This is a genomic window from Luteolibacter arcticus, assembly GCF_025950235.1.
GTDB lineage: Bacteria > Verrucomicrobiota > Verrucomicrobiia > Verrucomicrobiales > Akkermansiaceae > Haloferula > Haloferula arctica.
In genome coordinates this window covers 285,244-515,929 of sequence record NZ_JAPDDT010000003.1, presented here as the reverse complement: position 1 = coordinate 515,929, position 230,686 = coordinate 285,244, and the positions used below count along the sequence as shown (strand labels likewise).

Genomic DNA, 230,686 nt, shown 5'->3' with positions numbered 1-230,686 from the left:
ATGCCTTCCATGGACAGGCTGCGGGTGATGTCTAGGCCGTCGCCGGACACCGCGCTGACACCTGTGACGCGGGCTTGGCGGACCAGCAGGTCTTTCTCGCCCTGGGTGCCGACTTCGCCGGCGAGGACGACCTTTCCTCCATGGACCGAGACGGTGATGTTCAGGCCGTCGTGAAGCGGATCATCCGCGATGTCGCGTTCGATCTGCCAGCGGATCGCCTTGTCGCCGCGGGACGATTTGCCGGTCGAGCTGAGGCGGTTGTCGATGGATTGCACACCGGGGACCTCGGAGGCGAGTTCGCGAGCGATCTCCTGCTCGTCCCAAGTGCCGACTTGGCCATCGAGCATCACCTGCTTGTTGCTGACGGTGACGATGATCGATTTTGCATCGATGCCGGGAGCGGCGGCGAGCTTGCGGGTGATTTCCCCGGCGATCTGCTCGTCGCTGGAGCGGATGGATGAGACCTTGAGCTCGGAAATGACGCCGCGAACGGCGTCGACCGACTTGGTGCGTTCCACCGCACGCTCGGCTTGATTGAGGGTGGCGACGCGGCCGCTCAGGGTCGCGATGCCCTGGTTCACGGAAATCTTGATGCTGTCCTCGGCGAGGCGTTCATCGGCGCTGAAGGTCATGCCGATGAATTCGGCGAGGCCAGCGTTGTCTTGCGGGACGACTTCGGGAACGGCCTGGGCGGTCGCGATCGTGAAAGCGGTCAGGGCCAGGAGGCGGCGGGTGGTGCGAGCGAAACTGAAATTCTTCATGGCGGTTGCGTTCGGAGTTGGTTCTCGATCGCAAGCGCCGTGCCGTTGGGGATGGACGCTGTTTTTCAAACAGTTAGGCCGGTTGGGAGGCTGTGCAGGCCGTGGAAATCGAGCAGCTCGCATCCGGGAGGGTGCATTTTTCACGCTAGCTCCGGGCTGGGTCGGAGGGTCCGCGTGATGGAAGCAGGAGGCCCTTGGACTGCTGGCGATTCTTCGCAGCTTTTGAATGGGGGTGGAGGCGGGCTCTTCCTCGGGGGACGGGGGCGATCTTGCGGGGTCGCTTCATTCCATCCGAACGGAATGCCTGACCGTTCACTCGGAGAGCTGCGAAGAATCGCAGCAGTCCGAGGGCGGCTGCGCCGCGGTCATGTAGCGCCGCTCAGGGGTGCTTCTTTTGCTCGCCCGCCTTCTCGTCGTCGGTCTCGTCGGTCTCGTCGGTCTCGTCCTCGTCTTCGTCGTCTTCGTCTTCGTCTTCGTCGGCTTCGTCAGCCTCATCGTCGGCTTCCTCCTCAGGGACCTCCGTCAGGGCGTCGAGGTCGGGGACTGGTCCGGAGAGGGCTTCTTCCGTAGGCTCATCACCGGCAGCGGCCTCGGCTGCAGCTTCGGAAGAGGCTTCGGGTTCGGCGGAGGCTTCGCCTTCAGCGGGGATCTCTTCTTCTGGCTCGGGCATGCGGCCGCCGCTTTCGAGGAGCAGGATGACTTCCTCCTGCACCTTGTCGACTTGGGAAAGGGGGATGTCCGGGTCGCGGACGATGAAGACGTCGCCGAGCTTGCGGTGCTCATACACGCGGAGGATGCCGCTGGGGGTGCGCTGGGTGTCGGTCTCGCGGAGGACCTTCTGGCGCTCTAGCATCACGGCGAGGATGTAGCGGACGTTTTCGGTGTGCTCTTCCTCCTCCTCGACCAAGCGGCGCAGCAGTTCCTCGGGGCTTTCCCGCTTGAAGGCGTCGTCCTTTTTCTCTCCGGCGACGGGGGCGTGGTAGATGGTCTTCCAGAAGGACAGCGGCTTCTCATCCTCGGCGGTGCGGGCCTTCCAGGCTTCCAAGCAGAAATCCTTCCGCATGTAGCCGGAGGATTCCGGGTCGGGAAAGAGCGCGGTCATGATCGCCTCGCCGTCTTCAAAGGCGCGCTCGGTGGAGGAGCAGGCGCGGGAACGGGAGCGGATATGCCAGGATTCTTGGAGGGCCATTATTTACGAAATTTGGGGAATTGAGAGAGTGGGTTAATTGGGTTATTGAGGAGATGGGGGATGGAAGGCCTTTCCTCAATGTCTCAATCTCCCAATCTCCTACTCTCTCAATTTCCCGATCTCCTATGCTTCTGCCGGGATGAACTTGCGGAGGGTCTGGTAGATCGGGCGGCCGGCGAGGCGGCGCTGGAAGAGGAAGAGGGCGATGATGCCGAAGACGGCATTCGGCAACCAGGCGGCGAGCACGGGCTTGATATGACCGGAATCGCCGAGGCTGAGGAAGATATTCGAGAGGAATAGCATCCCGGCGCAGAGGAAGACCGCGACCGCTACGCCACCGCTGGCCCCGCGACGGGTGAAGACGACGCCGAGCGGCACCGCGAGCAGGACGACCACGAGGCAATTGATCGGCTGGGCCCAGCGGTAGTGCCACTGGGTGAGGTGGCCGCCGCGGCTGGCCCAGGTGCCGAGCGGATTTGCGGAGAGCCAGTCATTGAGATCAGGAATGCCGAGTTGCGCGGCGGGCAAGCCGGGGCGGATGAGCGCGGCGGGAACCTCGCTCCAGCCTTTCACCACCAGCGGGTCCGGCGGCGGGTCCTTGGTGAAGTCGGGCGACTGGCCATCGGGAGCGGTGCCCGAGGTGCAGTCGGCGATCCGCGGGTCGGTGAAGATCCAGTTGCGGGTCATGGGCGACCACGCGGCGGTCTTGGCGGAAATGATCTTCGCCAGGGAGCCGTCCGGGTTTTCCTGGATGACGGTCACGCGCCGCAGCGGTGCGCCCTTGTGGTAGTCGGGGGGGAAGGAGCCGATCATCCACAGCCGGCGGTCGTCGAAATTGCGGAAGCGGATGTTCGGTTCGGCCGCGCTGTCCTGGCCCTTGGCCTTGCGGAGGATGGCATTCTCCGCGGCCACGGCGGCGGGAGCCCACTGGTAATTGAGCCCGGCACACAGCAAGGCGGCGAGGGCACCGCCGACGAAGAATGGCAGCGTCAGGCGGGCGAGTCCGCGGCCGGTCTGGATCATGGCCACGATCTCGCGCGAGCGGGAGAGGCGGCCGAGGCAATAGAGGATGGAAAGCAGAAGCGAGTAGGGCAGGAGGGTGACGATGACCTCCGGCAGCCGGGCCAGGTAGAGCTGGGCGGCGAATCCGGCGGCGTCCTTGCTGTCCTTGAGGTCGTCCAGATTGTCGCCGAGATCGGCGATCAGCCAAACCGCGAAGAGGCCCACGAGACAGATCAGGAAGATGCTCACGAATTGCCGTGAGACGTAGCGGGCGAGGGTATCGCCGACGTAATAAAGCGCGCCGCCGATCGCCGGCAGGAAGCACAGGACGACGGCGATGATCGGCCGCAGCAGGTGGGCCTTGGCCTGGACGTCGGGGAAGCTGTCGAGCTGCTGTTGGACGGCCGCCTGCTCAAGGGGGCCGACCCTCAGGGCAAGCAGCGCTCCAGCGAGGGCAAGGAGCAGGGGAACGAGGATGCGCGGCATGACGGGCGTGGCCCGGAGCATGCGGTGGAACGGTCGTTTGTAAAGGCCGTCGGTTGACTCCCGATGACAGAGGGGAGGAAACAACGAAACGAGCGAAACGAACGAAATCTAAACAGTCTGAAGTTGAATCCTCCTGCCTTACCTTTCGTCGATTTCGTTCGTTTCGTTGTTCTCCCTTCCGATTGGCGCTTGGCTTTCCGGCCGCGTCCCGGCGCAATGTGGCTCGCATGATTTCCACCCTCGAGGGACAGCCGCTGCCCGACGCATTCGTCGAGGAAATCGGGCTGGCTTTTTCCAATGAGGGCAGCATGGCGCGGTCGCGGGACTTCGAGTTCCGGCCGGAGCAGCAGCAGCTCGCGATGGCGGTGGCGCAGGCGCTGGTGGAAAAGCGCTGCCTCGTCGCCGAGGCGGGCACCGGCGTCGGCAAATCGCTGGCCTATCTGATTCCCGCGGCGCGCTTCGCGCTGCAAACGGGGCGGAAGGCGATCATTTCCACCCATACGATCAATCTACAGGAGCAGCTCATCCGGAAGGACATCCCGATTGTCCGCAAGCTGCTGGGCCACGAGCTGCCAGCGGTCCTTTTGAAAGGCCGGCAGAATTACCTGTGCCCGGCGCGGCTCAAGCGGGCCTTCGAGCAATCCGGCGATCTCTTCACCTCCACCGAGAGCGAGGAACTGGAGCAGATCCGCCGTTGGGCGGAGGCGACGCAGGATGGCACGCTGAGCGATCTGGAGTTCCAGCCATCGATGAAGGTCTGGCTGCAGGTTTGCTCGGAGGCCCACATCTGCACCGCGCGCTACTGCGGGCCGCGGGGGAATTGCTTTTTCCAAGAGGCCCGCAAGGCCGCGGCCGAGGCGAAGCTGGTGGTGGTGAACCACACGCTGTTCTTCGCGCTGATGGACACCGGCGAGAACCTGGAGCAGGAGCGGCCGTCCGGCTTCCTGTTCCCGAATGACTTCGTGGTGCTGGATGAAGCGCACACGCTGGAGCAGGTCGCGGCGGTGCAGCTCGGCCTGCGGGTCAGCCAGGCGGGGATGCGCTTCGATCTCCAGCGGCTCTACAATCCGCGGACCAAGAAGGGCGTGCTGCGGTCGTTCCGGAAGTCCTCGGCGCTGTTTGCGGTGGAGGAGGCACTGAAGGCGGCGGACGAGTTTTTCGGCGACCTGGGCCATGCGGCGAGCTTCGGCGAATACTCGAAAGAATGGCGCGTCCGCCAGCCGGAGCTGGTGCCGAACCGCGCGGCTGAACCTTTGCGGAAGCTCTGGCAGGAGATCGATGCCTTGGCCGCCGATGTCGAAAGCGAGACCACCAAGGCCGAGCTTCAGGATGCCTCGCGGAAGCTGCGCGAGGCCCACGGGGCGATCGGCTGCTTCCTCGACCAGAGCAGCGACGACAACGTCCATTGGATCGAACGCTCGGGCCGGGACGAAAGCCTGTTTTCACTCCACGCCGCGCCGATCCATGTGGCGGACAAGCTGCGGCCGCTGCTTTTCGGCGAGGGCAAGAGCTGCATCATGACCAGCGCCACGCTGGGGGTGGGGGACCCGCTGCTCGGCTGGTTCCGCGGCCGGGTGGGGGCGGAGGAGGTGCCCGCGCTGTGCATCGGCAGCCCTTTCGATTTCGAGCGGCAGATGAAAATCCGCATCTGGAAGAACATGCCCGAGCCGAGCAGCCCGCAGTACGGCAAGGCCATGATCGAGGCGATCCGCGCCGCGGTGGAGGCGAGCGAGGGCAAGGCCTTCGTGCTCTTCACCAGCTACCGCACGATGCGGGATGCGGCGGAGAAGTTAAGGAAACACTTCGAGGGGAATGGCTGGCGGCTGTTAGTGCAAGGCGACGGCATGCCGCGGCACCGGATGGTGGAGGAATTCCGCCGGGACGTGCACAGCGTGCTCTTCGGCACGGACAGCTTTTGGACCGGCGTGGACGTGCCGGGGGAGACGCTTTCAAACGTGGTGGTGACGCGGCTGCCCTTCGCGGTGCCGGATCACCCGCTGACCCAGTCGCGGTTGGAAGCGCTTGAGGCAGAGGGCGGCAACCCCTTCATGGACTACTCGGTGCCGGAGGCGATTCTCAAGCTGCGCCAAGGTGTCGGCCGCCTGATCCGGACGGCGAAGGACAGCGGGCTGGTGAGCATCCTGGACAACCGGATTCTCACGAAGCGCTACGGGCGCTTGTTTTTGGATGCCTTGCCGAAGGCACCGGTGGAGATTGTTCAATAGGTCGTATAGGTCATGTGAGACCTATCTCTGAAGCGCTCACGGCTGCCTTCAAAAGTCCGGCGCTCCATTGGCCGGGAGCCGTGGGAGCATCGCCGAGGTAGCCGTAGTTCAGCACCGAGCCGTACTGGGCGCAGAGCAGGCGTGAGACCGGGGCGAGGCGACCCATGCCCATGAGGGAAAGGGGGAGGGGAAGGGGCTGGGTAAGCAGGCCCGCGAGCTTGGCGAGATCGGCCATGTGGTGCAGGCGGACCGCTGCCTTGAAGCACGCGGCACCGGCTGTCGCCGCCTGCTCGGCCATTGCGGGGATTTTGCCAAAGGAGTCCGCCCGGCCTTCGAAATCGTGCCACGAGGCCACCCACGGCACGCCCAGCGCGGCGGATTTCTCCAATACCCCGGCCATTTCGCCGGCTGAAACCAGCTCGACATCGATGAGCGCGGCTTCCTCCAGCACCGACTCCAGCAATTGGCTCCGCCGTTCCGGGCTCAGATCGCCCGCGCCACCCTCGTCGCCGCGGCGGGCGGTGAAGAGGATCGGCAGGCCCGAAAGGTGCGCCCATGGGCGGGTTTCCGGGTGCTCCAACAGGTCCAGACGGACCTCCAATAGGTCGCAGGCTGCCAAGGCATGTTGATAGGTGGTAGCTGCTAGGCTATCCACATTTCCGAAACTCCCCACGACCCGCGGTTGTGCAGGGTTCAGAATCACTTGCGGACGGCTCACTGCGGCAGCAGAAACGGCAGCCCGCGCGCCTGTCAACTGCATCGGTCGATGCTCCGCGTCTCCGATGTAAATACCGGATGGATTTTTCTCCTTCGCGGCGCGAATTTCTCTGGTCAATACAGGGACCCATTCCCTAGTTCTCCAAAAACCGAAAGCCCACCAATGAAACATTGTCCACGTTCATTCCGTAGGACGGCGCTCGCCGCCGTCACCGCTTCCGTTGCTGCCCTCGCGTTCCTGGCGGTCCCGGCCCATGCCCAAGGCAAGGCCGATGTGGGCAATATGATCTTCGACGACATCCCGTCGCCAGACGTGCAGGGAGTCAAAGGAAAGAATTTCAAGCCGAAGGATTGGCTCGAGGTGGAAGCCGGCATCAAGATCCCGGCCACGAATGCCGAACAGAAGAAGGCCGGCTTCATCGATCAGGTGACCGTGAAGTGGTACGTCGCCTTCAAGAATCCCGAGGGCAAGAACTTCATCAAGCTCACCAAGACCATCATCCACATCAACGTGCCGGTGGATGAGGAGATCTTCAGCTCGGTCTACATGTCGCCGAGCATGCTCAAGCGCGTGACCGGCAAGGACAAGGCCGGCAAGGGCGACGTCGAAGCGGTCGGCATCGAAGTCCTGGTCAATGGCGAGAAGGTCGGCCAGGCCGCCCAGAAGAAGCCGGACAAATGGTGGGAAGCCGGCAGCCTTTCCGATCAGAGCGACAAGTTCCCGCTCCTGAACAAGGATGAAACTCCGTTCGCGATGGCCTGGTGGGATCGCTACGCCGAGATCCAGAAGGAGCGTTGATTCTCTTCCGCGTCCCCGTTTTCCGACGCTAAAACCCCGTTTTTCCCAAAGCCCGTCATGGCTGACACACAGTCCTCAATTGCCCTCAACATCGGCTCCCAACGCGTGAGCATGGCCGTGTTCGAACCGTCGAAATCCGGCGGCCTCGTTCTCAAGGCCTACGACAGCGAAGTGATCCTCGCCGATCCGTCCACCGAAGCATCCCGTCCGGCACAGATCGGCTTTGCGATCGGCCAGCTCGCCCAGCGCTTGAAGGCCGGTAAAGCCCGGGTCCGCTACGCGGTCTCCGGCCAGTCCGTCTTCACCCGCTTCGTGAAGCTGCCACCGCTGGGTGACGACGATATCGAACAGCTCGTCACCTTCGAGGCCCAGCAGCACGTTCCTTTCCCGCTCAACGAAGTCGTCTGGGATTACGAGATCCTCGAAAGCGCCGGTGAGAAGGAAGTCGTGATCGTCGCCATCAAGGCGGAGTCGCTCGACGAACTCAATGAGTCGGTCACCAGCTCCGGCCTCACCACCGCTGAGGTGGATGTGGCCCCGATGGCCCTCTACAATGCCTTCCGCGCCGCTTACCCGGCCGTGAGCGAACCGGTGCTATTGATCGACATCGGTGCGAAGTCCACCGACCTGCTCTACATCGAGGGCAAGCGCTTCTTCACCCGCAGCGTGAACCGCGGCGGTGTCTCGATCACCTCCGCGATCTCCAAGGAATACGGCGTTTCCTTCCCCGAGGCTGAAGGTCACAAGACCCACGGCGGTCTGGTTGCACTCGGCGGCGGTCACACCGAGCAGCTCGATGAAACGACCGCTGCGCTGGCCACCACGATCCGCAACGCGCTCGGCCAGCTTCCCGCGGAAATCGCCCGCACGACCAACTACTATCGCAGCCAGCAGGGTGGCAATGCGCCGAAGCGCATCATCCTGGCCGGTGGCGGTGCGAACCTGCCCTACACCAAGGAGTTCTTCGAAGAGAAGCTCCACCTGCCGGTCGAGTTCTTCAATCCGGTCGGCGCGGTCGCCGTCGGCAAGAATGTGGACACCGACAAGCTCGGTCGCGAAGCCCACCTGATGGGGGAACTCATCGGTCTCGGCCTGCGCGCCACCGGCAAGTCGTCGATCAACATCGACCTCGTCCCGACCAAGGTTCAGGCCGCCCGCCAGGTGGAGAAGCAGAAGCCATTCTTCATCGGTGCTGCCGCCGCCTTCCTGGTCGGTCTCGCCGCCTGGGCAGTGCTCGGCAGCTTGGCCGCCGCCAAGGCCAAAGACGAGGCGCAGAAGATGACCGAGCAGAAGGATCAGCTCAAGAGCGTGGCGGATCCGATCGAAAGCCAGTTCAAGAAGGAGGACCAGCTCGTCGCCCTCGCGACCCAATACACCGATACCGAGGCCGCCCGGACCTTCTGGCCGGAACTGATCCAGGAGATTCAGGCCGGCTTTGCCAGCGACTCCGCGTGGATCACCGACTTTGATCCGGTCTTCAACTACAACCCGCTCGGCACCCCCGAGGACATCAAGAAGTCGAAGTCCACGGTGAAGAGCGAGTTCTTCACTGCGGGCTACGGCGTCACCGGGTTGGAAAACATCAAGATCGAGCAAAAGGTCGATAGCAGGGGCAAGCCGGTCAAGCTGGCCCCGGGTGAGAAGGAGCCGATTGCCGCTGCCAATGCCATTCGCCTCAAGGGCTTCTGGCGCGCCGGCGAAGGTAATCCCCGCGGCAGCAACTTGATCTACGACCTGATCAAGCGCCTCCGCGACAATCCCCAGCACCTCCGCTTCACCGCCGTCGGCACCGACCCCAAGGGCAAGCCGATGGATGTGACGCTGGAGGACCCCCAGCTCGTCAAACAGCTCGAAAGCGCCCCGCTCGAATCTGAATTCGCAGCTCCTTTCGAGGTCATCATCCCGCTTTCCCGCGAGGTCCCCATCAAGTGATTTTTCAAAACCCTTTTAACACGCCTCGACCATGAGCTGGATCCAGGAAAACAAATTTGCCGCCGGCTTGGGCGGCATCACCGCCGTTGCCGCCGCGGGCCTCATCTTCTGGGGTGTCAAAGCCTCGGGCGACTATACCGCTGCCAAGGACGAATATACCACCGCCGCCGACGAGGTGGAGAAGATGGCACAGGCCAAGGTCTATCCGAGCGAGGCGAACCTTCAGGCCAAGAAGAAGGCCGTGACCGACTATGAGAAGTCGGTGGGCGACATGCAGAAGGCCTTCGACAAATTCCGCGCGCCGACTCCGCCAAACGTGGATCCCGCCGCTTTCAGCGATACCCTGCTCAAGGCCAAGGATGTCGCCAAGAAGGCCTTCGACGAAGTGCGGCCGCAGGCGACCGAGTTGCCGGGCGAGTTCTTCCTCGGCCTCGAAGCCTACACCACGTCCCCGCCGGAACGGGGTGCCACCGGCATCCTGACCTATCAGCTTGAAGCACTCAGCGAGCTGATGGCGAATCTTGCCGCTGCGGGCCCGACCAAGCTGATCAACATCCACCGTCCCCAGCTTGAGGAGGAGAGTGGCAAGCCGTTCGATGCCAAGGGCAAGTCGTACCGGGCCCTGCCGGTCGAGGTCTCGTTCTACGGAAATGAGGCTTCGCTGCGCAAGTTCGTCTCTTCACTCGATGATTCGAAAGCGCATTACTACGTGGTGCGCTCGATCCGGGTGATCAATGAGAAGGCCAAGGCCCCGACGGCCGCCGATGGCAACTTCGAAACCGGTGAAGATGAAGCCAAGCCGGAAGGCGGCGCTGCTGCCGATCCCTTCGGCGGTGCTGGTGGTGCCGGTGGCTTCGTGCTGCCCGGTGATGAACCCGCCGCCCCGCCTGCCGATGGTGCTGCACCTGCACCTGCCGGAGCTCCTGCGGCAGCGCCAGCCGATGCCGCCGCTCCTGCTGCCGGTGGTGATGGAGTGATCCTCCAGCAGGTCCTCGGATCCGAGAAGCTCAACGTTTTCCTGCGGATCGATATCATTCAGTTCCTTGAAGCCCCCGTCGACGCGAAGAAGGCCTCCGTCGAAGCGAAGAAGGCCACTGTCGAAGCTCAGAAACCCTAAAACCTGTTACTTCCATGTCCCAGCTTCCAAAGAACTTCGAAAAAATCCTGCTTGGCGTTGGCGGCGTGGCCGCCGTTGCATTCGCCGGCTTGGGTTTCATGAAATCCGGCGCCGTTGAGGCCGACTTTGCCCGCGATGTCCCCTCGACCGGGGGCAAGGCGATCGAAGTGCCCGAGGCGCCCGCCGCTTCCAAGGCGGTTTCCTCGCTCACCTCCAACCGGGTGATCGAACAGGCCGAGCATGACGGCAGCCCGGTGGACACCTTCGTCGGGATTCCGCTGTTTGCCGACAAGAACGACGCGACCAAGTCGGTCGATCCCCGTAAAGGCGAACCGGTCCACCCGGGCATTCCCAACAAGTGGTGGCTCGAGACCAAGGCCGACATGACCTTCGCAAATTCCCCGGATCGAGACGACGACGGCGATGGCTTCACCAACCGCCAGGAATTCGAGGGCAAGACCCATCCGGTCGATGCCAAGGACTTCCCGCCGCTGGTCACGAAGTTGGCTTACATCAAGGACGAGTCCACGATGTGGTATGTCCAGTTCGGTCTGGAATCCGGTGGCAAGTGGGCGCCCCGTTTCGTCGGACTCGCTCCAGGCACCACCACCCGCCTCCAGAACCGCGTCAGCGCGGTGGAGATGCTCAGCCCGGGAGACACCTTCTTCAAGGAGGGCGTCTTCGCCAACCGCTTCAAATTCACCGGGCTAGAGGAACGCGACTTCACCAGCGAGAAAACGAAGCTGACCCAGAAGGTGAAAATCGCGCTCTACGAGGAGCTCAAGGAGAACAAGAAGGGCACCAAGTATGAGTCGCGGGCCGGCCTGCCGGATGCCGAGCTGGAGGCCAACGCCTACCATGACCGGATCGCCGTGCTTGACCTGAAGGCCATCGGCTTCGGAGGCAAGGAATTCAAGGTCGAGGAAATGACCAAATTCGCGCTCCCGCCGGATGCTCCAACGAAGGATTACCTGCTCAAGAAAGTCACGCCCGCGGGGATCGAAGTTGAGTACGCCGACAAGGACGGAAAGACCCAAACCCTCGAAATTCCGAAGGGCGGCACGCCTTAACACTAAATCAAACTGTTTTTGAAAATAGCGCTTCCCAACCGCCGAACAGCTCGGCAGAACACAGCCCCAACCATGCAAAAAACGCCAATGCATCGCACCTGCAGCACCGCCGCCGCCCTCATGGCAGTGGCCGCTGTGATGCCGGTCACGCTGACAGTCGCCAACGCCGGAGAAGGATATTCCGGCGGCGGTAGCTACAGCGGACTTGCCCAGAAAGAAATGATCCGCCGCCAGAACGCGGTCGCCACTTCGGACAAGCTCCGCGACGAAGGTCGCGAAGCGTATGCCAAGGGCGACTACAAGGTGGCCGTGGACAAGTACAAAGCCGCTCTGGACGCTCTGCCAGATGCGCCCATGGTCCAGGACCGCCGGACCTATCTTACCCAGCTTCTTGCTGATGGTTCGTCCGCCCTCGGCGAACAGTATCGCAAGCTCGGCAAGTACGATGAGGCCCGCCAGCTCGCCACCGACGTGCTCGCGCTGAACCCGAACAACGCGGAAGCCAAGCGCCTGCAGGATTATCTCGACGATCCGATCCGCACCAACCCGGCGCTCACCTTCGAGCACACGCAGAACACCGACGAAGTCCGCCGCAAGCTCTACATCGCTGAAGGCAACTACAACCTCGGGAAGTTCGACGACGCGCACCGGACCTACGAGGACGTCATCCGCATCGACCCTTACAACAAGGCTGCCCGTCGTGGCATGGAGCAGGTCGCCCAGGCCCGCGCTGACTACTACCGCGCCGCCTACGATCACACTCGCGCCCAGCTTCTCGCTGAAGTGGACCGCGCCTGGGAGTTGGCCGTGCCTCCGATCGTGACCGAAGATCTGAGCGATCAAGGAACGGCCGTCCAGAACAGCGGTGCGACTTACATCATCAACAAGCTTCGCACGATCATCATCCCGGTGATCGACTTCGACAACACCTCGGTTGAAGAAGCCATCGACTTCCTTCGTGTCCGTGCCAACGAGTTCGACACCCAGGAGCTCGACCCGGCCAAGAAGGGCATCAACTTCGTCATCCGCAAGCCGCGTGGCGGTGCCGGTGCCGATCCGGCCCTGGAAGACGCCGCCGCAGGTGGTCTCGGTGCAACTCAAGACCCCGGTGCCCTGCGCATCGACCAACTGAGCCTGCGCAACGTGCCGCTTGCCGAAGTCCTTCGCTACATCTGCGAAAAGACCAAGCTGCGCTACAAGGTGGACGACTACGCCGTTACCCTGGTGCCTGCCACCGAGACCGGTGAAGACCTGATCAACCGCACCTTCAACGTGCCGCCGGACTTCCTCGCTCGCCTTGGTGGCAGCGTTGGTGCCGACGCGGGCGGTGGTGGTGGCGACGACCCGTTCGCGACCGACGGCGGCACCGGTGGTGCTTCCATCAAGCCGCGTCCGAAGATCGGCGACGTGCTCAAGGAGCAAGGTGTGGCCCCGGTGGACGGTTCTTCCGCCACCCTGACCGGCTCCAAGCTGGTGGTGCGCGACACCCCGACCAACGTCGACCGCATCGAAGCGCTGGTGCAGTCGGTGGTGACCGAAGCTCCGAAGCAGGTGAAGATCTCCACCAAGTTCGTGGAAATCTCCCAGGAGAACACCGACGAGCTCGGCTTCGACTGGATCGTCTCGCCCTTCGGCCTTTCCGCCAACCAAGTCTTCGCCAGCGGTGGCACGGTCGGCAACGGCCAGGCCCGCACGAACACCGACTTCATCACCGATGTTGCCGGCGTGACCATCCCGGGGATCCCGGCTGACCCGAGCACCGATGTGACCAACATCGTGACCGCGGGCAACCGCACGGGTCTCGGCGCGGTCAACCGCAACAGCATCGACGCCATCCTGAACAACACCGACCGCTCCGACACGAGCGCGACCCCGGCTCCGGGCATTGCCGCCCTGACCGGTCTGTTCTCCGATGGCCAGGTGCAGATGATCATGCGCGGTCTCGCCCAGAAGAAGGGCACCGACCTGATGACCGCTCCGAGCATCACCGCTCGCTCCGGTGAGAAGGCGCTGATCGAAATCATCCGCGAATTCATCTACCCGACCGAATACGAGCCCCCGGAACTTCCGAACTCGATCGGCAGCAGCTTCTCCGACGGCGGTGGCCTTGGTGGCCTCGGTGGCGGTGCAAGCTCCTTCCCGGTCACTCCGGCCACTCCGACCTCGTTCGAGACCCGGAACACCGGTATCACGCTGGAAATCGAGCCGACCATCGGTGGCAATGACTTCGTGATCGACCTCCGCTTCGCACCGGAAATCGTCGAGTTCGAAGGCTTCGTCAACTACGGCAGCCCGATCCAATCGCCAGCGACCGACTTCCTCGGCAACCCGACGACGGTGACCATCACCGAAAACCGGATCGAAATGCCGGTCTTCTCGACCCGCCGCGTGACCACGGCGCTGACCATCTATGACGGCTACACCGTCGCGGTCGGCGGCCTGATGCGCGAGGACGTGCAGACGGTTGAGGACAAGGTGCCGATTTTCGGTGACATCCCGATCGTTGGCCGCCTGTTCCAGTCCCGCGCGGAGAACCGGATCAAGAGCAATCTGATCATCTTCGTGACCGCGCAGATCATCGATGCCACCGGCCGTCCGCTCCGCGGAGTCGATTCGATGCAGCCGGCTCCATCCACCACGCCTGACGGCATGGGTGACGTGTCCGTCGGTGGTGGCGATGCAACCGTCCTGCCGATGCCGCCTCCGTAAGGATCGCAGCGGTACATGATGTTTCCAAACGGGCGGGGATTGATTCCCCGCCCGTTTTTTTGTCCCTGCGGGGACCGCTCATTTCGGCGTTGCCCGAACCATCCTTCGGGCGTCAATTTCGGGCGTGCTCGTCTTTGGCCTCAGCGGCGGGATCGCCAGCGGGAAATCGACCGCCTGCCGGATCCTCGGGGAAGTTTGCCCCGGTGCGGTGATCTTTGATGCGGATGCCTGCGTGCACCGCCTTTACGAGAGTGACCCGGTGGTCGTCTCCGGCGTCCGCGCGCGCTTTGGCGGTGGGGTGATCGGCGGATCCGGCGGGGTGGATCGACCGGCGCTACGGCAAGCCGTCTTCGGCGATGCGGCGGCCCGGCGCGACCTGGAGGCGATCGTTCATCCCCGGGTGTGGGAGGAATGTCTTGAATCTTTGGCTGCCGCCCGCAAACTACCGGCGTCCCTGTTCGTGGCGGACATTCCGCTCCTGTTCGAGAACGCCTTCGATTTCGGGCAGCACGGAAACCTTCTGGTGGCGGCCGGTCTCGAAACCCGGTACCGGCGGATCCGCAACCGGAATGGCTTCGACGATGCCACCATTGCTTCCATTCTCGCGGCGCAGATGCCGCAGGAGGAGAAGCTGCGCAGGGCCGACCATGTTTTATGGAACGAGGGACCACCCTCGGTTCTCGAGGCGCAGTGGCTGCGCTTCCTTCAATCCCACGCCATCATGAGCGACGATACCCGCCTGCCTGAAACTCCTGCCGCCGAACCGGCTGTCCAGGAAGCAGCCCCCTTGCCCCAGACCATCGATATCAATGCCTTCCGCCTGAAGCCGCTCGGCGAGCTGCTGACGATGGCCGAGGCCGTGCCCGCACGAATCACTCCGGGGGCGCCGAAAACGCAGCTCGTGTTCGAGTTGCTTAGCTTCTACGCGAATGAAGGAGCGAATTTGATCGGCGAGGGAATCGTCGAGCAGGCGAAGGAGAACTATGCTATGCTGCGCGACCCGGCCCGGAGCTTCCGGACCTCGCCGGATGACCTCTACATCAATGGCCACCTGCTGCGGGACCACGCCCTGCGCGCCGGCAACCGGGTGAAGGTGCGGATCCGTGCGCCGCGTGACCGCGACAAGTATCTTTCCGCCGTCGAGATCCTCGAGATCGAGGGCATCCCCGCTGCCGAATACAAGACCCCGAAGGAATTCGACAAGCTCACCCCGCTGTTTCCCGACCGCAGGATCGTCCTCGAAGCGGACGGGCCGGAGGCAGTGGGCGTCCGCGTGTTGGACCTCGTGGCCCCGCTTGGCAAGGGCCAGCGCGGCTTGATCGTCGCCCCGCCGCGTGGTGGCAAGACGATCCTGCTGAAGCAGATCGCCAAGGCGATTCGCCGCAATCACCCGGAGATCGAGTTGATCGTGGTGCTGCTGGATGAGCGGCCGGAGGAAGTGACGGATTTCGAGGAGACGGTGGGAACCACCGTGTATGCCTCCACCTTCGATGAGGCACCCCGGCGTCACGCGCAGGTCGCCGATTTGGTGATCGAGCGGGCCCGGCGCCTGGTGGAGCAGGGGAAGGATGTCGTGCTATTGCTGGACAGCCTCACCCGGCTCGCCCGCGGCCACAACTCCGCCAACCAAGGCGGCCCGATCGGCAGCGGCGGCGTCAGCCCGGTGGCCCTCCAGAAATCGCGCAAATTCTTCGGCAATGCCCGCAATGTCGAAGAAGGCGGCAGCCTGACCGTGCTCGCCACCGCCCTGATCGAGACCGAAAGCCGGATGGACGACGTAATCTTCGAGGAATTCAAGGGCACCGGCAACATGGAGGTCCGGCTGGACCGGGAGCTGGCGGAACGGCGCGTTTACCCCGCGATTCATATTCCCCAGAGCGGCACTCGCAATGACGAGCGCCTGTATCATCCAGATGAATTCCTGAAGGTGTTGGATCTACGTAAGCAGCTTGCCCAGTTGCCGATCGGTGACGCCATCGAGATGCTTTTGAAAAACCTCAAGGCGACGAAGACGAATGCCGAGCTTCTACTTCGCGGGCTGCGGTGATGCACGTTGTAAAGACCTTGTAACAGCCTTTGCAGGGATGTTTCAAGATGCTTGAAACATCAAGCGATTCAGTGCGATGTGCCGCCGACAATTCTTCTTGTCAAAGCGAAAGGCACGCGGAAGGTTTCGCCTCATGCAAACCCACCGGCTGGTATCCACAGCAGCAACTATTCTCGGACTTACCCTGACGGCCGCGCGATCCGACATCTATTTGGAACTCGGCATCAACAAGCGCCATGTCCAGACGGCGGGCAGTGTGGTTCGATTCGATCACGGTGAATTGAACCTTTTCGTGCGGGATGGAATCGTTCTTCTCGCTGCCTGCACGAGCGATCCTGAGTTGTATTTCTATGGTCCGCACCTCGGGTGTGCCTTGGGCATCACGGGATATGTTGCAGCGGGTGACTTCAACGGCGATGGCGTGAGCGACGCCAATCAGTATTGGTCGATCGAAGGCGTCGTGCGTGCGCTCCTGATTGCCCCTTCTCGCCCTCAGGAGTGCTCCCTGCTGTCGGCTCCGCCAAGCAAGCTGCCCCGGCCACTGCGGATTTTCCGCGATGGTGCGGTGACGGTGTTCCACGATCTCCGCACCCCGCAGGTCACCCAGTATAACATTTCCCGATATGAGATGATCCGTCGTTACGGTTCGGTCCGTCAGGAAGAGACCTTGGTGGCCTCAGGGATCCTCGAACCCCCCCTCGCCATCCCGATTCCTGAGACTGGTTTCCTTCAGGTGGTGGTGACGGGTGCGGACATTGTCGGCTCGCCACTCTCCATCGACGTCCCGGTGGCGATTGAAGTGGATGGACTGGAGATCGTTCCGTTCTTCGCGGAAGAATGGGGTGAGAATGTCCGTGTTGCCTTGGCGGCCACCCCGGCCATTGCGAACTTTTACTCAGTGACCGGCACTGGCGCGAACATCGTCCTCACGGAGATCACTCCCAATGGCAACGATTCCACGCTGAACCTCGCGATCCTACCCGGCAGAACTGGCGCCGGTGCTCCCGGCCCTTCCTTCACTACGGATTCGTTGCCGATCAATTCCAGTATCGATACCCTCAGTGGAGTGGTTTCCGGCCCTCCCGCCGTCGCGCTGAAGCAGATGAACGAGGAGCTCGTGACGGGCCGCTACGTGTTTGGCTTCCCGAGCCTCCTCAATCCTAACGTTCCGCTTTCGATACCTGTCACCATCGTGCCGAACGTGGAAGCCTTCGGCTCGAATCCGCGGGTGAAAGGCGGCTTCCGTTTCACTTCCGGATCCTACCTGGATGGTTACTATCAGATGGATCCGCGTGTGATCAATACGATCCGCTGGGAAGGAAACGACCTGAACAAGGTCGTTCCTGGAGATAATATCTTCTTCTCGATCCTGAATCCGGCGGAAGATACCATCACGTTCCCTCCCACCGTTCCCCAAACTCCGGTGATCCTCTCCACTCCGGCGGTCCAGAGCTACACTCTGCCACCATCGTTCTTCGATGTCGGTGAGGAAGGCGTGATCGACCTCCGCTACCAACGCGCGCTTCCGATCAGCAATATTTCCTGGGATCGCTCCAGGCGTGAGTTCCGGACGAAGGTCAGGTTCGTGGACTCCTATGCCGGTTACGCCCAAGACGCGTTCCCGCTCGGAACCACTGGCGACACCACGCCCGCTGGCGACTTCGATCGCGACGGCATGTCGAATGTCGAGGAATACGCCTACCACTTCCCGTCCAATGAGGCGATCAGCACCGCCGCTCGCCAGCAGTTTGTGCCGCAGCCTGTTCCGGAGTCGGGTATTGGTGGGTTTCCTCTGCTGGTCGAAGAGTTCAACCGCGCCCTCCTCGCCGTCGCGGAGCCGATCATTGACTCAGATGAGCAGCCACCGGGTGTCGTGGGTCCAGTACTTGACGACACCGGCCGACTGGTGGTTCGGGTTCCGAGGAGAGAGAATACCGGTTCCAGCTTGCGCTACGATTTCTCGGAGGTGACGACGAACGCCAAGGGCAAGACCAAGACGAAGAAGATCAAAATCGGCCCCCGCACTCCCTATGAGGTCATCATTGAGGACAATGTGACGGCCACCCGTGAAGTTCGAATCGAAGTGAACGTGCTGAACCCGGCAACCCGGGAAATTTACTTCATCCGGCCTCAGGCGATTCCGACGATTGTCAATTTGAACCAAGATTACGTGACGCTGCGGAGCCGGAATCCGGTCAAGCCGGGCAAGCCCCTGCCGAACATTCAAGTCAAGCTCACCGCGCTCGATCTGCGACAATAATCTCGCAATCCCCGCGGGCTTCGGGAAACCTCGTTTCCCGCCAGCTCTCGATAAGAGCTCCGGAGCCTGTCATAGGGGTCCGGAGCTTTTCCATGGAGCCCATTCGCTTTTTCCATGTCGTCACCTGTTTTGGTCCACACGTCTGAAGATCTTGCAGCGCTCTTGAGTCGCTCGGAACCCTCGGACCTTTGCGCCATCGATACCGAGGCGGACAGCCTCCATCGCTACCGCGAATCCCTCTGTCTGGTACAGTTCTCCTGCTCTGGGGAGAATGTCCTGATCGACCCTCTCGAGATCGAAAATCTTGCACCTCTGGGAGCCTTCCTCGAGGGGCGGACCGTGTGGATGCACGGGGCCGATTACGACATGACCATGCTGCGCCGGTCCTTCGGGGTTCTGCCGCCGGCGGTCTATGACACCCAGATCGGTGCCCGGCTGCTCGGGGTGAGGCGTTTCGGTTTGGCGGATCTGGTCGAGCTGTATTTCGGCGTGGTGCTCTCCAAATCGTCGCAGAAGGCGGATTGGGGCAAGCGCCCACTCTCGCCGAAGATGATGGAATACGCGCTCAACGACGTGCATTTCCTGCTGCCGATGGGAGAGAAAATCTCCGCGGAGCTTCAGTCGAAGGGCCGCTACGAATGGTTCCTGGAAAGCTGCGATGCCGCTCGTATCAAGGTGCTGGAGCGGGATGAGACGCGCGGGGAGCCGTGGAGGATCCAGGGGTCCGGCAGGCTGGATCGCTGCGGCCTGAATTTTCTCAAGTCGCTGTGGGAATGGCGGGATCTCGAGGCCTCCTCGTGGGATCGCCCGTCCTTCATGGTGGCGACCAATCGACAACTCATCGACTGGAGCCTGTCGCTCGCGGCGGCCAAACGAATCGAGATCCCGCCCCACTACCGCCCGGAACGTCGCAAGCGCTTGACCGACGCCTTGGAAGTCGCGCGCGCCCGCGATCCCCAGGAGTGGCCGGAGAAACCTCGCGGCCTGCGGAGGCGGCGCGATTCGGAATTTGACGCCCGCGTGGCGGCCTTGATTTCGCTCCGCGATGCCAAGGCGGCGGCGCTCGATATCGACGGCTCCTTGATTGCTCCACGCTCCCTCATCGAGTTGATTGCAGACGGTGAAGCGACTCCGGAAGAGGTGCTGCTGAACTGGCAGCGCGAGTGTCTCGGGATGGCCTGATTTGAAGCCTTTTACGGGGATTGTAAGAGGTTGATTTTAAGTCGATTGGGTGAGGTCAAAAATAGCGGGATTTTATCCTGCATTTTGGCAATCAGTCCTTGTCTACGGTGCGGGCATTTCAGACCTTTTGCGCGCCCATGTCCGAAGAGCATCAGGAGCCTGAAAAGGCCGATACGAACGTCAGCGGAGACCAGGAGTACGGTGCCGCGCAGATCGACAAACTCGAAGGCTTGGAGGCCGTCCGCAAGCGCCCCGGCATGTACATCGGCGACCCCGATGAGCGCGGCCTGCATCACTGCGTCTTCGAGGTTCTCGACAACTCGATCGACGAACACCTCGCCGGCTATTGCGATCGCATCAGGGTCTCGATCCACGTCGATGGCTCGATCTCCGTCGCTGACAACGGCCGCGGCATTCCCGTCGATATCCACCCGAAGTTTGGCATACCCGCGGTCGAGCTGGTGCTGACCAATCTCCACGCCGGAGGCAAGTTCGGCCAAGGCGCCTACAAATACTCCGGCGGTCTCCACGGCGTCGGTGCGAAGTGCGTCAACGCGCTCTCCGATTGGTTCAAGGCCGAGGTCTATCGCGGGGGCAAGGTCCATGCGATCTCCTTCGAGCGCGGCAAGACCACCCAGCCGCTGCACGTGGTCGGCGAGGTGGATCCGAAGCGCACCGGCACGACGATCACCTTCTTCCCGGACGCGACGATCTTTGTCGATACCATCGAGTTCCAGTTCGACCGGCTCTCGACCCGCCTGCGCGAACTCGCCTTCCTCAATCCCGGCCTGACCATCGATCTCGAGGACGAGCGGCCGGAGTCGGCGCGCAAGACGTCCTTCTTCTATGCGAAGGGCATCATCGAGTTCGTCAACGAGCTCGGGAAGAACAAGACGGTCATCCACGACGAGCCGGTCACCATTAACGGCAAGCGCCAGATCGACATCGATTATGATGGCAAGCAGTCGCAGGAGGATGTCTTCGCCGACATCGTCTTCCAATACAACGACTCCTACAACGACCAGATCCTCTGCTTCGCGAACTCGATCCCGAATGCGGACGGCGGCACCCACCTTACCGGTTTCCGCACGGCACTGACCCGCGGCATCAACCAGTATGCCAAGGCCAACAAGATCCTGAAGGAAAAGGATGTCGCTCTAACAGGCGATGACGTCCGCGAAGGTCTGGTCTGCGTGATTTCGGTCAAGATGCCGAGCCCGCGCTTCTCCTCGCAGACCAAGGGCAAGCTGGTGAACTCGGAGATCGAGGGCGTGGTTTCCTCAATCGTCTATGAGGGCCTGGTCCAGTACTTCGACGAGAACCCGGCGCTGGCGAAGAAGATCATCGAGAAGTCTCTGAATGCTGCCCGTGCCCGCGAGGCTGCCCGCAAGGCCCGCGAGACGGTGCGCAAGTCCGCGCTTTCCGGCGGCGGCCTGCCCGGCAAGCTGGCCGACTGTTCGGAGCGCGATCCGGCGAAGTCCGAGCTCTACATTGTCGAAGGTGACTCCGCAGGTGGCTCGGCCAAGCAAGGCCGGGATCGCCGCACGCAGGCCATCCTGCCGCTGCGCGGAAAGCTCATCAACGTCGAGAAGGCCCGCCTTCACCGCGCGCTTCAGAACAAGGAAATCCAGAACCTGATCACCGCGATCGGTGCCGGCATCGGCGATGGCGAGCAGGATGGATCCTTCAACATCGACAAGGTCCGCTATCACAAGGTCGTCATCATGACCGATGCCGACGTCGACGGCTCGCACATCCGCACGCTGCTACTGACCTTCTTTTGCCGTCACATGCCGGAGCTGGTGAAGCGGGGTTTCCTCTACATCGCGCAGCCGCCTCTCTACCTCGTGACGCGCAAGAAGCGCTCCGAGTACGTGCAGGATAATGACCAGCTCAACCGGATCCTCATTGAGCTCGGATCCAGCGAAGTGGAACTCCGGACGCAGGATCAGTCCCGCAGCTTCTCTGCGGACGAGCTCAAGACGATCCTGGAAAACCTGTCCTCGCTTTCCCGCTACTCGAACTCGATCGAGGGCAACGGTGGCCGCTTCAAGGACTACCTCGCCGCCCGTAGCGGGGGACGTCTGCCGGAATACATGGTCCGCGTCCGTATTGGCAATGAGGAGAGCGTCCTTTACTTCGCGGACGAGGAAGCACTCCGGGCCTATGCCACGGAGAACCGTGATCTTCGTCTCTTCGACGAGCCTCTGAGCGACGAGGTTCACGCCGCGCACACGGGTCCTTCCCGTCGCGCCAATCTCCACGAGCTTCACGAGTCCCACGCGATTGCCAAGATCTTCAGCCGCCTCAATGAGAGCGGCATCGATACCGCGAAGTTCTCGGATGACGATACGCCGCTCTTCGAGCTGCTCGAAGGCGATGGCGAGAAGCAGAAGATTCACCCGGTCTTTTCCTTGCCGGAGGTCCTCGTGCGCGTCTTGGAAATCGCCAGCCGCGGCGTCCAGATCAAGCGCTTCAAGGGTCTCGGCGAAATGAACGCCAAGCAGCTCTTCGAAACCACCATGGACCCGGGGACCCGTCAGTTCCTGCGCGTCCGCCTGGATGAAGACAACGCCGTCGAGGCCGACAAGATGTTCGACGTCCTCATGGGCGACATCGTCGAGCCGCGGAAGCGCTTCATCGAGGACAACGCGTTGAACGTTCGGAATCTGGATGTGTGATCGATGCCCGGTGACGATCCAAAGCTGACAAGGGAGCGGATTCTAGCTGCCCTTGATGCTCTCGACGCGATTCTCCAAGGGAAAGGCGTCATGGGGGAGCTTTGCATCTTTGGCGGTGCCACGATGATCCTTGCGTTCGATGCCCGTTTATCCACCCGGGATGTCGATGCGGTGTTCATCCCCAAGAGCGAAATCTCCAAGGCGGCAGAGCAGGTGGCGGAAGATCTGGAACTCCCGGCTTCCTGGCTGAACGATGGCGTCAAGGGATTCGTCTCGGCAGCGGGCGAACTGACAGATGAAGGCATGCCGCAGTGGCCGAATCTCCGCATTCTCCGACCGTCCACCCGCTACCTTCTGGCGATGAAGTGCATGGCGAGCCGCGTCGCCGGCTACGACACCGGGGGGGACAGGGGAGACATCGTGTTGCTCTGCAAGGAACTCGGGTTCACTTCGAGCAGGGAAATTCTTGATGTCGTCGCCGGCTACTGTCCGGCGGACATGATCCCCGCGAAGGCTGCGTTCTTCATCGAGGAGATCGTCGGGGAGATGGAAGGAGGCGCGTTTTGAAAGCACTCGCCATTCCGATGTCCGAAGCCTTCTCGGACGTACGCAGCGAAGAGGATTTCGGCTACGGGCTGCGCGACTTTCTCGATCGCTTTCGCGAGCGGCCGGATTTGTCACTCATCGAGGAGGAGCCCGCCTTGCTTGAGCCTTCTCTGCGCGATGGAGGTCACGCCGACGCGTTTCTCGCGGCCACCGCAGCCTGGCTGGCCAATAAGCACCGGCTCCGCGTGCCGGATTGGGCGAAGGGCTCTTCCCGCGCGCTGGAGGAGCCGCGTTTCGCCGCGCGGTCCCACAATCTTCGCATGGTTCTGCTTCAGGAAAGCCCTGCTGAATTCCGCCTTCGCAATCTTTTCGTTTCTGCCAACGCACTCACCCGCGCCTGACCTTTTTCCCGCATGTCCCAAGAATCGATCAAGCCCATCAACGTCGCCGAGGAACTGTCGAACTCGTTCCTCGAGTACTCGATGTCGGTCATCATCTCGCGCGCTCTGCCGGATGTCCGCGACGGTCTCAAGCCCTCGCAGCGCCGCGTGCTCTACGCGATGCGCCAGCTCGGCGTGACGCCCGGCAAGGCTCACGTGAAGTGCGCCAAGATCGTCGGTGAAACGATGGGTAACTATCACCCGCACGGCGACCAATCGATCTACTCGACGCTCGTGAACATGGGTCAGCCATGGTCGATGCGCGAGATGCTGGTGGATGGTCAGGGTAACTTCGGCTCGGTGGAAGGCGATGCTGCGGCGTCCATGCGGTATACCGAGGCGCGCTTGCATCACCTCGGCATGGCGATGATGGAGGACCTCGACAAGGACACCGTCGACTTCCAGCCGAACTACGACGGCTCGCAGGAAGAGCCCACCGTGCTGCCTTCCGCGTTCCCGAACTTCCTCGTCAATGGCGGCACCGGCATCGCGGTCGGCATGGCGACGAACCTTGCGCCGCACAATCTCGGCGAAGTGATCGATGGCATCTGCGCGCAAATCGACAATCCGGAGATCACGCTGCCGGAGCTGATGCAGCACATCAAGGGGCCGGACTTTCCTGTCTCCTGCGAGATCCGCGGCATCCGTGGCATCGAGGAATACTTCCGCACCGGCCGGGGCTCGATGCGCCTCCGCGGTAAGGTCGAGATCGAGGAAAACGAGAACGGCAAGTCGCTCATCGTCATCCGCGAGGTGCCCTACGGCGTGAACCGCGCCGTGCTGCAAGAGCGCATCGCCGAGCTGGTGAACGAGAAGGTGCTCACTGGCATTTCCGGCATGCGCGACCTCTCCGACGAGGAGACCCGCATCGAGATCGAGCTGAAGCGCGATGCCCGCGCGCAGGTCGTGGTGGCGCAGCTCTTCAAGCTCACCGCGCTGGAGACTTCCTTCAGCGTGAACATGCTGGCGATTCACAAGAACCGCCCGAAGCAGCTTTCGCTCAAGGAAGCGATCGACGCCTACATCGAGCACCGCCGCGAGGTCATCATCCGGCGCACCCGCTTCCTGTTAGGGAAGGCCGAGGAACGGGCCGAGCTGTTAGAGGCGTTCCTGCTCGCGCTTGGTCACCTCGATGACTTCATCAAGATCATCCGCGATTCGAAGAATCGCGACGAGGCCCGCGAGCGCCTGGCCGCCTACCAATTCTCCACCGCCACGGCGGAAGGGCTGGGTATCCTCATCCGCTCGCAGGCCGCGGTGCAGGGGGATCGCTACGTCTTCAGCGAGCGCCAGGTGAATGCGATCCTGGAACTCCGCCTCTATCAGCTCACCGGTCTCGAACGCGACAAGGTGAAGGGCGAGTACGACGAGATCCTCGAGACGATCAAGGACCTGCTCGACATTCTTGCCCGCGAGGAGCGCGTGCTGAACATCATCAAGGACGAGCTTCGCGCGCTGAAGGAAAAGCACGCCACGCCGCGCAAGTGCCCGATCCTCGCCGAGGCCGGCGAGATCGCCATGGAAGAGCTCATCGCCAATGACGCGATGATCGTGACGCTTTCGCATCGCGGCTACGTCAAGCGCACCCCGGCCAGCGAATACCGCTTGCAGGGACGTGGCGGCAAGGGTCTCAAGGGCATGGAGACCAAAGCCACCGGCAAGGACGAGGCGAACGACTTCATCGAGCACCTCTTCAGCGTCCAGGCGCACGATTACCTGCTGTTCTTCACCAATACCGGCCGCGTTTATGTGGAGCGGGTGTATGGCTTGCCGGAAGGTTCGCGCACCTCGACCGGCCGCAGCATCAAGAACGTCCTCGACCTCAAGCCGGATGAGAAGATCGCCGCGCTGCTGCGTCTGGAGCGCGCCACCGATGACAATGGTAACGACGTCACCTTCCGCGAGGATGCCGGTTACATCTTCTTCGCCACTCGCAATGGCAAGGTGAAGAAGACCGCGCTCAATGACTTCCGCAACTACCGCAAAGCGGGTCTCACGGCGATCAATCTGGACGAGGGCAACGATCTCATCGGTGTGAGCCTCACCAGCGGTGAGGACGAGATCATCCTCGTCACGCGGGATGGCATGAGCATCAAATTTACCGAAGGCGTTTACAAGAAACCCCAAGGAGAGCCCGACGATGGCGAGGAGCCGGAGTCGGAGGAAGAAGCCACCGAAGACGAAGGCAGGCCGCAGATTCGCCCGCAAGGCCGTGCGACCGCGGGTGTCACGGGCATCCGCCTGCGGAAGGACGACTATGTTGTCGGCATGGCGATCGTTTCGGAGGAAACGATGTTGCTCGTCGCCTCGGAAAACGGTCTCGGCAAACGCACCGCGTTCTCCAGCTATCGCTCCCTCCGCCGCGGCGGCCTCGGTGTGAAGACACTCAACGTCACCGAGAAGACCGGCAAGGTCGTCAGCGCCGTGGCCGTCACCGAGGAAGACGAACTGATGCTCATGACCTCCACCGGCCAGAGCATCCGCATCAAGGTCGGCGGCGAGAAGGGGATCCGCGAGACCGGCCGCGTCGCCCAAGGCGTCAAGCTCCTCACGCTCAAGGAGGGAGAGAAGCTGCAGGACGTCTCGATCGTCATTCCGGACGGCGAAGATGCCGCGGGTGAGGTTTCCGATACGCCTTCCGACGAGCCGGGCGAAGCACCTCCAGGCGGTGAATCGCAGGGCGAGGAGCCAAGCGGCGATGACGTCACCTGATTTTAGATGAATTAAAGAGCGGGGTGGTGAGGCTTTCGTCTTGCCACCCCGGTCCGGTCCACCCATTTTCCCGCCCGTCACGTGACGGGGCGTAGCTCAGCCTGGTAGAGCGCCTGCTTTGGGAGCAGGATGTCGTCAGTTCGAATCTGGCCGCCCCGACCAACTCACCCACCACTTCGGGTGAGTCAGGTCTTCCGGTTCTTCGTTAAGGTCCGTCTCTCGGACGGGCGAGGCCGCCCGACGAGAACGACTCCGGAGGCCGTCAGTTTGAACGCTGCGGGGGTTGTGACGACCCTTCATCCAATCACGAGAAGTGCAAGCTAGCGGGTAACCCGGAGGGCGAGCTGGCTGCCGCGGCCGTCTTGTTCTCAACGGGTTGCAGCAATTCATGCGGTGACCCATTTCACTGGATCGCCACCGAATTTTCAAAGAGGTGGGCTTTTCGGAACTGCTGGCACCCAACTCTCGATTCGGCCAGACGATCGCTGACGGCGAGTTTCACCAACGAGACGTTGCTGGAAACGAAGAGCGCGGTGCCGGAGGGAGGCAGAACCGGGGATCGCAGGCCGTGCCTGATCTCCCGCATCGGGAAGTCGAGCTCTCATGCGGTTTCGTGTTGGGGTGAAGGTGCCGGGTCAAGGCCTACTCACCATCTGGCTCTGGAGACGGCTGTGCTGCCGCCAGGCTGTGTTCGGCTTCCGTCTTGGTGAAGGCAAACTCGTTGCGGGCGCTACCGGGGCCGCACCCATTTGCGGATAAGCCGGGCAACTCAACCGCGATGGCGCTCGGCTTGTCATGAGCAAGTTTTGAGAGGTATTTGTTCCTGATATCCTCAAAAGTGATGCCTTGGTTTCTGAAATGTTAAGAAAAGCATTGCAATGGAGTTAAGATCTCAATAATCAGAAAGATTCGCGGATTTGATATTTGGTTTTTCCTGGAACTCCGGGAAATCCGCCTGAATCCACAACGAAATCGAAATCAAAAACACATGTCACACGTCCAACCATCCCTACTGGGGTCAGCGTCCTCTTTTCCGCAGTCCGGTCCGGCCAGCGGCACTTCCAACGGCTTTCAACGCGAAAGCAAATTCCTAGGAGCAATCACTGCTTCAACCTAATCACGTCCCAACAGTATATTTGATGATAAATTTCAAAAGTAGAGATGACAACCCGACGCACACATACGGCTCGCGTTTATGTGCAAAAGTGCGGCTGACGCTCCATGGCCTTGTCTTGGCGATGGTCGTGGCGGTCCCTTGCGGTACCTTGGTGGCGGCCAATCCGGTGCCAGTCGACCTTGGGACTTCCGCCAATTTCGGAGCTCTGGCAGGTGGGGCTATTTCGGGAACCGGTCACGTCAAAGGAGACGTGGGGTCGGGCACCGGTGCCATCGCCCCGGCGATCACCTCGGCTGGAACCATCTACCCCACGGGTCACGCTGCTGCAACGACCGCTCTAACCGATTTTGCCACTGCCTACAACGACGGTAAGAATCGAACGCCTGACGTCCTGTTGTCCGCGGCTGCCTATGAGTTGGGCGGGACGACCTTGAAGGCAGGGGTTCATAAAATCGGAGCTGCTGCTACTTTGGCATCCTCGGTGACTCTTAATGCAGAAGGGAACCCCGATGCCGTTTTTATCATCCAAATCGCAGGAGCATTCGGCGCCACGGCATCCGTAGGGAATGTGGTTCTGGCGAATGATGCTCGAAGCAAGAATGTCTTTTGGGTCGTGGAAGGGGCCGTTTCCATGGGGGCAGGTACTCACATGGAGGGAAATATACTCGGAGGCGCTGCGATCACATTCGGTGCCACCACCACCATCAATGGTCGGGCGCTGGCTGGTTCGCCTGCTGGCACGATCACATTGGCTACTACGGTTTCAGTACCGGTGGAGCCTTCCGTTGTGGGCGATCGGGTCTGGTTCGACTCGAATGGCAACGGCATTCAGGAACCGGCTGAAAGCACTGGATTCTCAAACGTGCCGGTCACCCTGATGCAGATGGTTTTAGAGAGTCTGACGATCGACCTCGGAACTGCTGCCAATTTCGGCGCGCTGTCAGGCGGGGCTATTTCCGGATCCGGCAATGTGGCAGGAAATGTGGGCTCGGGTACCGGTGCCATCGCCCCAGCGATCACCTCGACAGGAACCATTTACCCCACGGGTCATGCCGTTGCCATGACCGCTTTGGCGGACTTTGCCACCGCTTACAATGATGGGAAAAATCGAACCCCTGATTTTCTCTTGTCCGCGGCTGCCTACGAGTTGGGCGGCACGACCTTGACGCCCGGAGTTCACAAGATCGGAGCTGCGGCCACATTGGCCTCTTCAGTTACTCTCGATGCCCAGGGAGACCCTGAGGCTGTGTTCATCGTGCAGATCACAGGAGCATTTGGTACGACAGCTTCAGTAGGAAACGTGGTCCTGATCAATGATGCCAAGAGTGCGAATGTCTTCTGGATCGTCGAAGGGGCTGTTTCCATTGGTGCGAATTCCCACATGGAAGGCAATATCCTCGGTGGCGCGGCTGTCACGTTTGGTGCTTCCACCACAATAAGCGGTCGGGCGTTGGCGGGTTCGGCGGCCGGCACCGTCGCATTCGCGACGACGGTCTCAGCGGTAACGGGAACTCCACCGGTAGGAAATCCACCGCCAATTGTGGTGGCGAACACCGTGACCGATGCCAACGGGAACTATCTGTTCGGCAATGTGCAGCCGGGCACTTATTTCGTCCGTTGGGACCTCTCAGGCATCACAAACGATTTCCGCACCACCACTGCCGAACAAGGCAGCGATCAAGCGCTCGACAGCGACAGCGCCTCCGGCGAGGTCGGCGGATTGGTTAATGGTACGGAAATTGAGGTTCTGGGTGGAACAACCCACCTCGGTGTGGATCTCGGGTTGGTCGAGACTCTACCGGCGATCAAGGCGGCGGCGATCAATGAATTGGCCCCGGCGCTGGTAACCTATCTGTTAGCTAACTACTACTCCGCCGAGAACTGGGCGGCGCTGCAAGCCGCAAAAACGGATGGCGAGATCGCGATTCAGGCGGCTACCGATGCGGCAGGCGTGGCGACGGCGAAGAACGCTGCGCTGGCAGCGATGGATGCGGTGCCGACCTACGCCGAGACGCTGGCGGCGGCCAAGGCACCAGCGCTGAACGACCTGGCGACGGCGCTGGCGAGCTACCTGGAAACGGACTATACCGCCGGCAACTGGACGATGCTGAACGACGCCAAGACGAATGGCACCGTGGCGATTGATGCGGCGACCGATCCCGCAGGCGTGGCGACGGCGAGGAACGCTGCGCTGGCAGCGATGGATGCGGTGCCGACGATTGCCGAGACGCTGGCGGTGGCCAAAGCGGCGGCGATGAGCGACCTAGCGACGACGCTGGCGACCTATCTGGAAGCAAGCTACTACACCGCAGAGAAGTGGACGATGCTGACGACCGCCAAGACCAATGGCGAGATAGCGATCAATGCGGCCACCGATTTGGCAGGCGTGACGGCGGCGAAGGACATGGCGCTGGCGGCGATGCAGGCAGCTGCCGAAACGCTGCGGATCACCGACATCTCGCGGACCGCCGAAGGCGAAGTGACGCTAGTAATTAGCACCACTCCGAATATTCCATTAACTCTGCAAACCAGCACGGATCTGAAGATTTGGGCTACCATTGCCACACCGACTCCCAGCACCGGGTCGTGGACCTTCGTCCATGATGCCGAGCTGGCAACCGGTGCAAGTCGGTTTTACCGCGCATTTACCAGTCCGTAAGGCGATCAAAGCCGCGAGCAATCCTAGCGGCTGTAACAGGGATTGCTCGCGAGAAGCGTGAATTGGGTCAGGCCCAACGGTGTCCAAGGATTGGTTCATCGCTTGGCAGATTGGCCAAGCGGGCCAGGGCCTGGCTCAAAGGAGGCGGAGAGTCCAGATGAGTGCGCGGGGGCCCAGCTGCCGTGTGATTCCCCTTGGCGGGTTTGCGCGTCAGGCCGCTTTCCGCGCCAGCTTGCCTTGCCGGGCGCGCAGCCAGTTCGCCGGGATGAGGCTGACCACTTCTCGCTCTCTTTCATGCCGGGCAGACGGGTGAGCACGTCTTCAAGAAACTCCCGCGTGTCGATCTTCAGCCGCCGGCAGTTCTCGACGATGGTGTAGAGGATCGCCGCCCGCTGCTCCGCTTCGCGGCACCCGATAAAAAGCCAGTTCTTCGCGCCGACCTTGGTCGGGCGGATGGCGTTCTCGACGAGGTTGGTGCGGCGAAGTAGTGAGGAAGCTTCCCCTTTGAGAACCTGCCCCCCAGGCCCATGTCGTCGTTTCGCCCAAGGCGTAGGTGCGGGGCTTGAGATTCGTGGTCCCGCGGGGCGGTGAGCGCCGTGACCAATGCCTTGCACGTCGTCACATTGTCGAGTCGACAAGGCGGGTAGGGAATTCAGAGTGACCCAACGAGGAATGTCCGACGATTTTTCCAGAGTGATGAACGCCTTGGGCACTGGCGATGCCTTGCGGTCGGAAGAGTTGCTGCCTTTGGTTTATGACGAACTGCGGCACTTGGCGGCCAAGCGGATGGCGGGCGAGAGGCCCGGGCAGACCTTGCAGCCGACGGCGCTGGTTCATGAAGCGTGGATCCGTTTGTCGGGCGACAAGGAGCGCGATTGGAGCGACCGCGCGCATTTCTTCCGCGCCGCTGCCGGTGCGATGCGGCGAATCCTGGTGGACCGGGCCCGCGAGAAATCCGCGATCAAGCGCGGCGAGCGCGCCGAGACGCTCGACATCGGCGATCTCGACCTGGCGGACACCAGTCGCGACGACCGGGTGCTGCTGATCGATGAAATGTTAGAGCGTCTGGAGGCCGAGGATCCGGAGGGCGCGCGGGTCGTGGCACTGAAGTTTTTCGGCGGCCTGACCGAGACCGAGATCGCCGAGATCCATGGCGTGACCGAGCGGACGGTGCGGCGGCAGTGGGCCTACGCAAAGGCGCGGCTATTCCAGATGATCCAGGAGGATAACGAGTGAGGCCCGGAGCGAATGGACTTTTCCAAGAGCATCGAGAGGACCTTGTTCGAAGCTGCGGCGGGCTTGGCCGAGCCGGCGGAGCGCGCGGCTTTCCTCGACCGGACCTGCCAGGGTGATCCGGATCTGCGGGGACGGCTGGAGAAGCTGTTAGCCTTGGAAGACCGGGCCGAGGACTTCTTCGACATGCCGCCGGTGAAGATTCCGGCGGGCATGTCGCGGATCGCGATCCTGGAAGGCGAGGAGGGTGTGACCGCGCGACAGGCGGCGGCGCTCGCGGACTCCGGCGCGTGCATCGGCCGCTACAAGCTGGTCCAGCGGCTGGGCGAGGGCGGCTGGGGCGTGGTCTATCGTGCGGAGCAGTTGGAGCCGGTCCAGCGGGAAGTCGCGCTGAAGGTCATCCGGCTCGGTATGGACACTGAGAACGTGATCGCCCGATTCGAACTTGAGCGGCGGGCGCTCGCGATGATGGACCACCCGAACATCGCCCGCGTGCTGGATGCCGGAACCACGTCCACCGGCCGGCCGTTTTTCGTGATGGAGCTGGTGGACGGGGAAAAGATCACGGATTTCTGCCAGTCAGGGCAGCTGCCGATCCGGGAGCGGCTGGATCTTTTGGTGCAGGTTTGCCAGGCCATCCAACACGCGCACCAGAAGGGCGTGATCCACCGCGACATCAAGCCGTCGAACGTGCTTGTTAGAAGGCATGATGGGGTGCCGGTGCCGAAGGTGATCGACTTCGGCATTGCGAAGGCGACGGCCGGTGGCGGGGACGGCGAAGCGACGATGACGCAGCGCGACCAGTTTCTCGGCACGCCGGCTTACATGAGTCCCGAGCAGGCGGCGGGCGGCGCGGACATCGATACGCGCAGCGACGTCTACAGCTTGGGGGCCCTGCTCTATGAATTGATCTGCCACCGGCCGCCCTTCGATGCGCAGCGGTTGAAGGACGCCGGACCTGAGGAAACCCGGCGCATCCTGCGTGAAGAGGAGCCCGTGCCGCCATCGGTCGCCCATGGCGAGAAGCGGCTGCGCGATCTCGACTGGATCGTGATGAAGGCCATGGCCAAGGAGCGCCAGCGCCGCTACGACACGGCGAATGGACTGGCGATGGACGTGGTGCGGTTTGTTCAGGACGAGCCGGTGACGGCGCGCCCGCCGAGCCGCGGCTATCAGCTCGCCAAGCTGTTCCGGCGTAACAAAGTGCTTTTCACCGGCGGTGGTGTGGCGGTGCTCGGCCTCGTGGCGGCCCTGGCGTTTTCCACGCGAATGTTCCTTCTGGAGAAAGCCTCGCGTGAGGAACAAAGCAGGCTGCGCGGGATCGCCGAGACGGCATTGGCGAACGAGGAGTTCCGCGCACGAGTGGCCCAAGCCGCCGTGATGATCGGCTACGGTCAGCTCGAGGGTGCCGACAAGTTGTTGGCGGAAGTGCCGGTGGAGCTTACTCCGTCGTCACTGGAGGCCGCGGATTCGTTCCGCCGGATGGCCGAATGGCATCTCGCCGCGGGCCGTAGGGACGAAGCGGCCAAGCGCTATGCCTCGTTCGCCCGCGCGATTTCCAGCGTGGACAGCTCCGACACCGACAACGTTTCGCGGAATCTGCTGCCGGCCGCCGCGATGTTGTGTTTCACGGGTGACGATGCCGGCTACGCGAGGTTGCGCGAACTGATCCTGGAAAGGTTTTCAAACACCACCCATCCGGTGGTGGCGGAGCAGATGCTCAAGGTTTGCCTGCTGCGACCCGCCGACGAGAGTATCTTGAGGCAACTGCGGCCGCTGGTCGTGATCGTTTCGACGGCCGTGGACGAGAGGGGAGCCCTTGCCAAAAATCCTCACATGGCGGCGTGGAGCTACTTCTCACTCGCCTTGGCGGAGTATCGCGACGGCAACGATGCCCGCGCGACGCTGTGGGCCAACCGCTGCCTTGCCTCGCCGAAGGAGAACCAGGCGCGGATGGCGTCCGCTCGGTTGATCCTTGCGATGATTGAACAGCGCGCCGGACGAACGGGGAATGCCAAGGTCTTTCTCGACATGACCACCGGGCCGGTAACGGAAAGGATCGGCACCCAGGTGGTGTCCGGAAACGACAAAGATACCTTTTGGTATGACTGGATCAACGCGGCGATATTCCATCGCGAGGCGCTCGATCTGGTAGGGAAATAGGCCCTCAGCGATCATTGGATCTCCTTCAGAGCGGACGCTCGCTGAGCCCGATGGTCACGCTGCGGTGACCACGCGGGAAGCCCGTGAAATCGCGTCCGCAAAGGCGGTGAGAAAAAATTTCCACGGTTGTGTCCGGTTCTGGGAAGGGAATCCGCCTGTCGGAGAGAGGCCGCACTAAACCCCGGCTTTTTTCTCCAACCCATGAACCATCCCAGAACCCTCGGGGCGGCCGTTTTGTCGGCCGTCGCTTTCGCTCCGACATTGGTGCAGGCCGTCGTGCTGAGCCATGATTCGTTTTCCAGCTACACCGCCGGGGAAATCCAGTCCGTCGTTCCTTCTCCCGTCGTGGCAGGCTACACGGGAGATTGGACGGACATCGATTTCGGTAATGCCGAGCCGTCCATCACCGCCGGTTCGCTCAGCTATTCCAATCCTCTTTACGCGGGATCAAGCGGCGACAGCGTCAGCGTGGCCAACAACACCACCGGCGGCGAGGTTGCCGCCGGCAACAGCGGACGGGTCTTCCGTTTGCTGGACAGCACCTTGGCGGTCAACAGCTCGACCACGGGCAGCCTCTACCTGAGCTTCCTCTACCAAAACGGTCAACAGACGGGGGCGACGACCTTCCAGATGTTGTCGCTCTACGACACGAGCACCACGGATGCGAACCGCAACTTCACGGCGGGCCTCACCACCAACGGCGGGCAAACCGGAAACCAGTATAACTTCGGTGTCGAGAATGGCGCGCTCGAGACCTACGCCAGCACGGGAGTGGCGGCGGACACCGGCGTGCATTTGTTCGTGGTGAAATTTGACCTCAGCGCGGCGGCAGGCAGCGATAGCGTCACCGTCTGGCTCGATCCCATCCTCGGGGCTGGAGATCCCCTCGGTGGCACCACCATCACCGGGAAGAACCTGACTTGGGATCGTCTCGCTCTTTCCGACTATGAAGGCAATTCCGCCGCCTGGGACGAAGTCCGCTGGGGCACCGACTTCGACTCGGTGACCATCCCGGAGCCGGCGTCCGCCCTGTTAGGTTCGCTCGGCCTGCTCTCGCTGCTGCGCCGGCGGAGGAACTGAGTCCCTCGGCGGCGGATGCCCGGCACCTGTGTATCCGGAGTGCCGCTGCCATCCGTGATCGCGGTCTGCTCCTTCGATCCTTTTCCGAACCGTCTGATGAAACCCACGATGAAACCCACTTATCTAACAATCTTGAGTGCCGGCCTCCTGCTGCCGGCGACCGGCCTGGCCGATGTTCTCAGCCAGGATTCCTTTTCCGCCTACCCGGTCGGCGCTGAGCTGCCGGGGCAGGGACCCACTATCGCAGGCTACACCGGCCCCTGGGTGGATATCGATTTTGGCGCCGGCGAACCGGCGGTCTCCGCGAGCTCGCTGGGATACACCGCGAAAGCGGGTTCCACCGCTGCCTACACCGCCGGACTCGGCGATAAAGCCGGATTTCCCTCCCATGTCGGCACCGACAACGCCAATCAGGTCGGGCGAGTGTATCGACTTCTGGACACTGCATTGACGGTCACCGACACCACTGCGGGCGTTCGCTACCTGAGCTTCCTCTACCAGAACAGCAACGATACCGCGCTGGGCTATCAGATGCTGGACCTCTACAACGGCAGTACGGCGGATGCCAATCGCAGCTTCACGGCGGGCATCACCAACAACGGCGGCAGCACCGGCACCCAATATAATTTCGGTGCGAACGAGGCCTACACCAGCACCGGGGTGGCTGCGGATTCCGGTGTGCATCTGTTCGTCGTGAAATTCGATCTCAGTGCGACGGCCGCCAGCGATACGATCACCGTTTGGCTCGACCCTGTCCTCGGCGCGAATGATCCCACCGGCGGTGTGACAGTGACCGGGAAGAACATGCACTTCGATCGCTTGGCACTCTCCAACTACGACAATGCCAATGGCGTGGCCTGGGATGAAATCCGCTGGGGAACCACGTTCAACAACGTGACGATCGATCCCGTTTTCCCCGCCATCCCGGTCTTCGAGTCCCAGCCGGTCGCCTACACGGGCGAGGTGGGCGACACCGTGACGCTCCTGGCAAGCGCTCTTTCGTCGCCGGCAGCGACGTACCAGTGGCAGAAGTCCGCCGACGGCGTGGGCGGCTGGGCCAACATCGGCGGTGCCACCGCGAACACGCTTGAGTTGTTCTCCTCCACCTACGCCGACAACGGCTACTACCGCGTGGTGGCCACCAACGCGAATGGCTCGGACACCAGCGATGTCGTGCAGGTGGATCTCGCCTATCCGGAGCCGGCGATCATCACCCAGCCCGTTTCGGTCTCCGTGGAAGAAGGAAGCAATGCCCAGATCTCGGTCGTCGCTTCGGTCTTGGGGAATCCGACCTACCAATGGTTCAAGGATGCCGATCCGATCTCTGGCGCCACTTCCGACACGCTCGAATTGACCAATGTCCAGGAAGCCGCCGAAGGACCCTACTGGGTCCGCATCACTGACGATGCCGCGACAGCCGACAGTCAGCCGACGACGACAGTGGATTCGGCCGTGGCGACGCTGACGGTGTTCCCGCAATGGAGCGGACTGGTGAGCCACGATCCTTTCGACACCGCGGGTGGCTACGCGGCGGGCGCGCTGGCCAGCCAGAATCCGACGATTGCCGGCTATGTGGATGCCTGGGCGATCACCAACGGGTTCGGCCCGGTCTCGCCGGTGGTTTCGTCCGGTTCGCTCGCTTATCCGAATCCTCTCTATCTCGGATCCAGCGGCGGCCATGTCAGCACCCCGGCGGATGCCACGGCGATCAATGCCACCAACGCCGGTCGAGTCGGCCGCTTGTTAGATCCGCGGCTGGTGGTGAGCGATGCCACCACTGGGACCCGCTATGTGAGCTGGTTGTTCCGGACGGGCTTGGAGAATGCCGCGCCGGATCCCCAGGTCTATCAGACCCTCGCGCTTTTCAACGGAGTGCTGGGCACGGACGCGAACCGGGATTTCGAGGCGGGCATCGCCGCCGGGGATTTCAGCACCACGAACTTCGCCTTCAGGCTCAACAACAACACCGGCATGGTCGGCAACCTGGGCGTGCCGTCGGACGCGAATGTCCACCTGTTCGTCGCGAAGATCGAACTCAGCAGCGTGGCCGGCGGTGACAGCGTGACGGTGTGGATCGACCCCGCACTCGGCTCCGGGAATCCAAGCGGGGGCGTGACCGTGACGGGTGCCGACCTGACATGGGACCGGATCGCCTTGTCGGACTACGCCAGCGACTCCTCCGCATGGGATGAAATCCGCTGGGGCAGCACCTTTAACAGCGTGACGCTGAATCCGAACCCACCCGATGATTTCGCCGCGTGGATCGGCGGTTTCAATGTCGGCTCGTTGAACGGCTTCAATGACGACGCGGATGGCGACGGCATCAAGAACGGCGTCGAGAATGTTTTCGGCACCAATCCGTCGGTCGCAAACCAAGGAGTCACGGCGGTCGCCAAGACCGGTAGCACCGTCACCTTCCAACATCCGCAAAGTGGCTCGCCGGCCAGCGACGTGATCGCGGCCTACAAGTGGTCCACCGACCTCGGCACCTTCCATGCCAGCGGCGCGGCCAGCGGAGGCACCACCGTGACTCTCACCCCGGCGCTGAACACGCCGTCGGCAGGCAGCACGACTGTCACCGCCACCATTACAGGCACCCAGCCTGCGAAGTTGTTCCTCACGCTGGAGGCCACCCAACCCTGACCCCTTTGCTCCGCCTTCGGGCGTGTGTCGGCCGCCGTTGATGGGTTCTCGGAAGGACGACACATGGGGGCGGAGTACCAGCCGGAGCGGGGACGCCCGCTCCGGCATTTCTTTCCCTGCAACCAACCACCTGCAATGACCGCGATCCGTTCCACGATCCTTTCGGCGTTCCTGCTTTTTCCAGCCGGTGCCCAGTACCTCAGCCATGATGCCTTCGACTCCTACACCACGGATGCCGAGCTTCATGCGGCGGGAAGTCCCGCGGTCGCCGGGTATACCGGTGCGTGGACGGACATCGACTTCGGCGACGCCGAACCTGCGGTGGCCTCCGGTTCGCTGGTTCATTCCAATCCACTCTACGCCGGATCCTCGGGCGACAAGGTGGCCACGGGGGCCGATGCGGCTGGAATCGGCGCGACAAATTCCGGGCGCGTGTTTCGACTGTTAGACAACACGCTGGCAGTGGGCGACGCGACCACCGGCACGCGTTACCTGAGCTGGCTGTTTCGGACCGGCAACGAGAACGCGGCGGCAAACGCCAACACCTACCAAGCCCTCGCGCTCTACTACGGCAGCACCAGCGACGCGAACCGGAACTTCGACGCCGGCCTCGCCAGCGGGGATTTTGCCACCGGGAACTACGCCTTCCGCGCGGAGAACAGTGGCTTGTTGGTCGGTAATCTCGGCGTGGCACCTGATGCCAACGTCCATCTTCTCGTCGCCAAGTTCAGCCTCAGTGCATCGAACAATGGCGACAGCGTCACGGTGTGGATCGATCCGGTGCTGGGCGGTGGCGAACCATCTGGCGGCGTGACCCGCAGCGGCTTCAACACGCAATTCGACCGGCTTGCGCTTTCTGACTACGCGAGCAATTCCTCCGCTTGGGATGAGATCCGCTGGGGCAGCACCTTCGGCAGCGTCACGGTGCTGCCGGCCCAGCCTTACTTCCGTCAGCAACCGCAAAGCCACGCGGGGCATGTCGGCGACACGGTGACCTTGGCCGCAGACGTCATTGCCCAACCCTCGCCGTCCTTCCAGTGGCAGGTGCTACAGGGCAGCGGATCCTGGGCTGACATAGGCGGAGCCACGCAGGCGATCTTCACGATGGCCCCGGCCACCTACGCCGCGAACGGCAGCTACCGTATAATCGCCACCAACCCGAACGGCTCCGTCACCAGCGATGTCGTCGCCGTGAGCCTGACCTATCCGGTGCCGTTGATCTCGGCCCAGCCGGTGCCGCTCGGCGTGGCGGCAGGGGGAAATGCCAACTTCTCCGTGACCGCCACCGGTCTGGGTAACCTCACCTATCAGTGGTTCAAGGATGGCAGCACTATCCCGGGGGCCACCAGCCCATCGCTTTCCCGGACTGGCGTCACGACCGCCGATACGGGCGTCTACACCGTGCGGATCTCCGACGATGCGGCCGAGGTCTCAGGCCTTCCCGCGACGTCGGTGATGTCGGAGCCGGCCATCCTCCTGTTAGGAAATCTCGACGACTACGAGGCAGGCATCACCTTACGCCTCTTCGACATCCAGGAAGCGATGGACCAGCTCTATCCGCTGGTGCCCGGGCAGACGCCGAATGTCGATCAGAAGCGCGCCACGATTGATTGGTCCGGCAGCGGGGACTTCGCGGGATACGCCCAGAAGTTCGTGGTCGAGTGCCACGCCGACCTTTTCGTCCCGGCTTCCGGCCCATATGAGTTCCGCCTGACTTCGGCCGACGGCTCGGAATTGTGGCTCGGCGACACGCTGGTGATCGACCACGATGGCGAGCATGCCGCGACCCCGGCCACCGGGGGGACCGCTCTGACGGGTGGCCTCCACCCGCTGAAGCTGCGCTTCTTCCAAAATACGGGAGACGTCGTACTAAAGCTCGAATGGCGTCCGCCCGGCGCGGCGGACTTCACGGTGGTGCCCGCGTCCGCTTTCCTCACCACGGCCGGGGTCACGCGCGTGGTGGCTCCGGGCAAGAAGGAGATCATCACCCCCGGTGACGGTACGCGTCCGGGCAGCGGCCAGCCCTTGAACGCCGTCCATCCCTCGTGGCGCGTGACGAAAATCCATCCGTCGTCCTTCAATCCCAAGATTGGGGCGATGGCAGTGCATCCGACTGACGGCCGGCTCTTCATCACCACCTTCAATCCAAACCAAAACAGCACGCCCGATCCCTTGCCCGGCGGCGACGGGAAAGTCTGGGCACTCACCAACGTGCAGGGCGAGGACCCGCAGGCCGTCACCGTAACCGAAGTCGCCGCCGGCCTGTCCGAGCCGCTCGGGATGAAATTCATCAACGGCGAACTGTTCGTCAGCCAGCGCACCAGCCTGACGAAGCTACGCGACACCAACGGCGACGGCTACTTCGAGACCAAGGAGAATGTTGGCAGTGGCTGGACCTCCGACAACTACCACCACTTCCACTTCGGCCTGATCGAACGCGACGGCTTCGCCTTCACGACGCTTTCGACCGCGATCCACTTCGACTACCCCGGCCTCAACGGTCCCAACCCGCCGAACCGGGGGACGCTGGTCCGGACCAATCTAACAACCGGTGAAGTCAGCTATCTCGCGGGCGGCCTGCGCACGCCGAACGGCCTGTGCTTCGGCCCTGAGGGCGAGATTTTCCAAACCGACAACCAAGGCGCGTGGCAGCCGGCCTCCCGACTGAATCACCTGCGCGAAGGCCATTTCTACGGCCACTACAACAACGATGGCGACGGCGGCAGCCCGAGCCTCTTCGCCGACCAGCCGATGACGCCGCCGGCCGTCTGGTTCCCGCAAAACGACATCGCCAACTCGCCGTCACAGCCGCTGTCCATTCCCGACGGGCCCTTCGCCGGTGACCTGCTGGTGGGCGACATCACGCTCGGCGGCATCAACCGCGTGTCACTCGAAAAGGTCCGCGGCACCTGGCAGGGGTGCATCTACCGCTTCACCCAGGGTCTGGAAGGCGGCGTCAACCGGCTCGCCTGGGGGCCGAATGGCACGCTTTACGTCGGCTGTATCGGGGCCAGCGGGAACTGGTCATGGAACGGCACCACCACCGGCCTCCAGCGGCTCACGCCGAAGTCGGGAAATTCAGTCACCTTCGAGATCGCGAAGGTCTCCGCCACCGCGACCGGCTTTGAGATCGCCTACACCAAGCCGGTGCCGGAAGCGGCCTTGGAGAATCCCGCAAACTTCACCGTGAAGCAGTGGTCCTATCAGCCGACCGCGGCCTATGGCGGCGCGAAGATCGGGGAGGAAACGCTGGTCGTCAGCAGCGCCACCGCTTCCGCCGACCGCACCAAGGTCAGGATCGTCGTTCCCGGCCTCGACGCGGGCCACGTGGTCTATCTAAAAAGCGATCCCGTGTCCGACGACGGCTCCGCCATCCTCTCCAGCGAAGTCTGGTACACCCTCAACGAGATCCCTGGCGGACCTTTCAACCTGCAACTCGACCAGAGCAGCATCCCGGAGAACCAGCCTGCCGGCACCGCGGTCGGAACGCTCTCCGCGGCTCACGACCACAGCGGCGAAGCGATCACCTTCTCGCTGCCCGCCGGCGCGGTGGACAACGCGCTATTCTCCATCAACGGCGGGATCCTCGCCGCCGCGTCTTCCTTCGACTACGAACGTCGTAGTTCGTACCAAGTCCGTGTCCGCGCGACGGATGAAGCCGGGCTCCACTCGGAAGCCACGTTTGTGATCCATGTGAGCGACGTCGCCGGTGAGCACGCCCCGCGCCGGATCCTGCTCACCAACGCCGTGCTTCCGCCCGATCATGCCGCGGGGGCATTAGTCGGCCGCCTGCTGATGGACGATGAAGACCTCGGCGACCTCCAGACCGGCACTCTCGCGGTGATGGTGCCGGATCCGGTGGCGCGGGAGTCTTTCGACTACGCCGCCGCCGCGACCTTGAGCGGGCAGGCGAGCGGCTCCGGGTTCTCGGGCGCGTGGCAGGTCGCCGGCTCGTCTTCGACCATTCCTTCCGGATCGCTTTCCTACACCGATGCCCTCGGCATGGCGCTGGAGACCTCCGGCAACCGGGGCTTCTGCTCGCCCGCTTCGCGCAACCACCGGGCCCTGACGAACGCCCGCGGCACCGACGGCACGACGACCTACGCCAGCTTCATCGCAGACCCTGGCGACAACGTTCACTTCTGGGGTGTCGAGTTCTGGGGCGGCAGCGCTACCGAGGCGAATCGCGTGCTCCAGATCGGGAATGAAAGCGGCTTCGGCGCACGGGTCCGGAACGGAACCAACAAGTTCTTCGCCTCACCTGATGACGGGGCGCATTTCTTCGTGGTGAAGATCGAGCACCTCGCGGGCAACGACCGTGTGTCGGTCTGGCTCGACCCGCTCCTCGACGCTGAGCCAACGTCGCCCGATCTCTTCTTCACACCCGCCGAGACCGGCGGGTCGATTGTTTTCAACCGTATCGGTTTCAGTGACTACGTGACGACCTCCGCGCCGGACGTCGATGAGCTGCGGCTTGGCAATGACTGGAGTTCCGTCACGCCCCATCACGAGGCCTTTCCCCGTTTCGAACTGGTGAGCGGGGCAGGGGATACGGGCAATGCTTCCTTCGTGCTCCACGGCGACCAGGTGATTGCCAGTTCTGTTCTTGCCGCGGGCTTGCACACGATACGCGTGAAGGCGACCGACAGCGCCGGCCTTTCCTACCAGCAGCGGCTGCTGGTGTGGGTGGGCGTGGGTCATGCCGACAGCAATGGCGACGGGATTTCAGATGCCGCGGCGGTTCGCCTCGGCTTCGATCCGCTGGGCCCGGTGGCTACGGGTTCCTATTTCGGGGAAAGCGGGATGAGCCCGGCGTTCGTGCCCGTGGCCGGCTCTAACAATTTTCTGATTTCGTCCGGCACCCTGCCGGGGAATCTCTACTGGATCGAGCGCTCGCCGGATCTCGTCCATTGGACGCTCGAGTCCGGAAGTGTCGCCGCGCCGGCGACGTTTCTAGAAGCATGGAGCGAGTGGCAACTTTCACGTCCCGTAGAGACGCGGTATTTCTGGCGTGTCGGTGGCGGCTGGCCGGATGCTTATGGCATCGATCCTCTTGCCAACGGTCTAGCAGGTCTCACTTTCATGGGGGGAAGCTCGGGGTGGGACTACGACACGAGCACGGGAATCTTGAGGCATGATGACGCCGCTCCATCCGGGTGGTTGCACTTCGGTGACGACTACAGTGATTTTTTTCTCAGCTTGGAATACCGGCTTTCGCCGGGTGGCAATGCGGGCGTCTTCCTGCGTGCGGCGGAGACCGGCGATCCGTGGGTCACCGGCAGTGAGATCCAGCTGACCAACGAGCCTCGCCTGCCGGTTCACTCTACCGGCGCGGTTTATGATCGCATTCCCGCCAGTCCCTTGGCCGACGCGCGCCACTCGGTGTGGCATCGCCTGGAAATACTCATGACGGGCGCTCGCATCCGCGTGCTTGTCGATGGCGTGACCACGGTGGATGTGGCCGATGTCCGGGCCAGCTACGCGGGCTTCGAGTGGCCCGAAGCGGGTTTGGTCGGGCTTCAGAATGCTCACGCGGGAGCTGGTTCCCGCGTGGAATACCGCGCCATCCGTCTGGTTCAGATTGGTCCCTGATTGGCAGGGGAATCCCCGCGGAGTATGCGGCGTGGAGACGCAGAGTGCTCGGGGCGAAGCTTGAGGGTTGATCATCGGAAGCGCCCACGTGCCATTTGGAGGACGCAGTTCTTCCGCCGTGAAAGGACTTCCTCCTTGTCGCCATGGAGGCGGTTTCGATGATCTTCTATCAGCATGGGAGAAGAAGGACCTGATTCTGGAAAGCGACTCGCGGGGTCGCGGCTTTCCCGATGGGTGGAGGCTGCCATGCGGCCGGTGGATGGGGCCTCGCTGGCGGTGTTCCGGATCGCATTCGGGCTGCTGATGTTCTTCGAGGCGGTGGTCTATTTGAAGAAGGGCTGGGTGCGCGGACTGTGTATCGATCCCGAGTTCCACTTCACCTTCCTGGGCTTCGATTGGGTGAAGCCGTGGCCGGGTGCCGGGATGACCGCGCACTTCGTGGTGCTGGCGGTGACGGCGTTGCTGGTGGCGGCGGGGCTGTTTTACCGGGTGGCGGCGGTGGTGCTGTTTCTCGCGCTGAGCCACGTGTTCCTGATCGATGCGGCGGAGTATCTGAACCACCTCTATCTGATTTGCCTGATCGCCTTCCTGATGATCTTCGTGCCGGCGCACCGGCTGTGGTCGCTCGATGCGTTGAGGCGGCCGGCGATGGCTTCCGGCACCACACCCGCGTGCTGGCTGTGGCTGATGCGGATCCAAGTCGGCATTCCCTATTTCTTCGGCGGGATCGCGAAGCTGAATGGCGATTGGCTGCGCGGTGAGCCGCTCGGCATGTGGCTGGCGAAGCGTGCGGACTTTCCGTGGATCGGCCCGTGGCTGACCGAGAAGTGGGTCGCGTATTTCTTCAGCTACGCCGGGCTGATCCTCGACTTCGCCTTCGTGCCGCTGCTGCTGTGGAAGCGGACGCGGCTAGCCGCTTACGTGCTGGTACTGTGCTTCAATGGGCTGAACGGGTGGCTGTTCGACATCGGGGTCTTTCCCTGGATGATGGTGGCGGCGTCGCTGCTGTTCTTCCCGCCCAATTGGCCGCGCTTCGGGCGGAAGGGAAGGGAACGTGAGGTGAGCAATCTATCAGCGCGAGTTTCGAAGCCCATCCTCGCTGGCATGGCCGTGTATGTGGCGCTGCAGCTTCTGTCGCCATTCCGGCACTGGCTCTATCCGGGCGATGTGGCGTGGACGGAAGAAGGTCACCTCTACTCGTGGCGGATGAAGCTGCGCGACAAGCAATCCGAGGTGCTGGCCTTTCGCGTCCGCGACTTGAAAAGCGGTCACCAGTGGGAGATCGAGCCCGGTGACTTTCTAACAGACCGGCAGAAGTTCCGGATGCCGGGCCAGCCGGATTTGATTCATCAGTTCGCGATCCATCTGGCAGAGGAGTATCGGAAGGAATACGGCATGGAAGTGGAGGTGACCGTGGACACGAAGGTCAGCCTCAACGGGCGCTCTCCGGCGGTCTTGATCGATCCCGCCCTGGACCTCGCCAAGGAACCGCGCAGCCTCTGGCACAAGCGTTGGATCCTGCCTCGCGCGGGTGTGTGGCCGCAATGAGTGAGCGACATGCGCCGTCTTTTCGGTTCGCTGGCGGAGTGACTCACTCTTTGGAGTGAGTCAAAATGTGTTCGCATGACGGGTTCTCAGGCCTCAGTTTCGAGGGGCCTGTGAGTCGTTTCCTGTTCATTCTTTTCCCGCTCCGCGTGCTTGTGGCATGCGGCTGGGCGGCCGCGTGCGTGGGCGCCGGGGCTGCCGAGTCCACGCTGCCGAAGGTGCGTGAGCTGCAAGTGATGGCGACCACCGGGTCCTTCACGCCCGTCACCGTGAAGACCAAGGGCATCGTCACGTGGGCCGATCCGGCGCAGGGAAAATACTTCCAGATTCAGGACGATACCGGCGGGATGCGGGTGGAATTCACCGGTGCCGACGGCCCGAAGGTGAGAGACCTCGTCGAGGTGGAAGGCAAACTTGAGCGGGGTCCCTATGCGCCGGTGATTTCCGCGGCGACCTTTGTCGTCACGGGAACAGGCGAGCGACCGAAGTGGGAGAATGCCTCCGGGGGCGGCCTGCTGAACGGCGAGTACAATGGTCTGCTGGTGGACGTGCACGGCTTCGTCCGCAGCGCGGAAATCGTCCCGCCAAATGTCTTCGTCGTCCTGCTCAGCTCGGGCTCGGCGCGCATCACGGTAAGGGTCAGCAATGGCGGTGGCATGGATCCGAAGCGATGGATCGCCCGCCAGGTTTACTTGCGCGGCGTGGCGGTGCCGGTGCGGGCACGCAGCAGCTTGCGGCAATTGGTGGATGTCGAAGTCCACGGTGTATCGCCCGAGGATTTCGTCGAAATCGGGAAGGAACCGGCCGATCCGTGGGCAAAGCCAGTGATGCCGTTGCACGAGGCTTTCCAATATCGGCCTGCTGTCAGTCGATCGGACCGCATCCGGGTGCGGGGCCAGGTGGTGTATCACCGCAATGGCATCGTCTTTCTCAACGACGGCAACAGCGGCATCGCGGTCCGCGGCGCGGGTGCGGACAAGCTCAAGCCGGGCGATGAAGTCGAGGCGGTGGGCTTTCCAGATCTGGAGGACTTCTTGCCGGTGCTCTCGGATGCGGTGTTTGCGCCACTGCCATCGGAAGGGGTCAATGTTCAGCCCAAGCCCATGTCGATCGAGTCACTGCAGGGCGGGCTTGAGCATGCGGCGTTTGTCACGGCGCGGGGTCGTCTGTTAGACCGGTTGCAGACGCCTTCCGAAGATGGTCGTGGAGTGCTCGTGCTGGCGCTGAATACCCCGCGTGGAGTTTTCACCGCGGAGCTGGAAGGCGAAGGTGCCGGAATCCCGAACCTCGAGGAAGGTGCCACGCTCGATGTCAGCGGCATTTGTCTGGTGAGCGTGGACGGTGTCGGCACCCCGACCTCCTTCAAGATCCTGGTGCCGGGCCCCGGGCAAGTCACCGTGGTGGAGAGGGCCAGCTTCTTCACGGTGAAGCGGCTGCTGGTGATGCTGAGCGTGGCGCTGGGGGTGCTGCTCGCGGTCATCCTTTTCGCTTACCTGATCAGTCGCCGGAATCTCAGGCTGGCGGCGGAGATGCGCGAGCGGACCGCGGTGACGGCCGAGCGCAATCGTCTCGCCCGCGACCTGCACGACACGCTCGAACAAGGGCTGACCGGCATTCACCTGCGCGTGCACAGCATCGGGCCAGATGAGGCCGATGCTTCGCCGGAGACGCGCGAACACTTGCAGGCGGTCGAGTCGCTGGTGCGCCAGTGCCATGCCGAGATGCGCCAATCGATCTGGAACCTGCGGTCGGTGGCCTTGGAGAAGTTCGACCTCGCGGAGGCGCTTGAGCGCGCGGCGAAGTCGCTCACGCTTGGATCTCACATCCGGGTGGATGTTAGACAGAGCGTGTCTGGCCGCTTGCCGGCACTGGTGGAGGACAATCTGTTACGGATCGGCCAGGAAGCGATCACGAATGCGGTGAAGCACGCGGATGCCTCGGTCATCGCTATCGATCTGCAAGTCACTGCGGGGCGGGCTGTCCTTTCCGTGGCAGATGACGGCGGCGGTATCCGCAAGGCCGCGGCACCCGGGCACTTCGGCCTGACCGGCATGCACGAGCGCGCGCAACGCATCGGCGGCACGCTGCGGGTCGATTCGAATTCACAGGGCGGCACCACCGTGGAGGTGGAGGTGCCGCTTCACAACGGTCACGAAAATCCCAAGACATGAACCAAGCCCCACCGATCCGCATCCTCGTGGTGGACGACCATTTCGTGGTCCGCGAGGGCATCCGCAGCCTGATCCGCCGCGAGGCCGGCATGGTCGTCATTGCCGAGGCGTCGCACGGCGCCGAGGGCGTGAAGATGCACCAGTTGCTCAATCCCGACGTCACCATCATCGACCTGCGCATGCCGGTGATGGGTGGCGTGGAGGCGACGACGCTGATCCGCAAGGAGGCACCGGATGCGAAGATCCTGGTGCTCACCAGCTTCGATGGCGACGAGGACATCCATGCCGCCTTTGAGGCCGGTGCGTCCGGCTACTTGCTGAAGCACAGCTCGGGCGATCAGGTGATCCCGGCGGTGCGGGCGTTGATGCAGGGCGGCACGTGGATCCCGCCGGAAGTCGGCGAGCATCTGGCCGCCCGCCAGCGGGGCGAGGTGCTTTCCGCGCGCGAGAAGGAAATCGTCCGCCATCTCGCGCTGGGTGAGGCGAACAAGGAGATCGGCGCGGCGGTCGGGATTTCCGAGCAGACGGTGAAATCGCACGTGAAGAACATTCTCGCGAAGCTCCATGTGCGTGATCGTACGGAGGCGGTGACCGTGGCGCTGCGTCGCGGGATCATTCACCTGCCGGAGCGGTGAGAGGGAAGGCTTTGGTAGCGACTTCTTTGGTAATCGCTACTCCGGTTCGTTTGGCGGACCGCCCCCAGCCGGAACGACGAAGTCGTCCCGCTACTTCTGAAATCTTGCCGCAGTGGTGACACTCCCCTAACAAAGGCGAGCGATGATCCCGAAGCTCAACTTCGTCTCCGCCCTTGCGGCGGTGCTGTTCTTCTTCCTGCCGTGGACCAGCATTGAGTGCCGCGGCCAGCAGATGGCGACGCAGACCGGCGTCCAACTCCTGACTGGTGGGGCGACCGCCGTGGAGAGGATCGAGGCGTCGCAGATCGACATCAAATCCCGGAAGGATTCCTGGTTGGGCCGATCTTATCTGGCGATGGTCGCGCTTCTTTGCGCGGTGTCGGCGGTGGTGACGGGTTTCGCCGCCTTGGCCACCGGCCACAAGCACATTTCCGGCGGGCCGGGAATGCTCTGCGCTTGCGCGCTCCTTTGCCTCATCGCCCAAGCGACACTGGAGTTTCCGGCCAAGCGCGAGTTGACGAAGGAAATGGGCGGGAAGAACCGCCCTGCGACATCATCCGGGCGGGATGGGCTGGAAAGTGCACTTTCGCAGGAGGTTGCGTCCCGGATCCAGGTACGCCTGTTGCCGGGATTCTACGCCGAGCTCGCGGCGCTGGGGATTCCCACGCTGATCCTGCTGAATGGCTTGCTCGACCGGCTCCGCGCCGCCGGCGAAAAGCGAGCGTGATTCGCGGTCTTGCGGCATCGCCGATCATCGCGGAATATGGACAAATATTCGGCAAATCAAACTCCCTATATGGAAATCGCCACGCAAGAAACCGCCGCAATAGCTGAGATCACCTTCTACAAAAACCATTACATCGTCTCCGCCCTTTTTATCCTGACATGCATTTTTTTCACGTGGCTCGCAAAGAAGAAAAACAAGAGGCAATAGCGGGATAGATCAGGCATTTCTACACCCATGAGCGACCATCGTTCCGACTGGCAGTCCAGCAAGGGCCTCGCCAAAGGCATCCTCCACGACCGTACGTCGCGGCGGAAGGCGATGGCGCGCAGCCTGGCGCTGCTGCTGGCGGTCTTCGCCATCGGACTGTGGGGGATCGACGACTGGCTGGCGAAGGATGTCTGGCGCTTCATCGTCTGGTGGGGAGTCTGTGGCTTGCTCGCGATCTTCGTGGTCGCCTTCGCCCTCTACGACGTGATGCGGGTGCTCCGCGAGGAACGGGAGAGGTTTTGAGGCGGCGGGGATTTCGCCTTGCCGGGCGGGGGAGGGGGCCGCTTGATTCGCCCTCATGACGCCGGAGCTTGAGGACCTGTTCGCCTTCCTTCGTTTTCCCAGCATTTCCACGGACTCGCGGAATGCCGGCGATGTCCGTGCCTGCGCCGAGTGGCTGGTGGCGAAACTGACCGGGATGGGCCTGAAAACCTCGCTCCACCCGACCGAGGGCCACCCCATCGTGGTCGCCCAAAACGAGCACAAGCCGGGCCGCAAAACGGTGCTGATTTACGGCCACTACGACGTCCAGCCGGTCGATCCGCTCAACCTGTGGAGCAATCCACCTTTCGAGCCGGTGATCCGCGACGGCAAGATCTGGGCGCGCGGCTCCACCGACAACAAGGGCCAGATGCTCGCCCACATCCTGGGCGTGGAAAAGACGCTGAAGGAGAAGGGCGATCTGCCGGTGAACCTGACCTTCCTCTTTGAAGGCGAAGAAGAAGTTGGCAGCGGCAATCTGGCACCCTTCCTTCGTGCTAATGCGGAGCTGCTGAAGTGCGACATCATCGCGATCTCCGACACCGGCATGGTCGCCCCGGGCCAGCCGACGCTGAGCTATGGCCTGCGCGGCATCGCGGCCTGCGAGGTGATCCTGCGGGGGCCTGCGCGTGATCTTCACTCGGGCATCTACGGCGGCGCGATTCGCAATCCCGCCACCGAGATCGCCCGGCTCGTCGCCACCTTCCACGATGCCGAAGGCCGCGTGCAGGTGGAGGGCTTCTACGAGCACGTGAAGCCGCTGGAGGAATGGGAGCGCGAGATGTGGTCCACGCTTCCGGGCACCAGTGATGACGATTTCCTCCGCTACAGCGGCTCCTCCAAGACCCACGGCGAAGCCGGCTACACCTCCGCCGAGCGCACCTGGGCCCGCCCGACCGCGGAGATCAATGGCATCGGCGGCGGTTATCAGGGTGAGGGCTCGAAGACCGTCTTGCCCGCGGAAGCGTTCGCGAAGTTCACCTTCCGCCTCGTCCCGAACCAAGATCCCGCGGACATCATGGAGAAGGTGAAGGCGCACCTCGACAAACACTGCCCGCCCGGCGTCTCGCTGCTCTACGTGGGCGGCCACGACGGCAAGCCCTTCTACACCGATCCGCACAGCACCTTTGGCCAAGCCGCGCAGCGTGCGCTGCGGAATGCCTTTGGCAAGGAGCCGGTGCTCATCCGCGAAGGCGGCAGCATTCCGATCGTGCAGGCCTTCCGCGATATCCTCGGGACGGACACGCTGCTGCTAGGTCTTGCGCTCGCCGACTCGCAGATCCACTCGCCGGATGAGAATTTCCCGGTTGAGAACTTCGAAGCGGGTATTCGTCTGAATCAGGCGCTGCTGGAGGAACTCGCGAAGTGAGTTGGTTTGGCATCGAAAAGCTCTTTGGATCGTCGGGGAAGTTTCCTGAACCCGCCGAGTCCGAGCTTCTCGTGCTTGTCGACGACGATGCGGGGAATGATGTGATCCTCCGCTACCGAGTTACCTTCGCTGCCTACAGCTACTACACCGACGACAACGGGGCGTGGATCTGCTTCCAAGCTCAAGCCAATGAGCTGATCGAGCCAGCCGACCGCGGAAAATGGCCGAACGGGCAGCCGCACCTGCGGGTGAGAATCCCTGCTTCGGAAGAAGATTTTCTCCAGATGGAGAAGGGGGTCGCATCTACATTCGAGACGACGGCTTACGACAGCGCGAAAGATGTCTGGCTTGCGGAATTCTACCATTTTTCCCACGGTGGCTTGTCGGCTACTTTCAAACTGATCGAGAAGCGCGAGAATGGCTTGGTCTTCCGGATCAAAGGTGAAAGTGAGGTGACGGGCCCCATTCGTTTGCGCGCCTTTTTTGAAAAGAAGCCGAGCCTCAGTTACCACTGATCACGTGAGTTTTTGAATCAAGTTTACCCATGTCCGAATCTCCCAAGCTCGACTTCATCCGCGAGATCATCGCCGCGGACCTCGCTTCCGGTAAGCACTCGACAACCATCACGCGCTTTCCCCCGGAGCCGAATGGCTACCTGCACCTTGGCCACGCGCGCGCGATCTGCCTGAGCTTCGGCATCGCGCAGGAGAACGCGGCCGTCGGCGCGCGCTGTCATTTGCGCTTCGACGACACGAATCCCGAGAAGGAAGAGGTCGAGTACGTCGAGAGCATCAAGGCCGATGTGAAGTGGCTGGGCTTCGATTGGGGCGAGCACCTTTATTACGCCAGCGACTACTTCGAATTCTACTACGACTGCGCCGTCCATCTCATCAAGAACGGTCTCGCCTACGTGGACCAGCAGACCGCCGAGCAGATCAAGGAGACCCGCGGCAATCTGACCGTTCCGGGCACGCCGTCACCATGGCGCGATCGTTCCGTGGAGGAGAATCTGGCGCTATTCGCGAAGATGCGCGCCGGCGAGTTCGAGGAAGGCGCGGCGGTGCTGCGTGCGAAGATCGACATGGCCTCGCCGAACATCGTGATGCGCGATCCGGTGCTCTACCGCGTGCTGAAGGCGACCCACCACAACACGGGCGATGCCTGGTGCATCTACCCGATGTATGACTTCGCCCACCCGCTGGAGGATGCGAAGGAGCACATCACGCACTCGCTGTGCACGCTGGAGTTTGAGATTCACCGGCCGTTTTACGACTGGACCATCGAGAACTGCCCGGTGCCTGCGAAGCCGCGGCAGATCGAATTCTCCCGACTGAATTTCACCTTCACCGTGATGAGCAAGCGCAAGCTGCTCACGCTGGTGAAGGAAGGCCACGTCGCCGGTTGGGACGATCCGCGCATGCCCACGCTTTCCGGAGCCCGCCGCCGCGGCATCCCGCCCGAGGCGATCCGCCGGCTGTGTGAGAAGACGGGCATCACCAAGTTCCAGGGCATTACGGACATTGCGCAGCTCGAATTCGAGATCCGCGATCACCTCAATACCGTGAGCCCGCGCCGCATGGGCGTGCTCGATCCGCTGAAGCTGATCATCACCAACTGGCCCGAAGGCCAGAGCGAGGACATCGAGTTGGATAACCACCCGAAGGATCCGGCGATGGGCACGCGCAGCGTCGCGATGTCGCGCGAGCTGTGGATCGAAGCCGACGACTTCATGGAGGTGCCGGAGAAGAAATTCTACCGCCTCGGCCCCGGCCGCCACGTGCGTTTGCGCGGCGGCTACATCGTGAAGTGCACCGGCTTTGAGAAGGACGCTGCTGGCAAGATCACCGAGGTCCTCTGCGAGTTCCTGCCCGGCACCAAGGGTGCCGATGCACCGGAAGGCGTCGAGTGCCGCGCCGCGATCCACTGGGTCAGCGCCGAGCACGGCGTGGATGCGGAAGTCCGCCTCTACGACCGCCTATTCACCGTGGAAGACCCTGACTCTGCGGAGGGCGGCTTCACCAGCGTGCTTAATCCTGACTCGCTCAAAAAAACGATCCGCGCGTGGGTCGAGCCGTCTGTGGCCGATGCCGCACCGGAGACCGTGTTTCAGTTCGAGCGCCTCGGCTACTTCGTCGCCGATCGCCACGAGCACCAGCCCGGCAAGCCGGTCTTCAACCGCACGATCGGCCTGCGCGATTCGTGGGGGAAGAAGTGAGGAAGCCCGGTCGCATCTCCGCATGATTGGAACCCACCGGTTTTCCATGCAGAAAGGTGGCAAGGGACGCTTCGCTGGAGTGACGATCCGGGCAGAGGCCGGCGAGTTCGACGGAGTCCATTGGGCTCCGGAGGTGAGCCATTTCGCTCGGGCGCAATATGCAGGCGACGTGGTGGCGGGTATTGCGGATGCGAGACGGTGGCACCTCGCCAAAGGTGGGACGGATGCTTCGATTGAGGTAAGCCAGATCGAAGAAATCTTGAGCGACACTACACCCGACGCCGTTCGTTTGGCGGCGACGGTTGCAGCGTGGAAGGCCTTGGGAAACTCGGAGGCGGAACTGCGCTTTGATCAAGAAGGTGATCGTTGGGTTCCTATCGAACTCTGATTTGACGACCGAAGCGATTCGGTGGCGGACGAAGGCATCGTGGGCGATCGAGCGAGGATGCTACCCGCGTTGGCGGCATCATCAGCCTAACCCATCTCGCGGCCTTTCAGGCCGCCATTCTCGGCGCAACAAAAACCCCGGCCGATGGCCGGGGCTGAGGGATTCCGCGCCGTTGGCGCTGAAGAGTGCGTTCGCACCGTTGGCGCTGGTGAGTGCGTTCGCGCCGTTGGCACTGCTGAGTGAATTCGCGCCGTTGGCGCTGAAGAGTGATCCCACAAAATAGAAAACAGCCGCGGGCCTCCCTTCCCACGGCTGCTCTCCAAACTGTCCACACCTAAAGGTAATTCAGGTCGCCTGCAGGCCTTCGCCCACTGGCTTTGGCAAGGGCTTGTCCTTCCGGCGAAGCGCCTTGCGCATCTTGGTCAGCGCCACGTTCTGGAGCTGGCGGATGCGTTCGCGAGTCACTCCGAATTCACGGCCGACTTCTTCGAGGGTCATCGGCGTTTTGCCGGTAAGGCCGAAGCGTTCGTCGATGATCCGGCGTTCGCGCTTGTCGAGGACTCCGAGCAGGCCGCTCAGCTCCCCGTGAAGATTCTTCTCGGACAGGCTTTCGAGCGGGTCCTCCGCGCGATCGTCGCCGATGATCTCGCCGTATTCGGTCGCTTCGCCTTCATTGATGGGCGCATCGAGCGAGGTCGGGCGTTGCGAGGCCTGCTTGAGCATGGCGAGCTTGCGGCGTGGCAGGCCGATTTCGTCGGCCAGTTCCTCGTCGGTAGGCTCGCGGCCGAGGGCCTCGGCCAGCATGGTCGAGATGCGGCGCATCTTGGCGATCTTGTCCACCATGTGGACGGGCAGGCGGATCGTCTTGCTCTGGTTGGCGAGCGAGCGCTTGATCGACTGCTTGATCCACCAGGCCGCGTAGGTCGAAAGCTTGCCGCCCTTTGCGGGGTCGAAGCGTTCCACGGCCTTCATCAGGCCGATGTTGCCTTCGGAAATCAGGTCGGAAATCGGAAGTCCATAGCCGGAGTAGTCCTGGGCGATCTTAACGACGAGGCGCAGGTTCGCCTTGATCATGTGAGCGCGAGCTTCCTTATCGCCCTTCGCAATGCGCTTGGCGAGTTTCACCTCTTCCTCCGGGGTGAGCAACGGGGTCTTGGAGATCTCCCGCAGGTAGACCTTCAAACTGGAGTCGGAATCGTATGACATGGCTAGGTCCCGGTGCTCCCGGGTTCTATTGATTTAACGCCGTGGCGTGCGGATTTATTCCTGAAATCGTCCGTCTTTTTGTAACTACATGGTCACGACAGAGGGCGGGTCGATTCAATGGTATTCCGAGCATCCGCCGTGCCTCAAAAATGAGCACAGCCCGCAATCCTTGACGATCAAACGATTGCATGAAATTGCCGATCGCGGCGCGCCCGTTTCTTACCGTTTCAGGGCGTCAAATTGCCACGTCGGGTGCGCCAAATAAGGACATTTGCAACGCCCGAATGTCGCATGCCAAAAACTCCGGCGGCGTGATTGCCGCTTCCGTTTTTGCACCATCGCCGAACTTTTTCAGCAAGCAACCCCCACGGAGGAAGAAGTTGATTCTTTCATCCTGAAATCTGCCGAAAAGGATCGTCTCCTTGTGCCACAGCGGTTGTCGGCTAGGATCGCGGATGCTTTCGATTGGAAAAGTGGTGTTGCCGCTGGTGCTGCTGGGCTCAGCGGCTTTTTTGTCGGCAAAGGAAGCACCCGTGGTGCCGGCGGATCTGGCCAACTACGTGGCCCGAGCGGAGCCGGGATTCAAGTGGACGGTCGAGGACACGAAGGAGTTTGGCGGTGTGAAGGCCTGGCGGCTCAAGCTGACCTCGCAGGTCTGGCAGGGGATCACGTGGACCCACGATCTGCTGGTGGTGAAGCCTACGGGAGTGCCCACCGGGAAGATGCTGCTGCTGAATGAGGGTGGCAGCGCTTCCAATGAGAAGGCCCTGTATGCGGCCCTGTTGGCAGGGAAAATCCAGGCACCGGTCGCGCTGTTGCTCGGCGTGCCGAATCAGCCGTTGTTCGACGGGAAAAGGGAAGACCACCTCATTGCGGAGACCTTTGTCCGCTATCTCGACTCCGGCGATGCCTCGTGGCCGTTGCTTTTTCCGATGGTGAAGAGCGTGGTGAAGGCGATGGATACGCTCCAGGAATTCAGCAAGAAGGAATGGGACGAGCCGGTGACGAAGTTCATCGTCGGTGGTGGCTCGAAGCGCGGCTGGACCACCTGGCTGACCGCTGCGAACGATCCCCGGGTGATGGCGATCACACCGATGGTGATCGACGTGCTGAACATGCGCGAGCAGATCACTCACCAGCAGAGTTCGCTTGGTGGAACGAGCCAGGAGATCTCGCCCTACACCGATCGTGGGCTGGTGCCCGTTCCCGATACGCCGCGAGCCCAAAGCCTGTGGACGATGATCGACCCGTGGACCTACCGGGATCGTTTCACCATGCCGAAGCTGATAGTGCTGGGGAACAACGATCCCTACTGGAGCACCGATGCCCTGAACCTCTATTGGGACGCTCTGCCCGGAGAGAAATACATCTCCTATAGCCCGAACGCCGGACACGATCTGACGGAGCGGGATGCCGCGGGCAAGAAGCTAAGTGCGGAGCGTGCGATCAACAATGTGTCCGCCTTCGTTCGCTATCAGCTCAGTGGGAAGCCGCTGCCGAAGGTCGGCTGGAAACACACGACGCAGGCCGATGGTAGCCTGGGCCTCACGGTGACGGCCGATCCCGCGCCGCAGCGGGCACGGCTATGGGTCGCCCGCTCGACCACCAAGGATTTCCGCAAGGCCCGCTGGGAGTCGCAGGCGATCGAGCAGAAGGAAGGCGAGCCGGTGACGGCGAGTCTCCCGAAGCCGGACAAGGGCTTCATCGCCTACTACGCGGATCTTGGTTACCAGATCGATGACCTCCCGCAGTGGCTGTGCACGCAGTTGCGAGTCGTGGGTGCGGAGACGAAGTGAATCACCGGAATAAAAAAGTGGCCGGCGGGAACCCATTCCGCCGGCCACTCTGTTGTCTTGGTTTTCCCCCTCAGGAAATCATTCGGTGACTTTCAGACGCGCGAACATCTTGTTGTGGACCCCGTCGAGTGACCGTGGAATCCGCACGATCACACGGTCAGTACTACCATTGTCGTAGAAGCCATTGTCCTCAGCGATGGTGATGCCATCCTCACCGGCTTCGGCCGCGATCCAAGCGGACAGGCCGGTGCCGTATTCGACGAATGGATTCAAGACCGCCGACGCGTCGGTGCGGCGGAACGTGAAGATCAGGTGGGTGGTATCCACGGTGATGGTCGGCAGCAGGCCGCGTGAATTCGAGCCCGGATTGGCAGGGTTCGGCTCACCGCCGAGCACGAACTCGATGAGGTTGGCGAGGCCATCCTTGTCCGGGTCGGCATCTCCCAAGGCATCGGCACCCGCCAGGCCCTTGGAACTCGCCCAGCCTTCGAAGGGATCGGCGGACTCGTTGGTGGCTTCAAGGGTGACCGCATTGCCATCGGCATAGCGGACCTTGAAGTTGGTCGGCCCGGAGCCGATGACCCCGCCTTCCGGCAGGCCGGCGAAGGTGCCGGAGAGCGTGCCGGTGTAGGTCAGGATGGTCAGCTTGGTGCCGAGCGTCAACGCAGCCGGGACGGCGGCGAGGTCGGTCAGATTCAGGCTGCCGGCCAGCGTCACGTTGCCGGTGACATTGGCCACGTCCACCGCTGGGACGCCGGAGGAGTTGTATTCGACCGCGAACGAGGAGCCGGCGGCCAAGGTCAGCGCGCCGGTGGCGAGCGATTCGATCGAGGTGCCCGGGGCAAGAACGCCGCCGGAGTTGACGGTGACCGCGCCGCTGACTGCGCCGGTGCCGCCGAGCGTGCCGGTGGCATTGACGGTGACCGCACCGCTGCCGGTGCCGGATCCGATGGTGTTGTTGGCAAGCAAGCGGCCGCCATTAATGGTGGTCGGTCCGGCGTAGACGCTGGCGGCGTCCATCACCATCGTGCCCGGCTGGGTCTTGAGGATGCCATTCAGGTAGCCGTGTTCGCCGCTCATCAGCGGGGTGGCGATCGTCAGGGTGCCGTCGTTCACCGCGAAGGTGGCGTCGGTGCCGGCGCTGTTGAGCATCACCTGGCCGTTGATCGGCGCGGCGGTGGTGATGGTGGACTGGCCGGTCGAAGTCACCGTGCCGTTGATGTTCCAAGCACCGTAGGTATCGCTCGGCCGCGAGCCACCGATGGTGGAGGTGGAGCCGACGGTGGAGGTGAGGGTTGCGCCGTTGAGCACCACGTGGTTTAGCGCGTTGTTCAGGCTGGCCACGAGCACATCGCTGTTGGTCACCGTGCCGCCGTTGACCACCAGTGTGGGGACGCTGGTGGCGTTATGGTTGCCGAAGAGGTTCGACACCTGGAACTCGGCGATGCTGCCCGCATTGACAGTCATCGTGCGGGTGTTGTTGGCGAGACCGAAGGCGGTGCTGGTGCCGGAGCGGGATCCCGCGCCGATCAGCTTGCCGCCGTTGACGGTTATGCTGCCGGTGAAGGTGTTGGCTTGCTCGAACGACAGGCTGCCGGTGCCGGACTTCACGATCGCGCCGCCGCCGATGGTGCCGCCGGTGAAGGTATAGTCGTGCTGGGAATTCACAGTGATGGAGCCGGGTTCCACGATGCCGGACACGGCAATGATCTGATCGTCACCGGGCAGGTCATTGAAGGTAACGCGGTCGCCCCAGAAGAACGGCTGGTCGGTCGGCACGCTGTCTTGGAAGTTGGCATCGCCATTAGTGTTCCACCCTCCGGTGGCTGCCGCGTTGTTCCAGACCAGATCGGTCGTGGGCAGGTTCAGCACGATGGCATTGGCAGTTTCGGCGAAGGCGGTGCCGGGGCGGGCACCGGCAGGAGCGGTGTAAGAGAAATTCGCCGCACTCCACGCGCCGCCCTTCGAGCCGAAGCCGACCACTTCGATCGGCGAGCTGTTCGTCGGGTATCCATTGACCGTCACGTTGATAGTGCCGTTGACGGTGGTCGCACCAGTGGCCGTCAGCTTGGCCGACGTGCTGGCGTCGATCACCAGTGCCGAACCGGCCGAGGAGCCGAGCGTCACATTGCCGCCGAAGGTGGCTTCGCCTCCGAGCGTGGTGTTGTCCGGGGAAACCAGCGAGCCGCCGAAGGTCGCCCCGTTCGCGTTGAGACGGCCCTGGGTAACGGTGAGCGTGCCGGTGTAGGCCGGGCTGTTACCGTTTAGGTTGATGGTGCCGTTGTTGTTGGCCGCGCTGGAGTTGATCTCGAGGTTGCCGCTACCGGACAGGGCTCCGGTGAGGGTGCCGAAGCCGCCATGGGCGGTGATGCGGGAACCTGCGGCTGCCACGGTCACATTGCCGGAGATCGTGTTATTGCCGAAGCGGATGGCTCCCAAGGTGCCGGCTCCTTCCGCCTGGCCCGGGCCTTGGATCGTGAAGTTGTTCGTATAGGTGCCCGCAGCGATCAACCCGGCTTGGCCGCCGTTGTTCACCGTGACCGGACCAGTTCCCAGTGCCTGGAGATGCTCGACCCACAGACGACCTGCATTGACCACCGTCCCACCGCTGTGGGTGTTCGCTTGGTTCACCCCCAGGTGGTTCACTCCGCTCTTTACGAAGGTCAGGGGCGTGGAGCCGTTGAAGTCGACCAAACGCACGCGCACCTGGTGGTCGAGAGTGGCGAGGCTGCCGCTCGAAGCACCGTTGGTTAGCGTGAGTATGCCCGACGACGACGTCAGTTTGCCAAGATCGCCGGCATTGGTCTGCCAGTAGTGACCGTTGGTCGCCATGCTGATCACTCCGGAATCCACGTTCAACGTGGTGCCGTTGTTGATGAACACGTCTCGGGTGCTGCTGAGGGAGTTCACGATGGCATTGCCGCCGCCGCGGAATTCCACCCAGCCGCCGGCGGCATCCTGGATGTAGTCGGTATTGGCCCAGTTAGCGTTGGGGGCCGAGATGCGGATGTTGCCGCGCTTGTTCTGGAACTGGCCGGCAAAGCCGCTCCAATCGCCAGCGAGCACTGAGGTGCCGCCATCGATGCGACGGAAGATGGCGGAAGCCACCCCCGGAGCATTGGAAACCGAGCCGGCGAGGGTGCCGGTTGTGACTTGAGAGTAGGAACGGTAGGTGCCGCCCAAAGCTCCGATCTGGATGTTGCGCGTGAAGTTGGTGTTGGAGGCTTGGTCCACCAGACCGCCACCGTTGAGGAGGATGGTGTTTGCCGGGTTACCGAAGTTCGAGTTGATGGTCACCAGGCCGGAGGTGACGGTGACGTTGCCGGTGAAGCTGTTTGCCGGGTTGGTCAACTGGGTCGAACCGACCGCACCACCGGCGTCGAGGATTTCGCCATGGGATTGGAGGGTCAGCGGGCTATTGCCGGTGATGGCGGATGCGAGGTTGACGGTATTGGCATTGCCCGCGCCGATGGTGTTGAAGGTTGCGCCGATGGCGCCGATGGCGATGCCGCGGTTGCCATTGATGCCGAAATTGGCATCCCAGCGGAGCGTGCCGCCGTTGATCGCCAGGTGACCGGCAGTCGGCACCGCCGGGGTCGCGCCGAGTCCGGCCTCAGCGGCGAGCGCCAATGTGCCGCCATTGACGGTGGTGGAGCCGAGGAAGGTATTGGTCGTGGCCAGCTTCAAGACGCCGCTGCCAGCTTTCACCAGCGACATGCCGCCGGCGAGCGAGCCGGAGGTGCCGTTGTCGAAGGTGTAGTCATACTGCGAGTTCACCGTCATCGAGGCCGGCTGTTGGGCACCGTCGATGGCGATGATCTGGGCGGCGCCCGGCGTGTCGTCGAAGGTGACCTTGTCGCCCCAGAAGAAGGTGCTGTTGGCAGCGCCGTCGTGGAAGTTGGCGGTGAGGTTGGTGTTCCACTTGAGATTCCCCCCGGCGTTGTTCCACTTCAGGTTCGCGCCATTGAGGGTGAGCGAGACGTCATTGGCATTCTCGGTGAAGACCGGCGTGCCACGGAAGTTGGCGACGTTCGCGAGGGTGAAATTCGCGCCGCTCCAGGTGCCGGCCTTGCTGCCGAAGCCGATCACCTTGAACGGGACACCCGGCGTGAACAAGCCGCTGGCGAGGCTCACCGTGGTGTTGCCTTTCACCTCAAGCGCCCCGGTGACGCCCAGCGAACCCGCCGTCGCCGGATCGGCGAGCAACGTGGTCCCGGTGGTCGCACCGAGCGTGAGGGTGGAGAAAGTTCCCTCACCGGCCACTCCGGCGCCATCCGCAACCGTGGTCGCGCTGGCGGGGAGGGAACCGGTGAGAGCCAGCGTGCCGGCGTTGACCTCGACTGTACCGCTGAGAGTGTTGTTGCCGCCGAGCCCGAGCGTGCCGCTGCCGGTCTTGACGAGCTTCACGATGCCCGCGCCATTGTTGATCGAACCGGCGAACGCGCTGGAGCCGTTGTTTTCGCCCAAGGTCACGGTCGAGGTGGTGGCGGCCACCGAATTGGTCACGATGCCGGTCCCATCAAGCCGGTCCCAGCCTTCGTTGAGGCCGGCCAGATCGAGCGTGCCGCCGGTCATGTTGACCCGGCCGAGATTGCCCGAGCCGAGGGCGTAGATCTGGTCTCCGTTGCTACCGGCGATGCGCACGGTGGCACCGGTCCCGATGTTGCTGATTCCCGCCAATGACCGGACGCTTGCGCCGCTTTTGTCCAAGATGGTGGTGCCGCCGGTGGCCGCGAGAATGGTCGATGAATTGTCCTGCGCGCCCGTCAGCAGCAGCGTGCCCGCGCCGCTCTTGGTGACAATGCTGCCCAGGTTGACAGTTGTCAGCGGGGCGGAAATCAGGAGGTCCACCGGCTGGGCTCCATCGGCCACGTCTAACGTCATCGGCGAGGTGTCGCGGACGCGAATCAGCGCGGTGGTGTTCCCGGCGGTGCGTGCGATGGTCGCGGTGGACGGCGAGGCGTTGACCGTGACGGTGGTGTTTTGGAACTCGTTGTTCGTGGCACCCAGCAGCAAGCTGCCGCCGGTCATGTTGAGCGCGAAGTTATTGTAGAAGTGGTTGCCGAAGTTGGCGCCGCCGACCGTCGCGCCATTGATGGTGAGTGCATTCACGCTGACGCCTGCCGAGTAGCCGAAGCTATTGTCGCCGGCGTAGTCGATCGTGCCGGGGGCATTGACGGTGACTGCGGCGCGCAGCGTGCCGGTGCCGCCTCCCGCGCCGAGGATCAGCTTGCCATCGTTCACGGTGGTGCCGCCGGTGTGGAGGATCTGGGCACCGGCCAGTGTCTGGGTGCCGGTGCCATTCTTGACGAGGGCCAAGGTGTTGTTGCCGACCGTGCCGCCGTCCACGTCGCGGAGGTAGCCATTGTAGAGATAGGTGCCGCTGCCATTCAGGGTCAGCGTGGACGGTCCGAGCTGCGAGGTGCTGTCGCTCACCCGGCGATTCTGGATGACCGCACCGCCTTGGGTCGCGAGCGCACCGGCGTTGAGCCCGGCCAAGGTCTGGTTGGTGCCATTGAGGTCGAAGCGTCCCCACTGGCCGGAGACATTGCCGAAGGTCATCACGACGCCGGCACCGAATTGCTCCGGCTGGAGCATCCGGAGGTTGGATTCTCCGGTGGTGCCCGTGCCGAATTGGACGGTCTTGCCTGCCGCGACTGCGACCGCTCCTCCGGTCTTGCCGAGGAAAAGAGTGGTGGCCGCGGAGGTGCCGCCAAGGCTATTGATGACCAGCCCGTCGAAGCTATTGCTTGTTGAACCATTCAGCACCAGTTCGCCGATGCCCGCCTTCGTCAGGTTGAAGGCTCCCGAGACCGGTCCGGATACCGTGATCCTGCGGCCTGACTTGCTGTTCCACGACTGGCCAGTGGTCAGGGCGACTGCGCTGTTGATCGTCAGGTTCTGGTCGGCGGTGGAAAGATCGATGCCGCTCGCGCCCAAGCTCAGAGTATTCGGTCCGGAAATCGTCACCGGTCCGGCTGGGTTTGAGATCAGAATCCCATCCCACGACAGATCCGCACCGAGCAGGGTCGAGTTGGCAGCGGTCACGAAGGAATCCCAATGGGCGATGTCGGCCGGGGTGGGGGGGGTGCCGTTGTCCCAACTGCCCGGGAGGTTGAGATTGTCGCTGTTGTCCGCCTTGTAGATGTCGGCTCGGGCGGCCAAGGGGGTGCATAGGCAGCCGCAGATCATGAGGCGGCCGGTGGAGATGCGGAGCACGGGATTGGGTTTCATTCTGGAGGTCGTTTTGAGGGCGAGGTGCGAAGAATGGCCGGGAAATCGGCCGACATTCGCAATTACTCCCCCAAAAACTGATGCGGGTGTCATTGGATGGTTTCGGGAATCCATTAAACGATTCCGGGAATCCCTGGGTGTTTCCCCTTGGCGACCCTGTGACGGCGGGGCGAAGATTGGGGAATGAGTGGCCCCCGCAAGAACGTCGGCATTCTGTTGCCTCCGGCGGTGGCCTATAGCCCACGCATCCTGGAAGGCTTGATGCGACACCCGCAGATTCACCAGAAGTGCATGGTGATCGAGTGCCCCCACTTCGAGCCTGGCCGCAGCCCGCTGCTGCCCGGGGCCTCCGCGCTCGACGCGGCCATCGTCTGGGCGGAACCGCGGGACCACTGGGTGCACGATTTGATCGCACAGGGCACCCGGATCCTCAGTTGTGGCGCCGAGTGGGACGGGACCCCGGGGGTGGCCAGCGTGTATTTCGATCGCCCGGAGATGCATCGCATGGTGATCGACCACCTGAAATCGCTGGGCCTGCGCACCGCGGTGGGCATGGGTCACAAGCTCGGCTTGCGACCCGCGTCCCGCCGGTTGTTAGAGGGCTTTGCCGAAATGGCCCGCGGGGAGGGGATCGATGCCCAGGTGTGGAGTCTGGAAGGCGAAGGCAGCCCGGCCATGGCACCCGGGCGCTTGCTTCAAGCCCATGCCGAACACCAGCTCGCGGACTTCCTACGCACGCTCAAGCTCCCGGCCGCCATGCTGTGTGCCAGCGATCAGATGGCCGTCATCGTCTGCGAGGTCGCCGCTCGCCAGGGCCTGAGGGTCCCTGAAGATGTGGTGGTGATCGGGGAGTCGGACAATCCGCTCGCCGCCACCACCCGGCCGCCGCTCACCAGCATCGCCGGCAATGCGGTCGCGCTGGGCGAGACCGCCGCGGTGGTGCTGATAGACTGGCTGGCTGGTGGTGCCCCGCCGTCGCAGCCCGTGATCATCTCCGGCGCGCGTCTGGTGGCGAGGGAAAGCAGCACCGGCCGCTCGGAAAGCGTGGCCATCGAACGGGTGCGTCGGTTGATCGAGCGCGACGCGGTCCGGGGCATTTCACTCGCCGAGTTGGTGGCGGCTTCCGGGCTCTCGACCAAGACCATGGTCCGCCACTACCGCGCTGCCTTTGGCGTGGATCCGATCGATGAGGTGAATCGCCTCCGCCTGGCCGAGGCGAAGCGGCTGTTAGTCTCTGGCCCGTCGAAGGTCGCCGAAGTCGCCGCAAGCTGTGGCTTCTCGTCCCCCGCGGCCTTCAACAACTACTTCCGCCGCCACGCCGGCTGCTCGCCGAGTGCCTATCAGCAAGCGGCGGCCGGGGTCAGCGAATCGGCTCTCTAACAAAGTCGCTGAGGGAGACCCCGCGTCTCTGTCAATGGAGAGACGCTGAGCCATCGTGCGGACTGCCATTCGCAGATACGTGACGGCACCTGTTAGCGAAAGCTGCCGCCCGCAAGGCAACTGAGCGCAAATGTTTGGCAACCGTCCGCCAGACAAGCTGGTCAACGGCGTGCGAGGGTTCGGGAGGGTTGCTTTCCCATACGCGCAGCGGGCGCGTCGGATTCGTTCGGCGCGCCCGCACTTCTCTTCTGATGGATTCCGAAGGACTGCTGGTGGGGCTGGAGGCGTGCGAGGTGAGTCTCGCCGTCGGCATCCTCGCCGGTTCAGCAGGGACGCGGCTCGTGCTGAGAAACGCCGCGGTAAGTGTCGGGAGGACGATCATCAGATTTCCGGCCGTGTCTCAGACCGACAGCACCGCACCTTCGTCAGCGCCACCCACGAGCGCCGCATAGCGGGCGAGGTAGCCGCCGCGTGCCTTGGGTTCGGGTCGCTTCCATGCAAGACGCCGTTGCTCTAACACGTCCTCCTCCACCAAGAGCCGGATGTTTCGGTTCGGGATGTCGATTTCGATGAGATCACCTGGTTCCACCAGGGCGATCGGGCCACCGGCTGCGGCTTCGGGTGAAACGTGGCCGATGGCTCCGCCGCGCGTCGCTCCCGAGAAACGACCGTCCGTAATGAGGGCCACGCATTCCGATAGTCCTCGCCCCACGATGGCCGAGGTAGGCGCGAGCATCTCCGGCATTCCCGGGCCTCCCTTCGGTCCTTCGTAGCGGATCACGACGACATCCCCGGCCTTCACCTTGCCGGTGAGGATGCCGGTGGTCGCGTCCTCGCCGGACTCGAAGACCACGGCAGGTCCCGTGAACTTCATCATCGCCGGGCTTACGCCAGCCGACTTCACCACGCAACCGGCGGGCGCGATATTCCCGTAGAGCACGGACAGCCCGCCGCGTGTTGAGTAGGCATTCGCGATCGGCCGGATGACTTCGCGATCCTTGACCTCTGCCACGGAGCACGTTTCACCGAGGGTCAGCCCGCTTACGGTCAGCGCATCGGCGTGAAGGATGCCTGGCATCTCCGCGAGCTTCTTGAGGATCGCGAAGATGCCGCCCGCACGGTCGATGTCTTCCATGTAGTGCTTCCCGGATGGGGCCACCTTGCACAAGTGGGGCACGAGCCCGGCCATCTCGTCGAAATCCTGCATGCCCAGTGGCACGCCCGCTTCCTTCGCGACGGCGATGGTGTGCAGCACGGTGTTCGAGGACCCGCCCATCGCCATGTCCAGTGCGATGGCATTCCGGAAGGCCTCGCGAGTCAGTAGGTCGGAGGGCTTCACACCATCCCGCACGAGCCGGATGATGGTCCTGCCGGCCCGCTCGAAGAGTGCATCGCGAGCGGGATCGGTGGCGAGGATGGAGCCATTGCCGGGAAGGGCGAGGCCCAGCGCTTCGCAGAGACAGTTCATCGAATTCGCGGTGAACATTCCTGAACATGAGCCGCAGGTCGGGCAGGCATTCCGTTCGATCGTGTCGAGTTGTGCTTCGGTGATGGTGTTTGTCGAGAGCCGGCCCACTGCCTCGAATACCGAGGCGAGGTCCAGTGACTCGCCGGTCACTGGGTTTCTGCCCGACTGCATCGGACCGCCCGAGACAAAGACGGTCGGGATATTCACCCGCGCCGCACCCATCATCATCCCCGGGACGATCTTGTCGCAGTTCGGAATACAGACGACGCCATCGAAGCAATGCGCGCGGAGCATGATCTCGATGCTGTCGGCGATGATCTCTCGCGATGCCAGCGAGTAGCGCATGCCGCCGTGACCCATCGCGATGCCATCGTCCACGCCGATGCAGTTGAACTCGAAGGGCACGCCGCCCGCCGCGCGTATCGCCTTCCGCACCTTCCGCCCCACGATGTCCAGATGAGCGTGTCCGGGGATGATCTGGACGAAGGAATTCGCCACCGCGATGAATGGCTTCTCCCAATCCTCCTCCGACCGGATCGCCCCGGTCGCGCGCAGCAGGCTGCGGTGGGGTGCCCGGATCGCTCCCTTCTTGATCGTGTCGCTGATTGCCATGGGGAAACGATGGCGGCAGGCGACTGCATATTGGAATGACTGGTTCCGTCGCGATCTGATACCGTTTCGGTATGGACTACTCATTCCGCGAACTGGAGTGCTTCCTTGCGGTTGCCGAGGAGCTGTCGTTCACGCGCGCGGCGAGGAGGCTGAACCTTGCCCAACCTCCGCTCTCCCGGCATGTGCGGACGCTGGAGGAAAAGATCGGCGCGCAATTGTTCATTCGCGGGACGCGCGGGGTTTCGCTCACCGCTGCGGGCGATCTGTTCTACGAGGAGACGAGGACGATTCCCGGCAAGTTGTCGCGGGCGGGCGAAGCGGCCAAGCGCACCGCAGCGGGGGAGATCTCGCGGCTGCGCATCGGCTTCGTGAGTGCCGTGATGAGCGATGGGCTGCTGTCAGTGCTCCGTCGCTTCCGGGCGTCTGCACCCGCGGTGCAGATCCTTCTGCAGGATGTGCCGCCGAATGACCAGATCCGGGCGATCATGGAAGGAAAGCTCGACGGGGGATTCGTCGGCATCGAGGAGCGACGCGAGCTCGGAGGCATCGAGATCATGCCGTGGCTTCGTGAGTCCCTCCAGTGCTTTGTTCCTTCCGACCATCCTTTGGCGAAGCGAAGCCGGATTGCCCTCAAGGAACTCTCCGCGGAGTCCTTCGTCGCCGTGGCTCACGAGGCGGCACCGTCCTTCTCAAATCTGATCCGGCGGCTGTGCGGTGATGCCGGCTTCCGTCCCCGCGTGGTGCTGGAGTCGCCCCGCGCCCAAGCGGTCGCGGTCATGGTCGCGGCCGGATCGGGCATCGCGATCCTGCCCTCCGCCTTGGAACGGGTCGCCGGCAGCGGGGTCAAGGCGATCCCGTTGAAGGAGCGGCTCACGATCACCCACCACTTCGCCCGAAGATCGGGCAAAGCGGAAGGCCCGATGCGAGATTTCGTGAATGTCCTGAAGTCGTCCATTCGCAGAGGGTAGCTGGAGGTCCCGCCGGGAACACTTCCGTGGTTTTTCGACCTTGCGTCGCTTGCGGATTTCTCCGGCCGGTGCATGGGTAAGAGCTAAACCCAAGTGCATGGTGCGCGTGACTTCAAGCAGCCACCGGGCACCTTGATCGATCTTCCTGGTGCGTATGGTAGTGGTGACTGTGCCCGCGGCTGAAACCCAAGTAGGCCGCGGGCATTTTTTGGGATTGGTCGAGACCGGGCAGGCGCTTGAAATTCGGTAACCGGGTCGTGCAAGGGCGTCGACCGCGGGAATGGTATGCGTGTCGTTCCTGCGATGCATCGCTAGGACGTCCGCAGAGTTCCTGAGGTGTGAATCCTGGCCCTCAGGCCGCCTCGGAATCCGGTCTTCATGAATTCCTCACCGCCGGGTGCGATGACGCGGTCCATCCAATCACACGGCCTGCATTCCTGGGCGCCTTCGAAGACCAGGCCCTGGAAGATGAAGCGCTTGCCCAGCCATTGTGCCAGCTCGACTCCGTCCACGATGAGGTTGCGCCGGAAAATCGATGCAGGGAGCTTGGGCAGCTTGAATTCGGCACGGATCTCCTCGACCACCCGCTGCTCGAAAAACGTGACCTGGCCGCGGGCGTTGGGCCGCTTGTTGAAGTAGCGGTCGCCTCGCAGACCCATGCCGGCCACGCATTCGACCTCATCGACCGCATTGATCCCATGCTGCATGCGGCCTTCACCCTGGCGTCCCCAGTAGTCGTGCCCCGACGAAATGAAGATCTGGACCAGCCGGGCATTCCAGGAGGGAAGGCCTTCCGCGGTGGCTCGATCACCTTCATGAGAGTTGGCATCCATATCGACTTCGGCATCCAGCAGGGCGGGACGTCTCCGGGTATTCAAAGAGCGTCGGGCTACTGGGCAAGGGGATTTCCGCTCCTCGCCCCTCATTGCCGCATGTCCGGCCGTTCACCATGCATTGCGCCCGCTTTGTCATGTCACAGACAAGCGGATTAAAACCGCAAAGGTCGCTTGCGGATCGTGCCTTCCCGCGTAACCGGGGGGATTCCAGCTTCGATCCGGATTCCAACCACTTCCCCATGTCATCCCAAGTGAACCTTGCCATCATCGGCAGCGGCCCCTCAGCGATCTACCTCCTGAAGCACATCCTGGATGAGGGCGGCCTCTTGAAGGAGTGCCTGTCCGGGATCTCGATCTTCGAGAAAAGCCAGCTCACTGGCATGGGAATGCCATACAGCCCGCTTACCACCGACCGCTTCAATCTCGCCAACATCTCCTCGGAGGAATTGCCGGAACTCCCGGTCTCGCTAGTGGATTGGCTGCACACCCTGGACCCCGCGGACCTTCAGGCCCTCGGGATGGAGGACGAGGAGATCAGCGCGGATAAAATCTATCCGCGGCTGGTGCTCGGCCAGTACTTGCACTCGCAGTATCAGATCCTTCTCAGCCGGCTCGGTGAACTCGGAATCAAGGTGCGGGAGTACCCCGGCTGCGAGGTCCGCGACCTGCAAGACGATCCCCCGGGCGGAAAGGTGACCCTTGTCACAGCTCACGGCGAGTCTCACGATTTTGAGAAGGTGATCATTGCCACCGGGCACCATTGGACCGAGCAAGACCGGCCAGAGACGGGCTACTACGCCTCGCCATGGCCGATCACCAAGCTCATCCCTGAAGAAGGATGCCACTATAACTTCGCGATCGGCACGCTGGGAGCATCGCTGAGTGCCTTCGATGTGATTTCATCCCTGGCGCATCGACAGGGGCGCTTCATCCGGGAGGCGGGGAAGCTCCGTTTCGAGCCCGCTCCGGAAACGGAGGAGTTCAAGATCGTGATGCATGCCATGCATGGCTGGTTGCCTCACTTGCAGTTCGATCAGGAGGAGCCGCTGCGCGACATCTATCGCCACGTCAGCCGCGAGGAGCTTCTCGGATTGATCAATGAAGCCGGGTTCCTGCGGCTGGAGGAGTATTTCGACAAGGTCTGCCGGCCGGCGCTGATCAAGGCATTCACAAAGGACGGCATGACGGAGATGGTCCGCAAGCTGGAGGATCGCGAATTCGCGCTCGCGGATTTCGTCGAGACGATGAACGACAAGCACGACTATTCGAATGCCTTTGAAGGCATGCGTCATGAGATGGTGGAAGCCCGCAAATCGGTCCTAGGCCACAAGCCGATCCACTGGAAGGAGGTGATCGACGACCTGATGTACACGCTGAATTTCCACGCGGGCCTGATGCCTGCGGAAGATCATCTGGTGCTCCGCTCGCTGGTCATGCCCTTCCTGATGAGTGTCATCGCGGCGATGCCCTTGGAGTCGGGCGAGATCCTGCTGGCGCTCTACGATGCCGGGAAAGTCGGCATTGTCTCCGGCAAGGCGAGCGTGGCCGAAGAGGCTGATGAGGAGGGAGCGACCACCCTTTCGATCGAAGACGAAGAGGGCAGGGAGACGCGGGTGAGCTACCGGATCTTCGTCGAGTGCGGGGGGCAAAAGCCGCTGGACCTATCCGACTATCCCTTTCCCAATCTGGTCGATCGCGGCGTGGCGAGGAAGGCGCGCGCCAGCTTCGCCGATCCTTCCTCCGGCCCCGAGCAGGCCGAGGACAAGAAGGAGCATCTCTTCCATGAGGACGGCGAGGCGCTCTATCATCTGGGTGGAGTGGACGTGGATGGTAGCTACCGATTGGTCGGCAGTGAAGGTCAAGGCAACCCGCGCCTCTGCGACGTGGCCTTTCCTCACATCTCAGGGGTCCGGCCTTATTCCTACGGCTTGCAGTGCTGCAGCGATACGGCGGCGATCATGATCCAGGCGTGGGTGCAGGAGTTGGGCGGGGAGGGAAGTCCTTCGGATGACCCACAGGAGGTGACCCGGATTTACGAAGAGATCTGAGCTGCGGGAAGAGGTGGGCGACGATATGCCTCACTGGCCTGGGCACTGCTCCTAGTCGTCCTCTCATCGGTCGTTTGACGAAGCTGGATTTTCGGGTGATTTCTTCAAGCAGCAACCCCATGGCCAAACTCCCCATCCTTCCGCCACCTCCTCCGATGGCCTTGCACGAAGAGGGCGTGGCACTGCACTTCTCCAAAATCGTGACGCCGAAGAGCAGGGGACTCGCGCCCTACTACCATTTCCGAATTCTCGCCGGTTCCAGGGATGTCGGGCATATCAACCTGAGAGTTGGGGATAGCGAGCACGTGCACCGGGTCGTGGGGCACGTGGGCTATGGGATACGGAAGCGCCACCGCGGGCATCGTTACGCCCTGCTCGCCTGCCGCGCGCTTGCGCCATTCGCTCGGACGGTGACCCCGGAAGTCATTCTGACCTGCGATCCCGCGAACCATGCTTCCCGGCATACCCTCGAGCGACTGGTGGGCGGCGAAAGCGGTGAAGAGGTATCCGTGCCAAGGCGTGATCCTCACTATAGGCGCGGCGCTCGCACCAAGCTGAGATTCCGTTGGGTGCCGTGAGTGATCCTTCGCGACTCACGAGGCAAACCGAATACAAGGAATCCAATGCTGGATCACATTTTTCTAACAGTCTCCGACATCGGGCGCTCGGTTGCCTTTTACGAGAAGGCATTGGCCCCGCTCGGAATCGAGCATGCGATCGACTATGATGGGAAGGACGGCCCCCCCGGCCACCCGGATCTCAAGGGGTTCGGCCGTGATAATCGCGTTTCCTTCTGGCTGCGCGAAGGCTCTCCGCAGCCGCAGGCTGTTCACGTCGGATTTGTGGCTCACAGCGAGGCCGAGGTCCAAAATTTCTTCAACGCAGCGATGGAAGAGGGGGCCAGAGACAACGGTGCCCCCGGCGCGCGACTTCATTACGATCCTCGCTATTACGCAGCGAATGTTTTCGACCCAGACGGCTATAGCTTGGAGGCCGTTTACAAGAGCTGGCAGCACCCGCAAACGTGAACCGTTTGTCAAAGGAGCAGTCTTCCTGAGGGAGATCCTTCGACTTGACGAACCTTCCGGTCGCTAAAGCCTTCGACGTATCTAACGCGGTTTCGCCTTGTCACCGCGACGGACACTTCGCAGCTTTAAGGTGTTCGCATGATTACCCGCTTGTTTTCCGCTGCCCTCCGCGGAGTCGATGCCCTGGAGGTGGAGGTCGAGGTCAATGCCCGCGACTCTGACAAGCCGCTCACGCTCATCGTCGGCCTGCCGGATGCGGCGGTGCGGGAGTCGTCGCAGCGGGTGCTGTCGGCGATGGCGGCCTCGGCGCTTTCGCTGGGGCTCGGGACCAAGACGGTGAATCTGGCCCCGGCGGATTTGAAGAAGGAAGGCCCGTCGTTTGACCTGCCGATCGCGCTGGCGATGGCGGCGGCCTGCGAGGGCGTAAAGCTTGAGGCGAGCGACTGCATGGTCGTCGGCGAATTGGGGCTGGATGGGACGGTGCGGCCGGTGAAAGGCGTGCTGGCCATCGCCTTGGAGGCGAAGCGCTGCGGGCGTTTACGACTGATCGTGCCCGAGGCAAATATGACCGAGGCGGCGATCGTCGAGGGCGTGGACGTCTTCGGCGTGAAGTCGCTCCATCAGGCGTGGAAGTTTCTGAATGGGGAGGAAGTGCTCACGCCATTCCGCCTCGACCGGAAGGCCTACTTCGAGTCGCACCGGACTTATGAAGTCGACTTCGATGAGGTCAAAGGCCAGCACCACGTCAAGCGGGCGCTCGAGGTAGCGGTCGCCGGAGGGCATAATCTTCTGATGGTCGGGCCGCCTGGCACCGGAAAGTCGATGCTCGCCAAACGGCTGGCGACGATCATGCCGGACATGACCGAGGACGAGGCGATCGAGGCGACCAAGATTCATTCGATCTCGGGCTCGCTCGATCTGAAGAGGGCCTTCCTCACAACGCGTCCATTCCGTTCCCCGCACCATACCATCTCCGATGCGGGCTTGTTAGGCGGCGGGACGAATCCCGGACCGGGTGAAGTTTCGATGGCTCATCACGGCGTGCTGTTCTTGGACGAGTTGCCGGAGTTCCGGCGGCAGACGCTCGAGGTGATGCGCCAGCCCTTGGAAGACGGGCACGTCACGATCTCGCGCGCCGTGGGTTCACTGACATTTCCTGCGAGGTTCATGCTGGTGGCGGCGCTGAATCCCTGCCCCTGCGGCTACTATGGAGATAGTAAGAGGGAATGCCGCTGTTCGCCGCGGCAGATCGAAAACTATCGCCAGCGGATCTCGGGACCGTTGTTAGATCGCATCGATCTCCACGTGGAGGTGCCGCTGGTGGACTATCGCGAGCTATCATCCGCCAGCAGCGGGGAGAAGTCGGATACGATTCGCAGCCGCGTGATGCAGGCCCGCGATGTCCAGCGCCATCGCTTCGCCGGCAAGCCGCACCAGACAAACTCGGCGATGGGCGCCCGGCAGGTGAAGGAGCATTGCCAGCTCGATGCGGAGAGCGCCGGCTACTTGGAGCACGCGATGGAGCAAATGAATTTCTCCGCCCGAGCTCATGACCGGATACTGAAGGTCGCGCGGACGCTGGCGGACCTTGCGGGATCGGAACGGATCCGGCCGAATGATACCTTGGAAGCGATTCAGTACCGCTCGTTGGACCGGAATCTTTTCCGGTGAGTTTCGGGAGCCGCGGGAAGCGGCCCGCCGCTCGGTGACTAGGTGGGCAGGGCCGCCGGCACGGATCTCAATCTCCCATACAGGCCAGAGGCTTCCGGTGGAATCATCCGGGTTTGGAGCGAGGGGGGCGAGACGTCTGATCGGGTGGTGCCAGTTTGTGATTTCCGCTGGCCCGGCGTGGCTTTCCCGGTGGGGGTGCGACTCAAATCGCTCCTCGTTGAATCAAATCAGCCTTCAAACGCGTATCACCCATGAAACCCGGCCCTCTCGCTCTCATCCATGAACCTCCGCTTCGCCTTGTTCAGCCCGTTCCTCGTCACTGCTGCGCTCGCAGCGGACGACCTCCTCATCACGGATTTCGAGGGCACGAGTTACGCGCCGTGGCAGGCGAGCGGCGCCGCATTCAATGCTGGCCCGGCGAGGGGGGCTAGCTTGGGAAACCTTGAGATCTCGAATGCTGTCGGCAGCGGCGTCGCGTGCAGCGAGAACTTTAATTCCGGTAGCACGTCCGGCAACGACGGACCGCAGGGCAAGCTGCTCTCGCCCGCCTTCGCGATCCAGCGCAAGTATATCTCCTTCCGCATCGGCGGCGGCGACTACGAGCGCCATGCCTGCATGAACCTGCTGGTGGACGGGAAGATCGTGAAGAGCGCCACCGGCCGCAGTTCCGACAGTCTCTACGCCGCAAGCTGGGATGTCTCTGCCTGGGCTGGCAAGCAGGCGCACATCGAGATTGTCGATGAAGCCAGCGGCGGCTGGGGTCACATCCTCGTGGATCATCTCGTCCAGACCGACGCACCCGTGGCACTGCCTGTGGTCACGACTCCCGTCTATCAGGAAGCGGCGCGGCCGTTGTTTCACTTCACCGCAAGGCAGTGGACCATGGACCGGCTAAATCCGGGGATGCGTCAGGAGGGCTGGCTGAATGACCTCAATGGCATGATCTACTACAAGGGCGAGTATCACCTGTTCGCCCAGCGCTGGAACAAATGCTGGATCCATGCCGTGAGCACGGACCTCGTGCATTGGGAGGAGCTCGAGCCCGCCTTCTGGGAAGAAGGGCTCGATGTGGCGGTGCAGTCCGGCTCCTGCGTCATGGACGTGAACAACACCTCCGGCCTCGGTCAGGAAGGCGGCGAAGTGCCGATGGTCGCCTTCTGGTCGCGCAACGACAACAAGACCCACTGTCTCTCCTACAGCCTCGACCGCGGCCGCACCTGGCAACACTACGCGAACAACCCGCTCTTCGTCTTCCCGGAACGCGACCCGAAGGTCTTCTGGCACGCACCGACTAACAAGTGGGTGATGGTGATGTATGGCAGCGACACGTACCACATCTTCACCTCGTCCAACCTGCTCACCTGGCAGAACGAGAACAACCCGATCCCGAATGCCTACGAGTGCCCGGATTTCTTCGAGCTGGCGGTCGAAGGGTCACCGGCGACGAAGAAGTGGGTGCTTGTTTACGCGGATGGCCGCTACTCGCTCGGCTCCTTCAATGGCACGAAATTTACGGAGGATGCTCCCCGTCATGTCGGTGATATCGGCGGCACCGCTTTCTATGCAACGCAGAGCTTCGACAATACCCATACCGGCGATGGTAGGCGCATCCAGATGGCATGGATGCGCGGCTCGGACTTCCCCGGCCAACCCTTCAGCCAGCAGGTCAGCTTCCCCTGTGAACTCACGCTCCACAACACCGCCGCCGGCCTGCGTGTCTTCCGGAAGCCGGTCCGCGAGATCGCCAAGCTGGCGGGCGAGGTGAAGGACTGGGCCGGCGAAACCTACACGACGGCGGACACTGTCACCGTCTCCGAGTCGGGCGAGGCCTTCCGCATCGAAGGGGATATCGAAATCCCGCAGGGCTCCACAGTGATCCTCAATGTCCGCGGCACGGAAGTGCGCCTCGGCAAGAATGGCCTCCGGGTGGGCGATAGCACCGGGACCATCGCCGAAGACGTGCGCAAGGTGGAGATCCTCGTCGATCGCGCATCGCTGGAAACCTTCGTCAATGACGGACAGATTTCATGCACCAAGGTCCTCAGGCCGACGACTGCAGGAATCACACTCCGGGTCGAGGGAGGGGAGGCCACCGTCCATTCGCTCCGCCGCACCGCTCTGAAGGGCATGTGGTAAAAATAATGCGGATCGACCGACCTGTTAGAAAATCCGCCACGACCCCATCGGTCTTGGCGGATTTTTTGGCGTGCGTCTTAGGGATGTGACACGCTTGGCAAATTGCATCCAAGCGGACGATCGCAAGGCGTCATTGTTCGCAATTCGTTTAAAATCAGGAACTGCGTAGATGCCCGGATTGTCGCCTCCGGTCTACCCGTTAGCCTGCGTCGCGTTGCCGGATTCACCCCCGCCGGGAAATGAAAATTCTTTCATTGGAGGCGGGGATTTTGACCCAGTTCGGGCACTTTTTCCTCTAACAGGGAATTTTAAGCTTTCTAGCAATTATTGAAAAATTTAAATTCAGGAAATGCCATTATTACAAAGCCTAAAACATTTTCTTAACCCATTGAAATTCATTGGATTATCAATGATGCTTTCTGCCATGGCGCCCTCGGTGTCTCAAGGATCCACCATTCCAGGCAGTGTTCCGGTGGCTTGGAATCGGAATCCGGAGAGCACTGTGGCAGGCTACAAGGTCTATTGGGGACGCAGCAGCCGGATTTATGAGCAGGTGCTCAACGCAGGGAGCAATCCGCAGGCGGTGCTACCCAATCTGACGCCCGGGCAGCCTTACTTTTGCGCCGTCACGGCCTACAATTCCGAGGGGCAAGAGAGCTCTTTCTCGTCCGAGATCACGGTGACCTACGGGACCGCCGCGCAGAACCCGGACACCAGCGGCCGGCTGGTGATGCTGGAGGCGGAGAGCGGCCTGCTCAATGCGCCGATGACGACCTTCAATGGTCCCACGGAATCGTGGGTGGACAGCTCGTTCTATTCGCAGCTCGGCTGGACGCAGTTGAGCTTCAATGCGCCCGTCACGGGGGACTACCACGTCTGGTGCCGGGTGAAGGCCCCCACCGAGGCCAAGGATTCGTTCTTTTTCTCGACTGACGGAGGCGTCGAGGAGGTCTTCCACGTTTACGGAACGACCACGCCACCGGAGGGCACCCGGACGACCAACTGGATCTGGCGGCGGATCCACGTGGTCGAAGCCGGTCCGCGGGTTTTCAACTTTGACGAAGGAAGTCACACGCTGCGCTTCCGCGTCCGCGAGCAGGGCACATTGCTCGACCGCGTGGTCCTCTCTTCCGATCCTGCGTTTGTTCCCACGGATGCCTTGCCACGCAGCGGCGCCGCCGTGGTGGTGTCAGGAATTACCGGGAATCTCTCAGTCGCGACAGGTTCGAGCACGACCCTGGCGGTGACCGCGGCCGCGACGGGACCGGTGAGCTACCAGTGGTTCAAGGGCAGCGCCGCCATTGCTGGTGCGAACGGCCCGCTGCTGTCGCTCCAAGGGCTCTCCACGGGAGACAGCGGGGACTTCAGCGTGAGGCTGACGACGGGGACCGCGACGGCGACCGGCGGTCCGGTGATTCTTTCCGTCAGTCAAGGAGCGGCCCTGCCGAAGTTCCAGGTGACTCGCTTTTCAGTGAAGCCGGACCGTACGCTGTCCTTCGAAGTGGAGGGGGGGCTCAGCTCGGACATCCAGATCTATGCCTCCAGCGACATGGTCGTCTGGGTGCCAATTGGCACGCGCGTCAATGAAACCGGCGTCATCGAGATTGCCGATCCGGCCGCGACAGCGGGGGCCAAGCGTCGCTTCTACCGCTTGCTGACCGATTGATTTCCCGTGATACGCAAAAAGGGACGGCGAGGTTATCGCCGTCCCTTGCGGGAGAAGGGTCTTGGGGATCTTGGAAGACGAAGCCGGCTTGCTTACCAGCGGCTTTGCTTCACCAGGACGGTGTCGAAAGGCCGCAGGTAGAAGGCCGAGTCGTTCGCACCGCTGAAGGTGTCGGCCAGATTCAGAGCGTAGCGCTGGTTCTTGCCACCTTGGTTGCGCACGACCACCACTTGCTTCGGGTTGGCGAACTTGGTGAAGCCGCCGCACTCGCCGATCGCTTCCACCACGGTCATCGGCCGGTCGAGAGGCACCTTGCCGGGCTTCATCACCTCGCCGGTGACATAGACGCCGGAGGCTGCCGTCTCCACCGCGACAAGCACGGCAGGATTCTGCAGGTGGGAGGTATACATGCCGGTGAGCTGCGACTGGAGGCTGGAGATGCTCTTGCCCTGCGCGGTCACGGAGCCGATCGTCGGCAGGCTGACCTTGCCATTGGCCTGGACCTTCTGGGTGGTATTCAGCTCGGGTGCGCCGGGGAAGCTGATGTTGAGCACGTCGCCGGCAGCCAAGGTGCCGCTAGGACGCGGCGAGTAGGCCTCGGCGGGAATCGGGGTGAAGTTTTCCGGGCCTTCGCAGCCGGTGAAGGACGCGGCGAGGAGCACGGCCATGGTGGCCGCCAAGGCATTCGTCATGCCTCGGAATAGGCGCTGCCATCCGGCGGCAGGCCGTTGGGTTTGCGGGGTGCTTTTCATGGGATTGCGGTAATCAATGTAGGGGGTGAGCTTGTTAGAGACGAGTCTTAAAAACCAGGTCAGGCGCCGCCGGCGAGGTAGCGGTCCCAATCCGTGGGGAGCGGGGCCTTCTCCACGTCGCTGGCGATCCGGCCTTCCCAAGCGGGATTAAAGACCGTGCTGGTGCCATAGACCATGATCAGGTCTTCATTGCCGATGTTCCGCAACGCGTGGGCCACCCCGGACGGGATGACGACGGCGGCATTGTCCGGGCCCGCGCGGCTGTCACCGGGAATGGTGAACCGCATCACGCGGCGGGGCATGCCTTGGCGTTCATCCACCAGCAGCATCTCGCAGATGCCGGTGAGGAAGAACATCACGTCCCACTGCTCGCGGTCATACGGACGCAGCGAGTAGTCCTCGGAATTGTCGACATAGAGTTTCTGGAACCACTCCGCCGGCACGGCTCCTTCCGGAATGTGCGGCGGATGGATGTGGAAGCCCTTGGCGCTGTCGCGGTGCATCATGGCCGAGGCCCACTGGCGCGGGGCGAGGCCGATCCGGTCGAGCGTGCCTTCGGTCAGGCGGGTGAGCTCGCCGAAATAGCCGCGGCCCTTTTGCTGATAGACCTTCCTCTGGAAAAGCTCCACGCCGGGTATCCACGCGTCGCCGAGCGAGGCGCGGCCGACGATGGCCTCGGACGCATTGACGCCGGAAGTGGCCAGCCGTTGGGCAAGATCGGCGACCGAGTAGTCCCGTGTCTCCAAGCGGGCGCGGGCATCGGGATTCAGACCCGCCCATGGATCGGTGTGCATCGTGGACATGGCGTGATTGTTAGAGCAGGGCGAGGTATTCGCCGTAGGGGGTCTTGGAATACTTCTGCACGGACTCGTTCAGCTTCGCGCGGTCGATGCGACCTTGCAGGAAAGCCACTTCTTCCGGACAGGCGATCTTGAGGCCCTGCCGCTGCTGGATCACCTGCACGAACTGGGTGGCATCTGCCAGCGAGTCCGGCGTGCCGGTGTCGAGCCAGGTGGTGCCACGGCCGAGCAACTCGACACGCAGTCCACCCTTCTCCAGATAAACCCGGTTGAGGTCGGTGATCTCCAGCTCGCCGCGGGGTGAGGGCTTGAGCGCCTTCGCCATCGCGACGACGTCGGAGTCGTAGAAGTAGATGCCGGGGACGGCGTAGTTCGACTTCGGCTTTTCGGGCTTCTCTTCAAGCGAGACGACGTTGCCTTCTGCATCGAACTCCACCACGCCGTATTGCTCCGGCTGTTGGGTGTGATAGCCGAAGACGGTCGCGCCCTCCTTGCGGCGCGACGCCGCCATCAGCGACTTCGCGAGGTCGTGGCCGTAGAAGAGATTGTCGCCGAGCACCAGGCAGGCGGGCTCACCGGCGAGGAACTCTTCCCCGATGAGGAAGGCCTGCGCGAGACCTTCCGGCTTCGGCTGCTCGGCATAGGAAATCTCAAGGCCCCACTGGGAACCATCGCCTAACAATTGCTCGAAGGCAGGCAGGTCGCGCGGGGTCGAGATCAGCAGGATCTCCTTCACGCCCGCCAGCATCAGCACGGTGAGCGGGTAGTAGATCATCGGCTTGTCATAGACCGGGATGAGCTGCTTGCTCACCGAATGGGTCATGGGGAACAGGCGGCTGCCGGTGCCGCCGGCAAGGATGATGCCTTTCCGCAGGGCGAGATCTTCAGGGGACTGGACGAGGCGGTTCTTTTCTTCGGGTGACAGCATGGGGAGGATGGGGAAAGGGTTGAATTCAGGCGAGGGTGCCGAGGCGTTCGCCGCGGTAGCTGCCATCTTCGATACCGCTGATCCAGGCTTGGTTATCCAAGTACCACTGGACGGTCTTGCGCAGGCCGGAGGCGAAGTCCTCGCGCGGCGACCAGCCGAGCTCGTTCTCGATCTTCGCGGGATCGATGGCGTAGCGCTGGTCGTGGCCCGGGCGGTCCTTCACGTAGGTGATCAGGTCGTCGGCAGACTTGGTCGCGCTTTCCGGCGCAAGCTGGTGGACAGTGGCGATGAGCTGGCGGACCACGTCGATGTTCCGGATCTCGTTCTTGCCACCGATGACATACGTCTCACCGATGGCACCGCGGACCAGCGCCATGGCGAGGCCGCGGCAGTGGTCCTCCACGTAGAGCCAGTCGCGGATATTGGTGCCGTCGCCATAGACTGGCAGCGGTTCGCCGCGCAGGGTCTTCTGGATCATGAGCGGCAACAGCTTTTCCGGGAACTGGAACGGGCCATAGTTGTTAGAGCAATTCGTGGTGATCACCGGCATCCCGTAGGTGTGGTGATACGCGCGGGCGAGGTGGTCGCTGCCTGCCTTCGAGGCGCTGTAAGGACTGTTCGGCGAATACGGCGTGGTCTCGCAAAACATCGGGTCCTGAGGTCCGAGCGAGCCGAAGACCTCATCCGTCGAGACGTGGAGGAACGCCGACTCACCGCCATCGGCGATCGACTTGCCGTAGTTCGGAAGCTTGGTGCGGCCGCTCTCGACCAGATATTTCCGGAAGGCATCGATCAGCCGGAAGGTGCCGACCACGTTGGTCAGGATGAAGGCCTCCGGTCCATCGATCGAGCGGTCCACGTGCGACTCGGCGGCGAGGTGCATCACCGCATCGATATTGTGCTCGCGCAGCAGGCCGCCGACGAACACGTCATCGCAGATGTCGCCCTGGGCGAAGACATGGCGCGGATCCGCTTCGAGGTCTTCGAGGCTGGAGCGGTTGCCCGCGTAGGTGAGCTTGTCGAGAGTGACAACCTTGTCGATCGAGACGCTCAATTCCTCCGCGGCATCGCGCAGCAGGTAATGAACGAGATTCGATCCGATGAAGCCGGCGCCGCCGGTGACGAGAATATTCATGGGGTGGGAAGGGTGAGGCTTTGGCTAGGAGGAAGGATAAGACGGGCGTCAACCGCAGGCGGCGGCTTGGTATTTTGCAAGGAAACCGGAGGTGGCGAAATGTTCGCGCAAGGCCTCCTGCCAGGACCGCGGGGAAATCCCGGTGAAGGTCGTGAACTTGTCGGTGCTCATCGCGGTATTCGGCGGGCGCTTGGCGAGGAAAGCGGGAATATCAGCCAGCCAATTGCCGGCGATGGAGTCGCACTTCAGCGGCGCGCCAGCCTCGCGGGCGAGGTCGAGACAGGCCTGCCCCCACTCCTGCCAGGAGCAGGAGCCGGCATTGCAGAGGTGGAAGACGCCGGATGCGGATTCTTCCAACAGCGGCACGAGCATGTCCGCGACATCCGTGGCCGAGGTCGGGCAGCCGGTCTTGTCCATCGGCAGCGAGAGGTTTGCGTCGGAGCAGGCCTTGTCCACGATCCACTCGGGGAAGGCCGGCTTCCCGGGTCCATAGAGCCACGACACGCGGACGACCAGGTGGCCCGGATCAGCGGCGAGAACGAGCTCTTCGCCCTTCAGCTTCGAGGCTCCATAGACGCTGACCGGCTGGGCCTCGTCGCCTTCGGTGTAGAAACCGTGAGTCTCCCCATCGAAAACGAAGTCGGTGCTGACGTAGGTCATGTGCGCCTTTTTTGCGGCGCAGATTTCCGCGATGACGCCGGGAGCGGTGGCATTGATCGCGTAGGCTTTCTCCTGCTCCGTTTCGCAAGGGTCCACCGCGGTCATGGCGGCGGGCAGGATCAGTTGGTCGAAATCCAGCGGCTCAAGGGCGTCGCGAATCGACTGCGGCTCGAGCAAGTCGATCGCAGGCCGTGCAAGGCCGATGACGGTTGCGTCGCGTGACAGGCGTTTGACCAGTGCCTGGCCGAGACGGCCTGCGGCACCGACGATGACAATCCGGGGGGAGGGGGGCATGCGTAGGGAGGGGGGGTGAACTCCGAGGATGGCGGTTGGGTGCCCGGTCATCCTCGGCGGGATGCTCCGGGAGGCTGGGCTCCCGGAGCTTTCTGCAATTATTCGGCCACGGGCACGAAGAACAACTGGTAGAAGGCACGGGTGCCTCCGGTGTTGTCCTCGATCGTGTAGGAGGCCCGTTCGGCGGGCGACATTGCTTCGATTTCGGCCTTGGTGATCGTGTCGATCCGGTTGGTGACGTTGTCGAGGTCGCCGAGATCGTCGCTACGGTGGACGTAGTAGTTTCCGATCGGCTTGAGGGCCGGCAGGGCGATCAGCTTGGACGCGCCTTCGGTCGTGCAAGTCACGCGGAATTCGAGATCGTCGTTCGGATCGTTCGGATTCAACTGGAGTTCATACTCCTCGAGGTTAGAGAGCCCGCCGCCATCCGCGTCCCCGGTCGTCTGGCCGGGGAGGTTGTTCGAGGTCAGCCACTCCGCGAAGGTCGCCGGAGCGGGTGGGACGATGGCAAGGACTTCGATGGCACAGATCTTCGGGTTCTGGATGTCGAGGTGGTCGAAGCGGATGTCGAGCGAGCCATCCGTGACGGTCACCGGGATCACCATGACCAAGGCGGCGTTCAGGCCGACGCGGTCGAAGATGTCCAGGTTGTCGATGGCGAGTTGCTCCTGAGCATACACGTCGAAGACGCGCTGTCCGGCGGCGGTGATCTGGTTGTAGGTCTCGGCGAAGTGGAGCTTCACCTCATACCTGCCATTGGCCACGTCGGTCGAGAACTCGAGGTCCGCACCGTCCGGCGAGCCATCGTAGCGCTCGGAGCGATAGAGCGAATCCTCCTCCGTTCCTGCGATGGGGATGGAGCCGTTGGTAGCGGTCTGGCCCATGTTGAAGAAGCCGGAATCCTCCACCCAGACATTGCCGAGACTATCGGTGTATTCGCCGCCGCCGACATTCACGCGAACCGCGGGACCTGCCAGCGCTCTGGGCGTAGCCGAGGCAGTGGCGTAGGAAGACACGTTGGTGGAAGTGTCCACCGTCCGCACCTCGTAGGTGTAGAGCTGGCCATTCTGCAAGCCGGTGGCGACATACTCGGGCGAGCCGACGGTCGTCACCTGCGAGCCATTGTGCCAGATCTGGTAGCTGCTCACGTCATTGGTGGCGAGCGGTGCCTGCCAGGAGAAGGTGATGCTGCCATTGCCGGGAACGGCGGTCAGATTGCGCGGAGCTCCCGGAGCCTCCGCATCCGGCGGCGTCGTGGCTTCGGTCGAGGCGAATTCCGAGGAGTTGCCGGCGAAGTCAACCGCCTTCACCTCATAGACGACCGAGATGTTCCCGATCAAGCCGGTGTCGGTATAGCCGGGGGTGGTCACGGTCGCGATCTCGATGCTGTCGCGGCGGACCACGTACTCCTTTACACCGCTGCCACCGATGTCGCTGGAAGCCTGCCAGGACAGTGCCACTTGGCCCAGGCTTGGCGTGGCGGCCAGATTGTTCGGACTCGTGGGCGCGGTGGTATCCGGAGTCACCGTGGTGACGGGCAGGATGGCGGGATCCGAGGCGTTGTTCGCGCCGTCATAGGCGACCACGCGATATTCGTAGCCGGTTGCCGGGGCGAGGCCGCTGTCGGCGAACGAAGTGCCGGTCACGGTGGCGATCAATTGGGCCTCCTCCACCGGTTGGGTGGCCGGAATCCGGCGGAAGACGTGATAGCCCGTCACGCCGCTACCGCCTTCATTGTCGGTGGAAGCGCTCCACGAAAGGTCCACGGAGGTCTGGGTCAGGTTTGCGGCCACCGGACTGCCCGGCGTGCCCGGGGCGACCGTGTCGCCGGTGCCACTGCCACCGGATGCCACTGGATAGACCTCGATGGCGCAGATCTGGGGATTCTGGACTACCACCGCGAGGTCGATGGTCAGCAATCCATCGCTCACGCTCGTCGGCAGCGCCTTGACCAGCGCGGTATTTGAACCCACTTCGGCAAAGATATCGAAGTCGTTCAGAACCAAGGTTCCTTCGAGCGAGACGTCGAACACCCGCTTGCCCAGCGCGGCTTGAGTCCAGACCTCAGCGAAATGCAGGCGGACCTCGTAGATGCCGTTTGTGACCGGGAGTTGATATCGCAGCGGTGTGCCGACGCCCGAAAAGCGATTCTTGTAGCGGTGGGTCTTGTAAATTTCCGGCGCGGTGGTGCCTGTCACCGTCACCGAGCTGGTACCGGTATCGTTGTTGTTGTAATAGGGAGGGGCGTCCGCCGCCCAGACGTTGCCGCCAGGATCCGTGTGACTGCCGTCAAGCTTGCCGCAGTTGATCCGGTAGATGGCGGGCCCGAGCGACTGCGGGGTGGTGCTGGCGGTGGCGGCGGCCGAGGCATTGTCCGCGGCGTCCACGGCCTTCACCTTATAGACATAGGTGGTCCCGTTGGTGACCGTGCTGTCGGTGAAACCCGGAGTGGTCACGGTGGTCAATTCGACTTCGTCGCGGAGGATCTGATAGTGGTCCACCGGTTCGCCCGTCGGTGCCTGCCAGCCGAGGATCACGATGCCATTGCCGGGAGTCGCCGTGAGATTTTGCGGCGCCGACGGAGGCGAGGTGTCGGGATCGGTGGTGACGTTCAGGGTTGCCGGAGTGGAGTAGTTGTTCGCGGCATCCCGGGCCCGCACCGAGTAGGTATAGCCGGTGTTCGGGGTCAGGCCGGTTATGGTGTAGGAGGTTGCGGTGACGATGCCGAGGACCTCGCTGCCTTGGGAGACTTCCCAGGCGGTCGCGTCATCGGTGGGAGCGTCCCATGCCAGCGAGACGCTGGTATCGGTCTTGCTGGAAACGACGAGGTTCGCCGGTGCATCGGGCGGGGTGGTGTCGGGCGGGCCTTCCTGAAGCGGGAAGATCTCGATGCCCGAGATCTGCGGGTTCTGGGTGACCACCGCGAAGTCAATGTTCATCTTGCCATCCGCCACGGTGACCGGGATTGCCTTCACCAAGGCGGCATTGAGACCCGCCTCGACGAAGATATCGAAATTGGTAAATGTCGGTTCTCCCTCGACGGCCACGTTGAAGACGCGGGCACCCGGTGTCGTCGCGCCGGTCCAGAGTTCGGCGAAGTGAAGGCGCAGTTCATATTGGCCATTGGGCAGCGTGAACTCATACTTCATCGGAGTGCCGACACCCGAATTGCGGTTCTTGTAACGGTAGGTCCGGTAGACCTCTTGGGCGTTGGTTCCCGAAATCGCCACGGTAGTGGTCGGGGTCGGGCCGACGGCATTGGCCGTGGGGTTGTAGCCGGTATCCACTGTCCAGACACGGCCATCGAGATCGGTGTAGTTGCCGGTCACATTGCCACAGTCCACGCGATAGATCGCCGGTCCCAGTGCACGCGGACGGACGGAAACCGTGACCGCGGACGAGAGCTTGCCGACCACGTCGACGGCGACCACGGAATACTCATAGAGGGTTCCATTGGTCAGCCCGGTATCGGTGTAACCCAGTCCGGTCACCGTGGTGGGGGGATTGCCGTCACGGGAGATGCGGTATTCCTGAATGCGGGTGTCGTCCGTCGCGGCGAGCCACGAGAGAATCGCCAGTTCGTTGCCCGGGGCTCCCTTGAGCGTTCCGGGAGCGCTCGGGTCCTGCGTGTCGGCGGCGGTGGTGAGGACCAGCGTCGTGCGGGTGGAAACATTGCCAGCGGCATCGAAGGCCTCCACGCCGAAGGTATACTCGGTCGCCGGCATCAGGCCGGTGACCTGATACGACTGAGAGGTCGTCTCGACGAGCGGAGCGAGCAGGCTGTCGCGATAGATGCGGTAGCCCGCGATGCTGCCGGAATTGTCGGAAGCCTGGGACCACGCGAGCTGGACGCTGCCGGACTGCAGGTTTGAGTGAGTCAGCAGGGCTGGTGGCTCGGGCGCTTCCTCATCCGGGCCGGTGACGTTGAGCTGGAGGATCTCGATGCCGCAGACGAAGGGGTTTTGGACCTCATGGCGGAGGCCGAGGGTGAGCAGACCATCATTGACGGTGGTCTCCAGCGTCTTCACGAGCACGGCGTTCGAGCCGGCTTCCGCGAAGACGTCCAGATCGTTCACTGCGGTGTTTCCTTCCAGCAAGACGTCGAACACGCGTTGTCCCACGGCGGTGACGCCGGACCACGTTTCGGCGAAGTGCAGGCGCACTTCGTAGTCGCCGTTGGGGACCGTGAAGTTGAAGTCGAGGGGCGAGGACGCGCTGCTGTCGTAGCGGAAGGTGCGGTAAAGCACATCGTCCTCGGTGCCGGCGATCGGGGTCTCGGCGGTGAGGGCCGAGGTGTCGACGGATCCGGAGGTCGAATTGTAGGTGCTGGTATTGGCATCCGCCGCCCAGACCTGGTCCGCGGTGTCGGTGTAGCTGGTATTCGAGCCGGTGTTGATCCGGAATAGTGCGTTCGGCGGGGTGGCGGTCGGGTCATACTCGATCGTCAGGACGTTCGAGGAAGCGCTCCGGTGACCGTTGAGATCGGTCAGGAAGGCAGTGACCATATGGATGCCGCCGAGCACCTCGTCATAGTTCAGGGAGAGCGGCATGTCCACCAATCCATTGGCACCGATGGTCACTTCGCTGTAGTCGTAGGACTCGACGCGATTGGTCTCGTAGGGATCGATCTGGTAGCCGGGAACCGTATACATCGGTTCGTGGCCGGTGAGCCGGAGGGCCGAGCGGAAGACGCCAACTTGGACGGTGGCGCCGGGCTTGCCCACCACGCGAACGGTCGGCTGCGTCGTCGTCGTGAATGGCGATGCTTGTCCCGCCACTGAGATGCTGGGTGTCGGGAGCTGGGCCGGGGAGAGATCGCTGCCTGATCCCTTGTTGGCATTCGAGGTGCCTGGCAAGCCACCGAGGCGGCTCTTGCGGACGGTGCCGTCGTCGAAGGTCACGGTGACCGTGGCTCCGACGATCTCGAGACCGGAGATACTGCCTGCCTCGAACGGCCCGGGGCCGGTCACCGGCGTCGGCGTCATCTTGATGCTGAGCGGGTCGATGTCGGACGAGAATTTCAGAAGCCGCCCGGCAGGGAAATCCAGACCGGAGCAATCGACCGTGATGGCACCGTAGCCGTCGCCGCTGTCGACGCCATTGTGCGGGGCCGCGAAGGTGTGGGTGGCGGTGCCCGTGGGTGCCGGCAAATCTTCCGGAGCATTGGCGTCCACTTGGAAGGCCTTGCCATCGTGATCGCCCGCGGTGTGAGCGGGGTCGAAGACGACGTCAGGCATCATGCCGGTGCGCAAGTCGATCGACAGCGAGGTGATCTTCTGGCCACCGGTGGAATTGTTCTCCAGCCTGAACGAACCACCGGTGTTGGTGGAGGAGCTGGAGAGGGTGCCCGCGCCGCTGATGGTCAGCTTGGCGGAAGCGGTATTGGTGACCGGCGCGACATCGAGGTAGTCCCAGGTCGCTTCGAAGGTCGGCGTTTCGACCGTGCCGGTGGTGGCCAGCATGCCGAGGGCCATGGCGGAGGAACCGCGGATCGCTCCCAGGATCTTGCCGCTCACCACGAGCGGAGAGCCGACGTAGGTGATCGGGCCATTGTTGAGCGAGTAGCCGGGATGGACCGTTCCTGCGATCGGATCGACGAGGCAGTAAGCGAACACATCCAACACCCCGGGAGCGAAGAGGCCGGGTGCCGGGTGAATCACCTGGGTCAGGATGACTCCGTTTTCCTCGTGCACCACTTCGACGCCGCCGGCGCCGTTGTTGGCGTTGAACGCGACCTTGACGTAGTTGTCCTGGTCGCCATTGCCGATGAACATGCCCTGCGACTGGTGGGCGGTCGGTGCGCTGTTGAAGAGCGGTGTGCCGATCTTCGAGGAGGCAATTACCGGACCGGTGAACTCGTCGACGCTGACACCGAAGAGGTAGCCGTTGAGCTGGGTATTCGAGGTGCCGTGGGGATTGCCCGGGCCGGGGAAGGGATCAGTGAAGAGACCGCCGGTGCCGCCCGCGATCAGATCGTCCACGTGCATCTTCGCGGCGTAGTTCTGGCCGGGATTCAACATCACACCCCTGAGTCCGAGCTCGAAGAATCCGCCCAGGTCCTCATTGTCATTGAAGAGATCGAGGTTCACCGGAGCAGAGACGCTGCGGCCATTGAGCGCGTCGATCGGGAAGACATCCTGGGTGTCCACGATCCCGTCGTTGTCGTCGTCGGAGTCGAGCAGGTTGGAAAGGAAGTCGCCGTCGTGGTCATCCGGGGTGACTGCCGGCGAGCACGGGTCGACGTTGTTGGAGACCTCGTCGGCGTTGCTATAGCCGTCGTTGTCCTCGTCCAGCGCGAAGCTGAAGACGCCGGAGCAAACGCCACCGCCCGGCGAATCGAAGTCGGTCGGCTCGAGGATGGAGATCTTGCTGGAGTGGTGACCAATGAAGATCGTGCCCCACAGGGTCGGGGCAGCGCCCGGACCGGGGCAGGTCACGTCGAGCGGAGTGCCGTAGCCGGTGCCCTTGAGAAGCAGGCTGCTATTCTCCGCGACCGTGCCGTCGCCATTCATCATGATGCGCTGGAGCGCCTGATTATTGTATTGGGTGGCGAGGATGTCGCCGATCATCTCACCGCCGAAGTTGGGAGCGGTGTATTCGGTCAAACCGGTGGTCGAGAAGGTGTTGGTGATCAGGGCACCATCGAGGGGGCCGGGCATCAGGAAGTCGCCCTGCTGGGGATCGGCCATTGAAACCGGCACGGGCGGCCAGTCGGTGGTCGGAGCGGCGGAGAATTGGAGGCCAGCGCCGGGGCCATCCTCGACTTTCCAGAACCAACCGGCGCCTGCGGGGTTCGCGCGGATCGGACTGGGGTGGCCGCGGTAGTAACCGGGGCCGGAGATAAGATAGAGGCCGTCCTTGTTGTTCACCGTTCCGGGTTCACCGGCGACGTATTCATTGGTGACAGTGGCAGGAACCGCCTCGTTCTTCGGGTAGCCGCCCCAACCCTGGTTAGCGGCATTGTCGAAGGTGTACATCTTCCCCACGTGCCCCGGCGTCGTCGCGATGAGCACGTCGTAGGGATTGCGGAAACCGGAGGCATAGACCTGCACCGGGCCGCCCTGCACCAGCTTGGCCTGGTTGAGACCGTCATTGCCACCGAAGGGGTCGTTCACGTCCGAGCCGTCGCCGTTGTGAGCGCGGTCCGGGTTCGGATCATTGAGAGTCGGAAGATTGTAGAGGTACTTCTGACCGTGCATGTCGGTCTGGACCGGCAGTGCATTAATGGCGACGAGATCGATCGACAAGATCGCGGCGGAGAGTGCGTACTCGGCGCAATAGGCGAAGTTGGCCGAGGGGGCGCCGGCATTGGTATTGCCGCCTTGCGCGAGGTAGAGGGTGTTGCCATCGGCGCTGATCGTGAGCCCGTTGTTGGCGTGGTTTTCTTCCGAACGTGGCAAGCCGCGGACGACGTCCACCTTTTCCCATTCGCCGGTCGAGGCATTCTTGGTCAGGCGAGAAACGATGCCGGAGTTCGTATCGAGATCGAAGTCGGTGCCACCACTGCCGGCTCCCTGGCGCGGGTCGCAGGAGGAGACATAGACCACCGGATTCGCCGCGGTGCCTGTGACGAGAAGGCCGGTGCACTGGCGGAAGCCGAGGTCACCGTTCTCCATGAGCGGCGCGGGGTTGTAGGTCCCGTCGTCGTCGTGGTTCGGGATCAGCTTTACCAGGTTGATGGTCTCGGCATTGGCCGCGTGGTAATCATTCGGTCCCAGGCGCGTGACATCGCAGGCGATGACGGTGCCATTCACCTGCGTGAAGTAGAGCCGGTTGTCCGGGCCGAACTGAAGCGAGGACACGTCCTTCGCCTTGTTGTTGGCGGCACCGGCGGGCCACTTCAGCAAGCTCGCGTTGAAGCCGACCTGCTGTGCATGAGCGAGCGGGGCGAACGCCATCGCCATCAACGCGGACAGATTCAGCGTGGTCCGCCAACTGGACGGCAACACATCAAAGCGACGGTCCGAACCTCGGGAAAGGAACTTCAATTTCATCTGGTGGGTGGGGAACAGGGACAGGGGGGGAAACGAAAGGGGGGAAACGAGAGGGAAAGCGAAAGGGGGTCCGGTCTCTCAACGACGGCAGACTCGTGCCATGGGGCCGGCCTTTTCAATCAAGCCGGTGAACGGATTCAGCATGGGGGCATCGCTGCACGCGGAGTGCAGGGACTCATCCGCAAAACGGAGTCCGGGGCCAATGAGGCAGGGGGAACTTGACATACCTGGGGGGATTGTCCGAAGCGGAATCCCGAGGGGAGATTCCGAGGCGGATAGTGGGGGAGGGAGCGTGAAAGCAAAGCAAACTATCAAGCAGGCAATACTCGGGCGAGATCTTTTTGGAAGTCTATGATATCCTTATATTTCAGGAGAATGAACTAACTGTTGGATCTTCCTTGGAGTGGCGGGGAAGCAGTGGAACTCCAGCAAATGCCGGGCCATCGGTCCATCACGTGATCGCGTAGGCTCTTTGATCGGCAGGATCTGCGGAGTTGTGCCTTTTTTATGCGCCGCCGTTCTGGTGTCCTTGCCAGACACCGAGGTTCCAGTGACGCCGCTGTTGATAGTGGAAGTGCTTCGCGTCGCTGAGAAACGCCTTGCCGATCTTGGTGAAAACGCCGAGGCCGACGATTTTCCCCCAAGCCGCGGCGGCCTTGCTGAAGCGCTTCGGCGCTGGGGCATCGGCCAATTTGCGGCCGACCAGCAGACCCATGCGGCGGTTGCGCTCCAAGGTCCATGCGGTCGAGCAGCGGTCCTCGGGGACGTGATGCCATACCAAGCCGGCGGGCAGATAGATGCCTTTCACGCCCTGATCGAGCATGATCCGCTGCAGGTCGGTTTCATCTCCAATGGAAATGAGGCGGCCGGGGCCGATGTCGGGATTGAATGAGCCGGCCTTCTTGATGTCGTCGGCGAAGGCGGCCCAGTTGAAACCCAGTGCGAGCGGCTCGTTGAGGTCGCGGATCGACTCGCCGTAACTCCAGCCCTTCGCGGAGTAGGGAAGGTAGTGCTTGAGCCACTCGGGTGGCGGCACGTCGTAGTCCACGTTGCACTTGCCGGCGTAGAACTCGCCGCCGGTCTTGCCCTTGGCCGCTTCGGCATAGGCGCGCACGCAGCCGGGATCGATGCGCACGTCATCGTCGAAGAAGACGACGAACTCACCATCGCAGGACTCGAGCGCGAGATTGAGAGCGGCGCATTTGCTGCCGACCGGCGTGTAGAGATACTTGATCGGCAGGCGGTCGGAGAAGCTTGCGGCCTTGGCCTCCGCTTCGTCCTTCTTGCCGTTCTCCACGACGATGACGCGGGTCACGGAGTCGGGCAAATCGGCATCGACCAGGCATTGCAGCGTCCGCACGAGGAGTTCGCCGCGTTGGCAGGTGGGAATGATGATGACCATGGGGAGGGGAGGAACGGAGTGAACTTAACCTTTTTTGCGGAACTCTCCGGCGATGTTACGGAAGAAGCTCAGCTTCTTGAAGCCAAACAGGAGAATGACGGCGTAGATGATGCTGAAGGCGAGGCCGGCGGCGATCACCAGGCCCCAGGCGTCGATGCGACCGTGAGCCAGGCTCAGGATCCACCAGGCGGCGGCCCCGGCGGGGATGCAGGAGACCGTGGGGATCAGCATGGTGCGCAGGACCTGGCCGAGCTTCACCGGCGTGCCCTTGAGCGACCATGCCCAGTAGGGGATGAAGTTGAGGATCATCGCCGCCGAGTAGGCAATGGCCACGCCTTTCAGCGAACCATCTTGCCCCGGCTCCCTGTCCGGCCAGAAAAATGCTCCCAGGATGAATGCGGCCACGATGATGAGGGAATTTACAACGCCCATCGTGCGGTAGCGTTTGGTATCACCAAGGGCAATGAGAAGCCAGCCGGCTGGATTCGAGATGCCGCCAATGAGGGCCGCGGGCGCCAGCAGGCGGAAGATCTCCGCAGTATTCATCCACTTCTCGCCCAGCCACAGCAAGACCACTTGCTCGGAGAAGAGGGTGAGCCCGGCGATCACCGGGATGCTCAGCGAGCAGATCAGGAGGATGGCATTGAGATAGTAGCGGCCGAAGCGCTCGGGCTCGTTCTGCAGGCGAGACAGCGCGGGAATCGAGACCGCACCGAGCGGCCCGTTGATCTGGCCGATGGGCATCAGGAGCAGGCTGTAGGCGCGGTCGTAGAGTGCCAGCGGGTTCGCGCCGCAGTAGCGGCCGATGAGCAGGCTGCCGGCCTGGCGGGAGAAATAGTTGACGATGTTGAAGCCCAACACGTCGCCACCGAACTTGAGCATGCTGCGCACGCCGTTGTTGCGGGAGGGGGGGCTGGGAACCCAGCGCAGGGACAGCCACATGATGATCGTCTTCACGACCGGCGGTGCGAGCGCCAGTCCGACCAGCGACCAGTAGCCCATGCCGGCCCGTGCCATGAAGATTGCCACCGCGACGCCGGCGATGCTCGATCCGATCTCGGAGACGGCCAGCAGCGAGTAGCGCATGTTGCGCGTGAGCAGCGCCGAGTGTTGCAGGCCCAGCCCGCCGAAGAGGAAGCTCAAGGCCAGCACCGGGATTATCGTCACCAGCATCGGCGTCTTGTAGAACATCGCGATCAGCGGTGCGGAGCCGGCGAAGACCACCGCGATCAGCAGCGAGAGGGCGACATTGATCCAGAACAGCGTCGAGATCTGCCGGTGATTGATGTCCTTGCGCTGGATGGTCGCTTGCGAAAGGCCGACATCCATGAAGATCGCCAGGAAGTTCGTGAACACCGCGGTCATCCCCATGAGGCCGAAATCGCTCTGCGAGATCATGCGCGCCAGCACACCGGTCGAGCCGATGCGAAGGACCAGCCCGCCGATGCGGGCCATGGACATGTAGGAAGCACCGCGGACCGAGTTCTTGCGAAGGTCCTTTGAGACGTCGATCGTGGCAAAGGGATTGCGGCGTCGCTTTTTGTTGGGACGCTTCGGTCCCGCCTGCTCACCGCCAATACGCCGTAACGGCAGCGGTTCGTCAGGTGGTTTTTCGATCACGAGTTCAGCCTGCATCAAGTCGGGGGGGGGAGGGAAGTGTCAGCGGACCTGATCGAGGAATTCCGCGAGCTTGGCCGTGAGGTTCTTTCTTTCGAACTGGTGGACGAACTCCTCGTTCCAATCGCAGGAGAGCTGGCCGGATTTCCATTTCGCATGCTGGCCTTTCAAGGCGGTGAGGAGAGCGTCCACATCGCCCGGCGGGGAGAATACGCCGGTCCCGGCGTGCTCGAGGAAATCGCGGGCATCGCTTTCCGGCAACGTGGCCATCACCGGGCGGCCGGCGGCCATGTATTCGTAGGTCTTGCCGGGCACGAGTCCGGCCTTCATGCCCGCGGGCATCTTGTGCATCGGCAGGAACAGCAGGTCCGCGCCGCGCACGAAGCGCAGGCATTCGCTGTGGCTCAAGTAGCCGGAGCACACGAAGAGGTCCTTGGCGGGAGAGGCGTCGATGAGAGCCTGGTCGGACTTCGAAAGCACGCCGACGCAGTGCATGCGGACTTCACCGGCGATCTCAGGGGCTTCCTTCAGCCATTTTTCCAGCGCCTGCAGCAGGTAGTAGTGCGAGCGGGACAGGCGTTCGACCCCGGGGATGGTCCGGCCTAACAGGCGATATTGCTTCTGCCGCGTCCGCTCCATCAGTCCCTGCTCGGCGTGGAAATAGCCGGAGTGGACGATGTTGAATTTACCGCCGCCGATGGGTGGAACTTCGCCGGAGAAATCCTCGGCATCATAGCCATTGGTGAGGCTGACGACCCGTTCCGGCCGGATTTGCGGCATGGTCTCCTTCACCCGCCGCGCCGACTCGGGTGTATTCATGATGACCAAGGCGGCGCTCTTCAGGGAACGCTGCATCTGGGACTTCTCGAGCTCGCGGTGAAAGCCGGTGCGATGGAGCTGGAATTCATCGAGCGCCCAAGGATCCCGGAGGTCGGCGACCCAGCGGATGCCGGTGCGCCGGGAAATCTCCGCCGCGGCATCCGCTCCATCGAACGGCGACATGGTGACGAAAATCAAGTCGGGCTTGTCCTGCAGCGCGATCCGCGTGCCGGCTTCGATCACGCGCTCCATCCACGTCCGGCCGAAGCGGCTGCGCATGCCTAACAACTCGCGGGCCGCGCGCTCCAGCTTCCCGGGCACGTGCACCTCGTCTGGAATCGAAACGCGGTGGATCTGCACGCTCTCCGGCACTTCATCCATCAGCGCCTGGTCCTTGGGGGTCCAGCGGCGATCATCCGGGGCCTCGATGGTCAGCACGATCGGCAGGTAGCCGGCTTCAGGCAGGTATTTGACGAACTTCAGCGAGCGCTGCACGCCACCGCCTCCCGCAGGCGGGAAGTGATAGGCAATGAAAAGGATCTTCTTCATGGCAGGATCGCCGGGAACGCCATCGTCCGCGGATCGGGGCCGTGCGGTCTCGGAGGAGGGAAGGGCTACCGGAGTCATGGTGTCATCAGGAGCGCGGCATGTCATAGCCGAGGGGTTCCTCGGTTTGGTCGGTTTCTTCCGCCGGGAGGTAGATCATCGCGGCCAGCGAGGAGATCGAGGCGACACTGAACCAGAAAAACACCAGCGACTGGTCGTAGTAGGCGACCGAGACGCTGGTCGCCACGTGGGAGAAAAGACTGGCCCCCATGCACCAGATCATGAAGCGGTCGCGCTCGTCCAATTCCGGCCGCGCGTCGAGGATGTCGCCCACCCATTTGAAGGCGATCCAGAGCACGGCCAGCATCAGGATGATGGCCAGAATGCCGCCCTTCACCCCGAAGCCGAGGTAGTAGTTGGTGATGTCGGTGTGCTGGGATTTGCCCGGCAGGCCGGTGGGCATCCAGGCCCGGGTGTAGTCGGTGCCGATAAGCCACCATTCGTCAAAGCGCTTCACCGCCGCATCAATCAGCTTGGACCGGTGCCAGCCGGTACTGCCGCCCATGCTCATCTTGGCGATGATGAAATAGGCGGGCTGTTTCATGAACACTGTCAGCCCCAGGTAGCCGATGAGCATTCCCCAACGGACCATCGGCATCCACGGGCGGAATTTCCAAAGGAACACCCCGATCAGCCCGAAGACCAGGCTCAGTACCGGGCCGCTGGACGAACAGGCAATGACCAGGGTCAGGCAGGCGAGCAAACCGATCGTGGCGGCCTTGCGATGGCTCCGCCACATCGCGATCATCAGCGGCACCAGCGAGGCCCCCACCGTGCCGGCGAGGATGGCGTGGCGGAAGGGGCCGCGGGCACGGAGTTCGCCGTCCCGGACGACCACCAGATCGCTGACCCCGCCGAAGACCGCGGAGAACATGTTTCTGCCAGTGAGTTCCTCGTAGATCATCTCCAGCGCGACCGGCACCAGCATGTAGGCCATGATCGATGCCAGCGAGTAGAGCTCGGTGAGACTCCGGCAGTAGCATCGCACCATGAGGTAACTGATGCCGATCTCGGCAACCTGACCGATGATGAAGACCGGGCCTGCATCATCGACGCCCGATTCATGGAAGAAGCTCGCAAAGAACATCCAGCCGAAGAACGCGATCATGATCTTGTCGATCACGTTCATCCCGCCCTCGATGCCTTCTCCCTTGATGATGATGCGGAGCAAGCCGACGGCCAGCAACAGGCGGAAGATCGGCAGGTTGATCCCGGCCACCTCGAACTTCTGCCCGTGGGTCATGTAGAGCACGCCGGCCAAAAACGGCACGAGCACCCATTTCCGCGGTGCGCACAGCAGCCCGAGGGCAGTGACGAGGAAGAAGAGAAAGCCGAGCGGACTCACGCGGGAAGTCGGGAAGGAAAGTTGAAGCGCGCTCCCTTCAGGCAGCGCGCGCGGCGACGGTACGATAAACTTCGGCGAGCTTGCGACCTGCTTCGTCCCAGGTCAGCAAGTTAAGATCGGCGACGGACGCCGTCCTCAGCTTCTCCAGCAGCGACCGGTCGCCATCTAGCAGGCGGAGATGCGCTGTCAGTTCATCCACGCTGCGCATGGGATGGATCAAGCCGTTCTTCATGTGCTCGCACACCGCGCCAGAGGCGTCGGAGACCACCAGCACGCATCCCGAGCCACGGGCTTCGTAGGTGACCAGCGCGCTGCCTTCCTCGACCGAGGAAAGCACGAAGATGTCGGCCTGGCGCATCAGGTCGGGCAAGTCGGTGCGGTGGCCCATGATTTTGACGCTGGGGTGGGAAAGCATCGGCTCCAGACGCTCGCGGTAGCCGGGGACGAATTGGCCGCAGACCATGAAGGTACCCTTTTCATGGGCACCCGAGTCGAGCCACGCCTTCAGCGCGTGGTGCAGTCCCTTGCGCGGCTCCACCACGCCGGCATAAATCATCACCAGCCCGTCGTGACCCGGGGTCTCCGCGTGCTGCGGGCTGAAACGCGAGAAATCGTAGCCATACTGGTGGCGCACCAGTTTCGCTTGCTCGAAGCCGCGGTCCAGGAAGGTCCGCGCCACGAAGTCGGACGGGCAGAGCAGGTAGTCCGCCTCCGCGTATTCGCTCTCCTCCAGCGCGAGGCGCTTGGGATCCACCTCGTGATCGTGGTTGTCCGGCAGCACGATGCCGACCTCGCGGTTCTCGCGCTCCACTTCCTCATAGGCGTAAGCGGTATGCGCGTTCGGACGCTCCAGCACCACGGGGATGCCATGGCGCTTCGCGGTGCGGATGGTGCGGATGGATCCGAGCGGCCAGCTATGCACCACATCGACTTCGCGATGGTGGGCATTCAGCCACATCGAGGTGGCGATGTCGTGCCAGTGGCAGGCGAGATCGCGGCCGATCAGCTTGTAGGGCACTCGCAATTTGCCGAGGGACAGCGTCGTCTTCACGGTGACACTGTCGTTCACCGGGCGGACTTGGGAGCCGGTCATCACGGTGACCTGCGCGCCCGCACGGGAAGCGCCTTCGACCTGATGCCAAGCGGTGGTGCAAATGCGTCCCGCACCCAATTTGTGCGGGAAACTATAGAGGACTCGAACGGGGGGGGTGGGATTCACGGGTGAAAAGGGGAGGGGAACCGATGAAACGACGGCACTGCGACCCGTCGCAGTGCCGTCGGAGAGGTGGGAGCGGGGCTCAGGGATTCGAGGTGACCCGGAGGCCCTGAGGTGCCGAGGGCGGTGTCGAGGTGCCGAAGACAATGTCGGACAACATGTGCGTGCCACCTTCGAGGGCAACGATGCCCAGGTGATCGAGGCTGCTTACCGTGGCTTGTTCCGTCCGGAAGCTGAAGTTCTGCGCGATCAAGACCGGCAGGCCGCCGTCAGGCGTCACGGTTACCGAGTATTTCTTCGTCGAGAAGTCCACGTCCATCTGGAAGCGGTAGATCGTTCCCGCGGCGTAGGTCAGGGTGGCCAGGGCCTGATAGGCACCGCCATTGCGGGCATCGATCGTGCCGTTGATATTGAAACGGGCGATGCAGGCGAGGTCCTTGTAGTCATCCACCGAGCCGAGGGCGAGGCCTGTCACTGCGTCCACGTTGGGCCCGTCCGCGACCGCATTCCACCGCACGGTGAAGCGCGAGTTCTGGGTCGGGACGACGATGTTGGTCCACGCGTCACTGGAGATAAAAGCGCTGCCGATCCCGAAGTTCGCGGTGGCCACGGCGCTGTTGGTGGCACCCGTCTTGGTCCCGATCGCCTTGAGCGTGGAGGTCGCGGAAATCATCACCGGTCCGGTGTAGAGCGTGGAGGATGCGGTCGGCGTACTGCCATCCAGGGTGTAGCGGATCGCAGCGCCCGAGGTGGAGGTGGTGATCGTCACCGACTGGGCCGAGCTGAAGAAGCCGCCGTGCGGGGAGAAAACCGGTGTGTTCACCTGGTTGGTGATCACGTAGTCGCTCGTTTGCACGCCCGAGGGATCAAGGCCGCTGGCGGTCGCAAAGGCCCGGATGGTGGTGGTCGCCGACACCGGCAGCGGCCCGGTGTAGCGGGTGGACGAGGTGGTCGGAGTGCTGCCGTCGAGCGTGTAATAGATCGCAGCGCCGCCGGTCGAGCAGGTCATGGTCACCTGTTGTGGGGAATTGTAGGTGCCGCCGGCAGGGATGAAGACGGGGCGTTGGACATCCGTGGTCGCGCCGGGGTTCGCCCAGATCGTATTAAGGTAAGCGTCGGTCGGGTAGACCGGCATGCCCGAGTTGTTCTGGTTGAGATTGGTGTCCACGGTCCAGGAACCGGACAAGGGTTGGTTCAATGAACCGTAGGTCTTGTTGGTCTTGGTGTTCTGGACGAAGCTCCACGGGCGGGTGGAGTCCCTGTCGTTCAAGCCCATGCCGCCGATGAAGACGCAGTCCTTGGCCGTGAAGTTCTTGCCGGAGCCGTTGAAGGCGTTGGAAGTCGACTCGGTGGCACCGCCTGGCAGGTGGGGATAGCGCGAAAGCGAGGTTTCGCCCGAGACCACGTAGCACTTCTCGAGGAAGAACCCATCGACATTGCCAGTTTGGATCGAGCAGTTGTTGGACGAGAAGTAGGCGCTGTCGCGCATGGTGATGTTGCTGTATTCACCACCGCCCGCAGCGGCCATCTGGAAGGTGTCGGTGTGGGGCTTGGCACCGCTGTAGGGAACCTCGAAGAAGCGTGGCGCGTGGTAGCAGCCGTCAAAGCGCCAGCCATCGAAACCGCCGCCACCGGCGTAGAGGTCAGCCGAGTCATCGCTGACGACGTAATGATCGGGTTGGACCATTTCAACCACCTCGATACCCTGGGTCACGAAGCCATCGGTGCCGTAGACGCCCAGGTGGCCGGTGCACTTGATCCATGCAAGGGCGGAGCGGTTGCATCCGTGCATTTTCACGCCGCTCTTCACGGAGCCGTTGGTGCCGGTGTTGATCGACTCGAAGCCAGCGAAGCAGACGCCAAAGACCTTTACGAAGCGCACGCCCTTCTCCCATTTCACGGTGCCGTAGCCGTCGCGGGGTGCGACGGTGACGCGCTGGCCCCAACTGTTGGAACCCACGTTTTGGATGACGGGATCGGCGCCGGAGCCGCTGCCGTTGCCGGTCAGCGTGCCGGGAGCCACCAGGATCAGGGTGCCGCTATTCGCCTGGGCGTTGGTGACGGCCTGGATGGCGTTTCGGATGGCCGTCCAGTTGCAGGGGACGTTCACGATGTTCGACACCGTGTTGTCATACATGAACGGTGTCGGGATCAATTCCGGCCAATGGGTTCCATTTGGGCCGAAAGCAGGGGTCCGCGTCGGCTTTGCAGACGCAGAAAACGGGGCCGCGAGTGCGGCTGCTAGAAGAAGGAAGTAGGCTTTGATTCTCATGTACAGGTTCGGTGGTTTCCGATTTGCTGGTTTTGAGGGGGATCAGGCCGGTGCCGGACTGAAAGGCGCAGGCTGGGGGCACCGCGTTTTGCGTGGTCCGTCAATTCACAATCGCAAGAGATCCTTAACGAATTTTGAATTTACCGGAGTTTTTTCAATTTGAGAATCCTAGAGTCCGAAGAATCGGCCTGTTAGCAAGTCGCAAGTCGATTTCCTGTCCTAACAGTTAAATTTCACCATTGGTCTTTAGTGACTTAGAAATGTTGCGGGAATTACGGAGGGTGTGCACATTGCGCATGAAGCGGAATGCACGCCAGCTCTCAGGGAACAAGTCCCTGCTTGAGAGCGTCAATTTGTCGCATCGTTTCCGGGCGGAGGGGCTCGCGATTCTCCAAACGGCGGGGAATCAACTCGGACGCCGACTTCATGGCGCGGATGAAGTCCTTCAGGTGACCTCGCCGGCAAGCGGTGATGAATTGGAAGGCCATCCGCGGGATCGCATACTTGAGCGCCTTCCAGCCGGGCAGGCAGGCGGCGGCGACCAGCAGTTGGTTGCGCGGCTTGTAGAACACGCTGACCTCGCTGCGGCGGGAGACCTCGTTGGCATGATGCAAGACCGAGAGTTCCGGGCAGTGGAGGATCGATCCGCCGTTGTCCAGGATGCGGAAGGCCAGTTCCACTTCCTCGTAGTGCATGTAGAGGATCTCGGGATACATGCCGGCCTTGATGAGCTCCTCACGCCGGAACGCGTAGGCGGTGCCGCTGAAGTAGGAAGTCAGGAAGCTCTTGCCCGCGTATTGCTCGATCGGCACCGGGTGCCACCAGCGGGGGGTGTCTTCCGACTTTCCGTCCGGCTTGTAGAGGCGGAAGGCGAGGCCGGTGACGGTGGGATGCGCCTTCATGCGCTTCTCCACGTTGGCCAGCACGTGGCAGTCGGGCACCGTGACGTCGCTGTCGAGGCCGACGATGATGTCCCCCTTGGCCGCGCGGATGCCGCGGTTGCGGGTGACGGCCGGGCCGCCGTTTTTCTCGTTCACCAGCAGGGTGACCTGCGGGTAAGCGCGGCGGATGGCCTCAACGCTATCGTCCGGCGAGCGGTCATCGACGACGATGACCTCCATCTCCACGCCTTGCTGGGCATAGACGTCGGCCAACAGCGCGAGCACGCAGTCGCGGCGGTTATAGCTGGGAATGACAACGCTGATCATGGGTGTGATGGGGCGCTGATTCACTCAAGCGGTGGGGCTGCCGTAGCCGCAGATCCACTTGTTGCGCTCCGCCCACAGCGTTTGCCAGCGGGCGGCGGCACTGTTTGCGGAATCGGGCTTGGCCTTCACCTTGCTGAGCGCAGCGCGCAGCCCGGTGCCAGTGGCTAGGAAGAACAGGCCGAGCCATTGGGCCAGACCGGTCCAGTGGGTGCGGACCAGACTCGCCTTGCCGCGGTAGAGCAGCATCGTCTTGTGGACCGGCGTGTCGGAGCAGGCGCCCACTTCGTGGATCAGCGTTGCGTCCGGACAGATGACCGGGCGGTAGCCGGCGGCGTGGGCACGCATCGCGAGATCCGCATCCTCACCATACATGAAGTAGCGTTCATCGAGGCCGCCGAGCTTGTTCCACACTTCCGTGGGAGAAAGCAGGAAGCAGCCGGTGATGACGCCGACCTCGCGGACGGTGTCGCGTTGCCAGGAGCCGAGGGACTCTGGGTCGAGGAAGCGGTTCTTCGGTGCGATGGTGGTCAGGCCGAAGGCGAACAAGGTCATGCTCCACAAGGTGGGACGACCCCAGCACGAGGAGGGCTCGAGGCTGCCATCCGGGCGCAAGGTGCGTCCGCCGTAGAGACCGTGGTTCGGATTCTTGCGGGCGAAATCCACGATCACGTCCACGGCGTTGTCGAGAATCACGGTGTCGGGATTCAAGAGCAGCACGTACTCCGCGTTGGAATGCTTCACTCCGAGATTCACTCCCTTGGCGAAGCCGAGGTTGGTGCCGGGCAGCACCAGTTCGACTTCCGGGAAGTTCGTGCGGATGAAATTGACGGTATCATCGCGGGAGTCGTTATCGACCACGATGACCTGTTGGGTGACGGACTTCCTCTGGGCGAATACGCTTTCGAGGCAGGCTCCGATGTGGTCCTGCGAATTGTAGGACACGATGACGATGGCTACGTCGGCTTTCATGGGGGGGATGATTCAACAGCAGTGACGGGTTCTCGTGTTCCGATGACCCGGGCGGGGACTCCCGCGGCGATCGAGCCGGCGGGGAGATTCTTGGTGACGACGGCACCGGCACCGACGATGCAGCCATCGCCGATGGTGACGCCGGCGGTGACCACGACGCGGGCACCGAGCCACACGTCGTTGCCGATGCGAATGTCGCGTTCGTTCTTCGGTTGTTGCCGGAAGGGTTTGCCGGCTTCGAAGCGATAGTCGGAAGCAGTGATGAAAACCTCGGGCGCGAGGGACACGAAGTTCCCGAGGATGATGCGGCCGGTCGAGTCGCCGGCCCACAGGTAGCAGCGTTCGCCGATGTGACAGTCGCGTCCCATCTCGATGCGCTCGCCGTTTCGCAGCGAAGCATTCGGGGCGATGCCCGATCCCTTTCCTTTCCTGATCTTGCCCCGCTCGCGGACATGGCTGTAGCCGCTGTAGTGGATCAGTCTGAGGATGTGAAGATACGACCGGGGATCGAGGATCGATCCGGCGAAATTCAGGACTTTGGAAAGGGAGGGCATGGGTGTGTCCAGACGATGCTTATCGGCAGGAATGCATCATGACGCTCCGCGGCCGAACAAGACGGCGGGCACGGTTTTGACCAGGATCTTGAAGTCGAGCCAGATGGACCAGTTGTCGATGTACTCGCTGTCCATCTGCATCCAACGCTCGAAGGTGGTGTTGCTGCGGCCGCTGATTTGCCAGACGCAGGTGATACCAGGCTTCACGGAGAGGCGCTTGCGGAAGAGCCACTCGTACTTCTTCACCTCATCCGGGAGCGGCGGGCGCGGGCCGACCAGGCTCATCTCGCCGTGCAGCACGTTGAAGAGCTGGGGCAGCTCGTCGATGCTGGTCTTGCGGATGAAGCGACCGATCCGGGTGATCCGCGGATCGTCCTTCATCTTGAAGGCCGGGCCATCGGCAATCTCGTTGAGGTGGGCGAGTTCCTTCTTCTTCGCTTCGGCGTCCACCACCATCGAGCGGAACTTGTAGATGCGGAAGCTACGCTGGTTCATGCCGACGCGGTCCTGGGCAAAGAACACCGGACCGGGGCTGGTGACCTTGATCAGGATTGCCACCACCAGCATCAGCGGGGCGAGCACGATCAGTGCGGTCAAGGAAAGCGCGGCGTCCACCATACGCTTGGCGAGCAGTTGCAGCAGCATCTGCTCGCGGAACATCGTGACGACGGCCTCGCCTTCGAATTCCTCGAGGTGGACGTTCTTGAACAGCGACTCATCTTGCAGATCCGGCATCAGGCGCACCACCACGCCGAGGTCGCGGGCGTGCTGGACGACGGTGACGATGTCGCTGAAGCGCGACTCCACCGGGAGGCAGACCATCATCTCATCGACTCGCTCGCGCTTGAGCACGCCCTGGAGTTCATCCAGCGTTCCCAGCACTTCGCCGCGGTGGCTGTTTCGCTCGCTCCAAGTCTGGCGGGTGCTTTCGTTCTCGGCGACGAAGCCGATGATCTTGTAGCCAAGCTCCGGCTTGGCGTCGATCTTGTCGGCCACTTCGTTGGCACGCGAGTTGGCTCCGATGATCAGCAGGTAGCGGTAGTTGTAACCTGAGCGCCGGGCGCTCATCAGCACCAGCCGCAGGGCCAGCCGGCTGATGACTCCGGCACCGGTGACCGCGCTCCAGAAGAACAGGATGTTGAGGGTATTGAAGCTGCCGACCGCGAAGATCCCGCTGACGAGCATCAGCCAGAACGCTGCCAGCGTGGTGGCCTTGACCAGATCCTTGATCTGGGTGGTCAGCGCGACGAAACGGTCGGCCTTGTAACGGATGGTGTAGGCGAAGATACCGACCCAGCCGAGGGCCAGGATCAGCACGCCGATGGTATCGGTGATCCGGGGTGTGGCCGGAGTGGTCGGATGACCGCCGAAAAGGGCGATCTCCGGACGGAAGTAGATGATCAGTGCTGCCGCAGCCACCAGCGTGAGCTGGTCAAGCAAGCGAAAACTATGGATCAGCACCTTGTGTCGAAGGCGAATCATTGGGGGGGCGGGGGGATGGGGGGTGAGGGCGTTCTAGCAGGGGGGAGGGGCGTCAACAAGCCGGATCATCGGCATCCGGCAAAGGAACCGCGTGGCGGCGGAACCAGCAGGCGAGATCCTTTGCCAGAGGATTCCAGTATTTTCCCCGGTAACGGCTGCACAGGTGTTCGAGGAACTCCTTCACCAGCGAATGCGGGTAGCAGGTTGAGGTCCGTTTTCCGGAGAAATTGATGTAGTCGGGATGAATATTAACCAGGGCGAGGCCGCCCTTGCGGGCGATCCATTCGAGCTTCTGCTTCCAGATTTCCGTCGTCTCCTCGCCGAGCAGGAGGAAGAGGGTGGAATCCTGCGGCAGCGTGTAGGGGAGCTCGACGTAGCCGGGGGCGGGGTCATCCGACTTGACGAGAAAGGGGAAGATGGTGCGGGAGCCTTCCGGCTGGGGCTCGAAGGGGTCGGTGTCGAAGGTCGAGGCGTCGTAAGTCACGTCGAGGTCGTGGATCCAATCGAGCTGCCGCATCATGAAGCCGGAGCGGAAGCCGACCGAACCCCAATTCTTGAGATGGCGATTGATGCGGCCGGCCTTCTGGAGGAATCCCTGCCGCGATCCGTAGAGGCGGCCGTCGTGATTGAGGTCGTGGACGCCGATTTCGAATCCCCTCGCTTCCAACCAGGCGCGGAGTTCGGCCGGATCCTCGTAGGGGCCTTCCGGGATGAAGTTGAAGGAGGAGCGCAGGCCGAGGCCGACTTCGAGTTGGGCGAGGTCCCGGACCTTTTCCAGTCCGGCACACGACTCGACATCGTGGGTGATGACGAAGGCGAATTCATTCCCTTCCGGCCAACCGGACCAGCCGGCTGGTGGGGAAGCCGAGGTGACATCGATCGGCCACGTGCTGCGGCAGTCGCGCACGATCGCACGGGCCCGGCTGCGGCGCAGAGCCCAGCGGAGCCGGCGGGGGATGAACGGCTTGATCCGGTAATACGCCCGGGTCAGGAAGCCGGGCGATCCCGTTGCCATCGCCTCATAGGAGGAGGCCAGTTGTTTCGGCATCGGAAGGAGTGGGGAGGAGGTTCGATCCGGGTGCTCAAGGGTGGAACGGCAAGGGTGAGTGGTTTCAAATATCTCCCGCGACCCAGCGTGGGGCGTGGGAACGGGCCTTGTTGAAGACGCAGGAAACGTCGGCGCGGCCTTTGACCAATTCGGAGTAGCCCCACTTGAGGGTGTCGCGGTTGGTGTCTTCGCCATCGACGACCAGCAGGACCTTGTCCATCAGGCCGGCCATCGCGAGTGTCGGGCTGGTCTGGCCCATCGGCGGCATGTCGAAAATCACGTAGTCGAACTCGCTGGCGCGGAAATGCGGGAGGAGTTCGTAGAGATGCATCGGGCCGAAGGGAGTCGCACTCGGGTCGGCCTTGGTCGCCGCGGCGCTGGCGAGGTAGAGGTTCTGGCCGCCTTCCTTGAAGCGGGTGTTGCGAGCTGCCTGGAGGGCGCCGACCACCGAGTGGAGCGGCTTGTTGCCGAACATCGGATTGTCGTCCGGGTAATCGGAATTCAGATCGACCAGCAGGACCTTCGCGCCATTGACCTCAGAGAAGGCCTTGGCCAAGCCGGCCGCGATGGTGGAGGTGCCCGCGCCTGCCGAGAGGCCGGTCACGGCCATCAGCTTGGGCTTGTGGGTCATGTTGTTGATCTGGAAATTGAAGACGATGCGGTCGCGGATCGCTTCGGAATACGGGTGGATGAAGTGATCCGTCCGTCCGGCGAAGGCAGGGAAGCCATTGGCAGTGCGCACGGCTGGCAGCAACTTCTCGCCCTCGGTGCCGGACGCTTCGTCGTGATCGTTGGCAATCAGGTGAGCGCCGCGGTTCTTCGGCCGCACATAGGGGATGGAAAGCATGAGCGGCACCTGGAGCCGGCCTTCGATCTCGGTCGGGCGGGTGATCCGGCGGTCCACCACGAGCTCGAGGAGGAAGGCAATGCCAAGTCCGAGGGCAAAGCCTGCTCCGGCGAGTCCCAGCACGAGCTTCTTGGTCGTCTCGCTGAAGCTCTGTTTTGGCAGGGTCGGGCTCTCCACGATCTTGAGGCCGGGGATCTCCGTGCGATCCAGATTGCGGTCCACTTCGGCCTTCTTGAGGTTGGACTCGAGCAAGCGGTATTCGCCATCCTGCATCTCCCGCTGGCGCTCCAGCTCGGCGATCTGTGGTCCGACTTCGGTGAGCTTCTTGAACTTGTCTTCCAGTTCGGCGAGGTGGCTTTTGTAGCGGCCGATGCGGGCAATGATGGATCCCATCACGGCCTTTTCGTGGTCAAGTTCGGCCAGTGGATTCACCGTGGGCTCGCCCGCCGGGGTGACGCTTTCCGCCACCAGTCCGGGTGCTTTCGCCAGCAAGGCATTGCGTGCCGCCTTGGTGGAATTGATGTCCTGCTGATTGCGGACCACCTGGGGATTTCCCGAGGCGAACTTGCTGCGCAGGGCGAGGTCCTGAGTCTGGAGATACTCGAGGCGCTTGGCGAGCTCGCGGTATTCCTCCACTTGCTCCGGCTTGGGCGCTGCCGCGGCGGGCCGGGGCGAGGCTCCCTGCGGTGCCTCGGTCGTGGCGCCTTGTCCGGAAAGCTTCTTTTCCAAGGAGTCGACCTTGGATGATTGGGCGGCGAGTTCCGCTTCGGCACCGACGATGTCGCCTTGGGTCTTGTCGCGTTGGGTCGAGAGCGAAAGCGATTGCTCATGGACCGAGATGATCCCGGAGTCTGCCTTCAGCTTGTTGAGTTCCTGCTCGGTCTTGTGAAGCTTCTCACGAACGACGTTCGCCTGCTTCGATACCGAGTCGAAGGCACCGACCGAGCGGTGGATTTCAAGGTGCCGCTCGGGATACCGCTTGATCACGCTTTCCAGCACATCGCGGGCAAGCTCGGGATCGGGGTGGCGATAGGTGAGGAGGAGCACATTGCTGCCGCGGGACTCGGGGGCGATTTCAAGGCCGCCTTGCACCACGTTCGCCGCGTCCGTCAGGGCTGACTGGCCAAGCGAGTTGGGCACCAGCCGCTCGACGCCGACGCTCTGGGCAACCTCGGCGGCGAGATCGCCGCTGCGAAGGATGACCATCTCGGTGTTGATCACTTGCTCGCCCGAGCGACCGCCGGCATCGACCTGGCTGTCGATGCCATCGGTGCCGCCGCGCTGGATCACGTGTTTGACGAGGATCCGCGAGTGGGATTCGTAAAGAGGCTTCTGCGTGGTGTACACGCCTGCTGCGGCACCGAGGCCGAGTAGGCCAAGGAAAAGGATCTTCCACTTGTGCTTGAAGAGCACGAACAGGATGTCCTGAAGGCCAAGGCCTCCTTTTGAGGGGGTGGGAACAGTCTTTTGCATTCCGGGGGGGGGACTGACGTTAGGCGTTGCGAGGGGAGGAAATCAACAACAGGAAATTCAAAGCAGATATTCCGCCATGGGGCATTACGCGATGACGGGGGGTCAAGGGAGCGATTTGAAATCGTTTTCGGGGACTTCGCGGATGACGCGGGCGGGGTTTCCGGCGACGACGGTCCGTGGCGGAACGTCGCGCGTGACCACGCTGCCGGCGCCGATCATCGCGCGGTGGCCGATGGTCAAACCACCTAGGATCGTGCTGCCAGACCCGATCGAGGCACCGGCTTCCACCAAGGTGGATTCGCAGGTCCAATCGTCGGAGTTTTTCGGTGAGCCATCTGCATTCGCCGCACGGGGAAAGCGATCATTCACGAACATCACGCCGTGGCCGATGAAGACCTCGTCCTCGATGCGGACTCCTTCGCAGATGAAGGTGTGGCTTGAGACCTTGCAGCGGGCGCCAATCTTCGCGCCGCGCTGGATTTCGACAAAGGTGCCGATGCGGGTATCGTCGCCGATCTCGCAGCCGTAGAGGTTCACGAAGTCGAACAGCTTGACCCGTTCTCCGAGCACCACGTCCGCCGCGACCCGCAGGTTGTCTTCAGGAAAGCGGGTCATGGTGGTGTTGGTTGCGCTTGGTCCGAGGCCTCCCGGAAAGGGCGGCGGGATGCGGGTTGGGTGGCCACCGCAACGGGGCCACCGCCAGCGCGGAGTGATGCGGAGCTGGCTTCGAGGATTCTCACCACCTCGAGCCCGCGCTGGCCACAGGTCAGGGGCCGGCGCTGCTCACGAATGCACTCGATGAGGTGAGCGCACATGGTTTTCAGCGGTTCGCTCTGCTCGATCCTCGGTAGGTAGCAATCGCCGTAGTGATAGGAATAGTGGAACTCCGCGAAGCTGTCGTAGTGCGGCGGGCATTCGACCCGCACGTCGTAGATGCGGATCTTTTCCAGCGGCTGGAGATCGTCATAGACGATCATCTTGTGGGTGCCCACGAAGGTCATCTGGCGGACTTTCCGCGGCTCCAGCCAGGAACTCTGGATGGTCGCGAAGCGCTTGCGCTTGAAGCCAAGCGAGAGATTGGTGACATCCTCGATGCCCGGGTGAATGTGGGCATTGCCCTGGCAATTCACCCGTTCCGGCGCTTCGCCCATGAGGTGCAGGATGATCGAGAGGTCGTGGGGTGCGAGATCCCATGCGACATTGATGTCCTGTTGGAAGAGGCCGAGGTTCAGGCGCTGGCAGTTGATGTACTTCAGTTCGCCGATCCCACCGGAGCGGACGATGTCGGCGATTTTCCGGACCGGTTCGGAGTAGAGGTAAGTGTGGCCGACCATCAAGGTCAGGCCCTCGCTGCGGGCGATCGCGATGAGGTCCTCGCACTCCGCGGCGGAGGACGCCATCGGCTTCTCGATGAAGACATGCTTGCCCGCGAGCAGGGCGGCCTTGGCGAGGCCATGGTGGGTTTTGACCGGCGTGGCGATCACCACGACGTCGAGTGACGGGCTTTCGAGGAAGCGCTTGAAGTCGGTGAAAGCGCGGGTGCCGGGATGAAGCCGGCGGACATGCTCGAGCCGGTCCGGATCGATATCGCACAACGCAGCGACCTCGGCATCCGGGTGGAGACTGAAATTGCGGGCGAGATTTGGCCCCCAGTAACCGCACCCAACGATGCCGACGGCGAGCTTGTCCTTCATGATCGATCTCCGAACCGCTGCCTGGCGTAGCTGAGCATCGGTTCCTCCGCCGGTTCGGCGTCGGAGGTGAGGAAGCGGCGTTGGAAGCATTGCTTCATTTCCCCCAGTAGTGCCATCGGGGTCCGGAAGATCACGATTAGATCAAGGCCGAGTGACGAACGGCGGGCGTAAGCCACATCCAGGGCTGCCATTTCGCGAAAGGTCGTGCGGTTCTTGCCATTGACCTGCCAGAGTCCGGTGAGGCCGGGCAGGACTTGAAAACGCTCGCGCTGGGCGGAGGTGAAGAAGCCGTGCTCGCCGGGAATGCAGGGACGCGGGCCCACGAGGCTCATTTCGCCGCGCAGGACGTTGAAAAGCTGCGGCAGCTCATCCAGTCCGGTACTCCGGAGGAAGCATGCGCCGGGAATCAGGCGGGCGTCGCCGAGTTCATCGAGCTTGATCAGCGGCCGGTCGGATTCGACCAGCCGTGCCACGTGGAGTTCGTGGTTCCGGGTGGGCGCACCTTCGTGCATGGTCCGGAATTTGAAGATAGTGAAGAGCTTCTCGCCGTGGCCGACGCGCTTTTGGAGGAACAATGCCGGGCCTCGTGAAACCAGGCGGATCCACAGCGCCACGGCCACGATCAGCATGATCGAAATCGGCAGCGTCATCACGACGAGCGAGACATCCAAGGCGCGCTTCCATGATGGAACGGCGGTCAGGACCCGCTTGGCCGCAGGGCGTCGCCGGACGGGGCTGGTGGTGGGGAGCCTCGACTTCGTTTCGCGGCTCTTCGTGCGACGGTCAAGAGTCGCGGTCGCAGTGGCTTCCATGTATCCTTGTCGGCAGCCAGCTGCCGACCGGTGGGGCCGATCAATGGGGGGTGTGATCATCCGGGGGGGGAGTGGGGGGTGGAGATATGACGGATCTTCAGGAAAAATTCTAGCAGGGGATCATGGCGGGAGGGTTTTCTCGATGATGATGTGCCTTGGCGAATTTCACGATGCTGCCGCCCTTGGTCGTTTGGTTCCACTTGTGGCGTGGCCAAGACCTGAATGGGGAGGTGAACAGGAGGTGACCTCCCCGTTACTTTCAGGCCTGCAGAAAATTTCGCGACAGTCAGACCCTCTCACGAGGGCCGGGTGGAACGGGGGCGAAACCAGCAGAAATTCAAGTGGGGGAGATGTTCTGGGGGTGGGGATGAACAGCGCCGCTTGTTCTATCAGAATGACACGCGCTCTCAAGCTTTTATTTGAACATCCGTGGCGAGGGGTAGTCACAATTCTGCCAGATTTACCAAACTGTGAATTCGGACGATGTGGCAAGGGTGACGGACCTCCTTTTTTTTGAAGTTTCCGGAGGAGCGGACCGACGGCTAACAGCCGCATTGCCGTATCCGTGAACATGAATTCTTCAGAGGCGAGCATTCAGAATCTCCGAAGCAAGTGGCAGCAACTGCCATGCCATGAAAGGGAAGACCCGCGGACGAACCATTAGTAATCCACGCTGATCCCGGTCGTGATCTGCCACTGGGACCAATCCTTCTGGCCCGTATTGGTGGCGCACTTAACCGTGGATTCGAAATTCACCCGGTCGGAGTAAAGATTCCGGCGATAGGTGAGATAGGCATTCATGAACTCGTCGTCTTCGCGATTGCCGACGACGACACCGACCGCCTCGTAGTCGGAAAAGCTTACTCCGACACCGAGTTCCAACGAGGACCGTTCGAAATTCCGGACAATGGCGGAGGTGAATGAAAGGTCATTCACCAGATAGTTCAGATTATTCGGCGAGGGAACGGTCGAGTAGCGGACTCCTGCCCGGAACGTCCACAGATGGCTGAGCATGTAGTCGGCCGCCAGCCTGCCGGTGAAGCCGGGTTCCCAGCCTTCGTTGCTCCGCGAGTTCTTGGAGTATTCGAGACCGCCGGCGGCATCCAGGAGGATCCGCTCTCCAAACTGGTAGCGGGTCTTGACCAGCAGGGCGACGGCATCGCGTTCCCCGGTGCTGTCGGACTCGGTCATGGTGTAGGTGATCGAGGGACCGATTCTCAGTCGCTCGGTGGCGTCCCACAGGCCCGCGACCTCGGAGGTGTAGATGTCCGAGCCGGAGCGGGCGCCGGAGCTGTAGTCGGATTGGGAAGCGGACCATCCCGCCAGGAGTGCGGTGCGTGGACCCAGTTGGTAACTTCCGGAAATCCCGTAACCCAAGATCGATCCTTCGATGAAGCCGCCCACCAGACGATCGGCCATCGAGACCTCGTCATAGTCCGCATAGACCTGGATGGTGGTCCGGGTCGCGGCGTATTTGAACAACACGCCCCCGCTGTGGTTGATGCCGTTGAGATCCTCGTTGTTGAGGTAGGCGAGGAACGAAGGGGCATAACGCCCCTCGAAGGAAAACTCCGCGCCACCCTCGGGATCGGTCCGGTAGGTGATCCACGGATTCACATCCGCGGTGAGCTCACTGACCGTGTAGTCCTCGGAGAGGAAGAAGTTCGAGTCGTAGGTGAGGAGGGCGCCGACGCCGAAATCAAAGCCGCCCTTCAGATTGGCGAGGGCCGGCGAAGGGAAGAACGTTTGTGTAAGGGCACGATTCCCGTCGCTGACGCGAAGGGAGAAATCCTGGCCAGAAGCGAGGCCAGATGTGAGGAAGGGCGCGCCAGCAAAAGCGGCGGCTACGAATCCGCGAAGGGGTGTCGCGGAAGGAAGTCGAAGGGGGGGCATACGGACTTTTTCCGGGGTGAACGGCAAAAGCCTGCCTCACGCACGGCTCAAGTGTCAATCCGAAAGGCCACCATCTAACCGTTGGAGAGGCCCGTTGGAGAGGCCCGTGGCCTAACGGAGGACGCAACTCAGCGGGGGGAGAAACGGAAGAAGCCCTTGGAGCCCGAAGGGGTGATATCGAGATCGAGACCGCCTTGGCCGCTGATAGAGACGGCGGGCGCTTGCACCGGGAAAAGATCGAAGTCCATCAGGTCCACCGATTTTTCCACCGGCAGCGTGATGGTGTAGCGCCCGGTGCCGCCATGAACCGTGATCACCGGGGTACCCTGGTTCATCGCTTCCACTTGGGTTTCACCGTAGAGGCCCACGGTATTGGCACCTGCCTGGAGGATCAGCAACAGCTCCTCATCATTCACCTGCCAGTCGAACCCGAGCGCCACCATCCCCAGCTCCGCCACATCATTGATGCCGTCGCCATCGGTATCGTCGGCGGATGAGAGCGCCTGGCCGGTGAGCGTGACGGTGAAGGTGTCGACGGCGGCATTGCTTTCGATTCTCAGCGTGGTGACGCGGGTGCCGGTGTTGCTGGCGGAGAAGGAGACATCGAACTGAAGGATTTGATCCACCTGCAAGGTCCAGGGTAGGGCGACCGTCTCGACCGAGAAGTCGTCGAGGTTGCCGCCTTCGATGGCGATTTCCGTGATGTCGAGCGGGGAGGTGCCGACGTTCCGGATGGTCACCGTTTCGGTGTGGCCCTGGCTATTTGCGGGAACGTTTCCGAATTGGATGCTCGCTTCGCCCGCGATCAAGCCGGTGCCGGGCGGCTGCTCGACCTGCATTTGCGGGGCGGGCGGATCGGGATCGAAGAGATAGACAGCTCCCCGTCCCGAGGTGTTCGCGTCGTGGAGCGGAGCCCCCGCGAGGACATTGGCACCATCGACCGCCACCGAGAATCCGAGATGCTCATTGGCCGGCTGGTTCTCCGACACCAGCCGGTCGGCCGGTGTTGGGAATGTGGCGGATGTGACTTCGTAGACATACAGGCATCCTCCGTCGGTGGCGGAGATGTCATCCTCGGGTGCGCCTACTGCGATGCGGGTGCCGGAGATCGCCACCGCGGAACCGAAGAACTCTTCGTTTTCCGAATCGGGGTGGAGCAGCGTGGCGACCGGCGAGCCGGGATTTGTCGCGGTGAGATCGTAGAGGTAAGCGGCGCCGGCGTCGGTGGCACCGGCATCATCCGCAGGGCAGCCGACCACGATCCTGTCGCCGGAAATGGCCACCGAGTAGCCGAATTCGTCTTCCAACGCAGGAGAAGGGTTGTCCCAGGTCCGGACCGGCATGGTGGATGACGCGGAGCCGGCGCTGACGTCGTAAACATAGACGCTGCCGGCATCCACGACCCCGGCGTCATTTTGGTTGGCTCCCACCACCACCTTGGTGCCGGAGATCGCCACCGAGTATCCGAAGGCGTCCTCCGCTGCCGGGGCGGGATTGTCCAAGGTCAGGATGGGCATCGTGGGCGAGCCCGAGGTGAGGTCATAGATGAAAACGCTGCCTGCATGGACAAAGCCTGCGACCTCGTTTCTGGCGCACCCAACCACGATGAGGTTGCCTGAAATGGCCACGGCGTTTCCGAACTGATCCTGGCTGTTAGGCAAAGGATTGACCAATGTCCGGATCAGGGCCCCAGGCGAGGGCGAGGTCGTGTCGAAGACGTAGACTGTTCCGGTGTTCGTGCCGGCGGTGTCATCCTGATAGGCGGAGACGACCACCTTGGTGCCGGCCGAGGCGACCGCCGTGCCGAAGTAGTCGTTGGTCGTGGGGCTGGGATTGTCGATGACCAGCCACGGCTGCTCCGGAAAGGTCGCGCCGAGATCGAAGAGGCTCACGCTGCCCGCGTTGCTCGCGACCTTGTCGTCCTTCTGGCAGCCAACCACCGCGAGGTTGCCATTGAGCGCGACGGAAAAGCCGAATTCCTCATGGGAGGAAGGGCTCGGGTTGTTGAAAGTGAGCAGCACCGCCGAGGGCGTGCCGGTGCCAAGATCGACCACGTAGGCGGTGCCGACATCCGCGGAAATGCCGGTGTTGTCATCGGGCGCCGTGACCAGCAGGCGACTGCCGAAAAGCGAAACCGCCTGGCCGAGTTCGTCGCCACTTGAAGTCCCCGCGGGTTGCAGGGTAAGCACGGGAGTGGTGGTGCCCGAGTTGAGATCGTAAACACAGGCCACGCCCGCGTCCTCACCGCCTTGGTCGTCCAGCGCGACGCCGACCACCACTCGTGCGCCGGCGATCGTCACGGAGCTGCCGAAGTTGTCATTGAGAGCCGACGTCGGGTTGGCCAGCGTGTGCACGGGGACCACCGGGGTGTCGGAGACCAGATCGTAAATGTAGGCCGCACCGGTATTGGCAAAGCCGTTGTCGAACAGCGGGGAGGTCACCGCGACCTTCGTTCCGCTGATGGCCACGGCGTGGCCGAAAGAGTCATTGGTCGAGGGCGTGGCATCCGCGAGCGATAGCAACGGCTGGCTCGGCGTGCCCAAGCTGAGATCGAAGACGTGGACCCGGCAGGTATCTCCGGTGGTGGATTCCTGGAGCGCACTTGCGACGACCTTGGTGCCATCGATCGCGACCGCGTGGCCGAAGTTGATGGTGGCATTCGGGTTCTCGATCTGGACGACCGGCGTGGTTGGCGAGCCAGTCGAGAGGTCGTACGTATAGACCCGGCCGGCATCGCTGCTGCCCGCGCCGGCCTTGGGGGCGCCAACTACCACGCGGTTGCCGAATATCGCGACCGACCAGCCGAAGCTGTCGTTCTCCGCGGGCGATGGATTGGAAAGGACGAAGGCCGGGACCGAGGGAGTTGATGAGGCCAGGTTGTAAACGTAGACGACGCCAGCGTCATTCTCGGCCGCATTGTCATTCGGAACTCCGACCACGACCAACGAGCCGGAGACCGCCACCGACCAGCCGAAGTAGCTGTCCTTGAAGGGAGCGGGGTTTTCCAAGCGCTGCAGCAGCGCACCGCTCGTGGCATCGTGCACCCAGACCACGCCGTTGTCTTCGCCGCCGATATTGTCGAAGGGAGCGCCAAGGACCGCCAAGGTATTGCCAAGCGCCGCGCTGGTACCCATGCGGGTCTCGATCTGGCGGCCCGTGGAGTTGGATTGGAAAATCCTAGCCTGCGAATAAGGAATCGCCGCGGCCCCTGCCGGCAGGCATCCCGAAGCGATCGCCAGCGACAGTGCCAGCAATTCCCGCTGCCGCTGGAAGAGGCGGAGCAGAGGTGCTAGGGACGGGATCGGGAGGGGGCTCATGGCGATTCGGGTTCCAATTTGTAAAACGCCGGTCCACCGGGGTCGCTGAACTCGAATTCGACCTCACCCGCGGGATTCACCGTGGTGCCCTGGGGGGTGAAAGGAAGCGATTGATAGCCTCCCGCGCTCAACTCCTTGTCGAGTGCCAGCGAGAGACGGAATCCCGATCCGGATTGGGAGATCGATGGCTTGCGGACACGGATCGAGCCGATGTCATTCGGCGGATGGAAGCCGGCGGCATGGACGCTGGATTGAAAGATCGCCACGAGTCCAGGATCCGGGAGTTGCCAGCGGAAGCCCAGCGACTCCATGCGGAGTTCGGCGACATCGTTCAAGCCGTCGCCGTCCGTGTCGTTCTCCGCGGAAAGGGCGAAGCCTTTGAGCTGGATTTCGAAGGGGTTTTCGTCGGCGTCGCCATTGGCGATCCGCAGTGTGGTGGTGCGGAGGCCGGCTGCGGTGGGATTGAGCACGACGGTGAAGGTGGTGTCGTCCTCGGCCGGGACATTGGAGGTCATTCCTTGGGTCACCACTTGGAAATCCCCGGCATTGCCTTCGAAGGTCGTGATGTCCGTAATGGCGAGGCCGGTGATGCCCGTGTTCAGGATCGTGAAGATTGTGCTTCCGCTACCGCCCGCGCCCATCGCCACCGCGCCGAAGTCGGCTTCATCGCCGCTGGTCAATTCGCTGCCGCCGTGTTCCACCGCGATTTCCGGTGCGGAGGGACCGAAGATGTAGGCGGCACCCTTGTCGTTGGCGGTCTTGTTGTCCGAAGGCGTGCCGATCACCATGATCACGCCGTCCACGGCTACCGCCGAACCGAACAGGTCGCCTGATGATGCGCTGCTCTTGGCATTGGTCGCCGAGGGGGTGCCAGGCACTGGCAGGGAGAGATTGAAGGAATAGACCCGGCCGGCATCCGTCGGGGTCTCCTTCAAGGCGGCTCCGACCACGACCCGGATGCCCGAAATGGCGACAGCGTTGCCGAAGCGATCGTTGGCCGCCTGCGTCGGGGCAAGCAGCGAGATTTCCGGCGTCGCCGGGGAGGCGAGGAGGAAGACATGGACGGCACCCGCATTGGATGCACCGGCATCATCGTCCGGTGCGCTGACCACGACGCGCTCGGTGGAAATCGCGACCGAGCTACCGAACTTGTCGTCGGCCGCGGCGGTTGGATTGTCGAGCGATAGCGAGGGACCCGTGGGCGCGCCGATGGAGAGATCGAAGACGTAGGCCTTGCCGCTGTCCGCGCCGGTCGTGTCATTGCCGGGGGCTCCCACGGCTGCACGATTTCCCCAGATGGAGACCGCCTCGCCGAATCGATCGCCAGCGGCCGGGCCCGGGTTGGTCAGGATGTGCGAGGGAACCGTCGGGGTGAAACCTGCCAGATTGAAAACGTAGGCCCGTCCGGAGTCCACGCCATCGCCGTCGTCGGCTGCGACGCCGACGATCAGGAGGTTGCCGGAGAGGGCCACGGACTTGCCGAATCCATCTCCCGCTGACGGTTCCGGATTTGGCACCACCAGTTGCGGAATGGCCGGGTCTGGCGATGAGGCGTTGAAGATGTAGACGCAGCCGGCGTTGAGGGCACCGGTGTCTTCGCCGGGGGCTCCTGCGGCGAACCGCGTTCCCGATATCGCGACTGCTGCGCCGAAGGCGTCGTCGGCGGCCGGGAAGGGATTTTCAATGGTGGCCAGCGGGGTTTTAGGGTCGGAAGACGCCAGGTCGAACAACCGGATGCGCCCCGCTTTCGCGGCACCGGATTCGCTCTCCGGTGCGCCGACCACCACGAGGTCGCCAGAAAGCGCCACCGCTGCTCCGAAGTGGTCGGCGGAATTCGTCACCGGGCTATTCAAGGACAGGGTGGGCACCAGCGGGGTTCCCGATCCGAGGTCGAAGAGATAACTGCTGCCGGATTCGTCGTCGCCGGTGTCGTCGCGGAAGGCACCAATGAGCACGGTATTGCCGGCGACCGCGACGGCATTGCCAAAGAAGTCGGCGGTCTCCGGCGTGACCTTCTTCAGCAAGTGGGTGGGCGTGCCGCTCGCCAGATCGTAGACGTGGCAAACACCGGCATCCTCCACCGTGAGATCCTTGCGGTATTCTCCGACCACGAGCCGGTTTCCGTTCAGCGACACCGAGGTGCCGAAGTAGCCTTGCTCCTGCGCCGAAGGACTGGTCAGCACCAGCGTTGGGGTGGCGGGTGCGGTCAGGTCGAATATGGCAACCTTGCCGGCATTCGTCGCACCGGCATCGGCCCCTTCGACACCGATGGCCACCTTGGAGCCGGAGACGGAAAGCGTGTTCCCGAAGCAATCGTTCTGGGCGCCGGCGGGCAGGGTCAGCGTGGCTACCGGAAGTTCCGGCGAGGAGGCCTGGAGATTGAAGACGTAGGCGGCACCGGCATTGCTCGCGACGGTGTCGTCTCCATAGGCTGCGACGACGATGCGCGAGTCGTAAACGCCGACGGCGACGCCGAAGCTGTCGTTGTCCTCCGGGCTCGGGTTCGCCAGTTGGAGGATCGGAACCGCGGGCGTCGTCGAGCTGAGGTCGTAAACAAAGGCGCTGCCGGCGTTTTCCGCGCCGTCATCATCGAGCCACACACCCACCACCACGATATTGCCGTGAATCGCGACCGAGTGGCCGAACAAGTCGTCCGCGGCCGGATCGGGGTGAGTGAGGGTCAGCAGCGGAACCGATGGTGAAGGGGAGGCGAGGTCGAAGATGTGCACTTGTCCGGCGCGCGCCTCACCGCCGACCGGAAGGTCCGAGCCGACCACGACGTGGTCGCCGGAGATGGCCACCGCTTGGCCGAAGTAACCGAAGGGAGTGCTAGTCGGGCTCTTGAATTCATGGCGCAGCAGGCCGGTCGCCACCTCATGGATCCGCACGGCACCGCAATCCGGGGCGGTGATCTCATCGCGGTCGAACATCGGCGCGCCTACCACGGCGAGGCCGCCATCAAGCGCGACACAGGCCCCTTGCCCGCAGTTTTTCTGGGGCGCCGTCTTTGGCGCATAGAGCGAGTGGCGGAGCGTGTTCGGCACTTGGGCCGGGGCAATATCCACTGTCCCGGACATCCACAAGAGGACGCAGGCCATTCCAAACGCGGGAATGAGGGGGGAAGGCGAGAACATGGGGGGACTCGGAATCGCTTTAGGTGAAAGCGCGGGGAAGCATCAATCACGCCAGAAGCGAGAGGCCGTTCGTTCGGGAGTTTCTGTAGGGTGAAGCTCGCGGAAGATCGCCAGGGGGTGTCGTCATTTCCGTGGGGGGCGGGGGGGATGCTGATCCGGAGTGTTATCCGGGTTCGGGGGATCGTGGGGGAGGGCGTGCGGGGATCGCATGGCACTGTCCGTGCTTGGATCGGTTCGCTCGGACGCCGGTCCTTACAAAAAAAGGGGCAATCGTAACCAGCCTTTTTTCGATCTTAACGAAATCGTAATGAAACTGCCGTGTAATCTGACTTATTCGACACTTTTGTCGGCCGTTAGTTTGATGGGAATCCTACGCGATCACGTAGCATGAAACGGAACAAATGCCTTGCTTGATCAGGCTTTCTAAAAAATACTAAGCACGTGCATTTCCCCCCAATGACACAACTGCGGAGCTTGCGTTTGCTAGCGTCTTTCCTCCTCTGGAGCGGAGCCGCCGCGGATGCTGCTAGCCCCGGGTTGGACACTCCGGTGCCTGTGGCACCTTATTTCAACGGCGTCTTTCCTTCCAGTGCACCCGGTGATCCGTCCGGCTGGGCAGTGGTGAATGCGTTCCCGAACCTGACGTTCACGGATCCATTGATGCTCCAGGAGATTCCTGGGCAGAACCAGTTCCTGGTGGTCTGCAAGAACGGCGAGATCTGGCGCTTTCCGAAAAGCTCCGCGACCACCATCGGCCAGCGCACGAAGGTGCTAGATCTCATCGCGGCGACCCAGACGTCCGAGGATCAGGGCTTTTACAGCCTCGCCTTCCATCCCAATTTCGGCCAAGCGGGTCAGACTGGTGAAAACTACGTCTATGTCTGCTACAGTCGCAAGGGTGTGATGGGCACGAGCAACCCGGACGCCAGCTACTGGACGCTCTCGCGTTTCACCTGGGTGCCGGCTTCAGGGACCATCAATCCGGCTTCCGAGCTGATCATGATGTCCCAGTTCGACCCGCACCGCTTCCACCAAGGCGGGGCCTTGTTCTTCGGCAACGAGGGCTATCTCCATGTCAGCGTGGGAGACGGTGGTGCGAGCGCGGATACTTTCAACAATGCCCAGAAGCTCAACATGGGCTTCTTCGCCGGCATCCTGCGGATCGACGTGGATTACTACCCGGGGAAGCCGGATTCCCATGCGATCATCAGGCAGCCGCAGGATGATCCCAACTGGAGCTACCTTGGCAATTCGCAGGCGCGTCCCTCGGGATGGCCCGCCAGCTATTCGCAAGGCTACGGTATTCCCAATGACAACCCGTGGCTGAGTCCCGGCGGTAGTGCCCTCGAGGAATTCTATGCCGTTGGCCTGCGCAGTCCGCACGCTGCTCACTATGACCCGCCGACCGGTGAGATCTGGGTCGGCGATGTCGGCCAGACGAGCTGGGAGGAAATCAGCCGCGTGGTGAAGGGCAGCAACTGCCAGTGGTCCTACAAGGAGGGTCCACAGCAAAGTGGTTTCCGTACCGACCCGAACGTTCTGGCCGATGTTGAAACCGCTCCGACCTATAGCTACCCTCACGCCAACGGCAACAACTGCATCATCGGCGGCATGCGCTATCGCGGCACGCGCTGGCCGGCCCTGACTGGCAAGGTGCTGTTCGGCGACAATGGTAGCGGCAAGATGTGGAGTATGACCCTGTCCTCGGGCGGGGGCTCGCCAATCGTGACGGAGATGCTCACGGCCTTCGGAACCGCCAAGCAGGGTCTTGCGAATATCTGCGCCGACAGTGACGGGGAGGTTTACATGATGGACCTCGCCGGCGTAAACAACCCGGGCGGGCGTATCATGAAGCTGGCGGACCCGGTCGTGTCCGCGGAGCCGCCGCTTCTGCTCTCTACGACGGGGGTCTTCGCGGATCTTGTCACGCTGACTCCCGCGGCCGGCGTGATTCCGTATGACGTACCGAATGCCCTGTGGTCGGACGGAGCGCACAAGCGGCGCTGGATCATCGCGCCCAATGACGGCTCCTTCAACACCGTGGCTGAAGACATCACCTTCAGCGCCAAGGGCAGCTGGGTATTCCCCTCGGGGACGGTGTTCGTGAAGCACTTCGAAGTGCCGGTCGATGCGAACAATCCATCCGTCGTGAAGCGCCTGGAGACGCGCTTCCTGATTTGTACGGCAGGCGGTGGAAAATACGGGCTCACGTACAAATGGAACGCGGGCGGCACCGACGCCGAGTTGATGACGGCCGGTCTGAATGAGACCTACGATTACAACACCGGCAGTGGCACCGAGCAGAAGACGTGGAGCTATCCCTCGCGCGGAGATTGCCTGGTCTGCCACAACGATGTCTCCGGGCAAGCGCTCGGCGTGCGCACCGCGCACCTGAGTTCCGATGCTTTTTATCCATCCACCGGGCGGATGGCGAACCAACTGGCAACCTTCAACTCGCTCGGGATGTTCAATGTCACGCTGACTGCGTCGCAGATCGAGGACTACATTGAGGCGCGTCCGTTGGAGGACGCCACCGCGCCATTGGAGCACCGGGTGCGCTCGTATCTAGATACGAACTGCTCGCATTGCCATCAGCCGGGGGCGCAGGGAGAGGGCTTCGATGCGAGATTGGCCACTTCGCTGGTCGAGCAGAATCTGATCAACGGCATCCCCACCCGCTACGAGGAACTCGGGGCGGCGGGACGCTACATCAAGCCGGGCGACCCATCCTTGTCCGCGGTGAATGTTCGTGTTGGGGCGGTGGGGGATGGCAATGCGATGCCACCGCTGGCGAAGAACATCGCCCACGCCGAAGGCGTGGCGGCCTTGCAGACGTATGTGCAGGGGCTAACCGCGGCGGAGTTTGAGCCAACGCTGGGCCCTGGCCCTCAGGCGCGTTACGTCAGGCTCAAGTCGATCACCGGGCGGCGTCGCTATGCCGCCGTGGCGGAGTTCTCGATCCTGGATCAGAACGGCGAGAGAATTCCGGCAAACCAAATCACCGGAGTGACCTATCTCCGTGAGGACGGTAGCGGCGGATTGGTGCCGGGAACGTCGGCGGATGGGTGTTTGCCCGCCGAGGCGGCGGATGGCAATGACGGTGCCTCTAACAATTTCTGGCAGTCGGTCAATCCGGGCGGCAATACCGCCCCGAATCACCCGCATTACCTGGTCTTCGATCTTGGCGCGGATCGTGAGATCGGGGGATACAAATACTTCCCCCGCCTCACCTCCGAGGACGGGCGCATTTTCCAGTATCTGGTGGAATATAGTACCAATGGTACCACCTGGAGCACCATGGATTCCGGGACCTGGCCAAATTCAGCCTCTGCCCAAGAATACAATCCCGGCTACAACAAGCGGCCTGCGCGCGTGCAGGTTGCCGGACCTTCCCCCTCAGTCATGGGGCCGTTCGATGTGACGATCGCCTTCGACATGGAGGTTGAGAATTTCACGGCGGCCGACATCCAGGTGACTGGAGGCACGGTGCAGAAGTTCCGCGGCTCGGATTACTACTATGTCGCTCGTATTTCGCCGACGACCCAATCTGGCTCCGTTCAGGTTTCGGTTCCGTTGAATGCCGCGGACCCGGTCTTCAAGACCGGAAAGGGGAGGCTGGGCAAAGGCAGCCGCGCGAGCGCGCCGTTCTCGGTGGTGGTCGTGCCGGATACCGAGTTGCCGGACTCACCGACGAATCTGGCGGCTGATCCCACTGAGAAGTCGGTGGCCCTGACGTGGACTGCAGGCAGTGACAATGTCGCCGTCACCGGCTATCGGGTGTATCGTGGCAACGGTCCGGAGCCTATCGCCACGGTGACCGGCACGAGCTACAACGACACCGGCCTCGATCCCGATACGTCGTATTTGTACTGGGTGAAGACTGTGGATGGAGCGGGCAATCTTTCCACCGGGTCCCAGATCACGGTGTCCACCGATCCGGACGAGCTGCCGCCTTCGATGCCGGGATCGCTGGCTGCCAATCCAATCACCGAGACCACTGTCACGCTCACTTGGACCGCTTCCACTGACAACGTGGCCGTGGATGGATACCGGATCATGCGAGGATCCACCTTGCTTGGCACCGTAGAGGGCCTGTCGTTCCTCGACACGGGCCTCAGCGACGGGGCTTCCTACACCTACAAGGTGATCGCGATCGACACCTCGGGGAACGAGACCGAGGCGACGATTCCGGTGACGACCGTCACGGATACGGTGGCTCCGCAGGCTCCGGGAAATCTGGCGGCGGTGGAGCATGTCACTTCGATCGACCTCACTTGGTCGGTTCCTTACGATTTGATCGGTGTCACCGGCTATCGGATCTATCGTAATGGTTCGGTGGATCCCATCGCCACCGTGACGGGAACGGGCTTCAACGATACCGGCTTGAATCCTGAGACGGCCTATTCCTATCAGGTCCGGGCCTTTGATGCCCGCACCAATCTCTCGGCCGCGGCGACGATCAATGTTTCCACCGAACCGGACGAGGACCCGCCTGAGGCACCGGGATCGCTGACTGCCAATCCGATCACCGAGACCACCGTCATGCTCACGTGGACGGCTTCGACTGACAACGTGGCCGTTGACGGATACCGGATCGAGCGAGACTCAATCTTGCTAGGCACCGTGGAGGGCCTGTCGTTCCTAGACACGGGCCTCAGCGACGGGGCTTCCTACACCTACAAGGTGATCGCGATCGACACCTCGGGGAACGAGACCGAGGCGACGATTCCGGTGACGACCGTCACCGATACGGTTGCTCCGGAAGCTCCCGAGAATCTTGCCGCCCAGGAGCACGTTACTTCGATTCAGCTCACTTGGACGGTTCCCTACGACAAGATCGGGGTGACCAGCTATCGCGTCTATCGCGATGGTGGACCGGATCCGATCGCGACGGTGACGGGCACGACTTACACCGACACCGGCTTGAATCAGGATACGGCCTATACCTATCAGGTCCGGGCTTTGGATGCTCGCCTCAACATTTCGCCTGCCGCTTCCATTTCCGCCAGCACTGAGCCCGACCAGGATGCGCCGAGCATGCCGGGTAACCTGGAGGGCACTCCGTCCATGGATGCGATCCAACTGTCCTGGGATGCGTCGACCGATGGAGAAGATGGCAGCGGAGTGGACCGCTACCGGATCAGCCGGAATGGGGATATTGTGGGCACGGTGACGGGCCTGACCTTCACCGACACCGGTCTGGAGAGCGGTATCGAGTACGACTATCAGGTGGTGGCTATCGACGAGGCCGGGAACGTGTCTCCTGCCGCGACACTTTCGATTGAAACCACTTCCGACAGCCAGCCTCCCTCGCCTCCGACCGAACTGGAGGCGGATCCTGACTATGCCGCGGTGAATCTTTCATGGACGGCGCCACCCGACCTCGATGTGGTAGGCTACGAGATCTATCGTAGCGGGGTCGTGACCCCCATCGCCACCGTGACCACGCTGAGCCACACCGTCAGCGAGCTGGCGAGCAACACCTCTTTCACCTTTGAGGTGAAGGCGAAGGATGCAGCGGGCCTTCTCTCGGCGGCGGCTTCCGTCACCGTGGATACGCTGGGCTTCGACGACTGGCTGGAGGAACATGACCTAGACGGGCAACTGAGCGGGGACTCCGACGGTGGCAGCTTGGACAACTTCGCGGAGTTCCGCCTTGGAATGGACCCGGCAGACCCAGCCGATGACCTGACATTCCGCCTGGAACCGACGCTGGTCACCTCGGGGCTGGAGATCGTCTTCCCGGAACTCAAGCCGGTGGGTCACTATTATCTCCACGCGAGCAGCAATCTGGCTGAAATCACCGCGGTCGAGAGTCGCATCGTGAGCTTGAGCCCGGAAGACATCGAAGCCTTGTCTCCCGAGCAACGGGATCACTACGTGGTGGAGATTCCGGCCACGGGAGATCGCAAGTTCGTGGTGCTGATCTTCGAGCCGACTCCGGAGGAGTAGGGCTTGAGGTTTTGTTGGTCCGGCTCGCATGGGGCCGGGCCGGTGGTAGAGCGGAGGTCCGGGTCCTGTCTTTCTGGTGCCAATGGTGCGAGGGCATTGGCGCATCGCAGAAGAGAAGGCCTGCCTTTGTGGATCCAACTTTGGCAAGGCGGGCCGGCCCGAAGGGATTCCTGTGTTGCTCTGCGACACCCTGCAGGTGCCACGGAATCCGCGGGCTGAAGCCCGCGGCTACCTTCCTTGACCGCTACGCGGTCGGCTTGGAGGAGCCTCGGGTAGTTTCCGGCGGCATGGGTGCCGTCGATTTGTGGATAAATGTCAGGTCGATGGACGGGGTTTTGAGCGTGCCTGGTTGGAAGCGGTGAGATCGTGAGAGGCAAGGGCCGGCAGGAGGATCAGCTTTCGATGGCAAAGGGTTTGGGGGGAGAGGTGCCGGCATGCTGAGGGTGCGGGCTCGACCCGTATCGCGACCTTTCAGGCCGCCTCTTCTGCTGGGCCGTAGACCCAGGGCGACGCTTCGCTTGCCCTGGGCTGAGGGATCGCGCGCCGTTGGCGCAGGGGACTTGTGCGGCGATGTGCTGGGGAATGGTGCGGTGTGGCGCTGGGGAGGATGGTCGTCGGATGATTTCGGCCGCGAGGTGGTGGTGGGCTGGCCAAGTGCTTCGGCCGCACTCGGAGAGTGCGGACTACTTTGGGCTTGGGATTGTGCGGCGTTGTGCTGGGAATCGTGCTGCGTGGTGCCGGAGGAATGTCGTGAAGGCATGGGTCTCCGTCCTTCACCCGATCTAACAGGCTCTTCCGCCGCAAAGAAAAACACGACCCCGGTTGTCCGAGGTCGTGTTGTTGTTGGGAAGAGGCTGGTCCGTCCGGCTTAGACGGCCGCGGGGACGGGGAAGTATTTGTCCACCAGTTCGCGGGTGCTGCGGATGTTGCGGCGGCTGGAGGCACCGAAGACGATCGACTTGAGGTTCGGCAGTTGCGAGACCCATTCGATCGCTTCATCGGGCTTGAGGGCACCGGAGGCGAAGACGGACATGGCGATGGCGCGCACGTTGCGGTCGCGCATGGTCTCGACGTATTTGTCGAAGCCGCCGCACATGCGGAAGCCGATCTTGTTGATGTTCGAGCAGATGATCGGGTTCTCGATGCCGACGCTTTCGAGTGCGTCGAGCAGCATCGGCATGTTCATGGTGATGAAGCCGGCTTCCGCGTTGTATTTGGCGCGGACGTGATCGTGGAAGATCTTGAAGGCATCGTAGAAGCCCATGCCGAGCAGCAGGTCGACCACGACGTTCTGGAGGAAGATGACCGGCGTGGAGAGGTCCTTGAACATCTTCATCTCCATGTCGATGAGGATGGTGGCGAGGCCTTCGACGTCCTTCTTCGCGACCGCCATGCCGCCCTTGAGCGCGGTCTTGAACAGGCCGTCGTCGGGGAGGAATTGGTTAAGCGCGCCCAGCATGCCGTGCTCGGTGACGGCGTTGTTGTATTTGTGGGCGTAGGGCATGCAGGGGTAGAACTGGAAGCCCTCGTACTTCGCCGGGTTGGCGCGGACGTGGTCGCAGATCTCCGAGATGCGTTCGTGCGTGGTGCACATGAAGGTCTTCACGCCTTCCTCATAGGCGGCGTCGAGAACGTCGATGATGGCGGAGTTGTTCTGGAACTGCATTTGCTGCGCCCGCGCCTTCTCCTCCGACATGTGGTTGACGCCGAAGAACTGATTGTCGCCGAAAAGTAGATTGTCCATGGGGTGGGGGAGGGGAGGGGTTACTTGCGGCTGAACCAGCCTTTTTTGGTGGCAGCGACGACGGGAGTGGCGCGCGAATTGGAGGGCGAGCGGTCCTTGTCAGCGATGATCATGGCGATCGTCTTGTCGGTCGCGGCGGCCTCGCGGAAGGTGTTGTTCGTGTTCACCCGCTTCTGGATGATGGCTTTGACGAAGTCGTCGATCTGCGCGGAGTACTCTTCGCCGCGGAGGTAGAAGTCCACTTCCTTGGTGAGGTCGGTGGTGTAGCGCACGTTCCAGCCTTTGGTGTATTCGGGCAGAGCCTCAACCGGCTCGCGCAGGTAGAGCTGGCACTCCTGGCGGTCCGCATAGAGGCGGCCATTGGTGCCGGTCATGGTGATGCGCGTGGACATCTTGCGCTGGGACTCATCGCTCCAGTTCACCGAGAGGTGAGCGCTCATGCCGGACGGGTAGAGCAAAGTACTATAAACCTCGTCGTCGGTGTCGGCGGAGAAGATGCTGTTCAGCACGGTGCCGGAAACACCGGACGGCTCGCCGAAGTACCAGTTCACGAGGTTGATGGCGTGAGCGGCGTAGTCGTAGAGGCAGCCGCCGCCTTCAGCGCGCTGGGTGCGCCAGGTGGAACCCTTCGGACGAAGGACGACCGGACCGTAGGCTTCGGCAAGCACGTGGGTGATCTCGCCGAGTGCGCCGCTGTCGATGATGCGCTTCACTTCCTGGAAGGCTCCGACGTAGCGGTAGTGGTAGCCCACCTGGCTCACGAGGCCCTTCTCTTCCGCGAGCTTGGTCAGCTCCTCGGAGTCCTTCCAATCGAGACAGAAGGGCTTTTCGCAGAAGACGTGCAGGCCTTTTTCCAAGGCCTTGCGCACCATGCCGGCGTGCATCTTCGACGGCGTGACGATCATCACGGCATCGAGCGGCTCCTTTTCGAGCAGATCGTCGAAGTCCTTGTATGCGTTCACCTTGGTGTACTTCACCAGGCCATCGATGAGAAAGCCCGTGGCATCGCAGACGGTGACGTTGGTATCCGGGTGGGCATTGACGATGGAAAAATGGGACAGGCCCATTTTCCCCAAGCCGACTACTCCTAGTTTGATCATAAGGGGGGGGTATTAGAGGGAATCGAGAACGTATTGGCGGATCTTTTTCAGGAACTCGGGATTGGCGGCTGCTCCCCATTTTCCGGAAGTGTCACGGGCGGTGGCAAAGGCGAGTTCGATGGACGGCGCGAGGTCGGCATCGGTGTTAGCAACATGGATGCCGGGCTTGTCGCGAAGCCACGCGGCGGTGGCGAGCTGGTGATCGGTGGTGTGCTCGCCCTGCTCCATGATGCGCGGCAGCAGCACAATCGGCTTGGAGTACTGGTCCGCCATGATGACGGAGCCCATGCCCGCGTGGGCGACGATCAGCTCCGACTCCTGCACGGTGCGGGCGAAGTCGAGCTGGTCGAGCTTGCGCGTCCACTTCATGTGCTTCGGCTCGTACGTGCCGTTGCCGATCTGGGCGAAGACATCGTCGCGGCCTTGCGCTGCTGTCCACTCGTCCATGACGCGGATCAGGCGGTCGAAAGGAAACATCGAACCTACGGTTACGAAAATCACAGTACTGCCCCCCAGTGTTGTGGACCGTCCGGTCCGCTCAGATGAGGCCACTGGGTGAGCCACAGGTCGGCGATCTTGCCGGCCTTGGCACCCGAGGCCGAGAGCTTCTCGGCATTGGCGATGCTATCGATCCAGATGGTCTTGGCACCGAAGATGTACTTGGCCAGCACGAGGGCGATCAGGGCGGGCAGCGAGCCGGTGGTGATGACGACCTTGGGACGCTCCTTGAAAAGAATCCGCAGCAACTGGCTGACGACGACCAGGATCCCGAAGCGGTCACGCCGCGAGACGTCGCGGATTGTGTAGTAGTTGTGGCCGGGGACGTCCGCCGCCAGCGATGGGTCGAGGCTGACGTAAAAGACATCCATGCCATCGAGTGCGGGCATGATGCGGCGCAACTGGACCCAGTGGCCGCCGCCGGAGGCGATGGCCATTACACGTTTTCGTCGGTTCATCGGGGTCTTGCAGGGTGAGGGTGAAGGGCAAGGACCACGATCCGTCAGCAGACTCAGGATCGGGGAGGGGAGAGCGGAAGCAGACAGTACCGCCGCGTCAAGGGATGCAACCATGCGCCTCCAGTCATTCCGACTAGGAGGCCGACCGGGGAAAGGCGGCGTGGTGTGGCTGGTTGCATCTCGGCAGGGGGGGAGTGCCTTGACCATCGGGAAGATCGGAAGATCGCCCGTGGCGGCGGGAGACTACGCAAATTCCGTTAGGGGTCAATTCCCGAATCGTAACTGCGCCCCTACGCGATCGCGTAACTCGCTCACTCAGCGCATTTCGTTGACCGCGCTCTCGTAGGCCTTGTCGATCTCCTGGCGGGTCTTGATCTCCTGCTGCGCGGTCTCGCGGTGGAACCACGTGTAGCCCTCGCTCTTGAACTCCGCCATCTGGCCGCGCGAGCGATGCCGGGCACCATCGAAAATGGCGCGCAGCCGCTTCTTGCGATCGCTCTCACTGAAGCGCTGGCCGCCCTGTTGCTGGACGATCCACGCTTGGAGCGAGGCGATGTCGCGGGCCAGTGGATTTTCCCGCTGCTGTTGGAAAATCGCGTCCTTCCACTTGTCCGGCTGCATGGCGGCAAGCATGAGCTCGGACTGCTCCTGAATCACGAGGATGGCTTTGCCCTCCTTGAGGAAGGCCTCCACCGGCACCTGCTTCCATTGCCAGGTGCGGTCGAGTCGGCAGCCGAAGCGCCGCACATCGGCGAAGCGGGTGCCTTTCGCCCACAGGTCCTTCCGCTCCGTGGAAAGGTGGGTCACCACGCCGAGCGCCTGGTGGGTGTCGCCATGGAGGATCGGGCCGCCGCTGTTGCCCTGGATCACCTCGGCATCGATCTCGATGGATTCCGGCCCCACGCCCATGATCTTGCCCTCTTCAAAGCCGACCGTGCCGCCGCCGCCGGCATTGCCGGAGGCGAGCACCGGCGTGCCGACCTTCGAGACCCCGGAAGCCGCGCCGATCTCCAGCACCTTGGGGACCGGCTCGTTGACCGGCAGGCGGATCAGGTCGGCTCCTTCGGCGGCTTCCAGCGCGCCGAATTTCCGCACCACGGTGCCGTCGCGGAGTTTCACCTTGAGCCGGGTGTTTCCCGAAAGCACGTGGGCCGCGGAGTAGAGATAGGTCGTTTCGCCATCGCGGCAAAAGAAGCCGGTGCCGGTTCCCCGGTCGCCCTCGATCACTGCGATCGCCTCCGCCACCTCGGTGTCCACGGGCTTGGCGAGCGAGGGCTTTGGCGTGTCTTCCGCGGCCGCCGGGGCACCGAAGCCGAAAAGCTCCGTCCACACGGTCGGGCAATCGTCGGCAGCCAGCGTGGCTTCGCCCTTCTCGTGGTGGAAGGTCACCGAGGTCTCGGTCACTGCGGTCACGATCACCTCGTTGAAGACTTTGCCGCCCTGCGACCTGATGCTGGAGAAATTCATCCCCGTCGCGTGTTGGCGCACCAGGGCGCGAAGCCGGGCAAGTTCGGCCGCGTCGTCCGCGGCGAGGGGCAGCGAGAGGCTGATCAGCGCGAGGCCGATGCGGAGGGGGTGAGTCATGCCCCCAAGGATGCACGGGGGCTTGCGCGGGACAATTCAGAATCTCATGGTGGATGGTGGATGGTGGATGGCGGATGGCGGATGGCGGAGGGCGGAGGGCGGAGGGCGGATGAGCGGGCGCAGGGGCGCAGGGGCGCAGGGGCGGGGCTTGGTCGGTCTGTCGAAACGGGGCGGCTCCGAGGCGCCCGCTGGGAGCGCGGGGCGCTGCCCCGCCGAAGCGAGGACGATGGCGGACTTGGCGATGCGGGCTTAGACCGGCAGCGGGTCGGTGGGGACCATTCGGCGGGCCAGCGGCCCGCGCTCCCAGCGGGCTGCGCTCCGGCGGACCGTGTTCCCAGCGGGCGGGCCAATTCAGAATCTCAGTCGCACGGCAACCGAGCCGAAGTCCGCCACGCCGTCGCGCTGCTGTTCATACTCCTGCGAGCGCCAGGTGTGGACGTAGCTCAATTCCGCCTGCCGGTAGCGCAGGCCGCCGCCGCAGAAGACCTCTGCGACCCAGGGCTTGCGGGTGCTTCCGGTCTCAAAGGAGTGGAACATCGGCCCGTCCAGCGTGGCGTCGTAGGCGACCGCCCGGCCGGTGGCACCGAACAGCACATACACCGACCAATGGCCGGGATACGGATCGTCGGAGTCGAAGTAGAGATTCGAGTAGGCCAGTTCGGACAGCCGCGGATCGGAAAAGTCGGGCGGCAGGTGGTAGCCGGCGCGGAAGAATCCACCGACGTGTGCGGCAGTCCGGAAGGTGCCGAGCCGGCCGCCCCACTCGGTGAGGCCGTCCATGCGGATGAGCCCGTGGTCGCGCTTCAACAGGTCGGAGCGGCGCTTTTGCACAAAGCTCAGGTCGGCGGTGAATTCATTCGGGATCTGAGAATCCCAGCCGTTGAACTTGTCGATGCCGCGGATGCTGTGGACGAAGTCCTGGGTGTTCTCCGCCAAGGAATTCGAGCCGATGGTACCGAACAGGAGCTCCACCGAGTTCAGCACCGAGTCGTCCTTCGCGTGCAGCGAGAATCCGAGCGCCGACCAGCCGGCGTAGCGGCGTTCGCCGGGCGGCTGGACGTACGGCGCAGCCCGCTCCGGGGTGAACATCAGTTGGGTCAGCGAGAAGCCGTAGTTGTACTGGATGTCCGCCGGATCCTCGAAGCCGGTGGCCTTCTGGAAGATCCCGAAGCTGTCGGCGTCGCCGGACAGCCGCCGCAGCATCCGCTGGACCGAGCCGAGGTCCTTCATGTCGCGGTTCGAGGAAATCCACGAGAGCCGGGAGCCATTCGTGTAGTCGCGGTCGGTGTTCGCGAAGAGGTCGTTGTCCAGGTAGAAGGTCAGATACCCTTCGCCCCAGTCGGGAAGAGGGCTGTCGCGGTCGGCCCGGGCGCTGCCGGCGGAGAAAAGAGCAACCAGCGCAGCCAGCGCGACGACGCGGCTCGCGCAGAGGGACCGGGTTTTCCACTTCATCGTAAAAAAAGTTGGGGCGGGCACCCCTCCCCGAGCGCCCGCCCCGCTACAGCGTTAACTGCAGCAAATCTTTCGTGTTGGCTTACCAGTTGGAGCAGCCGGTTTTGCCGACAGTGGCCTCCACTAACTACCAACGTCGTGAACTGTCTTTTCTGCTGGAATTTTCTTTCTGAGTGCCGTCATGGAGAGGTCGGGAATTCCACCCAAAGCTCTCATGATCATACGTTTGTTCTTCATCGGCGGCCTCGAAATAATTTTTCGTTCCGGTGGAGATTAGTGGGTCTTCCCTCGAACCCCGCCCTTCAGGAACGACACCACCAGCAACACCAGGAAAAGGATGAAAAGGATCTGGGCGATCTGCGAGGAAGCACCTGCGATGCCCGTGAAGCCGAGCAGACCCGCGACTAGAGCGAGGATCAGAAAGGTGATGGTCCAGTGAAGCATGGTGTTCCGAAGTAGTTGTGACCATTTCGCAGGATTCCGGCCAAGCTGCCTATTCGTTGCAATAGATTGATATTCAGCGGAAAATTCCCAACGTGCGGCCGGAAACCCATCCAACCCAGGATGCAAGCTGCGCCCGTTTCGTCTCCTCGAAGTGCAAGCTGCAAGGTCCGCCGGGCACAACCCGTGCTTGCCACCCCGCGGGCGGTCCCTTTCCCTCCGCCCGCACCCCATGACCGAAGGCTTAGCGATTCTCACTTCCGGCGGCGATTCGGCCGGCATGAACCCCGCCGTCAAATGTGCCGCCGACTATGCCGCGATGCGCGGCTACAAGCCGTGGCTCATCTACAACGGCCTGCGCGGACTCATCGACGACAAGATCGTCGAATCCACGCCCCAGCTTCTCTCCGGGATCCTCCATCGCGGTGGGACGTTCCTGCGTTCGTCCCGCTCGCAGCGTTTCTTCGATATCGAGTTCCGCCGCCAGGCCTTTGAAAACCTCCAGCGGCGTGGCATTTCCAAGCTCATCGTGATCGGCGGCGACGGTTCGTTCCGCGCGCTCAACCAGTTCTACACCGACTTCGGCGTTCCCTTCGCCGGGATTCCGGCCACCATCGACAATGACATCGCGGGCACCGACTACTGCCTCGGCGTGGATACGGCGCTGAACATGATCCGCCAGTCGGTGGACTCGATCCGCGATACCGCCACCTCGTTCTCGCGCGCCTTCGTCATCGAGGTGATGGGCCGCCACTGCGGGTATCTCGCCATGGTCAGCGCGCTGGCCTGCGGCGCGGAGCTGTGCCTGACGACGGAGATCCCTTACGACCTCGAAAAGATCGGCGCCAAGCTGAAGCACGAGATCAAGCACGAGGGCCGCGACCACATCATCGCGATCGTGGCGGAAGGGACCAAGATGGCCGAATACACCACGCGCTACATCAATGACGCGATCGGCATGGAGGCCCGGCTGACCGTGCTCGGCCACGTCCAGCGCGGCGGCTCGCCGACGGTTCACGACCGGATCATGGCCTACAAGTTCGCCATCGCTGCGGTGGACTCGCTCCATGCGGGCCAGACCAATGCGATCATGGTCTATCGCGATGGAACCTTCGGCAACCTGCCGATTCACACGGTGGTGGATTCGAAATACCAGATCGATCCCTCGATCCTGAGGCTCTGCGCGCCACTGTGCGCGTAAAATCAAACGCGCTCCAAGAAGCAACCGGGTGGCACGTTCCTGATGGTGAACGGCGGAAGTAATCCGCCGAACCCATCATCATGAACGCCGAATCTCCCATCCAGTTTGAAGCGGGCAAGAAGACACGCCGGTTTGCCTGGGGTGCCTTTTCCATCTCCGTTTTGGTCCACGGGATCTTCGTCCTGCTGGCGATCTTTTATTTCTACACGTGGATCAAGCAGCCTCCGCCGGAGGTGACCAATCCCGGTGGCGGCGGCGGCGGCAACAAGGGGGCTTCCGCTACCAGGATCCAGACGCGGGCGCATGCCGTGGCTCCGGCGATGACGCCCGGCAAGGTTACTGTAGCGGGCGTGATCTCCGATGTAGTGCTGCCTGATTCGACCATCGAGATGATGGACGTGGGCATGCCATCATCGGTGATGGCCAGCTCGGGCGAAGGCGGCGGCTCCAATGGCGGCAAGGGCCTCGGGATTGGCAGCGGCGTTGGAAGCAGCACGGGTATGGGATCCGGCCCGGGAGTCGGGAACGGCTTCATGGATACCACGCCTTTCGGCAGCCGCGAGGAGGTCGCCGGTGCGATGCCCGGCCGCTTCTACGACTTCAAGCAAACCCGCCAGGGCAAGGCCGTGGAAGACTATGTGGTCACCCGCTACGAGGACTTCGGCAGCCGTGTGACCAAGATCCATGACGGGAACTTCCGGCCGACCGCCTTCCGGAAGTTCTTCGAGGCGCCCGACATCCTCCACCTCACCCAGATCGCCATCCCACTCTCGGACGCCGGCTCCGCACCGAAGTTTTTCAATGTGGCGGACAAGGTGAAGCCGTCCGGCTGGCTCATCCACTACCGCGGCGAGGTCGTCTGCAACCGCGACGTCAATTTCCGCTTCGTAGGCACCGGCGACGACTACCTCGGGGTCTTCGTGAAAGGCCGCTGCAAACTGGTCGCAGCATGGCCCGGTGTGCGTCCGCACGTAATTGGAAAGTGGGAACCCGCGGAGCCGATCAGCACCTCCGCGCCCACGCCCTTGCCGGGTGGTCCGCTCACGTCCGGCGACTGGATCCGGGCGAAAAAAGGCGAGAAGCTCGAACTCGATATCGGCATCGGCGAGTGCCCCGGCGGCAAGGTGGGCTTTGTGCTGATGATCGAGGAAAAGGATGTCGAATACCGCACCACTTCCAACGGCCAGAAAGTCCTCCCGCTATTCACCACCGAGTCGATCACCGACACGGTCCGCGAGCGGGTGGTGGCGGATTTTCCGAACTGGGAATTCGAGTGGGACAAGGTGCCGGTGTTCCCGGTTTCGAAGGACAACAAGATCGGAGCGGACTTCTTCAAATGAGCCACGGCTTGCGTTCCTGCAGAATGACGTCCGCCGGGCTCACGAGCCTGGTGGGAGCCGCGTCGATCCCGGCGGCTTCGATTTGAAGCATCGAATCGATTTCCATCGCCGAGAACTTTGAGATTTGGGGTCACCCGGCCCAAGAAAGCGGCGGGTGGTGCGTTTCAGATGATGAACGGCGGAGGTAGTTCCGCCATGCCATCATGATCACCGACGAATCCTCCATCGAGTTCCAGTCAGGCAAGAAACCGCGCCGGATTGGCTGGGGCGCTTTTTCCATTTCCGTGCTGGTGCACGCCATCTTCATCTTGCTGGCGATCTTCTACTTTTTCACGTGGATCGAGACTCCGAAGGAGAAGGTACCCGATTTCGTGCCGGGGGGTGGGGGCGGAGGAAACAAGGGGACGACTGCCTCCAAGATCCAGACGAGGGCCCGTGCCATGGCGCCGGCGACGGCGAGGAAGATCGTTTCCCAAAGCACCACCGCCACCTTCTCGCTGCCGGACTCGAGTGAGCAGGTCATGGACTCGGGCTTGCCCTCGACGATGATGGCCAGCTCGGGCGAAGGCGGTGGAGCCGGCGGCGGCAAGGGCGGCGGGATCGGGACCGGCGTGGGGACCGGCACCGGTCCGGGCTCCGGCCCGGGAGTGGGGAGAGGCTTCATCGATACCTCGCCCTTCGGCAGCAAGCAGGAAGTGGCGGGCGCGCTGCCGGGACGCTTCTACGACTTCAAGCAGACCCGCCAGGGGAAGACGGTGGAGGATTACGATACCGCAAACCGCGAGCACTTCACGGAGCGGGTGAATGACATCCAGAAATCGGATTTCCGACCGAGTGCCTTCAAGAAGTTCTTCGAGGCTCCCGATCCGCTCTACCTGAGCCAGATCGCCAGCTCGCTGACCGATGCCGGGTCCGCGCCGAAGTACTTCAACGTGGCGGACAAGGTGAAGCCCTCCGGCTGGCTCATCCACTACCACGGCAACGTGGTCTCGGACCGCGACATCACCGTCCGCTTCCTCGGGGTGGGGGATGATTACATCAGCGTCTTCGTCAAAGGGAAGCCGCGCATGATCAATGGCTGGCCCGACATTCGCGAAACCGTGATGGGGCGCTGGAAGCCGGATGAACCGGTCGAATCTTCCGGAGGAACCCCGCTGACGGGCTGCCCGCTGGTCACCGGCGATTGGGTCAAGTTCCGCAAAGGGGAAAAGGTCGAACTCGACATCGCCATCGGCGAACGGCCGGGCGGCAAGGTGGGTTTCGTGCTGATGGTGGAAGAAAAAGGCGTCGAGTATCGCACCATGTCCAACGGTGCGAAGGTGCTGCCCTTGTTCACCACCGAGCCGATCAGCGAACAGGCTCGCACGCGTATCACGAAGGAATTCCCACACTGGGAATTCGAGTGGGAGAAGGTGCCGGTGTTCCCGAGTTCGAAGGACGAGAAGATGGGCACGGATATCTTTCGTTAGAGCGTCGTTCCCGGGACACCAAGCGAGCCCGCACCAGCAGTCGGAGACCCGGACTGCGTACAGCCCTGCTGCCGCTCGAAGCCAGCAACCCTGCTGCGGGTAAGCACCCAAGTGCCATCCCCTCAGACCTATAAACTCAGCATCGTGTGTTTGGGCTGCGAGGGACCACTCAAGCCGGTCTGAAGACCGGCGCTCCCGGGCACTGCACTTCTCCGCTCCCGGCCGGTCCACCATCGCAGCCATATTCTAGCGACCCTCTCGGAATCACTGGGAGATTGCCACCCACCCGGCATTGAGGTGAAGTCGCGCTGCATTGAATCCCTATCAGCCGCCCCAGTGTAGTGAGCCGGTCGCGGAGACCGGCGAACAGGCGGTGATGCAGGTGGGATACGGATTGGCCTACTTGCTTTTCCTTTTGGCGTCCGGACTCCTTTTCGTGATCGTGGGAATCCTGTTCTATCCGCTCACCCGGCTCGCCACGGGGCTCTTCGTGGTTTCAGGTATTGCGCACCTTGCGTTGGGAGTGCTGGTCCGGAGGCGGGCGTATTTCGAAGTTTTCGAGAACCGGATCGAGTTCCTCTCGCCGGCATTCCCGGCTTGGCGGCGTGCGAAGCCACTCGAGTCGATCGGAGCCCGCAGTCTTCACGGCTGGGTTGCGAAGCGTGACGATTTCGCCCGCTTCGTTGCCTGGCGCGAAGGCCGCTAGTTCTCAACCGCTCTCCGGTAAGAAACTCGGCATGATCAGGCCCGTTGGCTGCGTGTAGGGGCCACGGACTTGGAGGAGGTGCAACTCCGCATCGCGTGTTTGGGCATCGAGGGACCATTCAAGCCGGTCTGAAGACCGGCGCTCCCGGGCATTGCACTCCCGGGCAGGACCGCTATCGCAGCCATTTTCTAGCGACCCTCTCGGAATCACTGGGAGATTGCCAGCCGTGTGGCATTGCGATGAAGTCGCGCTGCATTGAATCCCTATCAGCCGCCCCAGTGTAACGATCCTGTCGCCGGGGGTGGTGAATCGGTGGTGATGCAGGTGAGATACAGCTGGCGGCACTCCTTGGGCGTTGTATGGACGGGGATCGTTTTCCTGAACTCGGCGATCAGAAACTACGATTTCATGCCATTTGCCTCCGTGCTCTTGCTTTTAGCGGGCACTGCATTCCTTGTCTCGGGAGTTCTCTCCCGAAGAGGTTCGTTCTTCGAGGTCTTCGAGAACCGGATCGAATTCGTTTCGCCGGTTTTTCCCAAGTGGCGGCGAACGAGGCCGCTGGAGTCGATCGCGGCTGATAGTTTTCTCTACCGGTGGGTGGCGAAACGCTCTGATTTCAAGCGGTACATTGCCTGGCGCGAAGGCCGCTAACTCTCAGCCGCTCTCCGGCAGGAAACTCGGCATGACCAGGCCCGTCGGCTGGGTGTAGGGGCCGCGGACTTGGAGGAGGTGAAGCTCCACATTGCGCGCGCCCCAGCGGTAGAGCTCGGAGACCATGTAGGACTCGTGGGTGGGCACGAGGAAGACCGGCAAGCCACCGCGCGGGGCGGAGAGCTGGGCATGGAGGAGGGCGAGGGCGACGAGGTCATCCTCCATCACTCCCGGGCCGATCATCCGGCAGCCGGCGTGGTCGACCGACGAAAGCCAGCCGTCGATTTTCCCCGATGAGTCGCGATGGACCATGGTCCGCCAGTGGCCGCCGGGATTCTGGATGAAATGGGCGAGGTCCTTGGCCCGCCGGATGCCGGCCAGCTTTTCCTCCAGGTCCACCATCGGGAAAAGGTCAGCGGTGGTGGCCGCGCGGACGGTGCCGCTGGTGGTGGTCAGCGGCGGCAGCGGTTCATCGGTGGGCATGCGCATGTCCTGATAGGCCATCACCGGGCCGAAGCCGGCGCGCGTGTAGAGGGAATAGGAGTCCAGATTCATCGCGCTGGAGACCAGCCGCACCGGCAGACTGCCGGATTCCTTCAGCACCGCGTCCACCAGCATGCGGGCGATGCCCTGGCCGGCGAATTCCGGTGCGACCGCCATGATGCCGAGCCCGATGTGGGTCTCGCGGGGGTGATAGAAACAGACGCCGGCCAGCTTGCCGTCTAGCTCGACGACCAGGCCGCAGCCGGGATCGAGGGCCTCGTAGGTCTCGGGGAAAATCCGGCAGTCGCGCGGACGGCCGCTAAAGATCTCCCTACCGAGGGATTTTCGATACCAATCGTTGGTGGCGCGGTGGATCAGCTCGGCCACGGCATCCACCTCGCCGGAATTCAAAGGACGCACGACCATGCGGCGAAATTGGCTCAGCCCGCAGCGGGTAGCGAAGTCTTTTCTCCGCGGAATGCCCCCATCTTCATCGGAACACGGAAATCTCTGGAATAATCCGCAGGGCAGGGAATCGTATCATCCGGTACCGGGACACGTTTGTCCCCATTCCGCTGCAAACCACACCAAAACCAACCAACCCAGATGAAAGCCTCAAATGCCCTTGTGACCGCCGCTCTCGCCGGCGTCTTCGCCGCCGCAACCGTCGCCTCCGCCGCCTACATCCCAGGCGACAAGGACAAGGATAAGGACGATTGCCCCGGCAAGGACAAGGAGAAGAAGGAAGAGCTCGTCATCTCCGGCGACAAGGAGAAGGACAAGGACGACTGCCCCGACAAGGACAAGGAGAAGGAAAAGGAGAAGAAGGAACTCGTGATCTCCGCCGAGAAGGACAAGGACAAGGACGACTGCCCTGACAAGGACAAGGAGAAGGAAGAGAAGAAGGAGATCGTCGTCTCCGGCGATAAGGACAAGGACAAGGACGATTGCCCTGACAAGGACAAGGAGAAGGAAAAGGAAGAGAAGAAGGAAATCCTCTGATTTTTTCCGTCATGGAATGCCCCGCGGCTCAAACGGTGCCGCGGGGTTTTTCCGTCTCTAACAGAACGTGCGGGAACCATGAGCCATCCCCGGTTTACCTCTGGCGTGGAATTGGCCACGGGCATCGGCCTGCGGGTGCCGCACTACAATCACATCCTTTCCGAAAAGCCGGCGGTCGGGTGGTTCGAGATCATTTCCGAGAACTACATGGTCGAAGGCGGTCGTGCGCTCGCGGTGCTTGAACGGATTCTCGACCAGTACCGTGTGGTCCAGCACGGGGTGGGCATGTATCCGGGTGATGCGGGTGGCGTGAAGTTCGATCACCTGCGCCGGCTCAAGCGGCTGGTGCGGCGGACGAAGACGCCATGGCTCTCCGATCACCTGTGCTGGGGCAGCGTGGATGGCAGCATGAGCCATGACCTGCTGCCGATTCCTTTCACCTTCGAGGCGGCGCGGAAGACGGCCGAGAACCTGCGGATCACGCAGGACTTTCTGGAGGTGCCGCTGGCGATGGAAAACGTCAGCAGCTACGGCGAATTCAATGGCAACGAAATGACCGAGTGGGAATTCCTTGCCGAGGTCGCGGAGCTGGCGGACGTGGGGATCCTGTTAGACGTGAACAACATCTATGTCTCCTCGGTGAACAACGGCTTCGACCCGATGGCGTATGTCAATTTCGTGCCGCCCGAACGCGTGGCGCAGATCCACATCGCCGGGCATTCGCGCTACGAGCGATTCATCGTGGATACCCACGATCATCCGGTCATCGATCCGGTGTGGAAGCTGTACGAACGGGCGATCGAACGCTGCGGCCCGGTGGCGACGTTGTTAGAGTGGGACGGTCGCATCCCGTCCTTTGACGAGGTGTGGACGGAGGCGAAGAAGTCCGAAACGTGGCGTGCCTCGGCATTGGCGAAGAAGGAAGAGCATGAAGCCGCTTGAAGAGGTCCAGCGGGAGTTTTTCGCCGCCCTGCAGATGCCGTTGCGCGGGACGAGTCGCCGCAGCACCGAACTGCCTCCTAACAATGAGGGGCATTCGCCGGAGTTCCTCGCGAAGGCGGAGGAGCTGATGAAGCCGGGCGAGAACTTGTCCTCGGCGGAGCGGCTCGAGCTCTATCACCGGCAGTATTGGTTCCGCGTGCTGGACTCGGTGGCGGACGATTTTCCCGTGCTGAGAAGGATGGCCGGCGAGGAGGCCTTCTGGAGTATGCTGGAGGCCTACTTGCAAGCGTTCCCGTCGGAGAGCTTCACGCTCCGGCATCTGGGGCGGGCGGTGGCGCGGTTTGTCTCCGGCTGGGAAGGCCTCGACCCGGTCCGCCGCCGCTGGTTCGCCGCGGTGGCCGAGCTTGAGTATGCGGCGATGGAGACCTTCGAGTCCGCCGAGCGCCAACCGCTGCCGCCTGAGCGGATTGCTAGCGAGGCGCTGGAACTGCAACCGCACGTGCGGCTGATCGAGATGCCGGTGCCGGCGGATCTTTGCCACACGTGGAAGTCCTTTGAGCCGTGCGAAGAGGTAACGACGTACGTTGCGGTGTGGCGGGGGGCGAAGGGGGCTCACATGCAGCGCCTGGATCCGGTGGAGTATGTCCTCCTCCAGCGATTGAAGATTGGCGGGCGTTTGGATGAGTTGTTCGCCGAACCGGTGGACCCCGAGCCGACGCCTGAAGAGGTGCAGAGATGGTTTGCCGAGTGGCAATCGCGTGGCTGGATCACCGCGCGCGGCAGCGAGGTGATCGAACTTGTGACCCAAGGGGATGATTGGAGCGGGGTGGACAAGATGGGGTCGCAGGCGCGGGCGATGGAGGATTGAGGGACTTCTAACGGAATGGCGGAGGCGCTGGGCGCAGCTCCATAAGGAGTGTGGACGTTCCGTCCACGCCGTGTCGACGGAACGTCGACACCCCTTATCGGTCGCAGGGCCTATGCCTCATAAAGCTCCAACGGCAAGCCATCGGGATCCGCGAAGAAGGTGAAGCGTTTGCCGGTCAGCTCGTCGATGCGCACCGGTTCCACCGTCACGCCTTTCGTCTCTAACAGAGCCACTGCTTCTTCGACATCCGCCACCGTGAATGCCAGATGCCGCAAGCCGCAGGCTTCCGGGTAGCTCGGCCGCTTCGGCGGATCGGGAAACGAGAACAGCTCGATCTGCGTGCCGTCGGGAAGCTCCAGATCCAGCTTCCACGAGTCCCGCGCCTCGCGATACGTCTCCGCGAGGATATGCAGGCCGAGGACTTCGGTGTAGAAGGCTTTCGATCGCGAGTAGTCCGAGGCGATGATGGCGGCGTGGTGGAGGCGTTCGATCTTCATGGGCTTAATTCACCGTGCTTCTCTGATCAGCTCCAGCACCTCTTGGTGCATCGTTTGGTCCCCTCATGCCGAAACGATTCATTGTAGGCTCGATCGGCGCGGGCAACGCGGCCTCTCAGGGTTTTGCATCCAGCAACTCCAGCAGCTCGTTCCTCAACTGGTTTTCGACCTGATACTCGTAGCGATTCATCGCGGGAACGCCCGCCTCGATTTTCGTGAGGACATTCAATTTCGTCCAATGCTTATCCCGGGCGTGGTGGAAGGGGACGAGGATGGCCAGCAGGAGAAGTCCTGTCGCATAGGCGGGAAGCAGGCTGCGAGTCCACGTGAGGAACTGCAAGGCGTCACGCCGCGGGGTGACAAGAACGCCGAAGAGCAAATTGATGAAGACCACGCCCGAGAGCACGATGACAAACGCCCAACCTATTACCCATGCGGGCATGCTCAGGGTGTATCCGCTGGCTGCCGCGAACGCTGTCATGGTTGCGCTGGCCGCAACCGCGGCGACCGATGTTTTTGACCAGCTCAGGCGCTCCAGATGGAGGCCGAGTTGCCGGAACGCGAGGAGTGCGGGAAGCGTAAGGATGGCCGCGGCGAGCGCTCCGAAGCGCAGGGCGGCGACGAGTCCTGGATCCGTCGTGTCGGGGAGGGAAGCAGTGGGGATCAGCCACTCCGCGAGAGAATGGGCCAGGAAGGGAATGACCACCCCTCCGATGATAATCCGGCGGTAGTCCGATGAACCTAGTACTTGAACCAGGGACGCCGAAAGGCGACGGGCTTGGAGGCCACGCATCCAGCGGCCGCTGGCAGCCAGAAGAAAAGCTGCAAGGATCACCACCCCGGCTCCAGCTGATGCCACGCGCTGCCACGCCGCGCGGGTCGCCATGACGCCGGGCATGATGTCGCTTCGCTCGACGACGGGTGGGTGGGCGACTTTTTCTTGCTTCCGCTTCTCGACCGCCGATTCCAGACGCGAGTATCGGGCAGCTTGTGGCTCCAGGCCGAGGGCTTGCGCGGCGCGTGCAAAAGCGGGCACGGGTCCAAAGGGAGTCGGCCTCATATCCCCGCCCTCAATGGACCTGCGGGCGAAAATTTCCCATGCTTCTGCGAGCGACTGGAAGCCCTCCCGATCGCCCGCGGCCGCCAATTCTTCGGCACGAGCGGAGAGGGAAAGGGAGAGGCTTCCCCAGGAAGCATACACGCTCGGAACCCACATCCAGAGGTAGGCCCTCGTGAAACTTCGCTCGAGCACGTCGTTGCCCGGAGGCAGGATCTCCAGCCGACGGAGGAGAAGTTCCTTCCGATATGAATTCGATACAGGGAGACGGGATGCCTCCCCGAAGAGCCGGATAGCGTCGGCATGCGCCACTGGATTCAGGACACGGAATCTCGGGGCATTCGGATTCCGCTTGAGGACGTGGTGGGAGACCTTCGTGCTTCTACTGATTTGTAGGCCGTGACGCCCGCCGCGAGGTAGCGGAACCACGCATTCTGCGGGTCCAGGCGGTCGGCGGTCTTGAGGAAATCAACCGGCAGACTTTGCTTCGACGTGCATGCGCGGGCGTAGTCAGCGAACAGGGCGGGATCCTCCGGTGAGCTGTCCCAAAGACGCCGCATTGCTTCCGCTTTTGACGGTTGCGAGAGGTCGCCGAAGAGCAGCAGGCGTTCCGAAGCCGTCAGGGGGCCGAATAGCCCCGGCACCTGTTGGATCACATCCGGCTCGAAAGGAGGGCCCGGCAACGCGACGGCCCACGAGTCAGTCATCGCAAACAGGGCCCACGACGCGAGCCGAAGCCGCATGTAGTCCCTTGCCACAGGAATTGCGGCGAAAATCGCTGCCACCAATGCGGCGGCATATAAATAGGTCTTCCAGTGTCTCTTCGACGGGGCTTTCTCCAGATTCGCCGTCGCCTGCTCCAGCGAGGCATCGGAAACGCCCTCGGGGCCTTTCTCCATGGCGGCCCGCAGCTCCTGCGCTGCCAGCATTTGCATCTCCGGGTTGTCCGCCAGGGGGCGGACGGCGGCCTCGATGAAGCGCTCGGCGGGATCTGGCATCGTGTGCTTCTAGCAGATCGCCGGCGGGAGTCACGGCGGGGAAAAGGGATCGACCACCTCGATGCCGCGGAACTGCAGGAAGTCCTTGTCCCGGGTGTAAATCGTCCGGATGCCGCGCTCCCGCATCATGACGGTGGTGCGGATGTCGAAGAACAAGTTCCCGGAAGGATGGGCCAGCGCGGGCAACTCCTTTTCCAGCAGTTCCCAGTGGCGCGGCCCGGACTCCAGGATCGTGAATGCCTCGCAGGCAATAAGCGGGCGCAGGAAGTCGAAGGCCTCCCGCCAGGTAAGCGGGCGGGGGAAGACCTTGGGATGAGTCGCGACCCGGAGGAATTCGTAGAGGATCGCATCCGTGAGATACCACCTGTCCGCCGAGGTGGCGGCGGCGGTGAGGAAGTCGCGGGCGGCCGGGTGTTCGCCGCACGAGGAGTTCGCGGCGTAGAGCAGGACGTTCGTGTCGATCAGGCCGGGCATCACGATTCCATCACGGATTCCAAGGCGTCGCGGTCGGCCAGGTTGACGCCCGGTCGCCCCATGTCGAAGCGGGGTAGCTCAAAGGTCCGGCTCGGGCGGTCCCGCTGGCGGAGCAGGCCATCGGCAAGCAACTCATTGACCACCTGGGACATGGGGCGGCCTTGCTGATGTGCGAGTTGCCTCACGCCATCCATGCAGGCCTCGTCGAGGATCAAGGTGGTGCGCTTCATGTGGGTGAGCATACTATCGACGCATACTTATGTCAAAGTGCGGGCTGAGTTCTGTTAGCCGGCTCTCTTGCCCTTCCGCGCTGGCCTGTCCAAAGTCTCCCGCGCCCGATGTCCGACTCCTTCGTCCACCTTCACCTGCACACTGAATACTCGCTCCTCGACGGTCTCGCCCGGACCAAGGAGATCGCCGCGAAGGCGAAGGAATACGGGATGCCGGCGGTGGCGATGACGGACCACGGCAACCTCTTCGGGGCCATCGAGTTCTTCCAATCCTGCAAGAAGGCCGGGGTGAAGCCGATCTTTGGCTGCGAGATCTATCTGGCGCCGCAGAATCTGGAGGACAAGAAGGACATCCCCGGCCGCAAGCGGGCCTGCCACATGACGCTGTTGGCGGAGACCGACGAGGGGTGGACGAATTTGCAGAAGCTCGTTTCCCTCGGCCACCTCGAGGGTCTCTACCATGGCAAGCCGCGGGTGGACCGCACGGCGCTCCGCAAGTTCGCGAAGGGGGTGATCTGCCTCACCGGCTGCATTTCCGGCCCGGTCAATGAGTGGCTGCTGCTCGGCGACGAGGCGAAGGCCCGCGAGACGATGGGGGAGCTGGTGGACATTTACGGCAAGGAGAACGTTTACGTGGAGATCCACGACCACGGTCTGGAGCCGCAGCGGAAGATCACGCCGGGGCTGCTGAAGCTCGCCGCGGAATTCGGGCTCAAGCCGGTGGCGGCGAATGACGTCCACTTCGTGAACCGCAGCGACCACGAAGCGCACGACGTGATGATCTGCATCGGCACCGGCCGCCTGATCATCGACGAGAACCGGATGCGCTACACCCCGGAGGTGTATTTCAAGTCGGCGGAGGAAATGCGGACGTTGTTCGCGGAGATCCCCGGTGCGTGCGATGCGACGCTGGAGATCGCCGAGCGCTGCAATGTGGAGATCAAGTTGGATTCGACGAGTTCGGAGAAGTATCCGCAGTTCGATTCGCCCGATGGTTCGCCGCGTGAGGAATACCTGATGCGCTGGTGTCAGGAGGGCTTGCTGAAGCGCTACACGCCGGAACGGGCGGCGAGTGCCGAGGTGCAGGAGCGCCTCAAGTACGAGGTGAACATCATCAACCAGCTCGGCTTCGCGTCGTACTTCTTGATCACTGCCGACTTCATCCAGTGGGCTCGCGATCAGGACATTCCCGTCGGGCCGGGTCGTGGTTCGGCGGCCGGTTCGCTGGTCGCCTACGCGATGGGGATCACGAACATCTGTCCGCTTCAGTTCGGCCTGCTGTTCGAGCGCTTCCTCAATCCCGAGCGCGTCAGCCCTCCCGACGTCGACATCGACTTCTGCCAGAGCCGCCGGCCGGAGGTCATCGACTATGTCCGGCAGAAGTACGGCGAACGTAGTGTTTCCCACATCATCACCTACGGCACCCTCGGTGCGAAGAGCGTGCTGCGGGACGTCGCCCGCGTGATGGGCGTCAGCTACGGCGATGCCGACCGGCTGGCCAAGATGATCGAGGCCAAGCCCGGGGTGACGCTGAAAGGCGAATTCGAGGCGAAGCCGGAGCTGAAGGAAATGATCGAGGCCTCCTCGACCTATCAGGAGCTGTGGCAATACGCGCTCAAGCTCGAAGGACTGACCCGCAACGTCGGCATCCACGCGGCCGGTGTGGTGATCGGCGACCGCTCGCTGGACGAGCACGTCCCGCTGACCCGCGGCAATGAAGGCGAAGTCGTGACCCAGTATGACATGGGCGCGATCACCGAGGTCGGCCTGCTGAAGATGGACTTCCTCGGCCTGAAGAACCTCACCGTGATCCAGGATGCCGTGGAGCACATCCGCCGCCATATCCCTGACTTCGAGATTGAGAAGGTGCCGCTGGATAACAAGCCCACCTTCGACATCCTGAACCGAGGGGAGACGATGGGTGTGTTCCAGCTGGAATCCGGCGGGATGGTCGAGACCTGCCGGAAGTACCAGATCGAGAAGATCGACGACATCATCGACCTTCTCGCACTCTATCGACCGGGCGCCATGCAGTTCATCGACCAGATGATCGAGGTAAAGAAGGGGCGCAAGAAGCCCTTCTACGAGCACCCGCTGCTGGAGCAGGTCTGCGGCAACACCTACGGGGTGATGATCTATCAGGAGCAGGTGCAGAACGCTGCCAAGGTGCTCGCCGGCTACACGCTCGGCGGCGCCGACTTGCTGCGCCGCGCGATGGGTAAGAAGGACCCGAAGAAGATGGCCGAGGAGCGCTCGAAATTCGTCGAGGGCGCGGCGCGGGTGAACAACATTAATGAGAAGCTGGCCAACGCGATCTTCGAGAAGATCGAAATGTTCGCCGGCTACGGCTTCAACAAGTCCCACTCCGCCTGCTACGGCCACATTTCGTATTGGACCGCCTACCTGAAGGCGAATTTCCCGGTGGAGTTCATGTCGGGCTTGCTCTCGAACGAAATCAACAACACCGACAAGATCGGCGTGTTCGTCGCGGAGTGCCACCGCATGGGCATCGAGATCCTGCCGCCGGACCTGAACAAGTCGAAGCTGCGGTTCGCGCCGGAGCAGCTCGCGTCCGGTGCGTTTGCGATCCGCTATGGCCTCGCCGCGATCAAGAACGTGGGTGAAGGCGCGATGGCGTTTGCGATTGCGGACCGTGAGAAGAACGGACTCTTCACGACCATCGAGGACTTTTCCAACCGCCTCGACTCGAAGTCGGTGAACAAGCGCATCCTAGAGAACCTGATCAAGGCGGGAGCCTTTGATTGGACCGGGGAGACCCGATCCGGGATGACGTCACGGCTCGAGCAGATCGTGGCCAGCGCTTCTTCAGCGCAGAAAGACCGGGCCTCGGGACAGGTGTCAATGTTCGATGCGATGGACTTCGGCACCGCGCCCGCGGCAAGTACGATGACTGCCGTAGCTGTGGAGGAGTGGAGCAAGGACGACCGCCTTGCCCACGAGAAGGAGCTGCTCGGCTTCTACGTCACCGGCCATCCGCTCGATAAGTTCCGCGGGGTGCTCGACTCGGACAAGTTCATGAAGCTGGGCCTACTGGATGAGATCGAGGTCAGCAATCCACGCGACCGCTTCCCCTTCGCGGGGATGATCCGCACCTTGGAAAGCAAGGTCACCAAGAGCGGCAAGCCCTTCGGCGTGATGGTCGTCGAGGATTTCACCGGCTCCGCCGAAGTCGTGATGTGGGGCGAGTCCTTCGTCCCGGCTCGCGATGCCGGGGTGCTGGCGGCCGGCAAGGTGATCCGCTTCAAGGCGCAGATCCAAGTGGATGACCGCACCGACTCGCGCCGCCTGACCGGCTCCGAGATCAACGAGCTCAAGCCGCGCGGCAGCTCGGCGACGAAGGGCGCGGTGGAACTCACGCTATGGACGGCACGCCACTCGGAGCGCGATTTGCAAGAGATCCGCACGGCTCTTTCCACCAGTCCCGGGAAGGTGCCCGTGTTCCTTCACTTCCAGAACAGCGCCGGCCGTCGTGCGACGGTGGAGCTCGGGGAAGGCTACCATGTGAAGCGCACCGACACGCTGGATCGCGCGCTCGGGCGGTGGATGGATTGATGTCTTGCAGCCAGAGAGCAACTGATGGCTCGCAGACTGCGTGAGTTTGGGATAGATATGTCCCCGTGAAAACGGAGGTGTTTCGGTCCGGGAACTCGTTGGCGGTGCGCTTGCCCAGTGGCTTTGAGATGCCCTGCGGCGAAGTAACAATCCGCCGCGAGGGGCGTCGTGTGGTCATCGAAGTGCTGACCTCGGATGCTTGGCCCGAAGGGTTCTTTGAAAGCATCCGCATGGATCGCGAAGACTTCGGCCGCGAGAAGGCGGTTTATCGGGAGAAGGCGTTGTGAGGCTGGGGATCGAAAGTTGGCGCTGGCTGTCCTGTAAGCCTATGTCTTTGATTTCGGATCCCAACTGATCTATCTCCCGCCCGGTGATCACCTTCCAAGTCAGCGAAGTGGAGCGGGCGGAGGCGCCCTTGCAGACGACGACTGTCCAGGAATCCTTGGCTGGCCGGTTGAGGCTTCCATTCGAAGCTTCTGCTGCAAATCTACCGCTCCTCGTGGAAAGCGAGGGTTTCCATGGCTTTTTGCTCGCGGCTCATCGTGCGTTCATGGATCACCGTCCGCTGGTTCTTTCGCCGGATGACGTGTGGGTATGCATTGCCCAGGGCTTTGCCATTCACGTGGACCAGATCGCAGAGACCCTGCGGAGGCGGTTGGTGCCACATGAGGGACAAGCCAAGATCATCGTGATCCGGAATGAGTTCCGCCGGGGCTCTCCCGACAATGACTGGCAGGGCTGCTTTCGCGAATTCTCGGACGAGATTGGATCCTATCTTGGAAGCACGCGCGATCTCATTACTGCCGGTTTTTCCACGACCGGAGCCATCGAGAAGGCTGCCTCCGAGATCGTTCTGATGGCGGCGATGCGCCATTACTTCGACTACGAATTGGTCACCCGATGCGGGATTCCGAACGTCACGCTTCTCGGAACGGAGGAGGATTGGAGATCGATCCGGCGGAGAGCCGAGGCTCTCACCGACTTCGATCTGGGGTGGTGGATGCGCGCGCTGCTTCCCGTGCTGGATCAGTTTGTCGCTGCCGCCGAGGGGCGTGCCGACCGGGAGTTCTGGCGCTCATTCTACAAGTGGAATGGTTTCTCAGGTGGCCCTTTCGTGAGCGGATGGATCAACGCCCTCTTTCCTTATCTCGAGGGTCGGGCTCGGGTCGGCTCGCCGCTGCTCGTTCGCAACGATGGGGTGGTGGGCCTGATGCACGAGGGAATCAATGCTGACAGGTTCCCGTCGGGAATGTCGGTAGCGCCATTCATTTGGGATTATTTCGGAATCAAGATTCCGATGAAGCTCTTCGGAGGCTTTGCGGGAGTCTCGCAAGACCCGGAGACTTTGGCATTGCGGCCGGCGATCGGTTGGGCGGTGGCGGAAGATGTTGGAAGCGGAGGATAGGCGGCTGAATCCAAAAAGAAGGTCGCCTGTTTCCAGGCGGCCTCGCTATTGAATCTGGAAGAGGATCTCAGCCCCCGGTCGCCTTGAGCGAGACGAGGTATTCGATCAGTGAGGTGAAGTCTTCCACGGTGAGGGTCCCGGCGAGGCCGGGCGGCATCATCGAGGTGGGCATGTGCGTTTCCTCGGCGATGTCGGCGCGCTTGATCTTGCTGACCTGGCCGGCGATGTCGCGGACTTCTACGATGCCGTCGGCTTCGGCGGTGACGAAGCCCATGTGGGCGGTGCCGTTCTTGAGCTTGATCATCGAGGTCTGGAAGCCCTGTGCCACCACCTTGTTCGGTTCGAGGATCGAGTCGATCAGGTAGTCGCGGGTGAACTTGGCACCGGAGGCACCGAGGTAGGGGCCCTTCTGCTCGGCCTTCGGGTCGATGGCATGGCAGGCGATGCAGCCCTGGGAAGTGAAGAGCCGGCCACCGTTGGCGATGTCACCCTTGCCGGTCATGGCGGCCTTGGCCACGTCGGCGACGGGTAGTTCGGCGACCTTCTTGCCGCCGGAGCCCGCGGCGGCGACAGCATCCTTCGCGGCTTTCGCGGCGTTGATCAGCTCGGAGTTATCCCACTTCATGCCCTGCTCGATCTGCTTGTCGAAGCCGGCCAGCTTGAGGTCGGCGATGGCTTGGAAGAAGCCCACTTCACGCGGGGTCTTGTCCACCTCACCTTGGATCTTCTTCTTTGCGTCGTCCTTGGCGAGCGGGCTGTTGAGCACGGTGAGCATGGCCTTCCACGCGATGCGGCTGGCGGCATTGCCCTGCTTCGCGGCGATCTCGCGTAAGGACGGGATCTGTTTGCCGCGGTCGGGTGCATTGACGAAGTCGCTGATGTGCTGGGCTGCTTCGGCGGGCAAATTCTTTTCCTGGCTCCACGTGGCCAGCACCGCGAGGCGATGCGGCATCGAGGAATCCTCCCCGCCCTTGGCGAGCGACTTGTAGGCCTCCACGCGCTGGGGGAAGGGACGCTTCGGTTCCTTGGCGGCGGCGACCAGCAGCATGAGCTGGGTCGGATTGAGTTCCTTCGCGCCGAGCGCTGCGAGCACCGGATCGACACCGGCGAGCTTCAGCTCGGCGACCGGCAGGCGGTTCTTGCCGAGCACGTCGAGCAGGGCGTTCTGGCGATCGGGTGCGACCATGCCGAAGCCCTTTTCGATGGCCGGCTTGATCTTGGCGGTGCCTTCCCATTCCGCGGTCTCGTAATAGGGACCGCGGTCGTCGGGGCGGGTGTTCCACCAGCTCTTGAGATCCCATTCCTTCTCCTTGAAGTAGAGGCGGGAGAGCGACGACAGGACATCGTAGCGGAGTTCCAGATCGGCGGATTTGCCGAAGAGTGCCAGCAGGCCATTGACCACATCCATAGAGTGGACCTTCTGGAGGGATTGCAGCGCCAGCTTGCGGGTGGCGGTGTCTTCCACGGCCTTGAGGCCGGCCGGAGTGTTGCCAAGCGAGGCGAGCACTTGCACGGCGGTGTGCTGGAGGCGGGGCGAGATGCCTTCCTCGCGCCAGTCGCCCGAGGCGGCGAAGATCGCGGGTGCAGCATCCTTTGCCTTGAGGCGTTGGAGACCGATCAAGGCCTGGAGCACCACGCGCGGGTTCTTGTCCTTCAGGGAATCGACAAATGCCTTCACCGGCACGCCTGCCAGTTCGCTACTGCGGTCGGCCAATGCGCGCAGTGCCTGTTCGCGCATCGTCTCGTCGGAAACGAGCTCGGCGAGATACTTGGTACTATCTTTGCCGTAGAGCTGCTTGAAGGTCCACACGGCTGCGGTGCGGGCACTGACCGAGAGCTTGGTGTCCTTCGCCACGGCGAAGACGCCTTCCGCGAATTCCGGCTTCTTGCCGCGCTTGAGGATTTCGCGCTGCGCTTCCAGACGCTGCACTGCACTTGCCGAGCCGAGGAGCTTCAGCAGATCCGCGTCGCCGGCCTTGGTCACGTCCTGGTACTTCGCCGGCGTCTGACCGGGGAAGGTGACCTGGAAGACCATGCCGACCGGCTTGCCCGGGCCGGAGAAGTCGAAGCCACCATTGCGCCAGTCGGCGAGGTAGAGGTGCGAGTTGCCATCGACATCCACGTCGGTCGCGTGGGGCAGTTTCTCGAAGGTCTTTTGCTCCACGGTGAAGCTCGCGCCGGCTTTTTTCCACGGGTGGTAGTGGACGGTGCCGGTGGTCCAGTCGGTGGAGAACAGCGCATCGGTGAACTCTGCGGGGAAACCCGGCTCGCTCAACCACAGGGCACCGGTGCCGGAGCCACCGCCGTAGTCGGCCAGCGGCTTGATCGCCTCATCGGCGAAGTTCTGATAGAGCCGCGGGTAACCGTGGTCGCCGAGCTGCGTGTAGTGGTGGAAGCGGGTGTTCCAGCCCTTGCCGTCGTTGGTATTGTCGCGGCTGAAAAGGTCCAGCTCTGGGGAGATCGCGGTGTCGCAGATATTGCGGACCATCAGCGCGTAGGGTTCCACCTGGGTGCCATCCGGCCGGACCCGGATCACGCCGCCGCCGTAGAGGGTGAAGGAGGATCCATCGGTGCCTTTCGCCGGGAAGGTGCCGAAGTCACCGACCGAGATGTAGAGCCAGCCATCGATGCCCATGCGGACACCATTGGTGGTGTGGTCGGCGCCGCGCGGGTGCTCGATGCCGCCGCCGAGACCGGTGACGAGGACCTTTTTCTCGTCCGCCACGCCATCGCCATTCGTATCGCGGAAGCTGCTCAGGAAGGGCGGGTGGATCAGATAAAGCGTGTCCCCGACGAAGTGGCCGCCGCGCGGGCTGTCCACGTCCGGCACGAACTTGATGAAGTCGTCCGCCTTGCCGTCGCCGTCCTTGTCACGGCAGCGGATGATCCGCCCCATGTTCTTCTTGTGACCCAGCGAGCCGTTCTGGTCGGAGGAGACGTAGACGTCGCCATTTGCGGCGGCGGTGATGGCGGCCGGGTAGTCGGCGTCCGGCGGCCCGGCGAATTCGCGCATCACGAATCCCTCCGGGAGCGCTGAAACGCTACTTACGACCAACGAAAATGCGAAAAATGGACTGGATTGGTGCATCGGGCAGGGGCAATACGGACTGAATCCGGGAATTTCTCAAGCCCTCGTATGTGTTACCCCCCGGATGGGGAGGGAAGGTTGCGTTCCTTGGTAACACAGCCGGAGGCCGCAGCGCTAATGTCGCCAGCGGGCGAAAGTCTGACATTTTTTCGGGAATTGGATTCCGGAGACCGCGAAATCCCTTGCCGGCCGGGGGCTGGCCCCGCAAATCCGCCGCGTGATTCGCAAGGCATTCCTTCCCGGTGCCGGGCTCGGCACGCGGCTGCGACCGCTGACCGACCTGCTGCCCAAGCCGCTGGTCCCGCTTTTTCATCGCCCGCTGATCGAGTGGGCCATGGAATCGTGCCGAGCGGCCGGGATCACGGATTTCGCGATCAATACGCATCACCTGGCGGAGAAATGGGAGATGGTGGATGGGAGATGGGAGATGGATGGCGAAGGCCTTGTGGGTGGCAACGGCTTGTCCTCGAAAATGGGGACCTGGCGGGGGCTGCCGCTGCATCTCTTCCACGAGCCGGATCTGCTTGAAACGGGTGGCGGCGTGAAGAACATCGAAGCGTGGGCCGGCGGGGAGAGCGTGCTGATTCACAATGGCGACATCTTTTCCTCGCTGCCGCTCTGCCGGCTGATCGCTGCCCACGAGGCCTCGGGGAATCCGGTCACGCTGGCGCTGCGCTCTCAGGGCAAGGCCAAGCACATCGCCATCGATGGCGACCTGGCCATCGACATCCGGGCAATGCTCGGCCGTGCCGAGGGCACCCATGTTTTCTCGGGCATCTATTGTTTCACGCCGGAGCTGCTGGGTCTGATCCCGCCGCGCGAGAAGATTTCGGTCATCCCCGCTTTCCTTGAGCTGGCGAAGCAAGGGCGGCTTGGGGCGATCGTGCTCGACGATGGCGACTGGCGCGACCTTGGTGATCCGGCGGCTTACCTCGCTGCCCATCGTGAGCTGGCGCTGGCGCCGGCGATTCATGCTGAGGCCCGCATTGATCCGACGGCGGTCATCGAGCGGAGCGTGATCGGGCCGCGTGCGGAAATTGCTGCAGGCGCGGTGGTGAGGGATTCCGTCGTCTGGCCGGGCGCGAAGGTTGGGGTGGGGGAGCAGGTCGAGTCGCGGATCGTGACTGGATAGTGGTCCGCACGCTCCGCGTGCGGTTCACTGGCGGCGAAGCTGCGGGTGAAGTCTGCCGCATCCTTGCTTCCGCCGCACGCGGAGCGTGCGGACCACCATGGGCATTGCTCCTCGCGGGCCGGCCGCTCGGCTGTTAGGAGAGGTGGATGTTCCCCATCGCGGATCGCTACTGGGAGGGCCACCTCAACTGCCCGGCCGGCGAACTCTTCTCCAAGCCGCTCCAGATCGTGATCCATGGCGAGGAGTTGCAGGGTTACCGCGGGGCACTGGCGTTGTTCCGCGACGGGGCTGCCACAGTCTCGATTCCGCCGGACCGCGCGACGGAACTTCGTGGATTGTTAGACGGCCTTGATAACGGCATCACACCGGCAAAATTCGCCGAGGCGCTTTCGCCGGTGGCTGCACTGGTGCTCGGCCCCGCTTACCTCGGCTACACGACGGACATCGGCGGTGCCGACGCGTCAGCCGCCCGTGCCCTGAATGATCAGGACGCAGCCGCGGTGGAAAGTCTCCGCCAGGCATGTAGCGAGGAGGAATGGGACCACGGCGGTCCCTCGCTCGAAGTTCCCTGTTCGGGCGTCTTTTGCGACGGACAACTCGCTGCCCTCGCCGGTTACGAAATCTGGAGCGGCACCATCGCGCATATCTACATCGTCACGCACCCCGGTTTCCGCAGCCGTGGCTTCGGCCGCATTGCCGTCGCCCATCTCGCCAAACGCGCCCTTGCTGCCGGACTGCTTGCACAATACCGGACACTTGATGCGAACACGCCGTCAATCCGCATCGCGGAGTCGCTCGGCTTCCAGCGCTATGCGACTTCGATGGCGGTGCGGTTAGACCCGACTTCGTGAGTTCAGTTCACCGGCTCTTCAAAGACGATTCCATCCGGAATCTTCTCGTTTCGTTTCTTGAGTAGTTCTGCCGCAGCAGACCTGACCTCGTATTGCCGGGTGACCCGTTGGTGCGACGTCGAATAACTCACCGCGGGATGATCGAGATAGCTTCTGAGCAAAGGAGTGTCGGCGGGATCTCCCCAACTCGCCAACGCATAGAGCGCTCCGCGGAGACGTTCCGGTTCGTGGCCACGGGAATCGTAAACTCGCGGTTCCGATTGTTTGGCTTCACCGGGGTTGGGCGGAGGCAGGCCGATCCAACGCTTTGCTTCGGCCTCTTTTGCAAGGATCCTCCGAAATGGGTCCCGGAGTTCGGCTGGCAGCGGCTTTCCTCCCGAATCCCCATTCATGGCGTTTCTCCGTGCCAAGGTGCTCACGGTCTGGAGTGGCGAGGTCTCTAACAGTCGCGAAGCTATTAGTAATTCCCAGTCCGAGAAAGTCTTTCTGTCTTCCACCCCCCGCTTCCCATAATGTCGCGAGTTCCTGCTCCGGCAAATCCCGGTGATCAACCAGCCAACTGCCAGCTTGCTGCCCCTTTCCCCGGCGGGCCAAGGCGGCGATTGCTGCTTTGCGAGCACTGGCGACATCATGGTCGAGCACGAACCACACTCGCTCGTCTGGCAGATGGCTCTGTGTGATCCAATAGCCACCGAGGAAGGTGCCAGCAGCCTCGCGTTCGCTGGAATCTGGAGCGCGAAGGCTTGCGATCGCTTCCTCGACGAGGGCAGCGACGAGCTTCTGATCAACTCCCCACGGATTTCCCGATTGCCGGATTGCTTCCAATTGATCCCACCGCTCGGGATTGATGAAGACTTCGAGCCACTCACTTCGAAACTCGCTGAGGTAGCGCCAAACCATCGCGCGACAGCGCTCGGGCGAACCGAAATCCCTATCCCCTCCGCCACGGAGGGTGAGCGCGCTGAAGCAGCGCTCGAATAGCGCGGGTGCGTCGCGGTGGTGATCCCATGGCCGCTTCAGGAGCGCCGCCAATGCCGTGCGACAGGGAGCCATTTCCTCGCCGGACGGGACACTTGCCTGCCAGCGGATGAGCGCGGTTTTCGTGGCGCTGGATTCATCGTAGCTGCGCTCGAGTTCTGCCGCTGCAATGTATTCCTCTGGCGAGCGTGCGATCGTTTGCAGAGATCCAGCGGTGGGCTTTCCCTCGGTCATGTCGGCAATCCATGTCGCAATCTCCCTGCTCGCCGGAGTCGGAATTGGAGCAGCTTCTTCAAATTGTTTCGAGCTGAAGCGACCTTGGAAGGACGCTGAAACAATGGGCCGGGTGTGTTGGATAGTGATGCAGAATCTCAGTTCGCCGGTCATGTCCCCATGGTTCGGGTCGTTGCCGAGGAAGATCGTCGCGTGCATTCCTCGCAGATGCTCCGGCTCAGGGATGCCCGTCCCGCAGCCCGGGATGAATCTCTGGCAGGCCCGCCACCGATTGCCGTCCTTCACTTCCAGAAAGCAGTAAGCATAGTTCGAATCCGCGCCAAACACCGCTTGGTCGGAGGCATTGATCAGATAGACGGCGATCCGGCCGTCTATCGAATCCGACTGGTCCGGGACTAACGAAACCTTGCCGTCCACAAATTCCAATCCGTCGGGCATCAAACGGAGAGGGATCGGCGGGATGCCATAGCCAAGCATTGTGGCGGCTACCGTTTTCCGCGTCCGAAGTGCCTCGATCTGTTCCTCCCCGAGAGCTGGCGCATCGCCCGGTGGAATCTCGGCGGCAAAGACGCAGGACATGGCGACGACGGCCACTCCCGCCAGCCAAGGCGCGTGAAAAGACCACCAAGCCGGATACAAAGACAGACGCATCACGACCAAGTTAGGTGGGCGCGGTGAAAACGTCATCGCCAAACTTTGCATTGGGGATCTTTGACACGCGGCGGCCGATTCGCCGCGCCACTCGCTCAAGGATCAGGACAAAGTCTGAGTTTCCAAGCGACGGGTCGCCTTGCATCAGTGAGAAGCATCGCGGTTTCCCGCGAGGCGATTATTCCGGATCGGGCACCGTCTTGGTCTTTTTCGCCAGCTTCCGGGCGGCGGCCGAGGTGTCGTAGTCCGGATTCTTTTCCGCCGGGATCGTGGCCTTCGTGCTGGCGATCCAGGTGAGCAGGTCTCCGAGGAGTTCGTCGCGGCGGGCGGTTTCCTTTAGTGCGAGATCATGGCGTTCGCCGGGGTCGGTGGAGAGGTCGTAGAGTTCCACTGCACCGTTGGTTGCGAGCTTGTCCTTGCCGCCCTCAAGCATCCACTCCTCGTGGAAGAGATGGAGCTTCCAGTTGCCCTTGCGGATCACGGAGACGGGGCGGCTGCGGAAGCCGAGGGCGACATCGCTTTTGCGGCCGCGGATGACCGGCTGATCGAGGTATCCCGGGAAGTGCCAGAAGATCGCATTGCGGTCGGGAGCGACGGCCGTGCCTGTTAGAAGCGGGGTGAGGTCGGTGCCATCGAGTTGCTTGCCCTCGGCGATCTTCCCGCCGGCCAATGCGAGGAAGGTGGGGTAGAGGTCCACATTGATGACGGGGGCGTCCGACTTGAGGTCCGGCTCGATCACTCCCGGCCAGACGGCGAGGAAGGGCTCGCGGATGCCGCCCTCATAGTATCCGCCCTTGCTGCCGCGCAGCGGTTCCTGGGAGGACTGCTGGGTGCCGCCATTGTCGCTGGTGAAAATCACGAGGGTCTTTTCGGCGATGCCGAGGGCGCGGATCTTTTCCATCAGCTCGCCGACGCCGGCATCGAGATCATAAGTGCAGGCGGCGTAGAGCGGGTTGCCGTCCTTGCTGCTCTTCGCCTTCTCCTTGAACTTCGCCAATGATTCCGGCCGGGCCTCCAGCGCGCCGTGAATCGCGTGGTGCGACACGTAGGCGAAGAAGGGTTTTCCGGTCGCGCTGGTCTTCTCGATGAAATCGCAGGCGGCGCGGGTGATGGAAAAGACGCCCTTCGGGTCCTGCGGCTCGTCGCGGCGCGCGTTCGGATTTCCCGCGCGCAGGTCGAAGACGATGTCGAATCCCTGCTCGGCCGGCTCGGCGCCGTCTTTGCCATCGAGGTGCCATTTCCCGAAGATCCCGGTCGTGTAGCCCGCTGACTTCAGCGCCTCCGCGAGGATCACGTTTTCTTTCGCCAAGCCGCTCTTGTTGGGGACCCGCACCAGCCGCTGGAGCTTCTTCGGCCCGCGGTCCGTGCTCCCGACCGCATAGACGCCGTGGCGCGGGGTGTAGTTCCCGGAAAGCAGGCAGGCCCGGCTCGGCGCGCAGTTTCCGGCGCCGGCGTAGCCGTTGGGGAAGGTCATCCCCGCCGCGGCCAAACGGTCGAGATTCGGCGTCTCGTGGAATTCCGCGCCGTTGAAGCCCACGTCCTTTCAGCCCAGATCGTCTGCCAGGATGAGCACGATGTTCGGTTTTTCCGGCAGCGCTTGGGCGGGGAGAGCGAAGATCGAAAGCAGGATGAGGAGCAGCTTCATGGGTCGGAGTGGGAGGAGAAAATGTCGGCGCGGCCGCGGGTCTTACAGGAAAATGGCCCGCTTGGCGGATTTCCCGGCCCATGGTTCGGAACTTGAAAGAAAAGCGAATGGGACTTACGGTAATACCCGTGACGACCCTCAGTTTCAAAGTCAGTGAGGACGAGGCCCGTGAGATCCGGCGGCAGGCAAAAGCCGCAGGGATCACCGTCTCCGAATTTCTCCGCCGCCGGGCGATGGGAAATGAGCCGGGACAGGCGGTCGGGAAAGTCCGCTGCGAATTCACCGGTGCGGAGATCTTCGCCCCGGTGACCGGGGCGGAGCCACTCACCACGGAGTCCGTTCGCGAAATGCTCGCTGACTTCCCGTGAACTATCTGCTCGATGTCAACGTGCTGGTCGCGTGGGGCTGGGCAGATCACTCCGATCACGGGCGGGTCGCCTCGTGGATGGCCGCGATGAAAGTCATGACCGGCACCCGGATCCTCACATCATCCATTCCTGAATTGGGATTCATTCGGGTCTCGCTCCAGCGGGCCGCCGGCCGTTTGACGGTGGAGGATGCGGTGGCGACGCTGCGCTCGATGACGGGCTCGCTCGGTGCATGCCATGAGTTCCTGCCGGATGATCAATCGTCGGTCATGGGATTTTCGACTTGGTGCGCGGGCCCCTCGCGAACGACAGACGCGCATTTGTTGGCATTGGGGGCGCGTCATGGTGCCGAATTGGCGACGTTGGATCTTGGGATTCCGGGGGCTTTTGTCATTCCCGCCTTGTAGCTTGGCGGGAGGCGGCGAGTTTCACTTGGCTTCCCCGGACTGGCGAACCGCACTCGGAGAGTGCGGACCACTCTGCATTTCCCCCTTGTCCCGCGGGAGTTCTTCCGAAAACTCCGCGCCGCGATGCCGACTGACTCGATCCTCTACGCGACCCGCCAATATCTCGGGATCGCCCCGACTGTGTCCGTGACCCTGACCCCGATCAAAAAAGGCGCTTCGGGGCGGACCATCGTGCGCGTCGCAACGCCGGGGCGTGACCCATTCATCGGCATCCATTGGACCGACGAGCGGCCCGACAGCGACAATTTCCTGCCGGTCGGCAAGTTTCTGAAGGCCACCAAGATCAACGTGCCGGAGATCTTTTACGAGATCGCGCACCGCCGGGTGGCGCTGGTCGAGGACCTCGGCGATACCGACCTGCTGTCGTTGAAGGGCCGGCCCTTCGCCGAGCGCGAGCCTTACTATCGCTCGGCGCTCCAGCAGATCGACAAGCTCTTCTACTCAAAAGGGCCGAAGGATTTCGAGCTGATGCCGGCCTTCGATGAGTCGCTCTACCGCTGGGAGCAGGAGTATTTCTTCGACCATCTGGTGGAGGACCTGCTGGGCATGGATGCCTCGGACCTGCGGGAGGACGAGGCATTGCGGGAGCTGGCGAAGCGGCTCGGCAGCTCGGCGAAGCATCTGGTGCACCGCGATTTCCAGTCGCAGAACCTGCTCCTCAAAGATGGCAAGGCGTGGTGGATCGATTTCCAGGGGATGCGCCGCGGCCGCCAGGAGTATGACATCGCCTCGCTGATCTTCGACCCCTACATGGACCACCCGGCGGAGGACCGGGAGGCGATCCTCGGCATCTGGGAGGACATTTCCGAGGACCGGCCGGAGCCGACGATTTTCCACCAGTGCGCGGCGCAGCGGCTGATGCAGGCGCTGGGTGCCTACGGGAACATCGCCAAGAACCGCGGTGACGAATGGTATCTCCAGTTCGTGGCGCCGGCCGCCCGGATGCTGGCGGACGTCACCGCGGGGACGCCGCTGGAAAAACCCCTCGCGCCGGTGCTGGCGAAGGCGACAGAGTTCGCGCCGTGAACACCCCGTCCCGCCGGACATTCACCAGCGCCGCGATCCTGCTCGGCGTGGGGTTGTTCGCGCTCGGCGGGGCCTCGCTGATCCCGCCGCTGCGGGGAATCGAACGGTGGATCGTCAAAAAGATCGCCGTGTCGATGGACCCGGTCGACACGATTCTGGATGGCCGGGGTAGTCAGGACGAGCCGTGGACGGGCCGCAAGGCGGTGCCGCCGGTGGTCCCGCCGCCGCCGCGGCTGCTGACGATCGATGAAGATCCCGAGCACTGGTTCAGCACCTCGCCGCTCGCGCCAGTCGATCATGCGCTGATTTTCGCGCGGCTGGCCGATGTGGGTCACAAGACTCTTGGGATCGGTCACTTGATGGCGTGGGACACGCCGGAGCCGCTGGCGATGGAGGCACTACGCAAGCAGCTCGATCGCTACAATGCGGCCGTGCTCGCGCTGCCCTTAGCCCGCGGCGCTGCGCCCGAGCCGGTGGCCGCGCCCTTCTTGCGGTGGTCGATCGAGACGAAGGATGCGAAAGGAAAAGTCTCGGCGCTGCCGCAGGTGAACCGCGTGTCGATCCCGAATGCCGAACTCGGCGGACAGAAGACGCTGGCCGGCTTTTCGCTGCTGGAGAATGAGAAGGACCCCGGCGATGGCACCCAGGCGTTGTTGGCGCAGTGGGGGGATCGCGTGATTTTTGCCTTCCCGCTGGCGGTGGAAATCGCGGCGCAAGGGCTGACTCCGGCGGACGTGTTGGTTCACGTTGGCCGGGAAGTTCGCCTCGGCCGCGATGGCCCGGTGATCCCGATCGATGGCTTCGGCCGCGGGCCGGTGGTGGCGAACGTGCAGACGGTCGAGGCACCAGCGATGCGGCTGATTTACGAGAAAAATTCGCTCCCTGCGACCGAGCACCCGCTGATCACGCGCGACGTCCGGGCGGAGCTGCCGCCTGCGGAGAAAGCTTGGTCGGATCGGCTGGCGGCGAGCGTGCAGGCTATGCGCACCGCGCAGCGATTCCAGCAGGCGGTGACGCTGCCTCGGCCCGATGCTCTGATGGAGTTGGCGCTGATGGTGGCGATGGTGTTCTTCGGCACTTGGGCGACCTGCCAGAAGCACGTCGCCTGGCGGATCTTCACCGCGCTGATGCTGGCCGGGCTGGGGGCGCAGTTGCTCTACCTGTTTGCCTCGCGCCAGAATCTGTGGTTGCCGCCGCTGGCGATCCTGTCACCGGGGATTACTGCGGTGGGTCTGGCTTTCATGAGGAAGGCCAGTGTTGCAAAGGCTCCCGTGGCGGCTCCGGCAACCGGAGGGTCTGTCGTCGATGTTTCCTCCCAGATCGTGATGCCTCCGCCGGAGCCCATCTTGCTTCCAGAGCCCGAGCCAGAGCCGGAACCCTACTACGAGCCTGAGCCTGAGCCGGCTCCGGCATACGTGGAGGAAGAAGCGTGGCCCGCGCCGGTTGCTCCGCCCGCCGAGGTCGAGCCGGCCGCGAAGCCCGCCCGCAAGGCGGCCAAGAAAGCCACCGCGAAAAAAGCCGCCACCAAGGCTCCGGCGAAGAAGGCTGCCAAGAAGGAAGCGGTCAAAGAGGCCAAGAAAGCTCCGGCCAAAAAGGCTGCGAAGAAGGCGGCACGCAAGAAGACCGCAGCCAGCGACAGCGAGGAATCCGGACCGTCTGCGGACGAGACGGCGTCCTGACAATTCCAGATCTCCATTTTCAGATTTCAAATCCAAGCTCCCGCTCCCATGTCGCTCCAGCATCCCATTGAAAAAGCCGAGTCGTTGATCGAAGCGCTGCCGTATCTGCAGGCCTTTCGCGGCAAGACCTTCCTGATCAAGATGGGCGGCTCGGCGATGGAGGATCCGGACCTCGTCGCCAAGGTCATGCGCGACATCGTCTTCCTCGAGGTAGCGGGCATCAACCCGATCGTCGTTCACGGCGGCGGCAAGGCGATCTCGGCGGCGATGAAGGAGGCGGGACTCGATGCCGAATTCGTCGGTGGCTTCCGCGTGACCTCGGACCAGGCGATTTCCATCGTGGAGAAGGTGCTCTCGAACGAGATCAATCCCGGCCTGGTCCGCATGATCCGCGACCTCGGCGGCAAGGCCGTGGGCATCGCCGGCACCGATGTCTTCCTCGGCGAGAAGATGCATGCCACCGGCAAGGACGGCGAACGCGTCGACCTTGGTCGGGTGGGGGAGGTGGTCGGCTGCCAGCTCGGCCAGATGGATGCCGCCCATCGTGCGGGCATCGTGCCGGTCATTTCGCCGCTCGCCGCTGAACTCGCCACGGGCCGTCCGCTCAATATCAACGCCGACCTTGCCGCCGCCGCGCTCGCGAAGGAGCTGCGCGTTGCCAAGCTGGTCTACCTTTCCGATGTCCCCGGGCTGATGCAGGACCCGACGAAGCCCGAGACGCTGATCAAGTCGGTGAGCCGCGCGCAGGCCGACGATCTGATGGCCGACGGCACCATCTCCGGCGGGATGATTCCGAAGGTGAAGAGCGCGGTCGATGCCCTGAACGCCGGCGTGCGCAAGGTCCACTTCATCGATGGACGCCTGCCACACGCGCTCCTGCTGGAGATCTTTACCCACGGCGGCATCGGCACCGAGGTGACGCGCTGAAATTTTTTCGTCAGCATCGTCCGTCTCGCGGAACATACTGCGGGATGATGTCGCGCTCCGAGTCTTGGGAAGACCCGCAGGACGACTCCGCTTTCGCAGCGGAGATCGATTCGCTGCGGTCGGCCCTGCGCGGCTACGTCATGAGCATCCTGCCCCACCACTCGGCTTGCGATGATGTGGTGCAGGAAACGAGCGTCTTCCTGTGGGAGCGCCGGCACGAGCGCGACGATACGACCAATCTCAAGGCCTGGGCTTTCAAGGTGGCGTGGTTCAAGGCGATGGCATGGCGGCGCGACCGGCAGCGGGAGAAGACGGTGAATTTCTCCGAAGACACGCTGCACGAGATCGCCGCGGCGGCGGAAAGCGTGGCGGAGGATGCGGCCGAGCGCTTGCAGGCGCTCCGCTCGTGCTTGTCGCGACTGGCTCCGGAGGATGTGCGGCTGCTACAGCTCCGCTACGTCGAGAGCGGCTCGCTGGCCGGGCACGCGCGCGAACAGCGGATGAAGCCGAGCCGCGTCCAGAAGACCATTTCCCGTCTGCGGCTGGCACTGCGCCACTGCATCGAAACGAAACTTTCCCGAGCATGACACCGAGCCCTGAATTGCGGAAATTGATCGATCAGATGCTGGCAGACGGCGGTCTGGGCAAGGTCGAGACGAGCCGGCTTGAAGAGCTGCTTAAGGACCGCGAGGCGCTGCGCTACTACACCGAGGTGATGGCCCAGGAGTCGATGATGGCCGAGGCGCTGGAAGGGATCGAAGGGGCGGAGAAAACGGTCCGTTTTCCGGTCCGGGCGCTGGCACTGGCCGCGGCGGCTTGTGTGGTTTTCGGAGTGGGATTCTTCAGCGGCCGGGAACATGGCGAGCCTCCGCCAGCGGTGGTGAAAAGCCTGGGTGTGCAAGTGACCGGCCTGATGGGTGTGGAGTGGGAGGAAGGCGGCGCGCCGGACTTCCCGGCGGCGGGGCGCGTGGCCTTCCGCTCGGGTCTGGTGGAGCTGACATATGCGAGCGGGGTGCGGGTGACCTTGGAGGGCCCGGCGGACTTCTCGGTGATCAATCCCGCCTCGGGCAGTCTGGCGAATGGCAAGCTGGTGGCCTACGTCCCGCCCGGGGCGGAGGGATTCACGGTCGACTATGCGCAGGGAAAAGTCGTCGATCTGGGCACGGAGTTCGCGATGGATGTTGCGGGAGCGAGGGCGGAAGTGGGGGTCTTCGACGGAGAGGTCAAATTGCATCTGCCGGGCGACGAGCCGTGGTCCTTGTTCCAGGATCAAGCGGTGGTCCATCACGGGGTAGGGAAGATGGGGCTGACGGCGGTGCCGCTGGACCGCGAGAAATTCGTGCGCCGGATGCCGGCCCGGGACTTTCGCTGGGAGGTGACCTCGCACGGCTCGCGGGAGGTGGAATTCGACGTGACGCACCTGATCTGGAAGCCGTCGGATTACCGGGCGATCTTCAAGTGGATGGAAGGGCGCGACGCGATCGTGGTCCGCAATCTGGAACTGCGGCGTGACGGCAAAGTGGTCGCCAGCGATTTGCACGAGGGCGTCACCGGGAACCTGCGGCTGGTGCGGGACAATGTCTTCAGCCTGGATGTGAAGCCTGGCGATTTCAAACGAGGGCGCTGGACCTTGCACGCGACCATCGACACGTATCCGCGTGAAGGCGCATTGGCGGGGGAAAACTCTCCAGTGGCGAGCGTCGGTCTTCTTCAGTTCGAGGAAGGCCTTGTCTCCAAGGCGACTGCGGAGGACTTCATCGGAAAGTGGAGTTACCACCATCTCGGCAGCCACTATGTCCGCGAATTTCATGCGGATCGACGGCTGGAATTGTTTGTGAACGACAAGCTACAACCCGAGGCGTTTCCCGGGTTTCGGTGGGAGGTCGAGGGCGGGGTGCTAAAGATCGGGGTGCCGAAAATGGCGAATGTCTACGAACGCCATGCGCTGCGTGACCGGGACACGCTCATTTTCATGAGCAATCACTACGGCACCGCGACAAGGGTGACGGAGAAGTAATTTTTTCCGCGGTTTTTGGTCAGCGTTGGACATTTCCGGGTACGGGAATCGAGCGGAGGAGTCCGGGTTATCCGGAGACCCCCGTGCGAAGACCCGACCTCATGAAAAAAATACCTCTGAAATTCCCCGGCTTAGCGCTGGCCCTGCTGATCGCGACACAAGGCGCTTCACGAGCGGAGCTCGTGGCGCGTTGGAGCATGAATGAAGGAAGCGGAACGATCGCCGATTCCTCGGGCAACAACCTAACAGGAACCCCCACGGCCCTCGCCGTCACGAACAACGCCTTGGTCTACGGGCAGTCTTCGGTGGCAGCCGGCAGCTATGGGGCGATCACGGTGACCCCTGCCGACGCGGCGAAGTTCGGCTCCTCGATCCAATTCATCCGGGCCGGGAGCGGGATGTTCCAGATTGGCAATCCGGCGGTGATCGGAAATCTCGCGAGCGCGGGACCGGCAGGCGCTTTCACGGTGATGGGCTGGGTCAATGCCAGCATCGCCTCGAGCACCAACCAACGGATCTTCGCAACCGGTCCGTCAAACGGCTGGGGCGTGGGGCTCTCGAACGTGAATCAAGTGATCTACACTGCGTTCGGCGTGGTGGATCGCCGGTCGACTACTCCACCTTCGGCGAACAACGTGTGGCAACACGTGGCCTACGTTTGGAATGCCGGTGCGATCGAGGTGTTCGTCAACGGCACTTCGAAGTTCACCGCTACGGCAGGCTTCAACAACGAAACCAGCACCCAGTTCGGGATCGGCGGCAACGGTAACGGCGGCGACCACTTCAACGGGCGGATGGACGAGTTGAAGATCTTCAACACCGCGCTGACCGCGTCCGAAATTGTAGCCGCGGCGGTGCCGCCGGCGGTGAGCGGCCCGCTGCTGGCCGCCGCGCCGACGATCAATTTCAACAACAACGGAGCGCCGCAGGTTTTCAGCATTCCCTTCTCCAATGAGAGCAGCACCGACACCCTGACGGTGACGTCAGTCACGCGGAGCGGAGTGGACGAGGCGTTTTTCACCGTGGATGATTTCCCGGAATCCGTGGCTCCCGGGGGAACCGGCAGCGTGGAGGTGGCCTTCAGTCCCGCCAGCAGTGGACCGTATCAAATCGCGCTGCAGATCGCATCGAATGACGCGGTCTCGCCGTCGCGAACGGTCACCATGAACGTCACTGTCTCCGACCCGATCGTCGCGGCGTCGACGGCTCGTGTGGATTTCGGCGACTTGGCGGCGAATCCAGGCCCGCAGACGATGGCGGTCACACTGACGAACCAAGGCGGGGCGACTCCGCTGCTTGTCTTCGGTGTGTCGTTCCTGGGCCAGGGAGGAAACGGCCTCTCCATCGTGTCGTCCCCGGAGAGCATTGCACCGGGCGAAAGCGGCCAAGTCGTGATTGGCTTCGATCCGGCAAGTGCGACCGGGAGCTTCGGCGATTTGTTGAGCATCGAGACGAACGCGACCAACACTCCCATCCTGACGCTGCCGGTGGTGGCGAAGGTCGCGATCGATGCGGCTGAAACGCCGGTCACCGTGGTGAACGCCGGCTTCAATGCGGGCGGATGGAACTCGGTCACCGGCACCTCGCCGCAAGGTTGGACGAACTCGCTCGCCGCAACGAACGGCGGTGGCCTCTATGGGCAGGATGGTGCATTGACGCCCGGCCTGACGAGCGTCGCCGCTCACTTCCAATCCGTCCTCGGCTACTACGAGCAGAATCTGAGTGCCGGTAATGCGGGGCTCACTGCGGGCAAGGTGGATGCCATCACGGTGGCCTTCGACCGACTCTATCGCAATGACGCGGTGGTGAACGGTCATGCGATGCTCCGTGTCTCGCTGTGGGACAAGACGAACGACGTGGAACTCGCGGGGCGCGATCTGGTCTTCGAGAATCCCGGGCTACAGACGGGCAACACCTTTACTCCCGTGGCATTGAGCCTCGCCTATGATGCCTCGACCCTTGACGCCGAGGAGATCGCGCTGCGCATCACCCGCATTCCGCCGCTGGTCGTCGGCGTCAATATCAACCAGGCCACGCTGGTCATCGACAACGTGAGCGTGGCCGTGGACGGCGAATGGGAGCCAGCGGATGGCTATGCAAGCTGGACCGTGGCAACCGGCCTGGACGGTACCCCGGGCAAGGAGAACGGCGTTGCCGATGATCCGGACAAGGACGGAGTGTTGAACTTCGACGAGTTTGCCTTCGGCGGCAATCCGCTGTCGGGCGGCTCGGGAGTCCTGAGTGCCGCTGCTCCCGCCGACACCACCGGGGATTTGCAACGGGAGCTGATCCTGACCGTCGCAGTGCGGGCTGATGCGGAATTCTCTAACAGCCCGTCGCCCGTGGGCCTGGCCGTTGGAGCGACCTATGCCATCCAGGGAAGCTTCGATCTGGTGGGATTCGATGCGTTGGTGGAGGGCCCGCTCGCGGAGCCCGTCATTTCGGCGACGCTGCCGGCCGTTCCGCCGACGGGTTACAAGTATGTCTCTTTCCGCTTGGGCGGATCGAATGGCTTGCCCAGCAAGGGTTTCCTGCGCGCGAGTGCGACAGGGAATTGAGGTCGAAGAGGCCATCGTCTGCGGGGTTGGGTTCCCGTGGGCGATGGCCCGGCTTCCGTCTCGAGGGGACGCCTCTTCCGTCCCGACGGGACGATTCATAACAGCCCGGCACGAAGTGCCGGGTCATGCAGGAAAGGGATTGGTCTCCCAACGGGAGACATCATGCGGGGTGCGGCGGGTTCATCCAAAAACACCCACGCGTCGGTTTCGGTCCCATATTTATCCGACCTAGAGCGCCTTCGACGGAGGCTCGGATCCGATCTGGGAATGAGCCGTCAGACGCATGAGGCGTCACGTTGTGACGCGGTGGTCTCCGGCATTCTTACCTGGCACTTCGTGCCAGGCTGTTATGAGCCGTCCCGTTGGGACGAAGAGGTGGTCGTCGCTTTTTGGGATGAAGAGTTGCCGCGAGCCACGGTAGCCATGCTTGTCCACGCACCATTTCAGGCAGCCTCCTAGGCCGCCTTTCTCTTGAACAAGCGGGCGGCGAGGAAGAGCAGCAGCGGCAGCCCGAGTGCGAGACGTTTCCACGGCAGGCCGGGCTTGGTGGGTGCGGCCACGATTTCCTGGCCGGTGATGAGCGGCGTGTTTTGGCTCAGCACGAAGGGAGCGTAGCGCAGCACCGCGGCCTCGAAGTCGTCGTCGCTCGTGGTCCTGGTGAGGAACTCGCGCTGGCATTGCCACAGCGCCTGTGCCGGGCGGTCGGAAGCCAGCGCGAGCTGATAGAAGCGCTCCATGAAGGCTGGCGTCGAGCGATCGGAGACCGGCCACAGGGCGACCACGACTTCGCGGGCGCCGGCGAGGGCGAAGCCGCGGCGCAGGCCTAACAGGCCTTCGCCGGAGACTGCGGTGCCGGCGCCGGATTCGCAGGAGGAGAGGGTGACCAGGCGGGTGCCTTGCAGTGGCAGCTTGGCGACCTCGGCGGGGTAGAGCAGGTCATCGTCCGGTGCGAACAGCGGGCTATCGGCCTTCCGTAGCGCGGCACCGTGGAGCAGCAGCCCGCCGGCGTGGAGCAGGTCCGCGCGTTCGTCGAAGTCGAGCGCGGTGGCCGGCGAAAGGTCGTCCGCAAGGAAGAACGCGTGGCAGCCGAGGTGCAACACGGCGGGGGCCTTTGTGATGGACGCAAGCGCGCGCTCGTTGGCCTGGTCGTTCCGTAGAAACCGCGAATCTCGAGGGGCGAGCTTTTCGAGCCGGTCCATTTCATCCGCCGTACCCGGCATGTCATCGAGCCCGGCCAGCATTTCTAACAATCGGTTGCCGTCGGCCGGTGCGGTGGATTTCGGGAACTCCGAGACTCCTAGTAGTTCCCACGGCGCGCCTGACAGCTTGGTGGAGGCGGGTGGATTCAGCAGGTCACGGCCGCTGGTCAGCGTGGCCACTTGGAGAAAGCGGGAGCACAGCGGCTGCATGCCTTCATCCATCAGCGCGGGCAGCGGCAGGAAATGCAGTGCACCATCCGGCGAGAAGGCGACGTGCTGGGTGCCCTCCGGGAGTTCACGGGCGATTGGTTCCCAGAATTTCTGGTGAAGCGAGCGCAGGATGCCGCGCAGCTTGAGCGCCGGTGGCGGGGTGTTCTTCCCGGCCAACGAAGTGGCCCGCCATGCGAGGCGGTCGCGGAAGGCGGCGAGCCAGCGCTGGAGATCCTCCCCGCTGCCGAGCGGCACCCATTTCGGCGAGCCCTCCGGCAGCAGTATGATGGCTCCGTAGTGCTCTTCCTCATCATCGGTGGCGGTGAAGCGGCAGGCATCGACCAAGGCGGTGCCGGGCGGCAGTGACTTCTGGACCGCTTGCCAGCCGGGCACCGTGGCGGCCTTTCCGCCGGCCAGCATGGCATCGAATAGCCGCGCCTTGGTGGCCAGCAGCACGTTCGCGATCCGCGGCGCGTCGCCGGTCGCGCAGGGCAGCGAGACGAGGTCGTGGCGCTGGAGGAAATTCAGGCGCTCCTGTTCGCTGCCGTGGACGATGAGATCGTCGAGCACGGCAATGCCGAGCGAGGTGGCGCGATCGATCTCCGCGGGGGCGTCCGGGTTGCCAGAAAGCAGTGCATTGCGGGCTAGATTGCGGGCCGTCTCCGCGGTTTGCAGGTGGACCTTCGGCAAGTGCTTTTCTTGCAGGGCCGCGGCGCGACGCAGGGAAGTCTCTGCGTTCTGGTAGTTTCCTTCCGCTTGTTCCGCCGAGCCGAGGTTGTTGAGCGGGGTGATCAGCGAGGGATGATCTTTCCCGAAGGATTTTTCGAGCAGCTCCACCGCCTTGGCGAAGGAGGTCCGTGCGTTGGCGGCGTTGCCCAAGGAAAGGTCGAGTGCGCCAAGGTTGTTGAGAAAGGGGACGATGCGGAACGGGGCGCTCTCGTAGAGTTCGCTCGCTTGTTGGACGGCGTCCTCCATCTCCTTGCGGGCTTCCTCGGTCTTTCCCAGCCGGAGGTTCGAAAGCGCGAGCTGGCTTGAAAGCGAGAGCCGCAGCTCGGGATTTGGAACGTCGAGGGCGAGTGCCTCGCGGAAGGTGTCCGCCGCCTTGGCGTGGCTGCCGAGCACGTGGAAGTAGCGGCCGAGCTGGCCGAGCCGGCGGGCTCGCGACTCGGCGTCTTCCGCGGGCGTGGCATCGAGCGTCTGCCGGAATAGCCCGCCCGCTTCGGCGTATTTGCCTTGGGCTAGCAAGGTGAGCGCGAGGTGATCCAGCCCTTGCAGCCGCTCCGCTCCTTCGGGACGGAGTTCGATCACTTGCCGGAGATGTTTCTCGGCCTCCGCCGCTTGCCCGAGGTCCTGCACGGTCAGGGCCAGCGCTTCGAGCGCGTCTGCCTGCCCTGCCGGGGTGTCGGTCGCGAGCCTTTCGACGGCGCTTTGAAGGTGGGGCAGGGCTTCGTCCGCCTTGCCCGCTTGCCGCTCGATGATCCCCAAGGCTTGTAGCGCGCGACCGGACTCGACCGCATCGGCAGCCGACCGACTTTTCTGCCAGGCTGTTTCCCAATCGGCGACCAGCGCTTCGAGCTCTGCCTCGGCGGCTGCGAGATCGTTCGTCTCAAGCGCCCCGTCGAGTTCCGCCGCCGCTGCAATGCCGAGCGTCAGCAGGAAGGTGAGGGGACGGAGAGGGGAGGTCATCCGGGTGCGGCTTCGGGAGTGAAGGACGCCGTTAACATCCCTTAAGCTTCTGCTGCTGACAAGCCCTCCCAAGGAAACCGGCAGGCGGATTCGGTCAATTTGCGCTGTCGGGCGGAACGCAGGGTGAGTGGACGGCAGAATGCCGGTGGCGAGACTCCGCTTGAATGCGGTCACTTTGCGCGGAGTCTGAGGGGCCATGAAACCCGTCGCTCTCCTTATCGCCCTCTCCCTGCCGGCACTCGCCGACTGGAAAACCGAAGTCACGCCGGCAAAGCTGGGGCCGCATCCCAAGCTCGCTCCGCAGGAATTCGACTACCGGCTTTCCTGGAACGGCATGGTGGACGCGGGAAAGCTCACCTTCACTTTCGGCAAGCAGGATCCGAAATTCCCCAGCGACTTCGTTTCCCGGGTCACGGGGGGGAGCACGGGCGTCGCCTCCAAGCTCTATAAGAATGACATCGCCGTGATCTCCCGGCTCGATCCCGCGACGCTGAAGCCGCGGGCCTGCGTCGGCGTGCAGGATGAGGGCAAGGAAGTCGTCACTACCCGCAGCACTTGGGCGGGCACCCAGGTATCGAGCGAACACGTGACAAGGGTGGCCAAGACCGGGGCGGAGACGAAGGTGGACAGCCAATTCCTCTTCACGCCGGTTCATGACGTCTTCTCGGCGATGCTCCACGTCCGCAGCCACAAGCTGGCGAACGGCGACAAGCTGGTCTTGCCGCTGATGCCCTTCAACCGCCCCTATTTGGCGCGGATCGAGGTGCTGGGGCGGGAGAAATTCGCCAACCGCGACACGATCAAACTGTCCGTCTCCCTCCAGAAGATCGAGCCGAAGACCAAGACGCTGCTGCCCTACAAGAAAATGAAGAGCACCACCCTATGGCTATCCGACGACGCCAACCGCATCCCGGTCGAACTCCGCTCGGAGGTTTTCATCGGCGACGTGCGGATGACGCTGTCGGGGGCTCGAAAGCTGTAACCAAAACGCATGTTTGGCGGATCAAACACGTAGAAACACGCTAAAACGACCGCTTGCCATTTGTCTGATTTTGGGAAAGATAACTCAACCTTTGTCGAAAGTCTCCATTTCCGCTGCGAAATGCATGATTTTCAAAGGGTTTGTTCCTTTCCCCCACGATTGATCCCATGTCTTCCACCACCCCGGATGAATTGATGCATGCCTTGGCCGCCGAACTGGGGGCTATGGATCAAGCGAGTGCAGAACGGCTTTCCAACATCCTCCGGGGTCTGTTTGCCTGTATGCAGGATCTGAACAGCCGTTTGGCCGTGTTGGAAAGTCAGGCGGCGGTGAAGGCGAACGGGGAGAATTAAGCCCGGAGAACCTAGATAGTCCTCCGGGCCAGGGTGGTATCAAAGATACTTGTCGGTCACGGCACCCTCGCTGGCGCTGGTCGTGAGCTTCGCGTATTTCGCTAGCACGCCGCGGGTGTAGCGGGGGGCGGGCTGGGTCCAGTTCTCACGGCGGGCTTTGAGCGCCGAGTCATCGAGATCCACGGACAGCTTGTTGTTCACGGCGTCGATGGTGATGATGTCGCCATCCACAAGCAGGCCGATCGGGCCGCCGTCGTGGGCTTCCGGGGTGATGTGGCCGACGACGAAGCCGTGGCTGCCGCCGGAGAAACGACCGTCGGTGACGAGCGCGACCTTCTTGCCGAGGCCCAGTCCCATGATGGCACTGGTGGGCCCGAGCATTTCGCGCATGCCGGGGCCGCCCTTGGGCCCTTCGCGGCGGATGACGATCACATCGCCCTCAACGATCTCGCCGGCGAGGATGGCCTTCATGGCTTCATCCTCGGAGTCGAAGACGCGGGCGCGACCGGTGAAGAGTTCGCCTTCCTTGCCGGTGATCTTGGCCACCGCTCCGCCGGGGGCGAGGTTGCCGTAGAGGATGCGCAGGTGGCTGTCCTTCTTGATCGGGTTGTCGAGCGGGCGGATGATTTCCTGGCCCGCCGGGTAGAAGATTTTCGAATTGGCGAGGTTCTGGGCGAGGGTCTTGCCAGTCACGGTGAGGCAGTCGCCGTGGAGCAGGCCGGCTTCCAGCAGGATGCGAAGCAAGGGGACGGTGCCGCCGATCTGAACCAGCGCGGCCATCGAGTACTTGCCGGAGGGTCGCAGGTCGGCCAGGAGCGGGACGCGCTTGCCGATCTCGGTGAAGTCGTCGATCGACAACTCCACCTCGGCCGCGTGGGCCATGGCGAGCAGGTGAAGCACCGCATTGGTCGATCCGCCGAGCGCGATCACGACGGTGATGGCGTTCTCGAAGGCCTTGCGGGTCATGATGTCGCGCGGCTTGATGCCAAGCTGGATCATGTTCAGCACGGCGGCACCGGCGTCGAAGCAGTCCTGCATCTTGTCGTCCGACACCGCGGCTTGGGCCGAGGAGTTCGGGAGCGACATGCCGAGCGCCTCGATGGCTGAGGCCATGGTATTGGCGGTGTACATGCCGCCGCAGGAGCCCTCTCCGGGGATGGCGCAGGATTCGACGGTCTCGAGCTCTTCATCGGAGTATTCCCCGGAGGCGTGCTTTCCGACCGCTTCGAAAACGGAGACGATATCGAGTTCCTTGAGCTCGCCCTTGAGCGTCGCGCAGCCGGGCAGGATGGTGCCGCCATAGACGAAGACCGACGGGCGGTTCATCCGCGCCATCGCCATCACGCAGGCGGGCATGTTCTTGTCGCAGCCGCCGATGGCGACGAAGCCGTCCATGCCCTCGCAGCCGACCACGGTCTCGATCGAGTCGGCGATCACCTCGCGGGAGACGAGCGAGTACTTCATCCCCTCGGTGCCCATCGAAATGCCATCCGAGATGGTGATGGTGTTGAAAATGACGGCCTTGCCGCCGGCGGCATCAGCACCTTTGGCGGACTCCTTGGCGAGGCGGTCGATGTGGACGTTGCACGGGGTGACCTCCGACCAGGTGGAGGCGATACCGATGTGCGGCTTGGAGAAGTCTTCCTTCTGGAAGCCAACGGCGTAGAGCATCGCCCGCGAAGGCGCGCGGTCAGGGCCGTCGAGCATGATCGAGGAAAAGGGGCGGGTCGGAGCGGACATGGGGGCGCACGCTAGGAGCGTATCCGCGGGCCGCCAAGAGCGGAATCGGGCCACGCAAGGACTTTCCAAACGCCTATTCACGAATTTTGTTCATTTTTTCTGTCGGCAGTCAGAAAAATCACTTGCCGTGCCCGCATTTAGTATCCTTTGTAAATACCGCGTTAATTGCAGGTTGCTGCCCTTGCCGAGACGCCCTCCTCACGAAAATCGCCGGCTCCTTTGAACCCAGGGAAACCGGCACAAACCCAAGAGATTCCGTAGGGAGGGTTTCCGGCAAGGGTGAGCAGTCGCCACGGTGCTTTGATTGCCAGTGGTGACGCGAATGAGTCCGGCCTGCTCTTGCCAGTTTGTCCGGGCACGCCTATGGGGCTCCCGACATGGCCACATACCGCGTGCTCGTTTCGGATCCGATCTCGGAGAAGGGCGTTGAAGCCCTCGCCGCCGCTCCCGGCATCTCTGTCGATGTAAAGACAGGGCTCAAGCCGGAAGCCCTGCTAGAGATCATCGGTGACTACCACGGACTGGTCGTGCGCTCCGAAACCAAGGTGACCGCCGAGGTGCTTGCCGCGGCCAAGAATCTGAAGGCGATCGGCCGCGCCGGGGTGGGGGTGGACAACATCGACCGCAAGGCCGCCACCGACCACGGCGTGATCGTGATGAACACGCCGACCGGCAACACGATCTCCACCGCCGAGCACGCCTTCACGCTGATGCTCAGTGCCGCCCGCAACATCGCACCGGCGCACGCCGCCGTGCTGAAGGGGGATTTCAAGGCGGCCCGCAAGGCCTACCAAGGCATCGAGCTGAATACGAAGCGCCTCGCCATTCTTGGAATGGGCCGCATCGGCACCGAATTCGCCAAGCGCGCCCAGGCCTTCAACATGCACGTGGTGGCCTACGATCCCTTCCTCACCCAGGCCCGCGCCGATGAGCTGAAGGTGGAGCTGGCCGCCACTCCGGACGCGGCTCTGACGGGTGCCGACGTGGTGACGATGCACGTCCCGCTCACCCCGGAAACCAACCGCTTGATCAATGCCGAGCGCCTCGCCCTGATGAACAAGGGTGCGCTGGTCATCAACTGCGCCCGTGGCGGCCTGGTGGATGAAGAAGCGCTGAAGGCAGCGATCGAATCCGGCCACATCGCCGGTGCGGGTCTCGACGTGTTCGAAGTCGAGCCGCCGCCGAATGACCATCCGCTTTTCACGCTGAACAAGCACGTGGTTTACACCCCGCACCTCGGTGCCTCGACGAATGAGGCGCAGGAGAACGTGGGCATTCAGGTGGCCGAGCAGCTCCGGGACTTCTTCGTCACCGGGGAGATCAAGAACGCGATCAACATGCCGTCGCTGGATGCGGCGACGCGCGCGGCGATCGGGCCTTATCTGGATCTGGCTGCGGCGCTGGGCAAGCTCCTTGCCAAGCTGGGGCCGGAGAATCCGGATTCGCTGCGCGTTTCCTACCACGGGCCGCTGGCCAAGAAGGACACCGGCCTTGTTTCGCGCACCGTCCTGACCGCGCTGTTGGAGGCCTCGCGCCCCGACGGGCAGGTGAATATCGTGAACGCACCGGCGATCGCGACCCAGCTCGGGCTGGATGTGACGGAATCGACAATCAACGCCAAGACCGAGTTCAGTGAACTGGTGGTGGCCGAGTTGAAGAAGGGCGACGTGCGTTACCGTGTGGCGGGGACGTTGATCGGCCAATCGCCGCGGATCGTGGAAATCGACAAGCTGTATGTGGACTGCAACATCGCCGGCCGCTTCCTCTTCGTGGAGAACGACGACCGCCCCGGCATCGTGGGTGTGATCGGCACGGCGCTGGGCAATGCCGGTGTGAACATCGCGAACATGGGCCTGGCCCGCACCGCTGACCGCACCCGCGCGCTGACGGTGATCGAGGTGGATTCCGAGCCGCCGGCGAGCCTGCTGGATCTGCTGAAGAGCACGCCGGGGATCGTAAAGGTAATCACGCTGGAGCTGTGAGGCCCGGTTGGGGCTATCTTTTCACGCGGCCTTCCCCGTATCGCGCCCTTTCAGGGCGCCGGTCGGTGGCGATGGGAACCCAGGGCGGCGCTACGCTTGCCCTGGGCTGAGGGATTTCGCCCCTTTGGGGCTGGGGGTGCCGCGAAGATGCTAGTTGACCACTGCTGGTGGACCACAAGTCCCAACGCGGGACACGCCGTGCCGGAGCGGCAGGAGGTGACGCGAAAATGTGAGTGACCCCGGCGCGGCGTTGCGGCATGTCTGGAGTAGTACTGCCGGAACAGATGAGCGATGCCACAGTGATGCTTGCCGCCATTCAGGCAGGCGACTCCCATGCCGCCGAGCAGTTGCTTGTACTCGTTTACGACGAATTGAGGCGGCTGGCCGCTTCGAAGGTGGATCAGGAAGCTCCCGGCCAGACGCTGCAACCGACGGCGCTGGTGCATCAAGCCTGGCTCCGGCTGGTCGGGGATCAGGCCCCATCATTCAACAATCGGGAACATTTCTTCCGCGCCTCTGCCGAGGCGATGCGCCGGATCCTGATCGACCGCGCACGGCGGAAGCGCGCCCAGCGCCATGGCGGGGGGTATCAGCGCGTGGATCTCGACGGATTCGATCTGGCCGCTCCCACCGCCGATGAGCAACTGCTGGCGGTGAACGAAGCCCTGTCCAAATTCGCGGGTGCGCATCCGGTGCAGGCGGATCTGGTCAAGCTGCGATACTTCGCGGGCATGACCAACGAGGAGGTTTCACAGATACTGGGGATCTCACTTTCCACCGTGAAGAACTATTGGAACTTCTCCCGTGCCTGGCTGCTGAACGAAATCGAAAGCCAATAGCGGGTCCGAAGATCGAGGAACAATCCGAGCCTGTTGATTCCATGACGGGTGACACCGGACGCCACATTGAACTCTTCACCGGAGCGGTCCAGCTCCCGCCTGAAGAGCGGGCTGAATTTCTGGACCGGGCTTGCGCGGGTGACGAGGAGCTGCGGTGCAAGATCGAGGTTTTACTGAATTCCCATGACCGCGCCGGGATCTTCCTCGAAGAGCCGGCCACCTGGGAACTTGATGAGACGAGGTTGCGGGTGGCGGCAGGGGAAAAGCCCGGCGACCGGGTGGGGAATTGCCGGCTGCTCCAGCAAATCGGCGAAGGCGGCTGCGGGGTGGTGTTCCTGGCCGAACAGGAGGAACCGGTCCGGCGGCGGGTCGCGCTCAAGGTGATCAAGCCGGGCATGGACACGAGGAGCGTGATCGCCCGCTTCGAGGCCGAGCGGCAAGCGCTGGCCCTGATGGATCATCCGCACATCGCCCATGTCTTCGATGCCGGTGCCACCGCGAGCGGCAGGCCTTACTTCGTGATGGAATTGGTCGAGGGCCTGAAGATCACGGATTATTGTCAACGGCACTCCCTCCCGCTCGACGCCCGCCTGAAGCTCTTCACCCACATTTGCGACGCGATCGAGCATGCGCACCAGAAGGGGATCCTCCATCGCGACATCAAGCCGTCGAACATTCTGGTGATGACCGGGCAGGACGGGAAGCCGGTGCCCAAGGTGATTGATTTCGGGATCGCCAAGGCCACCGGCGGCGAACCACTCACCGACAAGACCCTCGTCACCTCCTGGGGGATGTTGATCGGGACTCCCGCCTACATGAGTCCCGAGCAGGCGACCATGGCCAGCGCGGAACTGGACACGCGGACCGACATCTACAGCCTGGGCGTGCTGTTGTATGAATTGCTCACCGGTGCGACTCCGTTTGACACCCACGAGCTTCTCAAGGCAGGTCTTGATGAAGTCCGGCGAGTCATTCGCGAGGTGGAGCCGGTGCGGCCATCGACCCGGCTGAGCACGATGGCGGCCGCGGACTTGGCGAACGTTGCGAAGCATCACGCCGCCGAAGTGCCCAAGCTGATCCGCGAGATGCGCGGCGACCTTGACTGGATCGTGATGAAGGCGCTCGAGAAAGACCGCACCCGCCGGTATGCGACGACCAACGCCCTGGCCATGGATATCGCACGCTATCTCGCGGGCGACGCGGTGCTGGCCCGCCCTCCCAGCACTGCGTATCGATTCGGCAAGTTGGTCCGGCGCAACCGGCTGTGGTTCGCCGCGGGCTCGATGGTTGCCGCGGTTCTGGTGATCGGCTTCGTGGCGGTGGCGCTTGCCTTGAAGCGGGAGCAGGGTGCGCGGCAGGAGGCCGACAAGGCGCGCCAGCAGGCGGAGGTCGACAAGACGCAGAGCCAACAGGCCACGCGCTTTCTCAAGGCGATGCTGGAGGGCGTCGGACCTTCCGTGGCACGGGGGCGGGACACGAGGATGTTAGAAGAGATTCTCGCCAAGACCGAGAGCCGGTTTCCGGTGGAGCTGGCGGGCCAGCCAGCGGTCCGCGCGGACCTGCAGACGCTTCTCGGAAGGGTGTATCGCGATCTCGACCAATTGCCGAAGTCGGAGGCGATGCTGCGGGAGGCGCTGGAACTCCGGGTCGGCCTCTTCGGTGAGGAGAGCGAAGCGGTCACCGACACCCTCATCGAGCTGGGGTATACCCTGAGCTATAGCTCGAAGGGGACCGAAGCCGAGACCATCGTCCGCCGGTCCCTGGTCACACGCCGGAAGCTGCTTGGCGAGGAACATGGGAAAGTGGCCGAGTCCTATTACGTGATGGGCTCGATCTTCTGGGCGCGGCAAGACATCCCGGAAGCCGAGGCGATGCTGCAGAAGTCGCTCGCGATGCTGCGCCGGCTGCATGGCGACAAGAGCGCGCTGCTGGGCGATTCGTTGATGGGTCTGGGCTGCGTGAGATATGGGCAGAAGAACTATCGCGAAGCCGAGGACTTCTTCCGTCAGGCATTGGACCATTGGGGCGATACCCTGGCGGACGAGCATCCGTCAAAAATCCTCTGCCTCGAAAACCTCGCCAACATGGTTTCGATCCAAGGGAAGCGTGCGGAAGCGGTGCCGCTGCTGCGGCAAGTGGTGGAAACCAACCGCAAGGTCCATGGTCCGGACCATGCCTTGGTGGCCAAGTCGCTTCACTCGCTGATCCGGGTCTTGTTGCCGATGGGGAAATTCGACGAGGCGGAGGTCGCGGGCCGCGAGGCCCTCGCCGTGGCGGGGAAGGCATGGGGCACCACCAGGGAGGAGAGCCTCATGATCTTGCGCGACCTGATCAACGCGCTCTTGCATCAGCGGAAGTTCGAGGACGCCGAACGCTTGTTCGCGGATCTGCTGCCAGCCGGACAGGAGTTGACGCCAGAGTATTCCGGCCTGCTCTACGAGCGCTGTGACACCCATGCGATGTGCCGGCGCTGGCGGGAGGCGGCCGACGACGCGGTGCTGCTGCTCAAGCAATCGCCGGAGAGTCATGAGCACTATCTGACACTGGCCCCGCTGCTGGTTCAGCTCGGCGATCTGGCGGAATACCAGCGGCTCTGCGCGAGCATCTGCGGCAAGTTCGGCGAGACCAAGGACGTCTTTGTCGCCGACCGGATGGCAAAGGCTTGCCTGATTCTGCCGTTGCCTGCCCTTGATCTGAAGGCCGTGGCTGCCATGGCGGAACGGGCGGTGAACGATGGTTCGAAGGAAGTCGCAGCACCGTATTTCCAATTTTGCAAAGGCCTGGCGGAATTTCGTCTCGGCCACTACGAGGAGGCGTTGACTTGGACTCGCCGCGCTGCCGATGGCCCTTTCCGCGAAGCGAAGGCGGGGGCTTTCACGGTCCTGGCCATGGCCGAATTCAAGCTGGGTCGCTTGGAGGAAGCCCGGGCGGCCTTGGCCGAATGCGACAAGCTCATTGCAGAACAGCTGCCGGATTCCGAACAGCAGATCGGCCGCGAATGGCGCGACTGGCTGATCATCCAAGCACTGCGCTCGGAAGCGAAACGGCTGATGGAGGGCGAGGCGGACTGAAGTTGCGGCAGTCCTGCCCTTGTTCCCGAGCGCTGTGAAAAAACCGGCCAATTTCTTTTGGCCACTCCGAGCGGAATTCTCGCTGTTGCAAATGCTGGCAGATGTTTCAACGCGCGACACGGGATGAGCCGGAGGCGAGGGGAGACAGGAATCTGCTGCAAGGAGAACTACCAACCTACCAAGCACACCATGAAGACTGCAGACCTGCCCGGAACCACCCCGGGCCTTGAATCGCGGCAAGCGGGCGACACGCGCACCCAAGCGACCGACCGCGATGCCATTCATTCGTTCCGCGTGAATGTTCCCGAGGAGGACCTCACCGACTTGCGCCGGCGCCTCAACGCCACCCGCTGGCCGGAAAAGGAAACGGTCACGGATTCGTCGCAAGGCGTGCAGCTCGCGACCATCCAGAAGCTCGCCCGCTATTGGGCGGATGACTACGACTGGCGGAAGGTGGAGGCGCGCCTCAATGCCTTGCCGCAGTTCATGACCGAGATCGACGGGGTGGACATCCACTTCCTTCACGTTCGCTCGAAACATGAGGATGCCTTGCCGGTGGTCATCACCCACGGCTGGCCGGGCTCGGTCATCGAGCAACTGAAAATCATCGATCCGCTGGTCAATCCGACCGAGCACGGGGGCACCGCCGCGGATGCCTTCCATGTGGTGATTCCGTCGATGCCCGGCTACGGGTTCTCCGGCAAGCCGACCAGCACCGGCTGGGATCCGCCGCGCATCGCCCGTGCCTGGACCACGCTGATGAAGCGCCTGGGGTACACGCACTACGTGGCTCAGGGCGGCGATTGGGGCGCGCTGGTCACCGAGCAGATGGGCGTGCAGGCAGCGCCGGAATTGCTCGGCATCCACACCAACATGCCGTCCGCGGTGCCGGCCGAAATCGCCCAAGGCCTCGCCACGCATACGCCGCCACCCGGCCTAGCGCCCGACGAGAAGCGCGCCTTCGAGCGGCTGGACTTCTTCTTCACGCACGGGCTGTCATATGCCCAGCAGATGGCGAATCATCCGCAGACGCTCTACGGGATTGCGGATTCCCCGGTCGGGCTTGCTGCCTGGATGATCGACCACGACCTGAAGAGCTACGAGCTCATCGCCCGTGTCTTCGACGGACAACGCGAAGGCCTCACGCGCGATGACGTGCTCGACAACATCACGATCACCTGGCTGACCAACACGGCGATCTCGGAGGCGCGCCTCTACCGGGAGAACAGGCTGCCGTTCTTCGCGCCGATGGGTGTCCAAATCCCCATCGCCGTGACGGCCTTCCCCGACGAGCTGTACCAAGCGCCCCGGAGCTGGGTTGAACGCGCCTATCCCCATCTCATCCACTACAACAAGGTGGAGAAGGGCGGGCACTTCGCGGCTTGGGAGCAGCCCAAGATCCTAGTGGAGGAACTGCGGGTCGGGCTGAGGTCGCTCCGGGGCGCGAACCCTTGATCCCAAGTCTCGTCGGCCTGCCGCGCTGGAAGGTGCGCGGCAGGCTGGCCGCCCGAAGAGCGGAAGAATTGCCCGTCAGTTCCACGGAAGAACAAGCCAAGCTCAGCCATGAAACACTCCATCCATCGTGCCGCGGCGGCGGCCCTGCTGATCCTGCCCGCTGCGTTTATCACCCGCCTGGCGACCGCGCAGGCTGAGGGTTCCAAGCCTGCGGATCCCGCTCGGCCGGATCCGGGCATCACGCAGATCCCCGAAGGCTATCGCGACTGGAGGCTGATCTCCGTGGCGCGCGAGGAAGGGAAGCTCGACGACATCCGGGCCGTGCTAGGCAACGACATTGCGATCAAGGCCTATCGCGAGGGAACGCTGCCGTTTCCCGATGGCGCGGTCATCGCGCGGATTGCGTGGGCTCTGGTTCCGTCGGAGGAGAACGACAAGGCCTTTGGCCAAGCACAGTCCTTCGTGCCCGGAGCGCCCAAGAACGGCGTCCAGTTCATGTTCAAGGATTCGAAAAAGTATGCCGCCAGCGGGGGCTGGGGCTACGCCCAATTCGGCGAGGCCGATGGCAGGCCGGTGGTCGACGAGGCCAAGCTGGCCGCGTGCTTCACCTGTCACCAGCCGGCCGCGGCGCAGGACTTTATCTTCACCCGCTACTCGCTGGGCGGTCTGGCGGGGCAGAAGTGACGGCCGGATTTCCATCCCCCCGAACAACGAAACAACCACTCGAACCCAACCAACCAAACAGATGAATGCCACATTAGTTTCCGATGCCGGTCGCGACACCGGCTCCAAGCAAGTGTTTTACACCGGTCAGACCCACACCACGGGTGGCCGGGATGGCGGCGCGTCCCGCTCCTCCGACGGGGCTCTGGATATCAAGCTGGCGACTCCCGGCAGCAAGGGGACTGGCACCAATCCCGAACAACTGTTCGCGGCCGGATGGTCCGCCTGCTTTATCGGGGCGATGAAAATCGCCGCGGGAGCGATGAAGGTCCGGTTTCCGCAGGATGCGGCGGTGGATGCAGAGGTCGACCTGTGCCAGTCGGACAGCGGCTACTCGCTACAGGCCCGGCTCAAGGTCAGCCTGCCGGGCATCGAGGAGGCGGCGGCGCAAGCGATCGTGAACGCGGCGCACCAGACCTGCCCCTATTCCAAGGCCACGCGAGGGAATATCGGCGTGGAGATCCTTTTAGTCTGAGGGCTCTGGTTGTCAAAGACTCCTGAGCGAGCCTGCCTGATTCCGGTGGCGAAATCCTCGTTGTTCGAAAGGGGGGGCGATGATCCCACGGAAGCATCAGCCGCCTAGGCAGAGTTGCCGTGGCCCGGTGGAGGCATTTTTCCGGCGCGAACTTCAAAACGGCCACCCCGTCCATTCATTGTCCCTACGGGCCACCGTGGAACTGGGAAGAATTCCCGTGGAACTCCTCCCGTGCCCCACTTTCCCGTTGCCAACCCCCGAATCCCGTTCCTAGGCTCACAGCAGCACATGAAAAAACTCGCCGTTCTCGCTACCGCCGTGCTCGCCCTTGGCGGTGTGGCATCCGCCGACATCCAAGCTCCTCCGGGATCGACCTACACGGCGACCCGCAAGCTCGGCCGCGGCATCAGCAACATCCTTTACGGGTTCATGGAACTTCCCGAGCAGATCGTCCGCAAGACCGACGACCACGGCCGCAAGGCTGGCTGGTCCTACGGTGTGGTGGATGGCACCAGCCGCTCCCTGAAGCGCCTTGGCTACGGCTTCTATGAAGTCTTCACCTTCACCTGCCCGACCTACCGCGGTACCTTCAAGCCGCCGTATGAGCGTTGCGGCGAAGACAACCGGATTCAGATGAATCCTTCCGATGGCCTCTCGGAGTTCCCGCCGGAACTCGGCTTCGAAAGCTACTACTTCCATACCCGCTCTCAGCGCTGGTAATCCGGTAGAGCAGACAGTTTAGTCGTCCCGGCAGCGGAGTTATCCGCTGCCGGGATTTTTTTTGTCAACTTTCCGGCCCCAGCGGCGTTCTTTCCTCACACAATGCGATCCTTGTTCCTCACGCTCCTGATTACTGGCACCGTCCCGCTGTTCGCGGAATCGCGGACGTGGAAGAGTGCCGACGGGACGAATTCCTTCAGCGGCGAGTATGTCTCGCACAATGACCAGCAGGTCACCATCCGCCGCGAAGATGGCAAGATGTTCACCGTCGACTACGCCAAGCTTCACGCCGCGGACAAGACGTGGGTGTCCTCGCAGACGGCGAATGTAGGGCAAAAGCCGCCCGCGGCAGCCGAGCCGACCCCGGCGCCGGACCCGAAGGCGATTTTCGATACCCTGTGCTTCGGCGACAGCATCGAGACGGTCAAAAAGAAGCTCAAGGAGAGCAAGGCCGTCCAAACCGACCTCGACGACACCTATTTGGGCCGCACCGGCATCAATGGCGTTTACCGGACGCGTCAGAAGATCGGGGGCCTGCATTGCGAGCTGTTTTTCGATTGGTCTCCCACCGATACCCTCACCGAGGTCGTCCTGCAGACGCAGGGACAGACCTCGGAGGCGTATCCGACGCAGCTCAAGGAGACGTGGGCGCAACTCGTCGAGCTGATGGGAGCGCTTCACGGCAAGCCGGTCCAGGCGGGCGCCTACCCGGGGATCAAGCAGGTGAAGGACGACATGTTCCTGCCCTCCCATCTCTGGAAGCTGCAAAGCGGTGGCTCCGGGCTGCTCGGTGTCTCAATGCACGGCGGGACGTATCTCGTGGTTGTCCGCTTCACGAAGGAGAAGGTGGAGCCCGCGCGTTTTCCCTGACGCGCCCTAGATTGGCTCGACAACGAAATTGGCGAAAGGGGCGAAATCAAGGCAGCCGATCAGGCAGTCTGGATTTCTTCCAACTTTCGCTCGTTTCGCCGGTTTCGTTGTTCCTCCCGTTTTCTTCGGCAAGAGCGCTTCAGTGCCCCTCCGGAGAGGGACCCGGGCTCATTCTGTTCTTGGTCGGCATCAGCTTCGCGGCGACGATGAACACCGCGCCCGCCACGATCATGAAGAGGGACAGGAACTGTCCGCTGGTCATCGCTCCGACCATCTTTGCGTCCGGCTCGCGGAACTGCTCTGCGAAGATCCGGAACAGCGCGTAGAAGATGAAGAACAGCCCGGTCAGCACCCCGGCTGGCAGTTGAGGGAAACGCGTGCGGACCCACCAGAGGATCGCGAACAGCGCGATGCCTTCCAGCAGTCCTTCGTAAAGCTGCGACGGATGACGGGGCAGCAGGAAGGGATCGATGGCTTTCGAGATCGCCGGGTCGTGGCGTTGCAGCTCCAGCATTTGCTCGAAGGCAATCCGGTCCGGCGGCATTTGCTGGGACCACAGGGTCTTGAGCTTGTCCGATGCGCCCTCGGCGGCCAACAGGGCGGGCTCCAGGTTTTTCCCCTCGGCATTCTGCTGCTCCACCAGCGCGCGGGGGAATTTTACTGCCCACGCGACGCCTTCCGCCGGGCGGCCGTAGAGCTCGCCATTGATGAAATTCGCCAGCCGCCCGAAGAACAGGCCGAGCGGGGAAACGACGCAGAGGCCATCGCCGAGGCCGCGCCACGAGACCTTCTTCTTCCGGGCGTAGAACCACGTGAAAATCACCAGCCCGAGGATGCCGCCGTGGCTGGCCATGCCGCCTTCCCAGACCTTGAAAAGCATCAGCGGGTCCTCATTGACCCAGCTCCAGCCGTGTTCGCGGCTGTGATACCACAACATGTAGCCGAGCCGCCCGCCGATGAAGACCCCGAAGATCGCCGCGGCCGCGATGAAGTCTCCCGCAGCGCCGGGCGGCAGCACCCACAGCTTGCGCTTCGCCAGCACGTTCAGCAGCCAGGCCCCCACCAGGAATGCCGCCAGATAGGCCAGCCCATACCAGCGGAGCTGGATGGCATCGGTAAATCGGATGAGCACCGGGCTCATGTCATGCACGTAAGTCGCGAACACGGGGCGCACCTCACACCATTCACCTCACTCGCGCAACCCATGCGGGAGCAGAATGACGGAGGAAGAATGCCGGGCGGAGCGGCCAAGGATTCGGGCCCTTTTCCGGGGCGTGTTTGTCATTCGAAAATTCGGCATTCGTCATTGTCCACCAAGGCGGCTCGTGCTGTCCTCCCGCCGCCATGAAAATCGTCGTCGCTTACTCGGGAGGACTCGACACCTCCGTGCTGCTTCTCTGGCTCAAGGAGAAGTACAACGCTGAAATCATCGCCTACTGCGCCGACGTGGGTCAGGGCGACGAGCTCGACGGACTCGAGCAGAAGGCCCTCACCACTGGAGCGTCGAAGTGCTACATCGGTGACCTCAAGGAGGACTTCGCGGCCAACTACATCTTCCCGATGATCCAGGCCGGTGCGATCTACGAAGGCCGCTACCTGCTGGGCACCTCGATTGCCCGCCCGTGCATCGCCAAGGGCATGCTGGACATCGCCATCGCCGAAGGGGCCGACGCGATCGCCCACGGTGCCACCGGCAAGGGCAATGACCAGGTCCGCTTCGAGCTTTCCGCCGCCTCGCTCGCGCCGAACGTGAAGTGCATCGCCCCATGGCGCGACGCTTCGTTCCGCGCCCAATTCCCGGGTCGTGCGGAGATGATTGCTTTCGCTGAGGCGAAGAACATCCCGATCAAGGCTTCGATGAAGAAGCCCTACTCGATGGACCGCAACCTCCTGCACATCTCCTTCGAAGCCGGCATGTTGGAAGACCCGTGGTATGACGCCACGACTCCGGACGACCGCGAGATGTACGTGCTGTCCGTCGCGCCAGAAGACGCGCCGGACACCCCGGAGTATGTGGAGATCCTTTTCGAAAAGGGCAACGCGATCGGCATCAAGCACGACAACCTTGAGGCCATCCTCATCGAACTCGGCGACGTGAAGGCGACCGCCAGCCACAACGGCTATGCCCTGCTCACTCCGTATGGCGTGATGCGCGTGCTCAACCTGCTCGGCGGCCGCAACGGCGTCGGCCGGGTGGACATCGTCGAGAACCGCTTCGTCGGCATGAAGTCCCGCGGCGTTTATGAAACGCCGGGTGGCACCATCCTGCTTGCAGCCCACCGCGACCTTGAGGCGCTCACCGTGGACCGCGAGGCGATGTTCATTCGCGACGGCCTGATTCCGAAGTATGCGCAGCTCGTTTACAACGGCTTCTGGTTCGCTCCCGAGCGCGAGGCGATCCAGGCGCTGGTGACCCACACCCAGCAGACTGTCTCCGGCGAGGTGCGCGTGAAGCTCTACAAGGGCAACGTGATGAACGCCGGCCGCAAGAGCCCTCACAGCCTCTACTCCGAAGCCGTCGCCACCATGGAAGGCGGTCAGGAAGAGGCCTACAACCAGGACGACGCCACTGGCTTCATCTCGCTGAACGCCCTGCGCCTCAAGGCCAGCGCGCGGCAGGTGAAGTAAGAGGTGTCGACGTTCCGTCGACACGGCAGGGACGGCACGTCTGCGCTACTCAAGTCACAAGCAACGGACATCGGGCTCGGCCCGATGTCCGTTTTGTTTGCGATGCGATCCGGCCCGCTGGTCACTCCTGCACCGTCGCGCGGAGGAAGCCGGTGGTGGCGGCACCGGGGAGAAGGTAGAACGAGCGATTCGTCCAGCCGCTCTCCGGGGGCGCGATGCCGTCCTGCACGGTGGCCCGATTCGCCGCGGGCACCTCGGCGACCGCGCCGTTCCACGAGGAAAGATCGCCACCTCCTTGGATACGATACACCACTCCGTCGACGGCGGGGGAAACCAGTTCGGTTGAGCCGCTGAAGGTGGTGCCATTCCGCACCGGCAGGGTGAGGGTCAGGACCCGCTGTCCGCCGATGGAGTGAAATCCGGCGACGAGCCGCAAGCCGGTGGAGCCGGAAACGGGGGAGCCATTGAAGGCGAACTCGGCCAGATTGATGGAGCCGTCGTTGTCGGGATCAGCGGAAGCGCTCATGTTCGCGGCTGTCAGGTTGTTGAGGAGAGCCCAGGCGGAGTAGGCGGAACTGCTGAGGACCACGAGTTTCCCGCTGCCGGAAAAGTGGGCATCATCGATGTGGGTGGCTCCGGAGCCGGTCGCACCGTAGGTGCCGGCCACGACCTGGACGCCGTCGAGGAACAACTGGCTCACCGTGTCCGAGGCGGTGGTGAGGGAAAGCTTCGCCCCGCTGGCGATGCGCACGATCGAGCTATCCGCCAGGGTGGAGGCACCGAGGATCAGGGTTCCGGCGCTGACGGTGGTGGTGCCGGTGTAGGTGTTGGTTCCGCCCAGTGTCAGGTCGCCGGTGCCGCTCTTCGTCAGGGAGAGGCCGCCAGTGCCATTGGCGATGATGCCCGCGTAGGTGCTGGCGTTGGCGTTACTGATGGTAAGCACGGCCGGGGTGGCGGCGGTATTGGTAATGGTGGCGGCGTTCGTGCCCTTCACTACCGTGTTCACCATCTGGTCGAAGCCGTTCAGATCGAGCGTGGTGCTTGCCGAGTTCGCGAGCGTCACATCCGCCGTGGTGACCAGCGCGTTGGCGCTGCCGATCTTGAGGTTGCCGGAAATGAAGAGGGAGGAGTAGCCGCTGGTGGAGGCGGCAGGGATGATGAAATTTCCCGCGCGGAAGCTGACCGGGACCGTGCTTGTGATCGGACCGGAAACCGAGAGGGTGGACGTGGCATCCGTGTAGAAATGGCCGCCGGTGGTAGGGCTCGCAGTGATGTTGATGGCGCCGGACCACGTGGCGGAGGAGGAGACATTGCTGACCTCCAGATCCCCGCGGCCGCTGATGCCGGTGTTGGCACCGAGATGGAGCACGTTCGGGATGTTGACGCCATGGATGAGCTGGATGCGCGCCACGTTCGAGCCGGTGGTGGCGAGCGTCACCGCGCCGGTGCCGAGGGCACCACTGTTCGAGAGGATGAGCAGGCCCTGCGAGAGGGATGTGCCGCCGGTGTAGCTGTTGGCGCTGTCGAGGGTGAGCGTGGTGTTGTTCGCCTTGGTGAGCGTGGCGCTGCCGGTGAGGTCGAGGTTGGTGAGGGTGCCGCCGCCACCGATGGTGACCTTGCTGAGGTCGATCACCGTGCCGCCACCATTGAAGGTGCCGGCGTTCGAGGTGAAGCTGGTGGTGCCGGTGTAGGTTTGCGGCTGGGTGAAGGTCACGCTGCCGTTGATCGTGAGGTTGTTCGATCCGGTGACCACGTTGGCAGCGGTCAACGTGAGCGTGCCGCCGCTCTGGTTGCCCAGCCGGACATTGCTGCCGTTCGGCGTGAGCGTGCCGGTGTAGGTGACATTGTCCTTCGCCCCGAGGTAACCGCTGAATCCGGCGGCATTGAAGTCGAGGTTTTCCGCGAGGTTGTTGTTCGCGGTCAGGGCCAGGCCGCCGGTGGCACCCATGGCGACGCGGGTGGTGAGCAGCGTTTGCAGCGAGGTGTTGAAGTCGAAGGCGATTCCGCCGTTGGTGGAGCAGCCGATGGTGCGGCCGGAACCGGCCATCGCGCCGGCGTTCGCATACACGAGGAGCCCGCCGTTCGAATTCGTCGCGCCGGTGTAGGTGTTCACGCCGGAGAGGGTCCAGATGCCGCTGCCGGTCTTGGTGAGCGCGGTGGTGCCGGAGCCGTTGACGATTGCGCCGGCGAGTTCCCCGAGGCCGGAGCCTTGGAGCGTGAGGGTTTTCGCGCCGGCTCCGGTGGCCGTGAGGGCGCTGGTGAATTTCAGCAGGCCGGTGCCGGCATGATCCAGCGTGCCGCCGCCGGTGGTGCCCGCGAGATTGATCACGCGGTCGGTGGTTTCGCCGGTGCCGCCATAGGACAAGAAGGCGGTGGTGGTGGCGTCGCCGAGCGAGATTGTGCCATTCGCCACCGTGGTGGGAGCGCCGAGGCCACTGCTGGGGGTGCCGCCCACCACGCTGTTGAACGAATTCGCCCTTATGGCCCCCGCCAGCACGTTGGTCGGACCGCTGTAGGTGCTGGCACCCGTGAGGGTGAGCTGCTGGTTGCCTTGCTTGGTGATGCCGAAGCCGTTGCCTTCGTCCCCGATCGCGCCGCTGATCGTGCCGACATTGTTGTGCGAACCGACAGTGGCATGGGCCTTCAGGGTGACCGCGCCGGATTGGTTGGCGCTTTCCACGCGGAGCTGCCCCAGCGATTCGCCGGTGCTGCCGCCATACAGCGACACGGCCGCGCCATAATTCAGGCCGGAGCTTAGATACAGCGTGCCGCCCTCGAGCACCTTGATCGTGGCGGAGGAGGAGGGGATCGAAGTCTGGGCACCGGGAGCGATCTGCAGCTTGCCGCCGTTCGTGGCGGGAGCGACCTCGATGGTGCCGGTGAAGCTTCCCAGCGAGCCGGAGAAGACGGTGCTGTTGTTGCCGGTGGAGGTGGCCACAGTGATCTTCCCGCTGCCGGCAAGGGTCTGCCCGTAGATCGAGGCACCGGCGAGGGCGAGGGTGCCCGCGCTGTTCACAGTGACGGTTCCCGAAGTGGGCAGCGAGGAGAGGGCGGGAATCGACAACGTGCCGCCATCGATGCGGGTGCCGCCGCTGTAGGTGTTCGTGCCGGTCAGGACCAAGGTGCCGGTGCCGAGCTTGGCCAGGCCGGTGGACGTGGCGGTGCCGGCGTTGATCAGGTTTCCGGAGTAGGTGAGCGAGCCGCCGGCATTGGTGGTGTCCAGTCCGAGCCATGCGCCGGTTTTCAGACCCCCGGTCGAGGAACCGAGGGTATCGAAGTGGGCGATGTCCGAGGTGGTGAATTCACCGCTACCGCCGACACGGATGCCCAGGGTGCAGCCGGAATTCACCGCGATGTTCGAGGTGGTCCAAGAGGCGGAGTTCCCTTGGTAAAGGGACGCCGGTTTCGGGAAGACCAGCGTGCCGCCGGTGACGTTGGTGGGACCCGCGTAGGTGTTCGCTCCGGACAAGGTCCAGGTGCCGCTGTTGGTCTTCGTCACGCTGGTGACATTCACCACGCCGGACACCGTCACCACTTGGCCGTTGTTGCCGGTGCCGGATGCCGCCGGGCTGAAGGTCACCACGCGGGTGCCGGTATTGATCGCCGTGATGGTGGTGCCCGCGGAAAATCCGGTGCCGGAGATGGTGCTGCCCAACGTGACACCGTCCACGGAGGCCAAGGTGACCGTGGTGCTGCCGCTGGAGATCGCGCTGATCATCTGGGTGGTGCCGGAGAGCCCATTCGGGATGACGCCGCTGATCTCGCCGGTGCCGGTGGTGGCGCCGCCGAGGGTGAACACCTTGCTGCCCGAGCCGCTGCTGGTGATGTCGGACGTGAATTTCAGCAGGCCGGTGCCGGACTGATTGACGCCCGGGGCGCCGGTGGTGCCTGCCATGTCCAGCACCCGGTCGGTCGTTTCCCCGGATCCGGTGTAATTGAGCACGCCACCCGTGGTGCTGGTGCCCAGGGCGATGGTGCCACTTGCCACCGTGGTGGGGGCGCCCAGCGCGCTAGCGGCGAGCAGGGGCGTGCCGCCGTTCACGCTGTTCAGCGAGGTGGCGGAAAGCGTGCCGCCGCTGATCTTCGTCTGGCCGGTGAAGGTGTTCGCGCCGCTGAGAGCCCAGATGCTGTTGCTGCCGCTGCCGGTCTTCTGGACCGAAGTGATGTTCATCACCCCGGCTATCGTCATCGTCTGGCCATTGGCACCCGCTCCGGAAGCCGCGGGGCTGATGGTCACCACCCGGGTGCTGGTGTTCACCGCCGTGACGGTGGTGCCCGCGGCGATGCCGGTGCCGGAAATCGTGCTGCCCGCGCCCACTCCATCGACGGAGGCCAAGGTCACTGAGGTCGCACCGCTGGAGAATGCGGCCGTCGTGATCGTGATGCCGGCCGTGCCGCTGTCTCCGATCGAGCCGGCGAGCTCGCCGGTATTGGAGCCCAGCAAGGTGATGGTCTTGCTGCCGATGCCGGTCATGGAAAACGCGCCGGTGAATTTCACCAATCCGCTGCCGCCCGCATTGAAGGTCGGGCCGACGCTGGTGCTGGCCACCTCCACCACGCGGTCGGTGGTTTCACCGGTGCCGGTGTAGGCCAGCGTGCCCGCGCTGGTGCCGCTGCCGAACACGATCGTCCCATGCGCGACGGTGGTGGGCGCTCCCAGCGAGCTGGTGGCCAGCAGCGGCGTGCCACCATTCACGCTGTTGAGAGAGGTCACACTGAGCGTGCCCGCACCGATCCTGGTGGCACCGGTGAATGTGTTTGCGCCGCTCAGGCTGAGCGTGCCGGTGTCAGTCTTAAAGAGAGTGCCGCTGCCGCTGACCACGCCGCCCAGCGCAAGCGTATTGGCGTTGTAGACCCGCAGCACGCTGGTGCCGGACGCGAGGGACACGGCGTTGGCGAGCGTGAGGGTGCCCGAGGTGCCATGCAGGATGCCGCCGCCATTGAGCGTGATCGGGCCGCTGCCGGCCGCCGCAGCGCTGCTGAAAGAAACCAGACCGGAAGTGATCGCCATGCCACCGGTCAGCCCGCTGTTGGTGCCGCCCAGAACCAGTTTTCCGCCGGACCCATTGCCGGTCGCGGTGAGGTCGCCATTCGCCGCGATGGTCACGGAGGGCGTGCCGGAGCCGGCGAGGCTGCTGTTGATCGTGGTGGTAAGGCCGGCGCCCAGGGAGCTGCTGTTGATCGAGCCCGTGGCGCTGCCGAAGTCCAGCGTGCCGTTGCCGGCGACGTTGCCGATCACGTAGTTTCCGCTGTTGAAGATAAGTCCGCCGAGTGAGAGCGTTCCGCCCGGAGTTCCCGAGGAAACCAGCGTGACGGTGCCTGAAGCTCCACCGAAGGTCGCGGTATCGGAGGTGGTGTTTCCCCACGCGACGCCGATGCCGCTGTTGAGGGTGTCGTCCCAATTGAGAGAGGAGGAGTCCCAAGTTCCGGCACCGCCATTGGAATTGGCTCCGGTATCGGAGCCGTCCCAGTAGAACGAAGCGGCTTGGGCGGAAGAAACGGTCGCCAGGGTGAAGACGATGAACGTGGGAAGTGTAAGGGTGTTAAGGATGGTCACCTCTTGATAATAACGTTTCCTTCATTAATGGTGCGTGAATGGCTCCCGTATCCGGGGAGAAATCATGAAAAAGAGGGACGCCAATGCGAACGGATCGGTCCCGGACTGAGTGAGGTCCGAAGTGGGGACTCAAGCCCGCGTCCTTCAAGCGAAGTCCGCCCCGAAGGCGAGCAGTTGCCTCGGCTACGAAAGGCAACGCACGTCGAGATCCGGATCGATGGCGGCGGCGTCTCCCAGCCAAGCAGCCAACCGTGCGGCCACTCCTGGCGCGTAGAGCGAGCCCTTCGATCCAAGGCCATTGAAAACGACGCGCCCGTCCTCCAGCGGTCCGATCACCGGTTGGCTCTTTCTAACGATCGGTCGCACGCCCGCGTCATGGGCGATGACCTCGAAATCATCCCCGCCTAACAGGCGCGCGATCTTCTCCACCTTCGCGCGTCCTTCCGGCGTCGTCTCGCCATCGAGGCGATCCCACACGTAGGTCGAACCCACCCTGAACGTATCGTCGCCGGTCGGCACCAGCCAGCCGCCGCCACCGATGAGCATGCGATCGTTTCTCCAAGGCGCCCGCACCGTGAGGATCTCGCCCTTCGCGCAGCGATGACGCCCCAATCGGCCCGCCATCAAGCCCGCCGCGCCTTCGCAGAGAATCGTAGCTGGCGTATCACGCGCCAGTCCGTTGCCGGGGCGTCTCGCGCCGGCGAAATGCTGTCGCGTCCCTTCACAAAACTCCCGCGTCGCCACGCGTGCGCCGCCCTTCAATACGATCGCCCGGCTCCAACCCGGAACCTCCTTCTCGATCCGCTCGATCCACGGCTCCGCCTCACTGAGCTTCGACTCCACCTTGGCCCATTCGCTTTCCGCGACCAAGCGCCAGACCGGCAGGGGAAACCACAGTTGCTTCCCTAACAGCTCGCCGACTTGCGCGTAGAACGCCTCCGCCTCCGGCAGGAAATCCGCGATCCGCCAGCTCGGGCTGAAGTTCTTGCCCGTGACCGGATTGATCAATCCCGCCGCCACCTTCGACGCAGCCCCGGGCCGGTCATCGTCCTCCCACGTGAACGCCTCGCCGCGGAAATGTCGCTGCCAGGCGAGGCAACAGCCCGCCAAGCCCATGCCGGTGATGTGGATTGAGTCGCCGATGCGGGGGATCATGACGAGATCACCATCGGTTGGCAAACGGTCGTGATTGAGGGTGAAACTTGCGCTTCGAGGAACAGCGCGTTGACTCCAAACTTTCGGGCATGTAAGTGCCAGATCTTGTCATGAAGCCTATCGAGGAACCAATCCGGTGATGAACCAGCTCGGCATTTTCCTGATCCTGATGATATGGCCCGTGGTGGCGGATGAACTCAGGATCACCTACCATGGCGGATGGGAGCGGGGTTTTGAACTCACCTTCGACTATAAAAAGGCAACCGTGCTTCTGGCCCAAGCCAAGCAGGGCTCGATTCCCGAGGTTCGAATTCAAAAGTCGATCAAGCAACCTGAACTGGCACGTGAGTTCGCCGGTACCATTGCGAAGAAGCTTCAGGATTCGAAAAGCGATGGGGCTCCCGCGGACGACACTCCCTACTATGATATTTCGTTTCAGAGGGATGCTGATGGAGGCACGATAACGCGGGTATTCGTCCCTTCTGAACCGGCCACGAAGAAGCTTCTATTCGAGAACAAGGCCGAATTGGACGGTCAGGTGGCCGGTCTCGATGACTTCGAGCGCCGCGCCATTTTGCTCTGGCTGGCCGAAACAGGGGAAGCCCAGCGGCGGGACATGGCTTCATCGGAGGATCGCCCTCGATAATTGGAAGCGTTGCACTGATGGCTCCTGCGCCGCGTGCCGCGCTTTTGTAAGCCGTCCTTCCAATTTGCGGTTCACTTGCATCGAAGAGCTTTCTCGTCTGGGGCCTCAGTCGGAGTGCTTCCACAGCCGGGAAAAGATTGTGGGTCACAGATCGATCTCGCGACTGCACTTCGTGAGGGGCTCCTTCATTCCCTTACGAATCGCCTCCGTCATGCCTGAAATGCCGGCGAGGTGAAGAGTCTCCTGAATCGCCCGCCAATGGTCTTCGGCAAGGAGGACCGCGTCGCCTCGCGTGCCGGTAATTAGGATCGGCTCATGGTCCGACAACGTCGCGTCGATGAGCCGGTAGAGATCCGATCAAGCGGACGTGGCGGTCACCGTCTTCATGGGAGGAGGCTACAGGATTTCAATTATAGATCGATGACGATTCTCAGTGCCTGACATCAGCCGGCATGCCGAGTTGCTCATTCATCTCACATGCCTCGCGGAAGAGGATCTCGCTGTGAATCACGAGTTCGAGCGACTCCAGAGGTGCCGGAATTTCGATCGCGCAGAAGAGGGCGACGAAGTCCTCGATCTCCATGTTCCCGTAGCCGGTGCCAAGGGCGGTGATGGCCACGGTTTTCACTCCGTCGGTCTCCGAGCAGCGGTGGAGCACCTCGTGAAGCGCGGCTTCCGTGTCTTCGCGGGTGGTCTCGTAGAAGCCATTTGCGGCGACGACGGCAAACATCCGGCCCCAGGATTCCTCGGGCTCGATCTCGAAGACGCTGCCCCGCGAGGCGACCTTTAGCCCACGCCTCGCCATGACCCGTTGCATCGCCTCCTGCAAGGGCTTGCCGTGCTTGCCTAACAAGCTCGCTCCCGCCCCGCCGGAGAGGAAGAGATGCTCATTCGTTGAAAAGACGATGGCGTCTGCCACCGTGTCCACGATATCTCCTTGGCGGATTATCCGTTCAGCCATCGTCGTGAGGTTGCGTCTCCGCTGGGAAAGATCAACGATTTCGTCGTCATGTCCAAGATCGCCACACGCCTCCCGAACGCCGAAGAGCAAGCGACCCTTCAAGGTGCGACCACTTGGGTGAATGAGATTCTTGAGAAGGAGTTCAAAACCAAAGTCCGGCTCAAGGGGACGCGGGAGGATATTCCGACGCTGCACACGATGCTAAGTGAAGGGCCTTACACGTCGGATTTGGAGACGGAGCTGACTTCCTTCGGGATCGTCTTCGGTCACGTCCTCGCCCGCGAGCTGGCGATGCGCTGGGTTATCTATTGCGACGATCAGGGCAGTGACTATGCGCTGCAGTATCAGGTCCTGGAGCTGTTTCTCTTTCCCGGCGACATGCTCATCAAGCGAGTCGAAGCTGGAGAGGAGATCGGCGAGATCAACCTGGAGGTGATGCTGGAGAATTTACGCGAGGCGTTGGCGGAGGAAGCGCCGAATGCGGCGAAGCAACGGGAGTGAAGGGTGTGGGTCAAATGAAAGGCCACGGATCAATCACGGATACCACGCCATTCTCTCCGCTCAGGACGATCTGGGCCGGGATTGTCGGCCCCTCGAAGAACCACCATCGACCACTCTTCCGCTCTCTCCACTCGCCTCCCACTACTTCCACAACCTGTTCCTTGGTCATTCCCGGAGACAGCTTCTTCACTAGCTCCCATTTCGATAGCATGGTCAGCGCATTTTCGGCCCACTGACCCATCCATGAGAGAAAGTTGAGATTCGTCGGGGCAAACTGGTAATATTCATTACCCTCCCAGACTTTCCCGAATTCGGGCCCCGCGACGACCAGGTTCACGCGCGTGCCGCAGCCTTGGGTGCTAATCTCGATGGCTCCGGCGAGATCGCCTTCGCATCCCTCTGGCAACTCCACCTTCCGGGAAAATGGGAAGGGCAGGTGCACCCGGTGGCTGTTGACCGTCTCCGAAAGTGGATAAATGCCATGGCCCGGCCCAGCGCCCGTTACCGTATGAAGCCCGTCACCCGGACGAAGTTTGCGCCCGTTGCCATCGCCCACCATCGACAAGTAGAGCCGGTAGTCTTCCGGCAGAGTGATGCCATACCGACTCTCGTAGCTTGATAGCTCGGACTCGGGTAGAGGCGGCCCGATCTCGTAGCGATGGGACTTGGCTCCAAAGACGTAGAAGCTCTGGTCGGCAGCCCGCAGCCGGTCGATCAGCTCTTTTAGTTCAAGAACCTCCGACTTCATCTTCTCTACCTGGTTCGGGCTAGCCGCGACAGAGCTTCACTCCCACTCAATGCTCGCGGGTGGCTTGGTCGAGATGTCGTAGAGGACGCGGTTGATGCCCTTCACCTCGTTGAGGATGCGGTGGCTGGTCTCGCGGAGGATGTGATAGGGGAGCTCGACCCAATCGGCGGTCATGGCGTCCTCGGAGATGACGGCGCGGAGGCTGGTGGCCCATTCGTAGGAGCGCTCGTCGCCTTTGACGCCGACGGTCTTCACGGGGACGAGGGCGGCGTAGGATTGCCAGACCTTCTCATACCAGCCGTGCTCCTTGAGCTTGCCGATGAAGATGGCGTCGCACTCGCGGATGATGTGGAGCTTCTCCTCGGTGATGTCGCCGGGGCAGCGGACCGCCAGGCCGGGGCCGGGGAAGGGGTGACGCCAGAGGATGTCGTGCGCGATGCCGAGCGAGGCACCGAGTGCGCGGACCTCGTCCTTGAAGAGCTCGGCGAGCGGTTCGAGCACCTTGCCCTGGGCCTGGAGTTCGAGGATGCGATCGACGCGATTGTGGTGGGTCTTGATTTTTGACGCCTTCGACTTGGCGTTGGAGGCGCTTTCGATGACGTCCGGATAGAGCGTGCCCTGGGCGAGCATCTCGGCATTGCCGACGGCGTCCCAGAAGGTGTCAATAAAGAGCTCGCCGATGATCTTGCGCTTGGCCTCGGGATCGGAAACGCCGGCGAGTGCACCGAGGAAACGCTCGGAGGCATCGATGGTCTCGATCTTCACTCCCATGCGGTGGAAGTTGTTCTGCACTTCCTCGGTCTCGTTCTTCCGCATCAGGCCGTGGTCGACGTAGATGGCGCGGACGTTCACCCCGGCCTCGTGGAGAAGTACGGCAAGCACCGTACTATCGACACCGCCGGAGACACCGCAGACGACCTGCTTGTTCCCGGCGACGGCGCGGATGCCGTCGATGATCTCGCGCTTGAGGTCATCGATGCGGAAGGGCTCGAGCGGGCCTGCGGTGAGCAGGAAGTTGTGAAGGATGCGATTGCCCTGGTGGCTGTGGGTCACCTCGGGGTGGAATTGGATGCCGTAGAAGCGGTCCTCCCACTTGAGCGAGACGGGTGTGCCGTGCTGGTTGGAGGCGAGCACCACCGAGCACTCGGGGAGCTTCTCCACGGTGTCGGAGTGGCTCATCCACACCTGAGACTCGGGCGAGACGCCTTCGTAGAGGCCGGTGCAGGAGTCGGGCTTCAGCGCGGCGGGTCCATACTCGCGGCGGTTGCTGGCCTTGACCGTGCCGCCGAACTTGATGTTGAGAAGCTGCATCCCGTAGCAGACGCCGAGCACCGGCACGCCGAAGGCTTTCAACGCTTCGAAGTCGAGATCAGGTGCATCCACTTCGGAAGTGCTCTTCGGTCCGCCGGAGAGGATGATGGCACCTGGCTTGCCGATGCCGGGGAAGTCCTCAAGCGCATAAAGCTTGGCGAAGTAGCCGAGCTCGCGGACGCGGCGGACGATGAGCTGGGTGTACTGCGATCCGAAATCGAGGACTGCGACGTGGTTGCTGTCGTGCATGGAAAATTGATCTAAGCGATTGGGAGATTTAGAAATTGAGTGATTGGGTATCTTGATCGGCTCTCATCTCTTGATCGCCAATCTCCCACTCTCTCAATAACCATCGGCATCAGCCGAGCGGCTGGTAGTTGGTCGGTTCTTCCGTGATGACGATGTCGTGGACGTGGCTTTCGCGTAGGCCGCCGGGGGTGATGCGGGTGAAGGTCGCGCGGCTGCGGAGTTCATCGAGGCTATTGGCGCCGACGTAGCCCATGCCGGAGCGGAGGCCGCCCATGAGCTGGAAGATGACGTCCGAGAGCGGGCCCTTGTAGGGGACGCGGCCTTCGACGCCTTCGGCCACGAGCTTGCCGGAGCTGTTCTGGCCGTAGCGGTCGCCGGAGCCCTTGCGCATCGCGCCGAGCGAGCCCATGCCGCGGTAGGTCTTGAAGCGGCGGCCTTGGAAATAGACGCTCTGGCCGGGGCTTTCGCGGGTGCCGGCGAGGATCGAGCCGAGCATGACGAGGTCGGCACCGGCGGCGAGGGCCTTCACCACATCGCCGGAGTAGCGGATGCCGCCATCGGCGATGACTTTCACGCCGACCTCGCGGCAGTAGCGGGCGACATTCTGGATCGCGGTAAATTGCGGCATGCCGACACCCGCGATGACGCGGGTGGTGCAGATCGAGCCGGGACCGACGCCGACCTTCAGCGCGCTGGCACCGGCGGCGACGAGATCCCTCGCGCCTTGCTCGGTGACCACATTGCCGGCGACCACCGGGCGATCGGAAAGCGAGCGGAGCTTCGAGATGACTTCCATCACCCGCGAGGTGTGACCGGTGGCGGCGTCGATGAAGAGCGCGTCCGCGCCCGCATCGATCATGGCCTGGCCACGCTCGACGCAGTCGGGACCCACACCCACGGCGGCACCGCAGCGGAGGCGGCCGGTGCTGTCCTTGGCGGAGTGGGTGAAGGTGAGGCGCTTCTCGATGTCGGATCCGGTGATGAGGCCGACGAGCTTGCCCTCGGCATCGACCAGCGGGAGCTTCTCGATGCGGCTCTGGTAGAGAATGCGGCGGGCTTCCTCGAGCTCGGTATTGGCGGGTGCGGTGACGAGCTTGTCGTGCTTGGTCATCACGTCCTCGACCTTGGCATCGGTGCGGTCGAGGTAGCGGACGTCGCGGCCGGTGACCATTCCTTCGAGGCGGCCATCGGCATCGACCACCGGGAAGCCGGAGAAGCCGTGCTCGGCCATGATCGCGCGGATCTCGTCGATCGTCTGCTCCTTGCTGACGGTGAGCGGCTTCTGGATGACGGCGTTTTCCGAGCGCTTCACGCGGGAGACCATCGAGGCCTGCTCAGCGATCGAGCACGCGCGGTGAATCACTCCCATGCCACCCTCGCGGGCCAGGGCCACGGCCAATTCCGTCTCCGAGACCGTATCCATCGCGGCCGAGACAACCGGGATATTCAGCCGGATACCGGCTGTCAAAAACGTGGAAATGTCCGATTCCGTAGGGAGAATCTCGCTCAGCGCGGGAACGAGAAGCACGTCGTCGAACGACAATCCGAGGGAAATATCCGCCATGGCGGAGTCAAAAGAGGAGCCCCCCCGGGATCAAGAGCGAATCTCGGGATCGGCTAAACTTTGACTGCGTGGGTTTGCGCAGGGGGCTGGAAATCAACGCATGGACGTCATTGGATGGGGTCGTGGGAAGAGACTGGGACTGGGATGGATAGGATGGATGGGATAAGAAGAATGCAGGGGCGGTGACTTTGCTGACGGGTTTGACCAGCAATGGACGAAAAAGGAGGTGAACGCAGATGCCGCAACGACGGCACGAAAAACCCCGCCGCGGCGGACCGGGCGGGGTTCGGAAATCAGAGGGGCAAGCGCTGGGCTTACTTCTTCACCACGTAGTTCAGCGGAGCGGGGATCGAGATGACGGCCATTCCCGCGAGCTGGGCTGCCATGACGCCGGCGGGCGCGTCTTCGAGCACCAGGCACTTCTCGGGCCTCACGCCGAGGAGTTGGGCGGCCCGCAGGAAGATGTCCGGGGCGGGCTTGCCGACTTTCACGTCGTCGGCGGTGACCACGTCCTCGAAGAGGTCCGAGACGCCCACGGCTTGCAGGGTTTTCTCGATGACCATGCGGGTGCCACCGGTGGCGATTGCCATCGGGACCTTGCCGCGCAGGCTTTCGGCGAAGGCCGCGACCTCGGCGATGAGCTCCAGCTTGTCGAGTTTCTTGAGGAATGCCTCGCGCTTGGAGAAGGCGACCTTTTCGGGGTCGAGCTTCAAGCCGTACTCGTCGTTGATCTCGACGACGATGTCCTTGGTCGGGCGGCCTCCCATCGCGTAGAACACGTCTTCCTTGAAAATGCCGCTCGCACCATGGAGCGCGAGTGCCTCGCACCACGCTTCAAAGTGATAAGGCATAGAATGCACCAGAGTCCCGTCGCAGTCGAAAATCACCGCATCAAAGCCCTCCGCCGACAGTTCGATCTCACCAATGGTCGCCATGCGCGCCGTCCGGGTAGCAGCCCGGCACATAATGGCAAGTAGGCAAATTGAAAATGTCCTTCAGTAGGGAAATTCCCCATTGGTGTAGGTTCCTTCTCTAACAACCCTGTTTTCGCCGGAAGGAGCTGAGAATGCGACCTTTCCGCGGAGAATGACGCCATTTTCAAAGGTTAGAGGGCCGGAAATACTCAATTCCTCGCAATCGGCGAGTGAAGGGGTGCCGAGATGTTCGATGGCATCCACGAGTTTGTAAGAATCATCTAACTTCACCACGGGCGGCTGGCCATTTCGGGCGGGAACAAGTTCCACCCGGCCGTCGTCGCCGATTGAATAGGCGTCGGAGCGCAGCGCGAACAGGTCGGCGGTGGACTTCACCGGGGCGAAGCGCGAGCGGGGAACCTCAATGGCCTGGGCCCCCTTGAAGCACTCGATGGCTGCGCCCATGGCGACTTCGAGTTGGATGACCGGGGTAGAGTTCTTATCGCGCGGATCGACCGTCTTGCGGTTCTTGATCATGGGGAGCGGAAGGACGCCGCCGCCCTTGGCGAGCTCTTCCTTGAGCAGGTCGAGGCGCAGCCAGATCGAGTTGGTGTTGAAATACTGGTGCGTGTCGATGTCCTGGAACGCATCGAGGTCGGCATCCGGGCACTGGGCGACCTCGCGCAGCAGCAGGCGGCCATTGTCGGCGCGGACGGCGAGGTGGCCGCCCTTGCGATCGGCGGGGGTGCGGCGGGTGACTTCCATCAGGAAGGGGGCGCCGGACTCGGCGAAGTGCTTCAGGAGGCCCGGCTCAAGCACGGCGCCGAGGTTGTCGGAGTTCGAGACGAAGGCGTATTTCACGCCGTCCGCCAGCAGCCGGTCGAGCCAGCCGCTACCGATGAGCGCCGGGTAGAGGTCGCCGTGGCCGGGGGGGCACCATTCCTGGGAGGGATTCGCGGGCCACTCGACCGGGGCGAGGGTGGCCTCGTCGATCTTCGGCACCTGGTTTTGCATCAGCTCGACCTCGGAGGCTTCGGCGAAGCCGCCGCCGGCGTGCTTCTTGAGGTAATCCAGCGTGTCCTCGCTGGTGGAGAAGCTGTTCATCAGCAGCAGGCGGACCTTGGAGCCGCTGGCCTCCCGCAGGTCCATGACCTGGCGGACGATCAGATCGAGGAAGTTCACGCCCGTGCGGACTTCGAGGACGCTCTTCACCTTTTGCAGGCCCATGCTGGTGCCGAGGCCGCCGTTGAGCTTGATGACCACCGTCTGGGCGAGCAGTGCTGGATCCCATTCACCCGAGCCGGGCTCGAAGGTGGTGAGTCCTGCCGCGGGTTTGATTTCCGACTCGGGGATCAGGCCGGTTTCCTCGCGGCAAAGCGCTTCGTAATTGTGGCGAAATGCACCGATCGCCGCTTCCATCACGCCTGCGGCGCGCATCTTGCTTTCAAAGGCTGAAAAATCTCCTCGCTTCATATGGGGTGGGGAGGCGACGACTTGGGCGGGGAAATTCCCGCTGCTTGCGCCGCCGCGCCCGGCCTCCCACACAATGGAGCATGCCGCAAGTAAAATATATTTTCGTCGTGGCACGAAATCTGCTAGACTAATTTTCGACCATCGGCTTCCATCCGGGGCGTCCGCGGTGAGCTGCGGATTTTCACGCCATGGCCGATGCCTCGCTACATCAATCGCTGGGACAGCAGCAGTCGCTGGCTCCGCAGATGCGGCGCAGCTTGGAGATTCTCCAAGCGAACTCGATGGAGCTCCAGCAGCTCGTCCAGCAGGCACTGGAAATCAATCCGGTGTTAGAGGACATCACCGAGACGATTTCGCTGGATGAGAATTCACCGGATCCAGAGGAGGCGGACTCGCTCGATCACCTCAACGAGACCGATGATGACTGGCGCGACCTCGAGATCATGGAGCGCCGCTCGAATCCGTGGAGCGCCGATGACGAGGAGCGTCGCGAGCATCTCTACAACTCGATCGTCGCGCCGGAGACCCTCCAGCAGCACCTTTCCCACCAGCTCGATCTTTCGCTGGTCGAGCCTGATGTCCGCCAAGCGGCGCGGCATCTGATCGGGAATCTCGACCCGCGCGGCTACCTCGATCTACCGGCCGTCGAACTGGCGTCCCGGCTCGGGATTCCGAAGAAGACGATGGAGGAGGCCCTGAAGCTTTTGCAGAGCTTCGATCCGGCGGGCATCGGTGCCTCGGGGATCCCGGAGTCGCTGCTGTTGCAGCTCGAGCGCAATGGCGAGGGGAACAGCCTCGAATACAAGATCGTCCGCGATCATTTGGAGGAGTTGGCGAGAAAGCGTTACCCGCAGATCGCGCGGACTCTCGGCACCAGCGTGGAGCGCATCTCGGAAGCCGCTTCGCGGATCGGCCGTCTATCACCTAACCCCGGCGGCGATTTCGACCCGACCGGGAATCCTTACATCCAGCCGGATGTGGTGATCGAGAAGGTCGATGAAGGCTTCCGCGCGCGGCTGACCAACGAGTACATGCCGAAGCTTCGCATCAGCGACTTCTACAAGGACATGCTCGGCAAGTCGTCCAACGATCGGAAGGCGCGGCACTTCCTGCGCGAGCAAATCCGCGAGGGCCGCACGCTGATCCGCTCGCTGTCGCTGCGACAGGAGACCATCCTTTCGATCGCCGAAAAGCTCATCGAGCATCAGCCGGCCTTCCTTGAAAAAGGCCCGCGTCATTTGCGGCCGCTGACGATGAACGAGATCGCCGACCAGATCAGCCTGCACGCGACGACCATCTCGCGCGCGGTGGCCGGCAAGTATGTGCTTACGCCGCACGGGCTGATGGAGATGCGCGCGTTCTTCGCCGCTGGCTATCAGACGGCGGATGGCACCGAGGTTTCGAATGCCGGTGTTAGAGAGGCGATTCAGGCGCTCATCGGTAAGGAAGATCCCGGCAAGCCGCTGTCCGACGATGCGCTGGCGAAGCAGCTCAAGGAGCAGGGGATCCCGGTCGCGCGCCGCACCGTGGCGAAGTATCGCGAGCAGCTCGGCATCTTGCCGTCGCACTTGCGGAAATCGTTCACGTCGTAGGCGAGTGAGGCAGCGGCGTGTCGCTGCGATGTTCGACCAAGTGCGGCTGTCGCTGGGTGCGCGGAGCCTCCGGCCCGCAGAAGCACCGAACGATTCCGCTTCATCTAACACCCTCGCCAAAGTCTTCGGCGACCCTGCCCTATGGCAGCCTGCCTGCTCCTGCTCAATGCCAGCAGCCCGGCTGCGACGACGCCCCTCTGCTGAGGGATGAAGAGATCGTGTGGGGTGGGTCCGGAATCGCACGGGATTAAGGCCAGTTACGTTGCTTGATTCACTGGGAGCGCGGAATCTGTTCAGCCTGGAAAAGCCCGGCGAACCTACCGTCCCTCCTTCGCCGAGGCTTCGGAGGACAAGCCAGGCGGAAGAAATTCCGCGTTCCCAGTATGCCGTGGCGCTCCAATAACAGGCTTGATCCCTTGCCATTCCGGGTTGGTCCGTCAACGCGATGCGAGCATAATAGAGACGAAGGGCCGACCAAGTGCTTCTGCGGGCCGGAGGCTCCGCGCACCCAGCGGAGCCAGCAGGCGGTCACAGTCGCAGTCCATGGGCCTCTATTGCCTCGGATCATTGACGAGACCTGCGCTCCCGCCACGCCGCGATTGCGATCAGGGCGATGCCGGTGAGTTCGAGGATCCAGTTCATCTTCAATCCGCCCGCGCGAGATGTTTTCAGGAATTCATCCACGTGATGCATCGAGATCGCGCGGACCACGATGAAGGTCAGCAGGAAAACAATCCCTGCCGCGAGCAGCTTGTGACCTGCGAGGAAGGCACGATACTTCCATGCGAAAAGCGGGCCGAAGATTGCCACCACGCCAAGCACGGCGATGATGAAGAGCTTCTGAAAAGTACGACGGTTCTCGTACTGGTCGAACATGCGGGCGAACTCGCGCCCGATGTCGGTGAACAGCGACTGCAGGTCGAACTGCTTGTTCAGGCAGAGGAAGGCCATCAGCACGGTCACCCCGAGCCAGACGCGATTTCGGTCGCGATTCTGCGACCAAGTCCGCCACGCGAGGAAGGCGGCGAGCGCGTAGGCGACGACGGTGAACCAGCCCATCGGCGAGGGATCGCCGATCACGGGGCGCCAACGAATTTTCAACAACAAGTCCATGCCGGGGGGGATGCAGGATTTCCGGTTAGAAAGCCCGGGTGTTACTTGGATGTCGATCCATTTCGCAAGACGCAAAAGGGCCGGGACGGTTCGATCTTCCCGGATCGGTCCGTCCCGGCCTTTGATGAACCGGAAAACCTTGTGCGCGCTTTCGGTTCCCGCATGCCGTGATCACCCAATCCCGGCGACGCGTGGATACTACAACAGTGTCGACAACCCTGAAAACTTGGGGGCTGACGCGTGACCCGTCCCCCGACGGGCTGGCGTCATTCCCCGGCGACCGGTTGCCTGCCAGACGGAGCCAAGGCTGTAACGTCGCGAAGCGAGCCCCCCGGCTTCGTTCGCGAATGTTTCTCTGCCCTTGTTGGCTACCGTTCCCCCCGACAGGCGGACCGATTTGTGGAAAGTGGTCGGCACCGGGGAGCTTTCGCTACCGCGCGGTGCCACGAGATTCTTCCGTTCCTGTTCCCCGGCCATCTGGCAAGCACCCCCCGGAACTTGCAGTCCGGTCAGGAAATCTTGGAAGTGGAGGAAGCTCGTCATTACTGAACCAATCGCAATCCACCTGACCGGATTTCCAAAAAATCCGTAAAATTTTTAGAAGCCGATGATCCGGGTTCTCAGAAGGTCAGATTGATGCCGACGTGGCTGGCCTGCTCCGCGAAGTCCAACCGCCAGCCATGGTCGAAGCGCACGTCGATCGATTCCGCGAGTCTCATCCTCAGCCCGACTCCGCTCGAAGAGAGCGAGGAGGAGGGGCCGCCGCGCATGTCGAGCGCCGCGTGATCGAAAAAGCCGAGCACCCGGAAGGCGCAGCCTTTACCCGCGGACACGAGCGGTGACTGAAGCTCCAGGGAAGCTTGCCAGCCGCTGTCGGCGGAATACTCGCGCTCCGCCACGCCGCGGATCGTCTGGTAGCCGCCGACGGCGAATTGCTCGGCCGGGAGCAGGCGGGTATCGGCGATCTGGGCGGTGCCGCGCAGGTGGACCTGCCAATCGCCGCCCGGACTCCACCAGCCGTCGCCGCTCAAGCGGCCGATGAGATAATTCGAGCCGGCCTCGGGATCGTAGGCCTGGAAGGCGGCGTCGTCATTATTTCCGCCGACACCGCCGGGTGAGGCGAAGACGCTGGATTCGAAGGTGGCCGAGCCATCCTCCCAGTGCCGGCTCAGCTCGTGGCTCAGCTTGCCGTGGAAAAAGACCACTTCGCCGGGGGAGAGGCTGCCGCCGCCGAAGAGCAGGAATTGGTCGGTGCCTTTCAGCTCGAAGCCCGCGGCGATCCGCTGATGCCAGCCGCCCCAGGCCGGCAGCGGGATGCGCTGCTGGGCCGCCAGCGACCAGGAGGAGCCCTCGCTCTCCACGGGAATGCCGCTGCTTGCATAGCGGGAGGCGACCTCGGCATACGCGGCGTCGAGCTGGAGGACCTGATGGCTGGTGTGGAAGGGGATTTCCCAGCGCAAGGCATTCGCCAGCAACGAGGAAGCGGGGGCGCCGATCACGGTTTGCCAGGCCAGCAGGTGCTCGCCGGGTGTCCAGCCGGCCACCCCGAGGAGGAAGCGGTCGCGCCCCAGCAGGTCGGGCCCGCTGTTCTCGTAGCCGAGATTGGCCCGCCATGGCCGGCTTTCCTCGAAGGCGATCAAAAGGTCGGCCGTGGCGGGTGCCAGCCCGGGCGAGACGAACAGCCGCGGGCGGCGGAAGGCGGTGCGGCCATACCACGCCATCTGCTCGTCGATGTCGGCGCGCCGGACGAGCTCGACGCTTTGGAGTCGCAGCCCTTTTGCGAGGACCGCCGGGTCGCCGTACTTCGGGCGGGAGACGCCGACCTCGCCGAAGCGGCCGATTTCCAGAGTCAGCCGCAGCACGCCATGGGAGAGGTCCTGCTCCGGTGCTTCGAGCGCCACCACGGGGAAGCCTTCGCGGTCGTAGTGGATCAGGATTTCATCGGCCAGCGACGCGAGTTCGCCGGCGTCGAGCGGCTTGCCGGACCAGCGGCTCAGGCGTCGCGAGAGCTTGTTAGAAGCCGGGACTAGCAGGCCATTCGTGGCTCCCAGGCCGGGGGCGAGATCCACCTCTTCGCCTCCGGCTGGTGCGACGAGCACGACTTTCTCCAGGCGCTTCACCAGCACCTCGCCGCCGGGGGCTGTCTCCGCAGCAGCGCGCACCGGTGGCAGCGATTCAACGGCGGGTGCCTCGGGTAGTCGCGGCTCCACGCCCGGCAACGATTGGCCGTGGGCACTGGCGACGAGACAGACGGCAAGAAGGAAGCGCATGACCAGGAGTGAGGGGGCGGCAGGGGAGGAATGCCGACTTCCAAGGACGACCGATAATTAGCAAGTCCGAGCTATCAAGGCAAAGCGAAAGAGATACGCGAATCTTTTTAAAACGAACCATCAGGGTTTCCTTATTTTTAAAAATCCGAGCTTCTAAACCCTTGGAAATATAAGGTTTTTAAGACTTCCAAGCGTGATAGGGCAATCATGACAAGTGCTGGACAAAGCGGGAAAAAGTTAGATAAATCAACCGCGTTCCAACACGCCTTTCCCCGTGACCGAAACCGCACTCCGGCTTTCCCGCGGCATCTTCCGAATCCTGCTGCCAATTCTGGCGATCACGCAGGTCTCGGCAGAGCCGTTTGAGGAGACGCGTGCACCGGCGGAGCGGGAGATCCCGATCGAGCCGAATGGCGCAGTGGCGGATGCGGGCTGGGCCTTGGGCCGCTTGAACAAGGGCGGCTGCATGGCCAATGCCTCCTTCGTTTACCCGGAGACGACCACCCCTGTGCGGCTTTACCTGATCGATACCGGCGTCTCCGATGCTGGGACATGGTTCGCCCAGAACAAGAACCTGAAGTCCTTCAGGTCGGAACTGGTCCGCGGGGGCAACGATCCTCAATTCTCGACGGTCGTGGCGCACGGCACCCAGATGCTGTCGCTGATCGCCGGCCCGGAAACGGGGGCAGCCCTGGGCACGCCGATCCACGTGGTGAACTACAATATTTACCCGGGTACGAGCCCCACCACCACTTCGGGACGTCTAGCCGATGCGATCGATAGGGCGATTGGCGATCACGCCGCGAATCCTGCGCTGAGGAGCGTGATTTGCATCGCCCACGGGTCGTCTTATCCAGGTGCTCAGACCGGGATTTTGGAGGGTGCGATCCAAGAGGCAGTCGATGCCGGGATCACGGTGGTTGTTTCCGCTGGCAATGAGGGTGGGAACGCCTCGAGTTACATTCCGGGGGCCTATGGAACGCGGAGCGGGATCGTTTGTGTTGGAGCCAGTGACCTGAACAACGGGATCCTGCCAAGTTCCAACACTGGCCCGGCGGTGGATCTCTTCGCTCCAGGGCAAGACGTCCGCACCTTGAAGCTGTCGAATCCCCAGCCCGGCAGCTATGATTTCGCCTCTGGCACCAGTCCCGCCAGCGCGCTGACGGCGGCGGCTGCCCTGATCCAGCTTTCGATCAACCCGACGCTGACCCCAGCCCAAGTGGAAGAGGCTCTGACGACCAAGGCGGCTCCTTCCGTGATCTTGTCGCAAACCGCTCCGGCGGAATTGTTGGTGCAGGTCCTGCCAGACCCCGAGACGGACTCCGATCTGGACGGCGTGAATGACATCCTGGAGAACTTCTTCGGCAGCAATTCGGCAAACGCCGCGATCAAGCCGGTGCCGATGGCGATCGCTCGGGTCTCCGGTCAGGCGCGACTTTCCTTCAATGTCGCCAGCGATCTCTTCAATCCTGCGACGCCGTATGTCCTCGCCGATGGCTCGACGTGGAAAGTGTGGATGTCCGATAACCTGACGGACTGGCAGGATGCTACGACCACGGGCGCGTTGTCGCCGGGCACCGCTGCCAATGGCGTGATTCCGATGACCTTCTCCGTGCCGAACGCGGCCTCGAAGGTCTTCCTGCGGATCGATGTGACGCTGCCGCCGTCGGCTCCGTGATCAATTACTGGGGGCGCGGAATTCATTCCGCCTCCCGTGCCCTATTGCCGTCCGTCTGAATGGATGAAATCCGCGGTCCCGGCATGAAGGATCGAGGCCACTGGCCTGACTCGGGGGGCGGATCCCGGCGCTTTGCAACCCGGCTATTCGGGCGGGATAAATCCCGCGGTCCCAGTGGGAAGGCGCTCCCAGTGGGGCGACTTACTCGCAGCCGCAGCAGGCCGGGCTGAGTGGGCGCTCTTCTTCCGTGGCCGGGGCTGCCAAGGCCGGATTCGGTGCCAGCGTTCCGAGGCCGAGCTTGGCCAGCAGCTTGCGGTCGGCTTCCACGGCCGGATTCTTCGCGGTCAGGAGCTTGTCCCCGTAGAAGATCGAATTTGCCCCGGCGAAGTAGCAAAGGGCCTGGGTCTCGTCCGACATCCGGGTGCGGCCGGCGGACAGGCGCACCTTGGCCTTCGGCACCGCGATGCGGGTGACGGCGATCATGCGGACGACGTCGAAGCCATCGATCGACTGGCTTTCGGCCAGCGGGGTGCCGGGCATCGGCATCAGCGAATTGATCGGCACGCTCTCCGGCTGCGGATTGAACTCGGAAATCACTTCCAGCATCTTGAGTCGATCCTCCACGGACTCGCCGAGGCCGAGGATGCCGCCGCAGCAGACCGACATGCCGGCGTCCTGCGCATTGCGGATCGTCCGGAGGCGGTCGTCGTAGGTATGGGTGGTGACGATGTTCGGGTAGTGCTCGCGCGAGGTGTCGAGGTTGTGATTGTAGGCGGTGACGCCGGCTTCCTTGAGTGCCTTCGCTTCTTCAGGCCCGAGTTCGCCGAGGGTCACGCAGACTTCCATGCCGAGCGTGGAAACGTCGCGGACGATGTCTAGGACTTGCTCGAAGCGTTGGGTGCCGCCGCGCACGCCGCGCCAGGCGGCGCCCATGCAAAAGCGGGTCGAGCCGGTGTCGCGGGCGACCTTGGCGCGCTCCATGATGGCGTCCTTGCTCATCAGGCGCTCGATCTCGACGCCCGAATTGTAGCGGGCCGACTGGGCGCAGTAGGAGCAGTCTTCCGAGCAGCCGCCGGTCTTGATGGAAAGCAGCGTGCAGAGCTGCACGTCATTCTCGGGCCAATTCGCCTGATGCACGGCGCGGGCCTGCGTGAGGAGATCGAAGAAGGGCAGGGAGTGGAGGCGCTGGAGTTCGGCGAGGAGCATGGGTGGAACCGGAAATTGGGTGATTGGAAATTGGGCGATTGGGTTTCAGAGGGATAGAGAAGGATTTCCAAGTGCGCTGATTGGCACTTGGAACTTCTCAACGCACCCAGCCTTCGCCGATGGGGAGCTGGCCCTTGCCGACCACGGTGTAGTCGGTCTTGCCCATGGCTCCCTCCAGCTTGGTGCCGACGTTGCTCTTCCAGACCTTGCTCATGCTTTCGGCGGTGTGGCAGCCCCAGCTCTTGCAGTAGGCGTCCTTGGCGAAGATGCCGCCGCGGATCTTGCCGAGGTCGCGCTCGTGGAGCCAAGCGGTGCAGGCGGCCATGATGTGGCCGCTGTAGTCGAGCATGAAGCAGTGGCGGTTCGAGTGACCGAAGTAGTCGAAGGTCTGCACCGAGCCACGCGGGCGGCTATTGAGCGAGGAGATCAGGCTCGGGCCGCTGTCGATCCAGACCAGCGAGACATTGCGCTTGCGGGCCAGGTCGCCGATCCAGGTGGTGTAGGGCTGGCGATCCTCGCGGCCGCGATCCTGATAGCCGGGGCGATAGACCATCCAGATGATCGACGCCCCCTCGCCGTAAGCCTTGCGAATCTCGACCATGCGCAGGGTCGAGGCGCGGACGAAATTTGCCCACCAGCGGTCATGCTGGTCCTGAGGCACGCGAAGGTTTTCCCAATTCCGCAGCGCCGGCCCGCCGGTCACGATGACGTGTTCGGCAGAGGCGAAGGAAGCGAAGGAGATCAGCGCGAAAAGGGCGAGCAGGACGTGGCGCATGGGCGCATTGTAGGGATCGAGGGCGGGCTGGCAATGGTTCACTGGGAGCGCGGAATTCATTCCGCTTGGGAGGTCAAGTCGCCCAATCACGGGCAGCAGACCTCAATTCAGGATCCGGGCTCGCCAAGCCTCTCAAAATCAAACGGTCGAATGCCTCGCCCCGGCCGAGTTCATCGTAGACCCAAAGGAGCTGCCGGAACTCCCACTCGTCCTCCAAATCGAGCACACGATTCGCCGTTTCCTCAAGGTTGGTCAGCCGGACGCTCTCCGGGATCTCCTTCAAGGTCGACCGGCCAAGGAGGATGTTGCCCATGTTTTGGCACTGGCAGGCTCGTTCCAGCAGAAGCGAAATGAGCTCCCGGACTTGCTCTTCTTCCAATAGGGAGGCACGCGAAAGATCTCCCGAAAGCCCCGGGGAGATGGCATCGAGCGCGATTCTGAAATCCTGTTCGTAGGGGTTGTGCGGCAAAGCGTTCGTCTGAGGATGTCCTTGTTGTGGTCCTCTGATCAAGCCATCGAACAAACCGCTTTTCCAATCCCTGCCGGCATTCGCGCGCGGCTTCCGATCACTTCTTCTTCGCCGGCTCCGTGTAGAAGGCAATCCGGGTGTCCACCGGGCTCGTGTTTTCCACAATCAGCGTGATCACTCCGTCCTTCGGCTCGAATTCGTGCGAGACTCCCGGTGCCCCTCCGACCTTGTGAGGTTCTTCGGGTGTTCCCAGATACACCGAGCTTTTGGACTGATAGACTTCGTAGCCTTTCTCCAAGGTGAATCCGACGATGATGGGTTCGTTCGAGGGAATCTTCAGTTCGGTTTTTTGCCCGGCAGTGAGGATCACTTCGGAGTGAAACGTTTGGCCAGCGCTTAAGGAGTTTGCAAAGTAGTCAGAATACCAAGTCTTGGGGCTAGACTTGGCGTTGGTCGCCGGTTCCTTGCAGCTTGCCACGAGCAGGCCGCAGAGCAATACGAAGAGGATTTGCTTCATGGTCGGGTAGGCATCAAATTACCGACGCCATCTTCTCCAGGCCGGCGAGCATGTGGGCGCGGGTGGTGCCGAAGTTGAAGCGGATCCAGCCGGGCCAGCCGAAGAAGGCGCCGTCGGAGAGGTAGAGGCCGGCGTTTTTCTCGAAGTGTTGGGCGGGGTTCTCGACGCCCATGCCGCGGGCGTCGATCCAGGCGAGGTAGGTGGCTTCGCCGGGGACGACCTTGAGGGCGGGCATACGCTCGGCGATGAAGGAGTCGAGCAGGGCCCGGTTTTCGCGCAGGTAGGCGAGGAGTTGCTGGCGCCATGGCTCGCCCTCGCGGTAGGCGGCTTCGGCGGCGTAGTAGGAAAGGGCGTTGATTTCCGAGAGCGTGTGGCCGCGCTGGGCGGAGAATCGGCGGCGGATAGTGTCGTCCGGGATGATGGCGATGGCGTAGCCGAGACCGGCGATGTTCCAGGTCTTGCTGGGGGATAGCAGGGTGATGGTGCGCTGCTTGAGGTCGTCGGAAAGCTGGAGGGCCGAGAAATGCGGGGTCTTTTCCGCGTCGAGGATGAGGTCGCAGTGGATTTCGTCGGAGACGAGGATGAGGTCGTGCTTCACGCAGAAGCGGGCGAGTTCTTCGACTTCCTCGCGGGTGAAGACGCGGCCGAGCGGGTTCTGCGGGTTGCAGAGGAGGAAGACCTTCGTTTCCGGGGTCACGGCGGCTTCCATGGCGGCCCAGTCGAATTCGTAGCGGCCATTGACCTCCACATGATCGACCGTAATCAGCTTCGCGACGCCGTCGTGGTGGACGCCGATGAAGGGCGGATAGACGGGGGTGCAGGTCATCAGCGCCTCACCTGCCTTGCAAAAGGCACGCCCGGCCAACGACAGCGCCGGAACGAGGCCGCCGAGGTGGACGATCTGCTCGCCGGACACGCTCACGCCGCGTTGATTCTCAAGGTAGAGGTCGATCGCTTCGTTCAGCCCGGCGTGGGCCTGGGCATAGCCGAAAACGCCGTGATTCACCCGCGCGTGAAGCACCTCAATGATCTCGGGCGCGGAGGCGAAATCCATGTCCGCCACCCAGAAGGGGTCGAGTTCCGGCCGGCGGTCGAACTTGATGCAGCCGGTCCCTTGGCGGGTGATGGGGACGTCGAAGTCGTAGGTCACGGGCGGGTTTTTAATCCAGCTTCTGGCGCTGGCAAGCCGGGAGGGCGGGTCGCGGGGTGACCGCACGGGGACTTTGGGAACCGCGAATGGACGCCAATTGACGCGAATTTGTAGCTTCTGGCCTGGGCGACAGGCATCTGAGGCATTTGACTTGTAGGGGTCGGAGGGCCATTCGCTTTCAAATTGGCGTCGATTCGCGTCGATTCGCGGTTGGGATTACCATGCTGGTGGCTTTGCGGGCGGATGGCGTCGCGGGAGTCAGGATCTCGCTCCGCTGGACATCCGCCCCGGCTCCCGCTTTCCTGCCGCCGTGCTCGCCAAACGCATCATTCCCTGCCTGGACGTCACGGACGGCCGTGTGGTCAAAGGCGTCAATTTCGTCGATCTCATCGATGCCGGTGACCCGGTCGAGTGCGCGATGGCCTACAATGCCCAGCAGGCCGACGAGCTCGTCTTCCTCGACATCACCGCGTCTTCCGACAATCGAGCGACCATGGTGGATGTGGTCCGCCGGACCGCGGCGCACTGCTTCATCCCGCTGACCGTCGGCGGCGGCATCCGGTCCGTGGAAAACATGCGCGAGATGCTTTTGGCCGGTGCGGACAAGGTGGGCATCAATACCTCGGCGGTGAAGGATCCGGGACTGGTAGATGCCGGTGCCAAGGCTTTCGGCAGCCAGTGCATCGTGGTGGCGATCGATGCCAAGCGCGAGGGGCCGGGCAAGTGGGGTGTCTATACCCACGGCGGTCGCACGCCGGTGGGGCTCGATGCGGTCGAGTGGGCGAAGGAAGTGTGGCGTCGTGGGGCAGGGGAGATCCTGCTGACCAGCATGGATGCAGATGGCACCCAGGCGGGCTATGATTGCGAGCTGACGGCTGCGATTTCGGAGAGCGTGGGCATTCCGGTGATTGCCAGCGGGGGGGCGGGCAATCTCGATCACATGGTCGAGGTGTTAGAGAAGGGGAAGGCGGATGCTGTCTTGGCGGCGAGTATTTTCCACTTTGGCAAGCATACGGTGGGTGAGGCGAAGCGTTACTTTGCGGAGCGGGGGATTCCGGTGCGGCCGGAGATGTAATTGTGGTTCGCACACTCCGTGTGCGGTGGAAGTCGTTATCGTGGTGCTCGGAGGTCTTGTGGGCGGCCGGGTGGCTCTGTTAGAGCGTCGTGATTTCCAGCAGCCCTGGAGACCATTCAACCGCACACGGAGTGTGCGGACCACTATCAGGAGCGTGGACATTCTGTCGACGCCGTGTCGACAGAATGTCGACACTCCTTATAGCTCCTCCAGCGTCGCCACTATCCGGTCCGCGATCGAGAAATCCAGGCATGCGGTGGTCCGGTTTGGAACGACCCATACATTGAGGCCAGCGGCCTTTGCCGACTTTACGCCATTGAGCGAGTCCTCGATGGCGAGGCACTCGTTCGCGGGGATGCCGAGGCGCTTCACCGCCTCCAGCCACAAATCGGGTGCGGGCTTGATCTTCGGGGCATCGCCACGGCAGACGACCGTCTTGAAGTACGGCATCAATCGTAGTTTCTCCAGCCAGCCATCGACCCACTGGTGGGATGAGCTCGATACCACCGCTAGCGGGATGCCTTGGGCGGTTAGTTTTTCCAACAGCGGAACCACGCCGGGCATCGGTCCTGCCTGCTCGAGGTCGCGGCGGATTTCGACCTGCCGGTTTTCATCGAGCTGGTGCCAGTCGAAGCTGCGGCCGGTGAGTTCCTCGAGGTGGACTTTCGGCGACCACGTGTCGAAGTCGGAGCCGATGCACTGCGTGTAGGTCTCCAGCGGTAGCGGATGGCCGTGGGCGAGGAAGGTGCGGTGCCATGCCTCGTAGATGGCCCACTCGGTGTCCACGAGGACTCCATCGAAATCGAACAGCACCGCCGAAAACTGCATGCGTGGGGATGAATTGGCGGGGCGCGGGGGGCAAGGTTTTCCTTGGGGGGCTGCCGGGCATCGCCATTTGTAGGCGGGGTGGTGGCAACGCGGATCGGTCCTCGAAAGCGGGCAGCTCCCGTGCTTCCGCGTTGTTACCACCGCGCCTACCTAGAAGAGGGAATGCCTTAACGTAGGCGCACTGGTGACAGTAAGGGACGGTCCTCGGAATCGGGCGGCGCCGGTGCTTCCGCGTTGTCACCAACGCGCCTACCGGGATTGCTTGGGCGGGCTTTATAGCGTGGACCCTCCACCGGGGTGCTTCCCCGCAGCAGGGCTACTGGCTTCGGGCGGCAGCAGGCTGCTCGCAGTCCGGGTCTCCGACGACTTGGGCGGAGTTGAAGGGGAGGCGGTACGGTGAGGTGCTACGGCGGGCCAGCGGCCCGCGCACCCAGCGGTTACTTCGCGGGGAGATGCACCCGGGTTACGAGCTCCGCCTCGGGCGTCGCGGTCGGGTCGTTGTCGTAGATTTCGAAGAGCGGGACCTTTTTGTCCGCGGCGAATTTCTTGGCGCGGCCGTGCATCATCCCGGCGGCCCAGGCGTTGCCGAGGTGGCGGTAGGCGCCGGTGTGCTTCACCACATACGCCCGGCAGGTCGGGATCTCGCCGCTTACGAAGCCATTGTGCACTTCGACCGCGCCGGTGACCGGGAAGCCGATGGTGTATTCGGTCAGCCCTTTCACGGGATCCCTCTGGTGGGTGATCGAGAATGCCGGGCCGGAGGGAGCCGCGCTGCTTTTCCCCATCCACGCCATCAGCTTCGCCATGTCCCGCTCCATCGATGGGCCGATGTCCGCGGTCGGGCAGGAGGACTTCACGCCGACGTAGCGGAATCCCCCTGCCGGCTGCGTGCCGGTGAAGTCCAGCTTGGTCGGCACCGAGCCGGTCTCGGCGAGATCCTTGAGCATCTTCAGGCCGCGCTCGTAGTCGGCGCCGATGTAGCCGGTCATCATCCCCTTCATCCACCACATGAACCACGGCAGCGTTCCTTCCATGGTCCACTCGGCGAGGGTCTCGTGGTCGTGCTCGGAAAAGTGGAAGGCCACCTGATTCACCGACTTCCACGGCTTCAGGAAGGTGAGGCGATACTGGATCGACCACGGCGGATCGCCGCCGGTGATTTCCATCTCGCCGCTGCCGGTGATGTCGCCCTCCCATGCATAGCCGCGGCCATCGGGAGAGTAGGTCATCTTCGCGGCTGGCTCGGCGATGAGCCATGGCGACCACGCCGGCCAGCTCTTGAAATCGCGGACGAGATCGTAAACTTGCTGCACCGGTGCGGCGATGCGGATCGACTTGCGGACGGAAAAGACAGGCATGGCGGGGTCGGGGAAATTACCGCCACCTTGAACGGGATTTTCCGTGAGGGGAAGCAGGCTTTCAGCGCTCTTGCTCCAAAAAAATCCGCGCGGCGATTCTTCCGCGGCTTCCAACAGTTTGGCCTGCAGAGGGGCCAGCTGCTCCGCAGCGGGTCACACTGCGAAGTCGAACACGACGACGCGCTCCAAGCAGGGGACGACGATCTGGCGCACCCGCTCGTGCTCGGGGTGGGGCAGGTAGGCGTCGCGGTTGGCGGCGGTGTCGAAGGTCATGATGAAGCCGTGAGTGAAGCCGTCATTGAGGCCTTCGGTGCTTTCGTAGGGGCCGTGCTCCATGGCCAGCAGGCCGGGGATTTTGCCGATCATGCCCTTCATCTGGGAGAAGCAGTGCTCGATTTGATCGGGGCGGATGTCGCTCTTGAACTGGAACATGCCGAAGTGTCTGACCATCGCTTGGGTCCTGGCGTCGGGTTGCATCTCCGAGGGTATCGGCTCGCGGAAATCTCGTCATCCTCCTGCACCTATTCCCAATCCACACCGGAAGCGGGGGCTCGACGGGAGTGCCGCCCGCGTTTCAGCATGGCCTGCCATGGCGGCATCCCGCAGCACCCCGCAAGACATCCAGATCCTGGGCAGCGGCACGCGCTATCAGGTCGTGCGTGCGGATTCCACGGACATGCGCGATTGGCTGCAGAAGGGCTCGGTCTGCTCGCTGCTGCTGCAGCACCACATTTCCCACGTGGGTATCATGGAGGCCATGCCGCCCTTCGAGGTGGTGCGGATGGATCAGAGCGGTACTTTCATGATCGCCTGCTACGAGGGCGAGGGGGTGGTGCTGGCGGATGGTCAATGGCGGCGCATCCGTGCGGGGCAGGCGTGCCTGCAGCCGCCCTTTGTGATGAACTCGCTGAAGTGCCTGCCCGGCAAGCCGTGGAAATTTGCCTGGGTCCGCTACCGAGAATCGCGCGAGACGCGGCCGATCGTGTCCTCGCTGTCACCGGTGACCGGTGCGTTCAATTCCGCGCCGTTGAAGGCCGCGATCGATGGCCTGCACGCCGAGGCCGGGGGGACGAAGGGGGCGTCCGCTCTTCACCACTGGAGCGAGTTGGTCCATCACTACGTGCTTCGCTTCGCCCAGCCGCATCAGGTGGATACCCGGCTGTGGCGCGTGTGGCAGTGCGCCGAGGCCGATCTCGCGAAGCCGTGGACGCTCACTGAACTCGCGAGCATCGCCTGCATGAGCGAGGAGCACCTGCGCCGCGTGTGCCGCAAGGAACTCGGCCGCAGCCCGATGCAACACTTGACCTTCCTACGGCTCCAGCGCGCCCGGCATTTGCTTTCGGTGACGGATGACAAGGTGGAGGTGATCGCCCATGCGGTGGGCTTTGAAAGCGCCTTCACGTTCTCTAACACGTTCAAGAAGTGGATCGGCTGGCGGCCGTCGGAGCAGCGGAACTATGGGCGCTGAGGAGCCGGGGCGGCGATGCCGCCGTCATACGCATGAGGCGTCCCTTCAGGACGCGGTGACGTGCGGCGCTTTACCCGGCACTTTGTGCCGGGCTTTTATGAGCCGTCCTGTTAGGACGAAGAGCCCGAGAACGGGCACGTGCGGGCTTCTCTAACAGCCGGAGCTGTTGCGGGTGCCTGCGGGGTCCGTTCGCTCACCACCATGCGCATTCCGTGCTTCGGTCGCAGGGTGATCAGTGGGTCGGCCTCGACCTTGAAGCCATCCTCAACACGGAAGCTGTTGTGGCGGTGGAAGAGAATCGTCATGATCATCAGCTCCTGCAGTGCGAAGTGATTGCCGATACAGCCGCGCGGGCCTGCGCCGAAGGGGAAGTAGTGCGGGCTATCCGCCGGTGGCCGGCGCTCTGCGGAGAAGCGATCCGGATCGAAGTCGCGGGCGTTCTCCCATGCATCCTCGTTCCAGTGGAAGTGGAAGATCGGGACCAGCACGTTGGTGCCGACGGCGATCTGATAGCCGCCGAGTTCGTGGGTCTCCGTGCAGCAGCGGCCGACGGCCCAGATCGTCGGATAGAGGCGCAGGGATTCGTCGATGACCTGCCGCACGAAAGGGAAGGCGGCCATGTCTTCGAGCCGCAGCTCGTGCTCCGGGAAGTTGGCGTCGATTTCCTCGTGCAAGCGCGCCTCGACCTGGGGATGGCGCGAGACGAGGTAGAGGATCCATGCCATGGCATTGGCCGTCGTTTCATGGCCGGCGATGTACATCGTCATGACTTCGTCGCGGAGCTGGCTATCGCTCATGCCGAGTCCGCTTCCTTCTTCGCAGGCGGCGAGCAGCATCGACAGGAGATCATCGTGATTGCCCGGATTTTCGCGGCGCTCGCGAATGATGCCGCGAACAATGCGCTCCAACTCGGTGAGCGCCCTGCGCATGTCGGCAAATACCGGCAGCGGGAGCTTGCGCGGTAGCAGGAGCAGCCATGGATGGCGCAGCGCATGCAGCGCCCATTCATTGAGCGTGGCGATGTGATGACTCACGTCGCGCGCCGAGCCTTGCGAATCGCTGCTAAACATCGCCCGCGAGATAATGTCGAGTGTCAGGCGGGAAAGAAGTGGCCCCACGTCGATCGCTTGGCCGGAGCGCGCGGCCTCGCTGAGTTCACCGGCCATGGCGTGAACGCGCTCGACTTTCATCGCAAAGATGGCCTCAAGCCGTCGTGGATGGAAGGCGGGCTGCACCAGCTTGCGCTGGGTTTTCCACAACGCGCCCTCGCTAGTGACGAGGCCCTCGCCCATCAGGATCCGCAGCACACTGTAGGAGCGGCTCTTGCGCTGATAGCACGAGGCATTGGTCACGAGGACGCGGCGCGCGAGATCGGGGGATGTCACCACAGCTGCCTCGCCGACGAAGGGCATGCGCACGGTGAAAAGGCCTCCGTCGTAGCGGCTGGCCCATTCCGGGATCCTGCGTAGCGGATCCTGGCGCAGGTGGTAGGCGCTGCCGAGCAGCCAATGACGGGGCGAATCGACGACGGGCGGGGTCATGGCTGGGACAGATGCTATCATCTGTCCGGCCGGCGGCGGAAACGGACAGCGGTTTTCAGAAAAAGCGGCGGGACTGATCTGTTGGGAAGATCACCCCGTCGCGAATGGGACCACGGGTGTGCTTCCGCCTTTCGCTGCGGCCTTACCGGCGTTGTAGCTGCCATCGGCGAAGGCTGTGCATGCTTTCCCGGCATGGGCGGTTTTCGTCCTCTTCCACCATTGCCTATTCGTGCCCGGCATGGTGATGCAATCGCGTGTTTCTTCGCGTATGCATCGTTCCCATGCGAATTCGATCCCTTGCCTTCCTGATTCTCCCGCTCCTTGCAAACGCCGGTGAACCGCTGCCATCGGCCGCGCTGGTGCTCGACTTGGATGCGGGGAAAGGCGTGAAAGTGGAGGATGGCGACAAGGTGGCCGCGTGGACGAATCAGGCTCCCGGCGCCGTGGCGAAGGATTTCGTGAAGCGCGATGAAGGCCGCAAGGAGGCCAGTAGCGGTCGGCCGACTCTGGTGAAGGATGTCGCGACTCTAGGAGGGAAGGCGACGCTCGATTTCCGTCATCACGAACTTGTCTGCCTGGACGAGGACGCCTTCGACGGACTGACCACCGGAAAGGGCCACACCTGGATCGCCGTGCTCTCCGTCCATGATCAGCGCGTCGGGCTGAAGGATGTGAACTCGTTCTTCGGCAACCTCCGCAATGGCGAGAAATATGAAGGCCTGTGGGGCTGCCTAAATGACGACAACACGCTGTGGTATGGCACCCGCAATGGCATCACCTTCGGCCGCTTCGACGCGAACAACCCGCAACTGCTGGGGCCGAAGCTGGAGACCGGCAAGTTCCATCTGTTAGGCGGACGAATGGCGGCCGGGACCGGCCCCGTGGCGATCGAACTATTCGCGAATGCTCCTGTCGCGGTGGCGAAGGGGCAGGCTCCGGTTTCTGAGAAAGCTAACCCGTCCCGCATGGCCGTCGGTCAGGAGCGCGATGCGATCCAGCATCCCGGTGTCGAGTCCTTCGATGGACAGATCGCCCGCATGCTGATCTGGGAGCGACCGCTGGAGGACAAGGAACTCGCTGCGGCGTTTGCCACGCTATCGGCGGACTATCAGCTCACAGGCAAGGAGCGGTAGAGATCGAACCTCCCTCGAATCCCCGGAAGACCAAGGGTTAGCGAGTACGCTTTCAGGCCAGCTTTCAGGTGACCTCCGCGAGGTGGTCGATGCGTGGCCCGATCTACCCGCGGGACATAGAGCGGCCATCATGGCGCTCGTTCGCTCCATCTAGCCCGGCCGGTGAGTGGAGACGGCATGAAGTGCGAGGCGGCCGATATCGAGGGGTCTGGGGAAATCATTTCCCCAGCAGGGGGCTGGGAAGGAACCCCAGTGTCAGCGGCCCCATTGTGGGAGGGTCCGGCAAGCGGCCCCGGTAACTATGGCCAAGGCAGGTAGTACCTGCTCCACCAGCCGCCCTCCCCCTTCGTTGATGCCTTTTCATTCGAAGCACGGGTGCGGCCACTGGCGAAGGGGAAATGCGCCCCCGACCCACGGCTGCTTCACAGGCCGCGAGCGGCGCATGGGGAGGCCGCCCCCACCGCCCGAGCGGGGATGGCATCGCTTGTCCCCAAAGACGAACGTCTAGGCCTGCCACCCGCTACTGGGGGCGCACGTCCGATTCAGGTTTGGGTTTCTCAGTGTCCTCCGGCTTCGACTTCGGAGCGGTAGCGGGTTGGTCAGCGCCGCCTTGTTCGCCCATTTTCAGTTCCGAGGCTTTCAAGCGCTCGGAATCCCTCTTGAAACTCCCACACTGCTCATTGCTCGGGAAGTCACCCAATCGACCTTCGAATAAATCACGCTGTTCGAGAAGTGAAAGCAGCAACCCCGTGTAGCTCTCTGCATACGTGTTTTCATCCGTTGTCTCCGGAAGCAGGGTGATCTCGGGCGTCGTCCAGTTTCCCCCGAAGAATGCGAAGACAATTTTGTCGGATCGAAAAGCTTCCTTCAATTCGGGCGTGTTCATCACATCTCGCCCGATATCCCTTACCATCATGCGCGCCGCCGCCCACACGTCCACAAGATCCTTGGGACTACTTGGATGACCAAAATTCAAGTGGCAGTGGATGATGGTCTTTTCACCACGCATGGCTGGGTTGCTTGGATTGGCCATCCAACGGAGAAGCTCATGCCGTCCGCCCTTGTCGTCCTTCCATGATTGCAGGTCGCACTCAATTCCGCCGCCTTGAATCACCGATCTCTCCAACTGCCCATGGCCCGCGCGTGCATTGAATGCGATTTTCACATCCTCATGACCATTGCGATCCAGCCAAGCCCGCAAAAGCTTATGATCGCCCTCCGACCACGTTTTGCCCTTTCCTCCGTTGTATGTGTAGAGATGTTCCAGCTTGTAGCCCATGCTGTCGGCTCGATCAAATGACCGTTGCCAGTCGCTCTGGTCCGTAATCGCCCCAGCCCCGTGGGGAATAACCTGGCTGGCTTTCATTCTCGCTTTTGAGAACTTCGCGATGACCTCGTCCCTGAAATCCGGTTTGAGCCGACCGGGATCTGGCATTCCGCGGCTCCAATTGACATTGAGGCCTTCCACCAATGCCGCCGTGCGGGCCCAGTCTTCAGGATGGTCATGCATCTTTTGTTGCCATCCGAGAGTCCCCATCCACACCTCGTATGCTTGGCATTTCATCGAGTTGCAAACTAGGGCAGCCACTATCAGCGGGCTCAAACAAAGGTGTTTTTTTCGAGTTCTCATCTTTGCTTTTATTTTTTCAGGCGAACAGCATTTATTAGCCCACTCAGATTCGGGTATCTAACACACTCGACCACCGGGCTTTCTTCGCGAAGCTTCAACGGAAGCCGCTGACTGTCAAACCAAGAGCCAAGTCGCCCGACTTGCTCAGGGATGGACAAATCTCTCCCCAGCCGCCCGATTCGTGAAACTGCGGCAGCCTCGCTCTCGATGCTGTTCGACGCATTCTTGTCAGATCAGGAGAACCAGCGGCGCGATGGGAAGCACGTCGAGAACCTTGGGCGCTACCTTCGCCTCCCTGCCGAGGAATGTGGGTGGGAACGGATCGCGGACGTGACGTCCGCGGCATTCCCATGCTGAAGCTTCGCGCTACCATAGAGAAGAACCGCAAGGGCTCGATCATCTTCCTTCACCCGGAGTTTGTGAACGCGTTGACGGAGGCGCGCTCAAAGAGCGCGGCTCCTGATGAAAGGGTCTTGCGGATGTTCAAAGGCCTCGATCCTTTGAAGCGCGATCTCGCAAAAGCAGGCATCCCATTCCAAGACGAACTCGGACGCCGCTTTGATCTTCATACCACGCGGATGACCTTCAACACCCGGCTGGCGAATGCGAACGTTCCTATTCGGATCGCCTTGGAGGCAATGAGGCATTCCGAGGAGCGCCTAACAACGACGGTTTACATAAGCCCAGTTCGCTCCCGGTTGCCGCCGCCGTCACTTCCCTCGCGCCGCTGCAATCGTCAAAGCTTTCAGGTGGGCTTTCCAGATCAGCTTTCAGGCGATTGCACCACGTCACGCCACACCACGCAACAAGACACAACACCACTCCGAACCTGTGAGCCTACTCCATCAACTCATGTTGAGCGTGTTAGCCGCGCCGTGCCACACAATGACACAAAGGAAAAGGCCCCAGAGCTGTTCTGCTCAGGGGCCTTTATTGGCTCCGGCGGTAGGGATCGGAACCATCCTTCCTCACACCGGCCACACCAGCAGGATCAGCGGCACGCCCACGACGATCACAAGCGCGGACAGCGGGGCTCCGAGCCGGGCATAGTCGCCGAAGCGATAGCCGCCGGGACCCATGACCAGCGTGTTGCACTGGTGGCCGATCGGGGTGAGGAAATCGCAGCCCGCCCCGACTGCCACTGCCATCAGGAAGGCGTCGGGGTTCATCTGCAGGTCCTTGGCAAAGATCGCGGCAATGGGGGCCATCACCAGCACGGTCGCGGCATTGTTCAGGAAGGGCGTGGCGGCCATGGCCGCGATCATGATCAAGCCGACCGCGGCCCATGGTGGCAGGCCCGAGGCGACTGAAGAGAGCCAGCTGGAGACCAGGGCCGTGCCGCCGCTGGTTTGCAAGGCTTCGCTCACCGGGATGAGCGCGCCAAGCATCACGAGGATCGGCCACTCGATGTGATCGTAGGCCGCCCGCAGCGGCAGAGCGCCACAGAGGATCACCACCACTGCGGCACCGAAAAAAGCCACCGCCGCGGGGACCACGGAGAATGCGGCCAGCGCCATCGCAATTCCTAACACCACCAGCGGCACCAGGCCTTTCCTAACATTGCCGAGCGCGATCGGCCGCTCGGCCAGGGGCAGGCAACCAAGCTCGCGCATCTGCTCGGGCAGCACGTTCAGCGGTCCTTGGAGGACGATCACGTCACCCCCGCGCAGCCGTGTGTCGCGCAGGCCCTGGGTCAGCCGGTGACCGGCGCGCGAGATGGCGAGGAGGTTGACCCGGTGGCGTTCATGCAGCTCCATCTTGCCCGCCGTCTGGCCGACCAGTGGCGATCCTGCCGTGACCACCGCCTCGGCCACGCCGATGTCATTGCCCGCTGTTTCCGTCACTGTGGCGCGGTGCTGGCCTTCGAGGAGAAGTCCGGCGCGTGCGATCGCCCGCTCCAGTTCCTCTGGGGCACCCTTCAGCAAGAGGATGTCGCCGGCTTCGATGGCAGTCCCTGCCACCTTGGCGATCGGTTCGCGCTGCTCGCCCCGGAGCACCGCGGTGATCTTGATTTCGCGCTCATTGCTCAGGACGAATTCCGCCGCGCTCTGGCCGATCACGGGCGAGTCCTCCGCCACCACGGCCTCGGTGGTGTAGTCATGGATATCCAGAACCTCTCCCATGGTCGGTGCGGCACGCCGGTCCGCGGGCAGCAGCCGGTAGCCGAAGTGGAGGAATGTCAGGCCGACGAGCGAGAGACCGATCCCGACCGGCGCATAGTCGAACATCCGGAAGCCCTCGCCGGTGATCTGCTCGCGCACCCGGGAGACGATGATATTCGGCGAGGTGCCGATCAGCGTGATGAGCCCACCCAGCAGCGAGCCAAACGACATCGGCATCAGGAAGACCGATGGCGAGCTGTCCGACTTCTTCGCCATCTTCAAGGCGGCGGGCATCAGCATTGCCAAGGCTCCGATGTTCTTGACCAAGGCCGAGAGGAACGTGACCGAGCCGACTAACAGCGTGAGTTGCCAGCGCACCTTCTCCACCCGGTTGCCGAGCTTTCGCAATGCGCTCTCAATGACGCCCGAGCGGGCGACGGCCGCGCTCACCACCAGCGCACTGGCGACGATGATCACGATGTCATCGCTGAATCCCGAGAAGGCCTTGTCCGCTGGCACCGTGCCGCAGGCGATCGAAACGAGCAGAGCAAGGAGGGCCACCATGTCGTAGCGCAGACGTCCCCAGAGAAAGAGAATCATCGTCCCGCCGAGAATGCCGAATGCCAGGGCTTGCTGCAAATTCATGGGAGCCGGGGAGGGAGATGCATCACTCCCACCTTAGCACGATGTCAAACCTTCGCATCCGACGAAACGATCTTAAGTAGCCGGTGGATGCTGGTTGCTACGGCTCCGGATAGAACCTCCGCATCGCCGAGAGCACCATTGGCTCATCCAGAGCGGCGCGGTCGATGGCTTTGTTGGTGCCGCGGCCTTTCATGCCGTGCCATGCGGGCAGCGCCTCGAAGCTGGCATTGAGCGAGCAAGACAGCGATGCCGCGGCCACATCTACTGACAACCCTCAGAATTTCGGCTCGGTGGAGGTCGAGGCCGGGGAGGGAGTGGGGGCGGGGGCGGGGGCGGGCGGAGCGCTTTGGGTGACCAGACGTTGCACGTCGGCAATCAGGCGTTCGGCGAGCATTTTCAGCTCGGACTGTTCGCCGACGTTGCCCTTGAAGCCGATATTGAGGGTGGCGGTGGGGATGCCTCTGAGGACGGTTTCGCCCTCTTCGATGATCACCCGGCGCTTGAGTTCCTCGACGGCCGCCTGCTCCGATTCGAGCTTCCATTTCGACGTGATGTCGCAGTCGCGGACGATGCCGGTGAGCACGGTTTCGGTCAGCAGGGCCTTGCGGAGATCCTCGACACTCTTGTCGCGCTGCTCCTGCGTCGACTCGGGATTAAAGGGGATGGGAACCCATTGGCGGTCAGGGCGACTTTGGTGAACTTTCCAATAGCCGAACATCAGCCCGCTCCCGAGGAGGGAGAGAACCAGCGCGCCGAGCACGATCCACCGTTGCATGACACGGGTGTATCCTCCATTTCTCTCCGTCCAAGCCGGAAATTCATGGACTACCCTGCCACAGCCGCCTCTCTCGACCACTTGCCGAATGGACTCACGGTCATCCTCGATCCCGATCCGGCGGCTCCGGTGATCAGCGCCCAGGTGTGGGTGGAGACCGGCAGCCTGCACGAGGGATCGTTGCTGGGCTCAGGCGTCTCGCACTTCCTGGAGCATATGGTTTTCAAGGGCGGTGGCCGGTTTGGCGCGGACGAACTCGCCACCTCGGTGCAGGCGGCGGGGGGGCATTGGAACGCCTACACCACCTTCGACCGCACCGTTTATTACATCGACGGCCCGGCGAGCGGGCTGGGCACCTTCCTGGAAGTGCTGGCCGCGATGGTTTTCACCCCGGCGCTCCCGGAGGAGGAGTTTGAGAAGGAGAAGGACGTCATCCGCCGCGAGATCGACATGGGGCTGGACGACCCGGACGACGTGTCGGGCCGGCTGATGTTTTCGACTGCCTTCACCTCTGACCCGCGGCGTCACCCGGTCATCGGGCACCGGGGGCTTTTTGATGAAATCAGCTACCCGGGACTGACCGGCTACCATCGTTCGCGCTACACGCCGGACCGCTGCTGCCTGTGTCTCTCCGGCGACTTCGATGCGGAAGCGGTGAAAGCGCAGATCGAAGCGCTATTTGGAGGATTTGCCCGCGGCAGCGGCGCGGAACCGGTGGTGCCGCAGGATCCGGTGCAGCTCGGGCCGCGCCGGGGGAGAGCCACCTTCTCGGTACCCGCCAGCAAGATCAGCCTGGCGTGGAAGATCCCGCCGCTGGGGCATCCGGACGTGCCGGCCTACGATCTGGCCGCGGCGGTGCTGGGAAGGGGGAGGTCGGCGCGGCTCTACCGTCACCTCCGCGAGGAGCGCGGGCTGGCGCTGGAGATTTCTGCCTGGTCGTGGAGTCAGGCCGGGCGCGGTGGCTTGTTTGCCATCTCCGCCGAGGCAGTGCCGGAAAAGCGCGACGAACTGATCGCCGCGATCCTGGCCGAGCTGGCGGATTTTCCAAGCACGGCGCTCGATGACGACCTCGCGAAGGCCCGTCGGCAGATCGCCGCGAGCCAATTCAAGTCGCTGACCACCGCCTCGGGCCGTGCGACCGACCTCGCGTCGAATTGGCACGAGGCGCGCGATCTCGATTTCACCCGGCGGTATCTGGCCGCGCTGAAGGCGACCACGGCTGCCGACGTCCGCCGAGCCATGGCCCGGCTGACCGAGGACCAGATGAGCCTCTCCATCCTCGATCCCGCGGACGCTCCGGCTCCCGCCACCTTGAAACGAGCGACGCGGGTGCGGCCGGAACCGGAGTGCGTGACGCTGCCGAACGGTGCCACCATTGCGCTGCTGCCGGATCCGCGGGTGCCGATCTTCACCGCGCAGGTGGCGGTGCGGGCGGGCCTTGTCTCCGAGATCCCGGAGAACGCCGGCCTGAATGCCTTGTTCGCGGCCACCTTGCCCCAGGGCACGGTGCGGCGCAGTGCTGCCGAGCTGGCGGGCTTGCTCGAATCCCACGGTGCGACGCTTGGGGCGGCCTCCGGCAACAATGCGCTGCTGGCCCAAATGGGCGGGCTTTCGCCGGATCTTTCGACCCTGCTGCCGCTGCTCGCGGAGGTGCTGGTGGAGCCGGCCTTCCACGGCGATTCGATCGAACGGGAGAAGGCGAGCCAGACCGCGTCGCTACGAGAGGCGATGGAGGATCCGCTTTCGACGGCCTTCCGGCTCGCGCGGGCGCATCTTTTCGATGGCATTGGCTACGGGATCCACGCGCTCGGCACGGAGGCCTCGCTGGCGGGGCTGGATCGATTCGCACTGTCGGCTCACCACTCGCGACATTTCCAAGGCAGCAATACGGTCGTCGCCCTCGCCGGTGACTTCGACCTCGTCCATGCGCGGGAAGTGCTCGCGGAAGGGATCGGCCGCCTGCCGATGGGGACGCCATGGGTTCCTCCGTCGGCGACGGTTCGCGGGGATTTCGAGATCGAGGCGTTCTTGCCGAAAAAGCAGGCGGTGCTGGCGCTCGCCTATCCCGGATGCTCGGCGCTCGCGCCGGAGCGGTTCGCGCTGCGGATGATCCAGGAATGGTGCACTGACATGGCCGGGCCGCTTTTCATCCGCATCCGCGAGGAACTGGGGCTGGCGTATCAAGTCGGTGCGACCCAGTTCCACGGTCACGATGCGGGCTTCTTCGGCTTCTACCTGGCGACCGATCCGTCGCAGGTCGATCTGGCCCAGCGCGAATTGGTGTCGGAGATTTCCAAGATCGCCGAAGACGGCATTCCAGAGGATGCCTTCGAGCGGGTGCGGGCGACCGTGCTTTCCAGCCTCGCGCTCGGCCTGCAATCGCCGGGATCGATCGCGCGGTTGGCGGCCATCGACGTGCTGTTCGGGCTCCCCGTGACCCATCACCGCGAGGTCGCGGCGATCTTCCAGACGATCACGCCGGGCGAGGTGAAGCAGGCGGCGGCCAAGTTACTCGGCACCCGGCCTGTCACAGCGCGGGTGCTTCCGGCGGGCTAAGCGTCTTGGTTTGTCTCAAACGCGTTTGGGTAGCATGACGTCCTCGCGAATTCGGTGCGTTGCCTTTCAGTCCGATTTGGCCGATGGTCTCCTTTGTGGATTCAAACGCGAGGCGTTTGCGGACTCTGTTCCGTGGGCTTCCCCCCATTTGGGTCCCATCCCCAAACTCAAAACCTGCAAACCCATGAAAACCACCACCATCGCCCTGCTTTTGGCCGCCCTGATCATCCCCGCACAAATCGGAGCCGCTCCCCGTGAAAAGGAGGACCCGAAGAAGGAGGAAGAGCGCAAGAAACAGGAGAAGGCGGAGAAGGAACGCAAGCGCGATGCCGTGAAGGAGTTCCTGAAGCAGAAGGACTCGAACAAGGACAACTCGGTCTCGCGCGACGAATACCTCGCCGGCGAGTCAGACCAGGATGCCGCCGGCAAGAAATTCGACGAGTTCAACAAGAACGGCGACCGCGCCCTCTCGAAGAGCGAGATCGAGGCGTTGTTGGGGCTCTGAGCCGGTAACCGGATTTTAATCTCCCGGCCGATCCGGCGACCTGCTGCCGGCGGCCGGGAGTTCTGCAGCCGGATGAATTCTGTAAAAGGGCCACTCGCGGAGTTCGGGGCGGCCCAACGTTTCTTGTTCGAAATCGCCTTTGTCGTTGCTGGCGGAAATCGACTCAAGCTGGGTTCTGACATCCTCCAGCCAAGGATCGACGAGGAGAGCAGGAAGAATCCCCCGGTCGTAGGTCGTGAGAGGACGGGGCTCGCTGCGCTCTCGCCGATGCATCAGGAAGGGAGCAACGGGACGCGGGGCGATCGCCTGGCGGAGCTTTGAGAGGATCTGAAAGCCCGCCGGGTCGGTGTCGCCGAAGTGATGGATGGGAAGCTCCGACGGAAGCAACTCGATCAGTCGCTGCAGTCCCTGGGTCGGATAGGCGCAGGCGAGAATCAGGGTTTCCTTGTCCGCGTTCAGGGAAGCGATCCTGCGTAGCGTGGTCTTCGTGTTTTCGACGGTGAGGATTCTCTTTGCGGGTGTGGTGGCCTTGACCGCCCGCAGTAGATCTGTGGTGAGGTGATAGCAGCCCTTGAATCCGTCAATCTTCAAGGCGTCTCCGTCGGGAAGATGAAGGACCAGTTCTCCGGCAATCTCTATCCGCGGCTGGCTTCCCAAGATCCCGAGCGCGGCCAATGAGGTGGGCCTCAGGAACATGGATGCCAAACAGGCCTCGGCGATCCGCCGGGAGCGCTCCAGATGCTTCGACTCATGGCCCATCTCCACGCTCGCTTCACGGATGAGCGTTTCCTCGGGCCACTTCCGGGCGGTGAGACCGAAGGTCAGGTCCAGCATCTGAAGGACGAGACCGGGACGATTCCAAGCGAGCGGACGGACGTGGCGTCCCGCTTCGAATGCCGTGCCGACCGAGTCCAGCCATTCCCGCCACGTGTCCGGGAACCGCGGATGGCTTCGTGTCGAGGCCTCCCGGACGTGAGCGAGGCTTTGTTGGCGAAGGTCTTCGGGTGCCGCCGTGGTGAAGAGGTCACGCAGCCAGGCCTCCGATGAAACGGGCAGCGAGAGGCGTTCGATCAGATGGCGGCGGTAGCGATGCCTCGCCAAGATGATCTTGCCCGCGTCGTGCAGCTTTCCCGCTTCACGCTCCGCCGTCGCGACATCTTCGGCAGAGGTGATCCCGGCGTCATCGAGAAGCCGGTGCCAGTCGCGGGAGAACGCGCGGGACTTTCCATCGAGCCGCTTCCCACGCGCTGCGAACCACTGACGGTGCAGTTCGACGAGCCACGCGGGATGCAGTTGCTTCATGACAGCGCTTCGATGAGTTTCTTGCGATCGACGCGCACGCACCAGTTGCGGATGTTGGTGACGGTGCCGGTCTGATCGTCGTAGGCGCGCTCGACCTTGGCTTGTACCACGGTTTGCGCGTGCTGGATCATCGTTGGCAGACGGTCTTCCGGGAAGGCCATGACGAGTTGCAGGCCGAAGTTCCGCGCGAGTGCGAGGCAGGCATCGATGCGGTCGCCGGAGAGCTTTGAGAAGGCTTCGTCCATGACCACGAGGCCGAGGTTGCGGCGAAGGTCCTTCTTTCCGAGGTCATAGACACGCTGGAAGGCGGCGAGCATGGCGACGAAGAAGGGGGCCTGGTTCTCGCCGCCACTCTGTTTCTTGGCGCTCTTGTTGAGCGAGATGGCGGAGCCTTCGCCCTTGCCTGCGGGTGTCGCCTGGATATCCCAGTGGTGATAGTAGCGGTAGTCGAGCGCCTTCTGATGACGCGGGTCTTCCGCGTTTTCGATCGCGAGCATCAGGGCTTGCTTGGCCTTCTCGATGTCTTCCTTGCCGCCGGCGGCGAAGAGTTCCATCGCGGGATTGAGGCCCTTGTCCACGAGGGTCCAGATCGCACTGTGGGTGCGGTCGGCACGCATCGAGAGTTGGTAGCGCATGCCGCCGATCACGTGGTCCATCGCCTTGTTCAGCTCGCGCTTGGTGCGCTCGGCTTCGTCGAGCTTCTCCTTGAGGACATCGAGCACCTGATGCTGCAGGCGGTCTTCCCACTGCTTCTGCGCGTCTTCGGCTTCGATGCGGTAGCGCTCGAGTTCGTGCTCTTCCAATTCGCGACGACGGGCGTCGTAGCGGCCGTTCTCATCGTCCGCGGGATCGAAGAACTCGGCGGTGTCCGGATGTTTTTCCGCCAGCGCATTGCGCTCCAGATCGCGGCTGTCGCGGGCCTTCTCAGCACCACGGCGCTGCATCTCCGCGAACTCGCGCACCGCGTCGATGCGCTGCTGCCATTTGGGAAACTGCTCGCGGGCCGACTCGATCTGGGACTCGATCTCCGCATCGCGAACTCCCGTCAGGCGTTCGCGGCTCAGGCGGCGTTCATGGAGGGCGGTTTGCTCTTCTTCCTGCGAGGTTGTGATCGCGTCCAATTGCTCGCGCTCCTGCTGTTCGAATTTCGACAGCGAGCCATTCAGGCGACCGATGCGCTCGATGACTCCTTGGAAAGTCCGGTCGAGCACCCGCAGCTTCTCGACCGTCGCCTCGCGCTCGGGCGTGGCCAGCAGGCGGATTGTCTCATCGAGGCCCTGCGCCTCTTTCTTCAGACGCGGCAGGTCGCGCAGGCCTGAGGTGCCCGGCGGAGCATCCGCTTCGTCGAGCCGCCATTGCTTGCCGCGGTGCAGCCAGGTCTTCCAATCGTCGCGTGAACGATTCAGCCGCGACAGTTCCTCGCGCACGCCTTCCAGCTCTTCCTCGCGCAAGGTGCGCAAACGCCGCAGGCCTTCCTCGCCAATGGTGAATTCCTTGGAAGGGGTGAGGTGCAGGCGCAGCGGCGGATCCTTCAGCCAGCCGTCCTTCGAAAGCGCGCGCGGATGCTTGTCGAGCTGTTTGGCTTTTTCCACCGCGACGAGGTCGCCGTAGAGATGATCGAGATAAGCCCGCGCGTTTTCGTGCGAGGTATCGAACAAGGCCGCGATGCTGCCGGCCTTGGTCTTGTCAGCCTTGCCGGCCTTGCCAAGTTCGGCGGTGTTGACCAGCGGCTCATCGATGTGCCCCAAGCGCTGGGCTTGGTCCCATGCGGCGGTGAAATCCTCGGCGAGCACGGCCTGGCGGTTCGAATCGAGCAGGGTCTCTAACAGCGGCCACCACGGCTCGGCTTCCGGCTTCACCTCGATCACCCGGCCGAGTGCCGCGGCCTTCTGGCCACGCGAGCGCAAGGCATCGAGCAGGGGCGAGGAAAACGTGCTGCCCTTGTTCGCCAGATCGTCGAGCTCGCGCTTGAGCCGCGATTCACGGGCTTCCTGATCCTTGAGTTTCTCTTCGATCGGCCGCAGGCGCTCTTCGCCCTCGCTCTCTAACAAACGATAAATCCGGGCCATCCGCGAGGCGGCATCGAGTGCCGGGGCTTCATCCGCGCCCTGCATCTCCTTCATCCACCCGGCAGCCTGCTCCGGCTCTTCCAGTCCCAGCTCTTCCGCGTGCTTCAGCCACTGCTTCCAGTGCTGGGTTTTGTCGTGAAGGAACTGGCGCGCGGTCTTGGCGGCTTCGCGCAACTGGTCGATCTCCTTGCCGACCTCGTCACGGCGCGCGCGGCCTTGGGCGAGGTGAGCGATCTGGGCGTCATTGCCGGCGACCAGTCGCACGGCATCGAGCTGCTGCTGGAGTTCGTTGCGCTCGTCGATCGCCGAGTCGTGGTCAGCGCGCTGCTCCTCGTTTTGCCGGCGGAGTTGTTCGATCTTGGCCTGGCGGGCTTCCAAGGCCTCGCGCTTCTCCTCGTGAACCAAGGCGTCGCGCAAATGCCCGAACAAGACTGCCTCGCGCGAAGCATTCAAATACGCGGCGTGCTGGTCGCAGATCCGGACCAGCCGCTGGTGCTGGTCATGCATCGTGTCCAAGCGGTCCTTCGCACGACGGTGGGCGTCTACGCTGGCGCGCACCGCCTTCACATCCGGCAAGCCCGGCTCTAACAAATACTCGCGGATGAACTTCTCGAAGCTCTCGACCGGCTGGAAGGCCATCGAGTTCGGCAAGGTCTTGTTCATCTGGACGCGGTCGAAGCCGAGGTGGCTGCGCGAGCCCATCTCTTCCAGATAGCTGGCCTGGCGGTCCCAGACATCGCCTTCCAGATCGCGGCGGACGTGCACGCGGAATTCTTCCTCGGAAAGGAACGCCACCGCATCGTCCAGCAGTTGCGGAGCGAGGAAGTCGTCCTTTTGCAAGCGGGCCGGCACGCAGAACCAAAGCGTGCGCGGCTTGGCGGTGGGGCCCTCGTATTCGATGCGTGCGCCCCAGGTTTCTCGTCGCGGCTCCTCCTCGCCAGCGGTCGCCGGCCAGACGAATTCGAGCGCGGCCAAGGTCACACCGCTGGGCCGGAGGAAGCGCTCCTGGCCATCCTTGCCGACGGTATTCGTATCGCAGAGGCAGTAGCCGCGCAAGGTGCGCCCGCTGCCGGCACCGGCTGCCGCCTTGTTGAAGCGGCTGAGCGATTCGCCGAGCATCACGAATTGCAGCAGGTCGAGCAACGCGCTCTTCCCGGAGCCATTGGCACCGGTGATGAGGGTGAGGCCGGAGACATCGATGAAGTCCCGGTAGCCATACCAGTTGATGGCGACGATGCGACTGAGGTGGACACGCATGACAGGACTCAAGGGGAAGCTTCCGCGGTGGACTGCGGTTGGTAGAGGGCGACACGGGCGAGCCAGGACTCGATCGAGTCGAAGGGAATCGTGCGCGCGAGGCTGGGCAGGATTTCGATCAAGGTTTCACCGATGGGCGCATTCGGATCCGGCCGCTGGGTGCGGACGAGGCGATGGCGTTTCATCCGGGCCAGCATGTTTTCCACGTGGGTCTTTTCCGGCGGCTCGATGTTCTCGAAGGTCGATTTGAAGCGCTGCCACAGGTCATCCACGGTGATGATCACGGACTGCTCCGCGCGCGTGGTGCGGTGGTCGTCCCAAGCACGCCAAAGGACGAGCAGCAGGAGCGTCTCGTCCTTCGTGAACTGCGCGAGAAGGAGGCATGCCTCGGGGCGGGGGCGCGCTTGCAAAAGGTAGAAGTCGTCATCGACGATCAGCTCCAGGCCGAGTGGTGCGAGGTAGTCCTTGAGATGCTCCTGATAGTGATCGCGGGCCAGCAGGAAGAGATCGCGGCCGCTGCCATCCGTGCCGAGCAAAGTGCCGCGGCCGAGCAGCTCGGCCATGATCTCGCGCAGCGGGGCGCGGTCGGAGTCGGGGACATCCGGCCAAAAGCGCGGCCAGTAGGGATCGGAATCGCTCATGCTTGGCGGGTGAGGGTGAATCGTTCGATGGTCCAGTCGGACTGCTCGTCCATGGGGATCGCGCCGGGCTCGAGGCCATCCAGCCGCCGCGGGCCATCGGCGGCCCAGCGCAGCACCCGGCCATCCGCCATGGTGGCGTGGTCGTAGGCGGCGGTGGCGAGCAGATCGAGCACGTCATCGATGCTGGCGGACTTGATCGTCTCCGTGCCGATGCTGGCCGCGACTTCATCCAGCAGGCGGGCGACGAGGCGCGCCGCGCGCTGTGGCGTCAGGGCCAGTCGCTGGCGCTCCTTCAGGGCTTGGAGCGTGTCGTCCTCGTCGTCGCGCGGACCGTCGCCTCCACCGAAGGAAAGATCGGCGGCGGCACGGACCCGGCGGGTGCGGGCCAGCGATTCCACGCCGTAGAAGCAGCGCATCTCCGGAACCATCGGCGTGAAATCCGGGGCGGTGTCGCGGAAGGATGCCAGCTTGCTCCCGGTGTGGGCCGCGTTGATCGCATCGCAATAGGACTTCACGATTTCCGGCCGGCGTCCTCGCAACTCGGTCTGGTAGCTGTAGCGTTGCTGGGAGAGGCGGTTGAAGCCGGCCATGCGGGCGTCGATGGCGTCCGCCACCAGGCGGATCGAAGCGAGCCGCCGCTCGAGATCGCGCAGGGCGCGCTCTGCCCGCGAGTAGGCTTCATCGGGATGCCAGCCATAGTGGGCCGCGAAGCCCTCGGCGAGTCGCTCCTTCACGAGCGCCTGATCGCGCAAGTCGGCCACCTTGGTGCGAGCCACTTGCAAACGCGGCAGCAGGCCATTCCGGCGAAGTGCGTCGTAGCAGACCATGTGCTGGCCGGTGCCGAACTCGGCGTAGAGCAGCCGCAGCGTTTCGGCAGGGGACTCGCTGGCGCGTTGCCTTTGGTCGAAGATCGAGATGAGCTTTTCCACCCCGTGGAGCTGGATCACGGCGCTTTCCAGGCGGGAGTTGAGGTCCGTGACCGTGGCGCGGAGCTCGTCGGTGGTGCGGAAGGCCGGGTGCAGCACCTCCGGCCGCTCCAAGGTCTCGCACACCCCCCGCACCGTGTCGGCGAAGGTCGTCAGCTCGGCGATTTCCTCCTCCGCCAGCTCCCGAAGCAGACGTAGCAGCGGGCGCAGGCCGGGGGAAACCAGCGTCCAGCGTTCGTGCAGGCCGAGCTGCTGGTCCTCCAGCCAGCCGGCGTCGCAGAGGCGGTTGAAGAGCTGCCCGGCGCGCTGGCGGGCATCCCGCAGCGAGGCGCCCTCGTCCTCGGCCAGCAGGATTTCCGGGTGGGAGGCCAGCGTTTCGCGGACCAGGGCGATCGCGTCCGTATGCGGGATACGGCCCCAATCGCCGGCGATATCCGCGATCCGGTCGGCGCAATCGATGTAGATGGCCGCGGAGGGACGGGATAGCGGGCGGAAAAAGTCCCTCGAGACGGATCCAAGCAAGCGGCGGCTGAGGGAATCGGGATCCATGGGTGAGCGGGGGCGGCACGCTACCGGATTGGCCCCCGGTGCCAAGCTTCCTTCCCCGGATGCGGATTTTCCGCTCGCTTGGCCATTGGCTGCTTCCCCACCTTTCCCCCATGGCCGCCGCCGATCCCCGCTTCAACGAATTCGTCATCCTCCAGGCTCAGAATGCCGGACTTTTCCTCGGCCAGATCCCGCACCCGGGCACCGGCGAAAAAACGATCAATTTGCGCGCGGCCAAGTCCGTGCTCGATTCGCTGGAGATGCTCGCCGCCAAGACCGCGGGGAATTTGACGGAGATTGAGGAAAAACTTCTCACGACCGCTCTTGCCAACTTGCGTCCCCTATACGAGAAATCCGTCGGGTAAACGGTCGTTTGGATTATTTTCGCCTCCTTAAGATTCAATCATGTCCTTCGAACCCTTCCAAATTGGCAGCGTCCCCGTGGGCGGGCCGGCCCCGTTTTTCATCCTCGGTCCCTGTGCGCTCGAGTCCGAGTCCTTCGCGTGGGAAATGGCCCGCTCGATCGATGAAATCGCCAAGC

160 protein-coding genes, 1 tRNA gene and 1 pseudogene (2 of these 162 running past the window's edge) are annotated in these 230,686 nt (G+C 62.9%); 83 read left to right on the top strand and 79 right to left on the bottom strand.

The window, feature by feature from the left end; all coding sequences use genetic code 11:
- From OKA05_RS10350 to OKA05_RS10340, 3 genes are all read right to left on the bottom strand, one after another.
- Positions 1 to 761, bottom strand: the 5' portion of a protein-coding gene (locus tag OKA05_RS10350) for a BON domain-containing protein (protein ID WP_264487059.1). The gene continues 259 nt to the left of window position 1, outside the view; the window shows 761 of its 1,020 coding nt (coding positions 1-761); it begins with the start codon at positions 759 to 761; its stop codon lies beyond the left edge, outside the window.
- A gap of 379 nt (positions 762 to 1,140) precedes the next feature.
- Complete coding sequence (locus tag OKA05_RS10345) at positions 1,141 to 1,950, bottom strand: hypothetical protein (RefSeq protein ID WP_264487058.1); 810 nt, start codon at positions 1,948 to 1,950, stop codon at positions 1,141 to 1,143.
- 123 nt (positions 1,951 to 2,073) lie between these two features.
- Positions 2,074 to 3,438: an LptF/LptG family permease gene (locus OKA05_RS10340; RefSeq protein WP_264487057.1), complete on the bottom strand. Its 1,365-nt coding sequence runs from the start codon at positions 3,436 to 3,438 to the stop codon at positions 2,074 to 2,076.
- A 227-nt stretch (positions 3,439 to 3,665) separates the two neighbouring features.
- Here OKA05_RS10340 and OKA05_RS10335 point away from each other — a divergent pair, with 227 nt between their 5' ends.
- On the top strand, positions 3,666 to 5,663 hold the full coding sequence (locus OKA05_RS10335; protein WP_264487056.1) for an ATP-dependent DNA helicase: 1,998 nt from the start codon (positions 3,666 to 3,668) through the stop codon (positions 5,661 to 5,663).
- Between the two features lie 10 nt (positions 5,664 to 5,673).
- On the opposite strand, the gene OKA05_RS10330 is transcribed toward OKA05_RS10335, so the two are convergent.
- Entirely contained in the window at positions 5,674 to 6,282 is a 609-nt protein-coding gene (locus OKA05_RS10330; protein ID WP_264487055.1) for a type I 3-dehydroquinate dehydratase, read from the bottom strand.
- Between the two features lie 261 nt (positions 6,283 to 6,543).
- Here OKA05_RS10330 and OKA05_RS10325 point away from each other — a divergent pair, with 261 nt between their 5' ends.
- The 28 genes from OKA05_RS10325 (at position 6,544) to OKA05_RS10190 (ending at position 51,940) form a co-directional block, all read left to right on the top strand.
- Positions 6,544 to 7,179, top strand: coding sequence for an Amuc_1102 family pilus-like protein (locus OKA05_RS10325; protein ID WP_264487054.1), 636 nt, complete (start codon positions 6,544 to 6,546; stop codon positions 7,177 to 7,179).
- Positions 7,180 to 7,236: 57 nt separating this feature from the next.
- Positions 7,237 to 9,111, top strand: coding sequence for an Amuc_1101 family PilM-like pilus complex protein (mul2B, locus tag OKA05_RS10320; protein ID WP_264487053.1), 1,875 nt, complete (start codon positions 7,237 to 7,239; stop codon positions 9,109 to 9,111).
- A gap of 31 nt (positions 9,112 to 9,142) precedes the next feature.
- Positions 9,143 to 10,228, top strand: coding sequence for an Amuc_1100 family pilus-like protein (locus OKA05_RS10315; RefSeq protein ID WP_264487052.1), 1,086 nt, complete (start codon positions 9,143 to 9,145; stop codon positions 10,226 to 10,228).
- A gap of 14 nt (positions 10,229 to 10,242) precedes the next feature.
- Positions 10,243 to 11,298, top strand: coding sequence for an Amuc_1099 family pilus-like system protein (locus OKA05_RS10310; RefSeq protein ID WP_264487051.1), 1,056 nt, complete (start codon positions 10,243 to 10,245; stop codon positions 11,296 to 11,298).
- 87 nt (positions 11,299 to 11,385) lie between these two features.
- Positions 11,386 to 14,007: an Amuc_1098 family type IV pilus outer membrane protein gene (locus OKA05_RS10305; RefSeq protein ID WP_264487050.1), complete on the top strand. Its 2,622-nt coding sequence runs from the start codon at positions 11,386 to 11,388 to the stop codon at positions 14,005 to 14,007.
- A gap of 124 nt (positions 14,008 to 14,131) precedes the next feature.
- Positions 14,132 to 16,054 carry a transcription termination factor Rho gene (gene rho, locus OKA05_RS10300; RefSeq protein ID WP_264487049.1) on the top strand — a complete coding sequence of 641 codons (1,923 nt, stop codon included), beginning with the start codon at positions 14,132 to 14,134 and terminating at the stop codon, positions 16,052 to 16,054.
- Between the two features lie 133 nt (positions 16,055 to 16,187).
- Positions 16,188 to 18,314 carry a hypothetical protein gene (locus tag OKA05_RS10295; protein ID WP_264487048.1) on the top strand — a complete coding sequence of 709 codons (2,127 nt, stop codon included), beginning with the start codon at positions 16,188 to 16,190 and terminating at the stop codon, positions 18,312 to 18,314.
- Positions 18,315 to 18,428: 114 nt separating this feature from the next.
- Positions 18,429 to 19,496: a ribonuclease D gene (locus tag OKA05_RS10290; protein WP_264487047.1), complete on the top strand. Its 1,068-nt coding sequence runs from the start codon at positions 18,429 to 18,431 to the stop codon at positions 19,494 to 19,496.
- Between the two features lie 137 nt (positions 19,497 to 19,633).
- Positions 19,634 to 22,177, top strand: coding sequence for a DNA topoisomerase (ATP-hydrolyzing) subunit B (gene gyrB, locus OKA05_RS10285; protein ID WP_264487046.1), 2,544 nt, complete (start codon positions 19,634 to 19,636; stop codon positions 22,175 to 22,177).
- A 90-nt stretch (positions 22,178 to 22,267) separates the two neighbouring features.
- On the top strand, positions 22,268 to 22,744 hold the full coding sequence (locus OKA05_RS10280; RefSeq protein ID WP_264487045.1) for a hypothetical protein: 477 nt from the start codon (positions 22,268 to 22,270) through the stop codon (positions 22,742 to 22,744).
- 17 nt (positions 22,745 to 22,761) lie between these two features.
- Positions 22,762 to 23,124 (top strand): hypothetical protein, encoded by a 363-nt coding sequence (locus tag OKA05_RS10275; protein WP_264487044.1) that lies wholly within the window; start codon positions 22,762 to 22,764, stop codon positions 23,122 to 23,124.
- Positions 23,125 to 23,136: 12 nt separating this feature from the next.
- Entirely contained in the window at positions 23,137 to 25,875 is a 2,739-nt protein-coding gene (gene gyrA / locus OKA05_RS10270) for a DNA gyrase subunit A (RefSeq protein WP_264487043.1), read from the top strand.
- A gap of 85 nt (positions 25,876 to 25,960) precedes the next feature.
- Positions 25,961 to 26,037: transfer RNA gene (locus OKA05_RS10265), tRNA-Pro, on the top strand.
- 977 nt (positions 26,038 to 27,014) lie between these two features.
- Positions 27,015 to 29,651 carry an ice-binding family protein gene (locus OKA05_RS10260; RefSeq protein ID WP_264487042.1) on the top strand — a complete coding sequence of 879 codons (2,637 nt, stop codon included), beginning with the start codon at positions 27,015 to 27,017 and terminating at the stop codon, positions 29,649 to 29,651.
- 603 nt (positions 29,652 to 30,254) lie between these two features.
- Positions 30,255 to 30,887, top strand: coding sequence for an ECF-type sigma factor (locus OKA05_RS10255; RefSeq protein WP_319800649.1), 633 nt, complete (start codon positions 30,255 to 30,257; stop codon positions 30,885 to 30,887).
- A gap of 12 nt (positions 30,888 to 30,899) precedes the next feature.
- Positions 30,900 to 33,047: a serine/threonine protein kinase gene (locus OKA05_RS10250; protein WP_264487040.1), complete on the top strand. Its 2,148-nt coding sequence runs from the start codon at positions 30,900 to 30,902 to the stop codon at positions 33,045 to 33,047.
- Between the two features lie 201 nt (positions 33,048 to 33,248).
- Positions 33,249 to 34,127, top strand: coding sequence for a hypothetical protein (locus OKA05_RS10245; protein WP_264487039.1), 879 nt, complete (start codon positions 33,249 to 33,251; stop codon positions 34,125 to 34,127).
- 108 nt (positions 34,128 to 34,235) lie between these two features.
- The gene (locus OKA05_RS10240; RefSeq protein WP_264487038.1) at positions 34,236 to 36,770 is read left to right on the top strand and encodes an immunoglobulin domain-containing protein; all 2,535 of its coding nucleotides are present in this window, start codon (positions 34,236 to 34,238) and stop codon (positions 36,768 to 36,770) included.
- Between the two features lie 135 nt (positions 36,771 to 36,905).
- The gene (locus tag OKA05_RS10235) at positions 36,906 to 42,362 is read left to right on the top strand and encodes a 3-keto-alpha-glucoside-1,2-lyase-like domain-containing protein (protein ID WP_264487037.1); all 5,457 of its coding nucleotides are present in this window, start codon (positions 36,906 to 36,908) and stop codon (positions 42,360 to 42,362) included.
- 234 nt (positions 42,363 to 42,596) lie between these two features.
- Positions 42,597 to 43,910 (top strand): HTTM domain-containing protein, encoded by a 1,314-nt coding sequence (locus OKA05_RS10230; RefSeq protein WP_264487036.1) that lies wholly within the window; start codon positions 42,597 to 42,599, stop codon positions 43,908 to 43,910.
- A 110-nt stretch (positions 43,911 to 44,020) separates the two neighbouring features.
- Positions 44,021 to 46,078 carry a sensor histidine kinase gene (locus OKA05_RS10225; RefSeq protein ID WP_264487035.1) on the top strand — a complete coding sequence of 686 codons (2,058 nt, stop codon included), beginning with the start codon at positions 44,021 to 44,023 and terminating at the stop codon, positions 46,076 to 46,078.
- The gene (locus OKA05_RS10220; RefSeq protein ID WP_264487034.1) at positions 46,075 to 46,713 is read left to right on the top strand and encodes a response regulator; all 639 of its coding nucleotides are present in this window, start codon (positions 46,075 to 46,077) and stop codon (positions 46,711 to 46,713) included. Before OKA05_RS10225 ends, OKA05_RS10220 begins: the two co-directional genes overlap by 4 nt.
- Before the next feature lie 142 nt (positions 46,714 to 46,855).
- Positions 46,856 to 47,440, top strand: coding sequence for a hypothetical protein (locus OKA05_RS10215; RefSeq protein ID WP_264487033.1), 585 nt, complete (start codon positions 46,856 to 46,858; stop codon positions 47,438 to 47,440).
- Between the two features lie 234 nt (positions 47,441 to 47,674).
- Entirely contained in the window at positions 47,675 to 47,950 is a 276-nt protein-coding gene (locus tag OKA05_RS10210; RefSeq protein WP_264487032.1) for a hypothetical protein, read from the top strand.
- A 55-nt stretch (positions 47,951 to 48,005) separates the two neighbouring features.
- On the top strand, positions 48,006 to 49,337 hold the full coding sequence (locus tag OKA05_RS10205; protein WP_264487031.1) for a dipeptidase: 1,332 nt from the start codon (positions 48,006 to 48,008) through the stop codon (positions 49,335 to 49,337).
- Positions 49,334 to 49,852, top strand: coding sequence for a hypothetical protein (locus tag OKA05_RS10200; RefSeq protein WP_264487030.1), 519 nt, complete (start codon positions 49,334 to 49,336; stop codon positions 49,850 to 49,852). The genes OKA05_RS10205 and OKA05_RS10200 overlap by 4 nt, the downstream gene beginning before the upstream one ends.
- Positions 49,853 to 49,881: 29 nt before the next feature.
- Entirely contained in the window at positions 49,882 to 51,552 is a 1,671-nt protein-coding gene (locus OKA05_RS10195) for a glutamine--tRNA ligase/YqeY domain fusion protein (RefSeq protein WP_264487029.1), read from the top strand.
- A gap of 46 nt (positions 51,553 to 51,598) precedes the next feature.
- Entirely contained in the window at positions 51,599 to 51,940 is a 342-nt protein-coding gene (locus OKA05_RS10190; protein WP_264487028.1) for a hypothetical protein, read from the top strand.
- Positions 51,941 to 52,285: 345 nt separating this feature from the next.
- Here the strand turns inward: OKA05_RS10190 and OKA05_RS10185 are convergent, their stop codons facing one another.
- A complete protein-coding gene (locus tag OKA05_RS10185) occupies positions 52,286 to 53,146 on the bottom strand; it encodes a sigma-70 family RNA polymerase sigma factor (protein ID WP_264487027.1) in 861 nt (286 codons plus the stop codon).
- Between the two features lie 188 nt (positions 53,147 to 53,334).
- On the opposite strand from OKA05_RS10185, the gene OKA05_RS10180 reads away from it, so the two are divergent.
- Positions 53,335 to 53,544, top strand: a complete 210-nt coding sequence (locus tag OKA05_RS10180) for a hypothetical protein (RefSeq protein ID WP_264487026.1) — start codon at positions 53,335 to 53,337, stop codon at positions 53,542 to 53,544.
- 57 nt (positions 53,545 to 53,601) lie between these two features.
- Positions 53,602 to 54,942 (top strand): PhoPQ-activated pathogenicity-related family protein, encoded by a 1,341-nt coding sequence (locus OKA05_RS10175; RefSeq protein ID WP_264487025.1) that lies wholly within the window; start codon positions 53,602 to 53,604, stop codon positions 54,940 to 54,942.
- A 78-nt stretch (positions 54,943 to 55,020) separates the two neighbouring features.
- Here OKA05_RS10175 and OKA05_RS10170 read toward each other — a convergent pair whose 3' ends face one another.
- A complete protein-coding gene (locus OKA05_RS10170; RefSeq protein ID WP_264487024.1) occupies positions 55,021 to 61,176 on the bottom strand; it encodes a beta strand repeat-containing protein in 6,156 nt (2,051 codons plus the stop codon).
- A gap of 183 nt (positions 61,177 to 61,359) precedes the next feature.
- Here OKA05_RS10170 and OKA05_RS10165 point away from each other — a divergent pair, with 183 nt between their 5' ends.
- Positions 61,360 to 62,556: a substrate-binding domain-containing protein gene (locus OKA05_RS10165; protein ID WP_264487023.1), complete on the top strand. Its 1,197-nt coding sequence runs from the start codon at positions 61,360 to 61,362 to the stop codon at positions 62,554 to 62,556.
- Positions 62,557 to 62,956: 400 nt separating this feature from the next.
- On the opposite strand, the gene ilvD (OKA05_RS10160) is transcribed toward OKA05_RS10165, so the two are convergent.
- Positions 62,957 to 64,636 (bottom strand): dihydroxy-acid dehydratase, encoded by a 1,680-nt coding sequence (gene ilvD, locus OKA05_RS10160; RefSeq protein WP_264487022.1) that lies wholly within the window; start codon positions 64,634 to 64,636, stop codon positions 62,957 to 62,959.
- A gap of 71 nt (positions 64,637 to 64,707) precedes the next feature.
- Between ilvD (OKA05_RS10160) and OKA05_RS10155 the strand changes: the two genes are divergently transcribed.
- Positions 64,708 to 65,604 (top strand): LysR substrate-binding domain-containing protein, encoded by an 897-nt coding sequence (locus OKA05_RS10155; RefSeq protein ID WP_264487021.1) that lies wholly within the window; start codon positions 64,708 to 64,710, stop codon positions 65,602 to 65,604.
- A gap of 311 nt (positions 65,605 to 65,915) precedes the next feature.
- Here OKA05_RS10155 and OKA05_RS10150 read toward each other — a convergent pair whose 3' ends face one another.
- The gene (locus OKA05_RS10150) at positions 65,916 to 66,482 is read right to left on the bottom strand and encodes an MOSC domain-containing protein (protein ID WP_264487020.1); all 567 of its coding nucleotides are present in this window, start codon (positions 66,480 to 66,482) and stop codon (positions 65,916 to 65,918) included.
- A gap of 197 nt (positions 66,483 to 66,679) precedes the next feature.
- Between OKA05_RS10150 and OKA05_RS10145 the strand changes: the two genes are divergently transcribed.
- From OKA05_RS10145 to OKA05_RS10120, 6 genes are all read left to right on the top strand, one after another.
- Complete coding sequence (locus OKA05_RS10145; protein WP_264487019.1) at positions 66,680 to 68,488, top strand: FAD/NAD(P)-binding protein; 1,809 nt, start codon at positions 66,680 to 66,682, stop codon at positions 68,486 to 68,488.
- Between the two features lie 155 nt (positions 68,489 to 68,643).
- Positions 68,644 to 69,066 carry a GNAT family N-acetyltransferase gene (locus OKA05_RS10140; protein ID WP_264487018.1) on the top strand — a complete coding sequence of 141 codons (423 nt, stop codon included), beginning with the start codon at positions 68,644 to 68,646 and terminating at the stop codon, positions 69,064 to 69,066.
- 45 nt (positions 69,067 to 69,111) lie between these two features.
- Positions 69,112 to 69,516 (top strand): VOC family protein, encoded by a 405-nt coding sequence (locus OKA05_RS10135; protein ID WP_264487017.1) that lies wholly within the window; start codon positions 69,112 to 69,114, stop codon positions 69,514 to 69,516.
- Between the two features lie 138 nt (positions 69,517 to 69,654).
- Positions 69,655 to 71,187 carry a YifB family Mg chelatase-like AAA ATPase gene (locus OKA05_RS10130; protein WP_264487016.1) on the top strand — a complete coding sequence of 511 codons (1,533 nt, stop codon included), beginning with the start codon at positions 69,655 to 69,657 and terminating at the stop codon, positions 71,185 to 71,187.
- A gap of 279 nt (positions 71,188 to 71,466) precedes the next feature.
- A complete protein-coding gene (locus tag OKA05_RS10125; RefSeq protein WP_264487015.1) occupies positions 71,467 to 73,323 on the top strand; it encodes a glycoside hydrolase family 32 protein in 1,857 nt (618 codons plus the stop codon).
- A 472-nt stretch (positions 73,324 to 73,795) separates the two neighbouring features.
- Positions 73,796 to 74,989, top strand: coding sequence for a fibronectin type III domain-containing protein (locus OKA05_RS10120; RefSeq protein WP_264487014.1), 1,194 nt, complete (start codon positions 73,796 to 73,798; stop codon positions 74,987 to 74,989).
- A gap of 92 nt (positions 74,990 to 75,081) precedes the next feature.
- Here OKA05_RS10120 and OKA05_RS10115 read toward each other — a convergent pair whose 3' ends face one another.
- The 24 genes from OKA05_RS10115 to OKA05_RS10000 form a co-directional block, all read right to left on the bottom strand.
- Complete coding sequence (locus tag OKA05_RS10115) at positions 75,082 to 75,741, bottom strand: polysaccharide biosynthesis/export family protein (protein WP_264487013.1); 660 nt, start codon at positions 75,739 to 75,741, stop codon at positions 75,082 to 75,084.
- Positions 75,742 to 75,800: 59 nt separating this feature from the next.
- Positions 75,801 to 76,544, bottom strand: coding sequence for a cupin domain-containing protein (locus OKA05_RS10110; protein ID WP_264487012.1), 744 nt, complete (start codon positions 76,542 to 76,544; stop codon positions 75,801 to 75,803).
- A 10-nt stretch (positions 76,545 to 76,554) separates the two neighbouring features.
- A complete protein-coding gene (gene rfbA / locus OKA05_RS10105) occupies positions 76,555 to 77,469 on the bottom strand; it encodes a glucose-1-phosphate thymidylyltransferase RfbA (protein ID WP_264487011.1) in 915 nt (304 codons plus the stop codon).
- Between the two features lie 25 nt (positions 77,470 to 77,494).
- A complete protein-coding gene (gene rfbB / locus OKA05_RS10100; RefSeq protein ID WP_264487010.1) occupies positions 77,495 to 78,604 on the bottom strand; it encodes a dTDP-glucose 4,6-dehydratase in 1,110 nt (369 codons plus the stop codon).
- A 48-nt stretch (positions 78,605 to 78,652) separates the two neighbouring features.
- Complete coding sequence (gene rfbD / locus OKA05_RS10095) at positions 78,653 to 79,558, bottom strand: dTDP-4-dehydrorhamnose reductase (protein WP_264487009.1); 906 nt, start codon at positions 79,556 to 79,558, stop codon at positions 78,653 to 78,655.
- A 98-nt stretch (positions 79,559 to 79,656) separates the two neighbouring features.
- Positions 79,657 to 87,552 (bottom strand): malectin domain-containing carbohydrate-binding protein, encoded by a 7,896-nt coding sequence (locus OKA05_RS10090; RefSeq protein WP_264487008.1) that lies wholly within the window; start codon positions 87,550 to 87,552, stop codon positions 79,657 to 79,659.
- A gap of 505 nt (positions 87,553 to 88,057) precedes the next feature.
- Positions 88,058 to 88,954: a glycosyltransferase family 2 protein gene (locus OKA05_RS10085; RefSeq protein ID WP_264487007.1), complete on the bottom strand. Its 897-nt coding sequence runs from the start codon at positions 88,952 to 88,954 to the stop codon at positions 88,058 to 88,060.
- Between the two features lie 24 nt (positions 88,955 to 88,978).
- Entirely contained in the window at positions 88,979 to 90,589 is a 1,611-nt protein-coding gene (locus tag OKA05_RS10080; protein ID WP_264487006.1) for a lipopolysaccharide biosynthesis protein, read from the bottom strand.
- Between the two features lie 24 nt (positions 90,590 to 90,613).
- Complete coding sequence (locus tag OKA05_RS10075; protein WP_264487005.1) at positions 90,614 to 91,939, bottom strand: glycosyltransferase; 1,326 nt, start codon at positions 91,937 to 91,939, stop codon at positions 90,614 to 90,616.
- A gap of 85 nt (positions 91,940 to 92,024) precedes the next feature.
- Complete coding sequence (locus tag OKA05_RS10070) at positions 92,025 to 93,341, bottom strand: O-antigen ligase family protein (protein ID WP_264487004.1); 1,317 nt, start codon at positions 93,339 to 93,341, stop codon at positions 92,025 to 92,027.
- A 37-nt stretch (positions 93,342 to 93,378) separates the two neighbouring features.
- On the bottom strand, positions 93,379 to 94,560 hold the full coding sequence (locus tag OKA05_RS10065) for a glycosyltransferase family 4 protein (RefSeq protein ID WP_264487003.1): 1,182 nt from the start codon (positions 94,558 to 94,560) through the stop codon (positions 93,379 to 93,381).
- A gap of 79 nt (positions 94,561 to 94,639) precedes the next feature.
- The gene (locus OKA05_RS10060; protein WP_264487002.1) at positions 94,640 to 96,712 is read right to left on the bottom strand and encodes a chitobiase/beta-hexosaminidase C-terminal domain-containing protein; all 2,073 of its coding nucleotides are present in this window, start codon (positions 96,710 to 96,712) and stop codon (positions 94,640 to 94,642) included.
- A gap of 437 nt (positions 96,713 to 97,149) precedes the next feature.
- Complete coding sequence (locus OKA05_RS10055) at positions 97,150 to 98,037, bottom strand: glycosyltransferase family 2 protein (RefSeq protein ID WP_264487001.1); 888 nt, start codon at positions 98,035 to 98,037, stop codon at positions 97,150 to 97,152.
- 24 nt (positions 98,038 to 98,061) lie between these two features.
- Positions 98,062 to 99,006: a glycosyltransferase family 2 protein gene (locus tag OKA05_RS10050; RefSeq protein WP_264487000.1), complete on the bottom strand. Its 945-nt coding sequence runs from the start codon at positions 99,004 to 99,006 to the stop codon at positions 98,062 to 98,064.
- The gene (locus OKA05_RS10045; RefSeq protein ID WP_264486999.1) at positions 99,003 to 99,560 is read right to left on the bottom strand and encodes an acyltransferase; all 558 of its coding nucleotides are present in this window, start codon (positions 99,558 to 99,560) and stop codon (positions 99,003 to 99,005) included. The genes OKA05_RS10050 and OKA05_RS10045 overlap by 4 nt, the downstream gene beginning before the upstream one ends.
- A 36-nt stretch (positions 99,561 to 99,596) precedes the next feature.
- Positions 99,597 to 101,042, bottom strand: a complete 1,446-nt coding sequence (locus tag OKA05_RS10040) for a sugar transferase (RefSeq protein ID WP_264486998.1) — start codon at positions 101,040 to 101,042, stop codon at positions 99,597 to 99,599.
- 52 nt (positions 101,043 to 101,094) lie between these two features.
- The gene (locus OKA05_RS10035; RefSeq protein WP_264486997.1) at positions 101,095 to 102,090 is read right to left on the bottom strand and encodes a polysaccharide deacetylase family protein; all 996 of its coding nucleotides are present in this window, start codon (positions 102,088 to 102,090) and stop codon (positions 101,095 to 101,097) included.
- A gap of 64 nt (positions 102,091 to 102,154) precedes the next feature.
- Positions 102,155 to 104,410, bottom strand: a complete 2,256-nt coding sequence (locus tag OKA05_RS10030) for a GumC family protein (protein ID WP_264486996.1) — start codon at positions 104,408 to 104,410, stop codon at positions 102,155 to 102,157.
- A 102-nt stretch (positions 104,411 to 104,512) separates the two neighbouring features.
- Positions 104,513 to 105,025, bottom strand: a complete 513-nt coding sequence (locus OKA05_RS10025; protein ID WP_264486995.1) for an acyltransferase — start codon at positions 105,023 to 105,025, stop codon at positions 104,513 to 104,515.
- Positions 105,022 to 106,104, bottom strand: coding sequence for a Gfo/Idh/MocA family protein (locus OKA05_RS10020; protein WP_264486994.1), 1,083 nt, complete (start codon positions 106,102 to 106,104; stop codon positions 105,022 to 105,024). Before OKA05_RS10020 ends, OKA05_RS10025 begins: the two co-directional genes overlap by 4 nt.
- Positions 106,101 to 106,916 carry a sugar transferase gene (locus tag OKA05_RS10015; RefSeq protein ID WP_264486993.1) on the bottom strand — a complete coding sequence of 272 codons (816 nt, stop codon included), beginning with the start codon at positions 106,914 to 106,916 and terminating at the stop codon, positions 106,101 to 106,103. Before OKA05_RS10015 ends, OKA05_RS10020 begins: the two co-directional genes overlap by 4 nt.
- Positions 106,917 to 107,576: 660 nt before the next feature.
- Positions 107,577 to 108,809 (bottom strand): outer membrane protein, encoded by a 1,233-nt coding sequence (locus OKA05_RS10010; protein ID WP_264486992.1) that lies wholly within the window; start codon positions 108,807 to 108,809, stop codon positions 107,577 to 107,579.
- A gap of 128 nt (positions 108,810 to 108,937) precedes the next feature.
- Positions 108,938 to 112,126: a choice-of-anchor D domain-containing protein gene (locus OKA05_RS10005; protein WP_264486991.1), complete on the bottom strand. Its 3,189-nt coding sequence runs from the start codon at positions 112,124 to 112,126 to the stop codon at positions 108,938 to 108,940.
- A complete protein-coding gene (locus tag OKA05_RS10000) occupies positions 112,123 to 115,224 on the bottom strand; it encodes a choice-of-anchor D domain-containing protein (RefSeq protein ID WP_264486990.1) in 3,102 nt (1,033 codons plus the stop codon). The genes OKA05_RS10005 and OKA05_RS10000 overlap by 4 nt, the downstream gene beginning before the upstream one ends.
- A gap of 585 nt (positions 115,225 to 115,809) precedes the next feature.
- Here OKA05_RS10000 and OKA05_RS09995 point away from each other — a divergent pair.
- The gene (locus tag OKA05_RS09995) at positions 115,810 to 121,212 is read left to right on the top strand and encodes a fibronectin type III domain-containing protein (RefSeq protein WP_264486989.1); all 5,403 of its coding nucleotides are present in this window, start codon (positions 115,810 to 115,812) and stop codon (positions 121,210 to 121,212) included.
- An 868-nt stretch (positions 121,213 to 122,080) separates the two neighbouring features.
- On the opposite strand, the gene OKA05_RS09990 is transcribed toward OKA05_RS09995, so the two are convergent.
- The 7 genes from OKA05_RS09990 to OKA05_RS09960 all read right to left on the bottom strand — a co-directional run bounded on the left by OKA05_RS09990 (position 122,081) and on the right by OKA05_RS09960 (position 128,492).
- Positions 122,081 to 122,956, bottom strand: a complete 876-nt coding sequence (locus OKA05_RS09990) for a hypothetical protein (protein WP_264486988.1) — start codon at positions 122,954 to 122,956, stop codon at positions 122,081 to 122,083.
- A 20-nt stretch (positions 122,957 to 122,976) separates the two neighbouring features.
- The gene (locus OKA05_RS09985; protein ID WP_264486987.1) at positions 122,977 to 124,056 is read right to left on the bottom strand and encodes a Gfo/Idh/MocA family protein; all 1,080 of its coding nucleotides are present in this window, start codon (positions 124,054 to 124,056) and stop codon (positions 122,977 to 122,979) included.
- A gap of 12 nt (positions 124,057 to 124,068) precedes the next feature.
- Positions 124,069 to 124,533: a glycosyltransferase gene (locus OKA05_RS09980; RefSeq protein WP_264486986.1), complete on the bottom strand. Its 465-nt coding sequence runs from the start codon at positions 124,531 to 124,533 to the stop codon at positions 124,069 to 124,071.
- Positions 124,534 to 124,553: 20 nt separating this feature from the next.
- Positions 124,554 to 125,012 (bottom strand): glycosyltransferase family protein, encoded by a 459-nt coding sequence (locus OKA05_RS09975; RefSeq protein WP_264486985.1) that lies wholly within the window; start codon positions 125,010 to 125,012, stop codon positions 124,554 to 124,556.
- 315 nt (positions 125,013 to 125,327) lie between these two features.
- A complete protein-coding gene (locus OKA05_RS09970) occupies positions 125,328 to 126,596 on the bottom strand; it encodes a S1 family peptidase (RefSeq protein ID WP_264486984.1) in 1,269 nt (422 codons plus the stop codon).
- A 351-nt stretch (positions 126,597 to 126,947) separates the two neighbouring features.
- A complete protein-coding gene (locus tag OKA05_RS09965) occupies positions 126,948 to 128,048 on the bottom strand; it encodes a lipid A deacylase LpxR family protein (RefSeq protein WP_264486983.1) in 1,101 nt (366 codons plus the stop codon).
- 273 nt (positions 128,049 to 128,321) lie between these two features.
- Positions 128,322 to 128,492 (bottom strand): DUF1328 domain-containing protein, encoded by a 171-nt coding sequence (locus tag OKA05_RS09960; RefSeq protein WP_264486982.1) that lies wholly within the window; start codon positions 128,490 to 128,492, stop codon positions 128,322 to 128,324.
- A 229-nt stretch (positions 128,493 to 128,721) separates the two neighbouring features.
- On the opposite strand from OKA05_RS09960, the gene OKA05_RS09955 reads away from it, so the two are divergent.
- From OKA05_RS09955 to OKA05_RS09935, 5 genes are all read left to right on the top strand, one after another.
- Entirely contained in the window at positions 128,722 to 129,690 is a 969-nt protein-coding gene (locus OKA05_RS09955; protein ID WP_264486981.1) for a 6-phosphofructokinase, read from the top strand.
- A gap of 80 nt (positions 129,691 to 129,770) precedes the next feature.
- The gene (locus tag OKA05_RS09950) at positions 129,771 to 131,030 is read left to right on the top strand and encodes a hypothetical protein (protein ID WP_264486980.1); all 1,260 of its coding nucleotides are present in this window, start codon (positions 129,771 to 129,773) and stop codon (positions 131,028 to 131,030) included.
- 203 nt (positions 131,031 to 131,233) lie between these two features.
- Complete coding sequence (locus OKA05_RS09945) at positions 131,234 to 132,499, top strand: hypothetical protein (RefSeq protein WP_264486979.1); 1,266 nt, start codon at positions 131,234 to 131,236, stop codon at positions 132,497 to 132,499.
- Between the two features lie 313 nt (positions 132,500 to 132,812).
- Positions 132,813 to 133,205 (top strand): hypothetical protein, encoded by a 393-nt coding sequence (locus tag OKA05_RS09940; protein WP_264486978.1) that lies wholly within the window; start codon positions 132,813 to 132,815, stop codon positions 133,203 to 133,205.
- Between the two features lie 255 nt (positions 133,206 to 133,460).
- Entirely contained in the window at positions 133,461 to 133,856 is a 396-nt protein-coding gene (locus OKA05_RS09935; protein WP_264486977.1) for a hypothetical protein, read from the top strand.
- A 3-nt stretch (positions 133,857 to 133,859) separates the two neighbouring features.
- On the opposite strand, the gene OKA05_RS09930 is transcribed toward OKA05_RS09935, so the two are convergent.
- Complete coding sequence (locus OKA05_RS09930; protein WP_264486976.1) at positions 133,860 to 134,765, bottom strand: GNAT family N-acetyltransferase; 906 nt, start codon at positions 134,763 to 134,765, stop codon at positions 133,860 to 133,862.
- A 180-nt stretch (positions 134,766 to 134,945) separates the two neighbouring features.
- On the opposite strand from OKA05_RS09930, the gene OKA05_RS09925 reads away from it, so the two are divergent.
- The 3 genes from OKA05_RS09925 to OKA05_RS09915 all read left to right on the top strand — a co-directional run bounded on the left by OKA05_RS09925 (position 134,946) and on the right by OKA05_RS09915 (position 137,151).
- On the top strand, positions 134,946 to 135,341 hold the full coding sequence (locus OKA05_RS09925) for a hypothetical protein (protein WP_264486975.1): 396 nt from the start codon (positions 134,946 to 134,948) through the stop codon (positions 135,339 to 135,341).
- Between the two features lie 78 nt (positions 135,342 to 135,419).
- A complete protein-coding gene (gene bufB, locus OKA05_RS09920) occupies positions 135,420 to 136,283 on the top strand; it encodes an MNIO family bufferin maturase (RefSeq protein ID WP_264486974.1) in 864 nt (287 codons plus the stop codon).
- Positions 136,270 to 137,151, top strand: coding sequence for an HvfC/BufC N-terminal domain-containing protein (locus OKA05_RS09915; RefSeq protein ID WP_264486973.1), 882 nt, complete (start codon positions 136,270 to 136,272; stop codon positions 137,149 to 137,151). Before bufB ends, OKA05_RS09915 begins: the two co-directional genes overlap by 14 nt.
- A gap of 110 nt (positions 137,152 to 137,261) precedes the next feature.
- Here OKA05_RS09915 and gloA2 read toward each other — a convergent pair whose 3' ends face one another.
- The 5 genes from gloA2 to OKA05_RS09890 all read right to left on the bottom strand — a co-directional run bounded on the left by gloA2 (position 137,262) and on the right by OKA05_RS09890 (position 140,407).
- Positions 137,262 to 137,648: an SMU1112c/YaeR family gloxylase I-like metalloprotein gene (gloA2, locus tag OKA05_RS09910; protein WP_264486972.1), complete on the bottom strand. Its 387-nt coding sequence runs from the start codon at positions 137,646 to 137,648 to the stop codon at positions 137,262 to 137,264.
- 115 nt (positions 137,649 to 137,763) lie between these two features.
- A complete protein-coding gene (locus OKA05_RS09905) occupies positions 137,764 to 138,684 on the bottom strand; it encodes a hypothetical protein (protein ID WP_264486971.1) in 921 nt (306 codons plus the stop codon).
- Between the two features lie 338 nt (positions 138,685 to 139,022).
- Positions 139,023 to 139,703 (bottom strand): hypothetical protein, encoded by a 681-nt coding sequence (locus OKA05_RS09900; protein WP_264486970.1) that lies wholly within the window; start codon positions 139,701 to 139,703, stop codon positions 139,023 to 139,025.
- 30 nt (positions 139,704 to 139,733) lie between these two features.
- A complete protein-coding gene (locus OKA05_RS09895) occupies positions 139,734 to 140,177 on the bottom strand; it encodes a TA system VapC family ribonuclease toxin (protein ID WP_264486969.1) in 444 nt (147 codons plus the stop codon).
- A complete protein-coding gene (locus OKA05_RS09890) occupies positions 140,177 to 140,407 on the bottom strand; it encodes a hypothetical protein (protein ID WP_264486968.1) in 231 nt (76 codons plus the stop codon). The genes OKA05_RS09895 and OKA05_RS09890 overlap by 1 nt, the downstream gene beginning before the upstream one ends.
- A gap of 108 nt (positions 140,408 to 140,515) precedes the next feature.
- Here OKA05_RS09890 and dnaE point away from each other — a divergent pair, with 108 nt between their 5' ends.
- From dnaE to OKA05_RS09875, 3 genes are all read left to right on the top strand, one after another.
- A complete protein-coding gene (gene dnaE / locus OKA05_RS09885; protein ID WP_264486967.1) occupies positions 140,516 to 143,980 on the top strand; it encodes a DNA polymerase III subunit alpha in 3,465 nt (1,154 codons plus the stop codon).
- A 65-nt stretch (positions 143,981 to 144,045) separates the two neighbouring features.
- Positions 144,046 to 144,267, top strand: coding sequence for an antitoxin (locus OKA05_RS09880; RefSeq protein ID WP_264486966.1), 222 nt, complete (start codon positions 144,046 to 144,048; stop codon positions 144,265 to 144,267).
- An 83-nt stretch (positions 144,268 to 144,350) separates the two neighbouring features.
- Entirely contained in the window at positions 144,351 to 145,385 is a 1,035-nt protein-coding gene (locus tag OKA05_RS09875; RefSeq protein WP_319800648.1) for a DUF4419 domain-containing protein, read from the top strand.
- A gap of 67 nt (positions 145,386 to 145,452) precedes the next feature.
- Here the strand turns inward: OKA05_RS09875 and OKA05_RS09870 are convergent, their stop codons facing one another.
- The gene (locus OKA05_RS09870) at positions 145,453 to 148,473 is read right to left on the bottom strand and encodes a DUF7133 domain-containing protein (RefSeq protein WP_439331377.1); all 3,021 of its coding nucleotides are present in this window, start codon (positions 148,471 to 148,473) and stop codon (positions 145,453 to 145,455) included.
- Between the two features lie 217 nt (positions 148,474 to 148,690).
- On the opposite strand from OKA05_RS09870, the gene OKA05_RS09865 reads away from it, so the two are divergent.
- Complete coding sequence (locus OKA05_RS09865; RefSeq protein WP_264486964.1) at positions 148,691 to 149,605, top strand: sugar phosphate nucleotidyltransferase; 915 nt, start codon at positions 148,691 to 148,693, stop codon at positions 149,603 to 149,605.
- A 146-nt stretch (positions 149,606 to 149,751) separates the two neighbouring features.
- Positions 149,752 to 150,456, top strand: coding sequence for a GNAT family N-acetyltransferase (locus OKA05_RS09860; RefSeq protein ID WP_264486963.1), 705 nt, complete (start codon positions 149,752 to 149,754; stop codon positions 150,454 to 150,456).
- A 270-nt stretch (positions 150,457 to 150,726) separates the two neighbouring features.
- Here the strand turns inward: OKA05_RS09860 and OKA05_RS09855 are convergent, their stop codons facing one another.
- Together OKA05_RS09855 and OKA05_RS09850 are read right to left on the bottom strand one after the other, a co-directional pair.
- Positions 150,727 to 152,319, bottom strand: coding sequence for a hypothetical protein (locus OKA05_RS09855; protein ID WP_264486962.1), 1,593 nt, complete (start codon positions 152,317 to 152,319; stop codon positions 150,727 to 150,729).
- A 178-nt stretch (positions 152,320 to 152,497) separates the two neighbouring features.
- A complete protein-coding gene (locus OKA05_RS09850) occupies positions 152,498 to 153,856 on the bottom strand; it encodes a sulfatase (RefSeq protein ID WP_264486961.1) in 1,359 nt (452 codons plus the stop codon).
- Positions 153,857 to 154,092: 236 nt separating this feature from the next.
- Here OKA05_RS09850 and OKA05_RS09845 point away from each other — a divergent pair, with 236 nt between their 5' ends.
- The 8 genes from OKA05_RS09845 to OKA05_RS09810 all read left to right on the top strand — a co-directional run bounded on the left by OKA05_RS09845 (position 154,093) and on the right by OKA05_RS09810 (position 163,006).
- Positions 154,093 to 154,332 (top strand): plasmid mobilization protein, encoded by a 240-nt coding sequence (locus tag OKA05_RS09845; RefSeq protein ID WP_264486960.1) that lies wholly within the window; start codon positions 154,093 to 154,095, stop codon positions 154,330 to 154,332.
- Entirely contained in the window at positions 154,329 to 154,739 is a 411-nt protein-coding gene (locus OKA05_RS09840; RefSeq protein WP_264486959.1) for a PIN domain-containing protein, read from the top strand. Before OKA05_RS09845 ends, OKA05_RS09840 begins: the two co-directional genes overlap by 4 nt.
- A 123-nt stretch (positions 154,740 to 154,862) precedes the next feature.
- Complete coding sequence (locus tag OKA05_RS09835) at positions 154,863 to 155,825, top strand: aminoglycoside phosphotransferase family protein (RefSeq protein WP_264486958.1); 963 nt, start codon at positions 154,863 to 154,865, stop codon at positions 155,823 to 155,825.
- Entirely contained in the window at positions 155,822 to 157,504 is a 1,683-nt protein-coding gene (locus tag OKA05_RS09830; protein WP_264486957.1) for a hypothetical protein, read from the top strand. The genes OKA05_RS09835 and OKA05_RS09830 overlap by 4 nt, the downstream gene beginning before the upstream one ends.
- 48 nt (positions 157,505 to 157,552) lie before the next feature.
- Complete coding sequence (argB, locus tag OKA05_RS09825; RefSeq protein ID WP_264486956.1) at positions 157,553 to 158,431, top strand: acetylglutamate kinase; 879 nt, start codon at positions 157,553 to 157,555, stop codon at positions 158,429 to 158,431.
- A 44-nt stretch (positions 158,432 to 158,475) separates the two neighbouring features.
- The gene (locus OKA05_RS09820) at positions 158,476 to 159,018 is read left to right on the top strand and encodes a sigma-70 family RNA polymerase sigma factor (protein WP_264486955.1); all 543 of its coding nucleotides are present in this window, start codon (positions 158,476 to 158,478) and stop codon (positions 159,016 to 159,018) included.
- Positions 159,015 to 160,448, top strand: a complete 1,434-nt coding sequence (locus OKA05_RS09815) for a FecR domain-containing protein (protein ID WP_264486954.1) — start codon at positions 159,015 to 159,017, stop codon at positions 160,446 to 160,448. Before OKA05_RS09820 ends, OKA05_RS09815 begins: the two co-directional genes overlap by 4 nt.
- A gap of 101 nt (positions 160,449 to 160,549) precedes the next feature.
- The gene (locus OKA05_RS09810) at positions 160,550 to 163,006 is read left to right on the top strand and encodes a LamG-like jellyroll fold domain-containing protein (protein ID WP_264486953.1); all 2,457 of its coding nucleotides are present in this window, start codon (positions 160,550 to 160,552) and stop codon (positions 163,004 to 163,006) included.
- Positions 163,007 to 163,461: 455 nt separating this feature from the next.
- Here OKA05_RS09810 and OKA05_RS09805 read toward each other — a convergent pair whose 3' ends face one another.
- Positions 163,462 to 166,101: a CHAT domain-containing protein gene (locus OKA05_RS09805; RefSeq protein ID WP_264486952.1), complete on the bottom strand. Its 2,640-nt coding sequence runs from the start codon at positions 166,099 to 166,101 to the stop codon at positions 163,462 to 163,464.
- Between the two features lie 196 nt (positions 166,102 to 166,297).
- Here OKA05_RS09805 and OKA05_RS09800 point away from each other — a divergent pair, with 196 nt between their 5' ends.
- Both OKA05_RS09800 and OKA05_RS09795 read left to right on the top strand, forming a co-directional pair.
- Positions 166,298 to 167,083 (top strand): DUF3108 domain-containing protein, encoded by a 786-nt coding sequence (locus OKA05_RS09800; protein ID WP_264486951.1) that lies wholly within the window; start codon positions 166,298 to 166,300, stop codon positions 167,081 to 167,083.
- Positions 167,084 to 167,250: 167 nt separating this feature from the next.
- Positions 167,251 to 167,436 carry a hypothetical protein gene (locus OKA05_RS09795; RefSeq protein WP_264486950.1) on the top strand — a complete coding sequence of 62 codons (186 nt, stop codon included), beginning with the start codon at positions 167,251 to 167,253 and terminating at the stop codon, positions 167,434 to 167,436.
- 39 nt (positions 167,437 to 167,475) lie between these two features.
- Here OKA05_RS09795 and ilvD (OKA05_RS09790) read toward each other — a convergent pair whose 3' ends face one another.
- On the bottom strand, positions 167,476 to 169,176 hold the full coding sequence (gene ilvD, locus OKA05_RS09790) for a dihydroxy-acid dehydratase (RefSeq protein WP_264486949.1): 1,701 nt from the start codon (positions 169,174 to 169,176) through the stop codon (positions 167,476 to 167,478).
- A gap of 377 nt (positions 169,177 to 169,553) precedes the next feature.
- On the opposite strand from ilvD (OKA05_RS09790), the gene serA reads away from it, so the two are divergent.
- The 8 genes from serA to OKA05_RS09750 all read left to right on the top strand — a co-directional run bounded on the left by serA (position 169,554) and on the right by OKA05_RS09750 (position 179,311).
- On the top strand, positions 169,554 to 171,158 hold the full coding sequence (gene serA, locus OKA05_RS09785; protein WP_264486948.1) for a phosphoglycerate dehydrogenase: 1,605 nt from the start codon (positions 169,554 to 169,556) through the stop codon (positions 171,156 to 171,158).
- Between the two features lie 284 nt (positions 171,159 to 171,442).
- Positions 171,443 to 171,997, top strand: coding sequence for a sigma-70 family RNA polymerase sigma factor (locus tag OKA05_RS09780; RefSeq protein ID WP_264486947.1), 555 nt, complete (start codon positions 171,443 to 171,445; stop codon positions 171,995 to 171,997).
- A gap of 41 nt (positions 171,998 to 172,038) precedes the next feature.
- Positions 172,039 to 175,068 (top strand): serine/threonine-protein kinase, encoded by a 3,030-nt coding sequence (locus OKA05_RS09775; protein WP_264486946.1) that lies wholly within the window; start codon positions 172,039 to 172,041, stop codon positions 175,066 to 175,068.
- A 189-nt stretch (positions 175,069 to 175,257) separates the two neighbouring features.
- Positions 175,258 to 176,523 (top strand): epoxide hydrolase family protein, encoded by a 1,266-nt coding sequence (locus OKA05_RS09770; protein ID WP_264486945.1) that lies wholly within the window; start codon positions 175,258 to 175,260, stop codon positions 176,521 to 176,523.
- A gap of 108 nt (positions 176,524 to 176,631) precedes the next feature.
- Positions 176,632 to 177,207 (top strand): cytochrome P460 family protein, encoded by a 576-nt coding sequence (locus OKA05_RS09765; RefSeq protein WP_264486944.1) that lies wholly within the window; start codon positions 176,632 to 176,634, stop codon positions 177,205 to 177,207.
- Between the two features lie 61 nt (positions 177,208 to 177,268).
- On the top strand, positions 177,269 to 177,721 hold the full coding sequence (locus OKA05_RS09760; protein ID WP_264486943.1) for an organic hydroperoxide resistance protein: 453 nt from the start codon (positions 177,269 to 177,271) through the stop codon (positions 177,719 to 177,721).
- Between the two features lie 288 nt (positions 177,722 to 178,009).
- Complete coding sequence (locus tag OKA05_RS09755; protein WP_264486942.1) at positions 178,010 to 178,441, top strand: exosortase system-associated protein, TIGR04073 family; 432 nt, start codon at positions 178,010 to 178,012, stop codon at positions 178,439 to 178,441.
- Between the two features lie 102 nt (positions 178,442 to 178,543).
- A complete protein-coding gene (locus tag OKA05_RS09750; protein ID WP_264486941.1) occupies positions 178,544 to 179,311 on the top strand; it encodes a hypothetical protein in 768 nt (255 codons plus the stop codon).
- A gap of 139 nt (positions 179,312 to 179,450) precedes the next feature.
- Here the strand turns inward: OKA05_RS09750 and lgt are convergent, their stop codons facing one another.
- Entirely contained in the window at positions 179,451 to 180,476 is a 1,026-nt protein-coding gene (gene lgt, locus OKA05_RS09745; protein WP_264486940.1) for a prolipoprotein diacylglyceryl transferase, read from the bottom strand.
- A gap of 179 nt (positions 180,477 to 180,655) precedes the next feature.
- Between lgt and OKA05_RS09740 the strand changes: the two genes are divergently transcribed.
- Positions 180,656 to 181,939 (top strand): argininosuccinate synthase, encoded by a 1,284-nt coding sequence (locus tag OKA05_RS09740; RefSeq protein ID WP_264486939.1) that lies wholly within the window; start codon positions 180,656 to 180,658, stop codon positions 181,937 to 181,939.
- Between the two features lie 121 nt (positions 181,940 to 182,060).
- On the opposite strand, the gene OKA05_RS09735 is transcribed toward OKA05_RS09740, so the two are convergent.
- Positions 182,061 to 187,496: a beta strand repeat-containing protein gene (locus OKA05_RS09735; RefSeq protein WP_264486938.1), complete on the bottom strand. Its 5,436-nt coding sequence runs from the start codon at positions 187,494 to 187,496 to the stop codon at positions 182,061 to 182,063.
- Between the two features lie 183 nt (positions 187,497 to 187,679).
- Positions 187,680 to 188,651 (bottom strand): NAD(P)/FAD-dependent oxidoreductase, encoded by a 972-nt coding sequence (locus OKA05_RS09730; protein ID WP_264486937.1) that lies wholly within the window; start codon positions 188,649 to 188,651, stop codon positions 187,680 to 187,682.
- Between the two features lie 139 nt (positions 188,652 to 188,790).
- On the opposite strand from OKA05_RS09730, the gene OKA05_RS09725 reads away from it, so the two are divergent.
- The gene (locus tag OKA05_RS09725) at positions 188,791 to 189,297 is read left to right on the top strand and encodes a hypothetical protein (RefSeq protein ID WP_264486936.1); all 507 of its coding nucleotides are present in this window, start codon (positions 188,791 to 188,793) and stop codon (positions 189,295 to 189,297) included.
- A gap of 144 nt (positions 189,298 to 189,441) precedes the next feature.
- Here OKA05_RS09725 and OKA05_RS29290 read toward each other — a convergent pair.
- Positions 189,442 to 189,639: pseudogene (locus tag OKA05_RS29290) on the bottom strand (type II toxin-antitoxin system Phd/YefM family antitoxin); the annotation flags it as partial.
- An 88-nt stretch (positions 189,640 to 189,727) separates the two neighbouring features.
- Positions 189,728 to 190,258 carry a macro domain-containing protein gene (locus OKA05_RS09720; protein WP_264486935.1) on the bottom strand — a complete coding sequence of 177 codons (531 nt, stop codon included), beginning with the start codon at positions 190,256 to 190,258 and terminating at the stop codon, positions 189,728 to 189,730.
- Between the two features lie 48 nt (positions 190,259 to 190,306).
- Between OKA05_RS09720 and OKA05_RS09715 the strand changes: the two genes are divergently transcribed.
- A complete protein-coding gene (locus tag OKA05_RS09715) occupies positions 190,307 to 190,759 on the top strand; it encodes a DUF3806 domain-containing protein (RefSeq protein WP_264486934.1) in 453 nt (150 codons plus the stop codon).
- Positions 190,760 to 190,769: 10 nt separating this feature from the next.
- Here the strand turns inward: OKA05_RS09715 and OKA05_RS09710 are convergent, their stop codons facing one another.
- The 5 genes from OKA05_RS09710 to OKA05_RS09690 form a co-directional block, all read right to left on the bottom strand.
- Positions 190,770 to 191,507 (bottom strand): hypothetical protein, encoded by a 738-nt coding sequence (locus OKA05_RS09710; RefSeq protein ID WP_264486933.1) that lies wholly within the window; start codon positions 191,505 to 191,507, stop codon positions 190,770 to 190,772.
- Positions 191,508 to 191,543: 36 nt separating this feature from the next.
- Entirely contained in the window at positions 191,544 to 193,067 is a 1,524-nt protein-coding gene (gene guaA, locus OKA05_RS09705; RefSeq protein WP_264486932.1) for a glutamine-hydrolyzing GMP synthase, read from the bottom strand.
- A 109-nt stretch (positions 193,068 to 193,176) separates the two neighbouring features.
- On the bottom strand, positions 193,177 to 194,631 hold the full coding sequence (gene guaB / locus OKA05_RS09700; RefSeq protein WP_264486931.1) for an IMP dehydrogenase: 1,455 nt from the start codon (positions 194,629 to 194,631) through the stop codon (positions 193,177 to 193,179).
- A 314-nt stretch (positions 194,632 to 194,945) separates the two neighbouring features.
- On the bottom strand, positions 194,946 to 195,566 hold the full coding sequence (locus tag OKA05_RS09695) for an HAD family hydrolase (protein ID WP_264486930.1): 621 nt from the start codon (positions 195,564 to 195,566) through the stop codon (positions 194,946 to 194,948).
- 60 nt (positions 195,567 to 195,626) lie between these two features.
- Positions 195,627 to 197,018: a UTP--glucose-1-phosphate uridylyltransferase gene (locus tag OKA05_RS09690; RefSeq protein WP_264486929.1), complete on the bottom strand. Its 1,392-nt coding sequence runs from the start codon at positions 197,016 to 197,018 to the stop codon at positions 195,627 to 195,629.
- Positions 197,019 to 197,206: 188 nt separating this feature from the next.
- On the opposite strand from OKA05_RS09690, the gene rpoN reads away from it, so the two are divergent.
- On the top strand, positions 197,207 to 198,610 hold the full coding sequence (gene rpoN / locus OKA05_RS09685) for an RNA polymerase factor sigma-54 (RefSeq protein ID WP_264486928.1): 1,404 nt from the start codon (positions 197,207 to 197,209) through the stop codon (positions 198,608 to 198,610).
- Positions 198,611 to 199,174: 564 nt separating this feature from the next.
- On the opposite strand, the gene OKA05_RS09680 is transcribed toward rpoN, so the two are convergent.
- Both OKA05_RS09680 and OKA05_RS09675 read right to left on the bottom strand, forming a co-directional pair.
- Positions 199,175 to 199,723 carry a hypothetical protein gene (locus tag OKA05_RS09680; RefSeq protein WP_264486927.1) on the bottom strand — a complete coding sequence of 183 codons (549 nt, stop codon included), beginning with the start codon at positions 199,721 to 199,723 and terminating at the stop codon, positions 199,175 to 199,177.
- A gap of 620 nt (positions 199,724 to 200,343) precedes the next feature.
- Complete coding sequence (locus OKA05_RS09675; protein WP_264486926.1) at positions 200,344 to 201,993, bottom strand: ShlB/FhaC/HecB family hemolysin secretion/activation protein; 1,650 nt, start codon at positions 201,991 to 201,993, stop codon at positions 200,344 to 200,346.
- Between the two features lie 274 nt (positions 201,994 to 202,267).
- Between OKA05_RS09675 and OKA05_RS09670 the strand changes: the two genes are divergently transcribed.
- Positions 202,268 to 203,671 carry a S8 family serine peptidase gene (locus OKA05_RS09670; RefSeq protein WP_264486925.1) on the top strand — a complete coding sequence of 468 codons (1,404 nt, stop codon included), beginning with the start codon at positions 202,268 to 202,270 and terminating at the stop codon, positions 203,669 to 203,671.
- Between the two features lie 201 nt (positions 203,672 to 203,872).
- Here the strand turns inward: OKA05_RS09670 and bioB are convergent, their stop codons facing one another.
- The 5 genes from bioB to OKA05_RS09645 all read right to left on the bottom strand — a co-directional run bounded on the left by bioB (position 203,873) and on the right by OKA05_RS09645 (position 207,788).
- Positions 203,873 to 204,877: a biotin synthase BioB gene (gene bioB, locus OKA05_RS09665; RefSeq protein WP_264486924.1), complete on the bottom strand. Its 1,005-nt coding sequence runs from the start codon at positions 204,875 to 204,877 to the stop codon at positions 203,873 to 203,875.
- A gap of 97 nt (positions 204,878 to 204,974) precedes the next feature.
- Positions 204,975 to 205,712, bottom strand: a complete 738-nt coding sequence (locus OKA05_RS09660) for a hypothetical protein (protein ID WP_264486923.1) — start codon at positions 205,710 to 205,712, stop codon at positions 204,975 to 204,977.
- 13 nt (positions 205,713 to 205,725) lie between these two features.
- Complete coding sequence (locus tag OKA05_RS09655; RefSeq protein WP_264486922.1) at positions 205,726 to 205,965, bottom strand: hypothetical protein; 240 nt, start codon at positions 205,963 to 205,965, stop codon at positions 205,726 to 205,728.
- Positions 205,966 to 206,218: 253 nt separating this feature from the next.
- On the bottom strand, positions 206,219 to 206,638 hold the full coding sequence (locus OKA05_RS09650; protein ID WP_264486921.1) for a hypothetical protein: 420 nt from the start codon (positions 206,636 to 206,638) through the stop codon (positions 206,219 to 206,221).
- Between the two features lie 13 nt (positions 206,639 to 206,651).
- Positions 206,652 to 207,788: a MalY/PatB family protein gene (locus tag OKA05_RS09645; RefSeq protein ID WP_264486920.1), complete on the bottom strand. Its 1,137-nt coding sequence runs from the start codon at positions 207,786 to 207,788 to the stop codon at positions 206,652 to 206,654.
- Between the two features lie 310 nt (positions 207,789 to 208,098).
- Here OKA05_RS09645 and hisF point away from each other — a divergent pair, with 310 nt between their 5' ends.
- Positions 208,099 to 208,863 carry an imidazole glycerol phosphate synthase subunit HisF gene (hisF, locus tag OKA05_RS09640; RefSeq protein WP_264486919.1) on the top strand — a complete coding sequence of 255 codons (765 nt, stop codon included), beginning with the start codon at positions 208,099 to 208,101 and terminating at the stop codon, positions 208,861 to 208,863.
- 198 nt (positions 208,864 to 209,061) lie between these two features.
- Here hisF and OKA05_RS09635 read toward each other — a convergent pair whose 3' ends face one another.
- The 3 genes from OKA05_RS09635 to OKA05_RS09625 form a co-directional block, all read right to left on the bottom strand.
- Positions 209,062 to 209,691: an HAD family hydrolase gene (locus tag OKA05_RS09635; RefSeq protein WP_264486918.1), complete on the bottom strand. Its 630-nt coding sequence runs from the start codon at positions 209,689 to 209,691 to the stop codon at positions 209,062 to 209,064.
- A gap of 437 nt (positions 209,692 to 210,128) precedes the next feature.
- Positions 210,129 to 211,049, bottom strand: a complete 921-nt coding sequence (locus tag OKA05_RS09630) for an SRPBCC family protein (RefSeq protein WP_264486917.1) — start codon at positions 211,047 to 211,049, stop codon at positions 210,129 to 210,131.
- A gap of 153 nt (positions 211,050 to 211,202) precedes the next feature.
- Entirely contained in the window at positions 211,203 to 211,499 is a 297-nt protein-coding gene (locus OKA05_RS09625; protein WP_264486916.1) for a Dabb family protein, read from the bottom strand.
- Positions 211,500 to 211,638: 139 nt separating this feature from the next.
- Between OKA05_RS09625 and OKA05_RS09620 the strand changes: the two genes are divergently transcribed.
- Entirely contained in the window at positions 211,639 to 212,517 is an 879-nt protein-coding gene (locus tag OKA05_RS09620) for an AraC family transcriptional regulator (RefSeq protein ID WP_264486915.1), read from the top strand.
- Between the two features lie 110 nt (positions 212,518 to 212,627).
- Here the strand turns inward: OKA05_RS09620 and OKA05_RS09615 are convergent, their stop codons facing one another.
- Positions 212,628 to 214,058: a cytochrome P450 gene (locus tag OKA05_RS09615; protein WP_264486914.1), complete on the bottom strand. Its 1,431-nt coding sequence runs from the start codon at positions 214,056 to 214,058 to the stop codon at positions 212,628 to 212,630.
- 281 nt (positions 214,059 to 214,339) lie between these two features.
- On the opposite strand from OKA05_RS09615, the gene OKA05_RS09610 reads away from it, so the two are divergent.
- The gene (locus tag OKA05_RS09610; protein WP_264486913.1) at positions 214,340 to 215,191 is read left to right on the top strand and encodes a hypothetical protein; all 852 of its coding nucleotides are present in this window, start codon (positions 214,340 to 214,342) and stop codon (positions 215,189 to 215,191) included.
- Positions 215,192 to 215,711: 520 nt separating this feature from the next.
- Here the strand turns inward: OKA05_RS09610 and OKA05_RS09605 are convergent.
- From OKA05_RS09605 to OKA05_RS09585, 4 genes are all read right to left on the bottom strand, one after another.
- Positions 215,712 to 216,755: a hypothetical protein gene (locus tag OKA05_RS09605; RefSeq protein ID WP_264486912.1), complete on the bottom strand. Its 1,044-nt coding sequence runs from the start codon at positions 216,753 to 216,755 to the stop codon at positions 215,712 to 215,714.
- A gap of 1,034 nt (positions 216,756 to 217,789) precedes the next feature.
- A complete protein-coding gene (locus OKA05_RS29285) occupies positions 217,790 to 219,568 on the bottom strand; it encodes an SLC13 family permease (RefSeq protein ID WP_319800647.1) in 1,779 nt (592 codons plus the stop codon).
- Positions 219,569 to 219,665: 97 nt separating this feature from the next.
- Positions 219,666 to 219,839 (bottom strand): hypothetical protein, encoded by a 174-nt coding sequence (locus tag OKA05_RS09590; protein WP_264486911.1) that lies wholly within the window; start codon positions 219,837 to 219,839, stop codon positions 219,666 to 219,668.
- Between the two features lie 3 nt (positions 219,840 to 219,842).
- Positions 219,843 to 220,343: a hypothetical protein gene (locus tag OKA05_RS09585; RefSeq protein ID WP_264486910.1), complete on the bottom strand. Its 501-nt coding sequence runs from the start codon at positions 220,341 to 220,343 to the stop codon at positions 219,843 to 219,845.
- 45 nt (positions 220,344 to 220,388) lie between these two features.
- On the opposite strand from OKA05_RS09585, the gene OKA05_RS09580 reads away from it, so the two are divergent.
- Both OKA05_RS09580 and OKA05_RS09575 read left to right on the top strand, forming a co-directional pair.
- Positions 220,389 to 222,899 carry a M16 family metallopeptidase gene (locus tag OKA05_RS09580; protein ID WP_264486909.1) on the top strand — a complete coding sequence of 837 codons (2,511 nt, stop codon included), beginning with the start codon at positions 220,389 to 220,391 and terminating at the stop codon, positions 222,897 to 222,899.
- Positions 222,900 to 223,083: 184 nt separating this feature from the next.
- Positions 223,084 to 223,404 (top strand): hypothetical protein, encoded by a 321-nt coding sequence (locus OKA05_RS09575; protein ID WP_264486908.1) that lies wholly within the window; start codon positions 223,084 to 223,086, stop codon positions 223,402 to 223,404.
- A gap of 15 nt (positions 223,405 to 223,419) precedes the next feature.
- On the opposite strand, the gene OKA05_RS09570 is transcribed toward OKA05_RS09575, so the two are convergent.
- Genes OKA05_RS09570 through OKA05_RS09555 form a run of 4 tightly spaced genes read right to left on the bottom strand, consistent with a single transcriptional unit; the run spans position 223,420 to position 230,148 of the window.
- The gene (locus OKA05_RS09570; RefSeq protein WP_264486907.1) at positions 223,420 to 224,706 is read right to left on the bottom strand and encodes a Wadjet anti-phage system protein JetD domain-containing protein; all 1,287 of its coding nucleotides are present in this window, start codon (positions 224,704 to 224,706) and stop codon (positions 223,420 to 223,422) included.
- Positions 224,703 to 228,032 (bottom strand): SbcC/MukB-like Walker B domain-containing protein, encoded by a 3,330-nt coding sequence (locus OKA05_RS09565; RefSeq protein ID WP_264486906.1) that lies wholly within the window; start codon positions 228,030 to 228,032, stop codon positions 224,703 to 224,705. The genes OKA05_RS09570 and OKA05_RS09565 overlap by 4 nt, the downstream gene beginning before the upstream one ends.
- Before the next feature lie 8 nt (positions 228,033 to 228,040).
- Positions 228,041 to 228,673 carry a DUF4194 domain-containing protein gene (locus tag OKA05_RS09560; RefSeq protein WP_264486905.1) on the bottom strand — a complete coding sequence of 211 codons (633 nt, stop codon included), beginning with the start codon at positions 228,671 to 228,673 and terminating at the stop codon, positions 228,041 to 228,043.
- Complete coding sequence (locus tag OKA05_RS09555; RefSeq protein ID WP_264486904.1) at positions 228,670 to 230,148, bottom strand: Wadjet anti-phage system protein JetA family protein; 1,479 nt, start codon at positions 230,146 to 230,148, stop codon at positions 228,670 to 228,672. Before OKA05_RS09555 ends, OKA05_RS09560 begins: the two co-directional genes overlap by 4 nt.
- 110 nt (positions 230,149 to 230,258) lie before the next feature.
- On the opposite strand from OKA05_RS09555, the gene OKA05_RS09550 reads away from it, so the two are divergent.
- Together OKA05_RS09550 and kdsA are read left to right on the top strand one after the other, a co-directional pair.
- The gene (locus tag OKA05_RS09550) at positions 230,259 to 230,510 is read left to right on the top strand and encodes a DUF1844 domain-containing protein (protein ID WP_264486903.1); all 252 of its coding nucleotides are present in this window, start codon (positions 230,259 to 230,261) and stop codon (positions 230,508 to 230,510) included.
- 40 nt (positions 230,511 to 230,550) lie between these two features.
- Positions 230,551 to 230,686: the 5' end (the start) of a 3-deoxy-8-phosphooctulonate synthase gene (kdsA, locus tag OKA05_RS09545; protein ID WP_264486902.1), read on the top strand. It continues 689 nt past the right edge of the window; 136 of the gene's 825 nt are visible here — the first part of the coding sequence; its start codon is at positions 230,551 to 230,553; the stop codon falls past the right edge of the window.

Coding starts and splice junctions, on each gene's coding strand:
- OKA05_RS09915 (WP_264486973.1), top strand. CDS start 136,270: ATGAAGCCGCTTGAAGAGGTCCAGCGGGAGTTTTTCGCCGCCCTGCAG.
- OKA05_RS09715 (WP_264486934.1), top strand. CDS start 190,307: ATGTCCAAGATCGCCACACGCCTCCCGAACGCCGAAGAGCAAGCGACC.
- OKA05_RS10045 (WP_264486999.1), bottom strand. CDS start 99,560: ATGCCCTCCCTTTCCAAAGTCCTGAATTTCGCCGGATCGATCCTCGAT.
- OKA05_RS09855 (WP_264486962.1), bottom strand. CDS start 152,319: ATGCGTCTGTCTTTGTATCCGGCTTGGTGGTCTTTTCACGCGCCTTGG.
- OKA05_RS09930 (WP_264486976.1), bottom strand. CDS start 134,765: ATGGTCGTGCGTCCTTTGAATTCCGGCGAGGTGGATGCCGTGGCCGAG.
- argB (WP_264486956.1), top strand. CDS start 157,553: ATGTCGCTCCAGCATCCCATTGAAAAAGCCGAGTCGTTGATCGAAGCG.
- OKA05_RS09925 (WP_264486975.1), top strand. CDS start 134,946: ATGAAAGCCTCAAATGCCCTTGTGACCGCCGCTCTCGCCGGCGTCTTC.
- OKA05_RS10050 (WP_264487000.1), bottom strand. CDS start 99,006: ATGAAAGCCGACGTAGCCATCGTCATCGTGTCCTACAATTCGCAGGAC.
- OKA05_RS09615 (WP_264486914.1), bottom strand. CDS start 214,058: ATGACCCCGCCCGTCGTCGATTCGCCCCGTCATTGGCTGCTCGGCAGC.
- OKA05_RS10055 (WP_264487001.1), bottom strand. CDS start 98,037: ATGATCAGCGTTGTCATTCCCAGCTATAACCGCCGCGACTGCGTGCTC.
- OKA05_RS10305 (WP_264487050.1), top strand. CDS start 11,386: ATGCATCGCACCTGCAGCACCGCCGCCGCCCTCATGGCAGTGGCCGCT.
- OKA05_RS10290 (WP_264487047.1), top strand. CDS start 18,429: ATGTCGTCACCTGTTTTGGTCCACACGTCTGAAGATCTTGCAGCGCTC.
- OKA05_RS09985 (WP_264486987.1), bottom strand. CDS start 124,056: ATGATCAAACTAGGAGTAGTCGGCTTGGGGAAAATGGGCCTGTCCCAT.
- OKA05_RS10335 (WP_264487056.1), top strand. CDS start 3,666: ATGATTTCCACCCTCGAGGGACAGCCGCTGCCCGACGCATTCGTCGAG.
- OKA05_RS10155 (WP_264487021.1), top strand. CDS start 64,708: ATGGACTACTCATTCCGCGAACTGGAGTGCTTCCTTGCGGTTGCCGAG.
- OKA05_RS09795 (WP_264486950.1), top strand. CDS start 167,251: ATGTCTTCCACCACCCCGGATGAATTGATGCATGCCTTGGCCGCCGAA.
- OKA05_RS09625 (WP_264486916.1), bottom strand. CDS start 211,499: ATGGTCAGACACTTCGGCATGTTCCAGTTCAAGAGCGACATCCGCCCC.
- OKA05_RS09570 (WP_264486907.1), bottom strand. CDS start 224,706: ATGAAGCAACTGCATCCCGCGTGGCTCGTCGAACTGCACCGTCAGTGG.
- OKA05_RS09945 (WP_264486979.1), top strand. CDS start 131,234: ATGATCACCGACGAATCCTCCATCGAGTTCCAGTCAGGCAAGAAACCG.
- OKA05_RS09580 (WP_264486909.1), top strand. CDS start 220,389: ATGGACTACCCTGCCACAGCCGCCTCTCTCGACCACTTGCCGAATGGA.
- OKA05_RS10340 (WP_264487057.1), bottom strand. CDS start 3,438: ATGCCGCGCATCCTCGTTCCCCTGCTCCTTGCCCTCGCTGGAGCGCTG.
- OKA05_RS10165 (WP_264487023.1), top strand. CDS start 61,360: ATGAGTGGCCCCCGCAAGAACGTCGGCATTCTGTTGCCTCCGGCGGTG.
- OKA05_RS10190 (WP_264487028.1), top strand. CDS start 51,599: ATGCAGAAAGGTGGCAAGGGACGCTTCGCTGGAGTGACGATCCGGGCA.
- OKA05_RS09555 (WP_264486904.1), bottom strand. CDS start 230,148: ATGGATCCCGATTCCCTCAGCCGCCGCTTGCTTGGATCCGTCTCGAGG.
- OKA05_RS09950 (WP_264486980.1), top strand. CDS start 129,771: ATGAACGCCGAATCTCCCATCCAGTTTGAAGCGGGCAAGAAGACACGC.
- OKA05_RS09660 (WP_264486923.1), bottom strand. CDS start 205,712: ATGAATTCCGCGCTCCCAGTGAACCATTGCCAGCCCGCCCTCGATCCC.
- OKA05_RS10315 (WP_264487052.1), top strand. CDS start 9,143: ATGAGCTGGATCCAGGAAAACAAATTTGCCGCCGGCTTGGGCGGCATC.
- OKA05_RS09575 (WP_264486908.1), top strand. CDS start 223,084: ATGAAAACCACCACCATCGCCCTGCTTTTGGCCGCCCTGATCATCCCC.
- OKA05_RS09675 (WP_264486926.1), bottom strand. CDS start 201,993: ATGCGCTTCCTTCTTGCCGTCTGTCTCGTCGCCAGTGCCCACGGCCAA.
- OKA05_RS10020 (WP_264486994.1), bottom strand. CDS start 106,104: ATGAAGGACAAGCTCGCCGTCGGCATCGTTGGGTGCGGTTACTGGGGG.
- OKA05_RS10295 (WP_264487048.1), top strand. CDS start 16,188: ATGCAAACCCACCGGCTGGTATCCACAGCAGCAACTATTCTCGGACTT.
- OKA05_RS09990 (WP_264486988.1), bottom strand. CDS start 122,956: ATGGACAATCTACTTTTCGGCGACAATCAGTTCTTCGGCGTCAACCAC.
- OKA05_RS09960 (WP_264486982.1), bottom strand. CDS start 128,492: ATGCTTCACTGGACCATCACCTTTCTGATCCTCGCTCTAGTCGCGGGT.
- OKA05_RS10345 (WP_264487058.1), bottom strand. CDS start 1,950: ATGGCCCTCCAAGAATCCTGGCATATCCGCTCCCGTTCCCGCGCCTGC.
- OKA05_RS09740 (WP_264486939.1), top strand. CDS start 180,656: ATGAAAATCGTCGTCGCTTACTCGGGAGGACTCGACACCTCCGTGCTG.
- OKA05_RS09820 (WP_264486955.1), top strand. CDS start 158,476: ATGATGTCGCGCTCCGAGTCTTGGGAAGACCCGCAGGACGACTCCGCT.
- OKA05_RS10245 (WP_264487039.1), top strand. CDS start 33,249: ATGAACCATCCCAGAACCCTCGGGGCGGCCGTTTTGTCGGCCGTCGCT.
- OKA05_RS09710 (WP_264486933.1), bottom strand. CDS start 191,507: ATGAAGTCGGAGGTTCTTGAACTAAAAGAGCTGATCGACCGGCTGCGG.
- guaB (WP_264486931.1), bottom strand. CDS start 194,631: ATGGCGGATATTTCCCTCGGATTGTCGTTCGACGACGTGCTTCTCGTT.
- OKA05_RS10145 (WP_264487019.1), top strand. CDS start 66,680: ATGTCATCCCAAGTGAACCTTGCCATCATCGGCAGCGGCCCCTCAGCG.
- rpoN (WP_264486928.1), top strand. CDS start 197,207: ATGGCCGATGCCTCGCTACATCAATCGCTGGGACAGCAGCAGTCGCTG.
- OKA05_RS09870 (WP_439331377.1), bottom strand. CDS start 148,473: ATGCACCAATCCAGTCCATTTTTCGCATTTTCGTTGGTCGTAAGTAGC.
- OKA05_RS10195 (WP_264487029.1), top strand. CDS start 49,882: ATGTCCGAATCTCCCAAGCTCGACTTCATCCGCGAGATCATCGCCGCG.
- OKA05_RS10025 (WP_264486995.1), bottom strand. CDS start 105,025: ATGACCCGCTTTCCTGAAGACAACCTGCGGGTCGCGGCGGACGTGGTG.
- OKA05_RS09630 (WP_264486917.1), bottom strand. CDS start 211,049: ATGCCTGTCTTTTCCGTCCGCAAGTCGATCCGCATCGCCGCACCGGTG.
- OKA05_RS10235 (WP_264487037.1), top strand. CDS start 36,906: ATGACCGCGATCCGTTCCACGATCCTTTCGGCGTTCCTGCTTTTTCCA.
- OKA05_RS10255 (WP_319800649.1), top strand. CDS start 30,255: ATGCCTTGCACGTCGTCACATTGTCGAGTCGACAAGGCGGGTAGGGAA.
- guaA (WP_264486932.1), bottom strand. CDS start 193,067: ATGCACGACAGCAACCACGTCGCAGTCCTCGATTTCGGATCGCAGTAC.
- serA (WP_264486948.1), top strand. CDS start 169,554: ATGGCCACATACCGCGTGCTCGTTTCGGATCCGATCTCGGAGAAGGGC.
- OKA05_RS09760 (WP_264486943.1), top strand. CDS start 177,269: ATGAATGCCACATTAGTTTCCGATGCCGGTCGCGACACCGGCTCCAAG.
- OKA05_RS09565 (WP_264486906.1), bottom strand. CDS start 228,032: ATGCGTGTCCACCTCAGTCGCATCGTCGCCATCAACTGGTATGGCTAC.
- OKA05_RS10250 (WP_264487040.1), top strand. CDS start 30,900: ATGGACTTTTCCAAGAGCATCGAGAGGACCTTGTTCGAAGCTGCGGCG.
- OKA05_RS10130 (WP_264487016.1), top strand. CDS start 69,655: ATGATTACCCGCTTGTTTTCCGCTGCCCTCCGCGGAGTCGATGCCCTG.
- OKA05_RS09900 (WP_264486970.1), bottom strand. CDS start 139,703: ATGCCAGATCCCGCCGAGCGCTTCATCGAGGCCGCCGTCCGCCCCCTG.
- gloA2 (WP_264486972.1), bottom strand. CDS start 137,648: ATGAAGATCGAACGCCTCCACCACGCCGCCATCATCGCCTCGGACTAC.
- gyrB (WP_264487046.1), top strand. CDS start 19,634: ATGTCCGAAGAGCATCAGGAGCCTGAAAAGGCCGATACGAACGTCAGC.
- OKA05_RS09650 (WP_264486921.1), bottom strand. CDS start 206,638: ATGAAGCAAATCCTCTTCGTATTGCTCTGCGGCCTGCTCGTGGCAAGC.
- OKA05_RS10185 (WP_264487027.1), bottom strand. CDS start 53,146: ATGTCATACGATTCCGACTCCAGTTTGAAGGTCTACCTGCGGGAGATC.
- OKA05_RS10215 (WP_264487033.1), top strand. CDS start 46,856: ATGATCCCGAAGCTCAACTTCGTCTCCGCCCTTGCGGCGGTGCTGTTC.
- OKA05_RS09695 (WP_264486930.1), bottom strand. CDS start 195,566: ATGGCGACCATTGGTGAGATCGAACTGTCGGCGGAGGGCTTTGATGCG.
- OKA05_RS10005 (WP_264486991.1), bottom strand. CDS start 112,126: ATGAGCCCCCTCCCGATCCCGTCCCTAGCACCTCTGCTCCGCCTCTTC.
- OKA05_RS09975 (WP_264486985.1), bottom strand. CDS start 125,012: ATGAACCGACGAAAACGTGTAATGGCCATCGCCTCCGGCGGCGGCCAC.
- OKA05_RS09550 (WP_264486903.1), top strand. CDS start 230,259: ATGGCCGCCGCCGATCCCCGCTTCAACGAATTCGTCATCCTCCAGGCT.
- OKA05_RS09680 (WP_264486927.1), bottom strand. CDS start 199,723: ATGGACTTGTTGTTGAAAATTCGTTGGCGCCCCGTGATCGGCGATCCC.
- OKA05_RS09720 (WP_264486935.1), bottom strand. CDS start 190,258: ATGGCTGAACGGATAATCCGCCAAGGAGATATCGTGGACACGGTGGCA.
- OKA05_RS10135 (WP_264487017.1), top strand. CDS start 69,112: ATGCTGGATCACATTTTTCTAACAGTCTCCGACATCGGGCGCTCGGTT.
- OKA05_RS10075 (WP_264487005.1), bottom strand. CDS start 91,939: ATGAAGAAGATCCTTTTCATTGCCTATCACTTCCCGCCTGCGGGAGGC.
- OKA05_RS10035 (WP_264486997.1), bottom strand. CDS start 102,090: ATGCCGAAACAACTGGCCTCCTCCTATGAGGCGATGGCAACGGGATCG.
- OKA05_RS10175 (WP_264487025.1), top strand. CDS start 53,602: ATGCTTTCGATTGGAAAAGTGGTGTTGCCGCTGGTGCTGCTGGGCTCA.
- OKA05_RS09605 (WP_264486912.1), bottom strand. CDS start 216,755: ATGAAATGCCAAGCATACGAGGTGTGGATGGGGACTCTCGGATGGCAA.
- OKA05_RS09970 (WP_264486984.1), bottom strand. CDS start 126,596: ATGACTCACCCCCTCCGCATCGGCCTCGCGCTGATCAGCCTCTCGCTG.
- OKA05_RS10080 (WP_264487006.1), bottom strand. CDS start 90,589: ATGCAGGCTGAACTCGTGATCGAAAAACCACCTGACGAACCGCTGCCG.
- OKA05_RS09655 (WP_264486922.1), bottom strand. CDS start 205,965: ATGGGCAACATCCTCCTTGGCCGGTCGACCTTGAAGGAGATCCCGGAG.
- ilvD (WP_264486949.1), bottom strand. CDS start 169,176: ATGTCCGCTCCGACCCGCCCCTTTTCCTCGATCATGCTCGACGGCCCT.
- OKA05_RS10325 (WP_264487054.1), top strand. CDS start 6,544: ATGAAACATTGTCCACGTTCATTCCGTAGGACGGCGCTCGCCGCCGTC.
- OKA05_RS10310 (WP_264487051.1), top strand. CDS start 10,243: ATGTCCCAGCTTCCAAAGAACTTCGAAAAAATCCTGCTTGGCGTTGGC.
- OKA05_RS10125 (WP_264487015.1), top strand. CDS start 71,467: ATGAACCTCCGCTTCGCCTTGTTCAGCCCGTTCCTCGTCACTGCTGCG.
- OKA05_RS10010 (WP_264486992.1), bottom strand. CDS start 108,809: ATGCCCCCCCTTCGACTTCCTTCCGCGACACCCCTTCGCGGATTCGTA.
- OKA05_RS09690 (WP_264486929.1), bottom strand. CDS start 197,018: ATGAAGCGAGGAGATTTTTCAGCCTTTGAAAGCAAGATGCGCGCCGCA.
- OKA05_RS10000 (WP_264486990.1), bottom strand. CDS start 115,224: ATGGCCTGCGTCCTCTTGTGGATGTCCGGGACAGTGGATATTGCCCCG.
- OKA05_RS09780 (WP_264486947.1), top strand. CDS start 171,443: ATGAGCGATGCCACAGTGATGCTTGCCGCCATTCAGGCAGGCGACTCC.
- OKA05_RS09775 (WP_264486946.1), top strand. CDS start 172,039: ATGACGGGTGACACCGGACGCCACATTGAACTCTTCACCGGAGCGGTC.
- OKA05_RS09895 (WP_264486969.1), bottom strand. CDS start 140,177: ATGCCCGGCCTGATCGACACGAACGTCCTGCTCTACGCCGCGAACTCC.
- ilvD (WP_264487022.1), bottom strand. CDS start 64,636: ATGGCAATCAGCGACACGATCAAGAAGGGAGCGATCCGGGCACCCCAC.
- OKA05_RS10210 (WP_264487032.1), top strand. CDS start 47,675: ATGAGCGACCATCGTTCCGACTGGCAGTCCAGCAAGGGCCTCGCCAAA.
- OKA05_RS09860 (WP_264486963.1), top strand. CDS start 149,752: ATGTTCCCCATCGCGGATCGCTACTGGGAGGGCCACCTCAACTGCCCG.
- OKA05_RS09815 (WP_264486954.1), top strand. CDS start 159,015: ATGACACCGAGCCCTGAATTGCGGAAATTGATCGATCAGATGCTGGCA.
- mul2B (WP_264487053.1), top strand. CDS start 7,237: ATGGCTGACACACAGTCCTCAATTGCCCTCAACATCGGCTCCCAACGC.
- OKA05_RS09835 (WP_264486958.1), top strand. CDS start 154,863: ATGCCGACTGACTCGATCCTCTACGCGACCCGCCAATATCTCGGGATC.
- OKA05_RS09750 (WP_264486941.1), top strand. CDS start 178,544: ATGCGATCCTTGTTCCTCACGCTCCTGATTACTGGCACCGTCCCGCTG.
- OKA05_RS10205 (WP_264487031.1), top strand. CDS start 48,006: ATGACGCCGGAGCTTGAGGACCTGTTCGCCTTCCTTCGTTTTCCCAGC.
- OKA05_RS10260 (WP_264487042.1), top strand. CDS start 27,015: ATGATAAATTTCAAAAGTAGAGATGACAACCCGACGCACACATACGGC.
- OKA05_RS09755 (WP_264486942.1), top strand. CDS start 178,010: ATGAAAAAACTCGCCGTTCTCGCTACCGCCGTGCTCGCCCTTGGCGGT.
- OKA05_RS09730 (WP_264486937.1), bottom strand. CDS start 188,651: ATGATCCCCCGCATCGGCGACTCAATCCACATCACCGGCATGGGCTTG.
- OKA05_RS10240 (WP_264487038.1), top strand. CDS start 34,236: ATGAAACCCACTTATCTAACAATCTTGAGTGCCGGCCTCCTGCTGCCG.
- OKA05_RS09620 (WP_264486915.1), top strand. CDS start 211,639: ATGGCGGCATCCCGCAGCACCCCGCAAGACATCCAGATCCTGGGCAGC.
- rfbD (WP_264487009.1), bottom strand. CDS start 79,558: ATGCCCCCCTCCCCCCGGATTGTCATCGTCGGTGCCGCAGGCCGTCTC.
- OKA05_RS10015 (WP_264486993.1), bottom strand. CDS start 106,916: ATGGAAGCCACTGCGACCGCGACTCTTGACCGTCGCACGAAGAGCCGC.
- OKA05_RS09765 (WP_264486944.1), top strand. CDS start 176,632: ATGAAACACTCCATCCATCGTGCCGCGGCGGCGGCCCTGCTGATCCTG.
- OKA05_RS09560 (WP_264486905.1), bottom strand. CDS start 228,673: ATGAGCGATTCCGATCCCTACTGGCCGCGCTTTTGGCCGGATGTCCCC.
- OKA05_RS09610 (WP_264486913.1), top strand. CDS start 214,340: ATGCGAATTCGATCCCTTGCCTTCCTGATTCTCCCGCTCCTTGCAAAC.
- OKA05_RS29285 (WP_319800647.1), bottom strand. CDS start 219,568: ATGAATTTGCAGCAAGCCCTGGCATTCGGCATTCTCGGCGGGACGATG.
- OKA05_RS10220 (WP_264487034.1), top strand. CDS start 46,075: ATGAACCAAGCCCCACCGATCCGCATCCTCGTGGTGGACGACCATTTC.
- OKA05_RS10085 (WP_264487007.1), bottom strand. CDS start 88,954: ATGGTCATCATCATTCCCACCTGCCAACGCGGCGAACTCCTCGTGCGG.
- OKA05_RS09800 (WP_264486951.1), top strand. CDS start 166,298: ATGAAACCCGTCGCTCTCCTTATCGCCCTCTCCCTGCCGGCACTCGCC.
- dnaE (WP_264486967.1), top strand. CDS start 140,516: ATGTCCGACTCCTTCGTCCACCTTCACCTGCACACTGAATACTCGCTC.
- bioB (WP_264486924.1), bottom strand. CDS start 204,877: ATGCTCCTCGCCGAACTCCAGCGCCTCCACTCCCTGCCCTTCTTCGAT.
- OKA05_RS10030 (WP_264486996.1), bottom strand. CDS start 104,410: ATGCAAAAGACTGTTCCCACCCCCTCAAAAGGAGGCCTTGGCCTTCAG.
- OKA05_RS09725 (WP_264486936.1), top strand. CDS start 188,791: ATGAACCAGCTCGGCATTTTCCTGATCCTGATGATATGGCCCGTGGTG.
- OKA05_RS09810 (WP_264486953.1), top strand. CDS start 160,550: ATGAAAAAAATACCTCTGAAATTCCCCGGCTTAGCGCTGGCCCTGCTG.
- OKA05_RS10040 (WP_264486998.1), bottom strand. CDS start 101,042: ATGATTCGCCTTCGACACAAGGTGCTGATCCATAGTTTTCGCTTGCTT.
- OKA05_RS09890 (WP_264486968.1), bottom strand. CDS start 140,407: ATGAAGCGCACCACCTTGATCCTCGACGAGGCCTGCATGGATGGCGTG.
- rfbB (WP_264487010.1), bottom strand. CDS start 78,604: ATGAATATTCTCGTCACCGGCGGCGCCGGCTTCATCGGATCGAATCTC.
- OKA05_RS10170 (WP_264487024.1), bottom strand. CDS start 61,176: ATGAAACCCAATCCCGTGCTCCGCATCTCCACCGGCCGCCTCATGATC.
- OKA05_RS09955 (WP_264486981.1), top strand. CDS start 128,722: ATGACCGAAGGCTTAGCGATTCTCACTTCCGGCGGCGATTCGGCCGGC.
- OKA05_RS09805 (WP_264486952.1), bottom strand. CDS start 166,101: ATGACCTCCCCTCTCCGTCCCCTCACCTTCCTGCTGACGCTCGGCATT.
- OKA05_RS10110 (WP_264487012.1), bottom strand. CDS start 76,544: ATGTCCACGATGCACACCGATCCATGGGCGGGTCTGAATCCCGATGCC.
- OKA05_RS10275 (WP_264487044.1), top strand. CDS start 22,762: ATGTCCGAAGCCTTCTCGGACGTACGCAGCGAAGAGGATTTCGGCTAC.
- OKA05_RS09635 (WP_264486918.1), bottom strand. CDS start 209,691: ATGCAGTTTTCGGCGGTGCTGTTCGATTTCGATGGAGTCCTCGTGGAC.
- OKA05_RS10115 (WP_264487013.1), bottom strand. CDS start 75,741: ATGAAAAGCACCCCGCAAACCCAACGGCCTGCCGCCGGATGGCAGCGC.
- OKA05_RS10280 (WP_264487045.1), top strand. CDS start 22,268: ATGGGGGAGCTTTGCATCTTTGGCGGTGCCACGATGATCCTTGCGTTC.
- OKA05_RS10180 (WP_264487026.1), top strand. CDS start 53,335: ATGAAATTGCCGATCGCGGCGCGCCCGTTTCTTACCGTTTCAGGGCGT.
- gyrA (WP_264487043.1), top strand. CDS start 23,137: ATGTCCCAAGAATCGATCAAGCCCATCAACGTCGCCGAGGAACTGTCG.
- OKA05_RS10090 (WP_264487008.1), bottom strand. CDS start 87,552: ATGAAATTGAAGTTCCTTTCCCGAGGTTCGGACCGTCGCTTTGATGTG.
- OKA05_RS09980 (WP_264486986.1), bottom strand. CDS start 124,533: ATGTTTCCTTTCGACCGCCTGATCCGCGTCATGGACGAGTGGACAGCA.
- bufB (WP_264486974.1), top strand. CDS start 135,420: ATGAGCCATCCCCGGTTTACCTCTGGCGTGGAATTGGCCACGGGCATC.
- OKA05_RS09770 (WP_264486945.1), top strand. CDS start 175,258: ATGAAGACTGCAGACCTGCCCGGAACCACCCCGGGCCTTGAATCGCGG.
- OKA05_RS09965 (WP_264486983.1), bottom strand. CDS start 128,048: ATGAAGTGGAAAACCCGGTCCCTCTGCGCGAGCCGCGTCGTCGCGCTG.
- OKA05_RS10140 (WP_264487018.1), top strand. CDS start 68,644: ATGGCCTTGCACGAAGAGGGCGTGGCACTGCACTTCTCCAAAATCGTG.
- rfbA (WP_264487011.1), bottom strand. CDS start 77,469: ATGCTGTCACCCGAAGAAAAGAACCGCCTCGTCCAGTCCCCTGAAGAT.
- OKA05_RS09585 (WP_264486910.1), bottom strand. CDS start 220,343: ATGCAACGGTGGATCGTGCTCGGCGCGCTGGTTCTCTCCCTCCTCGGG.